The organism is Marinomonas sp. ABL3_031 (genome assembly GCF_056161265.1).
Genome location: NZ_JBSWYU010000003.1, coordinates 115,343 through 346,028 on the forward strand (window position 1 = coordinate 115,343; position 230,686 = coordinate 346,028).

Here is a 230,686-nt window from a genome sequence, read left to right on the forward strand (position 1 = left end):
TTAGCCAGCGCTTGACCACTGCTACTGATATCTACCGTATCATTGGCCTGCGACGCTGTTTGTTCAGCATTGGTTGCAATTTCCTGTGTTGCCGTCGTCATTTGTTCCACTGCCGCCACCACAGATACCATTTCATCCTGCTGACGATTCAATCGCTTGGTACTTTCTGCAACGGATTGAGCACTGCCTTGAGACTGTTCAAAAAGAATGTTACTCAACTTATCAATATTCTTAATAATGTCCCTCAACTTCAACACAAAGGCATTGAAATTATTGGCAAGTTTACCTACTTCATCTTGGCTTTTAGTATCAATCGTAACAGTCAAATCACCATCACCTTGAGCAATATCTTCTAATGCGGTTGACACTTTTAGTAAGTCAGTCAATAAATAACGAATCAACAAACTCAAGATCACTGTCGAAACCACAATCAATACAATCACGGTTATGATTTGATATAACATTAGCTTTTGAATGGGGGCCAATAAAATGGATTTATCGCCCAAAGACACCATGGACCACTCAGTACCTGTAATACGCACAGACGACATCAAATAATCAGAATCATTAACCCTGACGTCATCTAAAGCCTCTGTCGCTACATTTTCTTGGATTTGCGCTAAATTTAGTTCCGACTGTAATTCGGCCAAGGGTTTGTTATTCAAACTACCATCTGGGTAAGAGATAATATTTCCTGAATCAGACACAATAAAAGCCAAACCATTGCCTGGTGTTTTCAAGCTGGATACCACTTCATTGATCCCCGTTAAAGCAACATTGGCCGTCACCACTCCCAAAAACTTACCGTCAGATTGAATTTGATCCACCGCCGACAAAATAAACACCTTAGAAGTGGCAGCAAAAAAAGGTTCCGTAATGGTGGGACCATTAGCATTTGCTCCCGCTTGATACCAGTCTCGAGCCTTTACATCATAACCTGCTTTTGTATTCTTACCATTTACACGGTAAGCGTCTCCCTGATCCGTACCATACAATACACTAATAAAATCACCAGCAATCTTACCTTGAATTAAAGCATCAACAATGCCTTGATCATCCGCAGGATCGCTTTCTATGATTTTTTTCATAGAAAGTACAACTTGGTGTTTGCTCTGCAACCAACTGCTAATTCGACTCGCACTACTCACACCATACTGATGCATACTAATCTCTAGATCATTTAGAATCTGATTACGCATTGAAGTGATGGATATCAGCGCCAGGATACAGGCAGCCACTACCAGTGTAGAACAACTGGCTAAGATTAATTTACGATGCAACGTCATTTTAAACCTCAAATTGACAAAGAATCCCTGTGTTGACAACTGCTTATAGGAAAACACAGTTAGAAAGAAGGATCCTATTGCATCCTACTACAATATCACCCTCTTTCAGTTACACTCGATTAATAGTAGTTAGCCTGCTATTAATCACTTTGCTAGAGATCACATCTTAAGATGTTATTGCTCCTGCGCCCCTAAACTATCCTAATTTCTTATCATATTGATGAACGATATAAATGCCTGTTACTTTTCTGCGCGGCCAGCAAATTTCCGCTCTTCAATATTAACTTTAATACGATCACCTGTTGAAATGTGCTCAGGCACTTGAACCACTGCACCGGTTGAAAGTACTGCGGGCTTAGTTCGCGATGTTGCCGAAGCGCCTTTGATAGACGGATCCGTTTCAATAACGTCTAGTTCAACATTGGTTGGCATGTCCAATGCTACGGGTACATCATTGACCAAAACCACTTGAATACCACTGGTTTCTTCATTTAAGAATAGAATATCTTCTTCGATACTGTGTTGATTTAAGTTGTATGGGGTATAGTCTTCGTTATCCATAAAGACATACTCTTCGCCATCTAGATAGGAAAACATGGCAGGACGACGAATCAAATCCGCCATATTAATCATGTCAGAATCCTTAAAAGTTTCATCTAACTTTCTTCCCGACACCACATCGTACATACGCATACGGTATAAACTGCCTCCCGCACGCCCTTGCGGGACGGAGCGTTCAATGTCTTTTACTATGTAGGTTTTGCCTTCGAATTCAATGGCAGCATTTTTTTTGATTTCACTTGCCTTTGGCATGCTTATCTTCCTAATAAATCAACAACAAATGAGGTTACATCTTCATGTAGGCACTATGAATAACTTGATATATTGGATAAAGTACATCCGCACCTAATATTTTCGCCCTTTCAGGAGACCATCCTACTATGTCATCGGACAAGTTCTGATTATCTTTAAAAGGCATTTCCAAAGTAAAGGACAAACAACGGTAGGTTTCCCCTACCCATTTGGTAGCAACGGTCAAATTCGCTTCGCCAAACTGATCCGCTGTGTAACCTATGTCGGTCTGAAAGTCTGGACTCACCACTTTAAACACATCTTTGAATAAGGTTTCCATGCCTTGCATACGTTCATCAAAAGAAGGAATCCCCTGACAACCGTCGACAAAGTTTACTGGCAAAGCTTCATCACCATGAATGTCTAAAAATAGGTCAACGCCCGTTTCTGCCATTTTGTTCTGTACGGCTAAAACCTCAGGACTAAACTCCTGGGTCGGATTTTTCCACTCACGATTCAAATTCACGCCTTTCGAGTTAACACGTAAATTGCCGTGCACCGCCCCATCCGGATTCATGTGGGGTACCACATAAAAACGGCAGCTCTGTAATAAACTGCGCGCAATCGGATGAGATTCATCAAAAAGACGCTCCAACAAGCCTTCAACAAACCATTCCGCCATGGTTTCCCCCGGGTGCTGTCGCGCTATGATCCAAATATTTTTCGCCAAGCCTTGAGTTTTGCTGATTTCTAGCATGGTAATATCACGACCTTCAGCCGTTTCACCAAGATGATGAGTAATACAATCTTGATGACTCGCCGCCCACGCTATCATGTCTAAATGGCGCTCATAGCTGTATGGAGCAAAATAAGCATAATAAATGCTGTCTTGTTCTGGCTGATGACGGATCACTAATTTTCCATCTTGGTAATCGGTCGGCACGCGAAACCATTCCTCCCTGTCATAAGATGCCACTGCTTGATAATCCACCCATCCATCAGGATAGGCCGCATCACTGGCGTTTTCAAAATGAATCACACATTCTTCGCCCATGCCACCTTGAAGACGGAAATAAAACCACTGTAAAAATTTAGAGTTTGTATCATGAGGGATCTTTACTCTAATATTGTCCGGCTCTGAGGCATTAATAACGGAGATATTTCCACCATCAAATGCACTGCTGATCTTGATTCGGCTGGTCATTTTTCTTCCTTAACAAGCGTGGTTCTTAATTATGGCAAGTTTACCTATATTCATCACAGCTGTCGCCAACTCTTCTGACGATCCCACTTTCCCTTTATTATTTACTTGGTCAACTCATGACGCTCAAGTAAAAGAGGTCCTAGTCATACCAGATGATGACTGGCTGCATCATCATGTACTAGAACCTAATGCGCAGGATTTAGACGAACAACAACTCTATGAATTCGGTTTTGAAGCCAGTGATATATTGGCTGAGTGGACCAATGAATTTGATACCGATGTGATTTACGCACTGGATCCAGAGATGATTTCTACATTAGTAGAAGCCACTTACGATACCAAAGGTTTAGAGCCAAGTTTTGAGATACATAGTATCCATCAATGGTTTAATGAGCATGGAGTCAACCTAACCGAGGCATTCGAAGATCAAGGACAACATTCTGCTCTACATCTACTACCACCGGACGAGTTAATAGTGCAACTGCTACAGATCGCAGCCGAATACGAGTTAATTGATACCAGTGAACTGAACCCGGAATAACTTTCATCACCTTTGTCTATACTCATTATACTAAGACGAAAGTGGTTAAATTCTGATAACGCCTTTAAAGTCAAAGAATAATAAAACCCAAAGGTGAGGAAAGCATATGAAAGATTTACTACCTGATTTATGTGATCTTTATTCAAAAGAAATCGACATAGCGGAGCCAGTTTTTCAATCGTTTGGCAAAAAAACGCATTTTTATGGCCAAGCTGTCACTGTGGCCTGTTTTGAAGACAATAGTCGAGTTCGAGAATTGGTCGGTCAAGATGGTCGTGGCAAGGTAATGGTTGTGGATGGCGGTGGCAGTAAGCGTCGTGCCCTATTAGGGGATATGTTAGCGGAAAAAGCGGTAAACAATGGCTGGGAAGGCTTTGTCATCTACGGTGCCATTCGTGATGTAGCCGCTCAAGCCGAATTAAACATTGGCATCAAAGCATTATGTGCTCACCCCATGCCCACTGAAAAACGTGGCTTAGGAGACATTGGCAAGGCGCTAAGTTTTGCTGGCATTCATATCGAATCGGGCGACTTTATATACTGTGACCTAAACGGGGTTTTGGTCGCAAAACATGAACTTGCTCTACCTCAATAGAGCAAGCGCTTAACATTCTCAATACGCCAATCACAGTGCAGCCATGGTATGGGTAAAAAGACTACGGACACCATTGACCAACATTTGTACGGCCATCATTAATAGCAACATTCCCATTAATCGTTCCAACGCTGCCAACCCCTTTTCCCTCAAAATGCGATTCAATAAAGGCGCCAAAGCTAAAATCACGACAGATATTCCCCAAGCAGCAAAGACTGAAATTAACAAACTCGTTTGTTGTTGCGGATAGCTTTTTACCATTACCAACAAAGTCGCCAAAGTCGATGGACCTGCAAGCATCGGAATTGAGATAGGGACAATAAAAGGCTCAAGGGGTTGATGCTTGTCCGCTTGAATTGAACTGGGAAAAATCATTTTCAACGCAATGACAAATAGCACGACACCACCAGCAATGGAAATTGACTCGGTTTCTAAATGCAATAAAGCCAGAAACTCAGCGCCAAAAAACAAAAAGCACACCAGAATAACCAAGCCAATCAAACCGTCGCGAAGAACAATTTGTGACTGGCGTTTCTGCGCCACGCCTTTCATGGCCGCTAATAAAATTGGAATGTTACCAAAAGGGTCAATAACAAAGAGAAATAACAAGGTAGCGGAAAGAATAGAAAAATCAGTATTCATAGGGTTTCGTTTTACGCCATTTTAATAGGGCGGGATTATAGCCTTCACCCGCTACATCAACAATTGATTACGGCCTTGATCCTTGGCTTTATATAAGAGTTCATCCGCTCGTTTAAGCACTTTACGCTTAGTATTCAACAGGGGTGATAAGATGACCGCTCCCATACTAATGGTTACCTTAATCTTTTCTTGTTTGCTCTTTATCACACATTCTTCAACTTCCAATCGAATGTTCTCCAAACGCTTAACAAGCTTATCTTGATGATCATCAAACAGAATCACACCAAACTCCTCGCCGCCCAAGCGCCCGAGCTTATCTTGCTTTGATAAATTTTTTCGAACACAATTGCTCACTTCAATAAGTACTTTGTCACCCACATCATGACCATAGGCATCATTAATATGTTTAAATTTATCCAAATCAAATATACCGCATGCGATGAACCCCATTTCATTATTGGCACTTTCTAGGGCATTATCCAGCATCACCTCAAAACTGCGACGATTAGAGACACCCGTTAAATGATCTGTTGAGGCCAACTTTTCAAGCATCTTATTAGATTTAACAAGACGACCACGCATGTCCGCTATGCGCCGCATTGCTAGCATTTTTGCTGAAAGAATCTTCTGGCTTACGGGTTTTATCAAGTAGTCATCACCACCGGCGTGAATCGCGTCTTCAACATCACCTTCTTGGTCACTGGCACTCAGAAAGATGATGGGAAACCACTCTTGCCCACCTTCTTGTTGTAGGGAACGAATCTGCTGAACGGCTGCAAAACCATTCATTTTGGGCATTTGCACATCAATCAAAATAAGATCAATGTCATTGATATGGGTTTGGTACTCTTCAATTACCTCTAAACCGTCTTTGGCTTCAATCACGTCACATCCAAGCTTACTCAAAAGCAATTTCAGCAACAAACGATCCGTATTTGTGTCATCGGCAATTAGTACTTTCATAATTCAGTCATCACACGATTTAATTCATTTTTCACTTTTTGATACATAATCTTAAGATTCTTAGTTTGCTGTTCGTAGTCTGTAATCAGCCCTTCACGTCCTTGTATTTCAAGCCTAGCAGCCAATTCGGATAATGCCATTGCTCCTACATTCTGACTGACAGATTTTAAACTGTGCGCTAACTGACTGATTTTTTCTGCTTCTTCTGATGCAAAATGAATCCCATCAAAGCGAGACACCAAACTCTCCGTGTCCTCAAAGAAAGCATTCACTAATAAACAGATATCACCTCCTAGAGCCTCCTTAAGACTGTGCAAAACACTAATATCAATCACATTTTCAGGTGAATTTTTTTCATACTGAGCAGGCTGAACCAGGTCTTTAGAGGCAAATGAATCATGGTCATTATTAGGTAACCATTCTTCAATAATCTGAGACAAATGAATCTGTTTAAAAGGTTTAGGAACGACACCATCACCACCAGCACGAAAAACTTCAGCCGAGGTTTCAGGCATGATATCGGCCGTTAACGCAAAAATCGGAACACGTTTTAATTGCTGATTTTTTTCTGCTTGTCGAATGTGCCTCATGGCCGTTAAACCATCCATCACTGGCATGTGTAAGTCCATCAGAATCAAATTCGGATGATATTCCTGCCAACATTCCACACCGATAGCACCATTTGTTGCTTCAATTACGTCAAATCCCATGCGGCTCAGTACGCCATGAGCAACCGCCATATTGGCTTTCATATCTTCAACTACCAAAATACGTCCGCGGCTTTCTGACTGGGCGGCAGTTTGCGCCATATTGGCTTGCTCCATTGCTTTTGGATCATCGGTAATGACTTGATAGGCCAACACATTTTTAGACAAACAATAAGCCAAACCTTTCTTCAAGCTCATTGCTCCCATTGGTTTGGCAATACATAAATTGATGCCCGCATCGGTCAGTTCTTGATGCGACAACAAACCCGCTGATGAGGTAATCAAAATAGTTGGCTGATATAAAGAACCACATAATTCACGAATTTTTCTTGATAGCATCAGGCCATCTAATTCGGGCATCATGTAGTCCAATATAATAATCTCGTAAGCTTGATTATTATCGTATGCCCAATGAATTCGAGATAAGGCTTTTCGCGGTTTCCACTCGGTATGCGCTACAATACCAAAAGAAGATAATTGATTTTTAAGAATGGTGAGATTGGTTTCATTGTCATCAATAACAATGGTTTTCTTACCGACCAATAAAGCTTCATCGGTAACGGCTTCTTGCCTTGGTTTGGCGTGACTTTCCGGCAAGGTTAACGAGACATTAAAACAAGAACCCGTATTTAACTCACTGTCCAATGATACACTGCCATTCATTAATCCAACCAATTGCTTGGTGATGGCTAGGCCCAAACCAGTACCACCAAATTTACGCGTGGTTGAACTGTCTGCCTGCACAAAAGCATTGAATAAATGTGGCTGAACGTCCTTAGCAATGCCTACTCCCGTATCCGAGACACTCATCTCAATAGAAACGTGACCTTGTTGATCTGTCTCACCTTTCACCGACACCAATACATGTCCGACATGAGTGAATTTGATGGCATTACTCACAAGGTTTATGATGACCTGCTTGATACGAAATACATCGCCAACCAAGTAGCGTGGGCAGGAATCTTGATATTCAACCAACAAATCAATACCTTTCTCCTCCGCTTTCACCATCAGTAAGCGCACCACATCAAAGATGGCTTTTTCCAGATCAAAATCCACACGCTCAATAGACAAGTGGCCAGCCTCAATCTTAGAAAAATCTAAAATGCCGTCGATCAACTCAAGTAAACTTTCACCTGAATCTCGAAGCACACGTAATTGTTCGCTTTGTTCTCTGTCTAATTGAGTGCCTGCCATTAATTCTGCCATGCCAAGCACACCATTTAATGGCGTTCTGATTTCATGACTCATGGTGGCTAAAAAGTTGCTTTTCGCCTTACTGGCCGCCATCGCCTGTTCACTCACGGTACGAAGTAATTCCTCCGTTTCTTTACGCGATGTGATATCCATGTTCACACCGACTAAACGAGTGGCAACACCTTGCTCGTCAAACAAGACAGCAGCATTCGATTTAAGATAACGTAACTGTCCATCACGACGAGTAATACGAAAATCAAAATCCAATTTTTGCGAAATCGCGGATGCTTCTTGTTGATTTTCTACTTGCAAGCCACTTTGCTCTATGCCACTCAGAATTTCTTTCAGCTTCTCTCTGTCTTCTGGATAAACACTGGCTTCCCATACTTCCATGGGATTGGTTTTCTGGTCTTTTGAAATACCATATAAACGGTACATCCAATCGTCCCATTGTAAGTGATGATCGGCTAAATCAAATTCCCACACACCAATACCAGCCGCATCGGCGGCAATCGACAAGCGTAAATTGGTATTGATCATTTTGCGCTCAACCTCAAGACGCTGACTCACATCACGCACATGGGCTATGTGGCCAAGCAATTGCCCATCTTGATCCTCAATACGACTACCTATGGTTTCAGCATGAAAAATGTCTCCCTGCTTCCTACGATAAGCGACTAGATAACGGTCTAATTCAATGTGCTGTTCGCCATAATATTTATGACCTAAGTCCACATAATCACTTTCAGCGGCATACAAATGCTCAGTAGTTTGACCAATCACTTCATCAACTTGATAACCAAACATGTCACAAAAAGCAGGATTCACCATTTTTATAACGCGGTGATGATCGACAAACACTATGGCTTCTGGAGCATTCATGAACAAAGACTCGAACATTTTTTTCTGCTCACGCAAATCTTGTTCGGCATGAATTTGTTTCGTTCTGTCTTGGAAGGAAACCACAGCTCCTGTAATACGATTCTGCTCATCTCGAACCGCTATACAAGAATACTCACAAACGAATTTATCCCCCGATAGAGAAGTATGTTCCACCCTGACATGGCTTTCTTCTCCAGAGGATAAAGTGCGCTGAATAGCCACAACAACAGGCTGACAAGCATGGTGCCGTGGGTCAGATGAATGTAGAAAATTTACTATGTTTTGACCTAGCTTATTTTCCGATAAATCTCCTAGTATCTTACAAGCAGCGGTGTTTATGAAGGTCACTTCACCTTCTGAACTAATACCAAATATGCCTTCATGTACGGCTTCTAAAATCAACTCTTGTTGACGTTTAGCTTGTTTAATTTTGACCTCAGCGAGATGAGCTGTTATCGCATTACCCACCCACTGCCCCAATAGTTTCATCAGCTCAAAATCATCTTCGCCAAATGCTTCAAACTTAGGATTGGGACTGGAGAAGTTTAAGGTTCCATAGCGCTGTTTATCAACGTAAATAACAATGCCAATATAAGCTTCCAAGCCAAAAGCTTCATAGCATGGGTGATTTTGAATTTCACTGATTCCAGTATGGTGATAGGCCGTTGGCAAGTCATTGTTTAAGGTGTGAACGCAATAGGTTCCATCAAGTTCAAAGGTTGCCCCAACAGGCACTTCCTCATTTGGGGTAAAGGCATATTTGATTTCATACAGCGACCCCTCAATCTTACTAATGAGGCCAAAAGGCAAAGAAAATTGTTTGCAGCCAACAGAAAGTATTTTCTGTAACTTTTCATCGAGTGATAACTCACTATCGGCAGTAACGGTATGCAAGGATTTAAGCGTATTTATGGTTCGCCGTTGAGCAGTAATATCCTGCATACACAGATATAAACCTGTCACCTGACCATTTTCAAATCTTGGTACGTAAGATGACTGGATAAAGCGCTGCTCTTTGTTATCACCAATATTCACTTGATAATTATAGGAAACAGGTTTACCTAATAGTGCCTCAGCAAGTTTGCCCCTTATTTCCGAATAATATTCTGCTGGTATGAGTTCAGGAATACGTTTGCCAATAATTTCCTGTCTTGGTAAGGAAAAACGACGTTCATAGGTTTCATTAACAAATTCATAACGCAGATTTTTGTCGACCAAAGCGACAAATGCCGGAATATTATCGTGTAAGTTCAATAAATCTTGACGCGCAATGCCCTCACTTTGACCTGATAAAAGTGTCGCAAGCAAACTCACCAAAGCGTCCAAATCTTGATCAAGATTGGCCTCAGCTCTTGAGTAGGGTTCTTCACCCAGACAGACCAAAACAACACGACACTGTTTAATAGGCTCAACAAAACAAAGCCGCAATGACGAGATGTCTTGAAGAATTGGTGGCAAATCCACCTCGGTTTCAATATCGAGAAAACGACGAGAACCTTGCATGGCCAAATTAGTGGCCAAAGCATCAGAGAAGGTATACTCTGTTAATGTGCCGTTAGAGACTATTTCTCCGTTTTGATATACCAAAGCAGTATAAGACGCCCCCATCAAAGATTGTGCAATTTTTAATGTGGCCTCTACTTTAGACATAATATCTCTCCATGACCCTTTAATAATGTTTATATCAATGCATTAAAAAATATACGAATAAGTCCATTGACGAATACAACCGCTTCTATGCTGCACTAATAATCACCATCTAAGTAATTCTCTTTCGGATCTTTCTAAATAATAGCCTATCAAGACGCAAATACAGAGGCTTATTCTTCGTTTCCTTTAAACAAGCATTTAGTCGATAGTAGACATTTATACTGTTATTAAACCGCTCTGAATTTATGGCAATAATTTATCTAATAAAACACAATCTTCAGTATCATTACGGCTGTTTTTCACTCTATCGAGAATTTTTTGCGCCACGTCTTTTTGGCGCTGAGAAATGTATTTTGAATCCACGGTTTTTTGAACATTTTTAATGTAGGTATTGAGTTTTGGTGTGCAGTAATCATCAAACGCCAATGCGCCTGTAGAGAGGCCCATTACCATCCCCACCAGCGGCAACAAGGCAAATTTTTTAAAAGACATAAGAGCATCCTAATAATTTGATATATCAGGAAAATTAGACCACACAGAGTATAAGAGTTAAAGCAATTTGCATGTAAAAAAGCCCAAGTCCAGCAGGACTTGGGCTTAGCTTGCAAGAAAGACAAATTAGCCTGTCATCAGATTAAGCCGTTAGCTTAATCACTTGGTCACAGGTTTTCGCCACAAGATCAGGATCATGACTTACTAATAGTACAGAGCATCCTGTTTCACGAGCCAGTTCTACCAATAGTTCTGTTACCTGCTGAGCGGTAATCGGGTCTAATCGAGAAGTTGGCTCATCAGCAAACAAAAACACGGGATCCAACAACAGAGCACGCAGAATGGCAAAGCGTTGCAGCTCCCCCCCAGACACACCAAGACAATTACGCGTCAAAATACCTTCTGGTAAATTCAAACGTTTCATCAACACAGGAATACGAGCCCTGTCTATTTGGTGTAATGTCACCAAGTCATCAAGCAACTGCTGCAAGGTAACACTGGCCGTAAAGGCAGATGGCGGATCCTGATACAACTTCAACCATTGGTAAGGCTGGGTATTATCCAGACACTTTTTGACATCACCAGCTTGTAATGGCAATAACCCCAGCAAGGCATCACCAAGTGATGATTTGCCACAGCCACTGTCCCCCACCACGCCAACCACTTCACCTTGATGAACATCAAATGACACTGAATCAAACAGGCGTTTACCACCACGCTCAATCGCTAAATCGCTCACCTCCACCACTTTTTCATTGGAAGGCCTTACGCTTGGCGCATGCGTCCATTGTTTTGGTTCAGCAGCAATTAAAGCTTTGGTGTAGCTATCTTTAGGTTGGTTTAAAATGTCGATGGAGTCACCATGTTCAACCAAATTACCACCCTTTATTACCATCATACGACCCGCTAATTGACGAGCAATGGCCACATCGTGAGTGATGGTCAATAAACCACCATCTGCAGAACGTGACTGCAATAAACGCACAATGCCATCACGACGATTCACATCCAAACCTTTGGTAGGTTCATCTGCCAGTATCAAGTTGGCGCCCGCTGCCGTTGCTGCAGCAATGGCCAAACGCTGCGCCATACCACCAGACAACTGACCTGGACGCTTATGCCCATTTTCAGCCAAACCCACCTGTTGCAAATCTTGCTGCGCCTGCGCTTTCGCATCGGCTCCGTCAACACCTTGCACCAAATGGTAGACTTCGGATACTTGATTCACACCTTTCATCAAAGGGTCTAGAGCATGCCAAGGTTCTTGGGGTAGCATCACCATTTCCCGTCCCCATAAGGCTCGACGCTGATCAAGAGATAAGGCTTCACCGAATACCTCAATCTCACCAGAAACCGATAATTCTTCCGGCAATAACCCCATAATAGCTTGCGCCAACAAACTCTTACCGGAACCCGTTTGCCCAAGAATGGTCAGCGGCTGATCTTTTTCAAGACGAAAACTGATTGGCTCAAGTAGGCAAACCCCGCTCGCATACACAGCCAAATTGGTTACATTTAATAAACTTGTCATGTGCGCTTACCTGCCAATAGATGAAACCCCAAAACCATCAAAGCGATGACAATCAAAGGCTGAGCCAGCACCCAAGGCGCTTCACTGTAAAAAGGAAATAATTCCACCGTCATAAGGCCCAGTTCTGCCAAAGGTGGCTGAATCCCTACATAAACAAAACCCAATGAGGCCATGGTCAAAATGGCATTCGCCCCACCAAAAGCAGCAAGAGTGAATACGGAAGGCGCGATCGCTGGCCAAATATGACGTTTAAACTGATACCAAGTACCAAAGCCCATCATTTTGGAAGACTGACGTGCCGGACTTTGAATCACATTTTGCGTGATCGCACGTGTAACACGAAAATATTCCACCCATTGAACTAGGGAAATGGCCAAATACAGCACCCAAAACGAACCCGGTGCAATCGCCGCAAATAAGAGCACAATCACCAATCCCGGCAATGCCAAAAGAATATTCACCACTGTCCCTAAGGCTTGATCCACTCGCTTGCCAGCCCAGACTGAGGTCACGCCAAGCAAAGTTCCTAAAATCGCCGAGGTCACCACACACAAAAAGCCCAAAGCAAAGGACAAGGCCACTGCGTGCGCCATACGACTCAGCATACTACGACCAAAATGATCCGTACCTAACCAGTGCTGTGCACTAGGTGGTTGCAAGATGGCGTTCAAATCTTGCTGAGAAATGCTGTAAGATGAAAAATTCATGCCCAACAAAGCAAAGGCCAATAAGGCAAGCAAAATGCTTAAACCAAACCATTGAGAAGAACGTAAAATCATGCTCATTGTTCTCCCCCACGTGGATCAATCCACAAACACAATAGATCAACAAAAGTATTAAGCAACACAAACACCACACCCATGGCCAATGCCGCTCCTTGAATCACCGGAATGTCTCGCGCAAAGATAGCATGGGCCAAACCGTGACCAATTCCAGGCCAAGAAAACAAGGATTCGATCATCACAATGCCTTCAATCATGCTGACCAATTGAATGCCCATAAAGGCCACCACAGGCACAGCAATATTACGCACCCCATGACGACGAAATGTCTGCCAGCCAGTCAACCCTTTCACCTTGGAAAATTGATAGAAAATGGACTGGAAGGTTTGTTTCGCAGAGTCTCTAACGACGCGATTGGAAACCGCCGCCAAACTGATGGCCAATGTCACCGCTGGCAAAACTAGGTGAGCGAAGGTTCCGTAACCCGCCACTGGGAACCAGCCCCAATGCAAAGCGAATAACAACACAAATAAGACACCAAGTACAAACACAGGCATTGCTCGAACCGCGCTCGACAATCCCATTAAAACAGAGTCCAAAGGGTTGCCTCGCCAAGCAGACAGTAAGCCCAATGGCACAGCAATTAAGATAGAAACCAACAAACCAGCCAAAGCCAACAACAAAGAGTGACCCAGCATGTGTTGAACAGATTCCATCACAGGTAAACCACTGACTAAGGAATTACCTAAGTTGAATTGCAGTAAATCCGTTAACCAATGCCAATAGGCGTGTAACGCACTTTGATCCAAACCCAGTTCTTCGCGGACCAAGGCCGCTGCCTGAGAATCCACATTATCTTGTCCATAACGACTAGCGGCGATGCGATACGCCATGTCACCCGGTAAGGAGCGCATCAACACAAAAGTTAATGTGCCTACGCCCCATACCACGGTGATGAGTTGCAATAGTCGCTTAAAAAGCATCGACTTCATTAACGCGCAAACTCCATGTCATTGATAAAGAAGCTGCGTTCAAAAGGATCGAAGTGGAAACCTTTCACACGCTTGCTTACCGATGTTTGCTGTACATAAGAAGTAACAGGAATGACTGGACGCTCATCATAAATAAATTGCGCCACTTGCTGTGCATATTGACGGAAGGTAGCTGGGTCAGTGGTTTTTTCTAGTTTGCTCAACAACTCACTGACTTGTGCATTATGCCAATTCATCGCACCCCAATCGCCACCGCCATTGCTGCCATAATCAGCCAGAATTACGGCGAGAGGATTGGCAATGAAACCATAATTACGCGCAATCAAAGCCGCTTGCAATGAGCCGTCTTGGTGACCCATGGGAATCGCACTTGAGTTAGTGACATCCACTTTGGTTTTGACGCCAATAGCTTCCCATTGCGCCTGAATGGCGGTTGCCACTGTGGTCAATTCAGGACGATCCGCATAAGTGATCAAACGAATGGAGAAAACCTTACCGTCTTTTTCTAAGTAACCATCTGCATTTTTCTGCCAGCCCAATTCAGCCAATAAGGCACTGGCTTTTTGCTGACCATTATCTTCCTGATTAGCAATATTTAAATGCCAATCGCCCATGGAAGCCGGCATGATTTGTTCCGTGCCAGCACCCGGAATACGCAACACACCAGCCGCAATACCAGAGCGGTTTAATGCATAGCTAAGTGCTTGACGCGCTTTGACATCTTTCAACTGAGGGTCACCCGAATTCAGTTTAATCACTATGGTGCGCGGAATGGCATCTGAATGCAGAGACAAGTTTGGCAGACGTTTTAGTAGTGGAAGACTGGCAGGATCCAAACCAAATACCACATCTGCTTGGCCGCTACGGGCTTGCAAAACACGGCTTTCTGCACGGTGACCGGTTAGATAACTAGCATAAGGAATACTGGCTTTCTTACCCCAGTAATCATCAAATTTCTCAACGACTAATTTATGCGGCGGAGAAAATTGCAACAATTGATAAGGCCCAGTTGCCGAAAGTGCTAACACTTCTCCCTCTTTACCATAAGCGGCAGGAGAAAGAATGGCATTGGCGTAGTTTGCTAACACCGCGCCTAGCACCACGTAAGGTTTGCTCAATTCAATCGCCACTGTTTTTTGATCAAGCGCCTTGATAGCAACAATAGGCGCTTTACGCAATGCACCGTGCTTTTCTAAAGCGATTTGTAGACTCTTTACAACAGCGTCAGCATAAAGTGGGCTGCCATCATGAAACTTAACTTGATCACGTAATATGAAAGTCCACGTTTTTGCGTCATCACTGACACGCCAATCACTTGCCAATGCAGGCACTAACTCGCCTTTTGCATTAACATTTAACAAGGTTTCAATCACCTGCATACGACTAAAAATGTAACCATTTTTAGAAGGATCCATGCTGCTAAATTCAAACGCAGCACTGATCGAAAGTGTATTACTTGCCGTTGGTTGTGCTTGCGCAGGCACGCTGACCAAGCCACTCAACAACCCCAATAAAACAATAAATAGCCTAGTCACAGACATACTTCCTATTCAACCCAAAAAAGAAAGTTATGATATAACATATTTTATGAGAATCACACTTATTTAAGTTAAAAGAAATCCAATTTGCTATGAAAAACATTAGCGGATACAAGAGGTTAATAACCTCTTGAGGATGAGCATTTCGGGACAAGGAATATTTCAGGACGAGGTGTGTATTTAAAGACTGGACAGAACAAAACAATGAAACCAAAAAAGCCAGCTTCTAAATCGAAGCTGGCTTTATCGAGATATTCAGTTTTTGGAAACTTAATTAACGGAAAGCACGCTTTCTGGCTCTTTCAAGACGCTTCAGAATGGCATCAAGACGCTCAGGTTTGACCATAAACTCCTGGAAGCCTTTCATGCCCTCTTGTGCCATGCTTGGATCCGTATCACGGTCATAGAACTGTGCCGTACCAGATGCCTTGTTCAGCATTTCCACCCCTTTGTTCAGGAAGTAGTTGTCTGGCGCTTGCGCATTCACATTAGGTGGAATCTGAATCAATGCCGCATTCACCAAAGTTTGGTTGTCTGCACGGGACATAAATTCTAAGAACTTACGCGCATCCACTTTATTCTTCGCTTTGGCTGGAATATGAACCGTATCCATAGGCGCATCTTCAGACATACCTACGTTTGGATTGATTTGTGGGAATTGGAAGAAACCAATTTTACCATCCAACTCTTTCGGGAAGTTTGGCGTAATGAAGTTACCAATCAAGTACATTGCCGCTTGACCATTGTACAAGAATGGCTGAGCTTCTTGCCAAGAATAAGACGCGTGATTTTCTAGGAAATAGTCGTTATCCACCAAGACCTTCCAGTTTTCAAAAGTCTTACGAACGCGATCGTCTGTGTATGGAATCTTGCCGTCCATTAGGTCGATGTGGAAATCCAGACCATTGGTACGCATGTTTAAGTAGTCAAACCAACCTGCTGCTGTCCATAGGTATTTGGTACCAATGGTAATAGGCGTGACATCATTGGCTTTTAGTTTGGCGTTGACCGCTAAGAATTCATCCCAGGTTGTTGGCTCAGCCAGACCCAATTTTTCAAAGATGTCTTTACGGTAATAGATGCCCCACTGATAGTAAGTGTACGGCATACCCCATTGCTTACCGTCAATCGTCATCGCTGGCGCGGCGGAAGCCATGGTTTTCTTCAGGCCATTTTGATCCCAAATATCACTCACGTCTTCGAATAAACCACGCTCCACAAACGCCTTCATGCGGTTACCAGCGTACCAGTAAACGATGTCTGGAGGAGTGGTTGATAACCAGTTACGAATGGCCGTTTTATAGCCTTCTTTATCGTAAAGGTTGTATTTCACTGTGATGTCTGGGTTTTCTTTTTCAAACTTCTCAATGATCTCTGCGAAAGCTTTCTTTGGTGCTGGATCCGCCTGATCCGAGTTAATCACCAAAGTGCCTGCATTAACCAATGAAGCTGCGGTCATTGCCATGGCGCCGACCAACAAAGATTGGATCTTTTTCATGTTAAGCAAGTCCTCTTTTTCTTTTTATTTACTGGAACCAAGTTTCAGTATCGAATAAATTTACTAATTTTTCAATAAAAGAAACTTAGTTCCACTTTATTTTTTTGCTTTAGGATTTTTTCTTCCAAATCGCCACACTCGCCGCCCCAACTTGACGACTACCGATCACCAATTCCGCTCCTTCTGGCACGAAATCAATAGTATGAGAAGCGTAATTCATCACAAAAATGAGCTCGCCTCTCTCACGGATTCTTAAGCCTTTCGGCAAGTAATAGGTTGCTAGCCCTGCTTTTTCAGCCAATTTAGCCAAACTGGCTTTCAACGCAGCATTATCCAGGCAAGAACCTAAGTAATAATGTTGACCTTGACCGACCAATACTGGATTACCTGCGTTGTCTTTTAATAAGCAAGGTAAGTCCGTTGAAATTTGCTCATGCCAATGTTTCAGCAAACCCTCACCCCAAGCACCAGAAACCGCCAATTGAGTGTGATTTGGCAAGGCATCAACACGCTCAACCTGCAACGGCATTATGTTAGCCAATGGGCCAGGCGCTAGATTCTCGGGAATCTGATAACTTGCGGTTTTACTGCCCGTTCTTGGGCCTGCTAGCAGCACCCCATCAAATGATTCTAAACGCGCTAATAAGTCATCACTAATATGAACTTGCGCAGGCAGTACTAGCATTTGATAAGTGTCCAACGAAGCGTTGGCGGGAATGATGTCAACAGACAAGCCCAATTCACGCAGCCCTTCATACATGCGATAACACCAGAACAAATAGCGATAGGCTCGTGATTGCGGCTGAATGTCCAATGACCAACAAGCGTCATAATCAAACATCAAGGCGACTTTACCAGCACTCGGTAAAGACAGCAGTTCATCCGCATCCATCCCCAATGAAGCAGACAATTGCGCGACTTCCTGTGCCACTTGTGCCGCCTCTTTAGCAGCTTCGGCTTCTTCTGCATCAGGTCGTAGCAAACCGGCGTGCATTTGCTCTTGCGCAAAGGGTGCCTGACGCCAACGAAAATACGACACCAGCTCAGCACCATGAGAAAAGGCTTCCCAAGTCCACAAACGCACTGCCCCATCCGCAGGGGTCGGGTTATGTGGTGCCCAGTTTACCGGCCCTGGCTGCTGTTCCATGATCCACAAACGACCTTTGCCACAACCACGATATAAGTCATGGTGGAAAGCGCCGAAGTCAGGATGTCCGACACGCAAATAAGTGTGTTTTTCTTGTTCGCTGTAAATGGCTTCTTGATCGAGAAAACCGAGTGGGTAAGTGTCCCAGCTGGCGACGTCGAGATCCTGTCCCACTTTGTGATGATCAAACGCCGTGAAAAAGCCCATGTAGTTATGAACCAAATCACGACCGGCAGAATGCTCTCGCAAGATATCCACCTGTAACTTGTTGTAGGCCACCACTTGATCGGAACAACAACGCTGAAAGTCTAAACGGTGAGAAGGATTGGCTTCGGTTACCGTCAAATTTGGCAATTCTATTTCATCAAAGCTGCGGTATTCCATGCTCCAAAACACGTTACCCCAAGCCTGATTTAGCGCCTCAATGGTGTCATATTTGTCTTTCAACCAAATACGGAATGCCGCTAAATCCGCTTCTGCATAGCTCAAAATCGTATCGTGACAGCCAAACTCATTGTCAGTTTGCCAAGAGGCAACCGCTGGATGCTGACCATAACGCTGCGCCATCAAACTGGTGATACGACGGCATTCTTCTCGATATTCCAAACTGGCAAAGGTGTAGTGACGACGCGAACCAAAACCCCGTACGCGACCCTGTTCATCTTTCGCCAACATGCCAGGATAACGATCCACCAACCATTTAGGTGGTGTTGCAGTCGGTGTACCAAGGATCACTCTCAAACCGTATTCATGCAAAATATCCAGTGATTCGTCCAACCATTGCCAGTGCAATTCGCCCGGTGTTGGTTCAATGGTGCTCCAACTAAACTCACCGACACGAACGTACTCTATGCCGATTTTTTTCATATGCTCAGCATCGGCTCGCCAACGGCTTTTTGGCCAATGCTCTGGGTAATAACACACACCTAATTTCATTTTATGCTCCAGCAAACGGCTGGCTTGGCTCACCTGCCACGTCTATGCCGTACTCTGCTTTAAGATCGATCGCCACCACATGACCTGCTAATGGCTGATTAGCCAGTTCTTCTTCACTGCTTGCCACACTGGCAGAAGTGATAAATAAAGTATTGCCATCCACACCACCAAAAACACAACTGGTTGGCTTTTTAAATGGCAATTCAATCGTCTGTAACACCTCACCTTCAGGGCTATAACGCACAATGCGAGAACCGTCCCAATTGGCATTCCACAAACAAGCTTGCTGATCAATACAAGAACCATCCGCCCCAATGCCTTCCTTCACTTCAAAAAAAGGTTTCTGAGAACGAATATCGTAGAATTCTGGATAAGGAAACGCGTGTACTTTGCGAGTCATGGAATCGCCAAAGTAAAAACGACCACGAGATAAGTCCCACGCCAAGGTGTTGGAAATACCAATGCCTTCTAACATCAGGGTTTTCTTACCTTCAGAAGTGACTTTCCATAAACGACCACTGGCTTTTTGCTCAGCGTCATCCATGGTTCCTACCCACAAAGTACCGTCTGGGTCACACTTAGCATCGTTACTACGATTACCTGGAATGTCTGCATCAAGCTCACACAAGTATTCCAGCTCACCGCTTCGCTTATCCAAATAAGCAACGCCATCTGCCAAGGTCACTAACAGACGCTCACCTTGCGTGGTAAAGACGGCCGAAACTTTTTTCGGCAAGGTCCAATGCTGGGTTTGATTACTGGCCTGATGCCAACACCACACCTGACAAGCTGGAATGTCTACCCAATACAAAGCTTGCTGCTGTGCGCACCAAAACGGGCCTTCTGCCAATTGATGACGTTGTACACTGATTTGCTGCATTTTAGTTAGCTCCCTGCCAAGCTTGCCAAGCATTTGCAAACGCCTGTGCATTGGCTTTTGTTGTGGCAACAGATTGGCCTTTTTTGTACAAGGCCGAACCCAAACCAAAACCTTTGGCACCGGCGGTAAAGTATTCCGCCACATTATCAGGTGTGACACCTCCCACAGGGCAAATCCAAGTATCACTCGGAATCACCGCGCCCAAGGCTTTAATCACTTTAAGTGAAGGTAAGGCTTCTGCCGGAAAGAGTTTTAAGCCATCGGCCCCCGCATGTAAGGCAGCAAAGGCTTCGCTGGCAGTGAAAAAGCCCGGCAAGGCAAATAATCCGGCTTGTTTTGCGGTTTTAATCAGCTCAACATCGGTATGAGGACAAACCATCAAGCCCGCACCAGTGGCAATGAGTTTCGCCAAGTCTTGCTGTGTTAAAACCGTTCCCGCACCAATTAAGGCTTGCTCACCAAAGGTATCTTGCAAAAGACGAATGCTGGTAAAGGGATCCGGAGAATTCAATGGTACTTCAATCATCTTAAAGCCGGCATTTAATAAGACTTGCGTATGTTCAACCACTTCATCTGGTTGCACACCTCGCAAAATGGCAACCATAGGAAATTCTTGCATAAATGCATCAAAGGAATGCGTCATTTTATTTTCCCTCTGCTAAATTTGGCGTAGGAGACGTTAAATTTGCCAAACGTTTTAAACCACGAATACTAGCCTCACCCGCTTCCATGAAATCAACTTTAAGACCCTGTTGAGCTAAGGCGAGTTGATAGCGCTCATTTAGCCCTTTGCTGCCTATAATCAATACACTTTTCACTGGCTGAGGTAGATCTGCCAAAATATCATTTACATCGTGGCCTATTACTATGCCCGACAAATAATCACGCACTTCATCGGCGGCCAATTCACCACACACATAACGGCTGCGTGCACTGAATAATTGGTGCATGATGCCACCTGCTTGTTGGCTGGCTTGAAGACCTTGTAGGAAAGCGTGCTCGTTTAATTCACTTGATTGGGGCAAGCCTTTTACCAAACTGGATTCATCATTCAGACGAGCAAACAGCTCACCGGTAATGGCCGTTGAGAAGCCCGTCACTTGCCCTTGTTCAATTTGAACCCATTTACAGTGAGTTCCAGGCAAACAAAACACCCGATCTTCACTAATTAGATTGTGACTTTCCAACCAATCCAACGCGCCTAACAACTGAGTTTCTTCACCGCGCATAACATCCGCCATACCAGCAACACCCTGACTTTGCAGGCCCGGTACGATGGCGACTTGATTTGGCAATGAGGTCGTTAACCAATGCAGATGATTGGCAAGCTCAGTTAATGGCATAGGGCAGGTTTGATAAGGCACTTCTTGCCAGCCACCACGACTGCCAACCATGCCCGCCATATATATGGGTAAGCCGGTTTCAAGCCAATCGCCAAGCAAATCCGCTAAAACAGTCTCAAACTCGTCACTCGACAGCGTTAACATCCCCTTATCACTGCTTCGCTGAGCTTGGATTTGCCCCTGCTGATTCATCAAAAAGGCGCGCAGGTTGGTGGTTCCCCAATCTACTGCAATGAAGTTTGCTGAGGAATTTGATAATGGCGAAACAGATTTTACGGAGGTCATTACAAACGCCCTCCGTCGACGACAAGACTCTGACCTGAAATCATACGACTGTCATCCGCACCCAAGAAGAGCACCAGATCCGCCACATCTTCAGGCTCAATCTTTTCTTTTAAGGCTTGTTGGGTCATTAATTCCGCTTCCGCTTCAGGCGTTAGCCACAAGCGTTTTTGTTTTTCCGTCATGACCCAGCCTGGCAATACCGTATTCACACGGATTTTGTCTGCACCAAGCTCGCGGGCTAAGCCTTTGGTCAAACCAGAGATACCTGCTTTGGCTGTGACATAACCTGGGTAACCAGCCAAACCTAGCATCCAAGAATTGGAACTCATGTTAATAATGCTGCCGCCACCAGCGGCGGCCATTCCCGGTGCAACCGCTTGAGCTGCAAAGAAATGATGCTTGAGGTTCACCGCCATGCATTGATCAAACTGCTCTGAGGTCAATTCTTGCAAACTGTGCCTATGATCATTGGCCGCATTATTGACCAAGATACGCACCGCACCCCAAACATCAATGCGTGCGGCAATGGTTGTTTTTAATAGCTCAATTTGCGTTAGATCCACCAAGTTAAAATGCGCCTGATGACCCTGTTGTTGCAATTCACTTACTAAGGTGTCTCCAGCCTTCTGATCAATATCAAAAAAGCTGACTTTACAGCCTTGTGCTGCTAAAGCACGCACCAACGCCTCACCTATGCCAGATGCGCCGCCACTGACCAAAGCATGTCGCCCAGCCAAACTTGGGTAAGAGGTTTTATTGTTATTATTTGCCATTAATGAGACTCCCTACTCACTTTTGAGCCACTTTTGCCCACTAAGAAATCAAGATCGGCTCCGCGATCGGCTTGCATCACATGATCGATATAAAGTTTGGCGTAACCGCGCTGATACTCACTCTCTTGTGCTTGCCAGTTCGCTTGACGCTCTGCCATCTCTTCATCCGAAATGTGTAAATGCAAACCACGTCCAGTTACATCTAAGGTAATTTCATCGCCATTTTTCACCAGTGCTAATGGGCCACCCATGGTGGCTTCTGGTGCCACGTGCAACACCACAGTCCCAAAGGCTGTTCCACTCATACGAGCATCGCTGATGCGCACCATGTCGGTGATACCTTGCTCTAACAACTTGCTTGGCAGTGCCATGTTGCCCACTTCTGGCATACCTGGATAACCTTTAGGACCACAGCCTTTCAGCACTAAAATAGAGTCTTTGTCCACCTCCAGTTCAGGTGAATCGATACGTGCCTTGTAATCTTCAATGTTTTCAAACACCACGGCTTTGCCCGTGTGTTGCAGCAAAGCTGGCGTGGCGGCACTGGGTTTAATAATGGCACCTTGTGGACATAGGTTGCCTTTCAGTACTGCAATACCCGCTTTTTCGCGCAGTGGTTTGTCTAGCGGTCGAATAACCTCGTCGTTAAAGCATTCCGCTTCTTTGGTTGAGTCGGCAAGACTGGAACCCGACACCGTCATCGCCTGCATATCAAAGGCGCCTTTCAAGCGTTGGATTAAGGCAGGAAAACCACCAGCATAGTGGAAATCTTCCATTAGGAAACGACCAGACGGCATGAGGTCAACCAGACAGGGAATTTCGGCGCCGATGCGATCCCAATCATCCAATGTCAGCTCCACACCGACACGACCTGCAATCGCCAATAAATGCACCACAGCATTGGTCGAACCTCCAATGGCGGCATTGGCTCGAATGGCATTTTCAAACGCCGATTTGGTCAATATGTCCGATGGTTTGAGGTCTTCTTTGACCATTTCCACAATGCGCATACCGGTCAAATGAGCCAACGCCTGACGACGAGCGTCTACTGCCGGAAGCGTACCGTTTTCCGGTAAAGACATACCCAAAGCTTCGGTCAAACAAGACATGGTGGACGCGGTTCCCATGGTCATACAGGTACCACGAGAGCGTGACATACCAGATTCAGCGCGCATAAATTCGTCTAGACTCATTTTGCCACCACGCACTGCCTCACTGAATTTCCATACATCGGTACCTGAGCCTATGTCTTTACCACGATATTTACCGTTCAACATAGGACCTGAACTCACTACAATGGCCGGCAAATCCACCGAACAGGCCCCCATTAATTGCGCAGGCGTTGTCTTGTCACAACCACCTAATAAAACCACGCCGTCCATACCGTAGGCTCGAATGGATTCTTCTACGTCCATGCTCATCAGGTTTCGAAACAGCATGGCCGTCGGTTTCATTTGCGTTTCACCCAGCGACATTACAGGGAATTCAAGCGGCACACCGCCCGCTTCCCATACACCGCGCTTCACGTATTCAGCCAATTCGCGTAAGTGGGCATTACAAGGTGTTAACTCACTCCAAGAGTTACAGATACCAATGATAGGTCGACCATCAAAACTGTGATCTGGTAAGCCTTGGTTTTTCATCCAACTGCGATGAATAAAGCCGTCCTTATCGAGTTTTCCGTACCATTCTTGGCTACGTAACGGCTTTTTGCTTTTGTTATCATCACTCATGCGTTTTTCTCCGAACTGGGCACAGCCTTGACTTCCAATAAGACAATGGACTCTGGATCTAAGATGGGAAGTTGCACTCCGATCTGCATCAAGCTGGCACCGTTTAAATGTAATTCTGTGTCCCACCAAGCCGGTTTGGCTTTCATTAAATGACCTGGTAAAGGGCTGTGTTCTAATACTGTAACTTGGTAATTCTGCTCAGCAATTAAGCCAGGTAAGCGAATCGGCAAGGTTTGCGCTTGCTTTGGCATGGCAAGCTGGCAGTAAGCCGCGACCCCTTGCTGCGCGTCTTGACTAAGCGCCCACTGGGTTTGTGCACGGCCATCTGCGCTCGGCAAACGCCAATTGTTCCCCTGATGAAGGCAATCACGAGTACGCTTGTATTGTTTAATCCAATTGGCAATAGTGGCTTTTTGCTGGGCATTGGCTTCCAACAAATTCCACTCAATACCAAGATGACCTAACATGGCCGTGCCGGCACGAAATGCCACATCGTGCACACGACTCGTGGTATGACTCTTGTCAGGCCCAATATGGGAGCCCATGACTTCGGGGGGGAAAAAGTAACTGAAGCCACGCTGTATGCTTTGACGTTCCAAGGCATCATTACAATCCGATGCCCAAAAGCGTTTAGTGAAATTCAAAATACCAAAATCCACTCGTGCGCCACCAGAGGAGCAACTTTCGATTTCCATATTAGGAAAGGCTTGATTGATCTCTGCCAACAAACGGTACAAGGCCATTACCTGAGCGTGCGCTTGCGGTGCAATGGCACCACCGGGTTGAGAATAATCTCGGTTCATATCCCATTTCACATAATCAATGGGATAGGCTTTGAAAAGATCGAATAAGCGCTCACGCAGATAATCATAGGCTTCTGGAATGGCGAGATTGAGCACCAATTGATTGCGCCCTAAACAGGCACTGTATTGTGGCAGTTGCAGCGCCCATTCTGGATGAGCGCGATACAAGTCGGAATCTGGGTTCACCATTTCAGGCTCAAACCAAAGTCCAAATTCCATGCCTAATGCTTTTACATGACGGATTAGAGGCATGAGACCATCTGGGTATTTGGCTTCATCAACAAACCAATCCCCTAAGGCAGCATGATCATCATTACGCCCTTTGAACCAGCCATCGTCCAATATATAGCGTTCCACGCCGACCTCAGCCGCCGCTGAGGCTAACTCTTTTAATTTGGTCATGTCATGATCAAAGTAAAAGGCTTCCCAAGTGTTTAAATGAACAGGTCGAGGTTTGTTTAATTGCAATCGAGCTCGGGCTTCGCAGTGGAAAGCCTGACTCATTTGATTTGCTCCACAAGAACTATGACTGACCAACATTGGCGGCGATGTCAGACTTTCATTCGCTTCGAGCACTATTTCTCCAGGCAAGTACAAGGCTTCTGCTTGCAAATAGCGATGCCCTTCAATGCTGTAGTCGGCTTTTAATCTGTGATTACCACTCCACGCCAAATGCATGCCCAACACTTGACCTTGTTGCTCGGTAAAGCCCGATTCCCCCAAGATCACGCCTGGAAAGTTGGCATGACCATTTCGGCCATTGCGATTCTCTTGCTGCCAAGTACTTTGCCACGGCTCTCTAGCTTGTTGGAATTCTTGACACCAACGACCGTAAAAGCTGATGCGTTCCGTTAACTCGACACTCACCGGCATGGTACAAGCCAAACGCTGCACTTGGACATGAGCAGAACCCAAGTTGGTTAATGTCACTTGCTGGCGCAACACCCCTGAAGGCAACAAGCCAATTTGTAATGTCAGCGCCAGCTGGGCAATCGGGTCTTCAAGCGCAATAAATATGTCGTGACCTTGCAGGTCGACGCGAACCTGTTGCCAGCACATGGCCCATACTGGACGGTCTATGGCGTGCGCTTCCACGGCTGGCGATTGCAACCAACCACGACCCGCTTCTGGAATGAGGCTCATCGCAGCTGGCTGATCCAGCATGGCCTGAGGAATACCCGCTTGTTGTGACAAATACACTGACTCTAATGACGTCTCTTTTGGCAAAGCATCACCAAAAAACACCAATTCAGGGGACGCTTTTTGATGACAAGCAATCACCAATGTTTTGTCACCTTGATCGACACGGTACAAACTTGTTTGTTGTGATAGAGACATGGCGATTACCCTTTTGTGGCCCCCAGAGTCAGACCAGCAATAAAGTGACGCTGCATGGCAAAGAACAAGATAACCGGTGGTAACGCCGCCACAATGGAACCCGCTGCAATTAACTGCCAAGACGCCATCCACTGACCTTTCAACGCACTGATGCCAGCAGTAATAGGTCGAACTTCATCACTTTGCACTAGGACTAATGCCCAGAAGTAGTCGTTCCAAATAAAGGTAAATATCAATACAGACAAGGCCGCTAAAGCGGGCCTTACCAAAGGCAAAACAACATACCAGAATATTTTCCACTCGCTGACACCTTCAACACGCGCCGCTTCAATCAACTCATCTGGCAACCCCACAATGAAGTTACGCATAAACAAGGTACAAAAGCCGGTTTGGAAGGCAATATGAAAGATAATCAGACCCGTTGCCGTATCGTATAACCCCATGCCTATTGTTAAATCACGCACCGGAATCATCAAAATCTGAAATGGCACAAAGTTACCCGCAATAAAGGTAGCAAACATGGCCACATTGCCGCGAAATTTAAATTTGGCAAGGGCGTAACCCGCTAATGTAGACAGGGCTACGGCACCAAATACAGCTGGTAAGGTAATAATCAAAGAGTTCAACAAATAGCGAAACATAGGGGTTTCAGTGAACACCAGAGTATAGTTCTCTAGTAACATCCACTCAGATGGTATGCCCCAATAGTTACCCGCGTTAATGTCCGCAGTGGATCGCGCCGAGGTCAACATGACAGCAATTAACGGCAGCAACCAGAGCAACAAAGCGACCCAAATAGCAACACGGTAACTCAGATTAAAAGGTAAAGATCGTTTTTCAACAGGTGTAGGAAACATTAGGCTTTCTCACTCTTCAGCATACGCCACAAGAAGTAGGCAATATAGACATCCATAATTAAGAACAATACCGTCGCGATAGCAGCACCATAGCCCGCGCGATAATTGAAAATGGATTGTTCGTACATGAAGTAGGCCAATACACTGGAAGAACCAAACGGCCCGCCACTGGTCATGGTCGCCACCAAATCGAAGCTACGCAGCGCCCCTATCACGGTTACCACCACAGCAATAAAGGTTGCTGGTCGCAACTGAGGCAAGATCACATGACGTAACATTTTCCAACCATGTGCACCGTCCAAACGTGCGGCTTCGATTTGATCCGGATTGAGGTTATTTAAGCCTGTGAGGTACAAGATCATGCAGTAAGCAATTTGCGGCCATAGCCCCGCCACTATGATGCCAAAGGTAACCCAGTTTTCGTCTGATAAAACCGCAACTGGCTCAAAACCAAACACACCAATGGCTTTATTGAATAAGCCAAAAGACGGATCGTAGAACCAAGAGAACACTAGACCGACAACAACCTGTGAAATAACGAAAGGAAAAAAGAACATGGATTTAACAACACGAATACCCATGACTTTTTGATTGAGGAACAGCGCAATGGCGAGTCCAATTGGCGGCGCCAGCATAAAGAAAACCAACCAATAAATATTGTTTTTCAACGCCACCCAGAATTGATAATCATCGAACAACTCGATGTAGTTATCAAAACCAACGAATACCTTGTCGCCGATACCATCCCATTCGTAAAAGCTTAACCAGATACTCTGTAATATGGGAAAAATAACGTAGACTACAAACAAAATGACTGCGGGTGCTAAAAACAGAACCGGCATCCATTGCTGCTGTTTGCTATGCAACTTCTGCATGGCGCACATACCTCTTTATTTTTATAACTTTATTTTTGTGATTAGCATCAATTGCAAAACTTGACACTTAACTCGCCTAATAAAATAATGGAATAAAGTTCCATTTTTTGCAATACTGTTTTCAGAACATTTTTAACAGGGTGTTTTTGACCCCAAATAACAAGAAAAAACCAAGGTAAAAACAATGGTGGTATCGGACAACAAAACAGGTGGTTCCTCTCTCGATAAGGCACTTACCCTTCTGCAAGAAGTGTGTATGACACCTGTGCCTTTACGCTTTGCTGAATTGGTTGAAAAAACCGACCTACCAAAAGCCACTGCACACCGCACCCTCACCTCACTTGCTGATAAAGGTTTAGTGCGTTTTGACGAAGAAAGCCAACTCTATCACCCAGGCTATGGTTTATTAGAATTAGCTCATCAGGCTTGGGCGAGCATGGATGTTCGTGATATTGCCGCAGATCAAATGAAATCTCTTTGGCAAGAAACAGGCGAAACCATCCACCTAGCTGTGTTAGACCGTGGCGAAGTCATCTATATAGACAAGTTAGAAAGCCAAAAGAGTCTGCGCTTGTTTTCGGCAGTGGGCAAAAAAGGCCCAGCTTATTGCACCGGTGTTGGCAAAGCCATGCTGGCATTTTTAGATGAAGCGAGTTTGGCGCAAGCCATCCAAGAACAAAGCTTTATTGAACACACCCAAGCCACCTTAAAAAACGAGACTGAATTACGCGCGGCGCTTAGCCGAATCCGTACCAGTCGCGTTTCTTTAGATTTAGAAGAACACGAAGAAGGCATCCAATGCGCGGCCTCGGTGATTTTAAATCACAATCATGAACCCATTGCCGCGATGAGCATTACCGCTCCGAAATTCCGCGTCGATGATACTCGCTTTCAACACTTTCAAACACTGGTCAAAGACGCCTGTACGAAAGTATCCATTCGAATGGGGGCCAAGGCCTCAAAATAGCATAGGAAAAGTCCATTATGGCGACGATAAAACTAACAAACGTCATCAAACGATTTAATGACATAGAAACCATTCATGGCGTCAACCTGGATTTAAAAGACGGCGAATTTGTTGTCTTTGTCGGTCCATCAGGTTGTGGTAAGTCTACCCTTTTGCGCTTAATAGCCGGCCTTGAAGACATCACCGAAGGCAGCCTAGAGATCAACAACGTTAACATGAATGACGTCGCACCAGCGGATCGCGGTGTGGCCATGGTTTTCCAATCTTATGCTCTCTACCCTCACATGACAGTGGAAGAGAACATGAGTTTTGGCCTGCGAATGAATGGTATTGCAGCAGAAAAAATCAAAGAACAAGTGGCGAATGCTGCGAATATTTTGCAATTAAACGAATTGCTTGACCGCAAACCCAAACAACTTTCAGGTGGTCAGCGTCAACGTGTCGCCATTGGCCGCGCCATTGTGCGTCAACCTGAGGTTTTCTTATTCGATGAGCCTTTGTCCAACTTGGATGCCGAATTACGTGTTGATATGCGCATCCAGATTGCACAACTGCATAATCGCCTCAAATCCACCATGATTTACGTGACTCACGATCAAGTAGAAGCCATGACCTTGGCAGACAAAATCGTCGTATTGCGTGCCGGTAACGTGGAGCAAGTTGGCTCGCCATTAGAGCTTTACCACAACCCTAATAACGAATTTGTCGCAGGCTTCATTGGTTCACCAAAAATGAATTTCCTTGCCGCCAGCATCACCAGTATCGATGCTGACAACTTAGCCACCATTGCGGTCGCAGGACAAAGCATTCAATTACCCGTTGATACCAACAAGGTATCAGTGAACAGCCAGATCAAATTGGGCGTGCGCCCTGAACACATCACTGAAGACACAGAGTCGGCTGACTTTAGTTTGAATTTAGACATTGACGTGGCGGAACACCTTGGTGGCCTAACCTATCTATACGGTCAATACGGCAATGAAAAACTGACCATTGAGATCAGTGGGGGCAACTTAACGCGTCATGGCGAAAACATCACCGTTGGCATCAAGACACAGGATTGCTACCTTTTCAATAAAGATGGCGAATCCATCATCCAACGCCCTGTTCCAAAAAGATAAGCATCAGCATTGCTTTGTTCTTAATAAACTAAAAAAGCCACTTCATTGAACGATGAAGTGGCTTTTTATTGATAATCAACTGTCGTTAACAGCAATACTCACCAAATGAGTGGGCGATTTAAGACAATTCCGCTAAAAAATGCGTGAGGTAAGCAAAACCACGCTTAGCCACGACAGGGTTATATTGGCTACCATGATCAGGATTGTTGGCACTTGGTAGCATAAAGGAATGCACAGTGTTACCAAAATCAAAAAACTGAAAATCAATCCCCAAGTCAGACCAGTACTCTTTGGCAGCTTGAGCATCTTGATCGCTCACCAAAGGATCTTGATATCCATTCATGATCATGAGTTTTACGTCTTGATTGGCGAGTTCTGCCGATTGCGCTCGATAGAAAGACATCAAACCATGAAAGCTTGCCGCCCCTAGGGTTTCTTTAAAATGCAATCCCGCTTCTAACGCCAAACGTCCACCCAAGCAAAAACCAATGTGCACAATAGGAGAATTTCCCTGCAATGCCTGCTGAGTTAATTCCAGTTGCAAGCCATGCAAAGATTCCGCTTCAGCCAGCAAGGCTCCCATTTTGGCTTGCTTTGCGGGTAAGTCTTGAGGGTTTTGCCCCTGACCGTATAAATCAATCGCCGTTACCGCGTAACCTTGTGCGGCTAAACGATCTGCAAACTGCTTTTCAAAATCACTCAAACCGGAGAAAGTTGGCCAGAGGATTATCTGTAAAGGAGTAGAATTCGCCTCTGCACCTATTTGATAATGCTGTCGCTCGATATTGTGTTTAAACAAAAAATCAAAATCTTGGTTCATAGATCACCTCCATTCATAAAGTTCATCCAGTCTAGCCCTGAGCTTTTTGTCAAGGCAACGCCATAAGTCGCTTTGCCTCTTTATTGTCATAATGCTGGTTAACTGTATTGTATTAACCATAAAAAAAACAGGCACAAAAAAACCGGTATGACCTAATGGCCACACCGGCTTTTCAGAGAAGAAGTTGGCTTATTGGCTTAATTGCACAATCAACTTATTCATGCGAGAAACAAAGGTTGCAGGGTCTTCTAACTGACCACCTTCTGACAAAGTGGCTTGTTCGAACAACAACCAAGCCATGTCAGCGAAACGCTCTTCGTCCGCTTCCGCATCCATTTTCACCACGATTGGGTGATCTGGATTCACTTCCAAGGTAGGCTTAGAATCTGGCAGTTTTTGACCCGCCTGCTCAAGCAAACGACGCATCTGCAGACCCATATCGTATTCACCTACCACCAAACAAGCTGGTGAGTTGGTTAGACGATCCGTTGAGTTCACATCGGCAACTTGCTCTTCTAAGACGTTTTTCATGCGCTCTAGAAGAGGTTTAATTTGCTCTGCTTTTTCTTCTTTCTCTTTTTTAGCTTCTTCGCTCTCATCTTCAGCGATATCAAGTTTGCCTTTGGTCACGTCTTGGAAAGACTTACCTTCAAACTCTTGTAGAGATGACATCATCCATTCATCAATACGATCACTTAACAACAAGACTTCAAAACCTTTCTTACGCAAGATTTCTAGGTGCGGGCTGTTTTTAGCTGTGTTGTGATTTTCTGCGTAGATGTAGTAGATCTTATCTTGACCTTCGCTCATACGAGAAACATAGTCAGCCAAAGATTCTGTTTGATCAGCACTGTCTGTGTGAGTTGAGCTGAAACGCAACAAGGCCGCAATCTTGTCTTTGTTGCCCATGTCATCCGCTGGGCCTTCTTTCAGCACATTACCGAACTCATTCCAGAAAGTTTGGTAGGTTTCTGGGTCGTTCTTCGCCATTTTAGACAGCATATCCAGAACACGCTTAGTCAAAGCAGAGCGCATAGAATCCACTGCGCTGTCGTTTTGCAGGATTTCACGAGACACATTCAAAGAAAGGTCATTAGAATCGACCACCCCTTTCACGAAGCGCATGTATGGAGGAAGGAAAGCTTCCGCTTCGTCCATAATGAAAACACGCTGCACATACAACTTCAGGCCGCGCTGCATATCACGATTCCATAGGTCGTATGGCGCTTTGGAAGGAATGTAAAGCAAGCTAGTGTATTCCAACTTACCCTCAACCTTGTTGTGCGACCATTTCAATGGCTCTTGGAAATCGTGTGAAATGTGCTTGTAGAACTCTTGGTATTCTTCGTCTTTTACTTCGTTACGAGGGCGAGTCCACAAAGCTTTCGCTGAGTTTACCGCTTCAAACTCAGGGGCTTTATTTTCATCGACAGGTTTTGGGTTACCCTCTTCATCCATTTCTGGATAAACCACTTTTTCCATCTCTACTGGAATGGAAATGTGATCGGAATATTTTGTCACCAAGCTACGCAAACGGTAGTTGTCAGCAAACTCTTTCTCGTCTGCTTTTAAGTGCAAAGTAATGCGTGTACCACGGGTGGCTTTTTCGATGTTTTCAATCGTAAATTCACCAGAACCGTCAGATCCCCAACGTACCGCTTCACCTTCAGCCGTACCGGCACGACGCGTCTCAACCGTTACCTTGTCAGCGACGATAAAAGCAGAATAGAAGCCCACACCAAATTGACCAATCAACTGGCTGTCTTTTTTCTGGTCGCCACTGAGCTGTTCCAGAAATGCCGATGTTCCAGATTTGGCAATGGTACCCAAGTTAGCAATGGCCTCTTCACGAGACATACCAATACCATTGTCATCAATAATGACGGTGCCTGTGTCTTTATCAAACTCAACACGCACACGAAGATTTGGGTCATCAGATAATAGGTCAGCGTTCGAGACAGACTCAAAGCGAAGCTTATCTACCGCATCAGACGCATTTGAAATAAGTTCACGAAGAAAGATTTCTTTGTTTGAGTACAAAGAGTGGATCATCAAATGAAGTAGTTGCTTTACTTCCGTCTGAAACCCTAACGTTTCTTTTTGAGTATCAGTTGCCATGTTATTTATTGCTCCTAGTTGATTGAACCTTCCCATAAAGAAGGCGAAGGTATATCAGTTTTCACATGTGCAACATAAATAAAGCCTCTTGATGGGATTTCAAGAGGCTTATACGCAATTTTTTTGTGGTTTTTCAAATTCTTGCTCGGCTGTGCGCTAATTTTTTCGCACTAAGGTCAAGCCATCACCTATGGGCAATTGTGACAAACTGACATCAGGATCTTGATGAATAGTGTCATTAAGTCGGCGCACAATCTTAGTGTCTTTGTCATCGAAGCTTTCATCAGCCACATTCCCCCACCACAAGGTGTTGTCTATCACCATGCAGCCACCAGAACGCAAGAGCTTTTTGCCGAGGGAATAGTAATTCAGTAAGTTGGCCTTATCCGCATCGATAAAGAGGAAATCGAAACTTTCACTTTCTTGCTGCACTTTTTCTTGCATCACTTGCAGCGCACTAGCACACAAGGTGTCCACCTTTGCCGATAGGTCAGCTTGCACTAGGTATTTATTCGCAATATCGAGCCACATTTGTTTTTTATCTATTGCCAACATGCTGGCATTAGCAGACAAGCCCGAAGCAATAGAAATGGTGCTATAACCAGTAAAGACACCAATCTCCATCACCTTTTGAGGGTTTAACAGCTTTACTAATAAGGTTAAAAACTGGCCGACTTCTGGCGAAAGCGCCATGCGTGCCATATGGTATTGTGCCGTTTCCCGACGTAAATCTTCTAATACTTGAGATTCTCGTACCGAGTGATCAATCAAATAATTGTACAATTTGTCATCGACCTTTACAGTACGATTAACTGGGCGATTGTCTTCAGAAACTGGCTTGGGGAAATTAGGCAGCATTTGACGTCATCACCAATCCACGACTTAAGGTTTTAAAGGTTTTGGAGCGAAATTCTCGACGATAAAGCACTCCAACCACTATCACACTGGCCGCCATACAGAAATATGGCCCCAAAAACCAACCACAAAACGCCATAGCAAAATAATAAGCTCTTAAACCATAGTTGAATTGGTTCGCGGCCAAACTGCAGACTAGCGCCATGTGGCTAGCATAAAGTTCTCGTTCACTGTCTTCAATACCCCGTTCGGTTGCTAAAGGAGCACTGCCGACTAACACAGAACAAAAGTTATATTGTCGAACTGACCAAGTAAAAGTAAAAAAGGCATAAGCAAAAATAACCACCAGCACTATGATCTTCAACTCCCATTCCTGTTGACTGATAGGTGCCAATAAATAAAAGTCAGAAATAATGCCTAATGCTTTCTCTGAATAATTAAACGCAGTAAATAGACCCGCAATAATCAATAAACTGCTGGAAGCAAAAAACAAACTGCTGCGTTCCAAGTTCGCCATCACAGAAGCATCGGCAATGCGATTATCTCGACGTAACAATCTCAACATCCAAGCCAAGCGAAACTGATGCAATACGCTCACCAAACATGAACGTCTTTTGGAGTTATACTGAGCATAAAAAGCGTAGCCCCACCAACAAGCAAAAAACACAAATAAAGTCATTAAATCCAACGGATTAAAAAACAAGAACACAGAATGATTCTCCATAATACTCAGCCCCTCCTAGACAACAACATCACATGCTTAATTAGAGCATTTTTCATAGTATCTGTGTCAATTTATAGCCGATATTATTTCATCCCATTATTGAGATTTATTGTTCAATACAGTTTCAAAAGACTTGCATCCGTTAAGAATATCGGTAAGATGCCAGCTTCCTACAAGACTTGCGGATGTGGTGGAATTGGTAGACACGCTGGATTTAGGTTCCAGTGCTTCACGGCGTGAGAGTTCGAGTCTCTCCATCCGCACCATTCTTTAATACTTTCTTTATCTATTAGCCTCAATAAAAAACCGAACCCCTTATTGAATTCGGTTCTTTGTATTTAGCTGAACCTGACGCTTAAGCTTTTAGTTTCCAAGACACATCTTGGCCAGAATAGAAAGGCACAATCGGCTCTCCGTTCGCCAAAGTAATACTGTCTGGCACTTGCCAATCTTCTTTCAGCAGTGTCACAGTATCTGTGTTACGAGGAAGGCCGTAAAAGTCTGGACCATGCAAGCTGGCAAAACCTTCTAATTTATCTAACGCATCAAGCTCTTCAAATACCTGGGTGTAAAGCTCCAAGGCTGACCAAGCACTGTAACAACCAGCACATCCACAGGCATTTTCTTTTTTATTACGAGCATGAGGCGCGGAATCCGTCCCAAGGAAAAAACGATTGGAACCGGATGCCACCACTTGACGCAAAGCTTCTTGGTGAGTGGCGCGTTTAAGAACAGGCAGACAATAATAATGCGGACGTATACCACCCACGAGCATATCATTGCGATTCATCATTAAATGTTGTGGCGTAATAGTCGCGGCAACCCCTTCACGGGCAGACAGCACAAAATCCGCTGCGTCTTTGGTGGTAATATGCTCAAACACCACCTTGAGATTCGGTACATTCTCAACAATTTTTGTCATGTGCTGATCAATAAATTCTTTTTCACGATCAAAGATATCAATATGACTATGGGTTACTTCACCATGAATTAACAGCAACATATCATGTTCAGCCATGGCTTCAAAAACTGGGTAACGAGACTCCACAGAGGTCACGCCCGAATCTGAATTTGTCGTGGCGCCCGCTGGGTACATTTTCACCGCGACCACACCCGCCGCTTTCGCCGCCTTAATATCTTCCACACTGGTTTTATCAGTAAGATACAAGGTCATCAGCGGCATAAAGTCACTGCCTTCAGGACGCGCAGCTAAAATACGCTGCTTATAAGCCATTGCCATGTCCGCATTCACCACTGGCGGAACCAAATTTGGCATTACGATAGCGCGGGAAAAACAACGTGCCGTTGCAGGAACGGTTTCTAACAACATATCGTCATCACGAAAATGTAAATGCCAATCGTCTGGTTTAATGATGGTAATTTCGTTCATCTTCTGCCCTTAAGATAAATAATAATTAACGAATGCTTTATGAGTTAGCTACAAAAAAGCCGCTGGATAAGCGGCTTTTTTAAATCAAGATTAACTGTCTTTGCGTGGTGCGCGTGAACGACGTTCACCACGATCACGTCCACCGCCATTTGAACGGCGACGATCACCATAACCTCGACGCTCTCCGCCATTTGAACGACGACGACCAGATGGCGAGGCTGCACGCTTGTTCAACTCATCGGCGTTTTCCAATTTAGCAATATCAGTACGCTGACCACAAATACGCATCTTGCCTAATTTACCCATTACACCTGAGCTCAAGCTAGATGGCAGGTCCACAGTGGCGAAATCTTCATAGATTTCAATATGACCAATGTAACGACTTTCGATTGACGCTTCGTTGGCAATGGCACCGACAATGTTGCCTGGCTTAACACCGGCATTGTAACCCACTTGCACCACGTAGCGTGTCATTGGCATACCTGGATCATCTTTCAAAGGCATAGCATCGGCTGTTACTGGACGCACCTTACGTTCACGAGGTGCACGATCTTCACGACCTTCACGACGCTCACGACGTTCTTGACGCACTTCCATCTCAGATAATAGCAATGGTGTTTTACCTTGCGCCATGTGCGCTAAAGCAGCCGCCATTTTTAGTGGATCCACTTCATTCTCTTTTTGGTAGCTTTGTACTAATTCAAGGAAGAAATCGAGATCTTCATTATCCAATGTATCCGTAATACGTTGTTTAAAACGACCAACACGCTGCTCATTAATATCAGATGCTGTCGGCAAATTCATTTTTTCAATAGGCTGACGAGTGGCACGCTCAATCGCTTGCAGCATACGACGTTCACGATGCGCTACAAACAAGATAGCGGTACCGGTTCGGCCAGCACGTCCGGTACGACCAATGCGGTGTACGTAGGATTCCGTGTCATATGGTATATCATAGTTAACCACGTGACTGACACGCTCAACGTCCAAACCACGCGCTACCACATCAGTCGCGACAAGAATATCAATTTGACCTTTCTTAATACGCTCAACCGTACGTTCACGCAGATTCTGACTAATGTCACCGTTCAAGGCTTCACAAGCATGGCCGCGAGCGGTCAATTTTTCAGCCAACTCAACCGTTGCCGCTTTAGTACGAACGAAGATGATCATGCCATCGTGCTCGTTCATCTCCAAAATACGCGTCAAGGCGTCTAGCTTGTGTAGACCGCTTACTTGCCAGTATTTTTGAGTAATAGTCGTTGCTGTTGAGGTTTTGGTCGCAATCTTCACTTCTTTAGGATTGTTCAGGTGACGCTTAGCCACTTGACGAATCACAGATGGCATAGTTGCCGAAAACAAAGCGATTTGACGGTCTTGAGGTGTTTGTTCAAGAATCCACTCAACATCATCAATGAACCCCATGCGCAACATTTCGTCGGCTTCGTCTAGCACAAGTGCTTTTAGGGTTTCCAGTTTAAGGGTTTTACGACGGATATGATCCATCACTCGTCCTGGCGTACCAACAACAACTTGCACGCCACGGCGTAATTGACGCAATTGTGTGTCGTAAGACATGCCGCCATAAATGGGCAATACGTGAAAATCTGGAATGTTGCGAGCGTAACTTTGAAATGCTTCAGAGACCTGAATAGCAAGTTCACGAGTTGGAGCCAATACAAGTAATTGTGTCGTTTTATCTGTCACATCAATGCGAGACAAGAGCGGCAAAGCAAACGCTGCCGTCTTACCTGTACCCGTTTGCGCTTGCCCCAAAAGGTCGTGACCTTCTAACAGATATGGAATACTTTGCGCTTGGATAGCAGAGGGTTGTTCATAACCTAGGTCAGCAACCGCTTTAAGAACAGGGGCAATTAAGCCCAACGAATCAAATGTAGGCTGAATATCAGCATCAGACATGTAAATGTGTACCTTTCTTTTGGTGGGAGTAAGGCGTGTAACTATTTACATGCCTCAACGAAACTTCTCTGGGATTTCTCTAGAGGAAAATCTAAGTGCGGCATTATATACAAGTAATCTAAAATAAGCTACCAAGTTTGGCGCTAATACTCGACAAAATTGCTTATTTTTCAGCTTCTGAAGCGCCTTTATCCGAATCCAACATAATCGCCAACCAGCGCATTTTTGGATTGGCTTCAAAGGCCAATTTAACAATGATGGTTAAGGGGATAGACAACAGCATGCCTACTGGACCAAATACCCACCCCCACAAGAGTAAAGATAAAAAGACCACTAAGGTCGATAAGCCCAAGCCTCTCCCCATGTATCTTGGTTCTATCATGTTACCGACAATCAAATTTACTACGACGAAGCCCAGAGCCGTTAGTCCTGCAGACAAACCACCCAGCTGCACAAAAGCCAGCAAAACAGCGGGAATAGCAGCAATAATAGAACCTATGTTTGGCACAAAGTTCAACAAAAAAGCACATACACCCCACAAAATTGGAAAGTCAACGCCCAACACCCATAACCAGGCAGTAATCAATACACCAGTTAAGATACTCACCAAGGTTTTAATCACCAAATAGCGATTAACAGAGTTAATGAAGGTTTCGAATCGCCCCATGGATTGGGACGCATCCGTTAAGGCCAAGGATAATTTATGTGGCAACTCAACAGCTTCAAATAGAATGAAGATCACAATCATCACCACCAGTATCAAATTGGTTAAAGCACTGCCCAAACCACGTAAAGCATTGGCGACCATTTGCATCAAAGAGGAAGGATCGATATAGCCCTTCACTTGATCATAGGAAACATGCACCCCCAGATCATTCAGCAATCGGATAACACCCGACATTTCTTCAGCAAACCTTTGCTTATAATTTGGTAATTGACTGGAGAAACTGTCTAGTGATGCTCCTACTAACAAGGCCACCGAACCCAAGCCGACTAAAATGAGCATGACTACCACAATAATAGCAAGCCAAGTGGGTACTTTACGACGACGCAAGCTAGACATGGCAGGGGCACAAATGATGGCAATGAAAACCGCCAACATAAACGGCACCACGATCTGCGATGCGGCCTTTAAACCAGCAATAATAATGATGAAAGCAGCAAAGCCAACCAACCATTGCGTACCTTTATGATGCTCACTCATTGTTTGTCCTTACATAGCCATAGGGTAAATACTTTGCGCATAATCCGCCAAGTCTTGAAGCATAATTTGCTTACTACTGGGCAATTCTGGATCCTGTGCTAACGCATTCAAACGGGCGAAATATTGTTCCATATTAATGGAACCTCCTCCGTCTATTTCAAGCAAACGAATCTGACGATATTCTTCCCACTCCATGCGCTGTTGATCGTTTAACTGCTCAGAATAGTTACGTCCAATGTAACGCATTAGCATTTCCGGTAAACGACGATCGTCAAAAGATAAGCTTAATTCTGACAAGGCATGTGCCGGTGTACTGCGTATGGTTTCCATCCTCGCTTTATCTTCACGAGAGAAAAAGCCACCGGAATACAGCATCAAATCTGGATCTTTATCTATGGGCCTCTCTTCTTGCAAAAACACATCGCTCAATTTCGCCGCTAAGCCATTATGCTGTTTGATTTTGGCAAGATTATGACGGCACACTTCTCCGTCTAAGCCAAGTCGTTTCACCACCCTTTCATCTTTCAAAAAGGTTGCTGGGGCAACGGCTGGACTGCGATTAAAATGAATTACCTTTAATGGTAGTCTTTCCAGTTCACCCAGCTCATCTTGACGAGTAAAGACACGATGGCGAATTTCCTCTACTGACAATTCAAGCAAGGGTTGTGCATCCATCATCAAATCCCAAACAATGACACCGTTCTTATTCGTAGGATGAGGGGCAATTGGCACCACAAAAGCGGAATAATGCTTGGCCTGACCAAACATTCCCGATATATGCAGAAAGGGCTTCATTCTTACCGGATCAATAAATTGTTGCAACTCGTGCTTCTGACGCATTTTAAAGTAGTAATCAAACAGCTTTGGCTGCTTATCACGAATCAATTTGGCGATTTCAATGGTGCCATAAACATCCGACAAGGCATCATGAGCTTGTTCATGGGCGATATTATTGGCTTTGGTCAACTCTTCCAATTTCATCGACACTTGACCGTCTTCTTTTTTCGGCCACACAATACCGTCAGGTCGCATTGCGTAAGCCATACGCACCAAATCAATCATGTCCCATCGAGAACAGTTATTTTGCCATTCCCGTGCATAAGGATCGATAAAATTACGATAAAAACCATAGCGCACGACTTCATCATCAAACCGTATGGTGTTGTAACCCAGAGCACAGGTTCCAGGTAATGCTAATTCCGCTTCGACGGCTTGCATGAATTCAGCTTCACACAAGCCTTCTCGATTGGCATCTTGTGGACTAATACCTGTCAATAAACAGGCTTCTGGCTGAGGCAATACATCTTCTGCCAGACGACAATACATCATGACAGGCTCACCAATAGGGTTAAAATTGAGATCGGTTCGAATGCCGGCAAACTGCATTGGACGATCTCTCGCTGGGTCCGTTCCCGTTGTTTCAAAATCAAACCAAAAAAATGACGTTGGGCCCGATGCGGTCACAAATAATTCCTGTTAGCCGTTAAAGAAAAACCGTATTATACGCATCTTCGAGTGTTTTTGGCGATCAGAGGAGTCGTTCTATGCCAATCCCTGCGAATTGTCCTTGTGGAACGGGCAATCCTTATGAAATGTGTTGCGGTATGTATCATAACAACCCGGGCACGGCCCCCACCGCCGAGATTTTAATGCGGTCTCGTTACACCGCGTTTGCTATTGGTGATTTTGACTACATTGCCGCCACCCAAAAACTCAAAGAAGACCCTAAACAATCGGCCGATGACATTCGCGATAGTAATCAAAATACACACTGGATTAAGCTAGAAGTCACCGACACTGAAGACGGCCTCGAAAAAGACAAAACCGGTATGGTGGCCTTTTCTGCCCATTTCAAGGAAGGCAAACACATTGGCCGTTTAAGCGAACGCTCTTTGTTCAAAAAGGTCAAAAATCAATGGTTTTATATTTCTGGTGAACACGACGTCGCTAAGAACACCCCATTGGTCAATAACGCGGAAATGAAGATTGGCCGTAACGACCCTTGCTCTTGCGGCTCCGGCAAAAAGTTCAAAAAGTGTTGTGGGGCAGCTTGAGCCAAACAATGATACAAGTAAAAAAGTGGGAATGATTGCTATCATTCCCACTTTATGTCACCACAATACCTTCATTGCTCAGCCTGTTGATGTCCTTTGTCCATCATTTCTCTTAAATCATTTCCCATTCAGTTCCAGCGCCCTATTATCCAACAAGAAACTACTGAAGTTTATGGGAAATAGACTCTTCTAAATTCTTTCAATCCTATCATCGCATCACGAAAATCGTATTCACCGATGTATTTCAGTATTTTTTCCAAAGCCTCCACTTGTTCTTTGCGATACAACTGGCGAATCAATTGTTTTACTTTCGACTCCGATAGCGCATCGCCAGCCGCGAGCAATTGTTCAATCTCGTCCATTGCCAAACAAACCTGCTGTTGATCTAATTCAGCACTCGACGATACTGAATCATATTTTGTGGCCATCGCTAAAATCGCCATGGTCTTTTTGATGAGCAGCTGATGATCCAGTGGTTTATACATAACATCGTCGAAGAGTTTTTGTTTTCCTTGTTCCTCATCCACTTTCAACACATCGGCCGTCAAACACAGTATCTTTGGAGCATTATCAGCAAGTGCTTGCCTTATGGCTTGCGTCGCTTCATAGCCATCCATAATGGGCATTCTAATGTCCATCAAAACTAAGTCATAATGTTCACTTAATACTTTGTCTAAGGCCTGCTTACCATCTTCCACCCAATCTACTTGGATACCAATTTTTTCATATATGGCTTTGACGATATTGGCGTTAATAAGGTTGTCTTCTGCCAACAGAATACGTTTATTGGTTACTGAGAAACGTTGCGACTCATTCAAGGTATCTTGCAGTGTATGTTGCGCTTTGCCAAACAACATGGCTTTATTCTTACTCTGTAACTCGCGCACTTCTTTCGGCGTCACCAAAATGGAACAGGCTGTGACTCCTATGGACAGATCTTTCTTACAATAAATCGCGGCTTTATCCTGTAGAGCTCGATATAAAAACGGAGACTTACTTTGCAACTGACTATAATAGGTGTAGCTGACCAGCATATGATTTTTTTCCGCATCCCAATCATTGCCAGCTAATAAATACTCGCACTCTTCTGTCGATAAGGGGGTTACTCCTTCAAACCTCGCGTCATGCAAAAAGTTTACTAAGGATTTATCTTCTGCCATTATCCACAATTTGTTCCCCGTTGAGGCTTTATTAACGGGTCGATAAGGTAGATTTACCCAAAACCGAGTACCTTTACCAACTTGACTTTGATAGCCTATTTCACCCCCCAATAATTCCACTAACTGACGTGTAATACTAAGCCCTAACCCGGTTCCACCAAACAGTCTAGTGGTACTGCTATCCGCTTGTTTAAAGACTTCAAAGACATCAACACCATTAGCAATTCCAACGCCGGTATCTTGTATTTCAATATTCAGGGTATCGTTATCTTGCAAATCGACCCTTACATCTACACGCCCTTCATGAGTAAATTTAATAGCATTGCCAATAAGGTTAACAAAGATTTGCTGCAGTCTGGTTTGATCTCCCACGAGTTGATCTTGAATAGAGAAATCACGATTCACACTAAAATGTATATTGTGCTCACGGGCAGATTCCACATTCACCTGATAAGCATATTGCAACACCTTATCCAGACTAAATTCTGTCTCTTCCAGTTCAACATGATCAGACTCCAATTTCGAAAATTCCAAAATGCCATTAATAATATGAAGCAGTCCGTCGGCTGAGGTTTTTATGTTTGCCACCTTATCTTTGACTTTTTCCTCTAAATTTTCCTCTAACAACAAGTAACTAAAACCTAAAATGGCATTCATTGGCGTTCGAATTTCATGACTCATGGTCGCCATAAAATCAGACTTCACTTGTAAGGCATCTTCGGCAACCTGAACGGCGGTTTCTAATTCATGAGTCAACGCCACAGATTTCCGATAAGATTCTTTTGCTAAACGCAATTGTCTAAACAATAAATAAATAATGACCATAACAGTGACGGTCAATAAACCAATCAAACCAGCCAATTTTATGAACAAATCGTAAGAAATTGCTCGGCGTTGTACTTTTTCTGCCGAACGAATGGCCAAAGTATTCAACACAACATCTTCCGTGGCTGCCATTATTTGATTACTGTCAATTAGCAAAGTATCAATATCCACTGGCCTACTATCGCTAAACAACACAACATCCATTTGGTCTAAATTTTCGCTAACAATAGCGATTACCTCTTCCGAATTGGGTAGACGTAAAAATACTTCTCGCAGAAGACCATTTTTAATAATATTGAGACGACTGTACAAAATTTCAAAGCGTTGTTGTGCATCCTCTAAGCGTGTTTCGCTGGGTAAATCTTCATACAGCTTCAAGGAATTTCTTAATTTAAGCGCTTCTCTATCCAGTTGGTAAGAAGCCCACAATGCATCTTCTTCCACATCAGACATGATAACTTTTTGTCGCTCTACTAATTCATAAAAAATACCCATTGCAGCGACCATAAAAATCACTGCTGCAGTCACGAAGATCAGAATGGAAGACGGCTTCTTCGTGAACAACTTTACGGGTCTAAGTAAAGACAACAAACTCATACATTATCTACTCAACGACAATAGACTTAATTTGCCATACAGAACGGTTATGAATGACTTCATTGTTCAACTCAGGCATATCACTGAAAGGATAGAGAATGAATAATGGACCTTTATCACGAATGGACATTGGCTGACCGTTTAAATCCATGGCCAATAGAACATCGTATTTACTAGCGTCTTCTACTGGCACTTTGGCACTGTAGTCGTTTAACGCGGTAACCTTTAGCGTTTTCCCCTTTGCTCCTACCGCCTTCAAAAGCCCACTCAGCATTGGTCCTTGATACAAATCAGAACCTTCCGTCCAGGGTGTTGCTGTTTCTAAATCAACAAAGCCAAGCTCCATGAGCATGGCTCGGTCAAATTGTGCAGTGCCATTCACATTGGTATGAGTGATGTTGCCAGACACCGTCAGAATGACTTTGTCTTTGGGTGACATGAGTGACTCAGCTTGAACATTGAACGAAAGGAAAAACGCCAAACAGACAGACAAATAAGAAAAGAAAATGTGTTTCATTAGATACTCCAAAAGAATTAGTTTCTCGAAGTATATGTAAACTAAACCAGCATTCCTCTAGACAATTACGAAACGCTACGCTTTTTTAACCAAGTCATACAAAGCACAATACAGAATATAAAAAAGCCGCCCTAAGCGACTTTTTTATCCATGTCGTTCTATAAAATCATCTCAAGTTAGGGGACAGGGTGCCCCTGAGAAGCAATCCAGACACGAAACCAATCGTCATCACTCAAGCTAATCTGACAAGCGGCAACCGCACTTTTTAGTCGTGCAATCTTACCGGACCCCATAACAGGACAAATCCCTGCCGGATGTCTTAATAACCAAGCAACAACTACCTGATCCAAAGACACCTCGAGACTGTCAGCGATGTCATTGAGAACATTACGTACTCGCAGGGCTTGTTCAGAATGTCCGTTAAACAAATCCCCACCAGCAAACGGCGACCAAGCCATTGGTGTAACAGCATGTCGCTGCATATGATCCAGAGTACCATCTTCAAAATGCTGTAAGGCCAGAGGCGATAACTCAACCTGATTAACAATTAAAGGCGCATCCATTCGCGATTGCAGCAAATCAAACTGCTGCGGGGTGAAATTCGACACACCAAAGTGCTTCACTTTTCCCAAGGTAAACAAATGATAGAAAGCTTGCGCTACTTCATCAGCATCCATCAATGGACTTGGACGATGCAGTAACAAGGTATCAATGTACTCACATTGTAGATTGTCTAATGATCTGTCTACGCTGGCCAAGATGTGTTCGCTTCGATAATCGTAACGATGCACTTTTAGCTCAGGACGTTGTTCGGAGGGCAACAAAATACTGCATTTAGTCACGATTTCCATCTTGTCACGAAGCTCAGGTTTAAGCTTTAACGCCTCACCAAACAAGCTTTCACATTGATAGTCACCATAAATATCTGCGTGATCAAATGTGGTCACACCCAGCGACAAACATTGCTCGATAAAAGCCAATGTCTGTTGTGCCGACCAGCCCCATTCTTGTAAACGCCAAAAACCTTGCGCGATGCGAGATCCCTCAAAACCTAATGGATGATATTGATATCTCATGTATTTTATCCTTACTTGAAGCCACTCATTCTAAATAAGGCACAAGGAAACTCAACTCAAATAAGTGTGATAGGAAATATGGAATTGACTTTCAATTGCAATTAATTATCATTTACAAAAATGATAATAATTTGGGGAACTCCATGAAGCCTTTATCCGCTTACTTATTGCGTTTATTACTCACTCTAGTAATCACCTCTCCCCTCCAAGCCGCTGAACGTATTGCCGTTGCCGGAGGTTCAATTACTGAAATTCTATATCGATTAGGAGAACAAGATAAAATCATCGCTGTTGATTCCACCAGTACATACCAAGCGGCGGACAAAAAGCATCCATTACTTGGCTATGTTAGGAACATTTCCGTTGAGGGTTTGTTATCCTTAAACCCAGACTTATTAATTGGCGAAAATGATACTGGTCCGAGCAAAGCATTAGAGCAAGTAAGAGCAGTAGGCCTTAAAACCGTTATCATAGAAGAAGACGGTTCCATTCCTGCCATTAAAAAGAAAATTCGTGAAGTGGGTAAACTGGTAAATGCAGAAGCCAAAGCGGAGCAATTAATTCAGGAAATTCAGCTCGACATTGATGCCCTCGAATACGCTAATAACAGACAACGAGAAATCTCTGCCATCAAACCTAAAGTGTTATTTTTGCTGACATTACAAAATGGTTCACCTATTGCAGCGGGCAATCATACTTCCGCTCACACAACGATAACGGCCGCTGGCGGTGACAACGCCCTGAAAAATGAAAAAGGCTGGATAAAGCTCTCTCCCGAAGCTGCCCTTGATCTCAATCCGGATGTGATTGTGGTAATGAATCGTCCAGACGCGCCCCTAGAGTCAGTGGCCAAACTGGCCCACTTCAAATACACCAAAGCGGTGAAAAATAATGCCGTCTACAGTATTGATGGTGGCTATTTATTGGGCTTTGGACCGAGAACACCACAAGCCATTGTTGAGCTAGGCACAATGATACATGATTCATTTCCCCTGCCATCGGGTTATCAATTTCGTTATGACAACCAGCAGGCTAACACTGGGCACGGCTCATGATGGACACGTTAACGCTGAGCTCTGAACGCAGCAAAAAGCAATTTATGGCCAAGCCATTTACCCTAAGCTTACTTTTAATGAGCGCCATTTTGTCCATCACAATCGGCGCTGTGCCATTGTCTTTTAGCCAAATTTTTCAAGAGCTAGTCCACACACCTTCACAAGATTACACATTGAGCACCCATGTTTTATTGGAAATTCGCTTACCTCGTACCTTGCTGGCGATGGCAGTTGGAGCGGCATTAGGTATTTGTGGTGCCGCCATGCAAGCTTTGTTTCGTAACCCTTTAGCCGATCCAGGCTTAATAGGAGTAGCAGGAGGCGGAGCCTTCGGCGCCGTGGTCATTATTGTATTGGGAAATAGCCTGTTCCCAAATGCCATGTCCTATTTTGGCTCTTACGCTCTGCCAATAGGCGCTATGTTAGGTTGCCTTGGTGTGTGTGGCATTATTTATAAACTCAGCAATAGGCAAGGACAGTTTACCATTATTACCCTCTTATTGGCTGGTATTGCAGTGAATGCGATTGTCGGTTCTTTTATTGGCATCCTGACCCTCATCAGTACGGACGAAGAATTACGGGAATTGACCTTTTGGACCATGGGCAACCTAGGAGGGAATAACTGGTCCCTTACGTTACCCGTCATACTTTTGGTTGCTGTCAGCTTAATAGGTTTAAGCCGTCTTGCGAAACCTCTAAACCTATACCTTTTAGGTGAAGCTCAGGCACAACACCTTGGCGTTCAAGTTGCTCAGCTCAAAAAAAAAGTGTTTTTGTTTACTGCCATCGCAATTGGTGCAGCCGTTTCTATTAGCGGGATGATTGGCTTTGTGGGCTTTGTCATTCCTCATCTTGTGCGTATTTTGATTGGCCCTGATCATAAATATTTGCTGCCGACCAGCATGTTATTAGGCGCCAGTTTTTTAACCCTCACAGACATCATTGCCAGGGTTGCCATCAGCCCAGCGGAAGTCCCTATTGGCTTAGTAACCAGCGCTTTGGGCGGCCCATTTTTTCTTTATGTGCTGTACAAACAAAAGCAAAGTTTGCATTAATTCATTATAAGGTATCCATCATGTCGATTAGTACACATGACTTATCAATTTCATTTAACGGCAAAGCTTGCCTAAATAATGTTCGATTGACTGCTGAATCCAATCAATTAACGATTTTAATTGGCCCTAATGGCGCAGGAAAATCCACTCTACTAAAAGCTTGTTGCGGTGATTTTGAACAAGTCAAAGATCAAGTTTATTTAAATGGCAAAAGCATCGATCATTATTCAGCAGTTGAACTTGCTCAAACAAGAGCTGTCATGACGCAGTCATACGATATGGGCTTTAGCTTTTCGGTATACGAAATAGTTGCCATGGGTTGTTATGCTTTCGAGCATCTTATCTCTCGGCAAGATAAGAAAAAAATAATAAAAGATGTCATGAGTTATCTGTCGCTAACGCATTTGAGTGAACAAAACTTTTTGACCCTGTCTGGAGGAGAAAAACAACGTACACAATTGGCTCGTGTACTGGCGCAACTTTGGTTTCCTTATCAGCAAGATGCCCCGCGCTATCTTTTCTTAGATGAACCCACCTCTAGCCTAGATATTTTTCATCAGCACCAAGTCCTGTCTATGGCAAAAACCCTTACCCAGAGAAACATAGGCGTTTTGGCAGTCATTCACGATCTATCACTAGCCGCCAATTTTGCAGACCAATTAATCTTACTCAATCACGGTAAGCTAATAGCACAAGGAAATGCGCAAAACGTTCTACAAAGACAAAACCTTGAGAAGGTGTATGGTGTCAAAGGTGATTATTTCCATTCATCAGCACATACCCAGCCCACGGTAATATTAGACGCAGTTCAATAACCTTCTTTTTTCAGACTAAATAAAAAGAGAGCACCTAAGGCACTCTCTTTTTATTTTTTCCTTTTTTATCGCCTTAATCAAGCCACTAAGGTGGCTTCAGCAACGGCACGCCAATCTAGATTCTCTGGACTTTTTTCCACTCTCTTACCAAAGAATTGCACCAACTGACTTCCTGTTTCATCATACAACTCTAACGAGGTAATGATACCATCAGAGGTGGGTTTTCGGATTAACCAACCACGGCTTATGCCACTCATCAGTAAATGCAAATTAAATTCTGGGTCGAGAATATTCAACCAATCCCCTCTTTCAACAACCGAGTGAATCACGCCAGAGTGAATTTGAATACCGCCCTTATTGCCCACAAAGCACATAATTGGCACACTTTGCTCCGCTAAGGTAGTTAACACATCCTTTAACCTAGCAATATCAAAGGGCTGAGCATACTCTTCACCGACCAAATCAAATGCTTGCTCCCGAGTGACGGCATGTTTCTTTAACAGGCCAACAAACTGATGCACATCTGTCATACTAGTCCAGTCACGATACAAAGCTTTTTGATCCACTTCGACCGCCTTACTGGAAGTTGCCACCGGAGGTTTTTTTACGATATCTAAGTGAACTTGCTGATCAGGATGGCGATATTTTGTCACCAGTTTTCCATAGGCATCCATATCACTATTATCTTGCAAAAAGAGCTTTTGAATTGCCACGCCATTTTCATCGTAAAACTGAAGACTAAAACGACTTCCTTGACTCAGTGTTTCTCGAACAGCAAAACCATGCTTCCATTGCTTCAAAAACAAACGCAAATCAATACGTTTATCCGAAGAGATGATTAACCCCATTCCCATCGGCCCGCCAACTTTGACATTATCATAAACGCCTTTTCGCTCATGAACCGCATACTCATTGCGCAGCAAAATCATGACATACCCTAAACTTGGGAGATCTCTGAGCAAATTGGCAAAATCACCGTTTAAATAAAGACTTTGCACACCCAATTGCTGATGAAGCATTTCCGCTTCAGAGATAGCTAACTGTTCAGCAACATCACGCTGACGCATACTTGGCTTTTCTTGCTTCAATGCAGCATACCTCTCCTGTATTGAAGCATTATCAACCGATCTGTCAAATAGTGTCTCAATGGACATAATGACTCCAGATTTATCTAATTAAAAAGTGGAAGTAAGTGACAGCTTGTAAGAGCGTCCGCTTTCTAGATAACGTTCTGATTCTCGTGTCGGTTGGGCTGTCACAACCTTATCGGTCAAATTATTGATACCAAATCGCACTCTAGTATTATCAAGTATCTGCTTACTGATTCCTAAATCCGCCACAAAATACCCATTAAGCATTTCGGTATTCTCCTCGTTAGTAAACTGATCACCGACATAACGAGCTTGCGTATCCAGATCAAAACCTGAATAAACATCTTTATGAAGGTAATTGACTTTTATCAGACGATCCGCACGATCCTCCAATTCCTTGCCAGTGGATTCATCTTCTGTATCCAGATAAGTAAAACTCAAGCTGAGTTTCTGGGAGGCTGTATCATTAAATATTGACCAGCTGAACTCCAGACCTTGTAAAATAGCAGATTCCACATTCTGATATTGTGTAACACTTGATGACAACTCTTCTGTTTCAATTAAGTCCTCTACATCAGAACGAAACAAAGTCATGGCACCTTGAGAGTTACTCTGCTGAAATGTTAAGCCTAGCTCAAGGGTGTTCGCCGTTTCTGGTTTGAGATCATCGTTTCCAAAATAAGTAGTTCTTCCAGCATTTACCACGTAATTAGAAGACCCCTGACTAAGAGAGGGCGCAAGGTAACTTTTACCATAACCTGCTTTAACACCCACAACCGGTGTTAGTTGGCTAACAAAACTCACTTTCGGACTCACCTCACTGCCATATTTACTGTGATCATCAAAGGCAGCACTCACGGTTATACTCGTCTCGTCCGTCATCTTAAAAACATTTTGAGCGACAAAAGTTGTTGAATCGACCTTATCTTGGAAACTCGTGGTATCGTCGCGAATGGCTTCTTCTTCTCGATAATTTAAGCCAAGACTCAAATAATTTTTTTGATTTAAAAAGCCTTGCGTATCCATAGCAAAGTTATCTTCTTTAACCGTCCAATCTCGAGTGGCTTCGAGCACATTCGACTCACCTGTCGAATAAGAAAATGTGCTTTCAAAATCGGCTATTTCGGTAAAATATTCAACAGTAAACACTTCGGTTTCCACGTCAGTATTATCGTCCTCTTCTCCCGAAGAGTCGTATTCTTTACTCTTATCATCAGAATGTAGAGCACTCAGTTCAAAACGATCACCATTATTTAAATCAACCCCCATTACGGCTTGATAATTTTCAAGATCCTTAGACGATTGTAAACTGGCTAAATTATCATTATCACGAATTTCATCTCTGTCAGTGGTTTGTCCAGAAACCAATAAATCTATATTATCCGTTACTGCACCAGAAGCAGACACACTCACTCCTTGACTATCACCACCGTTGGCATTGTCCATCACTTCCCCATAAAGAGAAATCGAACCAGACCATTCAAGAGATGATTTTTTGGTAATGATGTTAATAACGCCTGCCAAGGCATCCGCCCCATACAAACTAGAAGCTGGGCCACGGATAATTTCAATTTTTTCAATATTCGATAAAGGCACTAATCCATAACGATAAGACGGTTCTCTCGGTACGGAACGGTCTATATTTGGAATGCGTTTGCCATTTATCAAAATCAATACTTGATCCGTACCAAAGCCTCTTATTTGAGCCGCTGGTGATGGATTAACATAGGTGGAAACAAGTTGAACACTGGGGGATAAATTTATAACGTCCGCCAAATCATTGGCACCACTGGCTTGTATATCCTCAGCCGTAATCACACTCACCGAACCAGAATAATTATTTTGATCGACAGGCGCTTTGGCAGAAACAATCAAGGACTCCAGATCTACACCTGTTGTTTCATCCGCTAATAGAGTATTTGCTGTAATGGCACAACCAGATATCAGAATGGCTAACTTTGTTTTATTTATCTTCATTTTTTAAAACCTAATAAAGTTGAAAGATGATGTACAACTAGCTTTCCCTGCAACCTTTAATCTAAATGATAATGATTAACATCATTATTATCAATAACATCTTTACAAATATCTCTCACTATGGTTTTTTTATGCAAATGACATCATTCAACATCCTAGGTATACTAGCTCGCATTCAAGACTGATCTCTTTACACAGAGAAAAGCGACCACTTACAGACGGGATAACCATTTGAGCTAACTTTTCCTTTCAATCTACAAAGCCTTTAAGGCGCTCAAAAACAAGTAACTTAAACCACTGTGATGGACTAATTCATGAATTCTTTAACTCTTGGCCCTTTAAATCAGGCCAATGGCGAAATCCAAATTCCAGGCTCAAAAAGCCTTTCAAATCGCATTTTATTGCTGGCAACCCTTGCCAAAGGCACGACCAAAATCACCAACTTGCTGGACAGTGACGACATACGTCACATGCTAAACAGTCTGACCAAGTTAGGGGTTCAATATCATTTACAAGATCAAGGAACCACCTGCATTCTTGAAGGGTTAGGCGGCCCTATCCAAGCGAACAAAGCGGATCTTTTCTTAGGTAATGCAGGCACGGCAATGCGCCCATTAACCGCTGCTTTGTGTTTGGGCAAAGGGGAATTTTTATTGCATGGCGAACCACGCATGCATGAACGCCCTATTGGCGACCTAGTGGATGCTTTGCAATCTCTTGGGGTTGATATTCAGTACCAAGGCGAAGTGAATTATCCGCCTTTACTCATCAAGGCCAACGGTTTACAAGGTGGCGAAGTGTCCATCAAAGGCAATATTTCTAGTCAATTCCTAACCGCCATTTTGATGAGTGCCCCCTTGGCCAAACAGGATTTGATCATCAAGGTGGATGGCGAATTGGTGTCAAAGCCATATATCGATATTACGTTACATGCCATGAAGCAATTTGGCGTCGAAGTCAAAAACCAAAACTACCAGGCCTTTGTGGTCAAAGGCCAGCAAACTTACCAAAGTCCAGGTGAAATCATGGTCGAAGGTGATGCGTCTTCCGCTTCTTACTTCCTAGCGGCAGCCGCCATTGCGGGTGGCAAAATCAAGGTTCACGGTGTTGGCACAGAAAGTGTTCAAGGTGATGTGAAATTTGCCGAAGTGCTGGAAAAAATGGGCGCCAAAATTACCTATGGTCCTACTTGGATTGAAGCAGAGCGCAATACACTTAAGGGCGTGGATCTGGACATGAACCACATACCCGATGCGGCTATGACGATTGCCACCACCGCCCTTTTTGCTGAAGGCACCACCAGCATTCGCAATATTTATAACTGGCGCGTAAAAGAAACGGACCGGTTGTCTGCCATGGCGACCGAGTTAAAGAAACTCGGCGCAGAAGTCGTTGAAGGAGAAGATTTCATCAGCGTAACACCGGTTAAACACTTAAAACATGCGGCAATTGATACCTACAATGATCACCGTATTGCCATGTGTTTTTCATTGGTTGCCTTTTCTGACACCCAAGTCACCATCAATGACCCTGGCTGTACCTCTAAAACCTTTCCAACCTACTTCAACTTGTTTGCTAAGGTAACCAGCTAATCTATTAAATGACCTGTTGAAATCAGCAGGTCATTTAGCTTTCAACTTTTACAAGACTTCATCTTGCACTTAACGCTGGATCCCAATCCTTCCAAATGACTTGCCGGCCTTGCTGCTGAATCATAGCGGCAATCTCATGAACCGATCTGTCATCACTGACTTCAAATTGTTCAAGTGCTGGCGTTGATTCCTCAGCGTACCCTCCCGGTTGAGTTTTCGATTCCGCACTCATGGTGGTAAAGCCCATGCGTACAGCATGATGACGAAACTCAGGCGATTCACGAGTAGACAAGCTCATTTCCAGATCCGCATCAAACAAACGCCACGCCGCGATCAACTGAACCAACTGTCGATCACTGATCACAGACTTGGGTTCAATACCACCTTCGCAAGGGCGAATGCGTGGAAAAGCGACGCTAAAACGACTTCGCCAATAGTGTTTTTGCAAATGACGCAAATGATAGGCCATCATCAGGGAATCGGTTCGCCAATCCTCCAAGCCTAACAACACACCTAAACCAATCTTGTGAATATGCGCTTTTCCAAGCCTATCTGGAGCGTCCAATCGATAGTTGAAGTTGGCTTTATTGCCACGCAAATGATGTTGCAAATAGGTGGCGCGACGGTAGGTTTCTTGATACACCAAAACGCCATCTAAGCCGAGGGTTTGTAGTCTCTGATATTGCTGCTGTTCAAGCGGCTGAACTTCCATAGAAAGCTGGCTAAAATGCGCTTTAATACGAGGTAACATGCGTTCAAAATATGGCATCGATACCTTATTCGTTTCCCCTGTGACCAGTAAAATATGATCAAAGCCTTTACCTTTAATAGCGGCCACTTCGGCATCCAATTGTGATTCATTAAGGGTTAATCGGCGAATCGCATTGGACATGGAAAAACCACAATAAGTGCATTCATTGGCACAGGTATTCGATAAATACAAGGGCGCGAACAGACTTAAGGTGTTACCAAATCTTTGCTGAGTTATTCGCTCACTCTTAGCAAGCATAGCCATCAAATAAGGTTCAGCAGCGGCTGAAATCAACGCAGCAAAATCGTCCACATTGCGATTTTGCTTATTTAAAGCCAATTCCACATCAACGGCTGTTTTCTGTTGGTGAAGCTGATTTACTTGCTGCCAATCCATGCTTTCCAGCAGCGCACTAAACTGCCCTTCAATAGCCGGACTCTGCTCAATCAAACGCACTTTACTCATGACAAAGCACCAACAAATTCCGTCAGTGGACTGGTCGCAACAGCCGTCATGCCCTTTTCTCCTAAACCTGCTTCAAACGCCATGCGACCTGACATCACCGCCATTTGAAAGGCTTTTGCCATTTGTTCAGGTTGCGTGGCAACCGCCATGGCGGTGTTGATTAACACCGCATCTGCACCAATCTCCATGGCCAAAGTCGCATCTGAAGGTGCACCTATACCCGCATCGACAATCACAGGCACATTGGCTTGCTCTATGATGATTTCTAAAAAGGGACGACTGGCTAAGCCCATGTTTGAACCTATGGGTGACCCCAACGGCATCACACACTGGCAACCCACTTCTTCGAGTCGTTTACATAGCACAGGATCGGCATGCACATACGGCATCACCACAAACCCTTTTTGTACCAAACGTTCTGCAGCCAACAAGGTTTCATGACCATCTGGCATGAGATAGCGAGGGTCCGGATGAATTTCCAGCTTGACCCAATTGGTGTGTAACGCCTCTCTTGCCAACTCAGCAGCGAAAACCGCTTCGTCAGCATTTCGTGACCCTGAGGTATTGGGTAACAACTTAATTCCCATATTTTGCAAGGGTTGTAGTATGTCATCCGTATGTCGTTTCAAATCCATTCTACGCAGTGACAAGGTGACCAATTCGGTTCCACTTGCTATTAAAGAGCGTGCCATGTTTTCTGAATTGGCGTATTTTCCTGTCCCGGTAAATAAACGGGAGGAAAAAGTATAATCAGCAATCGTTAACCCTTGCATCTTAGCCTCCAGCAATGGATTCGAAGATAAAAATTCGACTCTCAGGTTTGAGTAAAGTCGATTGCCAAGCACTGCGAGCAATCACAGTTTGTTCAATCGCCACCGCAACGCCTTGCCCTTCTTTGCGCAAGTCCTCTATTAAATCCTGCACATTCACACCTTGGAACTCATAGGCTTCATCATTGATAAAAATCTGCATCATTGTATTTGCTTAGCCTCTTCAAACATTTGCATTAATTTTTGAGTCGCTTGGATTGGGTCTTCTGCTTGGGTGATGGCAGTGACAACCGCCACACAATCCACCCCTGTTTCAGCGACGGACGTAAAACGTTGTTGACTAATGCCACCAATAGCCACGCAAGGAAAAACTTCTTTGAGTAGCCTTACATAAGCTTGTAAGCGCATCACACCTTGAGGCTGTGACGGCATGTTTTTGGTTTGTGTCGGGAAAATATGACCAAGAGCGATATAACTCGGTTGGACTTTTTTCGCTCGCGCAATTTCAAAATAACCATGGGTACTTATGCCAAGGCGTAATCCTGCCGCTTGTATGGCGTCTAGATCCGCTGTCATTAAGTCTTCTTGACCAAGATGGACACCATAAGCGCCAAACTCAATGGCCTTTTGCCAATAATCATTGATGTAGATTTGCGCTTGATACTCTTTACCTAACCAAACGGCCTCTTTTATCTGATTATCTAAATCGGATGAATTTGAGTCTTTTATTCTAAGCTGAGCGACTTTAATGCCTTGTTTCAGCACTAAGGCTAACCATGCCACTGAATCCACCACAGGATATAATCCATAGAACCCTTGCTTTGCAGATGCAAAGGCTTCTATGGATAAGCTATTGTTTGAGGTGGAAAGGACCTCTGGAAAATCATTGAGTTTAGATGGCCAACCCGGACGCCCCAAAGGGCCTGCTCCTGCACCGATTTGTACACCGGATTTGAGCGCGCCGGTTAAATAGGCTTTCGCTAAGGTGATCGCGTCTTCTAGTGCATAACCATGGGCAAGAAAACTGGCCAACGCCGTGGACAGGGTACAACCTGTACCACGAGTATTATGCACCCTTAGTCGAGGTGAACTAAAACCGTGAATCTCTTCTCCCTTAAACCACCAGTCGGTAGCAGAGGCATCATCAGAATGCCCGCCTTTTAACAACCAAGTTACCTGATTTACACCAAAGAGTTCTATCATCTGTTGTGCCAAAGTATGAGGATTTGATTGTCCCGATAAACCCGTCAAGGCATCAAACTCCATCAAATTGGGCGTTACCATATCGACATAAGGAAGCATATGATCAAGCAAATCCTTTGCCGCATCATCTTGCTGCAAACGATTGCCCGCTTCACTGCTGGCCGCCATGACAGGATCAAACACCACTTTGATGCTCGATTGCTGTTTTTTAATACGCGCCAACCATTCACTGCAGGCTTTCACCAACTCAGATGTTGGCAACAAACTCACTTTAATGGCATCGGGTAACACATCGTCCATTAGGGTTTGCCATTGACCGTCAAACATGGACAAACTCACCGGCTCCACTAACTCTACCCGTTTGGAATTTTGTGCTGTGGTACAAGTCACTATGGTTTGTACATGACAAGACAAATCTTGCCCGGTACGTAAATCCGCTTGCAAACCAGCATGCGCAGAGGAATCAGAGCCGCCAACACACCAGACAATCGGCGGCCTTGTTTGGCTTGATTGACTCATTTTACTTCCGCCTTAGCCTGCGCTTGATCCAATTTATCCGTTGTTAGGTAAACATCACTGCCTAATTCACGAAACTGCTCAGACATTTTTTCCATACCGAGCTGTGCTTCATCATCTTGCAGGGCTGTAATATTGATAACTTGATCTTGACCCTGTTCTTGCCGTTCTAAACCAGCGGCATAATCACGCACTTCTTGGGTAATTTTCATGGAGCAAAACTTGGGTCCACACATAGAGCAGAAATGCGCCACTTTGCCCGAGGCCTGTGGCAGGGTTTCATCGTGATAAGCACGCGCCGTTTCTGGATCCAGCGCGAGATTGAATTGATCTTCCCAACGGAACTCAAAACGTGCTTTGGACAAAGCATTGTCTCTCACTTGCGCTCCCGGATGACCTTTGGCCAGATCCGCAGCATGAGCGGAAATCTTATAAGTAATCAAACCCTGTTTTACGTCTTCCTTATTCGGCAAACCTAGGTGCTCTTTGGGTGTGACGTAGCACAACATGGCACAACCATACCAACCTATCTGCGCCGCTCCGATTCCAGACGTAATGTGGTCATAACCCGGCGCAATGTCTTGGGTTAACGGACCAAGAGTATAAAAGGGTGCTTCATGACAATGCTCAAGTTGCTCTGTCATGTTCTCTTTAATAAGTTGCATGGGAACATGTCCAGGACCTTCGATCATGACCTGCACATGGTATTCCCAAGCAATTTTGGTCAGCTCACCCAAGGTTCTTAGCTCAGACATTTGCGCTTCATCATTGGCATCCATGATGGAGCCAGGACGCAAGCCATCGCCAAGGGATAAAGCCACATCATAAGCAGCGCAAATTTCGCAAATGTCGCGAAAACGCTCATATAAAAAGCTCTCTTGGTGGTGCGCAAGACACCATTTCGCCATGATAGAACCACCACGGGAAACAATGCCGGTAAGGCGTTTTGCCGTCATTGGCACGTATCTCAATAACACACCAGCGTGAATGGTAAAGTAGTCTACGCCCTGCTCAGCTTGCTCAATCAAGGTATCGCGAAAAACGTCCCAATTCAGATCTTCGGCAATGCCATTCACTTTTTCCAGCGCTTGATAAATCGGTACGGTACCAATAGGCACGGGAGAATTACGCAGAATCCATTCGCGGGTTTCGTGTATGTTTTTCCCTGTCGATAAATCCATCACAGTGTCGGCTCCCCAACGAGTCGACCAAACAAGCTTCTCCACCTCTTCTTCAATGGAAGACGTCACCGCAGAATTACCAATGTTGGCGTTAACTTTCACCAAAAAGTTACGACCTATGATCATAGGCTCAGATTCTGGGTGATTAATGTTATTCGGAATTATGGCGCGGCCTTTCGCCACTTCTTCACGCACAAAATCTGGGGTGATCTTGTCTTGCAAGTTCGCCCCAAAACTCTGTCCCGGATGCTGCTTCAACAAGAGTTCGCTTTTGATGACTTCAAGGTTTTGATTTTCACGAATGGCAATGTACTCCATTTCTGGAGTAATGATGCCTTGCTTGGCATAATGCATTTGAGTGACACACTTACCTTGCCGAGCACGTCTTACTTTCGGCAAATGCTGAAATCTAAGCTCATCAAGACGCTCATCGTCCAATCGTGATTGAGTAAAAGTGGAACTCACCTGTGATAAGAATTGCGTATCCTGACGAGCCTCGATCCATTCATTGCGGATAGGTTTGATCCCACGGTAAACATCAATTTTTTCTTGTGGATCACCATAAGGGCCTGAACAATCATAAACATACACAGCTTCATTAGGTTCAAAGGTCAAGTTATCAGGATCCGAGCCAAGCGGTGTATCAGTAAGATTAATCTTACGCATCGGCACACGAATGGAGTCATCTGAGCCATTGAGATAAATGCGCTCAGAGGCTGGAAAAGGCTTGGCTTGTAAGGACTCAATAAAGGCCTTTGCAGCAAGGCGAGCCGCTTCGCGAGAAGACTTATTAGGTTTTTTGTTATTCTGATTCGACATGAGCATTTCCCTTTAAAAAATGGAGAATTGCTTGTCTGGGGTGCTGGTTTAACCAAAGTTCACCAACGAACTTATGGCAAAAAAGAATTCCTGAATCGAAAATTAAATGTCATGCGACTGACCGCATCAAATTTACCTTTACAATACAGGAGTTCATTTGATGCAGAAAAGAAATAGTGTGACTTTCTTGTTTCCTACGCGGGTGTTAGCCCGATCAGGTTCTGCGGATCCCGCACTCAATTGTGCGATCTCAGCCAAATGGCACTCCGACAAGTAGCACTGAGTATACGGATTCAAATATCTCTGTAAACTCTTCTGAATGGAAATGTTAGAAATTATTAAGTGGGCTATTCACCCTCTTGCATGCTTAATGCAAGCTTATACAGGGAATTTTTCTTTCCTCCTGTCAGCTTAGCAGCAATGGAAGCCGTTTGTTTTACTGAGACTTTTTCTTCTAATAAAACAGTAAGAATACGTTTAGCCTCCTCTTCCTCATCTGCTAGATCCGGCTTGGCTATGTTGAGCATGACCACAAATTCCCCTTTCAACTGATTCGCATCCTCGGCAAACTTTTCAAGGATCTGATTCGGTGTACCGGATAAAAAGGTTTCAAAGGTTTTAGTCAGCTCTCTCGCCAACACCACATTGGCTTGATCACCGTAGACAGTTTGCAAATCCTCCATAGAGTCTGCAATACGGTGAGTCGATTCATAAAACACCAAGGTACCCACTTGATCTCGCCAGGCTTCAAACACATCCTTACGGGCTTTCGATTTAGCCGGAACAAACCCTGCAAAGAAAAACTGATCAGTGGGCAAGCCAGAAGCTGACAAGGCAGCAATTAAAGCACTGGCGCCAGGCACAGGAACCACTTTGTGATCTAAATCACGCAGAATAGAGACCAAGTGATAACCAGGATCGGAAATTAATGGTGTGCCAGCATCGGATACAAGCGCGACATTCTTACCTTCATTTAATAAGCTTGCAACGTATTCTGCCTTGTCTTTCTCATTGTGATCGTGCAGTGAAAATAACTTGCCTTCAATGCCAAAATGATTCAATAAACGGCGACTGTGACGGGTATCTTCTGCGGCGATGTAGTCAACATCTCGTAAAGTTTGCTCGGCTCGCTTTGTAAAATCATCTAGATTGCCAATTGGTGTCGCAACTATGTACAGCGACCCTCTCACATCATCATTAGTATGTGATACCATGTTTCCTCTTTAATTTGCCATTTGTAAGATTATGAGCCTAACCAATTATCGCATCATATCATTAACCCTTTGTGCATTTCTGCTCAGCGCATGTAATTCAGCAAACTTAAATATGCCTCAGCAGACTTCCAGCTTGGTTCAAGGTGATAAAGAAGCCTCTGACAACACTCCACCGCCAAGCATTTATCATCCTTATAAACCCAATAACAGCAAAATAATCAGTGCGGCTTATGAGCAGGCTTTACAAAATTATCAGGACGGCGCGTATGTTCAAGCCATTTCAATTCTCGAAAAGTCCGTTCTTGGCAAAACCTCTTCGGTGCAATTTAATGCTTATTTGCTGGCAGCCAAAATCAATGCTCAACTTGATAATGCGTTAGACGCTTTTCTGTTGCTCAACAAGGCAGATCAGTTAACAGCAGCGAGACACCCTGACAAACAAAACCAGATCAAAGAGACACGCGCCAGTATTCTTGAGCATTTTAGTAATTGGCCAGAAGCCGTCAAACTTAGAATGGCGTTGAGTTACAGCTTGCCATTAGATGAAATTCAGGCTAATCAAGACAAACTTTGGTTGGCTATTCAGAACCTAACAGAAAATGAAATAGAGAGCCTTTATGAAGCTCAGCAGCCTATTTTGAATGGTTGGCTTACCATCAGTAATATTCTACGTGATCAATCCTTATCAATTGAACAGCAACTTGCCACCTTTCAAAATTGGCAACAAAGAAACACCAGTCACCCCGCGGCGATCAATCCACCGCAAGATTTTAAATTGATGGCATCAATCGAAGACATGGCGCCACAAAAAGTGGTGCTAATGCTACCCATGTCAGGCAAACTGAAACGTGCTTCCCAAGCCGTTGTCGATGGTTTCTTTGCCACTTATTACAATCAAAAAGAAAAACGTCCTCAGGTGAACATAGTTGATACTGACCAATACACTGACATAATAGACGCCTTGACAGCGGCAAATAACATGACACCTGATATCATCATTGGTCCATTAGAAAAAAATAATGTGGCTAAAATAAGTCGTATCGATTTACCCTACCCTGTTATCACTTTAAATCAGTTAGATTTTAATCAAGCTGCCAAAAATTTATTTCATTTTTCATTGAGTGCAGAAGATGAAATCCATGAATTGATCAATTTTGCCAAACAAGAAGGCGCCACTAAGGCTGCTGTACTCAGTACACAAGATACCTGGGCTCTGAAGCAAAATGATGAATTTCTTACCGCAGCAGAGCAAGAACACGTTACTGTTACATCAGCACAATCATACGCCAACACGCCTCAGGGTCGTCAAAATGCGGTACAAAAACTGCTTCTCATTAATGAAAGTTACGCGCGAAAAAACCTCATTGAAAAATGGACTGGCCATCAAGTCGATGCCATAGCTCGCCCACGTCAAGATTTAGATTACGTGTTTTATGTTGGCAAACTAAACGATGCCAAACAGATTCGCCCGCTATTGGACTTCTATTTTGCTGATTCTGTCCCCATGTTATCTACCAGTAACTTGAATGACAGCCCCCCTGATAGAAACACTAAAGCCGAAGACATTGAACGCATTCTGTTTACTGAACTACCAGCGCTTTCCGGCAGCAACAAAAACGCTAGCGCTTTACCCCCAAGCCCAGGCTCAAATATTTTGCGACGCTTGCAAGCACTCGGAGCAGATTCCTATTTATTGGCTAACAAATATCAATTGTTTGCCTTACTGAAGAGTACACGCATTTCTGCCAATACTGGCATCATTACCATGGATGATAATGGCGTGTTTCATAAACGTCCTGAAATTATGACGTACCGAAGAGGGAATTTGGTCTATGCGCGCAGTAAGCAATTTTTTGAGAAAGAGGAAGAAACGAACCAAGACTAGTGGACAACAAGCAGAGCAATTTGCTGAAGCTTTCCTTTGTCGACAGGGACTCATTTTCGTAGAGCGAAATTTTTTTTGTCGAACAGGTGAAATAGATTTAATCTTCCGCGATCAACAAACCTATGTTTTTGTCGAAGTTCGATTTCGCGCAGATCTGATGCACGGATCAGCCGCTGAAAGCTTGGCTCAAAATAAGCTTAATAAAGTAAGAAATAGTGCAGCATTGTGGCTACAAAAAAACAACAAACTAGACCAGTCTAGCCGTTTCGATGCTGTACTATTTGATATAAAAATAGACGAACAACATTTAACCTGGCTTAAAGCAGCATTTTAATTATTATGGATTTTCAAGAAGCAATATACACCCAATTTGCACAGAGCTTTGAAGCTCAACAACAAGCATTAGAAAGCTTACCACCTTATATAGAACATGCCGCTAAAGTCATTTTTACTAGCATTGGTTCCGGCGGCAAAGTTATTTGTATTGGCAACAGTACTGGCTCACATCTTGCGCAATATTTCAGCACACTTATGTTGGATAAAATGGACAGGGAAAGGCCTGGACTGCCTTCAATCAATTTAAGTGGTGAAGGCTCCTCGTTATTAGCCATTACCCATAACGACAGCTATCACGATGTTTTCTCCAAACAAATTACCGCCATTGGCAACCCGGGGGATATTTTGTTTGTCATTGCCAATCGCGGCAACACTTCCCCCATCATTCAAGCTATCCAAGCCGCTCACGAACGCAAAATGAGCGTCGTTGCTTTGACCAGTCCAGAAGCGAAAAACATCTCCTCCTTAACCTCTCAGGACGATACCGAAATTAAGGTAAATCTGTTAGGCACAGCGCGCGTTCATGAGTGCCAAATCACTGTCATTCATACACTAATGGATTTATTGGAAAGACAATTGTTCGGCTACGAAGATTAAGCGAACATAGAAAACTGAGTGATTGAATCAGCCTGCGTTTGTTATCCTCACAACACAGGCTGATTTAAACAAGGATTACTTAACGACTTTCAGCTGGAAGCCTTTTTTCGTTGGCTCAGGAGGCGTTGGTGTAGGCTCTTCTTCAAATATTTCTTCTGGAAACACAAAACCATCGCCATTTTCTTTAGCATACAATGCAATTGCAGCGCGTATTGGTACATAAACCTGCATAGGCTTACCACTAAAACGCGCTTCGAATGACACAGCTTGCTTATCCATCAATAAATTGCGAACCGCCGTCATACTGACATTCAGAACAATCTGACCATCTTTGATAAACTCTGTCGGTACTACAACTCCTTGCTGCTTAGCATCCACTAGTAGATAGGGTGTCATATCATTATCAGCAATCCAAGAGTAAGCCGCATTTAGTAAGTAAGAACGTTTCGGTATCATGATGATATTTCCCTTTGTCTTAAACAAAAAAAGGAGCATTGGCTCCTTCTTTTACTACTTCTAAGCACTGCTGGATCTTAGTCCAAGCGCATTTCTTGCTCCGCTTCTGAAAGACTTTCTTTAAAAGACTCACGAGCGAAAACCAGATCCATATATTTGTATAATGCTTTCGCTTGCTCTTTTGGGATATCCACTCCCAAAACAGGCAAACGCCACAAGATTGGCGCTAAACAACAATCTACAATAGTGAACTCATCGCTCATGAAGTATGGTTTTTCTTCAAATATGGGCGATACACTAATCAAACCTTCGCGCAATTCTTTTTGCGCTTGCGCAACCGCTTCTTTATCCTTGCTAGACAAAATTAAATCAGCCAATTTTGCCCAGTCACGTTGAATACGGTACATATACAAACGACTTTCCGCACGCGCTACCGGATATACTGGTAATAATGGTGGATGAGGGAAACGCTCATCTAAGTATTCCATCATGACATTTGGCTCGTATAAGACTAAGTCACGATCAACCAATGCGGGTAATTCATTGTATGGATTCACATCAGCCAATTCCTCTGGCTTATTAAACGGGTCTACATCAATGATGTCCACAGTTACCGCTTTTTCAGCCAAAACAATGCGTACGCGATGACTATAATGATCCTCTCCATCTGAAAAAAACGTCATTGAGGAGCGCTTTGCAATAACACCCATGTCTAACCCCTTATTGAAGACTTTAAAACCCTCTAAAAAAGAGGACAAATAATCAAATCAGTGTGATGGCAGACACTTAGCTGTCATCACCACTAAAAATATGCCCCATTCTATCATCTTTTAAATGTTTTTTCTTTGAAAAATCATTTTGTTACAAGATTGCCGCAAGAGCATATTAAAAACAAAAAAAACGCTTGGCATAATTACCAAGCGTTTTAATACAGATTCTAAAACGATTATTAACGCTTAGAGAACTGAGGACGACGACGCGCTTTACGAAGACCAACTTTCTTACGTTCAACTTCACGAGAGTCACGAGTAACGTAACCAGCAGAACGTAGAGAACGACGTAGGGCTTCATCGTATTGCATTAGCGCACGAGTGATACCATGACGAATCGCACCAGCTTGACCAGAAATACCACCACCTTTAACAGTGATGTAAACATCAAATTTTTCAGTCGCTTCAACAAGCTCAAGAGGCTGACGAACAACCATGCGGGCAGTTTCACGACCAAAGTATTGGTCAAGAGAGCGGTTGTTGATAACTAGGTTACCAGAACCGGCTTTTAGGAACACACGAGCGGTAGACGTTTTGCGACGACCTGTACCGTAGTATTGAGTAGCTGACATAATGATCTTCCGTATTAAATGTTAAGTTCTTGAGGCTGTTGAGCAGCATGTGGATGCTCTGTACCAGCGTATACTTTCATTTTCTTGTGCATTGCACGGCCCAAAGGACCTTTCGGCAACATACCTTTAACGGCGATTTCAAGAACACGCTCTGGAGCGTGATCAATCAACTTCTCGAAATTCATAGAACGCAAGCCGCCTGGGTAACCAGTGTGGCGATAGTATTGTTTTGCTGCGGCCTTGTTACCTGTAACATGAACTTTCTCAGCATTGATAACAACGATGTAATCACCAGTGTCAACATGAGGAGTGTATTCAGCTTTATGCTTACCGCGTAGACGGCGAGCGATTTCGGTAGCCAAACGACCTAGAGTTTTGCCTTCAGCATCAACCACGAACCAGTCGCGACGCACTTCAGCAGGTTTAGCAGTAAAAGTTTTCATCAAAAAAACCCTATCAATACGCGTGATTAACACGCTATACCTATTATTATTGGTTTATTATCTACTCTTATTTAAATAAGAAACTGAACAATAAACGTACATTTACCTTTAAAAAGGCGAGCGAAGTATACAGCATTAAATATTTTTTTAAAAGCACTTTGCATCTCATCCTTAAGGACGATGCTCCAGCGACAAATACTCTTCCGATTGCATTTCCAAGAGACGACTGATAGTTCGATCATATTCAAACTTCAAACGTGTTCCTTGATAAATGTCTGGAATCGCCACTTCAGCAGAGAAAATAACTTTAACATGACGATCATAAAATTCGTCTACCAAGTTTATGAAACGACGCGCTAAATCATCGCGAGATGCGTCCATTTGAGGCAGGTTTGAAATAATCACTGTGGTGTACAGACGAGCAATCTCGATATAGTCCACTTGACTTCGCGGGCCATCACACAAGGCTTTAATATCGAACCACGCCATGTCTTCACAACTTCGTAATAAAGGAATTTCTCGTCCTTCGATTTCGACCACACCGCCCTCTTTGATATGTGAGGCATCAGTGATCAAACTCATGAAACGATTATTTAATTCCTGATCGGCTTGTTCATCTAATGGAAAGTGGTACAACTTGGCCTGCTTCAGCGTGCGCAGACGATAATCAATGCCACCGTCGACATTCATTACCTTGGTATTTTCCTTAACTAACGCGATCGCAGGTAAAAAACGCGCCCGTTGCAAACCATTCTTGTACAAGCCATCCGGCTCAATGTTAGAAGTCGCCACCAAGCTAGTACCATTTTTAAACAACTCATCCAAAAGACCGGCCAATATCATGGCGTCTGTAATATCCGTTACAAAAAATTCGTCAAAACATAAGACTTGCGCCTTATCAGAGATTTGCTTTCCAACAATCTCTAATGGGTTTTTAACCTCTTTAAGCTTTCTTAACTCCTGATGCACCATTTGCATAAAACGGTGAAAATGAAGACGCATCTTCCTTTCCATTGGCAGACAATCAAAAAAGGTGTCCATTAGATAAGTTTTTCCGCGGCCAACGCCACCCCAAAAATATAAGCCCTGCTCTACTTTCATTGGCTTCTTCTTTTTAAACAAACCAAACAGACCAGCAGATTCTGGCAACCTTTGATTGTTCACTAAACGATCAAATAATTCTTGCAATGCTTTTACGGCTTCTTCTTGCGCAGGGTCATAATGAAAATCCTCACGCTTAAGATCTTCTTGATAACGAGATATAGGGGTCATTGTCAGTCTTTCGTATGGATAAATAAATTATGAACATTCTAACAAATTGTAACTTAAACAACACCTCTGATCCTGTTACCCTGAAAGCGATATTAGTTATAATGGGAAGATGTTAAAAGGAGAGAGTTATGAATTTAGAAGAATTCAATATCATTGTTTTTATTACTGGAATTATCCTTGGTAGTATTGCGACCTATTCCATCAAAAGCCTTCTAAGCAAAAGTAACAACAAACCAATTGAAGCAAATGATAGTTTGGTAACCATGAAGTCCCTACAACAGGAATTAACCAACAAACAAATCATTATTGATAATTTTTTTGCCGACAGCAATGAACAACTCAGCATAGTGGAAAAGCGTCTTGGTGAACTAAGAACTAACCTCGCCAACAGTGCCTCTCAAATAAGCAATGTCAAGGTAGATTCTCCTATGACTCATCGAGATACTTTAGAAGCTAATCCGAATGAACCACCAAGAGATTATGCTCTAAAGAATGATAAAGATCATGGTATGTTGAGCGAGGCATTTGGGCTTAAAAATAAAAACGCGGAGCTAGAACCAAAGCGGACCATTTAAGTTACATCTATGTCTTGAAGCGACCCCCATTAGCTGGATTAATCCAATTACTGAGGGTCTTTTTACATCTTAATAAGATATCAAGCTGGATTCTCCACATCAATGAATCTAGCCTGCAAACCATCCTGCTCATCCAAGAAAGCAGCCATAGCTTGAGCGCCAAATCTTTCCGTTGCATGGTGACCTGCAGCAATAAAATGAATCCCCATCTCGCGCGCAATATGAATCGTTTGCTCCGACACTTCACCGGTAATAAACACATCAGCGTTCACTTTTAACGCCTGATCTATGTAACCTTGCGCCCCACCTGTACACAAAGCCACGCGCTTAATAGGCAGATCAGACACTCGCTCGAACAAGACTTTGCGCTTTACACCTTTTTCAATCAATTGTTGAAAAGCATCTAATGACATAGCTGCACTAAGCTCTCCTACAATACCAATAGACTCTTCAATGGGTAACCAAGGCTGCAAGGGCTCACGAGAACCAAGCCCCAATACATTCGCTAAACCAGCATTGTTACCGTATTCTGGATGAGCATCCAAAGGCAAATGATAGCCATACAAATTAATATCATTCTTAATTAAAGTAGCAATACGACGATACTTCATACCAACTATTTCAGGGGGTTCATTTTTCCAGAAATAACCATGATGCACAAAGATTGCATCTGCTTGCCATTCTACCGCAGCATTAATCAAAGTTTGATTAGCGGTTACCCCTGTTACCACTCGATGAATCTCGTCTTTTCCTTCTACCTGAAGGCCGTTTGGCGCATAATCTTTAAAACGGCTTGGACTCAGTGTTCGATTCAGTAATAATTCAAACTCACTGCGTAACAAAATAACTCCTTATTTATGAAGATAAAATTTTATTTAATGCCAACCATTATCGCCATTCTACTCGGTGCTTGTATAGGATTAACGGCATTGCTCATGCAGGCCTATGGAAATATACATCAGGCAGAAAGCTACGCAAACACGGTAAATGCCACCGCTCCCTCCGTTGTCAGCATTTATAGCCAAAAATTAGAAAAACGCCACTGGACCGAGAATGGGACTGTCACTCAAACGACGAATTTAGGTTCTGGCGTCATCATTTCTTCTGATGGCTTTATCTTAACCAATCATCATGTGATTCAAAATGCTCAAAGCATTACAGTGGCATTAAACGATGAAAGACGGCTAAAAGCCAAACTTATTGGTTCAGACCCTTCAACCGATTTAGCGGTTTTAAAAATCCAATTAGACGATTTACCTAGCATAAAAGTCGGCAAAAGCAGCAGAATGCAAATTGGCGATCGAATTTTAGCCATTGGCAATCCATTTGATATTGGTCAAACCGTTACCTCGGGCATCATCAGTGCTAAAGGACGAAACAGCATTGGTTTAAATACTTATGAAAATTTTCTGCAAACTGATGCAGCAATTAATCCAGGTAACTCAGGAGGCGCCTTGGTAAATATGCGCGGAGAACTGATTGGCATCAGCTCTGCCATTTATTCCAGTTCAGGAGGGTCGCAAGGTATTGGTTTTGCCACTCCTATCGACGATGCCATGACGGTGATGCAAGATATAATCGCCCACGGTGAAGTAATACGCGGGTATTTGGGAATGGAAGCTCAAAAAATCACCCAAAACTTAGCAGACAATTTGGCCTTACCAAGCGAATATGGATTATTGGTCAGCGACATAACTCAATCAAGCCCTGCTCAAAAAGCTGGTATTGAAGTGGGCGACATCATTTTAGAGATAAACCAAACCCCCAGTATCGACCCACACCAAGTTCAAAGAATGATAGCCTCATTGAAACCTGGTACCAGTATTTCTTTATTAGGCTTGCGAGGTCAACAATCTTACCAAACAAAAATAACCTTAGAAAAACAACCTGCCATGCAAAGAATTGTTTATTGAACCTGACTTTCTACCAGACTTTTAAGCTTTTGCAGACCAATTAGAAAGTTCTCACCAGCCAAATCATTCGCGAAAATAGCTAAATAAGGCCCAATAAAACCAGCGTCCAAATCCCCTTCAATTCGCCAAACAACTTGTGTACCGCCGGAAGAGGATAATAAGCGGATCTGGTTCTGAACCAGATTCACATTTGTCTTAGGGCGCACTTCAAATATGAATTGCGAAGAAGTTGCCGATAACAAAGTCAGACTCCCTTGCTCATCCTTATCTTGGTAATCAATTGCAATAGTTTGACCTACCGACAATTCACCTTGAAAGGATTGTAGACGACCATTTTCTATATGCATCCACAGAGGTAAATGCTCTCCATTCAAAGCAAAAGTTAGAATGCGTTGTGGAGTGGCATTGATCACAACGCTGCGTTCAACCCGATAATCTGTTGGTAGGAAAAAACCGGCTCCTACCAACAACAAGATCAGCAAAGCAAGAACACGGGTAACACGACGGATAGAATAGATCGCGTTAGAGTGACCGTAACTTTTGCCTAGCATGCTTAATCCTTAAGAATACGATATTCAGCCGACATTGCATGCGCCTCTAAAGACTCACCTCGAGCCAAAGGCGATGCTATCTTAGCCAAAGCACTGGCTCCCTGAGGAGAACAGTTAATCAAAGAGCTACGTTTTTGAAAATCGTATACCCCTAATGGAGAAGAAAAACGCGCTGTGCCTGAGGTTGGCAAAACGTGATTTGGTCCGGCACAATAATCGCCCAATGCTTCTGGTGTGTGACGCCCCATAAAAATAGCACCAGCATGGCGAATTTTTTCCACCCATTTTTCTGGCTCATCAACCGATAATTCTAAGTGCTCAGCCGCCACTAAATTAGCTATTTCAATCGCCTCTTCCATATCAGTAACATGAATCAAAGCACCGCGCCCTTCTAAAGACACCTTGATAATGTCTTTGCGACTTTGGCTTTCGATCAAGGTTTCCATCGACTGTTTCACTCGATGAATGTAGTCCGCATTTGGTGAAATCAAAATCGATTGTGCATCTTCATCGTGCTCAGCTTGCGAAAACAAATCCATCGCAATCCAATCTGGATCCGTTTTACCATCGCAGACCACCAAGATCTCAGACGGGCCAGCAATCATATCAATGCCAACCGCACCAAATACCATACGTTTCGCTGTCGCTACATAGATGTTTCCAGGACCGACTATTTTGTCGACTTTAGGCACACTTTCCGTTCCATATGCCAAAGCCGCAACAGCTTGAGCGCCACCTACAGTAAATACTCGGTCAACACCCGCAATGTAGGCTGCCGTCAAAACAATATCATTAACAAAACCATCCGGCGTAGGAACCACCATGATAATTTCGCCGACACCAGCCACTTTAGCAGGCATGACATTCATCAGAACAGAAGAAGGATAAGCGGCCTTACCGCCTGGCACATACACTCCTACCCTGTCCAATGGCGTTACTTTTTGCCCTAATACTGTGCCGTCAGCTTCTTGATATTGCCAAGAGTTTTGAACCTGATGCTCATGATAATCACGCACTCGTTTCGCTGCCGCTTCAAGGCTGGAAACTAATTCAGCACTAACCCTTTCTTTTGCTTGCGCCATTTGCTCACGAGAAATTTCTAACTCAGCGGCATGCTTCACATCACGGCGATCAAAACGATTAGTAAATTTAACCAAAGCCTCATCACCAAAAGCACGAACCTGTGTAACAATATCGGTGACAGCTTGCTGAACATTCGCATCGGAAACAGAATCCCACGCAAGAAGACGTTCTAATTCAACACGAAAATCTGCAGATTTTGAGGAAAACTCTCGAATATTAAGTTTCAACTATTTACCCTCGTTTTCTTCAACAGCCTTTCTTAACATTTCTAGAATAGGCTCTATCTCGGCAAACTTAGTTTTATAAGCCGCCTTGTTAACCACTAAACGCGTACTAATCGGAGCAATTAAATCACGCGCTTCCAAACCATTTGCTTTTAAAGTATTACCCGTATCCACGATATCAACAATCAAGTCTGCCAAGCCCATTATAGGCGCTAATTCCATCGCGCCGTATAACTTGATAACATCCGCTTGAATACCTTGCTCAGCAAAATATTGTTTCGCTGTTTTGGAAAATTTAGAGGCAACTTTTAAGCGCCGTTGCGGCAATGCCTGATCAACGACACCAGCCGTCATCAAACGACATTTGGAAATTTTTAGATCCAACAGCTCGTACAAATTTTTAGTCGAAGCTTCCATCAGTACGTCTTTGCCCGCCACACCAAAATCCGCTACACCATGTTCAACATAGGTAGGCACATCAGTAGCTCGCAAAACAACCAATTTAATATGTTCGTGATTAGTATCAAAAATCAGCTTACGACTCTTAGTAATATCCTCTGCTGGAATGATATTGGCTTTTTCCAAAAGCGGTAGGGTTTCCCCCAAAATACGCCCTTTTGAAAGGGCGATGGTTAATGCTTTACTCATATTAATTCAATACTCGTGAAATTTTCGCACCCAAAGCGCCGAACTTCTCTTCGATACACTCATAACCACGATCTATATGGTAAATGCGGTCAATCTTAGTATCACCCTCGGCGACTAAAGCCGAAAGTACTAAACTCGCTGATGCACGCAGGTCTGTCGCCATTACTGGCGCACCTTTCAATTTGTCACAGCCACGAATAATAGCGGTATTGCCATTCACTTCAATGTCAGCCCCCATACGCAACATTTCATCTACGTGCATAAAGCGATTTTCAAAAATATTTTCAATGACACGACCCACGCCAGTTGCCACTGAATTCAAAGCGACAAATTGCGCTTGCATATCAGTTGGGAAAGCAGGATAAGGCGCAGTACTTATATTGACGGCTTTTGGTTGACGGCCCTCCATATCCACTTCAATCCAATCATCACCACACGTGACTTTAGCGCCAGCTTCTTCTAATTTTGACAACACTGCTTCCAAAGATTTCACATCCGTATCAATGACCTTCACCTTGCCACCAGTAATGGCTGCAGCAACCAAGAAAGTACCTGTTTCGATTCGATCTGGCATTACAGGATATGTAGTACCCTGTAACGCTTCCACACCATCAATAACAATAGTATCAGTTCCATGACCGGATATTTTTGCCCCCATGGCAATCAAGCACTCAGCCAAATCAACTACTTCAGGTTCACGAGCAGCATTTTCAAGGATGGTTTGGCCTTCTGCTAAAGTCGCTGCCATTAGCAGGTTCTCAGTACCTGTTACAGTTACCTTATCGAAGAAAATACGAGCGCCCTTAAGACGGCCGTCAACAGTCGCTACTATGTTTCCGCCTGTTACATCTATCTTTGCCCCCATGGCTTCTAAACCACGCAAGTGCAAATCCACTGGACGACTACCAATGGCACAACCACCTGGCAAGGAGACAACGGCACGACCAAAATGGCTTACTAATGGCCCTAATACCAAAATGGAAGCTCGCATGGTTTTAACCAGTTCATAAGGCGCTTCACAATTATTCAGTGTGGAGATGTCCAATTGAACACTCATTTTTTCATCAACAACAACACCACAACCCATTGACCCCAATAGCTCTAACATGGTGGTAATGTCATGCAAGTGCGGCAAATTCTTAATAGTAATTAAATCTTTAGTCAGCAAAGTAGCTGCCAAAATTGGAAGCGCTGCATTTTTCGCCCCTGAAGCTCGCACCACACCCTTTAAAGGTGACCCACCAGTAATTAAAAGCTTATCCATACAATCAATCTCTTATAATAATTTCTTTACAGCTTACTTGCTTGCTCTGGCGTGTAAGTTTTCATGGTTACAGCGTGAATAGCACCACTGGCAATGGCCTCTTGTAAATGTGAGTACACAAGCTGTTGACGCTTCACCGTCGACAACCCCTCAAATTCACTCGATACAATGACAACTTGAAAATTACAACCTTCTCCCTCTGCCATGACTTCACTATCACGAATAGAAGATTCCAAAAGTGCTTTTACTTCACCTGCGTTCACAGTCACTCCAATCTAAAATGTACTTTAATGCTGATATTCTACCCTAGTAGAGCCAACTACTTAACACTTTCGATAGCCACTAGGAGTAAAAAAACAGTTGTTTTCTAAGATTTTATTCGATGATGACAGATTGGCTATCGTTTTTTTAGCTTTTAAACACAGCACACACAAAAAACGGCAATAAAAAAATCCGCTTACAACTTTTATAAGCGGATTTTTAAGAATGAGCCACCATCACTATTATGATTTTTTCGCTAATGAATCCTTCCAAGCAAGAATCGCAGCTTCAATATCATTTCGATTCTGCTCCATCATGACACCAAATTGCTTGCGAAATGTCAGGCCAAAATTAATGTTATTGATTGCTACATTACTCAATAACCATTGCTGACTTTTGTTCTGCTCCATGTAGAAGATGATGTTCAACATGCCACCATTTTCCGTTTGGAAGTCCACATTAACTTTGGTTTCACGACCACGACCTTGTGGCCCTAATGGCAGCACATTAATTCGATCAGGATCTAACTCTAACAATGAAGAGCCATAAGTCTGTAACAAGGTGTCTTTAGTAACACCAGCAAAGCGCTCTCTTTGTTCAGGTGTGGCTCGTCGATAATACTTCCCCATCACCTTACGAGAAAAATCATCAAAATCCACTACGTTAGCTAAAATTCGATCCACCCTGACAGCGAGTTCGTCAGGGTTGTTTGCTAAGAAATCCTTATCCTTTACTATATCATCACGGAATGCATCCACGACTTTCACTACGGCATCCCTTGCCCCTTCGTTATCATTCGCCCAAACAAGTGAGCTCATCAACAAAGACAAAACAAGGCAAGTCCCAGTCAACAGTTTTATCATAAAGAATTACTCCGAATCACCTGAATTAAACAGGAATTGACTGATTAAGTTCTCCAATACTAAAGCAGATTGAGTGTCAAAGATTTCCCCACCGTCTTTCAGCATTTCTTCATCCGCGCCTATGGTAATACCAAGGTATTTCTCACCCAGTAAACCACTGGTCAAAATGGCAATCGAACTGTCCTCAGGAATATTATCGACATCGGCATCGATATTCATCGTCACCAACCCCATGTAAAGCTCTTTATCAAAAGAGATGGACTCAACAGAACCAACCGTTACACCGGCAATAGTAACCTTTGAACGACTCGTCAAACCACCAATATCATCAAACCTGGCAACAATTTTGTAAGAATCTTTTTGAGCAGAAAATCCCAATCCACTTACTTGCACCGCCAAGTAAACAAAGGCTGCCAATCCCAATACAATAAAACATCCAACTAATAATTCAGTACGCTTACTTCTCATCCTAAAAATCCCCAAACATGGCAGCTGTTAATACAAAATCCAATGCTAAAATGGCTAAAGAACCCAACACCACAGTGCGAGTCGTTGCTTTCCCAATACCTTCAGAGGTTGGCACACATTCGTAGCCCTGATATACCGCAATCCAAGTCACAACAACTGAAAAGAAAAAGGCTTTGATCACCCCATTCATAATATCGGTATCAAAATACACTGACTGCTGCATCAAAGACCAAAATGCACCGTCATGCACTCCGAGCCAGCCAACCGATACCAATAGACCGCCAATAATCCCCGTTGCGGCAAAAATAATACTCAACAAGGGCAAACAAATCACTCCAGCAATAAAACGTGGAGCAATAATGCGACGCAAAGGATCAACCCCCATCATCTCATAACTAGACAATTGCTCAGTGGCTTTCATCAAACCGATTTCCGCAGTCAATGAAGAACCGGCACGACCAGCAAAGAGCAAAGCAGTCACCACTGGTGCTAACTCACGCAGTAAAGACAAAGCCAATAATTGACCAACCGCTTCTTCCGAACCAAATTTTGATAAAATACTGTAGCCCTGTAGTGCCAGCACCATACCAATAAAGGCACCTGACACCACCACAATCACCAGTGATAACACACCGACAGAGTAAAGTTGCTTTACTAATAATCGAATTGACTCACCAAAGCGAACAGGAACACGAAGCACACTTTGCGCTAAAAATAAGCCCGCACGCCCAACCGCTTCTAACCAATTGAGAAACCAAGCCCCTAAATGCATCACAAGATTCATATTGATACTCCTTGTGACTGAGATTGCTCAGGATAATGAAATGGCACTGGCCCATCAGGCTCGCCCTTCATAAATTGTTTAACCTGTGGATCATTAGAAGCTTGAATCTCTTCAGGCGTGCCTTCGGCAATCACTTTACCACCCGCCAGAATACAGACGTGGTCAGCAATAGACAGTGACTCTTCAACATCGTGAGACACCAACACAGAAGTAATCTTGGCGTCATCATTTAATTGTCGAATCAGTTTAACCAGCACGCCTTTTGAAATAGGATCTTGACCTGTAAAAGGTTCATCATACATCACCAAGTCCGGATCCAAGGCGATGGCTCTGGCTAACGCCACACGTCTTGCCATGCCGCCAGACAATTCAGATGGCATAAGTTGATGCGCACCACGCAGACCTACACTATGAAGTTTGTCCATGACAATTTGTTGAATGCGTCTTTTATCAAGCTGGGTATGCTCCTCAAGTGGAAAGGCGATATTTTCTGCCACTGACATATCGCTAAACAAGGCACCACTCTGAAAAAGCATGCCCATTTTTTTGCGGACGTTATAAAGCTTTTTACGAGACAAAGTATGAACATCTTGTCCACCTACCAATATCCGCCCCTGATTTGGAACCAATTGTGCGGCAATTAATTTCAACAAAGTGGTTTTACCTGTACCACTTGGCCCCATCACAGCGGTTACCTTACCCTTTGGAATGCTCAAAGAGACGTTTTTATAGATTGCTCTTTCTCCACGATAAAAACTCAACCCCTGTACTTTAATATATGCGTCTTCCACAAATACACCCTTATTCCCTAGCGAATACCGATTGATACTAACACCGCCTTTTAGGAAATAAAATCTCACACCGTGTAAATACAATTTGTTTGCTAGGTCAAGCCTTGAATTTCAAAGCCAAACCTCATTAAATGGTAGCCCCTGAAATTATGAGTAATTACTCCATCATGTTGTTGTTTTCTGCTGCCTTGATTGCTGGCTTGATTCTTCTGGTCATTAGTTCTGATAAGTTTATTGAAAACTCTGCTCTGGTCGCAGAGAAACTAAACATAAGCCCCATCATCATTGGCATTACATTAGTCGCCTTAGGTACATCAGCACCTGAAATGGTTGTTTCAACCATTGCGGCATTGGATCAAGCGCCTGAAATTGCCGTAGGTAACGTGCTAGGGTCAAACATAGCTAACATTGCTTTAGTTTTGGGTGCCACGTTATTGTTCTCTGCCATACCTATCACTGCAGGCATTGCCACCAAAGAAGTCCCACTTGTATTAGGCATAACACTTCTAACAGGACTGTTAATTCATGATCAACACCTCAGCGTTCTAGATGGTGTTATCTTAGTGGCGGCATTCATGGTAATTTTGTTTTTGCTTTTAAAAGGTAGTAAAGATTTGTCCAAGGAACTAACAGAAGAACTTCCGGAAGATGACGGAAGCTCTATCGGACGTTCATTACTTATTGCGATCTTGGGTCTTGCCGTTTTAATTGGCAGCTCCAAGTTATTGGTGTGGGGTGCCATAGGAATCGCCACTCAACTTGGAGTCAGTGAATTGGTGATTGGTTTGACCATTGTCGCTATTGGTACCAGTCTACCTGAGTTAGCAGCCTCCATCAGTAGCGTGCGCAAAGGACATCACGATATCGCCATCGGTAATATCTTAGGTTCTAACATATTTAATTTAGCGACAGTCTTACCTTTACCTGCTCTGATAGCACCAGGCGTACTAGATCACAGCATTTTGACCCGTGATTACCCTTGGACACTAAGTTTAACACTGGCCTTGGTCATTGCCATTTTTGTCTTCAAGCGTACTAAGCGTAATAGCATTCCAAAATGGCTAGGACTACCACTACTGATCGCTTACGCTTTATACTTGTACATTCTAGGTACAGGTGGCCCGACTTAATGACAACTAACAAAACATTTAAAAGTCTGCGCAATATACTGATAATCGCCCTATTTAGCGCTATCATTGCAATGCTGACTTGGTATAAAAATCTACCCCAGACCAATTTAGTTGAGTCTGCGTCGTTAAGTAGTACTCCAGATTATTTTATCACTCAGGTTGTAGCGCAGAGGTATGATGCACAAGGAAATTTAATTGAGCGAATCAATGCCGAGCAAACCCTACACTACATCCAGACCTCACGCACCTTACTGGAGAATCCAAATATAGATAGATATTCTGTATCTGGTAGTTGGCACGCTCACGCTTCGCAAGGCATTATTGAGGATGGTAGTAACGACATTTTGCTGTCGAATAATGCAGAAGCCGTAAAAAAATATAAGCAATCAGAAGATGTGATCTTACACGCTGACACTATTCATTATTTAGACCAAGATAAATCCTTAACCAGTCAAGGAGATGCAATTCTTACCTCTGCTCAAGGTAAGACTTCTGCGGGCAAAATTATTACTTATATCAATTCAGAAGAAGTCGTGATGACAGGATCAGTACGAGGAAATTATGAAACAATTCACTAAATTATCTGGTTTAATTACTCTGATAACATTAAGCCAATATAGCCTTGCCCTACCTAACGACATTGAGAAACCACTTGAAATTCAAGCAGATGAAGCTTCCTTTGACCAAAATACAGGGCAAGCCATTTATAAAGGTAACGTACTTGTTAAACAAGGTTCAATTGAAATCCAAGCTCAATATTTAAAAGTAACGAGCAACCCTGAAACTCAGCAGTTCAGTAGTTTAGAGGCTTCCGGCACTCCGGCTAAATTCAGCCAGCAAGTAGACTGGAGTGGCAATATCGTTATCAGCAAAGGTAATGAAATTCACTACTCAACAGATGAAGGTAAACTTGAAATCATTGGTGAGGGCTATCTAAGTCGCATGCAAAATTCCATCTCTGCTGACTATATTCTCTATAGGATCGATGACGGCACATTCAGTGCCGAGAAAAAAGATTCCGGTCGCGTATCAATGACCCTACAACCACAAACAGGCAAGGCAAACTAACCCATGGCTCGACTGGAAGCAAAACATCTGGCTAAAAGCTACAAAAAGCGCCCTGTTGTGAAAGACGTCTCCGTTGCTGTTGAATCGGGGCAAGCCGTAGGTTTGCTGGGCCCAAATGGTGCGGGCAAAACCACGTGTTTTTATATGATAGTCGGTATGGTTGCCAATGATGCCGGGGGGATTTTTATTGACGACCAAGACATTACTCAAGATGCTATGCATGTACGCGCCCAAAAAGGCGTGGGATATTTACCGCAAGAGGCCTCCATTTTCAGAAAAATGTCCGTTGAAGATAATATTTCAGCCATTTTAGAAACCCGTAAAGAACTGTCTAAAACTGAGCAGAAGGAACGTCTAGAATCATTACTGGAAGAATTCAACATCACTCACATTCGTAAAAATTTAGGCATGGCCCTGTCTGGTGGCGAGCGTCGCAGAGTCGAAATTGCACGTGCTTTGGCAATGAATCCTAAATTCATTTTATTAGACGAGCCTTTTGCAGGGGTTGATCCGATTTCTGTAGGCGATATAAAGCTGATTATTAAGCATTTACAAGACAACGGCATTGGCGTTTTAATTACCGACCATAATGTAAGAGAAACGCTGGATATTTGTGACAAAGCTTACATTGTGGGCAATGGTTATATCATAGCTTCTGGTGATGCCAGTGAAGTCATTAACAATGAACAAGTAAAAAAAGTCTATTTAGGCGACGACTTCCGCCTGTAACCCCTTATCATTATTGTAGAAAGGGAGTAATATGCATAACTCGTTCCAATTTATTAAATCAGACAGAGTTGCTCCATGAAGCAGTCTTTACAGCTAAAGCTCGGTCAACAATTAACCATGACCCCGCAGTTGCAACAAGCCATTCGTTTGCTGCAACTTTCGACATTGGATTTAAAACAAGAGATTCATGAATTCCTTGAATCCAATCCTTTGCTGGAATTAGATGACGACGAATTAACTGCCATCGACTTACCTGCTAGCATTGAATCTAAAGTCGAAAACGATACAAGCAAAGAAAAGGCAAACAGTGAGTCAGCCGAAGAAGCCCGATTAGAATCAGAATGGACGGAAAGTATCCCTGAAGAGCTTTCAATTGATAGCAACTGGGATGATACCTACCAAAGCTCAGCCGCCGTAAGCGATGCGACTAGCTTCGATAATGAAATGGACTTTGAAAGTCGTAATGCTCCAGCAGAGAGCATTCAAGACCATTTAATTTGGCAACTCAACCTAACCCACATGTCAGACCGTGATTTGGAGATTGCTTACGCGATTGTTGATTGCGTTCAGCCTGACGGTTATCTGAGCATGTCATTAGAAGACATTCTAGAATCTCTTACAAGTGATCTAGAAGAACTTGAATTGGATGAAATTCAAGCCGTACAACACAGACTGCAACGCTTTGACCCTGTGGGTGTATGCTCAATTGATTTACGCGATTGTCTGCTGGTGCAATTAGAAGCATTTCAAGACCACCCTCTATTCAAAAGCACACAAAACCTGATCAGTCATTATTTAAATCTGCTAGGCAGTCGAGACTTCGTGCAGTTAAGCCGCAAAACCAAGCTTAAAGACGAAGCGCTTAAAGAAGTTATTCATCTTATTCAGCAACTTAACCCGCGTCCAGGTTCGGCCATTGATGAAGACGATACGGATTATGTCATACCAGATGTGTCAGTCAAAAAGCGTAACGGCATTTGGCAAGTCGAATTGAATAATGATGCTTTACCACCGATCAAGATTAACGAAACCTATTCCGCCATGGCTAACACAGCCTCTACTGCAGAAGATGTAAGCTACATCAAAAATTCATTACAAGAAGCCAAATGGTTCATGAAGAGTTTACAAAGTCGTAATGAAACTCTGTTAAAAGTAGCCAGTTGTATTGTGAGTCGCCAGATTGCTTTTTTCGAACTCGGCGAAGAAGCCATGAAACCTATGGTATTACACGATGTTGCAGAAGAAGTAGGCATGCATGAATCCACTATTTCTCGTGTCACTACGCAAAAATACATGCATACACCAAAAGGCATTTTTGAATTGAAATACTTCTTTTCAAGCCATGTTAATACTGCATCAGGCGGTGAATGTTCTTCGACCGCCATACGCGCTATGATTAAAAAATTGGTGGCTGATGAACCTGCTAAGAAACCACTTAGTGATAATAAACTGGCAACCATCTTGGCAGATCAAGGCATTCAAGTAGCAAGACGTACCGTTGCCAAATATCGTGAGGCGATGAATATTCCGCCTTCCAATGAACGAAAAAGATTGATTTAACAGGTATTAAGTATCATGCCATTAAATTCACTACTAAAAGCCGATCTTGTGCTTGCTAAACAAGACATTGTTAGCAAAAAACGTGTTCTTGAAAGTTTGGCGGAGATCACTTCTAACCGTCTACATTGTGATAATGAAGCTGTCTATGACGCCTTGTTGGCACGTGAGAAATTAGGTAGTACCGGTATAGGAAATGGCATTGCCATTCCACATTGTCGTCTTGAATCTGCCAATCATACAGCCGTTGTTATTATGTCCCTACAAAGTCCTATTGATTTTGACTCTGTCGACAAACAGCCTGTTGACTTGATCTTCGCCTTAATTGTACCGCCTCACGAATGCGATCAACACTTATCGACTTTAGCGCAAATTGCAGAATTAGCGCAGTCACCAGACGCACTAGCAAAACTTCGCAACGCACAAACTAATAAAGAGTTGTACACTAGCTTTGAATCTTTAATATAAGGATGAAACAGCATGCAGGAAGAATCCATCACTATTATCAACAAGCTTGGACTGCATGCCCGTGCTGCAGGCAAGCTGGTTGAAACCACATCACGTTTCTCATGTGATATTACCATTGAGAAGGATGGCCGTAATGTTGACGGCAAAAGCATCATGGCAATGATGATGCTCGCTGCTGGCAAAGGTACTGAAATCACCGTTAAAACCAATGGAGAAGATGAGGAAGAAGCGATTAAAGCCGTCTTGGCTTTGATTAATGATCGTTTTGGTGAAGACGAGTAGTTTTGATGCCAGAAAAAACGTTAAGCCATCTGCAGACAGTTAGTGAGTCCCTTGAGTCTGGGGCCACTATGCAGGCACGTTATCTGCTTAACGGCGCTCTACCTGCGCAAGATGTAGCCCGTCTACTCGAATCTTCCCCCCCAAAAGAGCGTAAATTACTTTGGGAGTTAATTGACTCTAAAAACGAAGGGGAAGTCCTTCAATATCTAAGTGAAGACATAGGTGCCCAGTTCCTAAAAGAAATGGATACTGAGCGCTTGGTCGCAGTATCAGAACATTTTGAAAGTGATGACCTTGCCGACTTATTACAACACTTACCTGAAACAGTCGTAAAAGAAGTTCTTGCGTCTATGACGGCGCAAGACAGAACCCGAGTCGAAACACTATTAAGCTACTCTGAAGATTCAGCGGGTGGCTTGATGAATACGGATACCATCACCATTCGTCCGAACATCACTGTGGATATCGTATTCCGTTATTTACGTCGTCACAATACTCTACCAGATATGACGGATAACCTACTGGTCGTTAGCCGCTCAGACCGCTTATTGGGCACACTGACGTTAACCAAACTCTTGGTGAGTGATCCAGATGATACAGTACGTGACATCATGGAGACAGATTACACTTTCATCACCGCTGATACGCCTGCCAGCGATGTCGCTCAATTGTTCGAAAATATGGATCTAGTGTCTGCTCCGGTTATCGATGGAGAAACTCAAAAACTACTCGGCCGCATCACCATTGATGACGTGGTAGACGTCATTCGTGATGAGGCTGAGCATTCCATGCTCAGTATGGCAGGCTTGGATGATGATGAAGATACCTTCTCCCCTATTTTAAAAACCACTAAACGTCGCGCCGTTTGGTTAGGTATTAATCTCATTACCGCCTTTATTGCCTCTTATGTCATTGGCCTATTTCAGCACACCTTAGACCAAGTGGTGGCATTAGCCATTTTAATGCCAATTGTCGCCAGTATGGGAGGCATCGCAGGTTCACAAGTACTGACCTTGGTTATTCGAGGTATAGCACTTAACCAAATAGGATCAACCAACACTCGCTGGCTGCTCAATCGCGAATTGATTGTCGGTATACTGAACGGTATCCTTTGGGCCAGTATTATCGCGGCCCTTACCGCCGTTTGGTTTGACAATATTATGATTGCCTATATCATTGCTGGCGCAACCATCATTAACTTACTTTTTGCCGCTGCCACAGGAACCTTACTGCCCATTTTATTAAAAAAAATCGGCATAGACCCAGCCTTGGCAGGCAGCGTTATTTTAACAACCGTGACCGATGTGGTGGGCTTTTTATCCTTCCTCGGCTTGGCCACTATTTTTCTTGTATAGGTTCCCATGACAGATTTTGATCAATTCGAAGACGACATCCCTAAAAGTAAAACCCAGATCAAGCGTGAAATGGAAGCTTTGCAAGAGATAGGCAAGAAGCTGTTGCAACTAAGCAAAAGTCAGCAAAAGAAAGTCCCTATGTCTGACACGCTGCGTGATGCTTTAAATGAAGCTGATCGCATCAAGCAACATGAAGCCACTCGTCGTCATTTGCAATACATAGGCAAGGTAATGCGCACCGAAGATCACGAAGCCATCGAACAAAGATTGGCTCTGTTTGATACAACATCGGCCGCTTACAACAAACTCTTTCACCAACTTGAACTTAAACGTGACGCCTTAATAAGTGAAAACAGTAAAGAAGAATTGGCTAACTACTTAGATGAACACCCTGAAGTTGAAGACATCCAAACTTTGCGCAATCTGATTCGACAAGCACAAAAAGAGGTTTCTCAGCAAGGCAAAACAACCAATCGTAAAAAGCTGTTTCGCTTCTTACGTGAAATGGAAGAAAAACGTTTAGGTTTATCTGAATAATCTGTTTCGTTTTAAACTATTTATTCTCATTATAAATACTTGAAAACATAAATAAGCCCGTTTGTAACTCCTTAAAAAACGGGCTTTTTGCTATCTATTAATCTGCACTAGTCAAATCGACGATGCTCAAAGCAGGGCATCTTTTCACGGCATTTGGCAATGTCTAATTTGTTAATTTGATGCACAAAATAGCCAGGCTCCTCTGACAAGCCAAGCAAATTTTCACCAAATGGCGAATACAAAGTGCTGTGACCATAGGTCTGACGTTTATCATTGTGCCAACCACACTGGTTCACCCCGAGAACATAACATTGATTCTCGATGGCCCGCGCTGCTAACAATGTATTCCAATGCGCTTTTCCCGTAACATAGGTAAACGCTGCTGGCACCAACAAAAGCTCAGCGCCCATTTTAGTTAACAGACGATACAGTTCAGGAAAACGTAGGTCGTAACAAATACTCAACCCCACTTTGAAACCATCAATATCGACGACTTTTACTTGTAAATCTCCCGGCTCAATTACTTCAGATTCAAGGTAAGAGCCCGCTTTATCGTCTACAGTAACGTCAAATAAATGTATTTTGTCGTATCGAGAAATCAACTCTCCTTGTGGATCAATGACCCATAAAGCTTGACGTACACGAGCATTCTCTACAGGCTCGCCAGCACCCGTTTCTATCGCAGGATGAGAACCAACCACCAGATAAATATCCAAACTCTTTGCCAATTGCTGAACCTCTTCAAGCAATTGATCCTGCGCCTCTGATTCAGCCAGACCACGCATGCCTTTACCATCGAATAAAAATACATTCTCAGGCAACACCACTAAACGGGCCCCATCTTTGGCAGCTCTAGAAACCAAACGCTTTACTTCCAGCAGGTTTTCATGCCACTCGTAACCACTGGTCAACTGAATAGCGGCCACAGCTAATGTCTGCATCTAATCCTTCCCATCTTTAGGCTGGTAACGAACAGGCGTCATCACAGGATTACTGAATGACCCTTCTACTTTGTATTGCACACTAGTCACTTTGGATATCTGATCACCAATTAATTTATCTGTGATGAAGAGCAAACCCGCTAGTTGAGGCGTTCCCCAAATTAGCCCTGCCAAAGGTAAAGTGCCGGATATGGGAAAAGTGGCCGTCAGGATCTCATCCAAAGTTTCATCAACTATATTGGCCTTTCCTGACAAATAAAGCTCTGCCGTAGGTGAAATGATAGAAATAGGTGACTGAGTTTGCAAAATACCCTTTTCAAGTTTCATTTCACCTTTAAACTCATCATAGGTCAAACCCGGCTCATATATATCAGAAAAATCTAAGGTTAAACGTCGACTTAGGGCCCCCATATTAAAAATCCCCAACACTTTTAAGAAAGGCGGCAACTCGTCCACTTTACTAAAATTACCATCTTTAGCATTAAAATTGATTCGCCCAGATACCGTTTCGCGGTCAAAATGGAATGGATGGCCTTGCCAACTCAAAGCAACATTAATATCAAAACTACTTGATGACACAATGGCATCGTCAGAGAACTTCTTCGTCAACTCGGCCAAATTTTTGCCCTGCGCATTAATATTAAAAGCAACGTTAGAAGTCTCGCCCGTATCTTGCCAAAACAAGCTAGACGAAAACTGGCCTGTTTTCAAACTTGTGCTAATTGGCTCTACCGTCACCGTATTGCCTTGCTGAAGAATATCAAGCTGCCAATCCCCATAAGGGTTTTCATTTATATAGAGTTCATCTACAGATAAAGTCATACTAGGTATATCTTGAGCAGCAAATGGCGATTTTTCTGCTGCTTGATTATCTTGCTTTGCGTCATCACTTTTTGCTAACTGCCAAGTTAAAAAGCCAATATGCAAATCCGGCTTATTGTTTATACTTTTCAATATAAAATTGACTTCATCTGCGTTCACCATGAAGGCTTTTTGCTGAGACGCATCGTAACTGACTTTTAAATTATGCCATTGGTTGTCAGCATTCACCTCCAGCTGATCCACAATTAACTCAATTTTAGACAACCAACTAGGTGGTTCGTTTTTCGATACGGTAGAGTCCGCTAATTTTTGCTGATGCAATGCAACTAAATCGTCTTGCCATACAGGAATGGACAAAGCCTCCAACTCACCTTTAATCACCAATCCCTTAGGAATGATGTCAGAAAATATCAAGTCTTTATTAGGACTCAATAATATTTCACCACCAATAAATTGACCTTGCTGTAATAAATATCGACCTTGGGATAAATTCGCATACTGAGTATCAATCAACAAATCCTGATCATGCTGCCTCACCTTGACTACCAATTTCTTAGAGCTCTCGACCGTTTTACCAATAGGTTCAGGGAAATCCAAACCACTTCCCTTTAAATCACTAGAAAGCGTCAAATCAACCTGACCCTGTTGAGATTGATTTACTGTTAGTTGTGCTTGGTATTGAGACAATCCTGAGAATTTATCTACCAGATAATCTGGTAATTCTTGCCATAGAGCCACTTGCTTCGGTGCAAAACTACCAACTAACTCTCCAGTAACGGAAAAGTTACCATTGACGACGGAAGAAGCTAATTCAAGACGGGATTTCCCTCCTAAGGTGTTGATATTAAAATTTGAACCAACCAAACCATTTTCAGGACGATAAACTAATTGCCCCTCTTGTATCATTAAAGGCAAGTTAATCTCGCCTATATATAGAGGGTTATTGGCTAAATTAACATCTAAATCTATGATAGGTTCACTTGATGCATCAAGCGAAACAGCCGTTTTAATACGAATGTTTACAGGACCTTCTAGTTGCCAGTTAGAAAAAGGTTGTAAAGCCGATTCAGCCAGAGGGGTTTGTGCTAACATTTCCAATATGTCTTGACCATCCGCTGTTAGCTCGTTTTCAATGTTAATCCATTTTGCTTTGCCCTGTTCAAATGGTACCTGGATTGCAGTGCCAGCAATTTGAATTTGGCCCAACTTAGCAGATTTTATGTTCACTTTAGCTGAATTTTTGCCCAGTTCAAAGCGACCATTCAACTGTTTAACCGCTGGCCATTTAGGATTAAACATTATCGCAAGATCATTTGCCGCCAATTGTAAACGTATGTGAGAGTCATAGTTATCCGCTAGATTGGTATGCAACAGCAAATCCATTTCATCAACTTGCCCTTGATCATCAAAAGACTGAACCAACCACTTTTGCAGTTCTTTGTCTAATACATCTTTAGGCAAATAGATTAATCGGTCGCTAATAGGAATATTATTGCCATGCAAATCCAAAGCAAGCCAATCAGGCTGACCTTGACGAACTTCTAACCGGAAGCCACCTTGAACCTCAGCGCCATTTTGTCTTAAATATAAATCTCGCCCTGCTACCAGATATATATCTTGCTGTTTTTGCCAATGCACATAGCCAGAAACGCCTTGAGTTTGCCAGACATCATCGTACAAGGTATCAAATGCCAATTGGGTTTTATTACCGATGAAGTCAATGTAACCACTGGTATCTGAAAGACTGAACACAGCATTGATGTGATTGGCTTGTGGAATGCCATTATGACCTTGTACCGAGGAATCCACCAAGTTAGTCAGCAACTGAAAACTGGGTTCTTGATCTTCAAAGTAAATTTCAACACTACCATTGATGGCAGTACCCACTGGAGATAAACCTGACAACATTTCCGCTGTCCGTGAATCTTCGGGAATAAATTGGGCAGCAAAAACATTACTAATAGACAAATCTAAACGATCAAAAGCAATTCGCGTTCTTTGCGTTAAACCAGACCAATTTACTTTTAAATCCGTAGTCATTTGTCTATTTTGACCGTCGTCCAGCAACAAATCATTCACTTCCAATTTGATACTGGGATTGTCCTGTTTGACTTCCATCTTAGCGTCAGCAGACAAATGATAATTCGCACCATCCGCAAATCCCAGTTGCAGCTGCGTGTCAGCCATTCGCACTTCAAATTGCTTGCCAACCAAAGCGTTTAACCATACTTTGCCGGATAGCCGAGCCGTAGATAGCTTTTCTAAGCCATTAGGCCTCATGGATGACAAGGGCAAAGCAAACTCAGGTACATCTATCGCCGCCTTAATACGATAATGCCCTAAAAATCCCAAAGGCTCTTCAATTCTTGCATCAAGTGTAAAAGCCTGATCCCCATCATCCACCAAAAAAGATGAGGTCAGTAAGGATTCAAACTCTTTTTGAAACAAATAGGTTTCAGGAAAAGTCAGTTTATGATCACCATAATGTTGACTGGAGATTTGCAACCTTGCATCCAATATAGAGAAGTTCTTTTGCGCCGATAAATAGCCTAGCACCCGCTCAAGTCCTATATCATCATTGGCTTGCTGCTTTACCTGTGCACCCAATAATCGCCATTGGTGATCGGTTTCTTGCAAAGCAATCGTAGGACGCACAAAACGAATATAAGTAAACTGAGGCTGAAAGCTTAATAGTGAACGGATAGTATCAAGACGAACTCGTATTTCTTCCACATCAATTGCCGACTCTCCATTTGACTGCAATTGAAAACCTGTTATGGACAATACAGGATCGACACCTTCTAAGGCGCCGTCAACTGTCTGCAAGCTTACCGGGTAGCCTGTAATTTGTGTAAGATTACGCTCTATCTGCGGACGATATGTATCAAGGTAAGGCACAAAATAACCAATCCCCAAAACAATCGCCGCTAATAGTATCGAAAAGAGTACAAGCCCCCAAAAACATAACAAGGTAAGCTTGCGTAAAATCCAACCCATGTTAAACAACCATTCGGTTAACGAAGCACAACATCATATTGATCTTGCGTATAGACTGAGTCAACCTGAAAGCGAATGGTTTTACCAATAAAAGCTTCTAATTCAGCCACTGCGGCACTTTCTTCATCTAAAAAACGTTCAACAACAGGCGTGGAAGCCAACACGGTATAGGTCTGTGAATTGTAGGCACGATCAGCCCTAAGAATTTCGCGAAACACTTCATAACATACTGTCTCAGGGGTTTTCACTAAGCCACTCCCACGACAAGCACGACACGGCTCGCACAAGGTTTGCCCCAAACTCTCACGGGTTCGTTTACGAGTCATTTCGACCAGGCCTAGCTCTGAGACACCGGTAATCTTAGTTTTAGCATGATCGCCATCTAGGACTTTTTCTAACATACGTAACACTTGGCGTTTGTGCTCTTCATCTTCCATGTCGATAAAGTCAATGATAATGATACCACCTAAATTTCGTAACCTTAGCTGACGACCTATTGCCGTGGCAGCTTCCAAGTTAGTTTTATAGATGGTTTCTTCTAGATTACGACTACCAACAAACGCACCAGTATTGACATCAATAGTGGTCATTGACTCTGTTTGTTCGACCAAAAGATAACCACCAGACTTTAACTGCACTTTACGGTCTAGCGCTTTATGAATTTCATCTTCAACACTATACAAGTCAAAGATGGGTCGTTCCCCTGGATAGTATTCAATACGTCCTGTTAGTTCCGGAATAAAATCTTCAGCAAACGAACATAATTTGGCGTAATTCTCTTTTGAGTCAATACGAATCTTCTCTGTCGTCAAACTCACCAAGTCACGCATGGTTCTTAAATGCAAAGGCAAATCTTCGTATATAACGGACGGGGCTTTAGCATTTTGCATGCGACGTTTAACGGATTGCCATAAGCGTGTTAAGAATTTGATATCAGAAAGAATCTCTTCTTCTCCTGCTCGTTCTGCAGCAGTGCGCAAGATATAACCACTGTTCTCATCCGCATCGGTCAAAGCCTCAGAAACCAGCTTTTTTAGACGGTCTCGCTCTTCTTCGTTTTCAATTCGCTGACTCACCCCTACATGGGACTGATCCGGCATATATACCAGATAACGAGAAGGAATAGACAAGTGCGTGGTAAGCCTCGCGCCCTTACTACTAATAGGATCTTTCGTCACTTGTACCACTAACGATTGGCCTTCCCGTAAATAATCACCAATTTGATCACTGGGATTTACTGCATCGCGATCCGCTACTTCAGACACATGAATAAAAGCGGCTCGCTCTAGTCCAATATCAACAAAGGCCGCTTGCATACCAGGTAAAACTCGTACAACCTTGCCCTGATAAATATTACCAACGATGCCTTTGCGACTGGAGCGTTCAATATAAACTTCCTGTAACACCCCATTTTCAACTAGGGCAACTCGGATTTCCATAGGAGTGACATTAATGAGTACGTCTTCACTCATGAGACATCTCCTCTAATGAATGAATACCAAATTGTGACAGTATTTGCGCGCATTCGTATAGTGGCAACCCCACTACCGCAGAATAAGAACCTTGTATGGACTCAACAAATACCGCTCCGTGCCCTTGAATGGCATAGGAACCGGCTTTATCTTGTGGCTCACCAGTACGCCAATAATACTCCATTTCCAAATCGGAAATGCTGCGAAAATTTACCTGAGTATTAACCGAGGATGATACTTGATGCTGATTCTTAGGATTAAAGACGCACAGGGATGTCATTACTTGATGAGCGCGACCAGACAATAAACGCAACATACGTTTAGCATCGATTAAAGAGTCCGGTTTACCGAGAATTTGATTGTCGACAACCACACTGGTGTCTGACGCGATAATGACATTAGCAATATTACTGGTTTTGCTGGCAAGCAAATATGCACATGCTAAAGCCTTTTGCTGAGCCATTCGGATAACATAATCTTGTGGATTCTCTTGTAACAATGGCGTTTCATCAATGTCCGCTGGCAGTACCTCAAACTCTTTAACTAAGAGACTTAACAGCTCTTTTCTTCTCGGCGAGGCTGAGGCCAATACAAGCATAGAGATTACCTTAAATGAATTACCTAATTGCGTAAATTCGCCGTACACTGCGCAAAATAATAAAAGACCAAGGCCATAGTAGACCTGTTACAACAGCAGGCATAAATATCAATAATGTTGGTTCGGCGTAGCCCAGATAGTGATCAATCCAAAAGTCTACCAATTGATTCACACTAACCAAAACAGCAACAAAGACACCTTGTTGCCAACGATGATACATTCTTAAACGTTGATAAAACAAAGCACACGTAAAAGAAATGATGACATAGGTTAAAGAATGCTGACCTATAATACCGCCTTGTAATAGATCAACCATTAGACCTAAAAACCAAGCTAAGCCAACTCCCACTCGAAATGGCAAGGCGATAACCCAATATAAAATGACCAACAAAGCCCATTCAGGCCGAAACCAAATAAACTCTTCCGGAAAAGGAATCGCCTCGAGCATCAAAGCCGTGAGTAATGTGATACAAAATACAGCAAACGGCTTCATTGACGACTGACCCCAGACTTTTCAATCAACATAACATGACGACTACGACCTAATTGCGCTAACGGAACCACATCCACATCTGCATAAGACTGTCCCGCGGGTAAACGCACACTCTTGACCACACCAACAGGATAACCTCGAGGAAAACGCTTATCTAAACCCGATGTGGTCAAAACGTCACCTTTTTTGATATCGATGGATCTTGGAACACTCAAAAGTTCCATACGTTTTAAATCGCCAGTGCCTTTTAAAATGCCGCGAAATCCCGTTCTCGCCAATTGCACCGGAACAAAATGACTGGCATCCGCTATCAATAACACACGACTACTGTAAGCTGCGGTTTCAATGACCTGCCCAAGTACGCCAGTCGCATCCAATACTGGCTGACCTACATAGGCACCTGAAGAAAAACCTTTGTCAATCATGATTCGATGACTGTAAGCGTTCTGATCAAAACCAATCACTTCTGCCATGACGATTTTTTCGTCTACCCGTTGTGAGGCATCCAGGAGTTCGCGCAAACGAACATTCTCTGCTTGCAAAGATTCTAGTCTTTGCTGCTTACTTCGCAACACAAGAATTTCAGCTAACAGTTCCTGATTTTCCTTTACCAGGCCTTCGCGGCTCTCTAAGTGCTCACCCGCCCAATAAAAGATTTTTTTAGGCATGTTCACAACTTCTTGAATCGGCGTAACAATCAGACTCAAATAAGGCCTAACCTGCGAAAACAAAGCATATCGAACATCCGCTATGATCATAGCGAGCGATAAAATCACCAACATCACAAATTTTGCAGTTGAAATTTTACCGCCAAAGAGAAGCGAGTTATTAATGTGAAGCTCCTAGCTTTTACTCGTTATCAGCAGTAAAAAGTTCAGAAGCATGCTTATCCATCAATTCCATTGCCATACCGCCTCCGCGAGCAACACAAGTTAATGGATCGTCAGCGATGATCACAGGCAAACCAGTTTCTTCACTGATGAGTCGATCCAATTCACGTAACAAAGCACCACCACCCGTTAACACCAAACCGGTTTCGCCAATGTCGGCTGCTAATTCTGGCGGAGATTGCTCAAGAACACCTTTAACCGCTTGTACAATTTGTGCCAATGGCTCTTGAAGCGCCTCTAAAACTTCTTTGCTACTCAATACGAAAGAACGCGGAATACCTTCTGCCAAATTACGACCACGAACATCTATGGTCAATTCTTCACCTGTAGGGTATGCCATTCCGACTTCTTTCTTAATGCGCTCAGCCGTTGCATCACCGATTAAACTCCCATACTGACGACGTACATAAGTTGTGATCGCCTCATCAAAACGGTCACCACCGACACGAATAGACTCAGAAGTTACAATACCGTTTAGGGAGATAATAGCGATTTCTGTCGTACCGCCACCTATGTCAATTACCATAGAACCTGACGCTTCAGCGACCGGCAGACCAGCACCAATCGCTGCCGCCATAGGCTCTTCGATAATATAAACCTCGCGAGCACCTGCGCCTAGAGCGGATTCTTTAATGGCTCGACGCTCAACTTGGGTTGATTTGCATGGCACACAGACAAGAACACGAGGACTTGGCTTTAATAAGCTGTTCTCATGAACTTTGGAAATAAAATACTGAAGCATTTTTTCAGTAACATGGAAATCAGCAATAACACCATCTTTCATTGGACGAATAGCGGTAATATTACCTGGTGTACGACCAAGCATACGTTTCGCATCAACACCTACCGATGCTACCGTTTTCTGATTTCCATTATGACGAATAGCAACCACGGAAGGCTCATCCAACACAATTCCGCGGTCACGGACGTAAATAAGGGTATTTGCCGTTCCTAGGTCAATCGACAAATCGCTTGAAAACATTCCCCTGATTTTCTTAAACATGAATTATTACACCCTGATAAATACGATACGAACAGCAACAAAATGTAACAATCGCTCGCCCATTGGGCAAGCAATTCCAAATAAATATTCAAAAACTTCTGACGAAACAACAAAAAACGCCTCTTTACCATAAGATTTTAAAATAATACCCGGTTTTTCACTAAGTTAGCTTTATAGACCCTCAACGACAGGATACAATCCTGTCTATTTTACGACAATCGACAGAATCAGGTGGAACATGTCCATAGACAAACAAGACGTGCAAAAGATTGCACACTTGGCTCGCCTTGCCTTGACTGAGGCAGATGCCGAACAATATCAACACTCACTTTCCAGTGTCCTCTCTTTAGTTGAACAAATGCAATCCGTTGACACGGATGGCATCGCTCCCTTGTCTAATCCTCTTGAAATGACACAACGCCTACGCGAAGACCTAGTAACGGAAGACAATCGTCGTGATGACTTCTTAGCCAATGCGCCGCAAACAGAAGCTGGCCTTTTCCTAGTACCAAAAGTAATCGATTAAGAGAGACAAGTATGTTTGATCAAAGCATCACGGCCTTAGCTACTCAACTGCGTAACAAAGACATCTCCAGTGTCGAATTGACTCGTTACTTTTTAGAGCGAATTGCTAAGCTTGACCCACAACTAAACAGTTACATCACGGTAAGTGAAGAGCTGGCACTAAAACAAGCAGCAAACGCTGACCAATTGATCCAACAAGGTAATACCGATGCACTTACGGGTATTCCGGTTGCTCACAAAGACTTATTTTGCACGCAAGGCACCTTGACCACCTGTGGATCGAAAATGCTGCACAACTTTATACCACCTTACGAATCAACTGTTACTAGCCGTTTACAACAAGCCGGCAGCGTCATGCTAGGAAAAACCAACATGGACGAATTTGCCATGGGTTCTTCTAATGAAAACAGCCATTATGGCCCAGTGAAAAACCCCTGGAACCTAGATAAAGTGCCTGGTGGCTCTTCTGGTGGCTCCGCTGCAGCCGTGGCCGCAGGCCTTGCCGTTGCCGCCACCGGAACAGATACTGGTGGCTCTATTCGCCAACCCGCATCTTTCTGTGGCATTACAGGTTTGAAACCGACATACGGTCGCGTTTCTCGTTTCGGACTCATTGCTTATGCATCCAGCCTAGATCAAGCAGGTCCAATGGCTAAAAGTGCCGAGGATTGCGCTCTGCTAATGCAAGCCATGGCTGGATTTGATGATAAAGATTCCACTTCCTCTGAAACGGCAAATGACAACTATCTAAGCAATCTCAATGCCCCTTTGACTGGCTTAAAAATCGGTTTACCAAAAGAATACTTTGGTGATGGCCTAGATTCTGAAGTGGCCGATGTCATTATGAAAGCGGTGAAAGAATTCGAAAAGCTTGGCGCTGAAGTCAAAGACATTTCTTTGCCAAATTTGAATCTAAGCATTCCATCCTACTATGTCATCGCACCGTCAGAAGCCTCTTCTAACTTATCTCGTTACGATGGCGTACGTTTTGGCCACCGCTGTGAAGAGCCTAAAGACTTGCTTGATATGTACATGCGTTCTCGTGCAGAAGGCTTTGGTCAGGAAGTTCAAAAACGCATTATGATTGGTACTTACGCTCTATCAGAAGGTTATTACGATGCCTACTATCTGAAAGCCCAAAAGATTCGTCGTCTGATCAAACAAGACTTTACTAATGCCCTTCAAGAAGTAGATGTGATCATGGGACCTGTTGCACCAACCACAGCCTTTGGTATTGGTAGCAAAACCAATGACCCTGTCGCCATGTATTTAGAAGACATTTATACCTTGTCAGTAAATCTGGCAGGCATTCCTGCTATGTCCATCCCTGCAGGCTTTGCTCAAAAAATGCCTGTAGGGTTGCAAATCATGGGCAATTATTTTGCCGAAGCCAAGCTACTCAATATTGCTCATCAATTCCAGCAAAACACAGATTGGCATCTTCAAACACCAGCTATGGCGAAAGGAGCATAAGTATGAATTGGGAAGTGGTAATTGGTCTTGAGATCCACACTCAATTGTCGACCAACTCAAAACTTTTCTCTGGCGCTGCGGTTGGCTTTGGTGCAGATCCAAACACGCAAACCACTTTGGTTGATCTAGGTATGCCAGGAGCATTACCTGTTTTTAACAAAGAGGCTTTGCGTATGGCGGTGATGTTTGGTCACGCTATCAATGCAGAAATTGGCATGACATCGGTTTTCGCACGTAAAAACTATTTTTACCCTGATCTACCAAAAGGCTACCAAACCAGCCAAATGGATCACCCTATCGTTGGCAAAGGTTACCTTGATGTAACTCTGGATGACGGCACAACATCACGCATTGGCATTACTCGCGCGCACTTGGAAGAAGACGCGGGTAAATCTTTACACGAAGACTTCCATGGCATGTCTGGTATCGACTTGAACCGTTCCAGCACACCTTTGCTAGAAATCGTTTCTGAGCCTGACATTCGTTCTGCCAAAGAAGCCGTCGCCTACGTTAAAATGATTCACTCTATTGTCACCTATTTAGGCATTTGTGATGGCAACATGGCGGAAGGCTCAATGCGTTGCGATATCAACTTATCACTGCGTCCAAAGGGTCAACAAGAGTTTGGTACCCGTACCGAAATCAAAAATGTCAACTCATTCCGTTTCATCGAAAAAGCCATTTACACCGAGATTGAACGTCAAGCCGACATTCTTGAAGACGGTGGCAAGATCGTTCAAGAAACTCGCCTCTACGATCCTGAGAAAAACGAAACTCGCAGCATGCGCTCTAAAGAAGACGCCAACGACTATCGCTACTTCCCTTGCCCTGACCTACTCCCCGTTGTGTTGACGCAAGAATACGTAGACGAAATCAAGCAGAACCTGCCAGAGCTACCAAACCAGAAAGCAGAGCGCTTCCAGTCTGAGTACAAACTAAGCGAATACGATGCCAGCGTTTTATCCTCTTCTCGTGCCATGGCTGACTTCTTTGAACAAGCCAATACACAAGTGAAAGACGCCAAATTGACAGCGAACTGGGTAATGGGTGAACTAAGTAAAATGCTCAACCAAGAGCAACTAGAAATCACTCAATCGCCAGTGCCAGCTCAAGTTTTTGGCGAGCTCTTAATGCGCATTAAAGACAACACCATCAATGGCAAAACAGCAAAAGATGTTTTCCAAGCCATGTGGCAAGGAGAAGGTTCTGCCGATGACATCATTGAAGCGAAAGGCCTAAAACAGGTTACAGATACGGCCGCGATCGAGAGCATGATACAAACCATTTTGGATGCCAACCAAGCCCAAGTAGAACAATATCGCGCTGCGGATACTGACAAACAAAAGAAAATGATTGGTTTCTTTGTTGGTCAGGTCATGAAAGCATCACAAGGCAAAGCGAACCCAGGAATCGTCAACCCAATTTTAGTAAGAATGCTGAAGGGATAACGCATTACCCATAGCATAAAAAATGCCGCCCTATTTATATGGAGCGGCATTTTATTTTTTAGGCCAATATATGAGTGAAATCCATTTAATCCGTGACAATTCGATCCCGCCCTAGTCGCTTCGCTTGATATAAATTGCCATCCGCTATTCGTATCGCATCATCCAAAGAAGTAAATTCTCCGCCACACACACCAATGCTACAGGTTACCTGAATTTTTGCTTCAGTGAACTCCTTAGCACGAATGCTGTCCATAAAAGCCTCTAGCTTAGGCATCAAACTTTCAACAGACTCATCTGCCACAACACAAAACTCTTCGCCACCAAAACGACATGCCAATAAATTTGGAAAATGCATAAGTACTTCTTGACCGATCGCCTGCAATAAAGCATCCCCAACCACATGACCATAAGTGTCATTAATTTTCTTAAAATAATCCAAATCCAACATGGCGAAAGAAGCATTCGGTATGGCTTTACGAAGCATTCTCTCACCATCTTCAAATAAATAACGTCGATTTTTAAGCTTAGTCAACGAGTCTACATTCGCCAACTCACGAATGGTTTCCAACATCTCTTGAGACTCTAAATTGTGCACCACTCGACAGTTAAACTCTTCATGATAGAAAGGTTTTTTCAAGAAATCATTAGCGCCCGCCTTAATAAATTTAGCAGATAATGAAGTATCTCCTTCTGACGATAGACCTATGATGACCAAATCTTGAAAACGTGTATTATGACGTAACATACGCACGAGATCATAACCATTTATATGCGGCATATTGTAATCCGTAATCAACATACGAATACTGTGATCTTCTTCTAATTTCGCCAGAGCATCCCGTCCATCTTCTGCCTCAACCACCTTAAAACGGTATTGTTCGAGTAAAATTTTAATGAACAAACGGCTAGTAGAAGAGTCTTCAGCGACCAGTACTTTTACATCTTGATTTTTACGTAACCGCTCAACCACCTTAATAACGTGATTAAAGGAATAACGACTGTCTTTAGTTATGTAGTCCAAAACACCCTTATTCAATAAACTAAGGCGTTGATCATCATCAAAGTTACCTGTCAGAACCACACAAGGAATATGATGAGACAATATCAAGTCAACAATTTCACCATTTTCAGCGTCCGGTAAGTGGAGATCTACAATCGCAGCAAAAAAGGTCATATTGGAGTTTTCTATGTTGACTTTTGCCTCTTCATAACAAGCACATAAAACAGGGACGAAATTCGAGCTCTGAGACAACAAATGATTCAGTACTTTGAGTACAACAGGACTGTCCTCAACCACCAAAACCTTTAATTCGTCGTTTATCATTTGTTTCACATCTCCAGCGATTCTCAAAATTCAACTGATATTTTAATTATCTACTATGACCTAACAATGCGATACTCTAAAATTATTAATACAGAGTATTATTTTGTAAAGAAATCACTATATTTTTCATATCCTGTTACAATACTAGGTATTAAACATGCAATGTCGGTCTGGATGTGGCGCTTGCTGCATCGCTCCTTCTATCAGTTCAGCCATCCCAGGTATGCCCAATGGCAAAGCCGCTGGAGAAGCGTGCGTCCACTTGATGGAGGATTATCGCTGCGCCATTTTTAATGATCCTGCGAGGCCAAAAGTTTGCGCAGAGTTTATGCCAGATAAAGACATTTGCGGTGCTTCAAGAGATGAAGCACTAGACATTATTTCGATCATTGAAAATGAAACCGCATTTTCTCAGAGTTCACCGTCAAGGAAATCAATATGACCTCCTCTAAACAGTTTATTACTGTTTTCTGCCTAGGTTTATTACTGACCGCTTGTTCATTACCAAATAACAAAAATCAGTTCACCATAGAGCCACCTAGTGAGACACAAATCGCAAGCAGTGTAAAAGAACAAGTCTCTCTTACACTGAATGCCTTCACACCAGTTGCCGGCCAAGCACTCCCGAATAATACAGTGCTTGCTGCCTATAAAGCGCGAGGCTACGAGCCCATCTGGATCAAGAACAAAGCGATAGACATGTCCATCTATAAATTAGTAGACATTCTACAAGAATCCTACACCCACGGTTTAAATCCGATTCACTATCACACCGACATCATCAAAAGCTATCTTGCATTGAAAAAACCAAATTCTCAGCAACTGGCTGAAATGGATGTCATCGCAACCATCGCTCTTACCAGTTACGCTCATGATCTAAGCAATGGTCGCTATGAACCACAATTAATTGACCCCAACTGGCAGCTAGACGCACCCAACAACAACTGGCAAGACCTTTTGTACCTAGACTCAGCTTCCAACATGGTCAATTCTTTACCTCTTATGGCGCCACGTAGCCCACAATACCAAATACTGCAGAAATGGCTTGTGTATTACCAAGACTTAGCCGCAAAAGAAAAAGACATTTTTATAGACTCTGGCGATCCACTTTCTCTGGGTGACGAAGGCCCTCGTGTTGCCCAACTCAGAGCGAGATTAGTACAACTTGGTGACATACGCTTTTCAACACGCAAAGTTCAAGAAGACAGGTTTGATTCTCGCCTGCGTAAAGCACTGCGAAGCTTTCAGCGCCGCCATCATTTAGTTGCCGACGGTTCCGCCGGTGCTAAAACCATCGAAATGCTTAATGTTCCCCTCACAACCCGAGCCAAGCAACTGGCCTATAATTTAGAGCGATGGCGTTGGTTACCAAGTGAACTGGAAGTAGATCGCATTTGGGTGGATCTCACAAATTATACGGTGGACATGCACCTAAACGGTGAAGTTAATTCCATGAAGATAGTAATAGGTAAGGCTGAACGCAAAACACCTGTGTTCAAAGGCTTGATGACCTATATGGTAACGAACCCAACGTGGCGTGTACCGCATCGTATTGCTCGCGAGAATCTATTGCCCAAATTACAGGCCGATCCAAATTATTTGGTAAGGCACGGTTACAAGCTCTTTGCTAATTGGGGCATTGGCGCGAAAGAATTGGATTCGACCAGTATTGATTGGGATAAAATCACCCCAGACAAACTGGTTTATCGCTTTGAACAAGAGCCAGACCAAGGCAACGCTTTGGGTCAATTTAAATTTATGTTTCCTAATAAAAATGAAATTTATCTACATGACACCCCTGCCAAGCAATTGTTTCGCGAGCGTGATAGAGCCTTTAGTTCAGGTTGTGTGAGATTAGAAAAGCCACATGAATTTGCTGAACAGATCACCAAAGGCTCTAAAGCCTTCAGCGATATGCAAAACACCCTTAAAAATGGCTCTAACAGTGTCATTTCACTACCCAACTACATTCCCGTATATTTGGTCTACTTCACCGTTGTACCTAACGCCAATGGCATGCCCGAATTCCGCAAAGATGTTTATGAAAGGGACCCACTAATGGAACAGGCAATGGGCTATATCGCCTTCAAACCAAACGAATCCATTTAATAACAAGGTAAGCCATAAAAAAAGCGAACGTCATTTGACGCTCGCTTTTTTGTATTTTAAGTAATATGAAACCGCTATCTCAGTATAATACAGACCGTTACTTCTTCCCTGTCATGGTAAAGATGCTTAACTTGTAGCTCAAAAGGCATGCGGGCCTTTTTCATCAACTGCTGAATATTATCCAAACACAAAGTCACTTCTTGATAGCGTTTTTTCATTGGTAGCTTTAAGTTAAAGATGGCACGTCGCGTAAAACCACGCACCAACCAGTTGGCCATTAGTTCTGCCACTTTAACCGGCCTTTCAACCATATCACAAACCAACCAATCTACAGTTTGTGGCGGCTCAAATTTAAAGCCATCAGCCTTTTCATGCTGCACCAGTCCAGTCGCCATCAATTCTTTTTGCATTGGACCGTTATCCACTGCGATAACATGGATACCCCGTTTCACAAACTGGTAAGTCCAGCCACCCGGCGCGGCGCCTAAATCGACCGCCGTCATGCCCTCAATCAAATCTTGCTCAAGGCGTTGAGGTGATACAAATTGCAAAAATGCTTCTTCCAACTTTAATGTCGAACGGCTTGGCCCAGCGGCAGGAAAACGCAGGCGGCGAATCCCCATAACAAACTCACTACGACAAGCTTGATAAGACACACCTAAATAAGCCGTTTTACCATCTAGCATGAAAACATGATGACGCACACCTACGGCTTTTTTTCGCAATACTCCAGATTTCTTCCAACCTTCACGTAAAGGCTTATCTAACTTTTTAATTAAACCGGATAGTGACTTTGCTTCATTAGTATCGGCTGTTTCAAGACAAACCTCTTCCGCCAACGGCAATTCTCTCGCAGCCTCTAGTAAAGCCCCAACACGCTCACCTTGCTCAAGGCTTACCACTTGATTACAAGCAATCAACTGACGAGCAAAAATAACCTGATTAAAAGATAATTGCTGAATCAATTTTTCAGCAGCATCTGCTGCTTCAAAACACACCAAAACATAACCTGAATTTGCTTCCAACTTAGTGTAACCATAGAAACCTTTGCTAGCGGCAAGATCGGTCAATTCAGCAGCACAATCTTTTTCAAAGCCCGCACGACAATAGGCAATTATATTTTTCATTCACTTTCCCTCTCGGTAAAAGTCAATTCACCGAGTTTTAATTGAAATTTAGACTTGGGCCAATGCAAACCCAACTCATCAAAACATTGGTCAACATGCGCTAATAAAGAGGCACTAAAATGTTCACCTTGATTAGGCCAAGAACGATAACACACTAACTCACCAGACCACTCAAAGGCTAAAATTGCCGCATGCAAATAACCACGATCCGCCCTCTCACCAGCGTACCTTTTATCTCCTAAAATAGGGGCACCTAAGCTTTTCAAAGCGACACGAATTTGGTGTGTTTTTCCCGTCAAAGGGCGCAACCAAAAGACTCTGTGCGGCTCTATGTAGCTGGAAAAAAACTGTGTTTGTGCAAAATTATCTGTAGAGTTAGTGAGTTTCCATTGACCACGGCGACTGGTTTGCATCCCACCGCTTACCGTTCCTTGTTTTTTACTCGGTTTACGATTGGACAAGGCCAGATAACGCTTTTCTATCTTATGCTGCTCAAAAAGTTCACCAAACAATCTTGCTGCGACTCTATGACACGCCACTAACACCAAACCTGACGTCATTTTATCCAATCGATGAACCGGATAAAAAGTATACTCTGGATAGGCATTCTGCAAATAAGCCATTACACCTATCTCTTCTGACTCGGAATGGAAACTCATACTGGCTGGTTTCTCGAGCACCCAGTAGTCTTTGCAGCGATATAATATTGTGACCAAGAAAGACCTCATTCAGTCTATAGAAGCAATTTGGTATTTAGCCAACAAGCTTATCCACAGAGAAAGTGGACAACTCATATGTCAATAGCAAACTTTTATGAATTTTAATTTCCATCTTGGAAGTCAGGAGAAACAGCCACACGATTCCGGCCATTACGTTTGGCGGCATACAAACCTTTATCAGCGGAAGCTAAAATCTCTTCATAGCGAGTCACCTCAGGAGAAATAGGGGCCAAGCCAATACTGATTGTTACAGGAATAATGATGCCTTGATCCGTTTCTATTACCAAACTGGCAATAGTCTGACGCAAATGCTCCATTACCAATTCTGCCTGAGGCAATCTTGTTTTTGGCATAAGTATTATAAACTCTTCACCACCGTAACGCCCCACTTTATCAATTGGACGAATGACAGATTGCATTTTTCCCGCCACTTTAGTCAGCACATAATCTCCTGCTTCATGGCCATATGTATCGTTGATCTTCTTAAAGTGATCCAAATCTACAATAGCAAATACACAAGAATCTCGGTTGATTACAGCATCTGCAAAAATATTCACAGCATCTGCTAACACCTTGCGACGATTGGACAATCCTGTTAATTCATCTTTTTCCGCCAAAATACGTAAGTACTGATTTGCAGATTTAAGACGATTCATCACCAAATTAATGACAACTGAAAAATAGATGGCAATAAAGAAAAAAACCGACACCAATAGCAAGCTCTGTTTCGACTCCGATAAGTACACGCCCTTCAAACTTAAAAATTCACACATCAAGAAAAGCAAACTACTGACACCAACTATGACCCCCTTGGTGAATCGTTGGTCCGCTCTAAACACGATAAAAGAATACGCAATGACATGAAGGAATAAAAAATGAAAACCGCTTTCAGCGCCAAAATAGAAGAGAGTAAGAACCGTTATCTGAGCCATTTTCAGAATTGGCATCAGCAATTGAGCGCGAGTATATCGCCCTAAATAATTGTACCTAAGGCCAATAAACGCCAAACAGATACAAATAAAAGAAACAAAAAACACAAAAGGAATAAAGGGAATCAGTGATATCGCCATCAATAAAAGACAGCCAAAGCAAAACACTAGGAATGAAAAATTAACCACATGCTTTTGGTTAACATCATTAGCATGATCGTCTTGAAAGCCCAGGTTTATTAGCTTTTTTGTGGTTTTTTTAATCGAAGAAAACACGAGATTCCCAATCTAAAACAAACATAAATGATGACATTTACAAAGCTTACGGCTTTAACAAACCATCAATTAAGTGCATTCTACCGAATGCAAATAGGATTTCCTACTGCTCACATTTAACGCGTTTTTTCCTTTCTGGCAACTTTACCCTTCTAATATTGACACTTTTTTCACCCGTATCATTTGGCATGAATATTGATATACATAGGCCTACGAAGCAACAAAAAACTAACTAATCGGTCAAAAAACTAAGATTTAAACGCATTTTACGCACACTTTAAGCACGCCCTCATCCCTATTTTGGTGCAATTATTTTTTATGGCATCATTAGTGCGCAATTGAAGGCAATCTGCTTAACCGATTAATAACGCTCAAAAACGGTACCAATACATTGAACACTCAACATTCTGTTTCGCGCTTAGAACTACTCGACATTACTAAGCAATATCCCGGCTGTTTAGCCAATGACAGTATCAAAATGAATTTGATGCCTGGTGAGATTCATGCCTTGCTAGGCGAAAACGGAGCAGGCAAAAGTACATTAGTAAAAACCATTTATGGCGTCGTCGCACCTGACAAGGGCAGTATCCTTTGGGATGGCAAAGAAGTCAGTATTAAATCCCCAGCTATTGCCAGAGATCTAGGCATAGGTATGGTATTTCAACATTTTTCGTTGTTTGAAACCCTTACTGTTAGTCAAAACATCGAACTTTGCTTGAGCAAAAAGCAACTGGAAAGCATTGCAGACTTACCCTCTAAGATTCAACAACTTTCCATGGAGTACGGATTAGATGTCGATCCGCATAAATACGTCCACGCCCTCTCCATCGGTGAGCGTCAGCGTGTTGAAATCATGCGCTGTCTGGTTCAATCAGTAAAGTTATTGATTCTCGATGAGCCTACCTCTGTATTAACACCACAAGAAGTATCAGGCTTATTCGAGGTGCTTAGAACCCTATCCAAAGAAGGTTGCAGCATTCTATTTATCAGTCACAAATTGCATGAAGTCACTGAAATTTGCCATCAAGCCACTATTTTACGTGGTGGTAAAGTAGTGGACACTTGCGTACCAAGTGATGAAACACCAGCATCTATTGCCAAGATGATGGTTGGCGATTTAGCTGAGCAAGATACTCAATACACCAAACGCGAAGGCCAACAAACCATTTTTAGCGCAGCAAGCTTAAGCCTAACAGCGAAGCATCCTTTCGGTACCAGCCTAAAAAATATTTCATTTGAATTAAAAGCCGGGGAAATTTTAGGTATCGCAGGTGTCGCAGGGAATGGACAAGATGAATTAATGGCCATCATTAGTGGCGAAGACAATCGCTCTGTAAAAGACCAATTGACTCTAGACAAAGCCAGTATTGGTAACTTACATGCAGGTGAGCGTCGTAAGCTTGGTATGGCTTATGTGCCTGAAGAACGTTTAGGACGCGGAGCTGTGCCAGATATGAGCTTAGCGGAAAACACGCTACTAACCCATAGTTCAGGTTTTATCAAACAAGGCCTAGTGCAATGGCCAGCCATCAAGCAATATGCCAGTGAGTTGATCAATAAGTTTAACGTCAAATGTCATGGTGAATTTTCAGAAGCTAAGAGTTTAAGTGGCGGTAATTTACAAAAATTTATCATGGGTCGAGAAATAGGCCAGAATCCCAAAGTACTCATCTGCGCCCATCCAACTTGGGGGGTCGATGTCGGTGCTGCATTAGCCATTCACCAAGCCTTATTAGATCTTCGTGATCAAGGCGCAGCCATCTTGCTCATTTCAGAAGACATTGATGAGCTCTTCTTGCTCGCTGATCGTATGGCCGCTATTTGTGATGGGCATTTATCGCCACAAATCAAAACGCAAGACACCAACATTGATCAGATTGGACAATGGATGGCCGGTACTTTTATTGATCCGAAATACTCAGCACAACAAGAGGCATCATTATGATACGTATTCAAGCTCGAACTGAGCCAAGCTCGGTGATGAAGTTCGCCTCACCTTTAATCGCCATCTTATTAACCCTTATTTTTGGTAGTTTGTTATTCTCTGCGATTGGTAAAGACCCTTTACAAGCATTGCATGTTTTACTGATAGCACCGCTATCGGACAGTTACAATATCGGTGAGATGTTCGTCAAAATGGGCCCTTTATTACTCTGCGCTGTTGGCTTGGCAATCTGTTATCGTGCCAACATGTGGAATATTGGTGCAGAAGGGCAATTACTTGCAGGCGCCTTAGGTGGCTCTGCCATGGCACTCTATTTTATCGATTCTGACACCATTTTCGCTCTGCCTTTAACCTTATTTGCAGGTATAGTGTCTGGTATGTTGTGGTCAGCAATTCCAACCTTTTTAAAGCTACGTTTTAATTCTAACCTAATTCTTACCACCATCATGTTTAACTACATTGCTCTGTATTTATTGATCTGGTCGGTGCATGGTCCATTACGTGACCCGCAAGGTTTTGGCTTTCCTGAATCCGCTATGTTTGCCGATGCCACCTTACTACCTACTTTATTTGAATTTAGCCGTATTCATTTGGGCATCGTATTTGCGATCATTGCAGGAATCGTTGGTTGGTTTATTTTGAGCAAAACCCATCTTGGTTTTCAAATTCGCGTACTAGGGGCAGACGAACCCGCCGCCCGATATGCAGGATTTAACAGCAAAAAACTCAGTTGGTTTGTTATGCTATTTGCTGGTGCACTAGCTGGACTTGCTGGCGTCGGGGAAACCACTGGCCCAATTGGACAACTGGTACCAAACGTGTCTCCGGGCTACGGCTACTCTGCCATCATTGTCGCTTACTTGGGGCGTTTGCATCCAATTGGTGCTATTTTAGCCGCTATTTTCATGGCCATTTTATACATGGGCGGTGATTTGGCTCAAATAGAAATGGGGATTCCCGTTGCGGTCGTTAGCATGTTTCAAGGGGTTCTACTTTTCTTCTTGTTAGCCTGTGATTTTTTCATCAACAACCGTTTAATTTTTAATCAACAAGCGACGAACTAGGAGCGCACTGTGGACGCAGATCTATTAACACAAATTTTGTTCGCCGCCATTAAAACAGGCACCCCATTACTTTTCATTGCATTAGGGGAAGTGATCTGTGAAAAATCTGGCATTTTAAATTTGGGACAAGAAGGCATGATGCTAATGGGGGCCGTAGTCGGTTTCATGGCTGCCTACTCCACTGGCAGTATGGGATTAGGGGTTTTAGGTGCCATCATTATGGGCGCCTTTATGAGTCTTATCTTTGCCGTCTTAGTGTTGCAATTAGGAGCAAATCAAGTCGCAACAGGTTTAGCCTTAACCATCTTCGGTACTGGTCTGAGCGCTTTTATTGGTTCAAGTGTGGTTGGTCAAACCCTGCCCGGTTTCGCACCAATAGCTTTGCCTTTGCTGTCTGACATTCCTTTTATTGGCGACATCTTCTTTAAACACGACATTCTGGTTTATTTGTCTTTCGTAATGGCTTTTGTACTCTACATTGTCGTCAATAAAACCCGCCTGGGTTTAACCTTAAAAGCCGTTGGTGAAAACCCCAATGCGGCAAATGCCATTGGCATCAAAGTATTACAGGTGCGCTATTTGGCCATTATGTTTGGTGGCGCCATGGCAGGTATTTCTGGTGCCTACATGTCATTGGTTTACACCCCTATGTGGGTAGAAAACATGACAGCAGGACGTGGCTGGATCGCATTAGCCTTAGTGGTATTCGCGTCTTGGCGTATTGGGCGAATCATGCTGGGAGCTTACCTGTTTGGTTTGGCCAGTATTATGCATCTGGTTTTACAAGGTTTTGGCTGGTCTATTTCCCCAAATTTACTGGCTATGCTGCCCTATGTGGCCACCGTCATCGTGATGGTCATCATCAGTGCAGATCAATTTAAGGAAAAACTACTAGCGCCAAGGTCATTAGGTAAACCTTTTGATCCAAGGAACATGGCTTAGGGAAAGTATCGGACAAACAGTCCATGAGTTTGAAAAATGGACTTGTCATAAGACTTTCCTTAATGACTCATATAAATGTTTTGAAGTGCAATAAGCCCAATGGGCACACAATAGGAGCAAAAAATGAAAATGAAATCTTTACTGCTAAGCTTGGGACTACTGGCTGGTGCCAGTGCTGTGCAAGCAGATGACCCACTGAAAGTCGGCTTTGTTTACGTGGGTCCTGTCGGTGATTTGGGCTGGAGTTATGAGCACGATCTTGGCCGTATTGGTCTTGAAGAACACTTTGGTGATAAAGTGGAAACCACTTATGTTGAAAACGTGCCTGAAGGTGCCGATGCTGAACGCGTTATTACGCAATTAGCGAAAGCCGGTAACGATTTGATCTTTACTACGTCATTCGGTTTCATGAACCCAACCGTAAAGGTTGCTAAGCGTTTCCCTAAAGTCACCTTTGAACACGCTACAGGTTACAAGCGTTCACGCAATGTGGGTACTTATGTATTACGTACCTATGAGGGTCGCTATGTCTCTGGTGTTGCTGCCGGTATGATGACCAAAACCAATACCATTGGTTACATTGCTTCCTTCCCTATTCCTGAAGTCATCCGTGACATTGACACAGTTTACATGGCTGCGAAAAAGGTTAATCCAGACGTAAAAATCAAAATTGTATGGGTAAACTCTTGGTACGACCCAGGTAAAGAAACCGATGCTGCCAATGCTTTGATGGACCAAGGTGCTGACATTATTGTGCAACACACCGACAGCCCTGCACCACTTATCGCTGCTGAAAAACGCGGTATGAAAGCAATCGGTCAAGCGTCTAATATGAGTAAATTTGCCAAAGAAGCGCACATGTTCTCAGTACGTGATAACTGGACGCCATACTATGTTAGCGTAGCCGAAGCGGTTATGAACAAAACGTGGGAACCGAAAGACTTCTGGGGTGGCTTCAAAGAAGACATGCTAACTATTGAGTCTATCAACCCTAACTTGCCTGCTGATGTTCAAGCTAAGATCAAAGAGACTTACGCTGCAATTAAGTCAGGTGAACTGAAGCCTTTCACAGGCCCAATTAAAGACAACAAAGGCAACATCGTTGTTCCTGCCGGTCATTCACTGACTGACGAAGAACTTGCTCAAGTCAATTGGTATGTTGAAGGCATCACTGACGAAATTCCTCGCTAAAATGGCTATACAGCCAGCTTTGCTGGCTGTATATTCCCCCTCTTTTTTACTCTGTCGTTTTCAATTTATATTCCCTATAGTGTCTAAATACATTTCAACCTATCTGTTTTAAAGGTGATCTCATGACCAACTCAGCTTCTCTGGTAGCGCTCGCCAAAGCCATGCCAAAAACCGAACTTCATTTACACATTGAAGGTACCTTTGAGCCAGAACAGATGTTTGCCATTGCGCAACGCAATAAAGTCACTCTCAAATACGCCACAGTTGAAGAACTAAAAGCGGCGTATCAATTCACTAATCTACAAGACTTCCTCGATCTTTATTATCAAGGCATGTCGGTACTGCTTAAAGAAGCGGACTTTTACGACCTAACCATGGCTTATCTTCAAAAAGTCCATGATGAAAATGTCGTACATGTGGAGATTTTCTTTGATCCGCAAGGTCATACTGAACGAGGTGTGCCGTTTGAGGTTCAAATCAAAGGCATTCGTCAAGCATTAGAAGATGCAAAACAAAAATGGGGCATGAGCTATCAACTCATTATGTCTTTCCTGCGCCACCTAAGCGAAGAAAGTGCGTTTGACACCTTAGAACAAGCCAAGCCATTTTTAGATTGGATTGACGGAGTCGGTTTGGACAGCTCAGAGGTGGGACACCCACCAGAAAAATTCGCCAAGGTTTTTGCGGCCTGTCGTGATTTGGGTTTAAAGATTACCGCCCACGCCGGTGAAGAAGGACCGCCAGAATATGTCTGGCAAGCACTGGATTTGATTAAGGTACAACGGATAGACCATGGCAATCGTGCTCTTGAAGACGATGATTTAGTTGCGGAGATCGCCAGACAACAGCTTACCCTAACGGTTTGTCCATTATCTAACCTCAAGTTGTGTGTGGTCCATGACATGACCAATCACCCCATTCTTACCATGTTGAAATTAGGCTTAAAAGCCACCGTCAATTCAGACGATCCAGCATATTTTGGTGGTTACATGAATGATAACTACCAAGCACTCATTGAGCACACACAAATCAGTAAACAAGAACTTTATCAGTTGGCTCGCAATGGTATTGAAGGCAGCTGGATGGAAAGCGCAATTAAAAAACAACATTTACAGCAACTCGACATTCTGTTTGATCATTAAACTTTCTGCCATGGAAGGCGAAAATTTTATTAACTCAAAAGCTCTGTGATATGATCCACTGCAAATTTCTATTTCAGGTTGTATTTCATGTCTGACAAACCATTCGACGATGCTTTTTTCCGCTTAACCAGTAATGAGCGATACAGCAAAATGGTAAAAAGAGTCCAGCAAGGGCAGTCAATTTGGACCTTAGCGGATGAGCAAGGTTGCTTGATTATTCCACTTAATGCCGAGCAAGTACTTCCTGTATGGCCCAACGAAGACATGGCGCTTCACTGGGGTGCGAAAGATTCCCCTGAGTTTAAAGGCTTGGAAATTTCCGCTGTAGATTGGACGGAAAAATGGTTACCAGGTATGACTCAGGATAAATATTCAATTGGAGTAGCGCCTAATATGGCTGGAGAATGTATTGTCTCTTCGGCCGAAGAGCACGCTCGCGATATTCAGGCTACTTAACAGATCACCTGTGCAGTCATCAAAAAGCATGCGAACTGTGACGATCAAAGCCAGTTTTTCTATCAATAAAGCCAAAACGCAGTTAGGTGTGTTACTGGCTTTATTTTGTCTGTTTCTAATCTATGTCGGCCCTTTGTATTCTCAGGTAATTAAGCTCATTCAAGACAAACATGTCAATATTGTGATTGCAGAGCAAAGGAAAACCAAACCAAGTTCTTCACATCAGCATCAGCATCAGCATCACATTGCATTCACATCTGATTTGGCAAATACACCAAAGGCAACTAAGTTTTCAGGCCATCATAATCATGAAAGTCATTCCAAGTCGTACATCATTACAACGCCATCTTCAACTCAGTCTACTCATACGAATCATTTAGGACACCATAATCATCATGGACATGCCAATGGAAGCATCAATGTACTCGAGGCTTGTGGCTATTGTTCCTTGTTGTTTCATCTAAGTTGGTTGGATGTCAAAACCTTTGACATTATTCCTTTGGATTTTGAGCCTTATCCGAGCATCTTCTACGCCGTTTTAGTGCGTAAATACCTCGCCATTTTCACCCCGATCAAACCCAGAGCACCGCCTTTTTTCTCTCACTGATCTCATAAATTACTTAAATATAGACTAGGGAAAGTGTGCAACTTTATGAGCTCCTTCCCTATGTATTACGACTTATTGAATATGAATTCAGAGGTATGCTTTTGCCCAAAAAAAGTGTGCCTAAACAAGAGAGATTTTATGTCCAGTCAATCGAATATTAACAAGGCATCGAGCAATAATGCTTTGTTACAACTGATAACGCGTCTGCATTTTTATATCGGCGTATTTGTCGGCCCTTTTATCTTCATCGCGGCATTCACCGGTACTCTTTACATTTTGACACCGCAAATTGAGCAAGCGGTATACAAAGAAGTTTTAACCACTGACAGTCGTGGAGATTATCAACCACTCAGTCGTCAAATTGCCGCTGCTCGCTCTTCTTTAGCAAAAGATCTAACCCTATTTGCCGTTCGCCCAGCGCCAGAAGTGGGAGACACCACTCGGGTTATGTTTTTAGATTCAAGCGCCGATCTAACCGGAGCCAGAGCCCTATTCGTAGACCCAGTGACGTTAAATATCACGGGCAATTTACCCGTTTACGGTACCAGTGGTGTACTGCCTATTCGCACTACCATTGACTTTTTCCATCGTCAATTGTTACTGGGTGAAGTGGGTCGCTATTACAGTGAACTAGCTGCATCTTGGCTCTGGATTGCCGCCCTTGGCGGTCTGTTTTTATGGTACAAAGGCGGCAAAAAGAACCGTGCCGACGTCGCGAGTAAAACCGAGCATTTACGTAAACGTCGCCGTCATTATCAACTTGGCTTATGGATTTTTATAGGCATGGTGTTCGTCTCAATTACTGGGCTAACTTGGTCTAAATGGGCTGGCAGTAACATAGGTACACTAAGAGCAAACATTGGTTGGGTTACGCCTTCGGTTGATCTGAGTCTAGCAGATCAAACCACGGCGGTGCAGGATGAGCATGCAGATCATGTTAACCATGGTGATCATACAGGGCAAACGACAGGCAACTCATCACAGTCAATAAATACCGATACCTTATTTGATGGCGTGTTGCAGGCAGCTCGCGAAGCCGGTCTAGAAGCGAACAAAATTGAAATCAAGCCAGATCGAACTGGCAATAAAGCTTGGTTCGTTCGTGAAATTGATCGCTCTTGGCCTACGCAAGTCGACAGCGTTGCGGTTGACCCAAACAGCTTAGAAGTCACCAGTAAAGCTGAGTTTGATAATTTCCCGCTGGTTGCCAAGTTAATTCGCTGGGGTATTGATGCGCACATGGGTGTTTTGTTTGGTATTGCCAATCAAATACTACTAACCCTATTTGGCTTATCTCTTTGTGTGATGATCATCTGGGGTTACAAAATGTGGTGGTTGCGTCGCCCTAACCCAGGTTCAACCACCAAACCCTTGCTAGAAGCCTGGTCTAAACTCAACGGACTGCAAAAAATCGTGACCTTGCTGGTTGCCATTGCACTAGGCTTAAGCATGCCAGTAATGGGCGTTAGCTTAGTCTTCTTTCTATTGATTGACGCATGGCGTTGGCATAGAAGTTAATATACTAGTGCAAACCGAGATATGATCTCGGTTTGCACCTTTTCTGTTTGTACTTCATGATTTCTGCCCAAATGCCATTTGCTAAACAATAAGTTCTGACAAATGTGCCAACAATCAGTAAGATATGGCTTTTTCACAGTAACCTAGATATGACTCTCCCGCATTTTATTTTTCTTACAGATCATGTACTTGATCAGCTTTCTCAAAAGCCACTTGATAATCCCAAACAATTGCACAGACTGTTTCATGGTCGTGGCAGATGCTTCCAAGATTTAGAGCAAGTAACGGTTGATTACATTGCGGGGCATATTTTGGTTAGCCTCTTTAAAGCGCTACCTGAAGATCATCTAGATGAGCTTCATCAGACTCTAATGTCTTGGACGCATCAGGCAAAATGGCAAAACTGTTCGATGAAAAGCATTTTGCTTCAATACAGATACCAAGACAGAAATCCAACTGAATTAATTTGGGGAAAATTGGAACCCAATCCTGTGGCTTATGAGGATGATCTTGCGTTTCAAATGTCGTTGGGGCGGAATCAGAATACTGGCTTGTTTCTCGACATGCGCTATGGTCGTCGCTGGGTAAAAGAAAACAGTCAAAATAAAAGAGTGCTTAACCTCTTTTCTTACACTTGCGGTTTCTCTGTGGCCGCCCTATCTGGTGGCGCAGAATCCGTTATTAATTTTGACATGGCCAAGGCCGCTTTAAGTCGAGGACGGGAAAACCATAAACTCAACCAACAAGACATGAGTAAGGTAAAATTTTTCGCCCATGACATTCTTAAATCTTGGGGAAAAATCAACAAATATGGCCCTTATGATTTGGTCATTATCGATCCACCGAGCTTCCAAAAGGGCAGCTTTGCTTTAACTCAGGATTACCAGAAAATTCTACGTCGTATGCCGGACTTATTGACGTCATCAGGCCAGGTATTAGCCTGTGCAAACGACCCGAATATCGACTCAAAATTTGTTATTGATGCCATGCAAGAAAACGCCGCCGAGATTGAGTTTCAACAGCGTTTATTAAATCCCCCCGAGTTTCCGGATATTGACGATGAGTCCAGCTTAAAGGCGCTCATTTTCCAGAAAAAAGTCTGATTACACTTTTGACCAATGTTCTAACAAGATATTGATAAACAAGTCAGCCGCAGGGGATAAGGACGTTGAACTGCGCTTCACCAAGCCAATGGAGCGATCAATTTGTTGCCCTTTTAGAGGACGAGAAGTCAGCACTGATGCAGCACTCAGCGGCATTGCTAATTTTGGTACGATGGAAATACCCAGCCCCATTTCTACCAAACCAAGTGATGTAGACAAGTGCTGCACCTCATAAAAGCTGTTCAGCTGCACCTGATCTCTAGCCAACGACTTATCCAGCAAAATACGGTTACCGCTGGCACGCCCCACACTGATTAATTTATAGGGTTCAATGTCCGTCCACGAGACTTCTTCAAGCTCACAAAGCGGATGATCGGTGCGTAGACACACCACAAATGGATCGTCCAGCAAAGGAGTAAAAGTCACTTCTGGGTGCTGTGCAATGGCCATATTGATACCAAAATCTGCATCTCCACGAATCACAGATTCCAAACCATGGTTGGCACTCTCATCAAGAATTTGAATACGAATGCCAGGGTATCTTTCATTGAAAACATGGATAACACTGGGTAAGAAGTAGAATGCCGCCGTCGGAATACAGGCTATGGTTACCTTACCTTTTTGCTGCGAAGCCATGTCCTTTATACCTAATACAGACAGTTCAAACTCTTCCAACATACGTCTTGCTTTGGGTAAAAATTCCCGTCCTACCGATGTTAACCACGTTTTTCGTGTCGTACGTTCAAACAAGGGAGCGCCTAAAATCGCCTCTAATTTTTGCATTCGACGACTCAGTGCTGGTTGCGACAAATGCGTTAATTCAGCGGCATCGTGAAAGTTTCCCGTCTCAGCAATACGGATAAAAATCATCAGATCTTTAAATTCAATTTGATGCATAACCCATCCAATTAATAACTGTTATGCATCAATTATGACCTATGTTTGCATTTGATGCAGCAATATTAGTTATGAGACCTTAGGCGCCTAGATCAAACAACAATAAAGGTTAATCTCAATGTCTCAAACCATCTCATGCATGATTATGCGTGGCGGCACATCTCGAGGCCCTTATTTAAATATTTCTGATTTGCCTGAAGACAGAGAGGCATGTGCAGAGGTTTTGATGAAGATCATGGGGTCAGGCCATGAACTTCAACTTGATGGTATTGGCGGTAGTAACAGCCTAACCAGTAAAGTGGCGATGGTTGGTCCTTCGACCCATCCTGATGCAGACGTAGATTATTTATTTGCACAAGTTGGCATTGTTGAGCAAAAAGTCGATTTCTCTCCAAACTGCGGCAACATGCTTGCAGGAGTAGCACCCTTCGCAATCGAAACGGGTTTGTTTCCAGCACAAGAAGGTAAAACCACGGTGCGTATTCACAATTTGAATACAGGAAAAATCATTTTATCAACAGTTCAAACCCCTAATCGTCAAGTAGAATATAAAGGTGACATTACTATTAGTGGTACCAACTCACCTGGTGCGCCAATTGAACTGACCTTCCTAGATGTAGAAGGAGCAAAAACAGGCAAGTTATTACCAACAGGTGAGAAAATCAACCTAATAGATTCGGTTGAAGTGACTTGTATTGACGCCGCCACACCTGTGGTAATTATCAATGCTGCAGACCTAGGTAAGTCGGGTCATGAGACACCTGCAGAATTAGACGAAGATCACGAATTTATGTCTCGTTTGGAAAACATTCGTCTGCAAGCTGGGCAATTAATGGGCATGGGGGATGTGTCTGATTCCGTGATTCCTAAGCCTATTCTGTTGTCACCCGCAGGCCAAGGCGGAACCGTATGTGCACGTTATTTTGTACCGCACAAGTGCCATAAAGCATTAGCCGTAACAGGCAGTATCGCCATTGTTACCGCTTGCTGCTTACCCGGCACTGTGGCGTCAAAACTGATTGGTGAAAAAGCCAATGCGTCCTTTTTCACTTTAGAGCATCCATCAGGAACGATAGAGCTGACTGCTCAACGCAAGGAAGATGAACCATCAGCATTAAACAGCGTATCTCTGGTACGTACAGCGAAGAAAATACTGTCCGGTACGGTATATCTCAATTAATCGTTTCAATACAGCTAAATCGTGGTATTGATTAGTCATAAAAACAAGAAAGGAAAAATTCGATGAAAAAACTTTCTACGCTATTAGGTGCTTCTCTACTGTCTTTCAGTTGTTTAGTATCCGCTCCATTGCAAGCGAAAGAAGCTGAGCTTCCTTCTACTATTAACTGGACCATCCCATTTGGCGTGGGTGGTGGTACGGATGTTTGGGCTCGTTTTATTGCCCCTCATCTAACCAAAAACCTTGAAGGCAATCCAACCGTTGTAATCAAAAACCAACCAGGTGGTGGTTCCATCACAGGTACTAACTTGTTTTACAAGCGTGCTAAAGATAACGGCCAAGACATTTTAGGTACTTCTGCCTCTACTCTATTCCCATACATGTTGGGCGATAAACGTGTACGTTATAACTTTGACAAATGGGTGCCTCTAATGGCTAGCCCAACTGGCGGTGTTGTTTATGTACAACCTAACCTAGGTGTTGAATCTGCAGCTGACATAGATAAGCTTGATGGTGTAACACTACCTTTCGGTTCTCAAGGTCCAACTCGTCTTGAGTTACCTGTATTGATCGCTTTTGAAATGCTAGGTTTGGATGTTAAACCTGTTTTTGGTATGAAGAGCCGTGGCGCTGGTCGTCTGGCCTTTGAACGTGGTGAAGCTAAAATTGACTTCCAAACGTCTTCTGCTTACTTGAACTCAGTGGTTGATCTTGTAAATAACGACAAAGCAGTACCATTATTCTCTCTAGGTGTACTAAACAAAGAAGGTAAAGTGGTTCGTGATCCCGCGTTCCCGAACCTTCCAACTTTCCAAGAAGTCTACTTCCAGAAATACGGTAAGCAACCTTCTGGTCAAGCTTATGATGCCTACTCTAAGTTCCTAGCGGCTGGTTTTGCTTTCCAAAAAGTTATCTTTATCCCTGCTGACACACCAAGCGATATAATTGCGGCTTACCGTAAAGGCATTAAAGCGATGTTAAAAGATACTACTTTCATCGAAGAATCTGCTGTTCAGGTAGGCCCTTATACTAACGTTGAAGGTATCGATGCTGCACAGCACCTAAGCGAAGCGCTTAATATTTCACCAGAGCTATACCAATGGGTTGCGCAATGGTTGAAAACAAAATTTGATTACTCTCTGTAATCTGGTTTTAGGAGTTATTATTAATGATTGAGTTCCTCAGCGCCCTGGACCAAATCCTGTCTATCGGCCATCTCACCTACTTAATTACAGGTGTCTTGGTCGGTTTAGTCGTAGGGATTATTCCTGGACTTGGCGGTATTGCCGGAATGTCTTTACTCTTGCCTTTTTTATATGGGATGGAACCTTCCGTAGGTCTCGGCATGCTGATGGGACTTGTCGCCGTAATTCCGACAGGAGATACCTTTACCTCTGTCTTAATGGGTATTCCAGGCTCCAGTTCATCACAGGCAACTGTGATGGACGGCTTCCCATTAGCGAAGAAAGGTCAAGCAGCACGTGCTCTGGCTGCCGCCTTCCTATCTTCTATGATAGGTGGCGTAGTGGGCGCTATCGTGCTTAGCGTATTTATCCTAGTTGCTCGCCCTGTTGTATTGGCCTTCTCGTCAGCAGAATTGTTCATGTTGACCTTGTTAGGCTTGAGTGTAGTGGCTGCCTTGTCTGGTCGCAACCTATATAAAGGATTAGCCGCATGTGGATTTGGTTTGTTGGTTGGCACCATTGGCGGTGCGCCAGCAACCGGTGAATTCCGCTTTACCTTAGATATTGATTATCTGTACGACGGTATTCCACTTGTTATCGTTGGTTTGGGTATTTTTGCTTTACCTGAAATTGTAAGTCTGCTGGTTAAAGACAGTGCTATTGCCTCAGCAAAAAACAAATTAGGTCATGGCTTAGGCCAAGGCTTTAAAGACGTATTTGCTAATTTACCCTTAGTTGGTAAGTCATCTGTTTTCGGTAGCTTGATCGGTGCTATCCCAGGTTTGGGTGGTTCCGTGGTGGACTGGATGACCTACAGCTTTGCTTTGAACTCAAGCAAAGACTCGTCACAGTTTGGTAAGGGCGAAATCCGTGGTGTTATCGCACCGGAGTCAGCAAACAATGCTTGTGCTTCCGGCAGCATGATTCCTACCATCTTGTTCGGTGTACCTGGTTCTGGTTCCGCGGCAGTTTTCTTGGGTGGTATGCTACTACTTGGTATTCAACCAGGTGTCTCTATGATCTCCACGCATCTAGACCTGACTTATACCATTATCTGGTCATTAGCCATGGCTAACATTTTGGGCGCTATTTTCTGTATTTGTTTTACGCGTCCAATTTCATTATTAACTTACATCAAGTTCTCTGTATTAACGCCGATTATTTTGACCCTTATTCTGTTTGCCGCTTATCAAGCAACACGCAGTTTGGGGGACTTCATTTTACTTGGCGTGGTAGCCAGCCTTGGCATTTTAATGAAAGGCGCAAACTGGCCTCGCCCTGCTTTCTTAATTGGCTTTGTATTGTCTTCAGGCGCAGAAAACTACTTCTTCCAGAGCATCCAGTTCTATGGAACTTCTTGGTTTTCACGTCCTGGAGTCTTAATCATTGCAGCGCTTATCATCATAGGATTTGTTCTACCACCTGTTTTGAAGAAACGTAAAGCAGCGAAATTGGCGCACGCCAGTGATGCAGAAAAAGCCGTTGCTCCTGCAGAAGATGAGCAACAAACCATGTCATTAGCAGATTACGCTATCATGGCTATCTTCGCTGTGTGTGGTGGTTATGCTCTATACGATGTATGGAACATGGCAGAGTTAACGCGTTCTTTCCCTATTATTGCCATTGCTATTGTTCTCTTCTCAGTAATGATGGTGGGGGTTAAAGCCGTGCGAGAAAAACATCCTTTGGTTCCCGCTCAGTTGACGGCCAATTTAGTATACATTGCCGGTTTCTTTGGTATTGCCTACTGCTACTACTTGTTTGGCTTTATTTGCACTACCTTCGTATTTTCTTTGGTGTTCTTGCGAGTGATCGCCAAAGCCTCTTACCTGAAGTCCAGCACCATTGCCGTGTGTCTGGTTATCTTCTTGGTAACCTTGGGTCGTATTATGCATGTTGACTATCCAGAAGGCATGTTCGACCTGTATCTATTAGATGCCATTAATTTGGTTATTTAATCGATACAAAGTGTCTCACTTCATATTCTTTAAGGCGCTCCCGCCTTATATCCCGTCCCTCATTTTAGGGGCGGGATTTTTTTTATTAAGGGTATTTTTTGCTTTGTTAAATAGCCTAATTTTGGCAATTATGGTAAATTCGCCCCACTAAGGTGCATACTTTTTCTTAATGCTAAGAAACTTAATTATGAAATTTAGTACGCATCATTAGTACGAAGAAAAAAAACCACAAGTTTTGCTTCTTCATCAGGAATATAACAACTAAAAAAGCTCACCGAGCTTATACTCGAGGATTCACTATGCAAGCATTCATTGATTTCCTGAACGGTATCATTTGGAGCCCAGCCTTAATTTATCTCTGCCTTGGCGCAGGTCTTTTCTACTCAATTTTAACGCGTTTTGCGCAAGTTCGTCATTTCAAAGAAATGTGGACTTTGCTGTTTAACGGAAATACCTCTGAAAAAGGTATTTCCTCTTTCCAAGCATTGGCGGTATCTCTATCAGGGCGTGTTGGTACTGGTAACATTGCCGGTGTTGCAGCCGCTATTGGATTTGGTGGCCCAGGTGCTGTTTTCTGGATGTGGGTTGTGGCCTTCTTAGGCGCCAGCACAGCCTATGCAGAATCGACCTTAGGTCAGCTTTACAAAGTTAGCGAAAATGGCCAATACCGTGGTGGCCCAGCATATTACTTTGAACGCTGCTTAGGTTGGAAATGGTTGGGAGTCTTGTTTGCCCTGTCTTCTATCATTGCCTGCGGTATTTTCTTACCAGGTATCCAAGCTAACTCAGTGGGTAATGCCGTAACGCAAGTTTTTGGTGAAGGCACTATGGTCACCAGCTCTTTTGGTGAAGTAAGTTCTACTAAACTATTGGCCTTGGCCGTTATCCTTGTGGTTTTAGCTTTCATCATCTTTGGTGGCATCAAACGCATCGCTAACTTCACGCAAGTCATTGTGCCTTTCATGGCGATGGGTTACATCATCATGGCATTAATCATCGTTTTCCTAAACCTTGATAAGGTACCAGGCATTTTCAGCTTGATTATTTCTGATGCTTTCACTGCTCAAGCTGGATTTGGTGCAGCGATTGGTTGGGGGGTAAAACGTGGCGTGTATTCCAATGAAGCTGGTCAAGGCACTGGCCCACATGCCGCTGCCGCGGCTGAAGTACAGCACCCTGCACAACAAGGTCTAGTACAAGCTTTCTCTGTATACGTGGACACGTTATTCATCTGTACGGCTACCGCTTTAATGATCTTGATCACGCAACAATACAATGTCCAAGGCACACTAGCGGAAGGTCAGTTCATCGTACAAAATGTGGATGCATCCACTATTATTGCTTCACCTGCCTTTACTCAAATGGCCTTAGCAAGCGTATTTGGTCACACAGGTTCTGCCTTTGTTGGTATTGCTTTGTTCTTCTTCGCTTTCACCACTATTTTGGCCTACTACTATATTGCAGAAACCAACGTAGCTTATCTGCGCCAAGCTTTAAACGTGAACGTTTCACTAACCCTAGTCAAACTATTAATTATGTTTATGGTGGCATACGGAACCGTAAACACGGCGGGCTACATTTGGAATTTAGGTGACGTTGGTGTCGGCTTAATGGCTTGGCTAAACATTGTTGGTATTTTGCTGATTTTCTTTATGTCGAAACCCACTATGAAAGCGCTTAAAGACTACGAAAATCAAAAAGCGCGTGGCGTTACTGACTACACTTTTGATCCAAAAGCCTTAGGTATTAAAGGCGCTGATTTCTGGGAAAAACGTCTAGAAAAGCAGCAAGCAGAGAAAAAGACTGACGCATAAGCTCTGTCTTTAATCTTAAACAAACAAGGCCAGCTATTCGCTGGCCTTGTTTTTACTTAGTTATTAGATCCTTGAACGATACAAACGCGCATGTTCTTGCCCATATTCACCAGGCAACTCTGCTTTGATCTCTTTAATATCAAGCAAGATACTAGGCTTACCATACATATAGACTTCTGAAACATTGCCTGTTTGCAGACATTTCACCTTCACCGTCACCCTTTTATATCCATTCGCCTGATCACACCGCTCAAGCTTATCCATTGCTGCTAAAACCTCTTTTGAAACCGCAAACACTTGCCCTCTTATGGGATGTCCAAGACCTGCAGACAGCATTAACCAAGGTGAATGACGTTCACCGATCAAATACAAGGGGAAACTCTGTTGCGTCACAAAGTCGCCATCCAAGCGTTTTCCTTGATTAAGATGAAAGTTGGGGAAACCTTCTTTTAATGTGCCATAAACAAATACCTTAACCATATCCTCACCTCAAAAGACACCATGTCAATCCCCCTGCAATTAGGCCATAAGCAAGCATAGGCAAAAGGGTTCGCTTAATAATGACCCCTTCCTTATTCACAATGCCTAAAATCGTCGACACGGCAATAATGTTGTTAATGCACACCATATTGCCCATGGCCGCTCCCACGGATTGCAAGGCTAAAATCACACTCACTGGCAGCCCTACCTTCTCAGCAATACCATATTGAATACCACCAAAGGTTAAATTTGAGAGCGTCGCCGAGCCAGAAAAAAAAGACCCTAGCGCTCCTAACCAAACTGCGGCATACCCCCAACTACCGCCAAGCAGTTGAGCAAAGCCATTCGCCAATACATTCATTGGAGACTTACTGTCTCCCTGCATCATAAGATTGACCATCACCAAAGCACCAATTAAAGACACGCAAGGCAGTAACAATCTGTTAAACGTATCCGACATCGCCATGAATACTTGCTGACGAGACATGTGATACAAGGGAATACAGATCAAGACCACCAAGACAAAAGGAATCAGCGCCGGAACATACAAACTTTTATACTGCCAACTTACCTGAGTAGTCAGGATATCATTGACACTTAATACCAAGGCCCGACTGATCTCAAACTGCCCTATGCCAATAAAGCTGCTCCACATGGGCGTAACATCAGTCAGCCAGATTTTTAGTGACAAATCTGGTAAGCGAGTAATCACCAAAACAACAATGAGCAATGCGAAAGGGGTAATCACTTTGATCAATTGCAGGTTTGACAAATGCCTCTTATTAAAAGTTTCATCGGGCTGTTTGGCTAAACCAATGCCCACTTTTGCTAACCCTACACTCAATATTAGTCCCACTGCGCCACCAATCAAGGCTGGAAACTCATAATTCCATTGGGCGACAAAATAATGGGGTAAAGTACAGGACAATATACTCAAAATAACAAACACAGAATTGCGCCATATTTGCCGCCAAGTCACGACAAAACTCAGTGCGATAATAGGTATGACGAAAGCGACTAAAGTGTTTAATAAAGCCGTTAGAGAAGCAATTTCAATCATTATATCCGTGGCTAAATTCAAACGGCCTAAACCAAACCAAAGTGGGGTTCCGACCGCACCAAAAGACACTGGAATAGAGTTCATGGTTAAGGTTAATATCGCCACACGCAATACAGGAAAGCCTAGCCCTACCAGTATAGGGGCCGCGATGGCGGCAGGTGTACCGAAGCCGGAAGCCCCTTCAATCATAAAAGCAAACGCCCAACCAATAATCATTAATTGCGCAATCTCATTATCACTGATGGTTTTCAACCATGCACTCAAAAACGCTTCAGCGCCTGAGTGATACAAGATACGATTAAGTAAGATGGCACCCGCCACGATAGAAATTGGTGTTAACACCGCCAAAAAACCTGCGATGGCATTCGCTAACATTAAAATAATATCTGCTTGAAAGGAAAAAACTTGTACTAACGCCACCAGTAAGGCGGCAAAAGGCAAGGCAATGTGCGCTGACCAGGGAGTCTGTTTGGTCATTAGCCATATCAGAACCAGAATAGGAAGAGCGGATAGCAAGCTTTGCATAAATATGATGTTTCCCTGAAAACAACACCAATACTATTCCTTTTGGGATAGTATCTTATTGTGGCAAGTCAAATAACTGCCATTTATATTTCACTCCTGTTGTGCGTTCTTTTTAATAAGCTCAGGGAAGGTACAAACATCAAAAAAGTGATATTTCACCCCCTTTAAAATAACACTAATAAATTGCCTACTTAGCCCTTTCAGCAAACGTCACAGTGGGTATAATGGCGTCTCATTTTCTGCACAAAGATCCATTATGAAATTCTTCCTAAAAATCCTCCGAAATCTATTGGGCATTATCATCGCCATTGCTGATCTCGCAACACGTGGCCGCAGCAAAAAGCGTACAAACGAAGAGCAAATTCAAATTCATAAAGCCATTGAAAGCTTAGCCCTTTATCAATTTTTCGCTTGTCCTTTTTGCATAAAAACTCGTCGCACTCTTTATAAGCTAAATTTACCCATCGAAAAGCGCAACGCCACAGAAGGCTCGGAACACAGACAAGCCCTGTTAGAAGGTGGTGGACGGGTAAAAGTGCCTTGTTTACGCATTGAAGAAGAAGGTCAAGTCACCTGGATGTACGAATCATCCGATATTATTCGCTATTTAGAAAAGCGCTTCGGTTAAAGAAGGTACGAATAAATAAGTATCAGATTGCCTTACTAAGAGACATGAGCTCTCTTTGTAAGTGCTTTCTGAAGAAATACACCTTCAAGCACTCTTCTAACAAAATAGAACCAAAAATCGCCCAAAGTGGCCCCTGCCAATACACCATCAAGGCCAAATATGGCAAACCAATAATCCATTGGGTGACAAAGTGAATTTGCAACACCGTCACGCTGTGACCCAATGCTCGAAGAGAATGGCCGCACAAACCATTATAGGTACGTACCAATGGGATCAAGATATAAATGGGGGCAATCACTTCTAATGCATCTAATGTAGCAGGTGCTAAATTCGGATAAACCCATTCCAAACACTCACCAAACAGAATAAATATAACGCACAAGAAGATGCCCAATAACAAAATAATACACACTGCATCCTTAACAAAAGCGGGAATCAATTGTGGCTGATTTTGCCCTCTAAGCTGACTAATATTAATGGATGTGGCAAGCGCCCAAGAGGTTACAAACTGCGCTCCCATTTGCATCCAAGGCATCACCAATGTGATCGCAGCAAACGAATATATATCCAACTGAGCAAATAAAATTTGATGGAGCATAACCCCTGAAGCAAGGGTAATAAAATTGGCAGCGATAGGTGAAATTTCGACAAAATGTTGCCAAATCTGCTGCGCCTGTAAATCTTGTTTAGCGAACTTTATCGATACATTTACTTGCCTACCAAGTTGCCAAGACAGATACAGCACACGAATCAAAAGCGCTACTAAACTCCCTACCGCAGCACCCTGCAACCCCATTTCAGGTAAGCCATAATGTCCGTATATTAAGCCCCAGCTGAGCAGAATATTAATGGGAATCTCAATTCCGTAGCCGTATAGGGGCAAACGTGTTTTACCACTTCCATTAAAAAAAGCAATCATGACTTGTGCACAGGACGAGGCCATCAACATAAAAGCGCTGACATACAGATAGGATGAGGCTTGTTCCACTACCAAGGTGTCATTCACCAATAAAGGTAACAATACGTCAATGGACAATAAGAGAGAAAAACTGGTGAGCAAGGTCAAACCCAAGTTAATGATCCAACCAATGAATAAACTCTTGACGATTTTACGACTGTCTTCGGCACCAAAGGCTCTCGCCAGTATTAATTGAGTACCATTGGCTAAGGCATACTGAGTGCCAATCAAAAAGGCCAAAATAGCAGAAGCCAAACCTAACCCCGCCACAGACACTTCTCCCAACCCCGCCACCAGCATCACATCCACCAGCACCATGGATTGTACCAGCAGCGAATTTAAGGCAAGAGGCCAGGCTAATGAAACATTTTTAGTGACATTCTCTTTGACAACAAAACTCAATTTTTAACGGCCCTTGAAAAATGGGATAGGATGGCTTACCACCATGTTACAATAATTAAAACAGCATTTCATAAATATTTTTTTCATCATCCCCTATCTCTATACCAACACTGCGCAAATCTATAAAGGCTGCAACAAATTTCGTAATTGCCGCTACTTCACTAAGCCGACAAGATGAAGCGTAAAACAACAACAAAAGTTAGGAGAGTCACATGACGGAATACTTCCCCAACATCACACAGATTCGCTACGAAGGTACTCAATCTAAAAATCCTTTCGCCTTTAAACATTATGACGCCAATAAAATCGTTTTGGGGAAAAGCATGTCAGAACACCTAAGAATGGCAGCTTGTTATTGGCATAATTTCTGTTGGCAAGGCAGTGACGTGTTCGGCGCAAACACCTTTCAGCGCCCTTGGTACAAGACAGATAATGAAATGCAAGCGGCTAAACAAAAAGCCGATGCCGCTTTTGAATTCTTCAGCAAATTAGGCATTCCCTATTACAGTTTTCATGACGTGGACGTCTCACCTGAAGGCCGTAATATACGTGAGTACATTAATAACTTTGCACAAATGCAAGATGTGTTAGAAGAAAAACAAGCTACCACAGGCATGAAACTCTTATGGGGAACCGCTAATGCGTTTTCCCATCCAAGATATATGTCAGGCGCCGCCTCTAACCCAAACCCTGAAATATTTGCCTATGCCGCAACGCAAGTGTGTCATGCCATGCAGGCAACACACAGATTAAAAGGAGAAAACTACGTACTTTGGGGAGGACGCGAAGGCTATGAAACGTTACTCAACACAGACCTAAAGCAAGAACGTCAGCAATTAGGACGTTTTATGAAGATGGTGGTAGAACACAAGCATAAGATAGGCTTTCAAGGCAGCATTTTGATCGAACCGAAACCGGCTGAACCAACTAAGCATCAATACGATTATGATACCGCCACCGTCTTTGGTTTTTTAAAAGAATTTGATCTAGAAAAAGAAATCAAAGTCAATATTGAAGCCAACCACGCCACGCTTGCAGGCCATAGCTTCCATCATGAAATCGCCACCGCATGCGCATTGGGCATTTTTGGTTCCATTGATGCCAACCAAGGCGACGCCCAACTAGGCTGGGACACGGATCAATATCCAACCAGTGTTGAAGAGTACACCTTAGCAACTTATGAAATCCTCAAAGCGGGCGGTTTCAAAACCGGTGGTTATATGTTTGATACCAAATTACGTCGACAATCGATCGATCTAGAAGACCTTTTCCACGGTCATATTGGTGCTATGGACACTTTAGCTCTGGCCTTACAAAATGCCGCCTCTATGCTACAGGAGGCAGGATTAGAAACCATAATCAAAGATCGCTACCAAGCTTGGTCACAAGCTTTTGGTGAGCAACTTCTGCAAGGTAAGATGACCTTATCACAAGTTGCTGAATATGCTGAAACTCACAATATCAACCCACAACCCGTATCAGGCCGCCAAGAAATGCTTGAAAACCTGCTGCAGTCTTACATACGTTCCCCGAAAAACTAGATCGTCATTATGATAAATTATACAGGGTAGTGTTACGAGTCTTCTTTCTGCAAACGACTGGAGACTCGATACTCTTTTGGTGTCATGCCCAAGTTTTTGCGCGATACCGTATACAAATATTGCACCGAAGGATAGCCACAGGTGCGAGCAATTTCATCAAACGGCAAATTGGTTGAGCTGATCAATTCGCAAGCACGGGAAAATTTAGTCATGTGTAATTGTTCATGCATGGAGCAACCCATTTCATCGACAAAACGCGATTCCAAATTAGTACGTGATATACCAATATAATCAACCACTTGAGCCACTTTAACACCGCGACAGGCATTATGTCGTATGTAATGCATGGCTTGAATCACATAAGGGTCGCGCAAGGCTCGAAAATCAGAAGATTGACGCTCTTGCACACCATTTGGATTAACCAACACCAGACTTTTACTTTGGGTATAGCCCAACAACATCCGATGTAATATTTTTGCCGCTTCATAGCCCATTTGCTTACAACCCTGCTCTACTGATGACAAGGCTGTACGATTGAGATAACGCGCCATATTTTCATTATCTATTCCTACGATAGCCACTTGCTCTGGCACCATAATGTTCAAATGATCACATACCTGTAGAAGATGCCTGGCACGGGAGTCAGTCACCGCAATAATGCCAATCGGTTTGGGTAAATCATTAAGCCAATTCTCTAAGCCCTGTTGAGCCGTTTCCCAGAGTTGAGTTGAAGTCAAATACCCTTCATAAACATAAGGTTGGAAACCATCACACGCTACTTGCTCAACAAAAGTATGTTGTCTTTCACTTGACCAGCGATGGTATTTGTTGGCGGGTACACCATAAAAACCAAAATGGCTGAGCCCTTTTCGTTTTAAGTGTTGGTAAGCACTGCTGACCAAAGCAGCATTATCGGTCGCCACATAGGGTAATCTGGGGTAATCCTCCTTACGTTGATAGGAACCTCCCACTGCGACCGTTGGTATATCAGTTTCTTTGAGTGACTCCTCTACCTCAGGATTATCAAAATCGGCGATAATGCCGTCACCTTGCCAATACTTTAGGCCATCTAAACGGCTGCGAAAGTCATCCTCGAAATACACATCCCAATCACATTGTGCTGCTTGTAAATATTCCCCTATGCCTTCAATCACCTGACGGTCATAAACTTTGTTAGCATTGAAAACCAAATTAAGTCGATAACGTTTTTCAAACATAGCGAAGCATCCATTACTTTATTTTTATTATTAGTTATAAAGCATACTTCCTAAGACAACATTTTGCCCAATTTTCCCTATTTTCTAGTCTAGGTATGTCTCTCTAGAGATCTCGTAATGCATGATATAAGGTCTGAAAACGGCTTCTTTTCTCTTGCCACATGCCTTGCTGGCTTAAGTCTGGTAGAAAGGTTTCAATGATTTTAGGTTTACCACACAGTTCTGACCATTTCTCTTCACCTTCAACCCCTAACGCTGCCAAGCGAGCAGCCCCCAAAGCAGGGCCAACGTCACCACCTTCACGGTAAACCATCTTAATAGCGAACATATCGGCCAACAGCTGCAACCAATAACGACTGCGCGCCCCTCCTCCAATAACATCGATACTGCCTTCAATGCTTTGCACTGAGCGAACCGCATCCAAACCATCCAATAGAGCAAAACCAACACCTTCTAATACCGCTTGCACTAAATCCGCTGCTGTCGTTTGATGCGTCATTCCCCAAAATACACCTTTGGCATCTGGGTCATTATGAGGGGTTCTTTCACCACTTAAATAGGGTAAGAAAATCACCGAACAAAAACCGTCTTTTGATCGACTCTCCGCTGCCTGTAATGCCTCTTGTACACTGTTAAACTTGGTCAAGTCAGCTACCCATTGTAGGCAACTGGCTGCACTTAGCATGACAGACATACTGTGCCAAGTTGACGAGATGGCGTGACCAAAACTGTGCAATGCCATAGCAGGATTCGCAACGAAACCGTCACTCACCGAAAAAATCACTCCGGAAGTACCGAGTGACATCATGGTTTGTTTGGGTTTAAGGATTCCCATACCGATTGCCCCTGCAGCATTATCTCCTGCGCCTGCGACCACTGGCACAACCGGCATTGACCATGATGTCGCCAGAGTTTCGTTGAGATCACCAGTGATACTCGTCCCCTCCACAACCTTTGGCATGTGCGTCAGGTTCAATCCGCACGCTTCTATTGCTGGCGAGCTCCATTGGCGAGTTTCCATGTCCAACCACAAGGTGCCAGAGGCGTCGGATACATCGGTGTAAAACTCACCTGTCATGCGGTAACGAAGATAATCTTTGGGCAAAAGCACTTTATCGATTTGAGCAAAAATATTCGCTTCATGCTGTTGTAACCACAGCAATTTGGGTGCAGTAAAACCAGGCATCACCAGATTGCCAGTAATGGCTTGTATATCAGGACAACGATTTTGTAGCTGCACACAAGCCTGATAGGAACGACCATCGTTCCATAAGATGGCAGGACGCAATACCTTCCCTTGTTTATCTAACAGTGTCGCACCATGCATCTGCCCAGAAAATCCTAATGATTGTACGTCTTTCAGACTGTGCTGTTTGGCCAAGTCTTGCATCGCTCGATCTGTGGCTTGCCACCAATCTTCAGGATCCTGCTCCGACCAGAGCGCTTGTGGACGCGACACCGTCAAAGCTACAGAACTGGAAGCTAAAATGTAGCCTGCTGTATTCATCAATACTACTTTGACAGCCGAGGTGCCAAGATCAATCCCAATAAACATAAATAGCCTAATTTTGAAATATTGTTTTTATTGTGTATTTTTGGTTTTTACATCTAACCAAACAGCCAGTAATAGAATGGCACCCTTTACAATTAACTGCCAAAAAGTGGGCACATCCAACATACTCATACCATTGTCCAGACTCGCCATGATCAAGGCGCCCATAATGGCACCAAATACAGTGCCGATTCCTCCCGCTAAACTGGTGCCACCAATCACACAAGCGGCAATGGCATCCAGCTCTGCCATATTACCAGCAGCAGGTGAGCCAGCGCCCAATCGTGATGTCAAAATCAAAGCGGCAACGGCCACCATAATACCGTTAACCCCAAACACCCACATTTTGGTTTTCTCAACATTGACGCCTGACATTCGACTGGCTTCAATATTGCCACCAATGGCGTAAACTCTGCGACCAAAAGCGGTACGTTTTGCAACATAGCTAGCAAGGAGAATTAATGCGCCCATGATAAGGATGGGAGTGGGAATACCGCGATAATTTTCTAAAATCCAAAGTAAACTCAGTAACACCAATACCACTACAGTGGCTTTACCATATTCAAATGGCGCACTTTGCACGGCCACCTGATGTCGTATTCTGGCGCGTCGCTTGCTGGAAACTTTTGCCAGTAGCCCCAGACAAATCAACGCAACCACACTGATTCCCCAAGCGGAGGGAATATAACTTTGGCCTATAACAGACAATGCAGAGGAAGTCGGTGCTACGGTTACACCCTCTGTTAACCCAACCAAGATACCGCGAAATGCCAACATACCAGCTAAGGTAACAATAAAAGAAGGTACCTTTTGATAGGCAACCCACCAGCCATTAAATAAACCCAATAATAATCCAGCACCTAAGGTTACAAAAATAGTCAGCATTATGGGCAAGTCGAACCATACATCTAAGATGGCAGCAATCCCTCCTAACAGTCCCATCATGGAACCCACTGACAAATCAATTTCAGCACTGATAATGACAAACACCATACCAATGGCCAACACTCCCACAATAGCGGTTTGACGAATCAGATTGGAAATATTACGTGAAGAGATAAACGCCCCTTCAGTCGCAATAGAAAAAAACACTAAGATCAAAAGCAAAGCCGCGATCATGGCTAACAATTGTAATTGACTGGTATTTATTATTTTAAGCATGCGACATACCTTCTTTTATTGCGCAATTCATTATCATTTCTTGAGTCAATCCTAAGTGATCAAACTGACCTTTTAACTTGCCTTCATGCATCACTAAAACACGATCACTTATGCCTATTACCTCAGGCAATTCTGAAGACACCATGATGATAGATACACCACTGTTAACCAGCTCAAACATAAGTTTATAAATTTCGTATTTAGCCCCCACATCAATTCCCCGAGTCGGCTCATCCAAAATCAATATCTTCGGTTCTGTTAAGAGGTATTTGGCGATGATGGCTTTTTGTTGATTACCACCACTCAAATGTTTAATAGCTAGGTCTGATGAGGCGGTTTTGACTGTTAACTTATCAATAAAATGTTCAATGTCATGCCTCTCTTGCTCTTCATCTATCCCTGAAATCGCATTGGTGTATCTAGCTAAGACAGGCAAAGTAATATTGCGTCCAACGGACATAATAGGAACAATACCATGCGCTTTTCGATCCTCTGGAACCATGGCAATCCCAGCGGCCAGAGCGTCACCTTGGCTGTTTATTTGAACAGGCTGGTTATGAAGGCGAATGGCCACAGAATACTGTCCGCTATAGCAACCAAACAAACATTGCATCAGCTCGGTTCGCCCCGAGCCAATTAACCCAGCTATACCAAGAATTTCGCCTTTTCTAAGCTCAAAACTGACATCATCCACTTGCGCACGACTGGCTCCATATAGGCGTGCATTGGCGTTTTTTACTTGCAGAATGACCTCACCTATAGGATGTTCTTGACGGGGAAATAAGGCTTCCAATTCACGTCCGACCATCATGCTAATAATGTCCGTTTGCGTTAATTCAGCAGCCGGCTGCGTGGCGATATGTTCACCATCGCGAATCACAGTAATCCAGTCAGAGAGACTTAACACTTCATCCAATTTGTGAGAAATATAAATACAGGCAATGCCTTGTTTTTTTAAGCTACGCACTATATCCAATAAAATCTCGGTTTCTTGTGAGGTCAATGAAGAAGTCGGTTCATCTAGTATCAACAGCTTCACTTCTTTGTTTAAGGCTTTCGCAATTTCCACTAACTGCTGCTGACCTACCCCTAATTCACTCAACAAAGTATCCGGTGAGACCGATAACTTAACGCGCTTGAGTAGCGCTCGAGCCTGGCGATACATACTTTCTTCATTCAGTCGCCAACTCTTACCCAGTTCATTACCCAGAAACAAGTTTTCCATCACGGTTAGCTCTTTAACTAACGCCAGTTCCTGATGAATGATCACGATACCTAACATTTCTGTATCACGAATTTTACTGGCCTTAACTTGTTGACCATCAAACCAAATGTCACCGTGGTAAGAACCATATGGCCAAACACCACTCAATATCTTCATCAAGGTCGATTTACCAGAACCATTTTCACCACATAAGGAAAGAATTTCTCCCGCTTCGAGAGAGATATCCACGCCATTTAACGCGCGAACACCAGAAAAGCTTTTAACAATACCGCGCATATCCAAGAGTTTTTGCTTCATTTTAGACACCTTATGAAAAGCAAATGGCGCTTTACAGCGCCATTATCTGGATTGATTACGGGTTATAAACTGCGGTTTTACTATGAAAACCATCCGCAATGACCGTCTCATCTAAATTTTCCTTAGTCACAGCAATGGGCTTCAGTAACACAGCATCAACATTTTTCTGACCGTTATTCACATACCCATCGCTCTGAATCGACTCACCACGGGCCAATTTCACCGCCATGGCTGCACTGGTTTCTGCCAATTTCGAAATAGGTTTGTATACTGTCATGGTTTGTGATCCCTGAACGATTCTACGTACGGCCGCGAGATCGGCATCTTGACCAGAAATAATGACTTTGCCGCTGAGTCCTTGTGCCGCCAACGCTTGAATCGCCCCTCCCGCAGTGGAATCGTTAGACGCTACCACCGCATCCACCTTATTAGCGTTGGCCGTTAAAGCATTTTCCATAATGTTGAGAGCGGCCTCAGCCGACCAGCCCATAGCCCACTGATCGCCAATAATTTGAATCTTTTTAGCCTCTATAGCGGGCCGCAGCACATTCATTTGTCCTTCACGAAACATCTTTGCATTGTTATCCGTTGGCGAACCACCCATTAAAAAATAGCGTCCCGTGGGCTTTCTTTTCAATAAGGCTTCCGCTTGCATTTCACCAACGCGGATGTTGTCGAAAGACACATACAAATCAATGTCAGCAAACTTGATCAGACGATCGTAAGCCAACACCTTAATGCCTTCTGCTTTGGCTTCTGCCAACACATTGCTTAGTACTTCACCATTTTCCGGTACGATCACTAACACATCAACACCACGAGAAATCATGTTTTCCACTTGTGATATTTGCGTACTCACATCACCGTTAGCAGATTGCGTGTAAACTCTTGCCCCTAATTTTTCTGCTTCAGCAGTGAACAAATCTCGGTCTTTTTGCCAGCGTTCGAGACGTAAATCAGACATTAGGAGTCCAATTTTTTCACCTGCTGCTAGGGTAGGAAAGGAAACGGCAAGACAAGTCGCCGCTAATAAACTAATTGATAGAACTCGTTTCATCTTCGTATTCCTTGTTATTTTATTTATACAGGAACTCCAAAGGAGTAAAACGAAATGTAAAGAGAAGTCGCTAAGAGGAAAATTATCTTTTTTTATTTAGCTCTAGCGTTTTTTATAAGGTCACACTGCTGTAGCCCACTACACAGTTACGTCCTTGATGTTTAGCACGGTATAAACACATATCTGCAAAATAGATTATCTCAGTCAAAGAACCACCCTGAGCCATATCACAAACACCGACACTAAAAGTAATTTGAATGCAGAAATCATTTGTTTCATAAGGCATAGCTTGCATTCGTTTTCGCAAGTCTTCAAGTCGACTTATCGCCTCTAGTTCATTCGTTTCCGGCATCAATAATAAGAACTCTTCGCCTCCCCACCGACTTAACGTATCTTGTGGCCCAATCCCATCATTGAGTACTTGACTCACATGTTTCAATACTTCATCACCGACATCATGGCCAAAAGAATCGTTCACTCCCTTGAAGCAATCAATATCGAATACCGCTATGCTGGAAATAGATTGGCTTTTTAAAATACGGCGATATTCCTCTCGCAGGGTATTTCCCATACCCCGCCGATTAGGCAATAAAGTTAATTCATCCAGCCTTGACTCATGTTCAAATTTTTCCATCAAGCCCTTCATTTTCATATAAGAGCTGTGTCGAGCCATTTCGTAAAAACCAGACAATGCCGCCGTCGTCAAATACGCAAAAATCAATCTACTTTTAAAAGCTTGTGGGTAAAAAGTTTGTAATAGGTGTCCCCAAACAAACAGCATCAACACCATCAAAACGACAAAGAGTAGATTAAGTATCATGCCCATTTTAAAACCGCAGAAAGCAAAGAAGACCGCGGGAAAAACAAATACCCATAAGGGACCGCTGTTGTTCACTCCACCAGAAGCAATCAAATAGGCTCCCAACAAAAACAAAGAAATGAGTGAAACATACTTGATTACACCATGAAATTTAGCGTAATTAGACTGGGTCAAAAACCAACTGCATAGGAACAATAAGCTACCAGAGACACACAAACTTATTGACAAGACAGTTAAACCTAAAAACCAAGCATTGATGCCAGTTGTCACCGCAATAATAGAACCCGCTAAACTAAATAAAGCCGATAGATACCTTTGATACCCAAAATCGCTTTCGCCAATTCTATTTTCTAATAATGTAAGATAGTGTCGAACTTTTTGCTTAAAGGACCCCTTCATATTCCTTGCCTACTAAATAAAGAATGATATCTCAGTGCAAAATGTCACTATTTTAAAGGATTATTCCTTTAAAATAGATGATTGATTCATTAATCTCTACCTTCTAATTCATAATTTTCATACTCTTTTCTATTGAAAATAAATCACTTAGCGACTTTTTCCTCAAGAAAAACTCTCAACAAGGACAATCATGTCATTCGTTCAAAAGCACAGTGGAATTTTGGTACTGGGTACCCTAGTTTTGTATTTACTGAGTCTGATCTTTAACAGTCTATTTGCTGCCTCTGCCATGATAGCCTGGTTAGCTAATTTATCCCTATGGAATAGCTTGAGTCGCGGCGCCAAGAGACAATCTTCTTTGTTATTCTTGATCGGTTTAAGTTGCTTACTGTTTGCCGCAAGTCGCGGAATATGGATGACCTGGCAGCAGGTTTTTGCGGCGAATTTACCCATGCTGGCCATGTTTGTTGCTGTGTCTTTTCTCGATCTCACCAATAATAAAGACAATGATGCCCCCTTACCCAAAGGTTCAAAAGCCATCTTCAACACAGCGCTTGGAGTTCAGGTTTTGGGGGCCGTGATCAATTTGTCCGTCATCATGGTGTTTGCTGATCGGATGAAAGGAAAATTTCAACTCAGCCCTACTCAGCAATACATACTGACTCGTAACTTTTCAGCAGCGGCTTGGTGGTCACCATTTTTTGTAGCAACCGGTGTTGCCATTACCTATTCCCCAGGTATGAATTGGCAAGAAACTCTACTGCCAGGACTGGTAATGGGCTTGGTCGCTATTATTTATTCGAGCATCGAAGCCAGCCACAGCAGTAAAAAACTATTTCGTGGTTATCCAATCCGCAAAGAAAGTTTAATTATTCCACTTTTCTTAGCCTGTGCAGTAATTTTGGCACATTACATTTCACCTGATATCAGCATACTCGTGTTAATTTCTATGATTGCCCCTAGCTCGGCTATCTTACTCATGCGTTCCAGACCAAGACAGAGCACCTTAATCCACTTTGTACGAGATAAATTGCCCCAAGTCGGTAGCCAGTTTGCCTTATTTCTTGGTGCAGGTGTTTTTTCAAGTGGTATCGCTGCGGTTATCCAAAGCTTTCCAAACGCCATAAACTTTGAAAACTTAGACTTTAATGCTTGGCTATTTGCTGGCATTCTCGCGGCCATGATCATAGCGGGTATAATTGGCATTCACCCTGTGGTTAGCGTTGCCATCATTAGTCCACTTTTGCTCCCCCTAGCCCCCAATCCTAGCCAACTTGGCTTTTTATTTCTCAGTGCTTGGGCCATTTCAGCTGGCAGCAGTGGTTTAACTGGCTTAGGCTTACTCATGACCAGTCGATACGGCATAACCACTAAGACCATTGTCAAAAACAGTTACCATTATGCGATCTTTATGTGGCTACTCTGTTGTTTGATCAATGTGTATTATTTTTAGCAGTCAATACTTATACCTATAGGTTTCTACTTCAAATGGTTTCTGAACCATTTTCTTGAATAAAAAGAGAACCAACGACCATTAGGGATAGATAAAGATTAAATCAGAAGTGGTTGCGGGAGCCATTTCTTGAATAGAAAGAGAACCAACCTATGAAGTGGTTGCGGGAGCCATTTTTTTGAATAAAAAGAGAACCAACGACCTTATGAAGTGGCTGTGGGAGCCATTTTCTTGATTAAAAAGAGAACCAACGACCTTACTTAAGGTTATAAATGGTTGCGGGAGCCATTTTCTTGAATAGAAAGAGAACCAACGACCTTACTTAACTTATAAATCTTACTTAAATGGTTGCGGGAGCCGGATTCGAACCAACGACCTTCGGGTTATGAGCCCGACGAGCTACCAGACTGCTCCATCCCGCGACAAATATAGTGATATAGCAAATCACTGTGCAATATATTGTATTGCTGGAACCATCTCCTTGAAGGAAAGTGAACCAACGACCTTACTTAAGGTTATAAATGGTTGCGGGAGCCGGATTCGAACCAACGACCTTCGGGTTATGAGCCCGACGAGCTACCAGACTGCTCCATCCCGCGACAAATATACTGCTATATGGTGATAAATGTTTTACTGTGCCAAAAATAAGTGGTTACTTGAGCCACTTCCTTTAATAGAAAGAGAACCAACGACCTTATAAGTGGTTGCGGGAGCCGGATTCGAACCAACGACCTTCGGGTTATGAGCCCGACGAGCTACCAGACTGCTCCATCCCGCGCCAGATTAGATCTAAAATAGATCTTTAACACTTATCTTTACTTCATTGCTTTATTGGAAGCACTTTTAATAAAAAAGTGTTAAACAACAAACTACTTATAAAGATTTATAAGTCGTTACGGGAGGCGCTTTCTCAAATTAAGAAGCGAACTAAGAGCTTCGAGTTATGCACCCGATAAGCCAATAAATAGTTTCATCCCGCATCAACGAGGTGCGTATTATAGGTAGATTAAATACAGAGTCAACACTATATTCATATTAAATTAATATAATAGATGTTTTGCACCTTTTTACACACTTATCTCAAGCTAATTTCAAGAAAAAACTTGAAGGGTCATCCAGTGTCTGCAAAAGTGTCGCTCATATTATGTTGCTTGTTGAGGAATTCTTTATGTCGAATCCAATTGAACAAATGCTGAAAAAATCTTCTATCCCTAGTGAGACTGAGGCACTACCCGGTCGTCACACAGCCATCCAAGTTTCGGGTATCCATGCCGTTAACGGTGAAAACTTTCTGAGAGAGAAAGCAAGTCATGAAGCAGAAATCATTCTTGGCATGGGGTGTTTTTGGGGCGCTGAGAGAAAGTTATGGAATATACCTGGCGTCGTGATGACATCCGTTGGTTATGCTGGCGGCTTCACACCTAATCCAAGCTATGAAGAAGTTTGTACTGGTCAAACAGGTCACAGTGAAGTGGTACAAGTGATCTACGATACTAAGCAAACCGACTTAGAAACCATTTTGAAAGTATTCTGGGAAAATCATGATCCTACTCAGGGTATGAGACAAGGCAATGATATCGGCAGTCAGTACCGCTCTGTTATTTACACCACTCAAGACCCAGATATAACCCTTTCTGAGCAAAGTAAAGCCACCTTTCAGAAAGCACTTTTGCAAAGCGGACATGGTATGATCACCACAGAAATAGAGCCACTGAAGACGTATTATCTAGCGGAAGAATACCATCAACAATATCTTCATAAGAATCCAAATGGATACTGTGGTTTAGCTGGGACAGGCGTCACTTGTCCAATTGGTTTAGCAAGATAATTTTATTGATACCCTTTGGTTCAAAAGAATTACAGGCATAAAAAAGCTGGCGTCGATTTTTCGATCACCAGCTTTATATTCAATGGGATGACCTAGCCATCAACATTAATAATGTACTCCTGATCATTGAAAATAATGGTTACAGAGTCATTCGTGTTAACCGAACCATCTTGGTTAGAATCAAAGTCAGAATTATCTCCAAATGTCGCTACATCATTACCATCTATCTTCACAGCACCCTCTTCAATACTGACATGCTGATTCAAAAACTCTGCGATAGCGTCTTTATCCGCATCACTATCTGGCGCATCACTCATTCCATCGAGAATATCAGTCAGATCCAATGAATCGTCAGCAGCATTAAAATCAGTAATGACATCATCGGCCCAAGAGTTCCAGCCATTCGCTTGGCCATGATCCGTCAAGATAAAGATATCATCCCCTTCTCCACCGGTTAAAGTATCAGTCGCCCAGTCTTCTCCTGAGGTCAATCCACCCAACAAGTAGTCATCACCCTCTCCACCGATTAATGTGTCTTGATTATTGCCACCAATCAACACATCATCACCCGCACCACCGTCAATAGTGTCTCTGGAACTCCACTCATCTCCACCGTGACCGCGCAGATCTTCATCTTTATCCGTTCCTTGTAACGAACCGCTCCAAGATTGAACACGATCTATATCATCAATCTCGTCAATACGATCTTGTAGAGAATCCACCTCAGTTCCATCCACACCTGTAGACGTAACCGTATCCGTTTCAGAAGATGGCGAAGAAATATGTGACGTTGGGTACGCATCACTTCCTAGGTAAGAGTAGACGCCCGAATCATCCGCTAACGACACAGTAAACTGATGTCCACCATATTGATCCCAATAAACGATTTCAATGTCATGGCTTCCACTCTCATCTATCTCAAATGTTGCATAGCGAGTTGTCGTGCCCTGATTATAAGCGTATTCCGCAACAACCTCTCCATCAATCTTAATCTGATAACCATCATCAGCAGTAATTTTGAACCTATATGTACCAGCATCCAATGTAACAGAGCCAGATAACTTCATTACAGAATCGTCAGTACTTCGTTGGTTAATGTAGGTCAAAGAGCTAGCATCATCGCCAATAAAGTCCTCAAGGTGATCATGCATGCCTAAGTCACTATTACCGCTTCCTGCAGTATAATTCACCTCAGTTGCAGTAAAGGTAGCATTCGGAGAATCAGCATTGTCGATAACACGCAAAGCTTCTGTAATATTATCAATATTCCCCCAAACACCATCACCTGAAGTGCTACTGTAATTGTAGAACTCAGCAGACAAACCCGACACTGTAGAGGTTTCAGAGCCTGAACCTGTTACAGTTATCTCCAAGGTATTAGTGGACGTATCACCATCTGAATCAACCACACTATAACTATAGGTAACCGTTGTACTCTCACCAGACTCTAAAGAGGACGCTAACGTTTCGCTTGGAGTATAAGTGTAACTACCATCCGAAGTTACCACCAAGCTTCCATTGGCATCCTCTGTGGTTGCTGCCGTCACAACTCCGCCTTCAGCCCCCCCATCGACAGTAAGCGTTCCAGTAAGAGTGTCATTACTAGTATCAGACGAAACTGCCGTAATAGAGGCGACTATAGAGACTGTTTGAGAACTCTCTTCCTCTGTAGACAATGACGTAACAACATTATTTGAAGAATCCATAAAGCCAGCTAAAGAAACTTTATAGGTAACTCCGTTCACTTCTATCTCTGTCGAAGGAAGTGTGCCCATGGTGACAGTATCATCGCTCTTATGGTCGTTGCCGTTACCATTATTCGTTGTTTCATCGTGATCCAAATCTACCGACAAGGTCACTGTCTTAGTTTCGCCATCTATTTCAACGTCGAAAGTATAGGTCAACCTAGTGCTATCTAAGGTCTCATAAATGGTGTTAACTTTCTCATTTTCGTGAGTAAATAATCCAATTACGAAATGACTGTCTACCGAAACATTAGAAATGCTTGATTCATCAGACAGTTGATAACCACTAGGACCACCTTTATTACTTTGGTCATTCCATTCAATCTCATCTATGAGGCTGTCATTATCACTGTCTAGTTCGGATGTATTAGACTTATTTCCACTAGTAAACTGTGTAGACTCAAACCCACCTTCGATTGACGATACTGAGAAAGTAGACACTCCCGTTACTGAAGAACTTCCCAACTCCAGAGACGCTGTCATTGTTACGCTATCAGGGGAATCATCCTCAATATTCACCGTGATGTTTTCAGTTGTTGACTCTGTACCATCAGATACCGTGATACCAAATTGAATGCTCTCAACATCTTCAGAAGACGTATCTGAATGATCTAGTGGTCCAGACAAAGTAACCGTATAGCTTCCTGAGCCGTTTGTTACCTCACCAAGAGAAACCGTTACTATCGTCTCGCCATTTGCGGTACCAACAAGATTTCCATCGTCGTTTGTACTCCACACAATGGTTTCGCCATTTGATGTATAAGAAGCTGTTGGCGCGACGAGAGAGATAGTCAAGGAATCCCCATCTTCGTCAGATACAGAAAATGTTCCAGAAGCAGTAATGGCATTGGTCGAATCTGAGCTACCCGACGTATCTACATTGCCTGCTGACAAGCCTTCTTCAGATACTGACACTTCACCATTATTGCCAAGGCTAAGTTCAGCGGCATCATTAACGAGATTCGTATTAGGTGTGGCAGTCGCTATCTTAACGGTATCAGAACCACTTGTGGTTAGGCTGATCTCTGGCAGTTCGTTACCCGCATCTAGGTACGCTTCACCCGCTACCGTCAAGACAACGCTTGTTCCGTCTATGGCGTAATAACCATCACCATTTGTACCTGCTGTGAAGTCAACTGTAACCGTGTCGTCTTCATCAGAGACTGTGAAGATCGCGACCGTATCACCTGCTACTGTTGAATCTTCTGTTACTGATGCAGCATTCAAGACTAAGATCGTTTCATTATCTATATCAACGGTAACTGTCTCTGTAACTGTCTCACTGGTAGTCGCTTCGGAACTGGTTATTGTTACAGCAATATCAAAGTCATCATCCACTGCATCTGTTGTAACTAGCTGCAACCCATCAACTTGGCTTTCTGTCAAAGAATAACTTCCATCTTCGTTCGCAGATACTGAGTTACCTTCACTGTCTCTGAGTGAAGCACCGTCAGGCAAAGATGAAACCGTGTATGTCAAGGTTTCACTACCGTCAGAATCCGTCTGGTTAGCGGCAATGTTTAAATCGCGAACGATTACGGCCGCCTCAAGTGTCGCGACTATGTTGGAAACGTCAAGCTCTTCATCAGTACCCGTCGTATCAGCTTCGAAAGTAACGGTTGCTATACCATTACCATCAAGCGTCACAGTATAACTATTTGACTGGGACTGGCTTCCACCTTCTAGGTCATAATCAAAGCTTTCAAGCAACTCACCATTCGCAGATACATTGTAACTATCCGCATCTCTGGCGTAACTTGGGTCCCAAGTTCCTGTGACAACAGAGTCAAACGATAAAGTAATCGTTTTACCGGCGTTCTCAGCGCCAAAATCGAATTCACGAGTAGCACTCACGCTAGACGTTTCATCACGGCCCAAGTCAGATATGTCATTACCTTCAATGACAGTATCTTGCGTCGATTCATCTCCTAACGTTACGGACAGCGTTGGCATATCCGCAACGGCTGCAACACTTAGATCAAGGGTTGACTCTTGGCCCGTATTCGTAGTGTAAGTGACTTGAGGAACCGTACCTGACCAATCATCAGCTGGAACAAATTCGTATGCCCCCGTCGCCTCAATCGTCAGCACGCCCACACCGCTAATAGTGATTGAAGACCCTGCATTTGCTGTTTGAGCATCCACAGAGAAGCTAGCAACAGCAAGTTCTGAGTCTATATCACTGTCATTAGCTAACACTCCATTTTCAGCACTGACGGTTAGCGGAGTGTCCTCACTAGTGGACCCAGAGTCTCCTTCAAGGATAGAAGCATCATCAACAGCAGCCACATCAACCGTTACTTCTGCCGTAGCTTCTTGGCCATTGCCATCCGTTGTAACGTAACTAATAGTGACTTCACCGTTATAATTATCAGCCGGTGTAAATACCACTTTACCGTCAACAACCTCCACTGTTCCTTGACCAGAAGTGACCTCAATGGACTGAATAGAAAGATCATCTCCGTCTACATCACTGTCATTAGCAAGAACATCAATGGTAACTGAATTGTCCTCTTCAACCCTGGCTGTGTCATCGAGAGCTGTCACAGTTCCGATTTCGATATCAAGTTCAGTAGAGGTTGAGGTATTGCCTAGCACATCTGTTACCACAACAGTCATGGCATGGTCGCCATCAACCAATTCAGAACTAACCGTAAACGTCCACTCGCCATTAACAAGCTGAGCATCTCCTAGCTTGTTGGCTCCATCGAAGACTTCTACAGAAGACACGTTGCTATCAACATTTCCTATTGTGAAAGTTGGAGTGGAGTCATTCGTAACGCCATCACTAGAGGAACGCCCGGTATCACTCTGCGCATCCAAACTGATGGTTGGCTGACCAACCATTGTATCGATAACAGCAGTATCTTGGCTGGTAGAAGAAGTGTTGCCATTGGTATCAGATATAGAGGCTTCTACCGTTAAGGTTTCACCCTCAGCGGGAGCGGCAACTGTTGTTAGTACGATACCTGCCGCAATATGTGCCGCTGTAAGCACAGTAACTGTGCCATTTATGGTTAACGAATCACCTTCGTTAGCACCAATTGGAAGCGTTACTGAAACATTGATGTCACCAGAAAGCTCAGCAGAGCTGATGTAGCCGTCATTGTTAGCGTCTTCGGTGATTTCAACAGTAGGAGTAAACAACTCATCAAGGCTGTATCTTGTGCCTTCAATCGTTACATTCTCGAAGTCAACTAGTAGTACAACGTCAGATGTTGACGAATCCACAATTAATACATTTCCATTGGCATCTCGTGTAATAGTTGCGTTATCGACAGAAAGGTTAGCAAACTTGGCGGTATCCGTTCCTGCACCGCCATCAAGGGTCAAGGCATCATTGGTATCATCGGCACTAATTTGGACATAATCATTGCCTTCGCCAAGTAGAACATAATCATCGCCCGCTTCGGTACCAATAGCAGACCAGCTACCATGCCAGTAATGGGCAACGTTTGAATCGCCACTTTCGTTACCTGCGCTATCTGTCTGTGTAACTTTAAACAACTCGTTATCGTTCACAGGTACGTCTTCAAGGTTCGATACATCTAAAGACCAATTACCATCCTCATCAACTGTTACTGTGACACCGTCAACTGCCTTGTATTCGCCAGTCTGAGTATCAATTCCCCCAGTAGTAGAGCCAGCAATAACATACAAAGTTATTGTATTTCCAGGTTCACCAGTACCGTGAAGGGTGACAGTAGAGTAATCAGAGTCAACCGAGTCATCTGTAATACTGGTGATCACTGGAGAGTCAGAAGCTTCTGTATCAACCGTATGAGTTGAGTAACCCGTGGACTCGACGGTATTGCCTGCCGCATCACTTGAGCTAACCACTGCAGCGAACGCCGTGTCCACCGCAAGATCAGAACCCGCTACGTCAACACTCCAAGTACCGTCTTGCTTCACAGTGGTGGTGTATTCAGAGTTGTTGATGACCAAAGTCACCGTATCGCCAACGGAAATGTCGCCGCCTTCCGCCGTGCCTGTTACCGCAATCCTTTGTTCAGACTCAGCGGCATTGATTACGTCATCCTGAGTGATCCCACCAACCGTCACCGTACCGGCTTGCGCCACCAAGTCGACCGCATGAGTAGAGGAACCGATGGATTCAACGCTATTGCCCGCTGCGTCAGACGAGGTGACAAGCGCATCAAATTCCGTGTCAGCAACAAGATCAGAACCTGCTACGTCAACCGTCCAAGTGCCGTTTCCAACAACTTGAGTGGTATAGGTTTGACCATTAATCTCAAGTGTGACAGTGTCGCCAACGGAGATGTCGCCACCTGAAGCCGTACCTGTCACCGCAATCGTTTGTTCAGACTCAGCCGCATTGATCACGTCATCTTGAGTAATCGCACCGACCGTCACCGTTCCGGCTTCCACAACCAAATCGACCGTATGAGCAGAGGAACCGATGGATTCAACGACATTGCCCGCTGCGTCAGACGAGGTTACAACCGCATCAAATTCCGTGTCAGCAACAAGATCCGCACCCGCTACATCAACAGACCAAGTGCCGTCTTGATTCACAGTGGTGATGTATTCAGAGTTGTTGATGATCAAAGTCACCATATCGCCAACAGAAATGTCACCGCCTGAAGCCGTACCCGTCACAGAAATCGTTTGCTCAGACTCAGCCGCATTGATCACGTCATCTTCGGTGATGTTGTTAACGATCACCGTACCCGCCGTGGCTTCAATATCCACCATGTGAGTAGAGGAACCCGTGGATTCAACGGTATTACCCGCTGCATCAGAAGATGTGACAACCGCATCGAAGTTAGTATCGGCAGCAAGATCAGCACCCGCCACATCAACAGACCAAGTGCCATTTTCAGTCACTTGTGTTGTGTAAGTAGAGTTGTTGATGACCAGTGTCACGGTATCGCCAATTGAAATGTCACCGCCTTCCGCTGTACCCGTCACTGCAATCGTTTGGTCAGACTCAGCCGCATTGATCACATCGTCTTGAGTAATGGCACCAACCGTCACCGTACCGGCTTGCGCCGCCAAGTCGACTGTATGAGAAGAGGAACCAATGGATTCAACCCTATTACTGACTGCATCAGACGACAAAACAACCGCATCAAATTCCGTGTCAGCAACAAGATCCGCACCTGCTACGTCAACCGTCCAAGTGCCGTTTTCAGCAACTTGCGATGTGTAAGTCGTGTTGTTGATCACCAGAGTAACCGTATCGCCCGCAGCGATGTCGCCACCTGAAGCCGTTCCTGTCACAGGGATGGTTTGACCTGCTTCAGTCGCATTAATCACATCGTCTTGAGTAATCGCGTTAACGGCCACCGTACCGGCTTGTGCCACCAAGTCGACTGTATGAGTAGAAGAACCTGTGGATTCCACCCTATTACCAGCGGCATCAGACGATGTCACAACCGCATCAAATTCCGTGTCAGCAGCCAAATCAGCACCCGCTACATCAACAGACCAAGTGCCGTTTTCAGCCACTTTTGTGGTATAGGTTTGACCATTAATCTCAAGTCTGACGGTGTCACCAGCGCTGATGTCACCACCTTCTGCCGTACCTGTCACAGGGATAGTTTGAGCTGCTTCAGCCGCATTGATCAAGTCATCTTGAGTAATCGCATCGATCGTCACAGTACCAGCTTGCGCAACCAAATCCACTGTATGAGTAGAGAACCCTATGGATTCAACGGCATTGCCCGCATCATCATTGGAGGCCACAACCACATCAAAGGCAGTATCTGCAACAAGATCAGAACCTGCTACGTCAACCGTCCAAGTGCCGTTTGCAACTACTTGAGTGGTATAAGTTTGACCATTAATCTCAAGTGTGACGGTATCGCCAACTGAGATGTCGCCGCCTTCCGCTGTACCTGTCACAGCAATGGTTCGACCTGCTTCAGTCGCATTGATCACATCATCTCGAGTAATCGCATCGACCGTCACCGTACCGGCTTGTGCCACCAAGTCGACCGTATGAGTAGAGGAACCAGTGGATTCCACCCTATTGCCTGCATCGTCAAAAGACGTCACAAGCGCATCGAATTGCGTGTCAGCAGCCAAATCAGCACCCGCCACATCAACCGCCCAAGTACCGTTTTCAGTAACTTGAGTGGTATAGGTTTGGCCATTAATCTCAAGTGTAACTGTGTCGCCTTCTATTATGTCACCACCTTCCGCCGTCCCTGTCACAGAGATGGTTTGACCTGCTTCAGTAGCATTAATCACATCGTCTTGAGTAATCGTAGCGACCATTACAATACCGGCTGTTGCTTCAGTATCGACAGTGTGAGTAGAGGAAGCTATGGATTCAACCCTATTACCTGCTGCATCAAAAGACGTGACAACCGCATCAAAGTTAGTATCGGCAGCAAGATCAGCACCCGCTACGTCAACCGTCCATGTGCCATTTTCAGCCACTTGAGTGGTATAGGTTTGACTATTAATCTCAAGTGTTACGGTATCGCCAACGGCGATGTCGCCGCTATCCGCGGTGCCCGTCACGGTAATCGTTTGTGCGGACTCAGCCGCATTAATCACGTCATCTTGAGTAATCGCGTTAACAGTCACCGTACCGGCTGTCGCTTCAGTATCCACCATGTGAGTAGAGGAAGCAGTGGATTCAACAGTGTTACCTGCTGGGTCAGAAGACGTCACAACCGCATCAAACTCAGTATCCGCTACCAAGTCCGCACCGGCCACATTAACAGTCCAAGTGCCGTTTTCAGCAACAGTCGTTGTGTAAATAGTATCGTTGATTTCAAGCGTAACTGTGTCTCCAGCGCTGATGTCACCACCTCCCGCCGTACCTGTCACTGCAATCGTTTGCTCAGACTCAGCCGCGTTGATCACATCGTCTTGAGTAATCGCACCGATCGTCACCGTACCGGCTTCCACAATCAAGTCAACCGTATGAGTAGAAGAGCCTATGGATTCAATGCTATTGCCCGCTGCATCAGACGAGGTTACAACCGCATCGAACCTGGTATCCACCGCCAAATCAGAACCCGATACGTCAACAGACCAAGTGCCGTTTTCAGCAACTTGCGTTGTGTAAGTAATGTCGTTGATGACCAGAGTCACGGTGTCGCCAATTGAGATATCGCCACCAGAAGCCGTACCTGTTACAGGGATGGTTTGTTCAGACTCAGCCGCATTAATCACGTCATCTTGAGTAATCGCGTTAACAGTCACCGTACCCGCTGTTGCTTCAGTATCCACCGTGTGAGTAGAGGAACCGATGGATTCAACCCTATTGCCTGCTGTGTCAGAAGACGTCACAACCGCATCGAATTGCGTGTCTGCAGCCAAGTCAGAACCTGCCACATCAACCGTCCAAGAACCATCTTCGCCCACCATCGTGGTGTAAGTGTTGTCGTTAATGACCAGGGTCACGGTGTCACCAACGGAAATATTGCCACCTGAAGCAGTACCTGTCACAGAGATGGTTTGTTCAGACTCAGCCGCATTGATCACATCATCTTCGGTGATGTTGTTAACAGTCACCGTACCCGCTGTTGCTTCAGTATCCACCGCGTGAGTTGAAGAACCTATGGATTCAACCCTATTGCCTGCTGTGTCAAACGAGGTAACAACCACATTGAATTCCGTGTCTGCAGCCAAATCAGCCCCCGCCACGTCAACCGTCCAAGCGCCATTTTCAGCCACTTGAGTGGTATAGGTTTGACCATTAATCTCAAGTGTGATGGCGTCGCCAACGGCAATGTCACCACCTAAAGCTGTACCTGTCACAGCGATGGTTTGTTCAGCCTCAGCCGCATTGATCACGTCATCTTGAGTAATTGCGTTAACGGTCACGGTACCCGCTGTTGCTTCAGTATCCACCGAGTGAATAGAGGAACCTATAGATTCAACGGTATTGCCTGCTGTGTCAGAAGACGTCACAACCGCATCAAATGTGGTATCCACCGCCAAGTCAGAACCCGCCACGTCAACCGTCCAAGTGCCATTTTCAGAAACTTGTGTTGTGTAAATCGTGTTGTTGATGACCAGAGTCACGGTATCGCCAACGGAAATGTCGCCACCAGAAGCCGTACCTGTCACAGGGATGGTTTGTTCAGACTCAGCCGCATTGATCACGTTATCTTGAGTAATACTGTTGACAGTAACTGTACCCGCCATGGCTTCAGTATCCACCGTGTGAGTAGAGGAACCTCTAGATTCAACGGTATTGCCTGCATCGTCAGAAGACGTCACAACCGCAGCGAACGCCGTGTCAGCAGCCAAGTCAGCCCCCGCCACGTCAACAGCCCAAGTACCGTCTTGGTTCACCGTGGTAGTGTATTCAGAGTTGTTGATGACCAGAGTCACGATGTCGCCAACGGAAATGTCGCCACCTGAGGCTGTACCTGTCACAGCAATGGTTTGTTCAGACTCAGCCGCATTAATCACGTCATCTTCTGTGATGTTGTTGACGGTCACCGTACCGGCTGTCGCTTCAGTATCCACCGTGTGAGTAGAGGAAGCAGTGGATTCTACTCTATTACCCGCCGCATCAGACGATGTCACAACCGCATCAAAGGCGGTATCCGCTACCAAGTCCGCACCCGCGACATCGACTGACCAAGTACCGTCTTCGTTCACTCTTGTAGTGTATTCAGAGTTGTTGATAACCAAAGTCACGGTGTCGCCAACGGCAATGTCGCCACCTGAAGCGGTACCCGTCACAGCAATGCTTTGTTCAGCCTCAGCCGCATTAATCACGTCATCTTGAGTAATCGCGTTAACAGTAACTGTACCCGCTGTTGCTTCAGTATCGACTGTGTGAGTAGAGGCACCTATGGATTCAACGGCATTGCCCGCATTGTCAGAAGACGTCACAACCGCATCAAACTCAGTATCCGCTACCAAATCCGCACCCGCCACATTAACAGTCCAAGTGCCGTTTTCAGCCACTTGAGTAGTATAAGTTTGACCATTAATCTCAAGTGTGACGGTATCCCCAGCGGCAATGTCGCCACCTGTTGCGGTACCAGACACGGCGATGGTTTGTTCAGCCTCAGCCGCGTTGATCACATCATCTTGAGTAATCGCGTTAATGGTCACCGTACCGGCTTGCGCAACCAAGTCGACCTCATGAGTAGAAGAACCTGTGGATTCTACCCGATTGCCCGCTGCATCAAACGATGTCACAAGCGCATCAAAGGCAGTATCTGCAGCCAAATCCGCACCCGCCACGTCAACCGACCAAGTACCGTCTTGGTTCACAGTGGTAGTATATTCAGAGTTGTTGATGACCAGAGTAACCGTATCGCCAACGGAAATGTCGCCACCGGATGCCGTCCCTGTCACAAGGATGGTTTGACCGGCCTCAGCCGCATTGATCACATCGTCTTGAGTAATCGTGCCGACCATCACTGTACCGGCTGTTGCTTCAGTATCCACCGTGTGAGTAGAGGAACCCGTGGATTCAACGGTATTGCCCACTACATCAGACGACGAAACAACTACATCAAACTCAGTATCTGCGGCCAAATCAGCACCCGCCACATCGACAGTCCAAGTGCCATTTTCAGTCACTTGTGTTGAGTAAGTAATATTATTGATGACCAAAGTCACGGTATCGCCAACGGAAATATCGCCTCCAGAAGCCGTACCTGTTACAGAAATGGTTTGTTCAGACTCAGCCGCATTGATCACATCATCTTCTGTGATGTTGTTAACGGTCACCGTACCCGCTGTTGCTTCAGTATCCACCGTGTGAGTAGAAGAACCCGTGGTTGCAACGGTATTGCCAGCGACATCAGAAGACATCACAACCGCATCAAATTCCGTGTCAGCAGCCAAATCAGCACCCGCTACATCAACCGTCCAAGTGCCGTTTTCAGCCACTTGAGTGGTATAGATTTGACCATTAATCTCAAGTGTGACGGTATCGCCAGCGGCAATGTCGCCACCTGTTGCGGTACCAGACACGGCGATGGTTTGTTCAGACTCAGCCGCATTAATCACGTCATCTTGAGTAATGGCACCGACCGTCACCGTACCGGCTTGCGCAGCCAAGTCGACTGTATGAGTAGAGGAACCGATGGATTCAACTCTATTGCTTACGGCATCAAACGATGTGACAACCGCATCAAATTCCGTGTCTACAGCCAAATCAGCACCCGCCACGTCAACCGTCCAAGTGCCGTTTTCAGCAACTTGAGTGGTGTAGGTTTGACCATTAATCTCAAGTGTGACGGTATCGCCAATGGAAATGTCGCCACCGGATGCCGTACCTGTTACCACTATAGTTTCACCGCTTTCTTGGGCGTTAATGACATCGTCTTCAGTAATATTGTTGACAGTCACCGTACCCGCCATGGCTTCAGTATCCACCGTGTGAGTAGAAGAAGCTATGGATTCAACCCTGTTACCCGCTGCATCAAACGATCTGACAACCGCATCAAATTCTGCGTCAGCAGCCAAATCCGCACCCGATACGTCAACCGTCCAAGTACCATTTTCAGTCACTTGTGTTCTGTAAGCAGTGTTGTTGATGACCAGAGTAACCATATCGCCAGCAGAGATATCACCGCCCATTGCTGTACCTGTCACAGGGATGGTTTGACTTGCTTCAGCCGCGTTGATCAAATCGTCTTGGGTAATTGCATCGACCGTCACCGTTCCGGCTTGCGCCACCAAGTCGACCGTATGAGTAGAGGAACCAGTGGATTCAACAGTGTTACCTGCTGCGTCAGACGAGGTAACAAGCGCCTCAAATTCCGTGTCAGCAACAAGATCAGAACCCGCTACGTTAACCGTCCAAGTGCCGTTTGCAGCAACTTGAGTGGTATAGGTTTGACCATTAATCTCAAGTGTGACGGTATCGCCAGCGGCAATGTCGCCACCGGATGCCGTACCCGCCACAGGGATGGTTTGCCCTGCTTCAGAAGCGTTGATCACATCGTCTTGAGTAATCGCATCAACCGTCACGGTACCGGCTTGTGCAGCCAAGTCGACCGTATGAGTAGAGGCAGCTATGGATTCAACAGTGTTACCTGCTGCATCAGACGATGTCACAACCGCATCAAACGCGCTTTCTGCAGCAAGATCAGCTCCCGCTACATCGACAGACCAAGTGCCGTTTTCAGCAACTTGAGTGGTATAGGTTTGACCATTAATCTCAAGTGTGACCGTATCGCCAGTGGCAATGTCGCCACTTGTTGCGGTACCAGACACGGCGATAGTCTGTTCAGACTCAGCCGCATTGATCACGTCATCTTCGGTGATGTTGTTAACGGTCACCGTACCCGCTGTTGCTTCAGTATCCACCGTGTGAGTAGAGGCACCTATGGAATCAACGGTATTGCCCGCTGTATCAGAAGAGGTCACAACCGCATCAAATTCCGTGTCTGCCGCCAAGTCAGAACCCGCCACGTCAACAGCCCAAGAACCATCTTCGCCCACCATCGTGGTGTAAGTATTGTTGTTAATGACCAAAGTCACGGTATCGCCAGCGGCAATGTCGCCACCTGTTGCGGTACCAGACACGGCGATGCTTTGTTCTGACTCAGCCGCATTGATCACGTCATCTTCGGTGATGTTGTTAACGATCACCGTACCGGCTGTTGCTTCAGTATCCACCATGTGAGTAGAGGCACCTATGGATTCAACGCTATTACCCACTGCATCAGAAGACATCACAACCGCATCGAAGTTAGTATCAGCAGCAAGATCAGCACCCGCTACATCAACCGTCCAAGTGCCATTTTCAGCCACTTGAGTGGTATAAGTTTGACCATTAATCTCAAGTGTGACGGTGTCGCCAACGGAAATATCACCGCCTGAGGCTGTTCCCGTTACTGGAATCGTTTGCTCAGACTCAGCCGCATTGATCACATCGTCTTGAGTAATGACACCGACCGTTACCGTACCGGCTTGCGCCGTCAAGTCGACCGTATGAGTAGAGGAACCTATGGATTCCACGCTATTGCCTGCGGCATCAGAAGACGTTACAAGCGCATCAAATTCTGTGTCTTCAGCAAGATCAGCACCCGCCACGTCAACTGTCCAAGTACCGTTTTCTGCAACCTGAGTGGTATAGGTTTGACCATTAATCTCAAGTGTGACGGTGTCACCAACGGAAATGTCGCCACCTGAAGCTGTCCCCGTAACAGCAATCGTTTGTTCAGACTCAGCCGCATTGATCACGTCATCTTGACTAATCGCGTTAACGGTCACCGTACCGGCTTGCGCAGCAAGATCGACTGTATGAGTAGAAGAAACGATAGTATTGACTGTGTTACCTGCTTCATCAGACGATGTGACAACCGCATCAAATTCCGTGTCAGCAGCCAAGTCCGCACCGGCCACGTCAACCGTCCAAGTGCCATTTTCAGTCACTTGTGTTGTGTAAGTCGTGTTGTTGATGACCAGAGTCACAGTATCGCCAGCGGCGATGTCGCCGCCTGAAGCCATACCTGTTACCGCAATCATTTCGCCGCTTTCTTGTGCGTTAATGACATCGTCTTCTGTGATGTTGTTGACGGTCACCGTACCGGCTGTTGCTTCAATATCCACTGTGTGAGTAGAAGAGCCCATGGATTCAACAGTATTACCCGCGGCATCAGACGATGTCACAACCGCATCGAACACGGTGTCCACCGCCAAGTCCGCACCAGCCACATCGACAGACCAAGTGCCATCTTCGCCCACAGTAGTGGTGTAAGTGTTGTCGTTAATAACCAAAGTCACGGCATCGCCAACGGAAATGTCGCCACCTGAAGCCGTACCAGTTAACTCAATAGTCTCGCCGCTTTCTTGGGCATTAATGACATCGTCTTCCGTGATGTTGTTGACGGTCACCGTACCGGCTTGCGCTAGCAAGTCGACCGTATGAGTAGAGGAACCAGTGGATTCAACACTATTGCCCGCGGCATCAGAAGACGAAACAACCGCATCAAACGCGGTATCTGCTACCAAGTCCGCACCCGCTACGTCAACCGTCCAAGTACCGTTTTCAGCAACTTGTGTTGAGTAAGTCGTATTGTTGATGACCAGAGTCACGGTATCGCCAACGGAAATGTCGCCACCTGAAGCCGTACCCGTCACTGCAATCGTTTGCTCAGACTCAGCCGCATTAATCACATCGTCTTCTGTGATGCTGTTAACAGTAACTGTGCCTTCTTCCGCTGCAAGATCGACTGTATGAGTAGAAGAAACTCTAGATTCAACGGTATTACCCACTGCATCAGAAGAGGTAACCACCGCATCAAAGGCAGTATCTGCAGCCAGATCAGCACCCGCCACATCCACAGACCAAGTGCCATCTTCAGCAACTTGTGTTGTATAAGTCGTGTTGTTGATGACCAGAGTCACGGTGTCGCCAACGGAAATGTCGCCACCCGAAGCCATACCTGTTACCGCAATCGTTTCGCCGCTTTCTTGGGCGTTAATGACATCGTCTTCCGTGATGCTGTTAACGGTAACTGTGCCTTCTTCCGCAGCAAGATCGACTGTATGACTAGAAGAAACTCTAGATTCAACAATATTGCCCGCTGTGTCAGACGATGTCACAACCGCATCGAACGCCGCGTCTGCAGCCAAATCTGCACCCGCTACATCGACAGACCAAGTGCCATCTTCGCCCACAGTCGTGGTGTAAGTAATGTCGTTGATTTCAAGCGTGACGGTATCGCCAGCGGCGATGTCGCCGCCTTCTGCCGTACCCGTCACGGCAATGGTTTGTTCAGACTCAGCCGCATTAATCACGTCATCTTCTGTGATGTTGTTGACGGTCACCGTACCGGCTTGCGCCACCAGGTCGACCGTATGAGTAGAAGAACCAGTGGATTCAATGGTATTGCCCGCGGCATCAGACGATGTCACAACCGCATCAAATTCCGTGTCTGCAGCCAAACCCGCACCGGCCACATCGACAGACCAAGTGCCATCTTCGCCCACAGTCGTGGTGTAAGTGATGTCGTTGATGACCAGAGTAACAGTATCACCAGCGGCAATGTCGCCACCTTCTGCAGTACCCGTCACGGCAATGGTTTGTTCAGACTCAGTCGCGTTGATCACATCATCTTGAGTAATCGCGTTGACGGTCACCGTACCGACTTGCGCCACCAAGTCGACCGTATGAGTTGAGGAACCCGTGGATTCAACGCTATTGCCCGCGGCATCAGAAGACATCACAACCACATCAAACGCAGTATCAGCTACAAGATCAGCACCCGCCACATCGACAGACCAAGTGCCATTTTCAGTAACTTGTGTTGTGTAAGTAGTATTGTTGATGACCAAAGTAACGGTATCGCCAACGGCAATGTCACCGCCATCCGCCGTGCCAGTCACAGGAATGGTTTGACCTGATTCGGTGGCATTGATCACATCATCTTGAGTAATCGCGTTGACAGTAACTGTACCGGCTGTTGCTTCAGTATCCACTGCGTGAGTAGAGGAACCCGTGGATTCAACCATATTACCTGCTGTGTCAGAAGACGTCACAACTGCATCGAACGCGGTGTCCACCATCAAGTCAGCCCCCGCCACGTCAACCGTCCAAGTGCCATTTTCAGCAACTTGTGTTGTGTAAGTCGTGTTGTTGATGACCAAAGTCACCGTATCGCCAGCGGCAATGTCACCACCTGAAGCTGTACCCGTCACAGCAATCGTTTCGCCGCTTTCTTGGGCGTTAATGACATCGTCTTCCGTAATGCTGTTAACAGTAACTGTGCCTTCTTCCGCAGCAAGATCGACTGTATGACTAGAAGAAACTGTGGATTCAACCATGTTGCCCGCGGCATCAGAAGAGGTGACAACCGCATCGAACGCCGCGTCTGCAGCAAGATCTGCACCTGCCACATCCACAGACCAAGTGCCATCTTCGCCCACAGTCGTGGTGTAAGTGATGTCGTTGATTTCAAGCGTGACGGTATCGCCAACGGAAATATCGCCGCCTTCTGCTGTACCCGTCACTGCAATCGTTTGTTCAGACTCAGCCGCATTGATCACATCATCTTGAGTAATCGCGTTGACGGTAACTGTGCCTTCTTCCGCAGCAAGATCGACCGTATGAGTAGAGGAAACTCTGGATTCAACGATATTGCCCGCGGCATCTGAAGACGTAACCACTGCATCGAATTCCGTGTCTGCAGCCAAATCAGAGCCCGCTACGTCAACCGTCCAAGTACCTTCTTCGTTCACCGTCGTGCTGTAAGTATTGTCGTTGATGACCAGAGTCACTGTATCGCCAACGGAAATGTCGCCACCTGAAGCCCTACCTGTTACCGCAATAGTCTCGCCGCTTTCTTGGGCGTTAATGACATCGTCTTCCGTGATGCTGTTAACAGTAACTGTGCCTTCTTCCGCAGCAAGGTCAACGCTATGGTCAGAAGAAGCTCTTGTATTGACTGTGTTGCCCGCCTCGTCAGAAGACGCAACAACTACATCAAATTCCGTGTCAGCAGCAAGATCAGCACCCGCCACACCCACAGACCAAGTACCATTTTCAGCAACTTGTGTTGTGTAAGTAGTATTGTTGATGACCAAAGTCACGGTATCACCAACTGAAATGTCGCCACCTGAAGCTGTACCTGTTACAGGGATGGTTTGTCCTGCTTCAGTGGCATTGATCACATCATCTTGAGTAATCGCGTTGACAGTAACTGTACCGGCTGTTGCTTCAGTATCCACTGTGTGAGTAGAAGAAACTGTGGACTCAACGGTATTGCCCGCGGCATCAGAAGACATCACAACCACATCAAACGCAGTATCAGCAACAAGATCAGCACCCGCCACGTCAACCGTCCAAGTACCATCTTCGTTCACAGTCGTGGTGTAAGTCTTGTCGTTGATGACCAGAGTCACGGTGTCGCCAACTGAAATATCGCCGCCATTCGCCGTACCCGTCACGGCAATCGTTTGTTCAGACTCAGCCGCGTTGATCACATCATCTTGAGTAATCGCGTTGACGGTAACTGTGCCTTCTTCCGCAGCAAGATCGACTGTATGAGTAGAAGAAACTCTAGATTCAACAATATTGCCCGCTGCATCAGACGAGGTTACAACCGCATCAAATTCTGTGTCAGCAACAAGATCAGCACCTGCCACATCGACAGACCAAGTGCCATTTTCAGCAACTTGTGTTGTGTAAGTCGTGTTGTTGATGACCAAAGTAACGGTGTCGCCAACTGAAATATCGCCGTCATTCGCCGTACCCGTCACGGCAATCGTTTGTTCAGACTCAGCCGCGTTGATCACGTCATCTTGAGTAATCGTATTGACGGTCACCGTACCGGCTTGCGCAACCAAGTCGACCGTATGAGTAGAAGAACCAATGGATTCAACGGTATTACCCGCGGCATCAGACGATGTCACAACCGCATCAAACGCGGTATCTGCTACCAAGTCCGCACCCGCTACGTCAACCGTCCAAGTACCGTTTTCAGCAACTTGTGTTGTGTAAGTCGTGTTGTTAATGACCAGAGTCACGGTGTCGCCAACAGAAATGTCGCCACCTGAAGCCGTACCTGTTAACTCAATAGTCTCGCCACTTTCTTGCGCATTAATTACGTCATCTTCTGTAATGCTGTTTACGGTCACCGTACCAGCTTGCGCAACCAAGTCGACCGTATGAGTTGAGGAAACTGTGGATTCAACCATATTGCCCGCGGCATCAGAAGAGGTAACCACTGCATCAAAGGCAGTATCTGCAGCCAAGTCCGCACCGGCCACATCGACAGACCAAGTGCCATCTTCAGCAACTTGTGTGGTATAAGTGTTGTCGTTAATAACCAAAGTCACCGTATCGCCATTAGCGATGTCACCGCCTTCTGCTGTACCCGTCACTGCAATCGTTTGTGCAGACTCAGCCGCATTGATCACGTCATCTTGAGTAATCGCGTTGACGGTAACTGTGCCCTCTTCCGCAGCAAGATCGACTGTATGAGTAGAAGAAACTCTAGATTCAACAATATTGCCCGCTGCATCAAAAGAGGTGACAACCGCATCAAACGCCGCGTCAGCAGCCAAATCAGAACCCGCCACGTCAACCGTCCAAGTGCCATCTTCGTTCACAGTCGTGGTGTAAGTGTTGTCGTTGATGACCAGAGTCACAGTGTCGCCAACAGAGATATCAACACCATCTGCCGTCCCCGTCACGGCAATGCCTTGTTCAGACTCAGTCGCGCTGATCACATCATCTTGAGTAATCGCGTTGACGGTAACTGTGCCTTCTTCCGCAGCAAGATCGACTGTATGAGTAGAGGAAACTGTGGATTCAATGGTATTGCCCGCGGCATCAGACGATGTCACAACCGCATCGAACGCCGTGTCTGCAGCCAAATCTGCACCCGCCACGTCAACCGTCCAAGTACCATTTTCAGCAACTTGTGTTGTATAAGTCGTATTATTGATGACCAGAGTCACGGTATCGCCAGCGGCGATGTCGCCGCCTTCTGCTGTACCAGACACGGCAATGGCTTGTTCAGACTCAGCCGCGTTGATCACATCATCTTGAGTAATCGCGTTGACGGTCACCGTACCGGCTTGCGCCACCAAGTCGACCGTATGAGTAGAGGAACCCGTGGATTCAACGCTATTGCCCGCTATGTCAGAAGAAGTTACAACCACATCAAACGCGGTATCAGCAACAAGATCAGCACCCGCCACGTCAACCGTCCAAGTGCCATTTTCAGTAACTTGAGTAGTATATGTTTGACCATTAATCTCAAGTGTGACGGCATCGCCAACGGAAATGTCGCCACCTGAAGCCGTACCTGTTACTGCAATCGTTTCGCCGCTTTCTTGGGCGTTAATGACATCGTCTTGAGTAATCGCATCGACAGTAACCGTACCCGCTTCTGCAACCAAGTCGACTGTATAGGTAAACGAACCTATGGATTCAACACTATTGCCAGCACCGTCATTGGAAGCCACCACCACAGCAAACGTGTTATCTGCCACAAAATCAGAACCTGCCACGTCAATAGCCCAAGTGCCGTTTTCAGCAACTTGAGTGCGATAGGTTTGACCATTAATCTGAAGTGTAACGGTATCACCCTGAGAAATATCCCCACCTGTTGCTGTCCCCGTTACCGCCACATTACCAGCCGCTTCTTGCGCACTGATCCGATTGTCTTGAGTAATGTTATCTATGGTGACAGTACCCGCTTGAGCTTGAGTGTCGACATTAGAGTTTGAGTCAAAACGACTCGCGAATGCTGGTACGATAAAACTGTTAGCACCGTTGTTTGTATCATAACCATAGGTCGGTAAAGTGCTTAGGGTGTCATTTCCAAAGCTAGGTAACGCGCTGTTATCATTTCGATCAATGGAAACATCCACTCGGTCTTGCTGATCAATGATCGTTTCACCTGCGGCAGGTGCTTCTTGAATTAAAGTTGGGTCTTCCCCGGCCAAAATGGCTTCCTGAAGAGCATCCGCATCAGTTGCTGAATCGGCAACCAAGTCTTCAGCATCACCAGAGTTGTAGACTTCATCATTTATCTCAACAATTGCATTATTACCAATCAAGACATTTGTGCCATCCACAAAAGAAATAGTGACACTAGCATTAGTACCGGTTTTAATCAGTTCGCCAAAAAAAACAGGATCGCCAAGATTAACAATGCGCTCTTGGCCATCGATGGATTCAATAACCACTGAACCAGTTAACTGTGTAATAACACCAATAGGCTGACCAAGCGTTGCGAAAGATGTTTGATTGTCGCTCATGTAATATCTCCGGTGACTAACGGATTAAATTTATGATTAACTACAGAATAGAAGAGTTAAAGTCAGCTCGCTATTGTACCTTGGTACAGTCAAGACACTGTCTTCGTAGTAAATTGTTACGCTATGTAACTTTAGCATCCTATAATTAGCTTATAATTGCCTTAAATGGGCTAAATCTTTATAATTTCTCCTAATTTTGAACGCTGATATTCATCAAGTTTATTTGTTGAAGCGGCTTCTACTCATGACACTAAAAGTAGCTTTAACAACGGGTTAACTTGACCTCATCTGCTCCTCGGCGTCTCTCTTAGCGGCAAGACTTTCATTGCTAAATACATACGACAGAAGGTAATACATGATCGATTCGATAAAGCGAGACTGGTTCTCAAATATAAAAGGCGATTCACTCGCTGGGACAGTAGTTGCCTTGGCACTTATTCCTGAAGCCATTGCATTCTCTATCATTGCAGGGGTCGACCCTAAGGTTGGCTTATACGCTTCCTTCTGTATTGCCGTGGTTATTTCATTCTTTGGTGGACGACCAGGAATGATTTCCGCTGCGACCGCTGCCATGGCGGTACTTATGGGAGATTTAGTAAAAGATCATGGTTTGCAATACTTGCTCGCTGCGACCTTGTTAACTGGGGTGTTTCAGATCATTGCCGGATACTTGAAACTCGGCAGTCTTATGCGCTTTGTATCCAGGTCTGTAGTAACAGGCTTTGTGAATGCCTTAGCCATTCTCATTTTCATGGCGCAGTTACCTGAACTAACCAATGTTACTTGGCATGTCTATGCCATGACAGCGGTAGGATTGGGTATAATTTACCTATTCCCTTTGATTCCTATTATCGGCAAGACTATTCCATCTCCACTTGTTTGCATTTTGCTATTAACTGGCTTCGCCATGACAGTTGGTTTGGATATACGCACAGTAAGTGATATGGGCGAGCTACCAGACACCCTACCAGTGTTCTTATTGCCAGATGTTCCTTTTAATTTAACCACCCTATGGATCATATTGCCTTACTCACTTGCTCTTTCTGTCGTGGGCTTATTAGAATCTATGATGACGGCGACTATTGTCGATGAATTTACCGATACAAGCAGTGACAAAAACCGTGAATGCAAAGGTCAAGGTGTTGCCAACATGGCTTCTGGTTTTCTTGGCGGCATGGCGGGTTGCGCCATGATTGGTCAGTCTGTTATCAACGTTAAGTCTGGTGGCCGTGGTCGACTCTCTACGTTTATCGCAGGCTTTTTACTTTTGATCATGGTGGTTTTCTTAGACGATCTAATTGGTCAAATTCCAATGGCGGCTTTGGTTGCCGTTATGATCATGGTATCCATCGGCACTTTTTCATGGGAGTCTGTGATCAATCTGAAAAACCATCCAATGTCGACTAATATTGTCATGCTAGCTACCGTTTCTATCGTAGTTTATACACACAATTTGGCTCTGGGTGTATTCGTTGGTGTGCTACTTGCCGCTATGTTCTTTGCCAATAAAATCGGTCGCTTTATGGCGGTTAAAAAAGAACAAGGTGATCATAAAGCCCATCGTAAATACAAGGTTATTGGACAAGTGTTTTTTGCTTCTTCAGATCAATTTAATGCCTCATTTGATTTTAAAGAAGCGGTTGAAAAGGTTACGATTGATTTATCAGACGCGCATTTTTGGGACATCACAGCCGTATCCGCTCTTGATAAGGTAGTGATTAAGTTCCGTCGTGAAGGCGCAGAAGTGGAATTAATCGGCATGAACGAAGCCAGTGCCACCGTGGTCGATAAATTTGGTGTTCACAACAATCCAGAAGAAGTTGAAAAACTTATGGGTGGCCACTAACAATAAAAACCCAAAAAGGGAGTGCAATCATGAGCAATGTCATCGCATGTATTGATGGTTCATCTTTATCAGAACACATAACAGCGGCCTCTGTATGGGCGGCAAAACAATTACACTGCCCACTGATACTCTTGCACTCCCTAGAAAAAGAAGAAAGCCGGACAGATGAGGATTTGTCTGGCTCCATTGGTTTTGGAAGTCGTGAACACCTATTAGAAGAACTGGTCGAATTGGATGCGAAACGTGCCAAACTGGCTTTAGAACATGGCAAACTCATCCTAGATAAAGCCCAATCTTTTGCTCTGTCCTCTGGCGCCAATCAGGTATCCCAGCTACAGCGACATGGCGAACTGACAGAAAGCTTATCCGAGCTAGAAGAAGATAGCCGTTTAATCGTACTGGGTCGATATGGCAGCAATCACACCATGAATGCACACACCATTGGCTCTCATATAGAAAAAGTGGCCCGCAGCCAACATCGTCCGATTCTTATCACTATTGGTGAGTTTCAAGCACCACAAAATTTCATGATCGCATACGATGGTCGCGAAGCGGCTGATAATGCCATTGCTCGCATAGCCAAAAGTCCATTATTACAAGGCCTACCTTGCCATCTGGTGATGGCAGGCGAAGACACTCCAGAACGCAGCAGCAAACTCGAGCAAGCTCAAATTAATCTAGAACAAGAAGGCTTTCAGGTCACAAGCAGCCTATTACCCGGTAAGATCTACCCTGTGCTTACCCAATATCGTGAGGATCACAATATCGAATTAATGGCGATGGGCGCTTACGCTCATTCTAAAGTTCGTCAATTCTTTGTTGGCAGCAACACCAGCAAAATGATCATTGAAAGCAATATTCCGTTACTTATTCTGCGCTAAAGCGAAAGATAGAATTCTTCTCTTAATATGAAATGAACATAAAAAAAACCAGACTAAATTTTCACTTAGTCTGGTTTTTTTATAATCCAAGCCACCTTAATCTACAGCTTGAATGTGAAAGACACCCACTTCTGCTTCAATCACTTCAACTCGTGTACCCGCGTCAAGAGGCTGTTGACTGACCAACTGCCATTTCACCCCTGAGTAGGAGTAACTTGGCGACTCATTTGCTGATACCCTATCTTGCAGTACAAATTGGTGCCCCACTAAATCTCCTTGCGCCTTTTTACTGCTCACATTGGCTTGCATGGCTTTTAATGGACGCCATAACCCCAAGGCAGCCACTAGCGTCAATACACCAGTACTCATTAACGAACTCAGCCAGTTGTTTGGAATAACATCAAGATACAAGAGCACGCTTGTTCCAATGGCAGCGACACCAGCGAAGAATAAAAAGAAGGTAGCAAAGCCCAACACGGCGACTTCAATCACCAATAGAATCAAACCTATAACCAACAGGCTTTGAGCCAAATTATCGGTGAAAAAACTCATCTTCAGTTACCTTTAGACATTTGCTGAATAATAGTCGTTGCTTGCGCAACCAATGAGGATGCATCGGTTGCGCCATCAGGCAAGAGTACTACAGAAGATTCTTTAGCAATAGCGCGCTTGGCATCAATTGCCTTGGTCGCTAGGTCCAATTGAATGGCTTTTTGGCCTTGTTCTGTCGCCGCGGCTTCACCCACTTTACGCAATGCTTCCGCTTGGGCTTCTGCTACTGCAACAATCGCTTTGGCTTCACCCTCCGCACGCAACACTTGCTCTTCTTTATCCGCTTCCGCCGCTAGTACAACAGACGCTTTTTCTCCTTCGGCACGGTTAATGGCGGCTTGACGATCACCTTCGGATTCCAAAATCTGCGCACGCTTAACACGCTCGGCCTTCATTTGCGCTTCCATGGCTTCCATAACAGAATGTGGTGGAATGATGTCTTTGATTTCATAACGCAATACCTGAATACCCCAAGGGCCAGCGGCTTCATTAATTGCCGACACGATATTGGTATTAAGCTGATCACGCTCTTCGAAGGTTTTATCCAATTCCATTTTACCCAACTCTGAACGCATGGTCGTTTGCGCCAATTGAGTCACTGCAAACACATAGTTATCGACACCGTAAGTGGCCTTGTAAGGATCCAAAACACGGAAATACAGTACACCATCAACGTGTAGTGAAATATTGTCTTTAGTAATCGCACTTTGCTCTGGCACATCAACCGCTTGTTCTTTCAAAGAACGATCTGCCGCGACACGATCAACAAATGGCACAATAAAGTTTAAACCCGCTTCTTTTGTCGATTGATATTTACCGAAACGTTCGATCAAAAAAGCGCGGTTTTGCGGTACAAATTTTATTGAGCTCTTTAGCAGCACAACCGCCAAAATTAATACAACAAATTGCACGCTTAATACATAATGAAGAAGAATTTCCATCCTGTAGGGTCCTTTTTTAAAGCCAATAACGGCCAATTAAAATCCCAGTATTGATTCTACAAAAATAGTGAACCATTGAATCAATACCACTAAATCAGCATGAGAAAGCAAATGTATTTCTTATATAGACAAACATCCTAGATGCCGCGCTACCACACTATAGGCCAGCTATGTAAACCACAAAGAGACTTTAATGGAAAATAAAACAATAACTTGTAAGTATTTTGACTTAATTCAACCTATCTCAAACTGGTTTCGGATCAGGGGGAAAGATGATAATTTTTTGGATTGTCATTGCTGTATCCTAATCTGCAAATTTATCTGCCTGTTCCTATTCGGCCAAAAAATACGTCACTCTGCCAAACACATTACCAATCATATACAGTGTCATGACCTTGATGATCTGACACCTCAAGAGCTGGATACAATTCCAAACTGACACTTTGTTGCTTGCCCGACCCGACAGTGAAAGTCTGCCTATGTTCTAAGCCGGCCACAAAACGATCACTCCAAATGGTGATTTCATCACCAACTTCTACGGGCAAATTGACCCAACCATTTTTATTACTTTTTACGGCAAATTGATTATCCGCAACTAAAATGTAACCAATCATATCGTCATGAATATTGCAGCCTAAAATCACTAAACCTGGCTGATCAAATTCTACAGGCTCAATATCTGAGCCTTTATATAACTTGATTTCAAAGCTTTTGGGTTCTGAGAAGCTGTAAACGTGATGACGAATATCATCACTATTAGGAAAACCAATCGACTGACCCTTTTGAATCACCGCCACACGGGGTACAAAAGCCGAATCAATTTGATCAATAATGGCGTTTTGCGCTGGTGTTGCCACCGACTTATTCGCCACCAGCACAACGGCATCGGCTACGGGCTGTTGATCTTGATCCAAAATTTGCAGTGCCACCTCAGCATGAGCGGCCTGACAACAAAGCACCACCCCAATCCACAGATTGCGCATAGAATCCCCTTTTGCTTTAAATAAGTTCAAGATACAGCATCAGTCTACATAAGTTTGCATTAGTTCCCTAAGCTAATCGAATTCCGACGAAAAATCTTCAGGTAAAGTGACATGTGCGATGCCATTAAAATTCTATCTTATCAAGATACTAAGAGAGTGCATTTACATCGGTATACAAAAAATGTGTTACCGATTTATGGCCAACTCAATCTGAAAGGAGAAAAACAAAACACACAGAAGCCTTTTAAAGAAAGCCGAAGCCTCATCAAGAAAACAACCAAACCATATCGACTCATTGCTGCTGATTAATTTCGAACGCAATTTCCCAATTACGGATAAAACGCTGTTGTTTCGCGTGGTCTCGCCCCACCAATAATTGCTGATCCAACTCGATGATACCGGTTGGTCCAGGTGCGCTTACCACAAATGGATCGTCTTTGCTTTGTTTATCAGGCCTTATGGGAAACAGCAGACCTTGTTGTTGCATCATACGTTGCGCTTGATCTGACAATAAGAAGTCAATGAACAAGCCTGCATCCTTCGGATTAGGCGCGCCTTTAGGAATCAAGGCGGCACGCATCAACATCAAGGTAAAATCTTTGGGCAAAATCATCTCTAGTCGATCGTCGTCTTTTGCTCTTTGCGATGCATAGGAACCAAGCAAGTTATAACCCAGTACCAACTTACCATCGGCCACATCATCAATAATATTATGAGTGCAGCAATAGGTTTGCACATCGTGACTGCCGAAGGCTTCTAATAGTCGCCCCCAGGTTAAATCCGCTTGTCTGGCGTCCTGACTGGCCAGCAAATAACCAACACCACTTTGGCGAATGTCGTAGGTACCTATTCGTTTGGTCATCTCTGGACCATATTGGCGAATGGTCTGTAATAGAGATTGTCTGTCTTGTGGTAATGGTCCCGGAAAGGCTTTTTTGTTCACCAGCATGACAATCGGCTCAAGCGAAAAAGCAAACAACTGATTACGCCATTTAAAATCGCTGGGCAAATTTTCCGTATAGGTGGATTCATAGGTTTGAGCGTAACCATCATTAACCAATTTAAAGTGCAAATCCATCGCGCTGCTGATCGCCAAACTGGCTTCTGGGTTGGGCTGCTGGTCTATAGTGAGATAATACAATTCGAGCGTATTCACATCCCGATACGCCACGCGAATGTCAGGGTACTGCTCAACAAAACGCTGTAAAATCGGTTCAAATGAGCTTAAATCCAACGCTGAGTTGATCACCAAAACGCGCGATGCATTGGTTTTTCCGAACCACTCCGTCGGCGCTTCTGCCAAAACCGTTGAACAAGACAATAACAGCCAAACTAACATTAGGATTCTCATTGACTATGCTCCCGAAAGCCTTTCAGTTTTTCAATCTCGACTTGGAATGTGGTGCCTTTAGGCTCAGTGTCTACAATATGGATGGTCGCATGATGGTAATCCAGAATATCTTTTACCATGGACAAGCCCACTCCACTGCCCGCAATGTCGTAACGCGCACGATAGAAGCGCTCAAAAACTCTTTCTTTCTCATCATCGGCAATACCATCACCATAATCTATTACTTGAATTTGAAAGGCCTTTTCTAATTCTATTACTGTGACAATGACTTCTTTTTCTTCATCCCCTGGCTTGCCACTGTAGCGCACGGCGTTCTCGAGTAGATTTTGCATCATTTGCTGCATGGCAAACGCGTCACCCAACACCCAGGCTTGTTGCACCGAAGTTTCAAAGGACAAACGCACACCATTATGCAAAGCCGCAACCGCGTGTTCACGACACGATGCTTTGATGGGCAACAACAAATCAATCGGCTCTAACCTATGGGTTTGTAAACGATGAGAAACCATCGCTTGATTCAATAATAGGGTGACCGTTTGGCTTAAATCGTCACATTGCCTGACTATGTTTTCCAACGCCAAATGCTGCTTTTCTGGCGAAGTATGATCGCGCGCATTCTCTGCTAGCGCTTTGAGACTGGCCAAAGGGGTGCGCAACTGATGTGCCGCATCCGCAGTATAATTTTCAAGCTGCTCAAGATTACTTTGCAGACGTTCCATAAAGTGGTTAATCGCCACTTTAAGATGGTGAGTTTCTTTCGGTGTATTCAAATTAATGGGTGTTAAATCCCCCATTACCCGTTCTTCTAGGGCCCATTCAATACGATGTAACGGACGTAATACCAAGTGACTGCCGAAGATAATCAGTGCGATGGCGACCAAAGCAATGACGATCACTACCTCTAACGCCCGTTGCGTAATGGAGGTTGCCATACGCTCACGAGAGAGGCGCGTTTGGCCCAGCAAAATTCGAACGGTTTGCGCACTTTCTGGGTCAGTAAGGTGACGTTCTAACCAAGCGAAACGCACCGACTCACCGGAATAGTCTTGGTTATAAAACTGTATTTGATCTAACTCAGGGGGCTTTGGCGGTGTTGAAAGCAAGCTTTCATAGCCAGTGATAAAGCCTTGCTCTTGGCTTTCCACCTTGTAAAAAACCCTGTCTTCATCCGCTTGAGCAAGGGTTGCAAATGCCGACCAAGGAATGTCTACGCTGACTTGGTTATCAATCAGCGCAATGTTTTCATCCATTTGCAGTAACGCACTGCGCAGCAAACGATCATAAGATAAATCGGCAAGCTGACGACTGTAATCGAAAATCAAATTCACCGCGATAGCAGCGATCACGCCTATCACTAGAACGCCCGCAATGATGAAGCGAAAGCGTAAAGAAGGCGCATTTTTCAATGCCTGCTTTTCGTCTTCACTCAGATTTTGCGGACTGAGTGATTTCTGCCACATAACCAATTCCTCGCAGAGTGCTGATACGCAAATCGCCATTTGCTAATTTTTTTCGCAAGCGCCCTACATATAATTCAATGGCGTTGGGGCCAGGCGTTTCATCAAAATTAAACAGATGATCGGTTATCTCGTCTTTGCTCAAAACACGACCAAGATGGCCCAAAAAGATTTCCAACAAGCGAAACTCTCGGTTGGTAATGGCGGTGAGTTCACCATTGACAAACACTTGTCGACTGTCACGATTCACCTGAATATTGCCATGTTCAGTAACATTCGCCGCATAGCCTTGCTTACGTCGTAACAAGGCTCGACAACGGGCTTCCAGCTCACCAAAGTCAAACGGTTTGGTTAAATAGTCATCGGCACCGGCATCCAACAAGCGGATACGATCTTCTATTTGATCTCGCGCCGTTAGAATCAGCACAGGCGTATCATCCTCGCGCTGACGTAGTTTTTGTAAGAGCTGTAAGCCCGACAAACCGGGCAAGTTTAAGTCCAAAAGTATCAAATCAACCGCTTGGTACTTAAGCATATCATCGGCTTGTTTGCCATCACAGATAAGGTCTACGCCGTGTCCAAGACTGGTGAGACGCTCACAAATTGCTTGGCCTAACACTTGTGTATCTTCAACCACTAAAATTCGCATAATAGATTTGCTTTCTCATTTTTATTGTTTATTAACGCAAAAAATTCGAACCGCTAAAGCGGTTCGAATTTTTAATCTATATTGCTGAGTGCTAAAAATTAATCACCCACACTTTTAGATTTTGCCATTTTTGCTCGTACAATAGGTCCGATCAATATCGGCAGCACCAAGCCCAAAATAGCCACTACCCACAAACCAATACTCAGGCCACTGTTGAATAGAACACTCCAATCGCCATCGGACAATACTAACGCATGGCGAAGGCTTTTTTCCATTTCAGGCCCAAGCAACATGCCCAAAATAATGGGCACCAGTGGAATCCCCACTTTTCGGAAAATGTACCCCGCGACACCAAAGCCGACCATAAAGTACAAGTCCAAGGCACTGTGACTAACAGAATAAATCCCCACTGACGCAATCAGGGTAACGATTGGCATCAAGTATTTAGGTGGAATGCTCAGCAGCTTAACGAAGATACCAACCATAGGAATGTTCAACAAAAGCAATACCAAGTTACCCACGAACATGGCCGCAATCACCCCCCATACCAAGTCCGCATTTTGCTGGAACAACATTGGACCAGGAGAGATGTTCAATGAGATCAACATGGCCAGTAAAACCGCGGTGGTACCACTACCTGGCACCCCTAACGTCAGCATTGGCACCAAGGCGCCTGATGCAGCACCGTTATTACCCGCTTCTGGTGCCGCCACACCACGAGGATCACCTTTACCAAATTCACCTTTATCAGACGTGCGTTTTTCCAGTGTGTAACTGATAAAGCTACCCAAAGACGCACCAGCGCCCGGTAAAACCCCAGACACGAAGCCCAATAAAGCACCACGAATCGACGCGGGTAACACCTTGATAATGTCCTGCGCACTTAGCTTCAACTTATTGATCGCCACTTGTTTCAAGCCATCTCCAGCGTGTCGCTCTAGGAAGAACAACAACTCACTGATGGCAAACAAACCAACGATAGCGATAATGAAGTCGACGCCTTCAAACAGTTCAAGGGTATTGAAGGTATAGCGCTGTACCCCTGTTGAAATATCAATGCCCACAGTGGCAATCATCAAACCAATGGCCGCCGCCATAAGGGTTTTAAATTGATTTTTACCGGTAATGCCACCCAAAGTAGCAAACGCCAGTGCAAACAAGGCAAAGTATTCGGATGGACCAAACTTTAGAGCAAATTTTGCTAAGATGGGCGCTAAAATCACCAAACCGATAGTGGCAATGAAACTACCGATAAAAGAAGCAATGGCCGAAATCGCTAATGCTTCTGCTGCTTTGCCCTTTAGCGCCATAGGATAACCGTCTAAACAGGTCATCATGGCCGGTTCATCACCCGGAATATTTAGCAGTATTGACGAAATACGCCCACCGTACATGGCGCCGGCATAAACAGACGTCAATAAGATTAAAGAAGAAGTTGGTGACAACCCCAAACTGAATGCCAGTGGAATCAGAATGGCCACACCATTGGCCGGACCAAGACCCGGCAAAGCACCAATAAGCGTCCCTAAGATGGCACCTGCCACGGCAAACATAATACTTTCGGGCGATAATGCAACGGCAAAGCCCTGCATCAATAAGCTGATCGTATCCATATTAAAACTCCAACAAACCGAGAGGCAGTGCTAGCTCAAGCACATTATTAAATAACAAGAAGATACTGACTGAGCTGACGACACCGGTAATCACACTCTTGGAGATACTGGCACCCATACGCCAACATAAAAAGCTCACTACCAATGCCGCTGCAGGCATAAAACCAATCGGCTCAATTGCCCAAGCAAATGCCAGCATAGCAAGCACAACAATAGTCAGTTCCACTAACATGGCTGTTGGTGCCCATTTTTCGTCTTCATCAGGACGCACTATCATGTAAATTGAACTGATCCCTAAGATAATAGACAGCATGATGGGGAAAGTTTCTGGACCAACGCTTTCATGGCCTCCAAAAGGCACAGGAAATTGGGTCGCTTCCCAGCCGTATGCTACGGCAAGAATTAGCATCAGCATGCCAAACACACGATCATTTACGCGCATGTTTCTGCTCCATGTTAGATTAAAAGAAGTATGAAAACTGGAGGGGTTCCCCCCTCCCAATAGCGGTCTGCTATTAGCGAATCAAACCGATGTCTTTTGAAAGGATTTGAATATCCAAGGTTTGATTTTTAACGAATTGAGTGAAGTCAGCACCAGACTTGTGGAATGGCATCAAACCGTTTTTCGTCATGATGTCTTTCCACTCTTGAGTTTTATACAACTCGTTCATGGTATTTACCCACCAATCATAAGAATCTTGACTGGCTTTACCTGGCACATAGAAACCACGCCAGTTTGGCGCAACAGAATCAATACCTTGCTCCATGGCGGTTGGGATACTGTTAAAGGGTGCTGGCAAGCGCTCTTCCGATAACACAGCCAAAACGCGAAGGTCACCCGAATCCATGAAACCTTTGACTTCTGAAACGTCACCAGTAAAGGCATCAACGTGTCCACCAACCACTTGCACTAAGGCTTCAGAACCACCACTGAAAGCTAGGTAACGAATTTTAGGAAGGTCTTTTACTTGCGCTTTTTGCGCCGTCATTAAGACTTTTAGATGATCCCAACCACCAGATGCACTGCCTCCTGCGAATTTTACAGAAGTAGGGTCTTTCTTCAGCGCGTCTAAAAGTTGAGTTAGAGAAGTGTATTTTGAATCTTTACCTACCGCGATGATGCCATAGTCTGCACCCAGAGTACCGACCCATTTTACTTGGTCAGAGTTCATGCCAGGGAATTGGCCCTGCGCTAGGCGTGTTGTTGTTGCAGTACTGGCAGCAACAATTAAGTTATCGTCTTTGGCGCGTTTACTGACCGTATGCGCAAACGCCACACCACCACCAGCACCAGACATATTCACAGTCTGTACATTTCCTTTGATGTATTCTTGATCAACCAGAACTTTACCGACACTACGGCAAGTGAAATCCCAACCACCACCAGGATTGGCAGGAGCAATACATTCAGCACTGCGAGCGGGTTCATAGGCGTGAGCCTGTCCAATCATTGAAAGTGCAACCGCACCAGACACAAGAACAGACTTCAAAGATAGGTTGTTAAGCATGATTTTCTCCTGCTTGTTTATTGTTTTTGTTAGCGAGTCAAGTTTGCCATATGGAATGCTCAGTAAACTTGAAGCTCAACACCTTACCTTTTAAACCTGTCACCACCCTGTCAAATGGCTTTTTTCTTATTCTGCACATTCACTAAAAGGATTTTTAACAAGTCATTCAACGTTTTTTGGCAATGCCTTCTTGCTGCAATGGGGTTATCCTAGATTGCATTAAAACCGTTTTAAATAAGGACACTAAATGCGCTCAACGGCCTCGGCTTCACCACAAGCGACCTTAATCGGTAGTATTGCCATCTTGTTATGGAGTACCCTTGCCTTGTTTACCACTCAAGCGGGACTAGTTCCACCGCTGCTTTTACTAGCACTGACTTTTGGCGTTGCGACACTATTATTTTTTATCGTCTATTTACTGAAAGGCGAACTGGTTTCTTCTTGGCAAAAAACACCCAAGCAGGCCATCGCAATGGGTGGACTTGGATTTTTCTTTTACCATTTTTGTTATTTCTATGCTTTCCAGCATGCTCCCCCTGTTGAAGTAGGATTAATCGCCTATTTATGGCCATTGCTCATTGTGATCTTGGCAGGCTTCACCAGCGGTAAAGGACTTTCCTGGACACACTTGATTGGAGCGGTTATCGCTTTTGTTGGCACAGGAATCATGTTGCAATCGAAAACCCAATCAAGCGATATGGTCGGCATTGAAGTGCACTGGACCGGATACGCGGCCGCTTTTGCTTGTGCCTTCATTTGGTCAAGCTATTCGGTGGCCAATCGTCGCTTTCAGCGGGTGCCATCCAGTTCTGTCCTTTGGTATTGTTTGATCACCAGTCTACTGGCAGGAATCAGTCACCTTGCTTTTGAAGCAACGCCCTCTGCTCTATCTGCTGGCACTTGGTTGGCGATTTTAGGATTGGGATTAGGCCCTGTCGGCGTGGCGTTTTTCTGCTGGGATTTTGGTGTTAAGCGCGGCAACCTTTCTTTGCTCGGTGTACTGTCTTACACGGCTCCCGCGCTATCAACCGCATGGTTAGGACTATTTACAGAGGCACAATTAAGCCAAGGTCAGATCATTGCCTGTTTGTTCATTACCTTTGGCGCCCTCTTTGCCAGTCTCATGCCTAACAAACCAGCCAATAAAAAAATGCCCCAAGTTTAAAGGGGCATTTTACTGTTAAAACCGGTAGCTGTTACGCTTACTTAAGCGACTGACTTGGCGGCCGGTAAGAGTCTAGGAACACTTTGCAAGTAAGCCTCCATTTCCGCCATACCGTTTGGTTGATCTACTTTCACACCCAGATCACGCATGGTGCTGCCAAGCGCGTGCAATGTTCTGAACAAATTATGCTCACGGCATTGTTCGCCCATTTGACCAATTCGAACAATTGGCTGCCCAAATGAACCAGCAATTTCCACACGGTAAACATCGGAAATGTGATGACAGATTTGATTGGCTGTTAAACCTTGCGGAATATTGATTCCCACCACGGAATTCAAACGTGCTTCTGGGGCAATAAACAGATCCAAGCCTATGCCCTGAATACCCGCTTGCAGTGCTTTGGAGCAACGCAAATGACGAGCAAATCTTTGCTCAAGGGTTTCTTCACATACTAACTTTAAGGCTTCATGCAATGCCATAATGCCAGACACGGGTGCTGTATAGTGATAGCCATCTTTATGCCAGAAGTTCTCAGCCAATTGCGCATCAAAACACCATTGTACGGTGGGTTGTGTACGATTTTTAATGACCTTCCAAGCTTCATCGGAAAAAGCCAATAAAGAAGCTCCCGGAATGGAAGACAACCCTTTTTGACCGCCCGTAATCACCACATCTACTTGCCATTCATCCATTTGCAAAGGCATGGTACTCAATGTACACACGGCATCAACCACGACTAGGCAACCGTAGGATTTGGCAATGTCAGCAATGGCTTCTAGGCTGTGATTGAAAACCGTATTGGATGTCTCACCCTGTACCAGAGTCAGTACTTTAGGACGCGTCTCTTCGATGGCTTTACGAACTCTTTCAGGATCAGCCGCTTCATGAGTGCCCACATGTAATTCGTGAACCTCAGCCCCTACTCGACTCGCCATTTCCGCCATACGATGACTGAAGAAGCCATTGTTAATGCATAAAATGCGCTCGTCTTTTTGCATTAAATTGGCCACCGCCATTTCCATCGCTGCTGAAGCTGGCCCGGCCACGCCCAATACCCACTTGGACTCGGTTTGGAAGACATATCGCGCCATGGATTTGACCTGATCAATGACCTGCGCCATCACACTGCCCAAATGGTTAATGACCACAGAGTTGGCTTTCGCCACACGCTCAGGAATAGGAACCGGTCCAGCGCCCATCATTAACAAGGGCTCATGAGGTAAAATTTCATCCAATGATTTTACTTGTGGTGGCGTCACGCCCAATGGCGATAAAACAGTCATTTATTAAAACCTAATGCGTCAGAGTGAGAGAATACTTTCTACCGAATAAAAGTCAGTTTTTTAAACATTTACAGTAGAAAATATCGTATTTTATCTTTTGGCAAAATAATATCTCGAAATACTAACGTATTCTGTTTGATAAAGAGAGTGAAGAAATTGAAAACAGTGTAATAAACCAGAAGCCTTCATTTTCGCCCTAGATCTGACTCCTTTTGCTTGAAACAAGCAGTTTTTTTTACTCTGCGCTAACAGCACTAAGTATGCGATAATGCCCAAAATTTAACGACTGAAGGTTCATTTATGGTTACTTGTGGTGTGGAAATCAAAGGCAGCGAAGCCATTTTATGTTTACTGTCTAAGCAAGACGGTTTATTTCAAATACCCGATTGCCGACAAATTCGCCTAGCATTGAGCCAACCAAACGACTGTGAGAGCGTACGAAAATTCCAATTTACGCTAAAAAAACTGTTTGAAGATTATAAGGTGAGCAATGTGGTCATCAAGGAGCGTCCAACCAAAGGCAAATTTGCCGGTGGAGCGGTTGGCTTCAAAATCGAAGCCGCTATACAACTGATTGATACCGTTCAAATAGACCTTTATAACAACGCTGCTATCAAAGAAACACTACAAAAACACCCATTGCCAGTTGACTTCAAAACAACAGGGTTAAAAGCCTTCCAAGAAAATGCTTTTGTTGTCGCTTATGTGGCCTTAGCGAACTAAAGAAATGTTAATAATGGCTCGTTCATTGAGCCATTTCTCACTCCCCATTTTGTGTCACACACTAAGACCAAATAAGAGCAATACAAAAATAACGCACCAAAAATGCGCATTATTTATTTCTGCCTATGATGACGAATAGCACTCCAGCAATCACCACAAAGGTGGCTGACACAAGATGAAAACTAATGTTTTCATCCGCAAAAATAACGCCACCAAAAGTCGCAATAATAGGCACCAGAAGCTGTAATACCGCTGCCATTGAAGCACTGATTCGAGGCAAGACAGCATACCATAAGGCGTATCCTAAACCTGACATGACAGCACCTGACAATATGGCCAAGGCAATGCCTTTACTGGTTGTCTGATGATCGCCAAACGCAATTAATAAGAGAAGAGCAACCAATAAGATAGGCAAAGTACGGGTAAAATTTGCTGTGGTTGCCCACAGGGCCTGCTTAGATAATTTGCCTCGCCAGGTGTATACACCCCATGCCACACCTGCAAATGACATCAATACGAAGCCCATTAATGAAGGCGATGAAAGCCCAGGTAAAACAAGATAGACAAAGCCAGCAAAGGCCAAGGCCAATCCTAGCCACTCCAACCTATTTAATATCTGACCGGAATAAATCGCCAAGGTAATCAATGTCAGTTGTACCATGGCAAACAAGACTAAGGCCCCCATTCCGGTAGACAAGCTAATATAAGCGTAGGAAAAGCCCACAGCATAGACAAACAGAGCGACAGACGACCACCAGTTACCTTCTTTCATGCCCCTTTTAAGCTGATTAAAAGTGACTTCTTGCGGATTCGCTAGGCTTTTTAACCAACACAGCAACAACAAAGTAACGGCTCCACTGGCTAAACGCCACAGGGTAAAACTGCCAGGATCAATCAACTCATCCGCTAGGGCCAAACGATTCAGGACTGAATTGGCGGCAAAAGCAATCAGCGCCAGTGAAATAACGACATACAAACGTAGCAAACTTGTCATCTAATTGTTCAAAATCCTAGATAAGCTGATGAAGTAGATACTTACTTTCACGCACTGGCACCAGATTTGCAAGATTAACAATAATGTCCAACAATTTTCCCTTGATGGACCTCTATTTGGAAACAAGATGACGAGCCTATTAATTTTTACCGATCTAGACGGCACTTTACTTGACCACCACACTTACAGCTTTGCTCCTGCAAAGTCAGCAATGCTTTCTCTAAAAACATTTGCTATTCCCTGTGTTATCAATACCAGTAAAACCTTTTATGAACTTTTACCATTACGCAAGGAGTTGAATCACCTTGACCCTTTTATTGTCGAAAATGGCTCTGCTGTTTACATCCCTAAGCAATTAGGATTAGACATCCAAGAGCCACTAGAAGACATGGGCGAATACTGGCTTAAAACCTTTGGTCCAAAACGTGAAGAGTTGATTCATATGACAGACGATCAGTTGGATCAATATACCTTCCAACGTTTTAGTGATATGACAGTAAATGACCTCATTAGGGCCACTGGATTAAGTGAAGAAAACGCCAAATTAGCAATGCAACGTCAGTTTTCTGAACCTATGTTATGGACAGATTCTAACCAAGCTCTGCAGAGTTTGCGTGAGCATCTCAAACCATTTGGCGTGCAGATTCAAAAAGGTGGTCGCTTTTCTCATCTTATGGGCGAAAACTGCGATAAAGCCAATGCTATGCTTTGGTTAACCAAACTTTATCATGACCAGCTTCTAGAAGATCAAGAATTAATCACCATGGCCCTCGGCGACGGTGAAAATGACATTGGCATGCTGAGTAAAGCTGACATACCTGTGGTGATTCGCTCCCCAGTGCATGTCCCACCAGAAATACCAAATCGAAGTGATGCTTGGTTAACGGACGACTATGGCCCAAAAGGCTGGGCACAGGCCATTAATCAATTATTAATAAAACAGGGAATACTATAAGTAATCGCACAATTAATAAGACGATATATTTCATATTTTAGGAGACTTTTATGGGTGACTTTCATCAAAATGGCATCATCACCACACTTCACAACTTAGCCCACCGCCCGCTAGAAGAAATGGAGAAAGAGCTTTGCGAGTTTGCTAAAACCCGCCCTATGTCGCTGATTTTACCTTGCTTATATTCGGAACTTGAAACTCCGGCCATGCCAAACATCATCAAACATTTGCAACAGGTTCCTTATTTATCTGAAATCATCATAGGCTTAGATCGTGCTACTGAAGAACAATATCGTCACGCCTTAGAGTTTTTTAGTGTGTTACCACAAAACTGCAAAGTACTATGGAACGATGGTCCACGTTTGAGAGAAATAGACAGTGTTTTGAAAGGGGAAAACCTGTCACCAACCGATCCGGGCAAAGGTCGTAATGTTTGGTTCTGCATGGGGTACAACCTAGCGGCAGGGAAGGCTGAATCCATCGCCATGCACGATTGTGACATTGTCACTTATGATCGTGAGCTACTGGCACGTCTTATCTATCCCGTTGCTAACCCAAACTTTAACTACGAATTCTGTAAAGGCTTTTATGCTCGTGCTGCTAATGGCAAAATGAATGGACGCGTTAGCCGTTTGCTGGTGACACCTTTATTGTATTCCTTGAAAAAAGTCTTAGGTCACTTAGATTACCTAGACTATCTGGACAGCTACCGTTATCCACTGGCGGGAGAATTCTCTTTCCGTCGCGATGTCATGACCGATCTTCGCATTCCAAGTGATTGGGGGTTAGAGATTGGTGTGTTGAGTGAGATGTACCGTAATTACTCACCAAACAGACTGTGTCAGGTTGATATTGCCGATATATATGACCACAAACATCAAGACTTATCGGCAGATAATGATGACGGTGGTTTATCCAAAATGTCCATCGATATTACCAAAGCCATTTTCCGTAAATTGGCCACCACAGGCACCATTTTCAATCAGGCAACCTTCCGTACCATCAAAGCGACTTACTTCCGCGTCGCGTTGGACTTTATTGAAACCTATCGTAATGATGCAGAGATAAATGGCCTAAAATTGGATGTACATACAGAAGAACAAGCTGTTGAGCTGTTCGCCAGCAATATTATGAAAGCGGGCAACCATTATTTAGAAAATCCAATGGAAACACCTTTTATACCCAGTTGGAATCGCGTCATTAGTGCCTTCCCTGGAGTACTATCGCAATTGGCAGAAGCGGTTGAAAAAGACATGGCGGAATTCGGACCGAAGTAAACTTCGCCAACCAAGAGGATGCATCCTCTTCCATTAGAGCACAAGTCAGTATCACTTTCGTGTGCTCTAATAAAACAATAAGATAGATCAAAAGTGAGCGCTACGGCGTTGTTTGCAATCACTTGAAAAGGCAGGAAATACTATGGAACAAGCCCCCTTGTCACAACTGGAACAAAGGTTAATGGCACACTTGCAACTTCTTTATCCCAACCTTGATCACAAGGAGTTGGCACGGAAATGCTTAGCAACCTTCTTTCTTGACCCAGCAACGGAATCCCCTCGCCCACATAGAAACTTGTGGGATCAGTCCGATGTGATGTTGATCACCTACGCGGACACGCTTCGCAGGAAAGGCGAAGCGCCATTAGAAACCTTACATCAATTTGTGAAAAGCAAGCTCGCTTGTTGTATTTCTGCAGTGCATTTACTGCCCTTTTTCCCTTACAGCTCGGACGATGGTTTCAGTGTCATGGATTACACCACGGTCAATCCATCTTCAGGTAATTGGGACAATGTCTCTGGCTTAGCTCAAGATTTTAAAGTCATGGGTGACTTGGTGATTAACCACTGCTCTAGTCGCAGTTTGTGGTTTGAAAATTACAAGGCTGGGGTGGAACCGGGTGCCACCTTCTTTTATGAAGCCGATCCGCATGCGGATTTAAGTGCTGTCGTCCGCCCGCGAACCTCACCTTTGCTTCGAGAGGTCAAAACCAAACATGGAGACAAGTATGTTTGGTGTACCTTCAGTCATGACCAAGTGGATTTGAACTTTGAAAACCCCGAAGTATTACTGGAATTTTTACGCATTATTCGTCTCTATTTAGAAAAAGGTATTCGATGGTTCCGTTTGGATGCTGTCGCCTTTCTTTGGAAAATTCCTGGTACGACTTGCATTAATTTACCCCAAACCCATGAAATGATTCGTTTATTGCGCTTGATGATAGAGCATTATGCGCCTGACGCTGTGATCATTACCGAAACCAATATTCCAAATCAGGAAAATCTGACCTATTTTGGTAACGCCAACGAAGCTCATTTGATTTACAACTTCTCCCTACCACCGCTGTTAATCAACAGTCTGGTAACAGGGAATTGTAACCATTTAAAACAATGGCTCATGAGCATGCCACCAGCTCAACAAGGTACCACCTATCTTAATTTTCTTGCCTCTCACGACGGCATAGGCTTACGTCCGACCGAAGGTTTGTTGACCGAATGGGAATTGGAGACTCTAATCAATACCATGAAACGTTTTGGTGGCAAGCTCAGTTCCCGAACAACGCCTCAAGGAGATGCCAAGCCCTATGAGATCAACATCAGTTTGTGGGATGCCTTATCTGGCTCCGCCCACCAAGGGCCTGATCAATGGCAATTTGCTCGTTTCCTATGTGCTGCAGGGGTTATGATGGCACTAGAAGGTGCCCCAGCTTTCTACATTCACAGTCTCTTTGGTACTGAAAACGATTATGAACGTGTCGACAATACTGGGCATTTCCGCTCTATTAACCGCCACATTTGGGATATGGATGAATTAGATCATGCCTTGAATACCCCAACGCACCATCAAAAAGTCTTTAATAGTGTCACCAATTTATTGAAGATACGACGCGCTCAACCAGCGTTTCATCCAAATGCCACGCAATACATTTTGCACATGGGAGAACATTTATTTGCCTTCTGGCGCCAAAGTCTGGATCGTCGTCAAAGTCTGTTTGCAGTCTATAATATGTCAGATCAACCACAGCATTTTAATCTTTCTGAACTGAACCTCATTGCCACTGATATCTGGACAGATTTAGTATCAGAGCAGATCTATGAAGATCATTTAGGGAAAGTCACCCTCATGCCTTATCAGTTTGTTTGGTTAGCCAATAAAAAAGGTAAAATCAAAGAAGACTGAATCTTTGCCTTTGGTTAGCTAGTGATGCGAAACAAGCAAATAAAAAGGCGACCTAATGCTAATGGGTCGCCTTTTAAATTTGATCATTAATACATTGAATTAGGCCAAGGTATCTTCGTCAAGTTCAATATCTTCCGCTAAGAAGCCACCCGTTTGATGCGCCCATAAGGATGAATAAATGCCATTGGCTTTGACCAATTCTTCATGGCTGCCTTGCTCTACAATACGTCCTTTATCCAACACAATCAGTCTATCCATCGCCGCTATAGTTGATAGCCTGTGTGCAATGGCGATCACGGTTTTGCCTTGCATTAACTTGTAAAGGCTATCCTGTATTGCCGCTTCTACCTCAGAATCCAATGCCGAAGTCGCTTCATCCAGTATCAATAGAGGCGCGTCTTTTAATAGCACTCGAGCGATGGCAATGCGCTGCCGCTGACCGCCTGACAATTTAATGCCTCGCTCCCCGACCATGGCATCGTAACCCTGATTACCATATGGATCGGATAGACCTTGAATAAAGTCATGAGCCTCGGCTTTTTTCGCTGCCGCAATCATCTCTTCTTCGCTGGCATCTGGACGACCGTAAAGCAAATTTTCTCGCACGGTTCTGTGCAACAATGAGGTATCCTGCGTCACCATACCAATTTGCGCGCGTAATGACTCTTGTGTCACTTCACCTATATCTTGTCCATCAATACACACCTGACCGGCTTCCACATCATGAAAACGCATCAACAGATTGACGATAGTGGACTTGCCAGCGCCAGAACGACCAACCAAACCCACTTTTTCACCTGGTTTGATCGATAAGGCTAACGCTTCAATGACTTTGCGATCAGTTTTACCGTAATGGAAAGACACATTTTTATAATCGATCTGGCCTTGGTTAACCTGCAAAGGGGGCGCATTAGGCTTGTCTTGAATTTCCACAGGACGAGACAGGGTTTGCATGCCATCATTCACCATACCAATGTTTTCAAATAAGGCACTGACTTCCCACATAATCCATTGTGACATACCGTTTAATCGAAGAGCCAAACTCACCGAAATGGCAATGGCACCAACACTGATAACACTTGCTGACCACAACCAAATGGACATAGCCGCAATGACAAAAGCTAGGAAATAGTTACAGCTTTGCACTCCTACGTTCAAGAAAGTCACTAAACGCATTTGCTGATAAACGGTTTGCAAAAAACCATCCATGCCCTCTTTAGCATAAGCAGCCTCTCTATCGTGATGAGAAAAAAGCTTAACAGTAGAAATGTTACTGTAGCTGTCTACTACACGGCCTGTCATGATGGATCGTGCATCCGCTTGCGCCTTAGACACACGCTTCAACTTAGGCACAAAATACAATTGCAGCATGACATAACAGAACAACCAGCCCAGCATAGGTAGCATTAAGCGATAGTCCGCATTGGCAATTAACACCACCATAGAAATAAAATAAACGCCTATGAAAACCAAGACATCCAATAGTTTCATCACGGTTTCACGAACCGCTAAAGAGGTCTGCATAACTTTAGTAGAAATACGTCCAGCAAATTCATCCTGAAAGAAAGACATACTTTGTTTCAAAATAAACTGATGGGATAACCATCGTATACGCATCGGATAGTTGCCCAACAAAACCTGATGAATAATGGCCGAATGCAAAAAAGTCAATAATGGCATAGCCACCAAAATCATTAGGGACATCAACAATAAATGCCCACCCTCTTGAGCAAAGAAAGTGCTAGGATCTTTGTCGATTAACCAATCCACCAATTGTCCAAGAAAGCTAAACAAAGTCACTTCCAGTATGGCAATCACGGCCGTCAAACAAGACATGATAATCAAAGGCAGTTCGGCGCCACGAGAATAGTAGCGACAAAAGGCATAGAGGGTATTAGGAGCTTGCCCTGAATCCTGATCGGGATAGGGAGCAATCCACTTTTCAAACAAACTTAGCATACTAATCCTTATTTTCGCACGACACGTATTCACTCTTTTCTAATACTTAAATGGGCGGGCCGGCTAAGTGAGAAGGGAATCAAAATTTGACGAAATTGAAACATGATAGTGTTTTTAAAACCATACTATATGGGGCATGCCTCTGATTGCTAAAGCCTTTACTTAGTGTTTGCACAATTAACATCACGAGCTTCCAGCAAAGGGATTATAATAACGCTTCGTTATCAATCTATTACAGGTCAACCAACGCACCAACTATGTCGCTTACTTTACCCATCATTCTCATTCTAGGCCTGCTTTCCGGTCTCACTCCGCTTGCCGTTGATGCTTATCTTCCCAGTTTTCCGACCATTGCTAAAGACTTAAATATCCATATCAGCTTAGTACAGATGACGCTAAGCACGTACTTGATTGTGTTTGCTTTTTTACAGATCTTATTTGGCCCTATATCCGATGCTATTGGACGCCGTAAAGTGGTTATTGGTGGCTTAAGCATTTTTGCTTTAGGCAGTTTTATATGCGCTTGGTCAACCAGTTATGACTGCTTGATGATAGGACGCGTAATCCAAGCCCTTGGCGGCGCTGCTGTCGCAGTTTGTATCCCTGCGTTAGTAAAAGACGGTTTATCCATTAACGAATTTGCAAAAGCCATGTCAATGATCATGCTGGTGATGGCTCTTGCTCCTTTGGCGGCACCTATTTTAGGTGGTGCTATTTTAACTCTTTTCAGTTGGCATTTTATTTTCATTTTTCTTGGCATGTTATCTTTGCTAGGCATTGTTTTATTTATCATCAAGATTCCTGAAACCTTGCCTCATGAAAAACGTATTCCTTTTTCTTTATGGGGAGCACTTAGTAACTATTATCGACTTATTCGAAATCCAGCCGTATTAGGCTACATAGCGGCAGGCGCTTTTTTCTTTTCAGGCATGATGAGTTTTATCACCGGCTCATCATTTGTTTATATTGAAATCTATCAAGTGAAACCTGAACACTTTGGTTTTCTGGTGGGCGCCAACGTGGTGACCATGATGATAGCGTCTAGTATCAATAGTCGTTTTGTAGAAAAACTGGGGACGGAGGTACTGTCCAAATACGCCAGTTTTGTGCCTTTCGCTGCATCACTCTTTATGCTGTTTCTTTGTTTGTTTGAGCAACCACCACTCATACTTATTATGCTCTCCAGCATGATGTTTGTTGGGCCTATGGGGATACTCAGCAGCGGGTTCATAGCGGGTGCTCTAAAAAGCGCTGGCAATAATAATGGCAGTGTCACAGCACTGGCTGGCACCTCTCGTTTTGCGCTTGGCGCATTGAGTGGCGCCATGGTCAGCCTATTTCATAATGGTACCTTTGTTCCTATGCTTGCTACCATGGCGACTTGCGGACTAGTATCTTTCACCCTTTTTAAATTAACCGTGCATTATTCAGCAAAACGAACTTAACTTTGGAGTTATCATGTTAAATACGCAAAGCTTGATTGAAAAAATCAAGAACACACCACAAGACGTAAGTTTTAAAGAAGCCATTGGCGTGATTGAAAACGAATACGAATTTTCGCCAACGGCGTTTACCAATGGTGAACAGGTTAACGCAGTTAATGAAAACAATGGTTCGTGTAAAATTTTTTCTTTTGCCTTAATCAATCAGCTGAATAAAGACGAAACCCTGCATCTTTTTGGTGACTTCTATCGTGTAGACGTACTGCAAAACCCTCAAGGGGAGGATCATCAAAACATTCGCCAGTTCATGTTAAATGGCTGGGAAGGCGTCGTATTTTCTTCTCAAGCGTTAAAAGCCATTGAGACCAAGTAATGTGTTAGGGGGCTCAACTCTTATCGTTGCCCCCTTATCTTCAATCCCACCGTTCGTTTTGCCTTTTTGTCAGCCATATTGGCGTAAAATTACGAAGACTAAAAAGACAATGAAAGATACAAATTGGTAACCTTTATGCAGTTGAATTCGTAATACACATAATGCGATAGTCACACGATAACAACGAGGTAATTATGGAATTAGTGGCATTTGATCTCGACGGCACCTTACTGAACCGTCATCAGCGTTTATCTGACTTCACCATTGAAACACTTGAAAAACTTAATGCGGCGGGCATTTACTATACCATCGCTACAGGCCGAACCCATCTTGCCGCCATGCCTTGTATCGCCGGTCATGATTTCCCCAACTGGCAAATATTTAAAAATGGTGTGGAATGGTGGCAACCAAATGCTCAAGAATATCGCCATCACCACTTATTAGATCAGACTCACATTAGCGACTTGCTCGCCGCTTTTGATGCTAATGCCATTACCCCCTTTGTTTTTTGTTTAGCAGAAGATGGCAGCCACAAAGTCTACCATGCACCGCTTATTGGTAAACTTAGTGATCACATCGCCAATGAATTGGGCAATCATAAAAACATGAGCCTTCATCCCATTTCTGAGCTTTCAGCACACTCAAAAATCACCAATATTAGTGCTATGGGCCATCCCGAGTATATTGAAAAAATTGTTGAGGAAAGCCAAAAACACGACCATTTAACAGCCTATTCTGGTGGCGGTATTTATAATCCAGATGCCCACTGGATTGACATTCATCATAGTAATGTTTGCAAAGGGTCCGCTCTGATGGAACTAAAACAAGAAATTGGTGCCGAAACCTTAGTGGTGTTTGGCGACGGTGACAATGATTTGTCTATGTTTGACTGTGCCGATGAAGCCTTGGCAATGGACAACGCTATGACGCATGTCAAACAAGCAGCCGACAATGTGATTGGTCATCATGACGAAGATGCGGTCGCTCACTACCTAAGAAAACGCTATAATCTTTGAAGACTTGAAAACCATTTTTTCGTCACTATTAATGAATTATCGAATCCTTTAATGTTGAGGAAGCCACCTTCCTTAACGAAAAGACAACATAATGTGCTTTACCTAATGGTCATATTGAACCATAGTGTTATAAGAATAATTAGTTTGGAGAAACGCCATGTTTGAATTCGTATTATTCGTAGCTGCTTGTGCAGTTATTGCTTTCTTGGTTGCTAGCATCCACAAGTCCGTCAGCCAACCAAAAGTCAAAATGCAGCCTATTAAAATCGAGCGAGAGAAAACTTCTCGTCCAGTTCGACGTCAACGTTCTTACTAATTTATCCTTTCCAAGCAAGAGCCCTGTTGTTCAACATTGATAGGGCTTTTTTAGCACTGTATACCATATTCTTTTAGTTTATTGGCAATGGTGCTGTGACTCATGCCTACTGCTTTTGCTAAGCGTCGAGTACTGGGGTATTGAGGATAAAGCTGTCGCAACAATTGCGCTTCCCACGTCTTTACTGTTTGCTCTAGCGAATTATTTTCTAGTCGCAATGAAAGAGAGGATGCCTCCTCGAGGTGAATGTCTTCTGCTTGCCAATGACTGGTTGGACAAGCCAACAAGGTTTGCAAACACACATTTTGCAGTTCTGCCAAATTCCCTGTCCAAGCATGCATGCTTAATTTTACCTGTGCCGACTTAGTTAAGATGGGCACAGGTTGTCGATAGCGTGTCGCCAAATCCGTTAATGTGTGCCTGATTAAACCGGGTAAATCGTCTATCCTGTCTCGTAAGGCTGGCATGGAAAGACGGAGTTTGGCGAGCTGGAAATACAGCTCATTGCTAAACCCCTTCATCACCAGCTCTGCTTGTTTATGCTGAGTCACACTGACCAAGCGCACTGGTCGATCAAAGCTGGTGGCTTCATCAGCCTGCTTTTGTAACCAGAGTACTAACTGTTGCTGCACCTCAATAGTCAAATGCTCTATTTGGTCGATCACAAACCACCCAATATGTTGATCCAAACTCTCAATGTCGGCCAACTTAATGTCCGAAGCATGACGCACTACCAGCTCAACAGCTTGATCCATTTCTTGACGTTGCCAATACTGAAATAAAGCCTCTATTAAGTGTCGCTTCCCGGTTCCTGGTTCGCCCTGCACTAATAAAGGGTGACCAGTTAAAGCAAAGGCTTTAGCTTGTTGTAACGTGCGAGCCATGACAACGCTTTTAATAAGATCAGTCTGAAAGAAACCTTCCAGAGGATTATCGGCCTCAGGCGCTAATTTTAAGTTCGCGGTTTGCCGATCCAAGCGCTGTTCTGATTTAAGGTAAACAACACTCCCTGCTGGAATCTCATCACCTTCATCATTGACCACAAAAAATGGCCGCATCTCCAATAAAAAAGTGTTATTTTGCAGACGAATACGTTTGCTGCTGCCTGCTTGAGGCTTAGCCCATGCACTTTTAGAGAAATGAACACCTTTAATAAAATCTTGCAAAGGTTGATGAAGCAGTTGCGCAACGGGTACATTAAGATCTTTGGCTGCCAATTCCGTGACCATGGTAATCTTGCCTTTCAAATCCACCGCTATCACGCCGTCAGGTAAAGCTTCCAACAAGGTATATAAGACATTATGCTCTCGCTCAAAAGGTGTAAAACGTACTGTTTTTACATCCTCAACACTGTCTAGCTTACGAATTTCTGCCAGTAGACTTTGCAGTAGACGAAAAGGAACATCAGAGAAACCACAGTAAACACAACGTTGTTTAGAATCGACTTCCACCATACGCACATCAATTTGATGTGGAATAAAGATATCCAGTATCTCACGTATCATGCCGACCCTGTCTTCACATTGTATTTCCAGTCGCATAAGTTTTACCTTTTGGAACTCAGTAAAAGTAGGTTTTGTTGTGGCGCAAAGGTTTCATACAAAGGCAATACAGCTGCCCCTAACACACCGGCAATATGACCGGTTTGAGCCATACAAATAGGAGGGGGAGTCAGTAAAGTCTCTCGTTTTAATACCGATGCCAATGAATCTATCAGAGCCAAGTTAACTGGTGCCGGCAACAGTCCACCAAGCAGTATACTTTGCGGGTCATAAAGCGCCACCACTGACACCAGTGCGCTTTTGATTTCTTCCGCTACTTCTTCTGCCCATTGTTGCACCGCATTCTGCCATTCCGTTCGTTGCCAAACCTGAGAGGATTCCGGCCAAGCTAGGTCACACTGCTGTAAATATCGATGCAAGGAGGCCAAAGAAAGCGCTTCCAATACCCATTTGCCATGGCGACCAGTGGCAGTTGGAATCAAACCAAAACTGCCCGCCTTACCATTTGCACCTGAGTAACACTCACCATTTGCCACCAAACTTCCGCCGCAAGCCGTACTGACAAACAAGTAGAAAAAGTCATTTTTTGGTGCTTGGGCGGCTAATAAAAGCTCACTGGTGGCCGCCGCTGCAGCATCATTCTGGCGATAACAAGGTAAGCCAGTTTGCTCACTTAACCAATGCTCAAATGCATCCGATTGCCAATACGCCAAGGCGGTTTGCAAACGGCCTAAATCTTCTCGCTGATCTGGATTGGTCACCAGACTATCCAACCAAGAATCCATGTAGTCCGGTTTGGCTAAGCCCACACCTTGAACCTTGCTCCAATGATCGCCGAGGGTAAGTTTGACCTCTTGTAGCAAGTCTTGTGCAATACTTTTAGCAGAGTGTTCGGTTGGAAAAGACACTTGTCTTTCCAGCAAGAAAACTTGCGCTCCAGTAAAATCCAATAAAGCAGCACTGATGTGATTGCGGTCCACATTAATACCCAGTCCATAAGCACCTTGTGGATTGATACTGAGTTTAATTGAGGGTTGTCCTCGACGCCCAGTCACTTTGCCGACCACTGATAGTAACTCTCGCTCTAGCAGAGATGAAGTAATAACAGAAATGGTTTGTGCACTTAAGCCTGTGTGTTTTGAGATTTGTACACGAGATATCTCAGGATGCTGACGAATCAGGTGCAATATGATTCGCTCATTATAAATTCGACTTTGTTCCGAGGTACTACCCGACGACTGCATTGCAATATTACCTTTATGAGAAGCCAGTAAACTAACCACTTCAATTTAATAAATCTAGTTGATTTAATAAGTTTAGCCATTAGTATTTGAAGCAATGCAATTTTGCTTACAAAAATAACAAACCAAAACACTAGGAATGAATCATGTCAGCCTTACCCGATTTTCGCTCTCCTGAGTTTCTTTCATCCCATATACAAAACACCATGGCCTTTTATCATCCAAACTGCATTGATCCACAGGGTGGCTTTTTCCACTTTTTTAAAGACAATGGCGAAATTTATGACCACGAAACTCGCCATTTGGTCAGTAGCACACGATTTGTTTTTAACTACGCAAAAGCCTACCTAGCCGAACATAACGCGGATTACTTAGCGGCAGTAAAACACGGTGTTACCTATTTACGTCAGCGCCATCTCAAATCCAATGGCGGTTATGTTTGGCTACTAAAAGGAGCTGACAATCTTGACGAGACCAATCATTGTTATGGCTTCGCATTTGTCATGTTAGCCTACTCTATGGCATATAAAGCTGGCCTCAGAGAAGCCAAAGGCTGGTTAGAAGAAACCTTTCAGACCATGGAAAAGCATTATTGGGATGCGGAATTTGGTCTATATCGAGATGAAATCTCTGCCGATTGGCAAGAAGTATCCCCATATCGCGGACAAAATGCCAATATGCATTCCTGTGAAGCCATGTTGGCGGCCTACGATGCCACTCAGGAAGCTCACTATCTGGATCGTGCTATTGGTTTGGCAGAAAAGATTTGCGTTCGACAAGCCGATTTAGCGGATGGCGAAATTTGGGAACATTATACGGCTGACTGGAAGTTGGATTGGGATTACAATCGAGATGATCCAAAGCATTTGTTCAGACCCTGGGGCTTTCAGCCAGGACACCAAACTGAATGGGCCAAGCTACTTTTGTTGATCCACCAGCGTCGTGCTATTGATTGGCTGATCCCTAAAGCGGAACTGCTTTTTAACCAAGCATGGTTAAAGGCGTGGGATGAAAAAAACGCTGGACTCTGCTACGGCTATGACCTTCAAGGTAAGGTATGCGATGGCGACAAATATTTCTGGGTACAAGCGGAATCCTTCGCTGCCGCGGCCATGCTGGCCCTGAAAACAGGAAAATCTGACTACTGGCAAAAATACGATCAACTTTGGCAATACAGCTGGCAACATATGGTAGATCATCAATATGGAGCATGGTTTCGTATTCTCACCCGAGACAATCTGGCGATTGACGATTGTAAAAGTCCTGCAGGAAAGACAGATTATCACACCATGGGCGCTTGTTATGAGGTGATTGAGCAATTGCAAAAGCACAATTAACCTGACCAAACAGATTACTATTCCAATAAAGGATTATAGAGCAATCATTCTATTCACCTTAGAAATAGAGTATGATTCAGCCCCATTAATTGTGGACACGGCCCCCAGATGCAGTTAGACAAAATAGATCTCAATTTACTTCGTTATTTAGACTCCCTGCTGAGGGAGCAAAACGTTACTCATGCCGCCAACCAACTTGGTATCACACAACCAGCGATGAGTAATGGTTTAAGACGTTTGCGAGATCTGTTTCACGACCCTTTGTTAGTACGCACCAGTGATGGCATGATGCCAACCGCTTTGGCAATTCAACTACAACCTCGCGTACAAAATATTTTGCAGTCGGTCGATGAAGTCCTGCACTTAGGTCAAAACTTTGAGGCTGAATCCAGCTCTCGAGTATTCCGCATCATGGTGAGTGATTATGCAGAAGCCACGCTGATTCCGCCTTTAATGAAAAAGTTACAAGAAGAAGCCCCCAATGTCATCTTAGACGTGATGAACCCAAGCGATGTGAGCTTTCACGATGTAGAAAAAGGCAAAGTTGATTTGGTGATTAACCGCTTTGATACCCTGCCCCAATCTTTCCATCAAAAATCCGTATGGGTTGATCACTTCTCTTGCCTCATTCCGGCCAATTCTGAGATCGCAAAACACTTCAGTTTAGAGATGTATTTGTCCTCACCTCACGTGTGGGTCAGTAAAACTGGTTTTGGTGTCGGTGTGGGCATTCAACCAGAAGAAGTACAAAAACTGGGGTGGGTGGACGGCACCTTGGCTGACCTCGGCTTTAAGCGAAACATTCGCCTCTTTACCCGAAACTATAATGTGGCTATGCGCGCCACCGAGCAACTGGGATTAATCGCCACACTACCATCCCTTGCAACACGCCTAATGAAAGACAACCCTCACGTAACGGTAGTACCACCGCCGTTCGATATTCCGCCGATTGAATTAAAGATGTTGTGGAGCCCTCTGTTACAACATGACCCTGGCCATATCTGGTTACGTTCCAGCATAGCTGGTTGTGCCAAGACCATTGCGGAAAGTAACAATTTATAAAAGCCAAGCCTTAGCAATAAAAATGCCGTCTTAATCGACGGCATTTTTATTTCAATCATTAAAGTTTGTCTAAATTTTCAATGGCTTGTTGCGCATTCGAAACCGTTACCTTTAAATCCGTAATGTGACCATTATCGATGCTGTAACACCAGCCATGAACATGTAACTCTTGAGCTTTCTGCCACGCATTCTGCACTATTGTGGTCTGGCAGACATTAGATACTTGCTCCATCACGTTAAGCTCACACATACGATCAAAACGCTGTTGGTCATCTGTAATTTTGTCCAACTCTTTACGGTGAAAGCGATACACGTCTCTAATATGGCATAACCAGTTATCAATCATGCCATTATCACCCTCACCCATTGCTGCCTTAATACCGCCACAGCCATAATGTCCAACGACCATAATGTGTTTCACCTTAAGCACATCCACAGCGTATTGAATCACCGACAAACAGTTCAAATCAGTATGCACTACAACGTTAGCAATATTACGGTGAACAAAGACTTCTCCTGGAAGAAGATCAATAATCTGATTCGCAGGCACACGACTATCGGCACAACCTATCCATAAATATTCAGGTTGTTGCTGTTCAGACAAGGTTGAGAAAAAATCTGGATCTTCAGCCGATACTTTCTCCGCCCAATCACGGTTTTTTTGAAAAAGATCTTCTATCTTCTGTTTTGGCATTATGTACTTCTCTCATCAGTCTTACGATACCAGCGTAACTTGATGTCAGCTGTTACACTAATCTTATCTAATTGTTTAATTTCCTGTTTTCCTCGATAGGACGCCTTATGAATATGGGGGGTCATACTCAGCAAATCTTGAATTTGCTGTTGCGATAAAAGTGAAAAATGAAACCTTTTATTGTGTTCGGAATATAACTCAAAACCAGGGACACCATCAGCATGAGTGGCTTTGTAAGTATGTATGCTGTCGTACAATATTTCTCTCAGCTCAATTAAATGCTCAGGCCCGGACTCAACCAACAACAAATAACCAGATTTTGTTAAAACACGCTGAAACTCATGAAAAACGGGAAAACCAAATAAACATAAAATAATATCAAAGCGTTGATCCGGCACAGGTAAACTGGCATTACTCGCAACGATCCAAGAAACCGCTTTATCGCGCTTACTGGCCGCCGTTACCGCCCACTTTGAAATATCTAAGCCCACTCTCTCAGCTGGCATTGCCACTTTCTCAAACGCTCGTCCAAGCTGATCTAGATAATAACCCTCACCACATCCAGCGTCCAAAATGCGCATATTGGGTTGCCATGCTGCTTTTGGCCAGCCATCCATGATGGCATCAATAATTGGAAAATAGTGATGTAGATTAAGAAAATGTTGCCGCGAAGACACCATTTCTTTGCTGTCACCTGGGTCTTTGGAGCGTTTATGTTGAACGGGTAATAAATTAACATAGCCCGTTTTGGCGAGATCGAAAGTATGTCCTTGTGAACATGTCAGGCTTCCTGCTTGCCTTTGCAAGTATTCGCCATCAATAGGACAAGTTAAATTTTCTAAGATTGGCACAACAAATCCGTTATTTACAGTCTGAAGCTAAGAGTAAGAGGTTAACCCAATGGCTGCAAGTTGATGCATGGAAAATGACGAATCATTACAATTTATCAACTACAAAGAGCCGGTTTCCACCAAACTAAAATGCTCTACTTTCACTTGCTCTTGTAAATAATGCATGAAATCATCACTCGGTAAGGGCTTAGAATACAAGAAGCCTTGGACTTCCTGACATTGATAACCATCAAGTGCGCTGACTTGAGAGCGATTTTCAACCCCTTCTGCGATGACCTTCAAATTAAGACTTTTCGCCATGGCTATAGTGGCTTTGACAATGGCATCATTATCGCTGTCTAAGCCAAGATCATGAATAAAAGAACGATCGATTTTCAACGTTTGGATTGGGAATTTTTTTAAATAGGACAATGAAGAATAGCCTGTACCAAAGTCATCAATAGAAAGCGTCAGCCCCAACTTTCTAAAATTATGCAGTTTCTCTATCGATTGCTTAGCATCTGTCATCAACATACTTTCCGTCAGCTCAAGCTCTAAATACTCTGGGTCGACCCCAGTTTCTTCCAAAATGCCTTTCACCATGTCAACCAAATCCGCTTGCATAAACTGACGACTGGATAGATTCACGGATAAACGAATGGGAGGATGGCCTTGTTGACGCCACTCTTGCAATTGGCGACAAGCACGACGAATCACCCACTCCCCCAAAGGAAGAATCAAGCCACTCTCTTCTGCTAATGGAATGAATTTATTCGGGCTAATCATACCTAATTCAGGGTGATTCCAACGAATTAGCGCCTCAGCGCCCACAACATTTTCTTTTGGTAATGCCACCTTCGGCTGATAATGTAACTCAAACTCTTCATTATCAATGGCCTTACGTAAACCACTGCCTAATGTGAGATGCGCATTAATATTATCGGCCATACGATTTTCGTACACACAATACAAATTATGTCCGGTGGATTTAGCACGATACATTGCGGCATCCGCGTTTTTCAGCAAATTATCAACGTCTTCAGCATGCTGCGGATAACTGGCAATGCCTATACTGGCACTGATCATCATCTCCATTTCAGCCACCAAATAAGTGTTACTGGCGTTGAACATAATACTTCGAGCAATGTCCTCTAATTCACTCATTGAATTAGTATTTTCCAATACAACAACAAACTCATCACCACCCAGTCGATACAAACACGCCGCAGCCGGGATACTCGACTTGATACGTTCTGCAACCCGCTGAATCAACTCATCTCCTACTCGATGACCAAAGTTATCATTGATTACCTTGAAACCATCCAAATCGAGATACAAAAGACCAAATTCCCGTTGACGTTTTTTGGCATTTTGCAGGGCACTTTCCAATTGCTGATAGAGTAAATTACGATTAGGTAAATTGGTCAAATTGTCATAATTATTCAAGCGGTAAAGCGCAACCTCATGATCTCTCTCCTCTTGAATATCATGGGCTAAAAGGTAAATTTGCTGTGAGCAAACATCAAGCCTAGCTTCAATTCTATGCCAACGAACACCTTGTAAAGTAGATAACATAATTTCTTGCGACAAACTTTGCTGCTCGTTTAAACGCAGCATAAAACTTTTGGCTGCAGAAGAGACGGCAAACAAGCTAGATAACTGCTCAAAAGAACCAAATTGTTCCGTAAAAATATCACTGGAATTAAGGTAGCGACCTTGTAAGGAAAAGATAGCAAAAGAAAGGGTTTTGAATTGTTTGAGTAGATTAACGTCTTTATCGATCAAGGGATCAGAAGCTTTGGTAATGGTTTCAAGTTGCACTTCGAGCAATAATGCCTTGCGCCCATCCTCTAAATCCACTACCGAACCCTGACACCAATGCTTAAATGTTTCATTATTATCAACTGGCCAAGGACACGAAAAACTCTGTTGCCTATCCATCGTTGCAAGTTTACGAACCCATTTATCTTGTAAATCGTTCGGAATGCGTCTACTTCCGGATTGAATTTGCCGCAATGAATCGGCTAACAAACTCTCAGCTGCATCATTATAGGCGATGACCGAAGATTTCTCCACGTCTAGAATCCATGCAGCCAATGGCAATTTACTTTTAAGAACTTCTTTTAAGTCAGTCATTTAAATTCAATACAGCTCGAATACAACAAATACTACAGCGACTTTCTTTCTGAATAAACAGAAAATTTCACCAATGATCAGGAACCACAAAAATACATTTACCGCCAGCATGACTAGCCTCTAACGAAGGGGCCATAAAAAGATGTATTGGCCTTTCATCTTGTAGGAAAAGACTTACAAGATTGTAAGCGCTTTCCTCAGAAAAGAAAGTGAAATTCTCATCGACTACAGGGCATGACATCCAATGTGGTTTTCGCAAAACATAAAAAAACGAAAAATACGCTTGGAGCCGTATAAATTGACTGGCGCGAATCCAACCACCTAAGACCGTTTCAGCAAGCCAAAGTTCAATCGCTCGCGAATTATTCAACGCCATATAAAAACGACCAAATATCAGTAGATTGGACTCAACTTCGGTCTTGATATTTTGTTGCTCAAGCCACTGTCGACCTATATTTGTAGACAGTATGGTTAATTGATGTTGGCGAGCACGAGTGACCTTTTTATGCAAACTGTCGTTTTTATTGGGGCCAATCCAATCATTTGGTGCTAGATCTGGTCGCTGCAAATAGAATTTAATCGCGATTTCAAACTGATGCAATTCCCCCGTAGGCAAGCGCACTAACATGTCCACTTCTCCTAACGTTTTGCCCATTTCATCAATTTGGAAATGTTCTTTGATAATGTCCAACCTTGTTAAATGATCAATGGCAAAACTAAATAAGGCCTCGAAGTAACTGCCTAAAAAATGTGATTTGGAACGAGCAATTCGATCTAATAGTGGCCGATTATCTTGTCTAAGCTTTGCCAATTTTTGCTCTAAATCAGCGCACCAATATGGCGACAAATCAAAATCGGACTCAATAACATGCCCTTCCACAAGCCATTGTAAATCCTCAATTATCTGCAAAGGACTCAAATTGCGCCTCACTCTAACAGTTTAAATGCCTATCAATTCGATCCAAACATTGAATTAAACGAGGCAAATTCACCTGCTTCGAATCCTTATAAACTTCTTCTGCCATTGGCGATACATGACACCGCTTTGGTAACTCTGCACCTTCTTCTATCATCCATTTAAAACGCTCGATCATCACATATCTCAACCACTGTTCAAACCTCATAGTATCAATACAAAAAGGTTCTTGGCTTTGCCGTGCTTGTTGAGTAGGCACTTCAGACTCCCACAAAGCATTTTCTTGCATACAAAGCTGCAATTCCATTAGCAAGTCCGCCAAAATATGATGGCGTAAAAAGCCTTGATTCACCTGATTTCTCCCAACAAAAACAGTAGAATAGAGTTATCTATTTATCACCGATATAAATAACATTGAGTACTTTATCGGCCAGCTGAGTAAAAATTTAGTTATGAATAAAATCGAATCTCTTTGTGACCTGTTTAATATGGTCGGCTGCCAAGTAACCTATTATGATCTCGGCCGCTGCATTAACAAAATCACGCCGCAGCAAGCCATTCAATTTGATCGTAAGCAACAAGCTTATCCTTACCCTTTTCGCCAACATGCTTGGTTAGCATGCCTATTAAGAAACGCACAGGATGGTCGACAAGAAAAAAATACAGAAGCTGTCATTTGGTTTCTCAAACTACCATTAGATGAAGCTGGCGCCCTAAACCTAGGCACACGTGACCACTTCATAAAAAGCATCGTCGATAAAATTTTGCATAAAGGAGAAGAAGGCTTATCGGAAGCGCTAGAGGACAGCCCTTATGCATTCAAACCTGATCAAGAACGCATGGCGAGTTTTCATGCCATCTTAGCAAAAGACCTCCACCAGGATACCTCGCGCTACTTTGCCGATGTGACTCATTATTTACAAGACGATATTGATCACCACTCTGATACCTGGCAATCATTGGGATTGCAGGGGATCGCTGAGTTAGCGGTGCGTGTAGATCAAGCAAAAGAGCATGACCTAGCGCTAAAAGCCTTGGCAGAAGCTCCCTCTCCTTTCGTTTCTGCTTTGTGTCATGCTCTGGAGCATCAAACCTTACCCAATGCAATACGCGATTGTCTTTTAGCCAAACTGAGTGAAGAACAAGATCCTATGTTGCGTGCCAGTTACGTCAGAGCACTATCTAAAGGAGAATTTATTGATCCGTTATTGTTACCATTGTTTGGACTATTAGGCGATTTATCTCAATGCAGTGATGATGACATTCATTTGATTGCCGCTTTAGCGGCAAAATGCCCACATTGGATCGCGCTTAATCCACAGTTATTGCGCATTATTATGGAAAAACTCGCTCATCGTCAGGATGGCTTCATTGCCTTTAAACAAATTACAGCGGAATTCAGCCAGCACCCGGAAACCAAACAACCATTATGGCAGTTGTTACGAAGTGAGCGTATCAGTTCACAATTAGCTCAGGCTGTTGGACACTTATTCACACAACCCCCCAAGTCAGTTCAATAAGCAGATGACAGACAAAAAAAGACCCAAGATTTCAATATTGAAATACTTGGGTCAATAAGCAGAACTACTCACTAATGCTTAACAGGAACACTTTGGTCAGACTCTCGCATTCGTTTGCGATGGGCTACAAACTCATCACTTAGAATATAATCACCTTCGTCAGTAAAGGATAACGCACCGCGATTCACTAACGCGTCTAGGGTTTTAGGGAGCACTTTTTGACGACGCTCTCCCTTAACAAAATAATATTGCTCCCCCATTTGCACTAACTTAAATCCTGACTCTAAAAAACCAACGCATAAATTCTGAGTTGGCGTTAATTTGAGTTTCATAATTTCCCTCTTGTAGCCGTCTCTTTCTATACTCATCCGTTAACTATAGACGCTTTTCAAGAAAACAAAGATGTCACTCACTTAAGATTACAAAAAGTTAAAAAACATAAAAAAAATGGAAAGCCAAAGCCTTCCATTTTTTACGACATAAGTTTCTTAATTCGTTTAATCTGCAAACACTACCGTTTTGTTGCCATGAACCAGTACCCTGTCTTCCAAGTGATAACGTAGACCACGAGACAATACTAGCTTTTCAATGTCTTTACCCAAACGCACCATGTCTTCTGCAGCATGGCTGTGACGAACTCGAATCACATCTTGCTCAATGATTGGGCCCGCATCTAGGTCAGCCGTGACATAATGACATGTGGCTCCGATCAGCTTCACGCCACGAACCGCCGCCTGATGGTAAGGCTTAGCACCAATGAAAGACGGTAAGAAACTATGGTGAATATTGATTACTCGATGCTTATATTTCTCACACAAGTATTCAGGGAAGATTTGCATGTAGCGAGCCAATACAATGGTGTCAGCACCAGTTTCCTCAATACGCGCTTCAATTTCTTTAAAAGCAGGCATTTTATCTTCTTTCGGCACAGGTATGCAGAAATAAGGCACGTTATACCACTCAACCATAGAACGAAGATCTTCATGATTTGCAATCACACCCACAATTTCACAAGCCAACTCGCCAGTATGCCAGCGGTGCATGATGTCATTCAGGCAATGAGACTCTTTGGTTGCCATTAAAATGACTTTAGGGCGATCTTCGCTGTCTTTCACATACCAACGCATGTTGAATTCTTCAGCAATCGGCGCAAATTCTTCACGAAACGTCTCTAGGTCAATCGACAAACTTTTTGCATCAATATCATGGCGCATGAAAAACCATTGCTGCTCTGAGTCAGTATGATGACTGGCCTCAATAATGGAACCAGAACGCTCATTTAAAAATTGACTTACCGCAGCAACAATCCCCACTCTATCGGGGCAACTGATCACAAGACGAAATGTTTTTTTCATATCAGGAAACTTATAAATTTATTTAAAACAACAGGTTATAGAATAAAAAACAATTAGTTTAAAATTTTAGGAAATTATACTGAATTCCCTGTCTAACACCCAGATTTATGTTTGATGATGTAACACTGGTGTATCTTGTTGTTGCGCTCAAAATCTGGGTCTAGCGTAGATTTGGTAATGTCTTCAACGTCAAAATCGTTCAACAAATCCTCGTCCAAACGAAAACGTCGATAATTATTCGAGAAAATCAATTCACCCTCTTGCGCCAATCTCGCCATCGCCAAACGCACTAGCTCACCGTGGTCACGCTGAATGTCTAACACATCCGCCATTTTTTTAGAGTTTGAGAAAGTCGGTGGATCCATGAAGATCAAATCAAATTCGTCTTTGTTTTGTTTTAACCACTCAAAACAGTCCGCTCTTTCAACTCTGTGATCGCGTTCAGAAAATTCATTTAATGCTATATTACGGCGCGCCCAATCAGTGTAGGTATTTGACATGTCCACACTCAATGTCGAACGAGCGCCACCTTGACCGGCATACACAGAAGCCGATGCGGTATAACAAAACAAATTTAAGAAACGCACACCATTGGCTTTATCTTGGATCAGCTTGCGTACTGGACGGTGATCTAGAAACAAGCCTGTATCCAAATAATCTTTCAAGTTAACAATGAAATCACAGCCGTGCTCTTCCACCACCATCTCATGCTGCGACTGATCCAATTTCTCATATTGACCTTTGCCCGCCTGACGCTGACGATGCTTCACAACCACATTGGATTCAGAAATCTGCAACGCATTTGGAATAGCAGACACGACTTCAAACAGTCTTTGTTTGGCTTTCTCTGGATCAACACTTTTTGGTGCTTGATATTCTTGAACGTGTGCCCAATCCTGATACAAATCAATGGCTACAGCGTATTCAGGCATATCCGCATCGTACACTCTGAAGCATTGAATTTTGTTACGCTCCAGCCATTTCTTCATCTTCTTAAAGTTCTTTTGCAGACGATTTGCCACCATCTGTGCGCCAGGCGTCATCACAGAATGCGACACCGCATCGGCTTTGATATTTCCCTCTGTAACAGGGAATTGATAAGCACGACACTCAATCCCACCATTAATGACACGAGTACTTTTCTCAGGTCGAACTGGAATTTGACGGGCTAAATGGTCGTTGCTGGTCAACATCATAAGCTGCCAACCTTGCGCATGGTTTACTACCCATTCTCCTAGCTGGCGATACAAAGCGATTAACGCCATTTCATCCCCCAAACGCTCACCATAAGGTGGGTTGGTAATCACCAATCCAGGCTGATTTTCATCTAGGTCAAATTCATGTTGCTGAAAAGGTGATAAGGTCACTTCTATCACACCAGTCAGACCTGCGCGTTTAATGTTTTCACGTGCGGCAGCAATAGACCTTTGCTCACGGTCCGTGCCTTGAAAACGCACACCCAAAGTAGCAGGGTCTTTTTTACGATTTTTGGCCAGATCGTTAAGCTGTTGCCACAATCTGTGATCGTGCTGCTTCCAACCTTTAAAGCCCCAATACTGACGACGCAACCCTGGTGCGATATCCAATGACATCAAAGCCGCTTCGACCAAAAAGGTGCCCGAGCCACACATGGGATCAATTAACTGACGCCATTCTGTCTCTTTGCTCCACCCAGCTCGCAACAACAGCCCCGCAGCAAGGTTTTCTTTAAGCGGCGCCATCGAACCCTGCTGGCGATAACTGCGGCGGTGCATACTTTCACCTGACAGGTCGATACTCACCGTCACTTGGTCACGCTTAATACGCACCGCAATACGCACATCTGGTTGGTTCTTTTCAACACTCGGTCGCTGCCCTGTCATGGCCACAAAATAATCTGCAATAGCATCTTTGGTACGAACTGCACCAAACTGTGTATTACGAATGTGATGGTTAGTGCCATGACAATCAATGGCAATGGTGTTACTTACCAACAGATGTTCTGACCAATTAATGGCTTTGACACCAGCATACAAATCATCCGCGGTTTCCATCTTAAATTGGCCGATGGGCAACATGACTCGGGTACCAACACGCGACCATAAGCAAGCGGTATACATACCAGTTAAATCAGTGGTGAGCTTTACTTGTGCCTCACCTAAACGCGTCTGCATCAAACCTTCGGCATGCAATTCTTTTTCAAGTACGTTTTCCATGCCCAGTGGGCAAGTTATCTCTAAGGCGTACTGTGTTGGTTCAGGCGTGTCTGTCATTGAGTTCATTTATAGCTACTTTTGATTAAATTCAGTGTTTGGCGGTTTCGCCAAAAATAACAAAGGCGGGATATGCATCCCGCCTCGTGCAGTGCCGTCAAACGACACATGTAAATCATTCCGCTTGATTACTTATTTCAAATCAAGCTCTCGATAATAAGCATCGGTACTGGCAACGGCTTCTTTCACTAACTCTGGCCCACGATAAATAAAACCAGAATAAATTTGTACCAAACTCGCACCCGCTTGCAATTTCTCAACGGCATCTGCCCCCGTGCTAATACCGCCAACACCAATAATTGGTAAGGCGCCTTTTAAATGCTCTGCAAGCACATGTACCACATGTGTCGAGGCTTCATTTAAAGGTGCGCCACTTAATCCACCGGCTTCTTTCGACAAAGGATGATTTGCAACGGCATCCCGAGATAACGTGGTATTGGTAGCAATGATGCCGTCTACTTTCTGTTCAACTAGGGTATCGGCCACCAGCTTGATTTCATCGTCACTCATGTCTGGGGCTATTTTCACCGCCAAAGGCACACGCTTTCCGCGCTCTTCTTGATAGTGATCACGCGCGGTAACCAAAGGTGAAATCAATTCCGCTAAACTCTCGCCAAACTGCAAACTTCGAAGGCCTGGGGTATTTGGCGAACTGATGTTAGCGGTGACGTAATCCGCATAAGGCATCACCACCTCCAAACAAGATAAATAATCCGCCGCGGCATCTTCTACTGAAGTGGTCAAGTTTTTACCAATATTAACCCCCAAAATACCCGGATACTTATGTTTTTTAATACGCGCCACAAGGTGATCAACGCCTTTGTTATTAAACCCCATTCGATTAATGATGGCTTGATGTTCAGGCAAACGAAACAGGCGAGGCTTAGGGTTACCTGCCTGACCTCTGGGCGTCACAGTACCCACTTCCACAAAGCCAAACCCCATGGCGCCCAATGCTTCAAACGCATCGGCATTTTTGTCCAAGCCAGCGGCCAACCCCACTGCATTGGGAAATCTTAGCCCCATCAGATCAACCGGTTTGCTATTTGGCATATCCGCAAACAGCTTATTCAAGCCCAATCGACTGCTCGCCGCGAGCATATCCAAAGCAAGCTCATGAGACACTTCGGGGTCAAGTTTAAACAATAGCGAGCGGGCAAACTGATACATAAAAAAGCTCCTGAATACGTGATCTATGTTGGCAGCCGTTATTTTAGTCTAGTCACGCCAACCAATTTATTCCTATCATCAAATTCCACTTCAAACAGACCATGGATCCCTTGGTGCGTTACAAAAGATTGAAAAGCAGATAATGGCAATTGTACTTTACGTCCGTCTAAACTGCTGGCGACCAAATTTTTCGCCGCGCCAGCATACATGGCTTCATATTTAAAAGCAGGCAAAGCCACCGTCAGTACAATTTTTGCCATTTTTCCGTTCCGCGCTTACGTTACCCTTACAAAGTTAGCTCTGTGCGTAAAGATTTGAATCCGATAAGATGGGCGCTATTATAAAGTTTTCATTCGATTATTGACAGAAGTATAAGGAACCTCAATTCGATGCTATCTCTTGTTGAGCAGTTAAAAGATCATCTCAATCAAGCCATTATTGGTCAGGAGGATTTAACTCACGAATTGTTAGTAGCATTAATCGCCAATGGGCATGTGCTTTTAGAAGGCCCTCCAGGCATTGCCAAGACCACTGCCGCAAAAGTCCTCGCCAACGCTATTGACGGTCGTTTCCAGCGCATTCAATTTACCCCTGATTTGTTACCAGGCGACATCACTGGATCAGACATTTATCAACAAGAAACTGGGCTGTTTAGTTTCGTGCCTGGCCCCATCATTAATGACATAGTGTTAGCCGATGAAATCAACCGAGCACCAGCCAAAGTACAATCGGCGCTACTGGAAGCCATGGGCGAACAGCAAGTCACAGTGGGCAACCAAAGTTATGCCTTGCCACCTTTATTCTTCGTTATCGCCACCCAAAACCCCATTGAGCAAGAAGGGACTTACCCTTTACCAGAAGCCCAGCTTGATCGCTTTATGATGAAGATTAATTTGGGTTACCCAAGCGCTAAGAGCGAACTCGAAGTATTACGTTTGGTTCGCCAACAAGATTTACACAAAACACAAGACAAGGCGGCGCAAGCATTGTGTCACCCTGAGCAAATACTGACACTGCAACAGCAAGCGCTAAGCTTATATATGTCGGAAAATGTTGAACACTACATAGTGCAATTGGTCATGGCCACACGTCAGCCAGAACTTTTTTTGGGTCAAGATGCACACAATCTGCAGCTAATAGAATTTGGCGCAAGTCCACGAGGCACACTCGCCTTAGATCGCTGCGCGCGTGCCAATGCTATGCTAGAAGGGCGTGACTTTGTGACCCCAGACGATGTGCGCCGAGTGGCCTTGCCAGTACTACGTCATCGAGTGATTACGTCCTTTGAAGCCCAAGCCAGTGGCCTTTCTACTGACGATTTACTGCGCCGCCTAATCAGTCATGTGCCGACACTTTAATCAACAGGTGATTGCACTATGAGCTTATTGCTGTCACCCGTTTCACCAGAATTACAAGAAACGGATTTTGCCGTCTTTGCTCACTATGCCAAGCACTTAGGACGCGCACCAAAAGCCAAGTATTACGCTTTCAACACGGGGGACAAATATTCCCACATAAAAGGCCAAGGCTTGGAAATGCTCGAGTTACGCGCTTACCAACCAAGCGATGATTTACGTCACATTGACTGGCGCGTTACTGCTCGCACGGGAAAAGCCCATACTCGCCTTTATGCCCAAGAACATGAGCATCAACGCTTGCTGATGCTGGATCTATCGGCTGACGCTTATTTCGGCACTCGACATACCTTCATTGCCACTCGTTTTATTCAGCTGGCCGCTATTATTGCTTGGCGTAGTCAACAACAAGGTGATGCGTTTACTTATCGTCTTTGTTTTGCTGACGAAGATCACCATCAACAAAAGCCCAACAATCTATCCATTCTATTTAAGCAATTGTCTCGCGCCAGTCAGATTCTCAATCGCAGCCAAGCCAAAGCCACTTTGCAAATGGTCGCACCTCATCCCATTACCAAAAAGATGAGAAACAAAGACATCATACTGCTGACAGACAAACAATCAGTTTCCCCTCAAGAACTGACACATTTGCATTATTTGGCGGAGCATAACAAGGTTTTTTGGGTGCAAATTATTGACGACAACGCCTTTAATTTAGCTGCTGGGCAATATCATATTAAACACGCCAAAGGCAGCGATCTCGTCAATGTCAGTCACACGAGTGCAGAATTAGCCCGTGCCAGTTTCCTCAAACACAACCAGCAACTCAAACACAAACTAAACCATCTAGGCATCCAACACCTGCTGTTTGATTTAGCCGAACCGCCAGAAAGCATTGCAAGAAGTTTACTTTCTATGGGAGCTCTAGGTTAATGATGCCATCCACGTCGGCCATTGAGTTGCCTAATAAAGCTTATCTGCTGCCTGACGCAGTTGCTATGTGGCCGCCAGCTTGGTGGACCTGGCCTATCATTGTTATCTTATTAAGCAGTATCATGATGGTAATTTGGTGGTGGATAAGACGCTATAATAAACGCGCCTATCGACGAGAAGCACTCGCACTACTTAAAAACAACCTGCCACAAAGTTCAGCCAAAGACGCTATTATTCTTTGTCACGAATTAATACGTCGCTGTCTAGTTAGCCTAGGTCAGGAGCAAAAAGCCGCACTCAGCAGCCGAGAGTTAATCGCGTATCTTGATATAGGCATGCCAGAGAAACGCCAGTTTTCCCAGTTAGGCGACATTTTTATTACGGCACCCTACCAACCACACATAGAGTTGGATGCTGCACAACAAGACACCATGATAGCAACGACCCGATACTGGATCAGGAGGCATCGTGCTTGAGTTTATTTGGCCTTGGGTATTCGTGCTGTTGCCACTACCTTGGTTGGTCAGCAAACTGCCGCGCGCGCAGACGAAGTACGCCGCCATTTGGTGGGCCCACAGTCATGAGTTAATTGAGAATCAAAGCAAAAGCCGTATTACACATCATGCTAAGCTTGCCAAACTGATGCTGTGGCTAGCGTGGCTTATCTTAGTCTTAGGAATGAGTCGTCCGACTTGGTTGGGGGAACCGACTCAAATCACCCCCTCTGGAAGAGATTTATTGATTGCCTTAGACCTTTCTGGCAGCATGAAAATTACCGACATGGTTTTAGAAAATCAAGTTGCTGATCGTTTACAAGCCGCCAAATCGGTACTGTCTGACTTTATCACCCAACGCCGTGGTGATCGTATAGGTATCATCGTTTTTGGTAGCAAAGCCTTCTTACAAGCACCTTTAAGTTTTGACACCAAAACCATCAATCAATTAGTTCAAGAAACACAAATTGGTTTTGCTGGCCAACGAACCGCCATTGGCGATGCCATTGGGTTAGGTATCAAGCAACTTCAAGATAAACCAGCCGATCAGAAAGTACTTATCCTAATGACCGATGGTGCCAATACTGCAGGGCGAGTTCAACCCAGTCAGGCAGCCGCTTTTGCCGCTTCCCAGCAAGTTCGCGTGCACACCATTGGCATGGGCGCTGAGCAAATGGTAATGAGAGGTTTTTTTGGCCCCAAGATCATCAACCCTTCCAGTGATTTAGATGAAAGCCTGTTACAAGACATTGCTCAACAAACCGGTGGACATTACTTTCGCGCTCGCAGTACAGAAGATCTACAAGCCATTTATCAAGAGCTTGATCAACTTGAACCTACGCCATCGGAAGATATCTGGCAGCGTCCCGTCACCAGTTTATTTCACTGGCTAGGCTTTATTTCTATTATTTGTTTGATTATCACACTGGCGCTTACTAAAGGCATTCAAATACGCAGAGGTACACCATGACCTTATTTGATAGTCTGCATTTTGAATACCCTGAATGGCTAGTGTTGATTCCTATCACCTTACTAGCAATGTATTGCTTTCATTCCCAGCAAGATCAACAAAAAAAGCTTAATGACATTGTTGATTTACATCTTCTACCCTATTTACAAGATGGGCAAAACGCGCCTTCTCTAAATAAATGGTTAGGATTGTTTAGCATTTTATTATGCTGGCTTGGAATAGCGGGCATAAGTTGGCAAAAAACCACCCAACCTATGTATTTAAACAGTCAAAAAACCGTGATTGTGGTGGATCAATCACTTTCCATGTACGCCACAGACATTCAGCCTAATCGCCAAACTCAGCTAAAACAGACAGTACGCGACATATTAAGCAGTAGCAAAGGCGGTGACATCGCTTTAATCGCTTACGCAGGGGACAGTTACGTCATCAGCCCTTTCAGTCAAGATAGAGACACCATTACACACTTTTTGTTGGCACTCGAACCCATCATCATGCCAATCTACGGCAATAATTTAACCGATGCTATAAACACTGCTATCCAACTCAATAAGAGCGATAGTCTGTTGCATTTGATCGTACTAACCGACGATATTTCTTCGCGGGATGAAGCACGCATCCCTGAGCTGCTTAAGGATCAAGACATTCATCTGGATTTAATCGCCATAGGCACTCCTCAAGGTGGCACCATAAAACTGCCGAACGGTAGATTATTAAAGCGCGCTAATCAAACAATTATTCCAGAAACCCCCATTACACAATTACGAGCCTTTACTCAATCTCTAGATGGTCACTTTTATCATGGCCGCCTTACAGGCAATGAATTACAGCAGATCAATCAAACATCAAACGTTCAAAACAACCGAGAAAAAGCGGACAATCAAGGTATCACTTGGAAAGATCAGGGACATTGGTTCGCTATTCCATTTCTAATTTGGCTGGCTTATCAATTTCGCCGCGGAGTGGTTTTCTTGGTGTTACTGGGTATTTTTTATTTGCCAAGCTCGCAATTAATCGCCTCGCCGTTGGACTGGTTTCGCACACCAGACCAAAAGGCTCAGCAGTATGTTGATCAAGGTAATTGGCAGGCTGCCAAAGAATTATTTCAAAGACCAGATTGGCGAGCTGCCTCAGCTTACGCTTTAGAACAATACTCGGAAACCATAAAAGACCTGGAGAATACCGAACGCAATGCGGCAGATAACTACAATCTTGGTAATGCCTATGCGCTTTCCGGACAAACAGACAAGGCAATACAAGCCTACCAAGCTGCATTAAAACAAACCCCTAAACTGACCGTTGCCCAACAGAACCTTGATTATTTAACCGCACAACAACAAAAACAGCAGCAAGACTCACCATCACAGCAAGGCTCGTCACAACAGAAAAATCAGCAACAAGCCCCACCAAAGCCCCAACCACAAGGCCAGCAGGACGCTGAAACGCCAGATACTGCAAACAAAAATGACGAAACACAAGACAAAAGTGAATCAGCTGAGGATAATAATAGGGCTGAGGACGAGCAACAAAGATCAGCCCAAGGGCGACAAGAAAACCAACAAGCCTTGGAACAATGGCTACGTCAAATACAGGACGACCCTGGTAGCTTATTGCAACGCAAATTAGAATATTTGCATCAAGAAAAACGCGCTCAGAATATATTACGACAAGAGGATGGGATGAACCCATGGTAAGACAATCAAACATCACTTGCTATCAGGCTCACATAAGATGGCTAATGAACTATTGTCTGGCCTTCTGCTGCACCCTGCTATTATCCTCTTTCAGTTATGCGGACACGGTAACCGCGACCCTAGATAAAAAAGTAGTCACCGAAAATACGCTAGTGAAACTTACCTTAAAAGCCGATTTCAGCAATACAGGTAATGGCCCAGATTTGAGCCCATTACAAAAAGATTTTGAGGTATTGGGAAAAAGTCAAAACAGTCAATTCAGCTTTAACCTTGGCACCAGCAAAGCGCTCAATTTTTGGGTTGTTTCACTTATGCCTAAATCCGTTGGCACAATAGAAATTCCTGCCATCACGATAGGCAACCATCAGTCCCAGCCCATTAAATTAGAAGTGAAAAGTTCACCTCAATTGCTTGATGACAATGGCAATCCTCCCGTTATCGTTCGTATAGAGGCATCAGACAACGAACCTTACCTACAGCAACAGGTAATTTTACGCATCAAACTCTATACTTCAGTTGCATTACAGAATGCCAATCGTACTGTGCCAAGCCATCCAGACTTAGTCGTCGAACGTTTGAGCGATGATCAAATGAGCTATGAAACCATCAATGGCACACAATACGAGGTGATTACTCGCGATTACTTAAGCTTTCCACAGCGCAGTGGTTTACTCACCATCTCACCCCAAGGCATTCAAGCCATGGTGAACACGTCTTTTGGCCGTCGCTTAATCAAAGTTCAAAGTGAACCATTAAATCTACAAGTACTTCCTATTCCTGCCAGTTATGTAGCCGACGCCTGGTTACCCAGTCAATCAGTTGAAGTCACTAGTAAGCTATCGTCTACTGATAATACACCACGTGTTGGTGACACCTTATTGTGGAATATTCACATTCGTGCAACAGGATCATTACCAGAGCAAATCCCAACATTAGATTTTAATAGCACCAGAAATTATAAACTTTACCCACAACCACCTAAATTCAGTACCAGTAAAAATGCCAATGGCGTCATTGGTGAACAAAGTATACAAGTGGAAGTGGTACCAACCGCACAAGGCAATCTGCAACTACCAGACATCGACATTAGCTACTGGGATACGCGCAAAGCCAAGCTGGTTCACGCGCTGGCTAATACCAACGGCATAGACATTGCGCCCCTACCAAACTTAGAGAATAACAAGAAAACGCCTAGCATTGACACCACACCTTTGCCTGCACAACCAAGTTCAACTGCACCGATTTCACTGCAAAAGAAACCAGAGCCTAAGGCTGAACCAACCATAGTGGCTTCTCCAACCATCATTAAGTCTGACAATGACACCTGGTCACTCAAAACCCTAATGATATACACCTTATTTGCCATGGCTTTACTCACGCTGGCTTTGTGGGTCTTTTTACGCCGTCAAAAACCAAAATCTGAAACGATGGAAGAGTCGGTTCCGACCCTACAGGAGTTCGCGCCACTTTCTACACCTGACGAACCTACTGCATTTCAACACTTGTTAACGACCTGTCGTAATGATCAACTTTCTGAGTTGCGAACAAACTTACTAGAGTGGGCTCGTCATCGTTGGGGCGACCATGAAATTCGTACTTTAGATGACATCAAGCGGCTAACTTCTGTGCAAGTTACCCAATTACTCATGGAAGCTGAACTGATAATGTACTCCAATAATCCCTCTCATGAATGGTATGGCAAACCTTTGGCTGACGCCCTTGAAGAATATGTCAGCGGCATTGCCAAACCATCTCAAGCCAGTCAATTAAAAGCCCTGTATCCAAATTTTTAAGTCAAACTTCAAAGGAACAAAAAATGACAAGTTACCAGTCAGGCATTATCGCGGAACCTTCCAGTGACGCGTTTTTTGTTACCCTAAATATACTAGCTGAGCATATATCAAGCTTAAAATCCGCTCTTGCGGCTTTTCCAAGCACCATCAATCAAGTTCAGCAAGAATTCAGCCAGGCGCAATTGCACGCAGCGATTGGCTTTAGTAAAGGTATCTGGTCTAAGCTCGATACACAGCAGCCAAAAGAACTCGCCTTTTTTCCTCATCTAAAAGGCCCAGAAATGGAAATCACACCAACAGACGTCGACATGGTGCTGCACATTCGAGCCATGCGTCATGATGCGGCTTTCGATCTGACTCGTCGTCTATTTGCATTACTCAATGACTGTGTCGAACTAGTGGAAGAAGTGCCCTGTTTCATCTATAAAGACAGTCGCGATCTCACCGGCTTTGTAGACGGTACAGAAAACCCACAAGGCGAACAGCGTAAAGCCGTTGCCTTGGTAAGTGAGGCTGATCCAAACTTTGCCAATGGCTCCTATTTAAACCTTATGCGCTTTAGCCATAATTTGGAAAAGTGGCAACAACAGGACCTTAAAACTCAAGAAGACACATACGGACGTACTAAGCAAGACAATGAAGAATACCCTTCTGCGGAAAAATCAATTCACGCCCACACTAAGCGCACGTCATTAAAAGACGCACAAGGTAAATCCATTGAGATTTTACGCCAAAGTATGCCTTACGGAAATTTAACCGACCAAGGCCTAATGTTTGCCAGTTACAGTAAGAGTCCTACTAATTTTAATTTAATGTTGGAAAGCATGATTATCGGTGATGAACAGGGCAACACAGATCACCTGATGAAATACACAGAAGCAAAAACAGCCCAAGCGTTTTTTGTGCCAGCCAATGAATGGTTCTTAAAATTTCAATAAGGTTATAAAGTCGTATTAGCGATCTAAAATAACTCGCCATAAAACCAAAAAACCACTTCACAATGTGAAGTGGTTTTTTATTTTTCAGCGAATATAACTTAGCGTTCAATATCCGCTTGAGTGGTTAAGTAAGCTTGTTGAGCCTGTGTGCTCAAATTCGCTTGATTTTGACTCAAGTAACGCTGATAAGCTTGCTTCTGTTCATCCGTAACAGGCTCATCACCAATGGTAACTTTATTGAGACGAATCAGTGCCACATCGCCATTGGCCATATCCTTAACCTCAGTCACAGGCGCTTGCTCAGGATGAGGCAGAGAGAAAGCCAATGAGGTTATTTCGTCTTGACCTCGCTGAGCATTCTCAACACTGGTCCAATCTGTATTAGCAGAGGCCATTGCCGCTTGCGCTTTGACCTTCAAGTTAGCAAGCGCTTTATCTTGTATAACGATAGACGCCACTTGATCTTTCACATCGTCAAAACTTTGTACGGCTTCCGCTTTATGATCGTTTAAATGAACCACCACAACTTCATCGTCATTCAATTCAATCAAATCACTGTTTTGATCATCTTCCAACACAGCTGCACCAAAGGCGGCCGCAATCACTGCTGGGTTAGAGGTAACCTCATCACTACCACCTTGACGACCAAAGTAAGCACTGTGCAGCACATCAACATCGTATTCCTTAGCAATGCCTTGCAAGTTCTCACTTGCGTACGCTAAATCAGTAATGTCTTCATGAGCGGTTAATAAAGCGTCACGAGTTTTGTCAGCAAGCAATTCTTGAGTTAATTGCGCTTTCTCAGCTTCAAAACTTGGCAGATCCACTGCGGCAATATCATCTAATTGAATCAGGTGAATACCGTATTCTGTTTTCACCTCTTTGACTTCACCCTTCTTCATTGAAAACAAAGCCTTTTCAAATTCATCGCCCATTGAACCCTTCTGAATGTAACCTAGATAACCACCGTCATTTTTAGAGGCGATATCATCAGAGTACTGAGCCGCTAAATCAGCAAAGCTTTCACCAGCCGCTAGCTTTTCTTGAATCTCAGTAGCAATGGCCTCAGCGTCTTTCTCAGAGCGATCTGCGGTCTCAATCTGAATATGCGAAGCGGAACGTTCTTCTGGCGTCATATCAGCAATCAGAGCTTGATAAGCGTCCTGTAATTCAGCATCCTTCACTTCCACTTTATCATTGAAATCGCTGCTAGCAATAACCACATAGTCAAGCTTCACTTGCTCTGGTGTTTTGAAGCTGTCTTTGTGCTCATCATAGTAAGCTTGCAACTCTGCATCAGACACATTGGTTTGTTCAGATTCATCAGCAAGTGAAAAAGACACATAGTCATAAGAACGTATTTGCGATTGTAAGTCCGTTACTGTTTGCACCTGATAAGGCAACACAAATTCTGAACCCGCGATGGCATTACGAGGCTGTTGAATCAACACATCTTGCTTAATTCGCTCCTTGAATGCCAATGGCGTAAAGCCAAGCGAGCGTAAAAAATTCAGATATTTGTTCTGATCAAATTCACCGTTTGTTTGGAATTGCTCTGCTTGCAATAAATACGCATTCACTTGCGCATCTGAAACCCCCAATCCAAGATCGTCGGCTTGGTTGGCAAGCACGGCGCGCTGAATCAATTCATCAAGAGCGCGACGTTGTAATAGATTGTCTTCTAATAAAGCCGGATTAATTTGGCTTCCCATCATAGAAATCAACTGGCGACGTTGAGTTTCCGCGCCTTGCAACATTTGTGTACGAGTGATTTCGACGCCATCCACTTCGGCGACTTTATCTGATGAATTGAAACTGGTAACTAAGGCATCAACGCCAAAAAGAGCAAAAGTCACGACGATAAAACCAACAATGATTTTGACAACAATGCCTTGTGACTTGTCTCTGATATCCTGGAGCATTACTGCCTCCATATGAAATTTATTTAATGAGCCAACAAAAAAGGTGTATTCCGCTTGGACTACACCTTTTTGTATCTAATGGCGGAACAGACGGGACTCGAACCCGCGACCCCCTGCGTGACAGGCAGGTATTCTAACCAACTGAACTACTGCTCCACGTGCATTAGTTTACAGCGTCTTTTAAACCTTTGCCGGCTTTAAAGCCAGGAACCTTAGCTGCTTTAATTTGGATTTCCTCACCAGTTTGAGGATTACGGCCAGTACGTGCAGCACGTTCTTTAACAGCAAAAGTACCAAAACCAACAAGTGTTACCTGGTCACCTTTTGCCAAAGCCGTTTGAATTGTATTTATAGTAGCGTCAAGAGCATTATTAGCAGCAGCTTTAGAAATATCAGCAGACGCTGCAATTGCATCAATCAATTCAGATTTGTTCACGTTGTACCCCTTCAGTATTTTCGTGGTTCCTTAGTTTTATTATCGGCGCAAAAAATATGTCAACCGACAAGGCCGAGCGAGCAGTTATACAAGCCAAACCTACTCCCTGTCAACACAGGATGGATCTAATGATGACTTACAGACTCTTGTTCATCAACAGTTTTTTCACTAGAAGGTAATGTTTCTACCTTTTTTGGTGAAGGAATGTACTCTAATGCAATATCCAGCACTTCATCAATCCATTTTACTGGGATAACGTCAATGTCTGCTTTAATGTTATCCGGTATTTCCTTCAAATCACGGCTATTTTCTTGTGGAATAATCACCGTTTTAATACCACCTCTATGAGCCGCCAGAAGCTTCTCTTTGAGCCCACCTATAGGCAAGACCTCTCCGCGCAATGTAATCTCACCAGTCATCGCCACAGAGGCTTTAACGGGCACTTTTGCAAGCACTGATACAATAGCCGTGCACATAGCCACACCAGCACTTGGACCATCCTTCGGTGTAGCGCCTTCTGGAACGTGTAAATGGAGGTCAATTTTTTCATGAAAATCGTCATCAATCCCCAGTCCAGCAGCACGACTTCGCACTACGGTAAGGGCCGCTTGAATGGATTCTTGCATCACATCACCAAGCGAACCTGTTTTCACATGACGACCTTTACCAGGCACACCCGCCGCTTCAATGGTTAATAATTCACCGCCCACAGAGGTCCAAGCCAAACCTGTAACCTGACCGATTTGATTTTTTTCTTCCGCTTTACCATAGCTAAATTTATGGACGCCAGAGAAATCTTCTAGATTCTCGCTAGTAACAGAAATAACAGCGATTTTTTTCGCTTTCGCCAACGCTTGCTTTTTCACCACACGACGACAGATTTTACTGATCTCTCTTTCTAAGCCACGCACACCAGCCTCTTTGGTGTAGTAACGAATCACATCCATTAAAGCATCGTCAGTAATGTCAATTTCACTGTCCTTCAAACCTGCTAACTTAACTTGCTTAGGCAATAGATAACGTTTAGCAATGTTTAATTTTTCGTCTTCGGTGTATCCTGGGATACGAATTACTTCCATGCGATCTAACAAGGGACCAGGAATGTTCATACTATTGGAAGTACAGATAAACATTACATCTGATAAATCGTAGTCCACTTCTAAATAGTGATCATTGAAAGTATGGTTTTGCTCTGGATCCAACACCTCTAGCAATGCAGATGCTGGATCCCCACGTTGATCCATGCCCATTTTGTCGATTTCATCCAACAGGAATAATGGATTTTTTACTTTTACTTTCGTCAGTTTTTGCAACAATTTACCCGGCATTGAGCCAATATAAGTACGACGGTGACCGCGAATTTCCGCTTCATCACGTACACCACCTAATGCCATGCGCACATATTTACGATTCACGGCTTTCGCAATGGATTGACCAAGGGACGTTTTACCCACACCTGGAGGCCCAACCAAACACAATACTGGACCTTTGACTTTTTTCACGCGCTGCTGAACGGCCAAAAACTCTAAGATACGCTCTTTAACATCTTGCAAACCATAATGATCCTGATTCAACACTTTCTCGGCATAGGCAAGATCGTTGCGCACTTTACTGCGTTTTTTCCACGGCAAGGAGACCAACCAATCAATATAACCACGCACTACCGTGGCCTCAGCCGACATGGGAGACATCATGCGTAGTTTTTTCAACTCCGCTTCGGCTTTGTCTTTGGCCTCTTCTGTCATCCCCACTTCGGTAATTTTTTCTTGCAGCAAATCCAACTCATTGCTGCCATCCTCCATGTCGCCCAACTCTTTTTGAATGGCTTTCATTTGTTCATTCAGATAATACTCACGCTGGCTTTTTTCCATCTGTTTTTTGACGCGACTGCGAATATTCTTTTCAAGATGAGCAATATCTAACTCGCCATCCATCAAGCCAATCAAGTATTCACCACGGGCCACCAAAGAATCCATCTCAAGGATCTTTTGCTTATCTTCGAGTTTTAAACTCATGTGACCTGTGATGTTATCAATCAGTTTGGCCAAATCATCAATGGATTTAAGCGAAGCCACCACTTCAGAAGGAATACGCTTGCTGCCAGCCACATATTCATCTAACTGTTTTAGCAAAGCACTACGAATAACATCAAATTCAGCCTGATCCTCTTCTGTTTGATCAAGTTCTATAACCTCACCCGATACAAACTCACCTTCGTCTTTCATACCTTGCAGACGAGCACGCTTCACCCCTTCTACCAAGACTTTAACCGTACCATCTGGAAGACGGAGCAATTGCATTACCTTAGCTGTCGTACCAATGTCGTACAAATCCTCCATCACAGGATCGTCTTTTGAGGCATCTTGTTGAGCCACGAGAAAAACATGCTTATCGCCTTCCATTGCGGATTCAAGGGCGGCAATGGATTTAGAACGACCAACAAATAAAGGCAACACCATGTGGGGGTATACTACTACATCACGTAATGGCAACATTGGAAGAAGCAAAGAATCTGACATATTAATTTCCAACTTTGGCGCATCAGTATAAAGCGCACTTACTATCTATTAATTTATAGCTATTAAATTGAGGATTAGAAAAGAGATAAGGGCAAAGCTTAAAATTACAAGCATTCAATTTGTTCAATGTAGCGCAGTTTGTTGTGAAATGCGAAAACAAAAAAGCCGAATCCACATATGCAGGTTCGGCTTTGCAATTCATTCTTAATAACAATTAAGCATTTTTAGCGACATCTTCTTTTTCAAGAACCATTAATGGCGCTGATTCACCTCGAACAGATAGCGCATCCATAACCACTTTCACAACATCTTGTCGCGTAGGTAAGTCATACATACAATCCAACAAAGCAGACTCTAAAATACTACGTAAGCCGCGAGCACCCGTTTTACGCTCCAAGGCTAACTTTGCCGCTTCATGTAATGATTCAGGGGTAAACTCCAACTCCACACCCTCAAGCTCAAACAAATGTTGGTATTGCTTAACCAAAGCATTTTTCGGCTCACTCAATATGGTCACCAAAGCCTCTTCATCCAATTCAGACAAGGTTGCCACAACTGGTAGACGACCCACAAACTCGGGGATCAAACCAAATTTAACCAAGTCCTCGGTTTCCACGCTATGAACCGTTTCAGAGAAAGATTTGCCTTCATCCTTGCTTTTTACTTTAGCAGAGAAACCAATGCTGCTTTTCTCGGTACGCTCACTGATAACACGCTCAAGCCCGGCAAACGCACCACCACAAATAAATAAAATATTTGAGGTGTCAACTTGCAAGAACTCTTGCTGAGGATGCTTACGACCACCTTGTGGCGGTACGGATGCCACCGTACCTTCAATCAATTTCAATAGCGCTTGCTGAACACCTTCACCAGACACATCACGAGTGATAGATGGATTGTCTGATTTTCTTGAAATCTTATCGATTTCATCGATATAAACAATACCACGTTGCGCTTTCTCAACGTCATAGTCACAGTTCTGTAAAAGCTTTTGAATGATGTTTTCAACATCTTCACCAACATAACCGGCTTCGGTTAAGGTCGTCGCATCTGCAATGGTAAAAGGCACATCCAATACACGTGCTAATGTCTGCGCCAATAGAGTTTTACCGCTACCCGTTGGACCAATCAGCAAAATATTACTTTTGCCTAGCTCCACACCTGATTCCGCTTTACCTTGATGACGCAAGCGCTTGTAATGGTTATACACTGCAACAGCCAAAACTCGCTTAGCACGCTCTTGCCCGATAACATAATCATCCAAAGCCTTACTTAATTTAACCGGTGTTGGCAATTCATCATCAGCACTGGTTTCACCTTCAGTCTGGGACAGTTCTTGCGTAATAATATTGTTACACAGATCAACACACTCATTGCAGATATAAACAGAAGGACCTGCGATAAGCTTTTTTACTTCATCTTGGCTTTTGCCACAGAATGAACAATACAACAACCGATCTGAGTGGTCGCCACGACTAAAATTATCATCCGACATCTATTCCACCCTTATAAAAAATTAAACTGTACGTTTTTGCAAAATATCATCAATCAAACCGTACTCTTTAGCAGCTTCCGGGTCCATGAAATTGTCACGATCCGTATCCACCGCAACCTGATCTACCGGCTTACCTGTGTGGAATGAAATAATTTCATTCAACTTATGCTTAATACTTAAGATCTCACGGGTATGGATCTCAATATCTGACGCTTGGCCTTGATAACCACCAAGCGGCTGGTGAATCATGACTCGAGAATTGGGCAGACAAAAACGCTTACCAGCCGCACCCGCCGTCAATAATAAAGCCCCCATGCTGGCCGCTTGACCAATACACATGGTACTAACATCTGGCTTGATAAATTGCATAGTATCATAAATAGACATGCCTGCCGTTACCGAGCCACCAGGCGAGTTAATATACAAATGAATATCTTTATCTGGGTTCTCTGACTCTAGAAACAACAATTGCGCAACAACCAAATTCGCCATGTGATCTTCTACTTGACCAACCAAAAAGATAACACGCTCTTTCAATAGGCGAGAATAAATATCGAATGACCTTTCGCCACGTGCGGTTTGTTCAATGACCATAGGTACAAGGCCATTACTCGTAATTGCTACTGGGCCTGTCGTTGGATTCGTCAAATTCATATCGCATTCCTTAAAACAAAAAAGTCGACATAACCAGAGCTATGTCGACCTTATTTAAAAAAGATAAGAAGAGATTCTTATGCTTCTTCTCCAGCTTGGGCCACTGGCTTAATAGCGTCTTCATAGCCCAAAGTTACTTCAGTTACTTGAGCGGATTCTAACAGTTTATCAACAACCTGCTCTTCAAGTACAGCAGATTGAACCTGAGCCAGTTGCTCTTTGTTCTTCAAATAGAAGTCGATAACTTGTTGTGGCTCTTGGTATGCTTGAGCCATTTCTTCCAAGAAAGCACGCACACGATCATCATCTACTTTAATGTCGTCTTTCTTGATAACTTCCGAAATCAATAGACCAAGTTTAGCGCGTTTTTTCGCTTCGTCTTGAAATAGCTCAGCAGGCAATTGAGAAGCATCAAAATCTTGACCACCAAATTGCTGAGCAGCTTGCTTACGCAATGCATCCACTTCTTGATCAACCAATGCAGAAGGCACTTCTACCTCATTGATGGAAGAAAGACCATCAAACAAAGCTGTTTTCAATTTAGCTTTAACCGCTTGATTTAGTTCACGCTCCATGTTTTTGCGTACTTCAGCACGCAAAGCTTCTAACGTCGCTTCTTCTAAACCAAATTTCTCAACGAATGCATCGTCAAGTTCTGGTAGCACTTGCTCAGCCACTTCAGATACTGTGATTTTAAACGTCGCTTCTTGACCTTTAAGGTTTTCCGCTTGGTAATCTTCAGGAAAAGTCACTTCGATAGAACGCTCTTCACCTGCTTTTGCACCAATAATGCCAGTTTCAAAACCCGGGATCATAGTATTTGAACCCAACACCAACTTATGACCTTCAGCAGAACCACCTTCAAACGCTTCCTCACCTAGGTAGCCAACAAAATCGATTGTCACTTGGTCACCATCAGCCGCTTCACGCTCAACAGCATTCCACTCAGCATTTTGCTTACGAAGTGTTTCCAACATAGTGTCTACGTCAGCGTCCGTTACCTCAGAAATAACACGCTCAACCTTGATAACAGCGTTATCTGCCAAGGCAACTTCTGGGTAAACTTCTACTTTAACAACAAACTCTAGATCAGCGCCCTCAGCAAAGTTTTTTGGCTCAATTGAAGGCATACCAGCAGGTTGAAGCTCTTCTTTCTGGATCGCTTCAACATAGGCATCACGCATAATTTGTTCAACTGCTTCAACACGAATGCCCTGACCGTAGCGTTTTTTTACAACACTAACAGGCACTTTTCCCTTACGGAAACCATCCATGCGGATAGTTTTGGCTGTTTTTGCCACTTCAGTGTTCACTTTTTCATCAACGCGAGCAGCTGGAACAGTGATACTCAGTACGCGTTCAATTGGAGACGTTGTCTCTACAGAAACTTGCATAAAATTTCCTCTCGGGAACTTGCTTTAATTTATTGGCTAATAAATGACCAAAAGATCATCATACCTAATCACAGCCAACAAAACCTAAATTAAATCGTATTAAAGTAATGGGCTGAAATGGCGCGCCTGAAGGGATTCGAACCCCTGACCGTCCGCTTAGAAGGCGGATGCTCTATCCAACTGAGCTACAGGCGCAAAACTCATTACATTTCTTGTGGTGGGCTATTATAGGGATGGAATAGCAATCGTCAACTAATAGGCATAAAAAAGCCCAGTTAAACTGGGCTAAAATGACTATTTGTTACTAAGGAACCGAGAATAGCTAAACTCTACTACTCCACAGCACAAATATCACAAAAGGAACAAAACCAATATTACTCGCTAAAGAAGAAAAAAACAAGTTTAATGCGCCATAAACAAGCACATTGCACTATTTTTGTGCATTGTGCATTGTGCATAAAGTAAGTGAGTATTACCCCACTTCTCACCTTGTGATAAAGTAGTAATCGCCCTAAATTTGGCCAATTAATGGATGCTTATGAATCCTCGCTTTGAGCAATACACAACAGAATTAAAACCCTACGCCATCATGACGCTTGGCCATTTTAAAAACAGTGCATTGTCTCAAAAAGCGGCGCAGCTTACCCTATCCAGTTTACTAGCAGCCGTCCCCATCATCACCATTATTCTTGGTATTTTGAGCTTCACCCCCACACTACAAACCATGCAGGCCCAACTACTCAACTTTATCGAACTGCATCTCGCACCCGGCTCAAGCGAGCAAGTATTGCCCTATTTAGTCAAATTCTCTGAGCAATCAAAAAAGCTGCCCATTGCTGGCATCATTATGCTGTTTTTAACCGCTCTACTTTTATTAAACAATTTCGAAGCCAGCGTTCAATCTATCTGGCATATTCAGAAACGTCGAAAAATTCGTGAAAGAATGCTCACCTATTGGGCCATTTTAACCCTAGGTCCTATTTTATTCGCAGCCACGTTAAGCCTATATGGCACCCTTATCTCATTAGAGTTTCAACAAGAAAGCAATAGCCTATGGTTCAATAATCTTTTGGAGTTCGGCAGCTTATTTCTATATTTCCTCATGCTATTAACCTTGAATTATTTAACCCCCAATGCCGAAGTTTCTTTTAAACTGGCCTGCTTAGCCTCAATTTTTGGCAGTCTTGGACTCTTTATTCTAAATGTCATCTTTAGTTCCTTTGCGCAATTTTTCACTAACTACCAAATCATTTATGGTGCATTTGCCGCTTTGCCAGTTTTTTTAATTTGGTTACAAACCTCGTGGCTAATCATTCTTGCCTCAATCTGCCTATGCGCCACATTACATAAGATTAAGACTTAGCATCTATAGACATTTCATGTAAAATCGCGCCTACTTAAAACGATCAGAGCAAATCATGACAACCATCACCCAACTCAACCAAATCCTTGAAGATGCAGACTGCCTTATGGACGAGCAGCAAATTAATGCCGCTCTAGATAAAATGGCACAGCAAATCACCGCCGATTTGGGCGATAAATTACCCCTCGTACTTTGCGTCATGAACGGCGGACTTATCCCAACAGCAGCACTCATAGAACGCTTAGGCTTTCCGATTGAATTAGACTATATTCATGCCACGCGTTATGGCATGGATACAGAAGGCACTTCACTTAATTGGATCAGCTACCCACAAACAGAACTAAAAGATCGACATATCTTGGTGATAGATGACATTTTTGACCAAGGCCACACGCTACAAGCCATCATCAAGTGGCTTGAACAGCAAGGCACCAGCAGCGTATACACAGCAACGGTGATTAATAAATTGCATGACCGCAAGACGGACATGGTACCCGACTACATTGGCGCGGATGTCGAAGACAAATTTCTATTCGGTTACGGCATGGACTACAAAGGTTACTTTCGAAACCTTAAAGGCATTTACGCGGTCAAAGGAAGTTAACAAGATAAGCATTATGAGCAGACAACTCTTAATGCCCTTTTAAAAACCATTAAAAAAGGCGCTTTGTAAATCACAAAGCGCCTTTTTTGTAGACTAAAACCTAAACGAAACTAAAACACTCGGTTGAAGCCATTCAAGGCAGCGACACGATACGCTTCTGCCATCGTTGGATAGTTAAACGTCGTATTCAAGAAGTATTTCAAAGTATTCTGCTCACCAGGTTGCTTCATAATGGCTTGACCGATGTGAACGATCTCAGACGCTTGGTCACCAAAGCAGTGGATACCTAATATTTCCAATGATTCACGATGGAACAATATCTTCAGCATACCAACTGCTTCATCCGTAATTTGTGCTCGCGCGGTATTTTTAAAGAAAGCACGACCGACTTCGTATGGCACCTTTTCAGCCGTCAATTCCGCTTCCGTTTTACCAACTGAACTGATTTCAGGAATGGTATAGATACCTGTCGGTACCTCGCTGATAAATTCACCACCTGGCATGCCAAGCATGTTAGCTGCCGCCGCACGCCCTTGATCATAAGCGGCACTTGCCAAACTAGGCCAACCAATGACATCACCTACCGCATAAACATTTTCAACTTGAGTCTGATAGGTATCGTTTACTGCCAACTGACCACGGCTGTTCACTTCCAAATCGATGGAATCCAGGCCAAGATTATCAGTATTACCAGATCGGCCATTACAAAACAGCAAAGCATCAGCGCGTAATTTTTTACCAGATACCATATGCATCACAACGCCACGTTCCGTGGTTTCAACGGATTCGTAGGTTTCGTTATGGCGAATCAACACACCACCGTCACGCAAGTGATAACTCAATGCATCTGTTATCTCATCATCCAAAAAGCTTAATAGCTTTTTACCTGGATTAATCAATTCAACACGTACACCCAAGCCACAAAAAATAGACGCGTATTCACAACCTATAACACCAGCCCCATAGATAATAAGAGAACGCGGGGTATGGTTAAGACTTAGAATGGTGTCAGAACAATAAATGCGAGGATGTGAGAAATCAATGTTAGCAGGACGGTAAGGACGCGACCCTGTAGCGATCACTACCTGCTTAGCCACCAAGAGTTCAGGACCCCGTTCGTATGTGTTTACTTCAATTGTATTGGCATCTTTAAACTTACCGCGACCAAAGTATATATCGATACGATTACGAGCATAATACTCAGTTCGCCCCATTACTTGCTTATCAATTACTTTATTAGCACGGTCTAATACTTTTGGAAAAGAGAACCAACGAGGTTCTCCAATATCACGAAACATTGGGTTAGTGTTAAACGCAATAATTTCTTTTACAGCATGACGCAAGGCTTTTGATGGGATAGTTCCCAAATGCGTACAGCTACCACCCACTTGTGAACTGGCTTCTATGACAGCGACTTTTTTACCTGCTTTAGCCGCATTCATCGCTGCACCTTCACCAGCAGGTCCTGTACCTAGAACCACAACATCATAATGTCTTGTTGTCATATCACCCTCTATCTCGTTAATTATTTAGATGCGTCGTAAAATGCATCATCTACTACTTTTGCGGCGGCTTTTTTAGTCTCTTTTTCACATTTACCTTTATCGCCACCACAAATGTCACAAGCCACTTCCATGCCAAGCGCACTCATGCCACCACAAGAACCAGAGATCGGCTTACGCCCCATCAATACCCCTACTGACATCGCGGTTACCACCAACAACATCGCAGCAAATACAATAACAGCCGTTAACATAACGCCCCCTAAAATAAATTTACTCTATAGCCTAGTTCAAATAAGGCCTAAACGCATCCGCAGGATGCTCCTCAAATCCAAAATCCGTTTTTACTAACAGATAGGCCGCAATACCATGCTCATTAGCAAATTCGAGACCTTTTTCTGGCCCCAATACGGTAATGGCTGTTGCCAGACCATCTGCCATAGTAGTCGTTTTATCGACTACAGTAACCGACACCAAACGATGCGTAATGGGCTTTCCTGTTACTGGATTAATAGTATGAGAATAACGTACACCATTCTTCTCAAAATAATTGCGATAATCACCTGATGTCGCAATCGCCATATCAGAAAGCTCTATTATACGTTCAGCCATTTCATGACCACTAACAGGGCTTTCAATGGCAATACGCCAAGGCGCACCATCAGGCTTGGTCCCTTTGGAAGAGATTTCACCACCTACTTCCACCAAGAAACTTTCAATACCGTTACGCTCTAACACTCGAGCGACTTCATCCACACCATAACCCTTGGCAATGGACGACAGATCCACATATAGGTCTTTTTCTTTGGTTAAGCGCTTACCTTCTAATAATAAGCTTTGATAGCCAACCCTTTCTTTCGCCATACGAATCTCAGACTCGCTCGGCACACGATCTTCGCGATTTCCTGGACCAAAGCCCCATAGATTAACCAAAGGACCAATCGTGACATCGTATTCACCTTTTGTCATTTGGCTAATCAACAAAGCCTTATCAATTACGTATGCCATTTCATCGCTAATTATTAAGGATGAACCCGTAGGTAACTTATTAAACTCAGATAATTCTGAGCTCGAGTCGTAGGTCGACATCAATTTATTGACCTTAACCAAGGCAGCATCCACATCGTCTTTTAGCGCCCAAGGATCGGAGACATCACTGGTAGTATAAAATTTTACTGTATATGTGGTGCCCATAGTAGGGCCAGAAAAACTCACCAATTCAGGAGTAAAGGAAGAACAACGATACAAGATCGCCAATGACACTAGCAACAAAGCTGAGATTAGTAATTTATTTCGCATAGCACATCTTTTAAGTTAGCAACAAAATAAAGACCCACCGATTGGTGGGTCTTTATTTAGGCATTAGCCACCGAAATCATCCAACATGATGTTTTCTTTTTCGACACCTAAATCTTCTAGCATCTTGATTACCGATGCATTCATCATTGGAGGTCCACACATGTAGAACTCACAATCTTCAGGTGCAGGATGATCTTTCAGGTAATTTTCATATAACACGTTATGAATGAAACCTGTTTTACCTTCCCAATTATCCTCTGGCTGCGGATCAGAAAGCGCCAAATGCCACTCGAAGTTTTCGTTTTCTTCTTGCAGTTGGTCGTATTCGTCCATGTAGAAGGCTTCGCGCATACTACGCGCACCGTACCAGAAAGAAATCTTACGCGTAGACTTAAGACGCTTAAGCTGGTCAAAGATGTGCGAACGCATTGGTGCCATACCCGCACCACCACCAACGAAGACCATCTCAGCATCCGTGTCTTTAGCGAAGAACTCACCAAATGGACCGTAAACTTTGATCTTATCGCCTGGCTTCAAGCTAAACACATAAGAAGACATTTGACCTGGTGGCACATCGTCTTTACCTGGCGGTGGAGAAGCGATACGGATGTTGAATTTAACCAGACCTTTCTCTTCTGGGTAGTTCGCCATAGAGTAAGCACGAATAACCGTTTCATCCACTTTAGAAGTGAATTTCCACAAGTTAAATTTATCCCAATCACCGCGGTATTCTTCTTCGATGTCGAAGTCTTTGTAATGCACAGTGTGAGCTGGTGCTTCAAGTTGTACATAACCACCGGCACGGAAGTCTACGTTCTCACCTTCAGGCAATTTCAACGTAAGCTCTTTAATGAAGGTAGCGACATTTGGATTGGAATCAACAGTACATTCCCATGCTTTAACACCAAATACTTCTTCAGGCACCTCAACGTCCATATCCTGCTTCACAGAAACCTGACAAGACAAACGATAGCCTTCTTTTTCTTCACGGCGAGTGAAGTGTGATTGTTCAGTCGACAGCATGGAACCGCCGCCGCTTGTCACTTTACATTTACATTGGGCACAGGTACCGCCACCGCCACAGGCAGAAGACAAGAAAATACCACTGTTTGCTAATGTTTGAAGTAACTTACCACCCGCTGGGGCTGTCACTTCTTTTTCACCATTGATGCGGATTGTAACGTCACCCGTACTCACCAAGCGGGCACGAGCAGCAAGAATGATTGCTACCAGTGCCAACACGATGGCGGTGAACATTACCACACCTAGAATAATTTCTAAGTTGACCATGTTAGTTAAACCCTATTCTTCGTTGTCTAAATGCACTGCCATTTAAAGCTGCACACCAGAGAATGACATAAAACCTAAGCTCATCAGACCGACTGTGATAAAGGTAATACCTAAACCACGCAGACCAGCAGGAACATCTGAATACTTAAGTTTCTCGCGAATACCAGCAAGGGCTGCAATAGCAAGCGCCCAACCAACACCAGCACCCACACCATAAACCAAACTTTCACTGAAGTTGTAGTCACGCTCTACCATGAACAGGGACGCCCCCATGATGGCACAGTTTACAGTGATCAGTGGCAAAAACACCCCTAGGGCGTTATACAATGCTGGCATGTATTTATCGAGTGTCATCTCAAGAATCTGAACCACCGCAGCAATAACACCGATGTAGCTCAATAGACCCAAGAAGCTCAAATCCACATTACCAAGACCTGCCCACTCAAGTGCGCCGTCTTCCAATAGGTTTTTATACAACACATTGTTCAATGGTACCGTAATGGCCAAGACCACGATAACTGCGATACCGAGACCGATAGCGGTTTCCACTTTTTTGGACAAAGCCAAAAAAGTACACATACCAAGAAAGAAGGCCAGCGCCATATTCTCAACGAATATAGCCTTAACAAAAAGACTGATTAAATGTTCCATTTATAGAGCCTCCTGCGCACGTGAATTAGCTGCAATTTTAAATTCAGGTTCTTCCACCTGCTCTTTCTTATAAGCACGTAGGGCCCAAATAACCAAACCGATTACGAAGAACGCACTAGGAGGCAACAACATCAAGCCATTTGGTTGATACCAACCACCATTTTGAACGGTAGCGAAGATTTCCACACCGAACAGTTTACCTGCGCCCAATAATTCACGGAAAAAGGCAACAATAATCAACATTGCGCTGTAGCCAAGACCATTACCAATACCATCAAGGAAACTCATACCAGGACCATTCTTCATAGCGAAGGCTTCAGCACGACCCATTACGATACAGTTAGTAATAATCAAACCAACAAAAACAGACAATTGCTTACTGATTTCAAAAGCAAAGGCTTTCAAAACCTGATCAACCACAATTACCAAAGAAGCAATAATGATCATTTGTACAATGATACGAATACTACTTGGAATATGGTTTCGAATAATTGCGATAAAAAAGTTAGAGAATGCCGTTACTAAGGTTAAGGCAATTGCCATAACCAAAGACACACTCAAACTGCTGGTAACAGCCAGCGCCGAACAAATGCCCAAAATCTGCAAAGCGATTGGGTTGTTTGACAGAATTGGCCCAAAAAGAACGTTTTTGACTTCAGACATTATTGAACTCCTTCACTACGAAGATGAGACAAGAAAGGACCAAAACCTTCTTTACCCAACCAGTATTGAACTAGGTGAGTAACACCACGACTGGTCAATGTCGCACCAGATAGACCATCAACCATGTGAGAGGCATTTGGATCAGAACTGTCTACACCGCCTTTGGCAAGGGCAATAACCGCTTGACCTTGCGCGTCGTAAACTTCTTTACCTTTCCAAAGTGCTTTCCAGTTAGGGTTATCCACTTCACCACCCAATCCAGGTGTTTCACCTTGATCATAAAAACCAAAGCCGACTATCGTATTGAAGTCTTTCTCTAATGCCATAAAACCATACATGGTTGACCATAAGCCATAGCCATGAACAGGCAAGACAATACGCTCAATTTCATCACCTGACATCACGAGATAGACAGACGCAAAATTTGAACGACGCTTGATACTCGCAGGATCGTTTTCACCTGATAAAGAGATCGACAAGCTTGGGTCTTTCGCAGCAGCTTGTTGATCAAAAGTTGCAGGGTTGATACCCACTTCTTTTAACTCAGCTTGTGAAGCGAATTCACCTGTCTGCAAATCCACAATACGTGTTTCAACAGACTCAAAAATTTCGTCGACAGACTTACCTTCCTCCAGCATGCCAGCGGCAGAGAGAATATTACGTTTACGGTCTTCATCTTTGTTCGCATTCTGGATTGGCTTTAAGCCCACTGCCGCTGCAGCGACAAAAATAGAACACACAAGACACAAAGAAAATGCCACGAGAATGGTTTTTTTAATGCTATCGTTACTGCTAGCCATTGCGTGCAATCCTCCGTTTAATATTCGCTTGAACCACAAAGTGGTCAATGAATGGAGCAAATAAGTTTGCGAACAAGATTGCCAACATCATACCCTCTGGGTAAGCTGGGTTAACAACACGAATCAAGACAACCATTAGACCAATCAATGCACCATAGAACCACTTACCACGGTTCGTCATAGACGCAGACACTGGGTCGGTTGCCATATACATCATACCGAACGCAAAACCACCTAATACCAAATGCCAGTACCAAGGCGTTGCAAACATTGGGTTAGAATCTGAACCAATTAAGTTGAACAGTAACGACGTCGCCACCATACCCAACATAACGCCAGCAACGATACGCCACGCTGCGATGCGCATAATCAACAATGCACCGCCACCAATCAGGATAGCTAAAGTAGACGTCTCACCCATTGAACCTTGAATGAAGCCAAAGAAAGCATCAGACCAAGCAACTGTTACACCAGGTACACCACTTGCAGCCAGCTGACTCAGCGCAGTGGCACCAGAGAAACCGTCAACAGCTGTCCATACGGCATCACCTGACATAGATGCAGGGTAAGCAAAGAACAAGAAAGCACGACCAGCAAGTGCTGGGTTCAAGAAGTTCTTACCTGTTCCGCCGAATACTTCTTTCGCCAGTACCACACCAAAAGTAATACCCAAAGCCACTTGCCACAATGGAATCGTAGCAGGTAGGGAAAGAGAGAATAGAATAGAGGTAACAAAGAAACCTTCGTTTACTTCGTGCTTACGCACCGCCGCAAACAAAACTTCCCAGAAACCACCCACAACAAAAGTAACAAGATATACGGGCAAAAAATGCATCGCGCCGTAAATCATATTGTCCCAAATGCTACTAGGGTCGTAACTTGTTAGACCGCCAATCACAGCATGACGCCATGTATCTGCCGCCGTCACACCCATCGCTTCCATGGCAGTATTGGCTTGCAAGCCGATGTTATACATACCAAAGAACATCGCTGGGAAAGTACACATCCAAACAAGAATCATGATACGTTTCATATCAACCGCATCACGAACATGGGAACCATTTTTCGTTACAGAGCTTGGACGGTAGAAAATGGTATCGACCGCTTCATAAAGCGCGTACCATTTTTCGAATTTACCACCTGAATGGAATTCAGGCTCCATTTTATCAAGTACTTTTCTAAGTCCCATGAATCAACCCTCTTTCTCTATTAGAGTTAGGCAATCACGAAGAATTGGGCCGTACTCGAACTTACCAGAACAACTGTAAGTACATAACGCCAAGTCTTCATCATCTAACTCAAGCGCACCTAGCTTTTGAGCCTGCTCTGTGTCATTCACCACCAAAGCACGCAGCAATTGGGTTGGCAAGATGTCCATAGGGATTAAGCGCTCAAAGTTACCAAGTGGCAACATAGTACGATCACTACCATTTGTCGTCGTCGACATATCAAACGACTTTTTACCTGTCAGTTTAGAGATAAACACGTTCATTAATGAGTGCTTCTCTACACCGGCACGAAGATAATGCATCATTTGACGCTCACGGCCTTCACGCAACACAGAGACTTGATTATGGTAACGACCTAAGAAAGCAAAAGGACCGAAAGCCTTGCGACCAGACAAAACAGAACCAGATACTATACGGTTCTCATCGTCGACCAGTTCACCTGCAACCAATTCCTCAAGGCTGGCACCCAACTGAGCACGAACCAAACGGGGATTGTTTACTTGAGGCCCGGCCAATGACACAACACGCTCTACACTTAGCTCACCAGTAACAAACAATTTACCGATGGCAATCACGTCTTGGTAATCGATAGACCAAACTGTTTTTTTATCATTCACAGGGTCAAGGAAATGAATGTGCGTGCCAGCAAGCCCAGCAGGGTGCACACCAGCAAACTCTTCTACAATGACATCTGAAGTGGTTGGCACTTTCGCACCAGGGGCTTTACATACAAACACCTTGCCTTCAGTAAGACGCGTTAAAACCGTCAAACCATCCGCAAAGGCTTCTGCTTGATCCGCCAACACAACTTCAGGATTCGCCGCCAATGGATTGGTATCCATTGCCGTCACAAAAATGGAGTTTGGCACAGTATCAATGCCAGGAACTTTTGAGAAAGGACGAGTTCGCAACGCTGTCCACAATCCTGATTCAACAAGATTCTCAACAACTTTACTACGCTCTAGGGATTTCAACTCTGATCCTGAGTAAGCCGTAAAGGTTTCAGATTCATCACCTTCTACGTCGATCACGATAGATTGGAATACACGACGTTCACCACGGTTAACCGCAGCAATCGTACCAGAAGCTGGGGCAGTATACTTTACACCTTCCGTTTTTTTATCCGTAAAGATAACTTGCCCTTTCTTTACCTTATCTCCTTCCTTAACCAACATGGTCGGTTTCATACCATGGTAGTCAGGACCGATCAAAGCAACTTGTTTCGCTGCCAGCGTACTCTCAATCACTTGCTTGGGAGCACCTGAGATCGGAAGATCAAGGCCTTTTGTAATTTTATACATATGTTCTGCCCAACAATAAATTGAACACAAAAGCGTCATGCGTCATGCCCCTACCCCCCTCCGGGAAAACATGTAAAAGCGCTTAGCTATCGTAAAGATAGACTAAAAAACACACACTCACTTCACCTAAAAACCGACGTATTATAATGATCATTGTCGGCATTGACCAGCGTATCAAACCGCCTTTGAGCAGCAAGTTTGATCGAAAACTACGAGTTTTTCCTTATTCGTTTAAATTCCGTACAGAAAAAATGGGCATTTGTCGATTAATCGCGACAAAATACAATTTTTCTTTATTTTAGAAATAACCCAAAGCAATCCAAACATACCCTTTATCCAGTATATGCATTGCCATTGCTCTTTACCGATCAAACCAGCGAACCATGAATGCGGCCTCCTTGTGTTGATATAGCAGAGCGAAAACGCCACAATATCCCCTCTTTTATAGTGGGCCAACCTAACACGGAAGCAAAGATTATGATCAAACCTGATGCTCAGATTCATATTGAGAACTTACGCCTACGCACCTTCATTGGATTCAATGACTCAGAAAAAGCCAACAAACAAGATGTGGTAATTAATGCGTGGATCCATTACCCGGCCGACCAAGCTTACAATACAGATAACGTTGAAAATGCCGTCAACTACCGTACCATTTGCAAGCAAATGATCACCCACACAGAGAGCAACCGCTTTTTACTGCTTGAAAAGCTGACTGCAGAACTGCTGGAAATTTGCATGGCTCCTGGTGTCACCTTTGCCAAAGTCAATGTTGCCAAACCTCACGCGTTACGCTTTGCCGACTCCGTCTCATTAACCCTATCCGCGACACGAGATCAATAAAATCAAGATGACACAACACACGTCCATAACATTCAAGCCAGGCTTTAAAAATCACATCGAAGGCTTGGACGGCAGTCGTAAAGCACTGCAATTACTGGCGCTTTCCTCTGAACACAGTAAGCCCATTCTGTATATCGTTAATACCCTTTCTGAGCTGAATGAGCTGGAAGACGAAATTCACTTCCTCAAATCAGAACAACAACAGGTGTTACGTTTCAGTGACTGGGAAACCCTCCCATACGACGGCTTTTCGCCTCATCAAGATATTATTTCCCAGCGCCTCGAAACCCTCGCTAAGATTACCGAAAGTCAGCAGCCGATTATTTTGACGACAGTGGCTTCCTGCCTGACGCGCCTGTGCCCACAACAACATTTGGACAGTGAACGTTTTCATCTCAAAGAAGGTCAGCAACTCGCCTTACAAGATTTGGCCGACAAATTAAGCAAAGCAGGATATTTAAATGTAGACAATGTTCATGAACATGGGGAATTTGCCATTCGCGGCGCCCTAATGGACATTTATCCAACGGGGGCGCGTCAGCCCATTCGTATTGATTGGTTTGATGATGAAATTGATTCCATTCGCTGGTTTGACCCAGAAACGCAACGCAGTATTAGCAAAGTCGCTGAAGTAAACATGTTGCCAGCTAAAGAGTTTCCTACTACCAGCCAAAGCATCCAGCGTTTTCGCCAAGCTTTTCGAGAGCGGTTTGAAACGGATCCCTTATCCAGTCCGATATATCAGGACATTTCCAGCGGCATCATACCAGCCGGTATTGAATATTATTTGCCATTGTTCTTCGAACAGACTTCACACCTGTTCAACTATTTAAGTGACGACACCCTTATCGTGCGCAATCACGTATTTAATGAACAATTGGCCAGTGTGCAATTAGATTTCCGCAGCCGTTATGAATCTTTGAGCTACAACATTGAGCGCCCCATCCTCAAACCCGAGGAAATCTGCTTAAGAGAAGAAGAGCTGTTTGCCGAACTCAATCAGTTTACCAATGTGATTTTTTCGGCCGAAGGCGAGCACCCTCTTTATCAAGGACCGGTAGACGTCAAAATTGATTCCAAAGCGGAATCACCATTAGCCAAGTTGTCCGCTTTTCTTCAGCAGACCAATCATCGCGTTTTAATTTTGGCTGAATCCGCAGGACGCCGCGAAGCTTTATTAGACCTACTTAAGAAACACAAAATCCACCCAAAACAAGTTAAGGATTGGGATGATTTTATTCACTCATCCCACACATTAGCCATTACGCAAGGGCTAATTGGCCGCGGTTTCAGCATCCAAAATGACATCACCCTAATACCAGAGAGTGACATTCTAGGCGAGCGTGTATCGCAACACAGACGCCGCAATAAGCAGCAAAACATCAGTGAAGACGCGATTATCCGCAATCTCACTGAATTACGCCTTAACGCACCTGTGGTGCACATTGATCATGGGGTAGGACGTTATTTAGGGCTAACCAATCTGGAAATTGATGGTCAAGAAACCGAATTGCTGACCTTAGGTTACGCCAATGACGCTAAACTTTACGTGCCTGTTTCTTCCCTACAACTCATCTCGCGCTACACGGGGGCCGATGAAGACACCGCTCCACTGCATAAACTCGGTACCGATAAGTGGAGTGTCGCCAAGCAAAAAGCCGCTGAAAAAGCCCGCGATACGGCGGCAGAACTGCTGGAAATTTACGCCAAACGCGAATCCAAAGTCGGCCATAATTTCGCCACACCAGACGACCAATATGAACTCTTTGCGGCAGGCTTTCCATTTGAAGAAACCCCAGATCAGCAAATGGCCATCGACGCCGTCATTCAAGATATGGCCACCAAAAAGCCAATGGATCGTTTAGTGTGCGGTGACGTTGGCTTTGGTAAAACCGAAGTGGCCATGCGCGCTGCGTTTCTCGCCGTGCAAGATGGCAAACAAGTGGCGGTGTTAGTGCCAACGACCCTTCTTGCCCAACAGCATTACGAAAACTTCTGTGATCGATTTGCTGACTGGCCTGTCGAAGTCGAATTGCTGTCCCGTTTCCGCTCAGGCAAGCAAACCAACACCGCCATTGATCGTCTTGAATCCGGCAAAGCCGACATCGTCGTCGGAACTCACAAACTCATTCAAGGCGACATTAAGTTTGCCAATCTAGGGCTGGTGATTATCGATGAAGAACACAGATTTGGCGTAAAACAAAAAGAGCAGTTTAAAGCCTTGCGCTCTGAAGTCGACATTCTGACGCTTACCGCCACGCCGATTCCAAGAACGCTTAATATGTCTTTGTCTGGCATTCGAGATTTATCCATCATTGCCACGCCACCAGCAAAACGTTTATCAGTGAAAACCTTTGTTAAGCAGAAGGACGAACATCAAATCAAAGAAGCCATTTTGCGCGAGCTACACCGTGGTGGCCAAGTCTATTATCTGCACAATGAAGTACAAACCATTCAAAAAGCAGCAGAAGAGCTAGAAGCGTTAATTCCAGAAGCCCGCGTCATTGTCGGCCATGGCCAAATGCGCGAGCGCGAACTGGAACAAGTCATGTCCGACTTTTACCATAAACGTGCCAATGTTCTCGTCTGCTCGACGATTATTGAAACCGGTATTGATATTCCTAACGCCAATACCATCATCATTGAGCGAGCGGATAAGTTTGGCCTGGCGCAACTGCATCAATTACGCGGTCGCGTAGGTCGCTCTCATCACCAGGCTTACGCTTATTTGTTAACACCAAATGATCGCAACATCACGCCCGACGCCGAAAAACGCCTTGAAGCCATCAGCCTAGCCGATACCCTTGGTGCTGGCTTTACGCTTGCTACTCATGATTTAGAAATCCGTGGCACCGGAGAATTGCTCGGTGAAGGTCAAAGCGGCCATATTGAACACGTTGGCTTCTCACTCTTTATGGAAATGTTGGATCGCGCAGTGAAATCTCTGAAAAACGGCGAATCACCCGATGTCGATATTTCCACACCGGCACAAACCGACATTAATTTGCGTGTGCCAGCCTTGATCCCCGAAGACTACCTTGGTGATGTGCATTCGCGTCTGATTTTGTACAAACGTATTGCCAGTGCCAACAGCAGTGAAGAACTTAAAGACCTGCAAATCGAAATGATTGATCGCTTTGGTTTATTGCCTGATGCCACGAAAAATCTATTCAGACAAACCGAAATTAAACTCAAAGCAGAACAACTGGGCATTAATAAAATTGAAGCAAACGCAAAAGAAGGTAAAATCTTCTTCAATAGTAAAACGCCTGTTGATCCTATGAAGCTGATCAGCCTGATTCAGAAAAAGCCAGATCACTACAAACTGGCTGGCTCAGACACTTTGAAATTCTTAGTGCCAATGAACAGCGCTGAAGATCGCTTCCAACAGACCACCAAAACGTTGGAATTATTACATTGAAAAAATTAACCATAACCCTATTAGCCATGCTTTGCTTTAACAGTCAAGGTTATGCCCTTGATGAACCGATCGATCCGGATACTGCCAGAGCGTATGAAGCTTACTTAGTGACCTTCCTCTGGCCTGAGGATAAAACCAGCGAACAGATTGATTATAAAAATATCCTAACCACGGAAGGCTTGCTGCGTTTCACCGATGCCACATCTGACGAGCAAATTGATGGTGAACAAGCCAATCAAGGTGAACCAGAAATAACCGAGATTGCTCCGCAAGGCTTAACAGAACCTTTTGCCAATATTGCCGAGAAACTGGGCAGGCAAGTTCGCATCTTATCTAACCAGCAATGGACCTTGATCTTTAAACGTCCAGGCGATTTGATTGAAAAGACTTTTTACAGTGAGGAAATCAAAGATGGTTACCCCGAATTAACCGCTGACATTCGAATCAAACTTGGCCGTTACTTGGAATCCGACATCCATTACGAGCACTTCTTGTTCGACAGTTTTACGCAACCCGACAGCAGCTTTTTCGCCACAGACACAACAAGCACATCATTTTTTTCTACTACAACAGACAATACGACGGAAAACCAAGACCTAAAAGCCTTTGAACCGGCCTTGGTATTGAAGCTCAACATGCAAAACAAAACCGCCAGCAAAAAACTAAACTATCTAGATCATCCCACCATAGGGACGCTGTTGTATTTTCAACCATTGGATCTTGAAGAAGCGGTGGAAAAAATTGCTCTACAAACCATCACCCCAGAAACGGGACAAAGTCTTAATTTTGATGAGCTAAACAGCACGAATGAATTAGATACGCCACAAGCCATTATTGCGCCTTTAAAAATCACGCCATCCATCACTCAGTAATAAGTCAACACAAAAAAGGGTAACTCAAATTGAGTTACCCTTTTTAACTAATAATAAATTGTCAAACTAATAACCGCGCGTTTGGGTCAACTTACCGAGCCAAGCTACGGCTTTTTGCTCAATGGCAGACAGCACAGAAAAACCTAGACGCTCTGCCATATTTTTGGGTTGCTTGTATTCAATTTGCACCACTTCTGCGTCTTTGTAATGCGATACTAAATACGCATCACTGGTCATCACTGCGTCTACCAAATGATTCTCCAAAGCTTCACTACCGTACCAAGTATCACCGGTAGCAATCTCTTCAATCGCTAACTGCGGTCTTTGCTCAGACACAAAGCGCTTGAACAAACCGTGTGTATCTTCTAAGTCTTGCTTGAATTTTTCACGACCTTCGTCGGTATTTTTACCCAACATAGTCAGGGTACGCTTGTATTTACCCGCCGTGTGCAATTCCACGTCAATCAAGCTTTTATCCAATAAACGGTGAACATTGGGAACCTGTGCAACCACACCGATTGAACCCAAAATGGCAAACGGAGCAGCAATGATTTTATCCGCCACACAAGCCATCATGTAACCACCACTGGCAGCAACTTTGTCGACACAAATGGTTAAGGGTATGCCCGCTTCTCTAATACGTTGCAGCTGTGAAGCCGCCAAGCCATAGCTGTGCACCATACCGCCGCCACTTTCCAAACGCAAAACCACTTCATCTTTCGATGTTGCCACACTTAAAACGGCGGTAATTTCTTCACGCATGGCAGACACAGCAGAGGCTTTAATATCACCATCAAAATTCAGCACGTAAAGACGTTTTTTCTCAGCTGCTTGTTCTTCTTTGTTGTCTTTTTTATGACTTTTCTTTTCCAGCTTAGCCTGCTTCTTTTTTTCCTTTAACTGGTTTTTTAAGGTCTTTTTATCTAACAGCTTACGATCCAGTTCC

188 protein-coding genes, 6 tRNA genes and 1 riboswitch (2 of these 195 cut by a window edge) are annotated in these 230,686 nt (G+C 43.9%); of the genes, 72 read left to right on the forward strand and 122 right to left on the reverse strand.

Features of this window, described 5'->3' with window-relative positions:
• The 3 genes from ACXAH2_RS05000 to ACXAH2_RS05010 form a co-directional block, all read right to left on the reverse strand.
• On the reverse strand, window positions 1–1,286 hold the 5' portion of the coding sequence (locus tag ACXAH2_RS05000; RefSeq protein WP_475077077.1) for a methyl-accepting chemotaxis protein. It extends 604 nt beyond the left edge of the window; the window shows 1,286 of its 1,890 coding nt (coding positions 1–1,286); its start codon is at window positions 1,284–1,286; its stop codon lies off the left edge, out of view.
• Between the two features lie 240 nt (window positions 1,287–1,526).
• Window positions 1,527–2,099, reverse strand: coding sequence for an elongation factor P-like protein EfpL (gene efpL / locus ACXAH2_RS05005; protein ID WP_475077078.1), 573 nt, complete (start codon window positions 2,097–2,099; stop codon window positions 1,527–1,529).
• Window positions 2,100–2,133: 34 nt separating this feature from the next.
• Complete coding sequence (locus ACXAH2_RS05010) at window positions 2,134–3,282, reverse strand: M14 family metallopeptidase (protein WP_475077079.1); 1,149 nt, start codon at window positions 3,280–3,282, stop codon at window positions 2,134–2,136.
• 31 nt (window positions 3,283–3,313) lie between these two features.
• Between ACXAH2_RS05010 and ACXAH2_RS05015 the strand changes: the two genes are divergently transcribed.
• Together ACXAH2_RS05015 and ACXAH2_RS05020 are read left to right on the forward strand one after the other, a co-directional pair.
• A complete protein-coding gene (locus ACXAH2_RS05015) occupies window positions 3,314–3,823 on the forward strand; it encodes a hypothetical protein (RefSeq protein WP_475077080.1) in 510 nt (169 codons plus the stop codon).
• Between the two features lie 106 nt (window positions 3,824–3,929).
• Window positions 3,930–4,418: a putative 4-hydroxy-4-methyl-2-oxoglutarate aldolase gene (locus ACXAH2_RS05020; protein WP_475077081.1), complete on the forward strand. Its 489-nt coding sequence runs from the start codon at window positions 3,930–3,932 to the stop codon at window positions 4,416–4,418.
• 30 nt (window positions 4,419–4,448) lie between these two features.
• Here the strand turns inward: ACXAH2_RS05020 and ACXAH2_RS05025 are convergent, their stop codons facing one another.
• From ACXAH2_RS05025 to ACXAH2_RS05110, 18 genes are all read right to left on the reverse strand, one after another.
• A complete protein-coding gene (locus ACXAH2_RS05025) occupies window positions 4,449–5,060 on the reverse strand; it encodes a MarC family protein (RefSeq protein ID WP_475077082.1) in 612 nt (203 codons plus the stop codon).
• A 51-nt stretch (window positions 5,061–5,111) separates the two neighbouring features.
• Window positions 5,112–6,023 carry a GGDEF domain-containing response regulator gene (locus ACXAH2_RS05030; RefSeq protein ID WP_475077083.1) on the reverse strand — a complete coding sequence of 304 codons (912 nt, stop codon included), beginning with the start codon at window positions 6,021–6,023 and terminating at the stop codon, window positions 5,112–5,114.
• The gene (locus tag ACXAH2_RS05035) at window positions 6,020–10,459 is read right to left on the reverse strand and encodes a PAS domain S-box protein (RefSeq protein ID WP_475077084.1); all 4,440 of its coding nucleotides are present in this window, start codon (window positions 10,457–10,459) and stop codon (window positions 6,020–6,022) included. Before ACXAH2_RS05035 ends, ACXAH2_RS05030 begins: the two co-directional genes overlap by 4 nt.
• Before the next feature lie 243 nt (window positions 10,460–10,702).
• Window positions 10,703–10,951 (reverse strand): hypothetical protein, encoded by a 249-nt coding sequence (locus ACXAH2_RS05040; protein ID WP_475077085.1) that lies wholly within the window; start codon window positions 10,949–10,951, stop codon window positions 10,703–10,705.
• A gap of 142 nt (window positions 10,952–11,093) precedes the next feature.
• Window positions 11,094–12,482: an ABC transporter ATP-binding protein gene (locus ACXAH2_RS05045; protein ID WP_475077086.1), complete on the reverse strand. Its 1,389-nt coding sequence runs from the start codon at window positions 12,480–12,482 to the stop codon at window positions 11,094–11,096.
• On the reverse strand, window positions 12,479–13,267 hold the full coding sequence (locus tag ACXAH2_RS05050; RefSeq protein WP_475077087.1) for an ABC transporter permease: 789 nt from the start codon (window positions 13,265–13,267) through the stop codon (window positions 12,479–12,481). Before ACXAH2_RS05050 ends, ACXAH2_RS05045 begins: the two co-directional genes overlap by 4 nt.
• Window positions 13,264–14,196 (reverse strand): ABC transporter permease, encoded by a 933-nt coding sequence (locus tag ACXAH2_RS05055; RefSeq protein ID WP_475077088.1) that lies wholly within the window; start codon window positions 14,194–14,196, stop codon window positions 13,264–13,266. The genes ACXAH2_RS05050 and ACXAH2_RS05055 overlap by 4 nt, the downstream gene beginning before the upstream one ends.
• The gene (locus tag ACXAH2_RS05060; RefSeq protein ID WP_475077089.1) at window positions 14,196–15,737 is read right to left on the reverse strand and encodes an ABC transporter substrate-binding protein; all 1,542 of its coding nucleotides are present in this window, start codon (window positions 15,735–15,737) and stop codon (window positions 14,196–14,198) included. Before ACXAH2_RS05060 ends, ACXAH2_RS05055 begins: the two co-directional genes overlap by 1 nt.
• 271 nt (window positions 15,738–16,008) lie before the next feature.
• A complete protein-coding gene (locus ACXAH2_RS05065; protein WP_475077090.1) occupies window positions 16,009–17,232 on the reverse strand; it encodes an ABC transporter substrate-binding protein in 1,224 nt (407 codons plus the stop codon).
• Between the two features lie 109 nt (window positions 17,233–17,341).
• Window positions 17,342–19,315: a beta-galactosidase gene (locus ACXAH2_RS05070; RefSeq protein ID WP_475077091.1), complete on the reverse strand. Its 1,974-nt coding sequence runs from the start codon at window positions 19,313–19,315 to the stop codon at window positions 17,342–17,344.
• Window position 19,316: 1 nt separating this feature from the next.
• A complete protein-coding gene (locus tag ACXAH2_RS05075; protein ID WP_475077092.1) occupies window positions 19,317–20,195 on the reverse strand; it encodes an SMP-30/gluconolactonase/LRE family protein in 879 nt (292 codons plus the stop codon).
• A 1-nt stretch (window position 20,196) separates the two neighbouring features.
• A complete protein-coding gene (locus ACXAH2_RS05080; protein ID WP_475077093.1) occupies window positions 20,197–20,838 on the reverse strand; it encodes a 2-dehydro-3-deoxy-6-phosphogalactonate aldolase in 642 nt (213 codons plus the stop codon).
• Window position 20,839: 1 nt separating this feature from the next.
• Window positions 20,840–21,823 (reverse strand): 2-dehydro-3-deoxygalactonokinase, encoded by a 984-nt coding sequence (locus ACXAH2_RS05085; protein ID WP_475077094.1) that lies wholly within the window; start codon window positions 21,821–21,823, stop codon window positions 20,840–20,842.
• Window positions 21,823–22,596 carry an SDR family NAD(P)-dependent oxidoreductase gene (locus tag ACXAH2_RS05090; RefSeq protein WP_475077095.1) on the reverse strand — a complete coding sequence of 258 codons (774 nt, stop codon included), beginning with the start codon at window positions 22,594–22,596 and terminating at the stop codon, window positions 21,823–21,825. Before ACXAH2_RS05090 ends, ACXAH2_RS05085 begins: the two co-directional genes overlap by 1 nt.
• Complete coding sequence (locus tag ACXAH2_RS05095) at window positions 22,596–24,329, reverse strand: IlvD/Edd family dehydratase (RefSeq protein WP_475077096.1); 1,734 nt, start codon at window positions 24,327–24,329, stop codon at window positions 22,596–22,598. Before ACXAH2_RS05095 ends, ACXAH2_RS05090 begins: the two co-directional genes overlap by 1 nt.
• Complete coding sequence (locus ACXAH2_RS05100; RefSeq protein WP_475077097.1) at window positions 24,326–26,470, reverse strand: alpha-galactosidase; 2,145 nt, start codon at window positions 26,468–26,470, stop codon at window positions 24,326–24,328. Before ACXAH2_RS05100 ends, ACXAH2_RS05095 begins: the two co-directional genes overlap by 4 nt.
• 5 nt (window positions 26,471–26,475) lie before the next feature.
• Window positions 26,476–27,327 (reverse strand): carbohydrate ABC transporter permease, encoded by an 852-nt coding sequence (locus ACXAH2_RS05105; RefSeq protein ID WP_475077098.1) that lies wholly within the window; start codon window positions 27,325–27,327, stop codon window positions 26,476–26,478.
• Complete coding sequence (locus tag ACXAH2_RS05110; protein WP_475077099.1) at window positions 27,327–28,202, reverse strand: carbohydrate ABC transporter permease; 876 nt, start codon at window positions 28,200–28,202, stop codon at window positions 27,327–27,329. The genes ACXAH2_RS05105 and ACXAH2_RS05110 overlap by 1 nt, the downstream gene beginning before the upstream one ends.
• A 184-nt stretch (window positions 28,203–28,386) precedes the next feature.
• Between ACXAH2_RS05110 and ACXAH2_RS05115 the strand changes: the two genes are divergently transcribed.
• A complete protein-coding gene (locus tag ACXAH2_RS05115; protein ID WP_475077100.1) occupies window positions 28,387–29,169 on the forward strand; it encodes an IclR family transcriptional regulator in 783 nt (260 codons plus the stop codon).
• 17 nt (window positions 29,170–29,186) lie between these two features.
• Entirely contained in the window at window positions 29,187–30,290 is a 1,104-nt protein-coding gene (locus tag ACXAH2_RS05120) for an ABC transporter ATP-binding protein (RefSeq protein WP_475077101.1), read from the forward strand.
• 118 nt (window positions 30,291–30,408) lie between these two features.
• Here ACXAH2_RS05120 and ACXAH2_RS05125 read toward each other — a convergent pair whose 3' ends face one another.
• From ACXAH2_RS05125 to ACXAH2_RS05140, 4 genes are all read right to left on the reverse strand, one after another.
• A complete protein-coding gene (locus tag ACXAH2_RS05125; protein WP_475077102.1) occupies window positions 30,409–31,110 on the reverse strand; it encodes a dienelactone hydrolase family protein in 702 nt (233 codons plus the stop codon).
• A gap of 189 nt (window positions 31,111–31,299) precedes the next feature.
• Window positions 31,300–33,228: a molecular chaperone HtpG gene (gene htpG, locus ACXAH2_RS05130; protein WP_475077103.1), complete on the reverse strand. Its 1,929-nt coding sequence runs from the start codon at window positions 33,226–33,228 to the stop codon at window positions 31,300–31,302.
• Window positions 33,229–33,384: 156 nt separating this feature from the next.
• Window positions 33,385–34,086 carry an O-methyltransferase gene (locus ACXAH2_RS05135; RefSeq protein WP_475077104.1) on the reverse strand — a complete coding sequence of 234 codons (702 nt, stop codon included), beginning with the start codon at window positions 34,084–34,086 and terminating at the stop codon, window positions 33,385–33,387.
• Window positions 34,076–34,807, reverse strand: coding sequence for a DUF599 domain-containing protein (locus ACXAH2_RS05140; protein ID WP_475077105.1), 732 nt, complete (start codon window positions 34,805–34,807; stop codon window positions 34,076–34,078). Before ACXAH2_RS05140 ends, ACXAH2_RS05135 begins: the two co-directional genes overlap by 11 nt.
• 181 nt (window positions 34,808–34,988) lie before the next feature.
• Here ACXAH2_RS05140 and ACXAH2_RS05145 point away from each other — a divergent pair.
• Window positions 34,989–35,073, forward strand: a tRNA-Leu gene (locus ACXAH2_RS05145).
• An 89-nt stretch (window positions 35,074–35,162) separates the two neighbouring features.
• On the opposite strand, the gene pyrC is transcribed toward ACXAH2_RS05145, so the two are convergent.
• The 4 genes from pyrC to sbcB all read right to left on the reverse strand — a co-directional run bounded on the left by pyrC (window position 35,163) and on the right by sbcB (window position 40,785).
• Entirely contained in the window at window positions 35,163–36,197 is a 1,035-nt protein-coding gene (pyrC, locus tag ACXAH2_RS05150; RefSeq protein ID WP_475077106.1) for a dihydroorotase, read from the reverse strand.
• Window positions 36,198–36,287: 90 nt separating this feature from the next.
• Window positions 36,288–38,117 (reverse strand): DEAD/DEAH box helicase, encoded by a 1,830-nt coding sequence (locus ACXAH2_RS05155; protein WP_475077107.1) that lies wholly within the window; start codon window positions 38,115–38,117, stop codon window positions 36,288–36,290.
• Window positions 38,118–38,280: 163 nt separating this feature from the next.
• The gene (locus tag ACXAH2_RS05160; protein WP_475077108.1) at window positions 38,281–39,321 is read right to left on the reverse strand and encodes an AI-2E family transporter; all 1,041 of its coding nucleotides are present in this window, start codon (window positions 39,319–39,321) and stop codon (window positions 38,281–38,283) included.
• Between the two features lie 9 nt (window positions 39,322–39,330).
• Window positions 39,331–40,785, reverse strand: coding sequence for an exodeoxyribonuclease I (sbcB, locus tag ACXAH2_RS05165; RefSeq protein ID WP_475077109.1), 1,455 nt, complete (start codon window positions 40,783–40,785; stop codon window positions 39,331–39,333).
• An 80-nt stretch (window positions 40,786–40,865) separates the two neighbouring features.
• Between sbcB and ACXAH2_RS05170 the strand changes: the two genes are divergently transcribed.
• Window positions 40,866–41,375, forward strand: a complete 510-nt coding sequence (locus tag ACXAH2_RS05170) for a YchJ family protein (protein WP_475077110.1) — start codon at window positions 40,866–40,868, stop codon at window positions 41,373–41,375.
• 170 nt (window positions 41,376–41,545) lie between these two features.
• Here ACXAH2_RS05170 and ACXAH2_RS05175 read toward each other — a convergent pair whose 3' ends face one another.
• The 3 genes from ACXAH2_RS05175 to ACXAH2_RS05185 all read right to left on the reverse strand — a co-directional run bounded on the left by ACXAH2_RS05175 (window position 41,546) and on the right by ACXAH2_RS05185 (window position 45,550).
• Complete coding sequence (locus ACXAH2_RS05175) at window positions 41,546–43,957, reverse strand: ATP-binding protein (protein ID WP_475077111.1); 2,412 nt, start codon at window positions 43,955–43,957, stop codon at window positions 41,546–41,548.
• Window positions 43,958–43,964: 7 nt separating this feature from the next.
• Window positions 43,965–44,474, reverse strand: coding sequence for a putative pterin-binding protein (locus ACXAH2_RS05180; RefSeq protein ID WP_475077112.1), 510 nt, complete (start codon window positions 44,472–44,474; stop codon window positions 43,965–43,967).
• A 176-nt stretch (window positions 44,475–44,650) separates the two neighbouring features.
• The gene (locus ACXAH2_RS05185) at window positions 44,651–45,550 is read right to left on the reverse strand and encodes an aldo/keto reductase (RefSeq protein ID WP_475077113.1); all 900 of its coding nucleotides are present in this window, start codon (window positions 45,548–45,550) and stop codon (window positions 44,651–44,653) included.
• A gap of 143 nt (window positions 45,551–45,693) precedes the next feature.
• Here ACXAH2_RS05185 and ACXAH2_RS05190 point away from each other — a divergent pair, with 143 nt between their 5' ends.
• Genes ACXAH2_RS05190 through ACXAH2_RS05200 form a run of 3 tightly spaced genes read left to right on the forward strand, consistent with a single transcriptional unit; the run spans window position 45,694 to window position 48,475 of the window.
• Window positions 45,694–46,605, forward strand: coding sequence for a heme/hemin ABC transporter substrate-binding protein (locus ACXAH2_RS05190; protein WP_475077114.1), 912 nt, complete (start codon window positions 45,694–45,696; stop codon window positions 46,603–46,605).
• Window positions 46,602–47,660, forward strand: a complete 1,059-nt coding sequence (locus tag ACXAH2_RS05195) for a FecCD family ABC transporter permease (protein ID WP_475077115.1) — start codon at window positions 46,602–46,604, stop codon at window positions 47,658–47,660. The genes ACXAH2_RS05190 and ACXAH2_RS05195 overlap by 4 nt, the downstream gene beginning before the upstream one ends.
• Window positions 47,661–47,680: 20 nt before the next feature.
• Window positions 47,681–48,475, forward strand: a complete 795-nt coding sequence (locus tag ACXAH2_RS05200) for a heme ABC transporter ATP-binding protein (protein WP_475077116.1) — start codon at window positions 47,681–47,683, stop codon at window positions 48,473–48,475.
• Between the two features lie 77 nt (window positions 48,476–48,552).
• On the opposite strand, the gene ACXAH2_RS05205 is transcribed toward ACXAH2_RS05200, so the two are convergent.
• Complete coding sequence (locus tag ACXAH2_RS05205; RefSeq protein WP_475077117.1) at window positions 48,553–49,629, reverse strand: hemin-degrading factor; 1,077 nt, start codon at window positions 49,627–49,629, stop codon at window positions 48,553–48,555.
• 21 nt (window positions 49,630–49,650) lie between these two features.
• Entirely contained in the window at window positions 49,651–51,543 is a 1,893-nt protein-coding gene (locus ACXAH2_RS05210; protein ID WP_475077118.1) for a TonB-dependent receptor plug domain-containing protein, read from the reverse strand.
• A 314-nt stretch (window positions 51,544–51,857) separates the two neighbouring features.
• Between ACXAH2_RS05210 and aroA the strand changes: the two genes are divergently transcribed.
• Window positions 51,858–53,135 (forward strand): 3-phosphoshikimate 1-carboxyvinyltransferase, encoded by a 1,278-nt coding sequence (gene aroA, locus ACXAH2_RS05215; protein WP_475077119.1) that lies wholly within the window; start codon window positions 51,858–51,860, stop codon window positions 53,133–53,135.
• 58 nt (window positions 53,136–53,193) lie between these two features.
• On the opposite strand, the gene thiH is transcribed toward aroA, so the two are convergent.
• From thiH to rsmI, 6 genes are all read right to left on the reverse strand, one after another.
• Window positions 53,194–54,351, reverse strand: coding sequence for a 2-iminoacetate synthase ThiH (thiH, locus tag ACXAH2_RS05220; RefSeq protein ID WP_475077120.1), 1,158 nt, complete (start codon window positions 54,349–54,351; stop codon window positions 53,194–53,196).
• Window positions 54,348–55,124, reverse strand: coding sequence for a thiazole synthase (locus ACXAH2_RS05225; RefSeq protein ID WP_475077121.1), 777 nt, complete (start codon window positions 55,122–55,124; stop codon window positions 54,348–54,350). The genes thiH and ACXAH2_RS05225 overlap by 4 nt, the downstream gene beginning before the upstream one ends.
• A 1-nt stretch (window position 55,125) precedes the next feature.
• Window positions 55,126–55,326 (reverse strand): sulfur carrier protein ThiS, encoded by a 201-nt coding sequence (gene thiS / locus ACXAH2_RS05230; protein WP_475077122.1) that lies wholly within the window; start codon window positions 55,324–55,326, stop codon window positions 55,126–55,128.
• A complete protein-coding gene (thiE, locus tag ACXAH2_RS05235; RefSeq protein ID WP_475077123.1) occupies window positions 55,323–56,843 on the reverse strand; it encodes a thiamine phosphate synthase in 1,521 nt (506 codons plus the stop codon). The genes thiS and thiE overlap by 4 nt, the downstream gene beginning before the upstream one ends.
• Window positions 56,840–58,840, reverse strand: a complete 2,001-nt coding sequence (gene thiC / locus ACXAH2_RS05240; RefSeq protein ID WP_475077124.1) for a phosphomethylpyrimidine synthase ThiC — start codon at window positions 58,838–58,840, stop codon at window positions 56,840–56,842. Before thiC ends, thiE begins: the two co-directional genes overlap by 4 nt.
• A 174-nt stretch (window positions 58,841–59,014) precedes the next feature.
• Window positions 59,015–59,119, reverse strand: a riboswitch (TPP riboswitch).
• A gap of 68 nt (window positions 59,120–59,187) precedes the next feature.
• Window positions 59,188–60,054 carry a 16S rRNA (cytidine(1402)-2'-O)-methyltransferase gene (gene rsmI / locus ACXAH2_RS05245; protein ID WP_475077125.1) on the reverse strand — a complete coding sequence of 289 codons (867 nt, stop codon included), beginning with the start codon at window positions 60,052–60,054 and terminating at the stop codon, window positions 59,188–59,190.
• A gap of 112 nt (window positions 60,055–60,166) precedes the next feature.
• Here rsmI and ACXAH2_RS05250 point away from each other — a divergent pair, with 112 nt between their 5' ends.
• From ACXAH2_RS05250 to ACXAH2_RS05260, 3 genes are read left to right on the forward strand one after another with little or no spacing between them, the layout of a single operon-like run.
• Entirely contained in the window at window positions 60,167–61,939 is a 1,773-nt protein-coding gene (locus ACXAH2_RS05250) for a penicillin-binding protein activator (protein WP_475077126.1), read from the forward strand.
• Window positions 61,887–62,273, forward strand: coding sequence for a YraN family protein (locus tag ACXAH2_RS05255; RefSeq protein WP_475077127.1), 387 nt, complete (start codon window positions 61,887–61,889; stop codon window positions 62,271–62,273). The genes ACXAH2_RS05250 and ACXAH2_RS05255 overlap by 53 nt, the downstream gene beginning before the upstream one ends.
• 5 nt (window positions 62,274–62,278) lie before the next feature.
• Window positions 62,279–62,872 (forward strand): SIS domain-containing protein, encoded by a 594-nt coding sequence (locus ACXAH2_RS05260; RefSeq protein WP_475077128.1) that lies wholly within the window; start codon window positions 62,279–62,281, stop codon window positions 62,870–62,872.
• A 75-nt stretch (window positions 62,873–62,947) separates the two neighbouring features.
• Here ACXAH2_RS05260 and ACXAH2_RS05265 read toward each other — a convergent pair whose 3' ends face one another.
• From ACXAH2_RS05265 to zapE, 5 genes are all read right to left on the reverse strand, one after another.
• Window positions 62,948–63,328, reverse strand: coding sequence for a ClpXP protease specificity-enhancing factor (locus ACXAH2_RS05265; protein WP_475077129.1), 381 nt, complete (start codon window positions 63,326–63,328; stop codon window positions 62,948–62,950).
• A 77-nt stretch (window positions 63,329–63,405) separates the two neighbouring features.
• Window positions 63,406–64,038: a glutathione S-transferase N-terminal domain-containing protein gene (locus ACXAH2_RS05270; RefSeq protein ID WP_475077130.1), complete on the reverse strand. Its 633-nt coding sequence runs from the start codon at window positions 64,036–64,038 to the stop codon at window positions 63,406–63,408.
• A gap of 239 nt (window positions 64,039–64,277) precedes the next feature.
• Window positions 64,278–64,670 (reverse strand): 30S ribosomal protein S9, encoded by a 393-nt coding sequence (gene rpsI, locus ACXAH2_RS05275; RefSeq protein WP_475077131.1) that lies wholly within the window; start codon window positions 64,668–64,670, stop codon window positions 64,278–64,280.
• Window positions 64,671–64,684: 14 nt separating this feature from the next.
• On the reverse strand, window positions 64,685–65,113 hold the full coding sequence (gene rplM, locus ACXAH2_RS05280; RefSeq protein ID WP_013796474.1) for a 50S ribosomal protein L13: 429 nt from the start codon (window positions 65,111–65,113) through the stop codon (window positions 64,685–64,687).
• 171 nt (window positions 65,114–65,284) lie between these two features.
• Entirely contained in the window at window positions 65,285–66,385 is a 1,101-nt protein-coding gene (gene zapE, locus ACXAH2_RS05285) for a cell division protein ZapE (RefSeq protein WP_475077132.1), read from the reverse strand.
• A gap of 128 nt (window positions 66,386–66,513) precedes the next feature.
• Between zapE and ACXAH2_RS05290 the strand changes: the two genes are divergently transcribed.
• Complete coding sequence (locus ACXAH2_RS05290) at window positions 66,514–66,960, forward strand: Z-ring associated ZapG family protein (protein WP_475077133.1); 447 nt, start codon at window positions 66,514–66,516, stop codon at window positions 66,958–66,960.
• A gap of 80 nt (window positions 66,961–67,040) precedes the next feature.
• On the opposite strand, the gene ACXAH2_RS05295 is transcribed toward ACXAH2_RS05290, so the two are convergent.
• Window positions 67,041–67,802 carry a Nif3-like dinuclear metal center hexameric protein gene (locus tag ACXAH2_RS05295; protein WP_475077134.1) on the reverse strand — a complete coding sequence of 254 codons (762 nt, stop codon included), beginning with the start codon at window positions 67,800–67,802 and terminating at the stop codon, window positions 67,041–67,043.
• Window positions 67,803–67,838: 36 nt separating this feature from the next.
• On the opposite strand from ACXAH2_RS05295, the gene ACXAH2_RS05300 reads away from it, so the two are divergent.
• Window positions 67,839–68,873, forward strand: coding sequence for a S1C family serine protease (locus ACXAH2_RS05300; RefSeq protein WP_475077135.1), 1,035 nt, complete (start codon window positions 67,839–67,841; stop codon window positions 68,871–68,873).
• Here the strand turns inward: ACXAH2_RS05300 and ACXAH2_RS05305 are convergent.
• The 9 genes from ACXAH2_RS05305 to ACXAH2_RS05345 form a co-directional block, all read right to left on the reverse strand.
• On the reverse strand, window positions 68,867–69,424 hold the full coding sequence (locus ACXAH2_RS05305) for an SRPBCC family protein (protein WP_475077136.1): 558 nt from the start codon (window positions 69,422–69,424) through the stop codon (window positions 68,867–68,869). The two genes, ACXAH2_RS05300 and ACXAH2_RS05305, sit on opposite strands and share 7 nt — an antisense overlap.
• Window positions 69,425–69,426: 2 nt before the next feature.
• Window positions 69,427–70,734, reverse strand: a complete 1,308-nt coding sequence (hisD, locus tag ACXAH2_RS05310) for a histidinol dehydrogenase (protein WP_475077137.1) — start codon at window positions 70,732–70,734, stop codon at window positions 69,427–69,429.
• Window positions 70,735–71,379 (reverse strand): ATP phosphoribosyltransferase, encoded by a 645-nt coding sequence (hisG, locus tag ACXAH2_RS05315; RefSeq protein ID WP_475077138.1) that lies wholly within the window; start codon window positions 71,377–71,379, stop codon window positions 70,735–70,737. It lies immediately after the preceding gene.
• Window position 71,380: 1 nt separating this feature from the next.
• Window positions 71,381–72,643, reverse strand: coding sequence for a UDP-N-acetylglucosamine 1-carboxyvinyltransferase (gene murA, locus ACXAH2_RS05320; protein ID WP_475077139.1), 1,263 nt, complete (start codon window positions 72,641–72,643; stop codon window positions 71,381–71,383).
• A 26-nt stretch (window positions 72,644–72,669) separates the two neighbouring features.
• Entirely contained in the window at window positions 72,670–72,906 is a 237-nt protein-coding gene (locus tag ACXAH2_RS05325) for a BolA family protein (protein ID WP_475077140.1), read from the reverse strand.
• Between the two features lie 240 nt (window positions 72,907–73,146).
• Window positions 73,147–73,767, reverse strand: a complete 621-nt coding sequence (locus tag ACXAH2_RS05330) for an MlaC/ttg2D family ABC transporter substrate-binding protein (RefSeq protein ID WP_475077141.1) — start codon at window positions 73,765–73,767, stop codon at window positions 73,147–73,149.
• A 6-nt stretch (window positions 73,768–73,773) separates the two neighbouring features.
• Window positions 73,774–74,235 (reverse strand): outer membrane lipid asymmetry maintenance protein MlaD, encoded by a 462-nt coding sequence (mlaD, locus tag ACXAH2_RS05335; RefSeq protein ID WP_475077142.1) that lies wholly within the window; start codon window positions 74,233–74,235, stop codon window positions 73,774–73,776.
• Window position 74,236: 1 nt separating this feature from the next.
• A complete protein-coding gene (mlaE, locus tag ACXAH2_RS05340; RefSeq protein WP_475077143.1) occupies window positions 74,237–75,019 on the reverse strand; it encodes a lipid asymmetry maintenance ABC transporter permease subunit MlaE in 783 nt (260 codons plus the stop codon).
• A complete protein-coding gene (locus ACXAH2_RS05345; RefSeq protein WP_475077144.1) occupies window positions 75,016–75,810 on the reverse strand; it encodes an ABC transporter ATP-binding protein in 795 nt (264 codons plus the stop codon). The genes mlaE and ACXAH2_RS05345 overlap by 4 nt, the downstream gene beginning before the upstream one ends.
• A gap of 149 nt (window positions 75,811–75,959) precedes the next feature.
• Between ACXAH2_RS05345 and ACXAH2_RS05350 the strand changes: the two genes are divergently transcribed.
• From ACXAH2_RS05350 to yjgA, 9 genes are all read left to right on the forward strand, one after another.
• A complete protein-coding gene (locus tag ACXAH2_RS05350; protein ID WP_475077145.1) occupies window positions 75,960–76,940 on the forward strand; it encodes a calcium/sodium antiporter in 981 nt (326 codons plus the stop codon).
• Entirely contained in the window at window positions 76,940–77,518 is a 579-nt protein-coding gene (lptC, locus tag ACXAH2_RS05355; protein WP_475077146.1) for an LPS export ABC transporter periplasmic protein LptC, read from the forward strand. The genes ACXAH2_RS05350 and lptC overlap by 1 nt, the downstream gene beginning before the upstream one ends.
• Window positions 77,502–78,008 (forward strand): lipopolysaccharide transport periplasmic protein LptA, encoded by a 507-nt coding sequence (gene lptA / locus ACXAH2_RS05360; RefSeq protein ID WP_475077147.1) that lies wholly within the window; start codon window positions 77,502–77,504, stop codon window positions 78,006–78,008. The genes lptC and lptA overlap by 17 nt, the downstream gene beginning before the upstream one ends.
• 3 nt (window positions 78,009–78,011) lie before the next feature.
• Window positions 78,012–78,737: an LPS export ABC transporter ATP-binding protein gene (gene lptB / locus ACXAH2_RS05365; RefSeq protein WP_353668163.1), complete on the forward strand. Its 726-nt coding sequence runs from the start codon at window positions 78,012–78,014 to the stop codon at window positions 78,735–78,737.
• A 75-nt stretch (window positions 78,738–78,812) separates the two neighbouring features.
• Entirely contained in the window at window positions 78,813–80,297 is a 1,485-nt protein-coding gene (locus ACXAH2_RS05370) for an RNA polymerase factor sigma-54 (protein ID WP_475077148.1), read from the forward strand.
• Between the two features lie 15 nt (window positions 80,298–80,312).
• The gene (gene ptsN, locus ACXAH2_RS05375) at window positions 80,313–80,762 is read left to right on the forward strand and encodes a PTS IIA-like nitrogen regulatory protein PtsN (RefSeq protein WP_475077149.1); all 450 of its coding nucleotides are present in this window, start codon (window positions 80,313–80,315) and stop codon (window positions 80,760–80,762) included.
• A gap of 12 nt (window positions 80,763–80,774) precedes the next feature.
• Window positions 80,775–81,044 (forward strand): HPr family phosphocarrier protein, encoded by a 270-nt coding sequence (locus tag ACXAH2_RS05380; protein ID WP_353668160.1) that lies wholly within the window; start codon window positions 80,775–80,777, stop codon window positions 81,042–81,044.
• A gap of 5 nt (window positions 81,045–81,049) precedes the next feature.
• A complete protein-coding gene (mgtE, locus tag ACXAH2_RS05385; RefSeq protein WP_475077150.1) occupies window positions 81,050–82,399 on the forward strand; it encodes a magnesium transporter in 1,350 nt (449 codons plus the stop codon).
• A gap of 6 nt (window positions 82,400–82,405) precedes the next feature.
• Window positions 82,406–82,936, forward strand: coding sequence for a ribosome biogenesis factor YjgA (yjgA, locus tag ACXAH2_RS05390; protein WP_475077151.1), 531 nt, complete (start codon window positions 82,406–82,408; stop codon window positions 82,934–82,936).
• Window positions 82,937–83,043: 107 nt separating this feature from the next.
• On the opposite strand, the gene ACXAH2_RS05395 is transcribed toward yjgA, so the two are convergent.
• From ACXAH2_RS05395 to ACXAH2_RS05425, 7 genes are all read right to left on the reverse strand, one after another.
• On the reverse strand, window positions 83,044–83,877 hold the full coding sequence (locus tag ACXAH2_RS05395; RefSeq protein ID WP_475077152.1) for a carbon-nitrogen hydrolase family protein: 834 nt from the start codon (window positions 83,875–83,877) through the stop codon (window positions 83,044–83,046).
• The gene (locus ACXAH2_RS05400) at window positions 83,878–87,696 is read right to left on the reverse strand and encodes a YhdP family protein (RefSeq protein WP_475077153.1); all 3,819 of its coding nucleotides are present in this window, start codon (window positions 87,694–87,696) and stop codon (window positions 83,878–83,880) included.
• A 17-nt stretch (window positions 87,697–87,713) separates the two neighbouring features.
• Window positions 87,714–89,168 (reverse strand): ribonuclease G, encoded by a 1,455-nt coding sequence (gene rng, locus ACXAH2_RS05405; protein WP_475077154.1) that lies wholly within the window; start codon window positions 89,166–89,168, stop codon window positions 87,714–87,716.
• Window positions 89,161–89,766, reverse strand: coding sequence for a Maf family protein (locus tag ACXAH2_RS05410; protein ID WP_475077155.1), 606 nt, complete (start codon window positions 89,764–89,766; stop codon window positions 89,161–89,163). Before ACXAH2_RS05410 ends, rng begins: the two co-directional genes overlap by 8 nt.
• Before the next feature lie 19 nt (window positions 89,767–89,785).
• The gene (mreD, locus tag ACXAH2_RS05415; protein WP_475077156.1) at window positions 89,786–90,259 is read right to left on the reverse strand and encodes a rod shape-determining protein MreD; all 474 of its coding nucleotides are present in this window, start codon (window positions 90,257–90,259) and stop codon (window positions 89,786–89,788) included.
• Window positions 90,256–91,041 (reverse strand): rod shape-determining protein MreC, encoded by a 786-nt coding sequence (mreC, locus tag ACXAH2_RS05420; RefSeq protein WP_475077280.1) that lies wholly within the window; start codon window positions 91,039–91,041, stop codon window positions 90,256–90,258. Before mreC ends, mreD begins: the two co-directional genes overlap by 4 nt.
• A gap of 67 nt (window positions 91,042–91,108) precedes the next feature.
• Window positions 91,109–92,152, reverse strand: coding sequence for a rod shape-determining protein (locus tag ACXAH2_RS05425; protein ID WP_475077157.1), 1,044 nt, complete (start codon window positions 92,150–92,152; stop codon window positions 91,109–91,111).
• Between the two features lie 238 nt (window positions 92,153–92,390).
• On the opposite strand from ACXAH2_RS05425, the gene gatC reads away from it, so the two are divergent.
• Genes gatC through gatB form a run of 3 tightly spaced genes read left to right on the forward strand, consistent with a single transcriptional unit; the run spans window position 92,391 to window position 95,598 of the window.
• Window positions 92,391–92,678 (forward strand): Asp-tRNA(Asn)/Glu-tRNA(Gln) amidotransferase subunit GatC, encoded by a 288-nt coding sequence (gene gatC / locus ACXAH2_RS05430; RefSeq protein WP_475077158.1) that lies wholly within the window; start codon window positions 92,391–92,393, stop codon window positions 92,676–92,678.
• A gap of 11 nt (window positions 92,679–92,689) precedes the next feature.
• Entirely contained in the window at window positions 92,690–94,150 is a 1,461-nt protein-coding gene (gene gatA / locus ACXAH2_RS05435; protein ID WP_475077160.1) for an Asp-tRNA(Asn)/Glu-tRNA(Gln) amidotransferase subunit GatA, read from the forward strand.
• Window positions 94,151–94,152: 2 nt separating this feature from the next.
• Window positions 94,153–95,598 carry an Asp-tRNA(Asn)/Glu-tRNA(Gln) amidotransferase subunit GatB gene (gatB, locus tag ACXAH2_RS05440; RefSeq protein ID WP_475077161.1) on the forward strand — a complete coding sequence of 482 codons (1,446 nt, stop codon included), beginning with the start codon at window positions 94,153–94,155 and terminating at the stop codon, window positions 95,596–95,598.
• A gap of 85 nt (window positions 95,599–95,683) precedes the next feature.
• On the opposite strand, the gene ACXAH2_RS05445 is transcribed toward gatB, so the two are convergent.
• Window positions 95,684–96,922 carry a response regulator gene (locus ACXAH2_RS05445; RefSeq protein WP_475077162.1) on the reverse strand — a complete coding sequence of 413 codons (1,239 nt, stop codon included), beginning with the start codon at window positions 96,920–96,922 and terminating at the stop codon, window positions 95,684–95,686.
• Between the two features lie 157 nt (window positions 96,923–97,079).
• On the opposite strand from ACXAH2_RS05445, the gene ACXAH2_RS05450 reads away from it, so the two are divergent.
• Together ACXAH2_RS05450 and ACXAH2_RS05455 are read left to right on the forward strand one after the other, a co-directional pair.
• Window positions 97,080–97,364: a YkgJ family cysteine cluster protein gene (locus ACXAH2_RS05450; RefSeq protein WP_475077163.1), complete on the forward strand. Its 285-nt coding sequence runs from the start codon at window positions 97,080–97,082 to the stop codon at window positions 97,362–97,364.
• A complete protein-coding gene (locus ACXAH2_RS05455) occupies window positions 97,361–99,031 on the forward strand; it encodes a L,D-transpeptidase family protein (protein ID WP_475077164.1) in 1,671 nt (556 codons plus the stop codon). Before ACXAH2_RS05450 ends, ACXAH2_RS05455 begins: the two co-directional genes overlap by 4 nt.
• A 74-nt stretch (window positions 99,032–99,105) precedes the next feature.
• Here the strand turns inward: ACXAH2_RS05455 and rlmM are convergent, their stop codons facing one another.
• The 3 genes from rlmM to ACXAH2_RS05470 all read right to left on the reverse strand — a co-directional run bounded on the left by rlmM (window position 99,106) and on the right by ACXAH2_RS05470 (window position 101,947).
• Window positions 99,106–100,158 carry a 23S rRNA (cytidine(2498)-2'-O)-methyltransferase RlmM gene (rlmM, locus tag ACXAH2_RS05460; RefSeq protein ID WP_475077165.1) on the reverse strand — a complete coding sequence of 351 codons (1,053 nt, stop codon included), beginning with the start codon at window positions 100,156–100,158 and terminating at the stop codon, window positions 99,106–99,108.
• A complete protein-coding gene (locus ACXAH2_RS05465) occupies window positions 100,155–100,874 on the reverse strand; it encodes a pseudouridine synthase (RefSeq protein ID WP_475077166.1) in 720 nt (239 codons plus the stop codon). Before ACXAH2_RS05465 ends, rlmM begins: the two co-directional genes overlap by 4 nt.
• Before the next feature lie 104 nt (window positions 100,875–100,978).
• Window positions 100,979–101,947, reverse strand: a complete 969-nt coding sequence (locus ACXAH2_RS05470) for a GGDEF domain-containing protein (protein WP_475077167.1) — start codon at window positions 101,945–101,947, stop codon at window positions 100,979–100,981.
• A gap of 526 nt (window positions 101,948–102,473) precedes the next feature.
• Between ACXAH2_RS05470 and ACXAH2_RS05475 the strand changes: the two genes are divergently transcribed.
• The 9 genes from ACXAH2_RS05475 (at window position 102,474) to ACXAH2_RS05515 (ending at window position 112,050) form a co-directional block, all read left to right on the forward strand.
• Entirely contained in the window at window positions 102,474–104,027 is a 1,554-nt protein-coding gene (locus ACXAH2_RS05475; protein WP_475077168.1) for an ABC transporter ATP-binding protein, read from the forward strand.
• Window positions 104,024–105,091 (forward strand): ABC transporter permease, encoded by a 1,068-nt coding sequence (locus tag ACXAH2_RS05480; RefSeq protein WP_475077170.1) that lies wholly within the window; start codon window positions 104,024–104,026, stop codon window positions 105,089–105,091. The genes ACXAH2_RS05475 and ACXAH2_RS05480 overlap by 4 nt, the downstream gene beginning before the upstream one ends.
• Before the next feature lie 9 nt (window positions 105,092–105,100).
• On the forward strand, window positions 105,101–106,033 hold the full coding sequence (locus ACXAH2_RS05485) for an ABC transporter permease (RefSeq protein WP_475077171.1): 933 nt from the start codon (window positions 105,101–105,103) through the stop codon (window positions 106,031–106,033).
• Between the two features lie 123 nt (window positions 106,034–106,156).
• On the forward strand, window positions 106,157–107,224 hold the full coding sequence (locus ACXAH2_RS05490) for a BMP family ABC transporter substrate-binding protein (protein WP_475077172.1): 1,068 nt from the start codon (window positions 106,157–106,159) through the stop codon (window positions 107,222–107,224).
• A 122-nt stretch (window positions 107,225–107,346) separates the two neighbouring features.
• Window positions 107,347–108,366 carry an adenosine deaminase gene (locus ACXAH2_RS05495; protein ID WP_475077173.1) on the forward strand — a complete coding sequence of 340 codons (1,020 nt, stop codon included), beginning with the start codon at window positions 107,347–107,349 and terminating at the stop codon, window positions 108,364–108,366.
• 87 nt (window positions 108,367–108,453) lie between these two features.
• On the forward strand, window positions 108,454–108,822 hold the full coding sequence (locus ACXAH2_RS05500; RefSeq protein ID WP_475077174.1) for a DUF2750 domain-containing protein: 369 nt from the start codon (window positions 108,454–108,456) through the stop codon (window positions 108,820–108,822).
• A 10-nt stretch (window positions 108,823–108,832) separates the two neighbouring features.
• Entirely contained in the window at window positions 108,833–109,429 is a 597-nt protein-coding gene (locus ACXAH2_RS05505; RefSeq protein WP_475077175.1) for a DUF2946 domain-containing protein, read from the forward strand.
• Window positions 109,430–109,567: 138 nt separating this feature from the next.
• Entirely contained in the window at window positions 109,568–110,947 is a 1,380-nt protein-coding gene (locus ACXAH2_RS05510) for a PepSY-associated TM helix domain-containing protein (RefSeq protein ID WP_475077176.1), read from the forward strand.
• A gap of 149 nt (window positions 110,948–111,096) precedes the next feature.
• Window positions 111,097–112,050, forward strand: a complete 954-nt coding sequence (locus ACXAH2_RS05515) for a class I SAM-dependent methyltransferase (protein WP_475077177.1) — start codon at window positions 111,097–111,099, stop codon at window positions 112,048–112,050.
• On the opposite strand, the gene ACXAH2_RS05520 is transcribed toward ACXAH2_RS05515, so the two are convergent.
• On the reverse strand, window positions 112,051–112,947 hold the full coding sequence (locus ACXAH2_RS05520) for a LysR family transcriptional regulator (protein ID WP_475077178.1): 897 nt from the start codon (window positions 112,945–112,947) through the stop codon (window positions 112,051–112,053).
• Window positions 112,948–113,065: 118 nt separating this feature from the next.
• On the opposite strand from ACXAH2_RS05520, the gene ACXAH2_RS05525 reads away from it, so the two are divergent.
• The 4 genes from ACXAH2_RS05525 (at window position 113,066) to ACXAH2_RS05540 (ending at window position 119,083) form a co-directional block, all read left to right on the forward strand.
• Window positions 113,066–114,127 carry a 4-oxalomesaconate tautomerase gene (locus ACXAH2_RS05525; RefSeq protein ID WP_475077179.1) on the forward strand — a complete coding sequence of 354 codons (1,062 nt, stop codon included), beginning with the start codon at window positions 113,066–113,068 and terminating at the stop codon, window positions 114,125–114,127.
• Between the two features lie 62 nt (window positions 114,128–114,189).
• Entirely contained in the window at window positions 114,190–115,272 is a 1,083-nt protein-coding gene (locus ACXAH2_RS05530; RefSeq protein WP_475077180.1) for a Bug family tripartite tricarboxylate transporter substrate binding protein, read from the forward strand.
• Window positions 115,273–115,295: 23 nt separating this feature from the next.
• Complete coding sequence (locus ACXAH2_RS05535; RefSeq protein WP_475077181.1) at window positions 115,296–117,269, forward strand: tripartite tricarboxylate transporter permease; 1,974 nt, start codon at window positions 115,296–115,298, stop codon at window positions 117,267–117,269.
• A gap of 299 nt (window positions 117,270–117,568) precedes the next feature.
• Window positions 117,569–119,083 carry an alanine/glycine:cation symporter family protein gene (locus tag ACXAH2_RS05540; protein ID WP_475077182.1) on the forward strand — a complete coding sequence of 505 codons (1,515 nt, stop codon included), beginning with the start codon at window positions 117,569–117,571 and terminating at the stop codon, window positions 119,081–119,083.
• A 63-nt stretch (window positions 119,084–119,146) separates the two neighbouring features.
• Here the strand turns inward: ACXAH2_RS05540 and ACXAH2_RS05545 are convergent, their stop codons facing one another.
• Together ACXAH2_RS05545 and ACXAH2_RS05550 are read right to left on the reverse strand one after the other, a co-directional pair.
• Entirely contained in the window at window positions 119,147–119,563 is a 417-nt protein-coding gene (locus tag ACXAH2_RS05545; protein WP_475077183.1) for a gamma-glutamylcyclotransferase family protein, read from the reverse strand.
• A 4-nt stretch (window positions 119,564–119,567) separates the two neighbouring features.
• Window positions 119,568–121,148, reverse strand: coding sequence for an L-lactate permease (locus ACXAH2_RS05550; RefSeq protein WP_475077184.1), 1,581 nt, complete (start codon window positions 121,146–121,148; stop codon window positions 119,568–119,570).
• 256 nt (window positions 121,149–121,404) lie between these two features.
• Between ACXAH2_RS05550 and ACXAH2_RS05555 the strand changes: the two genes are divergently transcribed.
• Entirely contained in the window at window positions 121,405–121,776 is a 372-nt protein-coding gene (locus tag ACXAH2_RS05555) for a glutathione S-transferase N-terminal domain-containing protein (protein WP_475077185.1), read from the forward strand.
• Between the two features lie 22 nt (window positions 121,777–121,798).
• On the opposite strand, the gene ACXAH2_RS05560 is transcribed toward ACXAH2_RS05555, so the two are convergent.
• On the reverse strand, window positions 121,799–123,136 hold the full coding sequence (locus tag ACXAH2_RS05560; RefSeq protein WP_475077186.1) for an MATE family efflux transporter: 1,338 nt from the start codon (window positions 123,134–123,136) through the stop codon (window positions 121,799–121,801).
• Window positions 123,137–123,348: 212 nt separating this feature from the next.
• Here ACXAH2_RS05560 and xylA point away from each other — a divergent pair, with 212 nt between their 5' ends.
• On the forward strand, window positions 123,349–124,677 hold the full coding sequence (gene xylA, locus ACXAH2_RS05565) for a xylose isomerase (protein WP_475077187.1): 1,329 nt from the start codon (window positions 123,349–123,351) through the stop codon (window positions 124,675–124,677).
• A 32-nt stretch (window positions 124,678–124,709) separates the two neighbouring features.
• On the opposite strand, the gene ACXAH2_RS05570 is transcribed toward xylA, so the two are convergent.
• From ACXAH2_RS05570 to ACXAH2_RS05595, 6 genes are all read right to left on the reverse strand, one after another.
• Window positions 124,710–125,894, reverse strand: a complete 1,185-nt coding sequence (locus ACXAH2_RS05570) for a XylR family transcriptional regulator (RefSeq protein ID WP_475077188.1) — start codon at window positions 125,892–125,894, stop codon at window positions 124,710–124,712.
• Window positions 125,895–125,997: 103 nt separating this feature from the next.
• Window positions 125,998–127,449, reverse strand: coding sequence for a xylulokinase (gene xylB / locus ACXAH2_RS05575; protein WP_475077189.1), 1,452 nt, complete (start codon window positions 127,447–127,449; stop codon window positions 125,998–126,000).
• A 27-nt stretch (window positions 127,450–127,476) separates the two neighbouring features.
• Window positions 127,477–128,607 carry a sugar ABC transporter permease gene (locus tag ACXAH2_RS05580; RefSeq protein WP_475077190.1) on the reverse strand — a complete coding sequence of 377 codons (1,131 nt, stop codon included), beginning with the start codon at window positions 128,605–128,607 and terminating at the stop codon, window positions 127,477–127,479.
• Entirely contained in the window at window positions 128,600–130,129 is a 1,530-nt protein-coding gene (locus tag ACXAH2_RS05585) for a xylose ABC transporter ATP-binding protein (RefSeq protein ID WP_475077191.1), read from the reverse strand. The genes ACXAH2_RS05580 and ACXAH2_RS05585 overlap by 8 nt, the downstream gene beginning before the upstream one ends.
• A gap of 55 nt (window positions 130,130–130,184) precedes the next feature.
• Complete coding sequence (gene xylF, locus ACXAH2_RS05590) at window positions 130,185–131,186, reverse strand: D-xylose ABC transporter substrate-binding protein (RefSeq protein ID WP_475077192.1); 1,002 nt, start codon at window positions 131,184–131,186, stop codon at window positions 130,185–130,187.
• 112 nt (window positions 131,187–131,298) lie between these two features.
• A complete protein-coding gene (locus tag ACXAH2_RS05595) occupies window positions 131,299–132,405 on the reverse strand; it encodes a GGDEF domain-containing protein (protein WP_475077193.1) in 1,107 nt (368 codons plus the stop codon).
• A 190-nt stretch (window positions 132,406–132,595) separates the two neighbouring features.
• Here ACXAH2_RS05595 and ACXAH2_RS05600 point away from each other — a divergent pair, with 190 nt between their 5' ends.
• Entirely contained in the window at window positions 132,596–133,858 is a 1,263-nt protein-coding gene (locus ACXAH2_RS05600) for a hypothetical protein (protein ID WP_475077194.1), read from the forward strand.
• Window positions 133,859–134,203: 345 nt separating this feature from the next.
• On the opposite strand, the gene ACXAH2_RS05605 is transcribed toward ACXAH2_RS05600, so the two are convergent.
• The 3 genes from ACXAH2_RS05605 to ACXAH2_RS05615 all read right to left on the reverse strand — a co-directional run bounded on the left by ACXAH2_RS05605 (window position 134,204) and on the right by ACXAH2_RS05615 (window position 134,636).
• A tRNA-Met gene (locus tag ACXAH2_RS05605) sits at window positions 134,204–134,280 on the reverse strand.
• A gap of 100 nt (window positions 134,281–134,380) precedes the next feature.
• Window positions 134,381–134,457, reverse strand: a tRNA-Met gene (locus ACXAH2_RS05610).
• 102 nt (window positions 134,458–134,559) lie between these two features.
• Window positions 134,560–134,636: transfer RNA gene (locus ACXAH2_RS05615), tRNA-Met, on the reverse strand.
• A 390-nt stretch (window positions 134,637–135,026) separates the two neighbouring features.
• Here ACXAH2_RS05615 and msrA point away from each other — a divergent pair.
• Window positions 135,027–135,686, forward strand: a complete 660-nt coding sequence (gene msrA / locus ACXAH2_RS05620; RefSeq protein ID WP_475077195.1) for a peptide-methionine (S)-S-oxide reductase MsrA — start codon at window positions 135,027–135,029, stop codon at window positions 135,684–135,686.
• A gap of 92 nt (window positions 135,687–135,778) precedes the next feature.
• Here msrA and ACXAH2_RS05625 read toward each other — a convergent pair whose 3' ends face one another.
• A complete protein-coding gene (locus ACXAH2_RS05625; RefSeq protein WP_475077196.1) occupies window positions 135,779–156,106 on the reverse strand; it encodes an Ig-like domain-containing protein in 20,328 nt (6,775 codons plus the stop codon).
• A 355-nt stretch (window positions 156,107–156,461) separates the two neighbouring features.
• Here ACXAH2_RS05625 and ACXAH2_RS05630 point away from each other — a divergent pair, with 355 nt between their 5' ends.
• Window positions 156,462–157,952, forward strand: coding sequence for a SulP family inorganic anion transporter (locus ACXAH2_RS05630; protein WP_475077197.1), 1,491 nt, complete (start codon window positions 156,462–156,464; stop codon window positions 157,950–157,952).
• 29 nt (window positions 157,953–157,981) lie between these two features.
• Window positions 157,982–158,833, forward strand: coding sequence for a universal stress protein (locus tag ACXAH2_RS05635; RefSeq protein WP_475077198.1), 852 nt, complete (start codon window positions 157,982–157,984; stop codon window positions 158,831–158,833).
• A 96-nt stretch (window positions 158,834–158,929) separates the two neighbouring features.
• Here the strand turns inward: ACXAH2_RS05635 and ACXAH2_RS05640 are convergent, their stop codons facing one another.
• The 9 genes from ACXAH2_RS05640 to ACXAH2_RS05680 form a co-directional block, all read right to left on the reverse strand.
• Entirely contained in the window at window positions 158,930–159,385 is a 456-nt protein-coding gene (locus ACXAH2_RS05640; RefSeq protein WP_475077199.1) for an NfeD family protein, read from the reverse strand.
• A gap of 2 nt (window positions 159,386–159,387) precedes the next feature.
• Window positions 159,388–160,326 (reverse strand): SPFH domain-containing protein, encoded by a 939-nt coding sequence (locus ACXAH2_RS05645; RefSeq protein ID WP_475077200.1) that lies wholly within the window; start codon window positions 160,324–160,326, stop codon window positions 159,388–159,390.
• A gap of 368 nt (window positions 160,327–160,694) precedes the next feature.
• Window positions 160,695–161,309 (reverse strand): methylamine utilization protein, encoded by a 615-nt coding sequence (locus ACXAH2_RS05650; protein WP_475077201.1) that lies wholly within the window; start codon window positions 161,307–161,309, stop codon window positions 160,695–160,697.
• 292 nt (window positions 161,310–161,601) lie between these two features.
• Window positions 161,602–162,648, reverse strand: coding sequence for an ABC transporter substrate-binding protein (locus ACXAH2_RS05655; RefSeq protein ID WP_475077202.1), 1,047 nt, complete (start codon window positions 162,646–162,648; stop codon window positions 161,602–161,604).
• A gap of 8 nt (window positions 162,649–162,656) precedes the next feature.
• A complete protein-coding gene (locus ACXAH2_RS05660; protein ID WP_475077203.1) occupies window positions 162,657–164,120 on the reverse strand; it encodes a sensor histidine kinase in 1,464 nt (487 codons plus the stop codon).
• Entirely contained in the window at window positions 164,083–164,766 is a 684-nt protein-coding gene (locus ACXAH2_RS05665; protein ID WP_475077204.1) for a response regulator transcription factor, read from the reverse strand. Before ACXAH2_RS05665 ends, ACXAH2_RS05660 begins: the two co-directional genes overlap by 38 nt.
• Window positions 164,767–164,864: 98 nt before the next feature.
• Complete coding sequence (locus tag ACXAH2_RS05670; protein ID WP_475077205.1) at window positions 164,865–166,379, reverse strand: tripartite tricarboxylate transporter permease; 1,515 nt, start codon at window positions 166,377–166,379, stop codon at window positions 164,865–164,867.
• A gap of 1 nt (window position 166,380) precedes the next feature.
• Window positions 166,381–166,821: a tripartite tricarboxylate transporter TctB family protein gene (locus ACXAH2_RS05675; RefSeq protein ID WP_475077206.1), complete on the reverse strand. Its 441-nt coding sequence runs from the start codon at window positions 166,819–166,821 to the stop codon at window positions 166,381–166,383.
• 73 nt (window positions 166,822–166,894) lie between these two features.
• Window positions 166,895–167,887: a Bug family tripartite tricarboxylate transporter substrate binding protein gene (locus tag ACXAH2_RS05680; RefSeq protein ID WP_475077207.1), complete on the reverse strand. Its 993-nt coding sequence runs from the start codon at window positions 167,885–167,887 to the stop codon at window positions 166,895–166,897.
• Window positions 167,888–168,134: 247 nt separating this feature from the next.
• On the opposite strand from ACXAH2_RS05680, the gene yddG reads away from it, so the two are divergent.
• Window positions 168,135–169,052 carry an aromatic amino acid exporter YddG gene (gene yddG, locus ACXAH2_RS05685; protein ID WP_475077208.1) on the forward strand — a complete coding sequence of 306 codons (918 nt, stop codon included), beginning with the start codon at window positions 168,135–168,137 and terminating at the stop codon, window positions 169,050–169,052.
• 41 nt (window positions 169,053–169,093) lie between these two features.
• Here the strand turns inward: yddG and ACXAH2_RS05690 are convergent, their stop codons facing one another.
• Complete coding sequence (locus ACXAH2_RS05690; protein WP_475077209.1) at window positions 169,094–170,335, reverse strand: pyridoxal-phosphate-dependent aminotransferase family protein; 1,242 nt, start codon at window positions 170,333–170,335, stop codon at window positions 169,094–169,096.
• Window positions 170,336–170,635: 300 nt separating this feature from the next.
• On the opposite strand from ACXAH2_RS05690, the gene ACXAH2_RS05695 reads away from it, so the two are divergent.
• Entirely contained in the window at window positions 170,636–171,058 is a 423-nt protein-coding gene (locus ACXAH2_RS05695) for a DUF3010 family protein (protein WP_475077210.1), read from the forward strand.
• Between the two features lie 109 nt (window positions 171,059–171,167).
• Here ACXAH2_RS05695 and ACXAH2_RS05700 read toward each other — a convergent pair whose 3' ends face one another.
• Window positions 171,168–172,052, reverse strand: coding sequence for a DMT family transporter (locus ACXAH2_RS05700; RefSeq protein ID WP_475077211.1), 885 nt, complete (start codon window positions 172,050–172,052; stop codon window positions 171,168–171,170).
• A 127-nt stretch (window positions 172,053–172,179) separates the two neighbouring features.
• Here ACXAH2_RS05700 and ACXAH2_RS05705 point away from each other — a divergent pair, with 127 nt between their 5' ends.
• The 3 genes from ACXAH2_RS05705 to ACXAH2_RS05715 all read left to right on the forward strand — a co-directional run bounded on the left by ACXAH2_RS05705 (window position 172,180) and on the right by ACXAH2_RS05715 (window position 176,184).
• A complete protein-coding gene (locus ACXAH2_RS05705; protein WP_475077212.1) occupies window positions 172,180–173,007 on the forward strand; it encodes an HAD-IIB family hydrolase in 828 nt (275 codons plus the stop codon).
• 50 nt (window positions 173,008–173,057) lie between these two features.
• Window positions 173,058–174,284 (forward strand): glycosyltransferase family protein, encoded by a 1,227-nt coding sequence (locus ACXAH2_RS05710; protein WP_475077213.1) that lies wholly within the window; start codon window positions 173,058–173,060, stop codon window positions 174,282–174,284.
• A gap of 142 nt (window positions 174,285–174,426) precedes the next feature.
• Window positions 174,427–176,184: an alpha-amylase family glycosyl hydrolase gene (locus tag ACXAH2_RS05715; protein WP_475077214.1), complete on the forward strand. Its 1,758-nt coding sequence runs from the start codon at window positions 174,427–174,429 to the stop codon at window positions 176,182–176,184.
• A 99-nt stretch (window positions 176,185–176,283) separates the two neighbouring features.
• Here the strand turns inward: ACXAH2_RS05715 and ACXAH2_RS05720 are convergent, their stop codons facing one another.
• Window positions 176,284–178,143: an ABC transporter ATP-binding protein gene (locus ACXAH2_RS05720; RefSeq protein ID WP_475077215.1), complete on the reverse strand. Its 1,860-nt coding sequence runs from the start codon at window positions 178,141–178,143 to the stop codon at window positions 176,284–176,286.
• Window positions 178,144–178,400: 257 nt separating this feature from the next.
• Between ACXAH2_RS05720 and ACXAH2_RS05725 the strand changes: the two genes are divergently transcribed.
• The 4 genes from ACXAH2_RS05725 to ACXAH2_RS05740 all read left to right on the forward strand — a co-directional run bounded on the left by ACXAH2_RS05725 (window position 178,401) and on the right by ACXAH2_RS05740 (window position 181,290).
• Window positions 178,401–179,588: a Bcr/CflA family multidrug efflux MFS transporter gene (locus tag ACXAH2_RS05725; protein WP_475077216.1), complete on the forward strand. Its 1,188-nt coding sequence runs from the start codon at window positions 178,401–178,403 to the stop codon at window positions 179,586–179,588.
• Window positions 179,589–179,601: 13 nt separating this feature from the next.
• Entirely contained in the window at window positions 179,602–179,958 is a 357-nt protein-coding gene (locus ACXAH2_RS05730; RefSeq protein ID WP_475077217.1) for a HopJ type III effector protein, read from the forward strand.
• Between the two features lie 194 nt (window positions 179,959–180,152).
• Complete coding sequence (locus ACXAH2_RS05735; RefSeq protein WP_475077218.1) at window positions 180,153–180,974, forward strand: HAD family hydrolase; 822 nt, start codon at window positions 180,153–180,155, stop codon at window positions 180,972–180,974.
• A 157-nt stretch (window positions 180,975–181,131) separates the two neighbouring features.
• Window positions 181,132–181,290 (forward strand): hypothetical protein, encoded by a 159-nt coding sequence (locus ACXAH2_RS05740; protein WP_475077219.1) that lies wholly within the window; start codon window positions 181,132–181,134, stop codon window positions 181,288–181,290.
• Window positions 181,291–181,340: 50 nt separating this feature from the next.
• On the opposite strand, the gene ACXAH2_RS05745 is transcribed toward ACXAH2_RS05740, so the two are convergent.
• Together ACXAH2_RS05745 and ACXAH2_RS05750 are read right to left on the reverse strand one after the other, a co-directional pair.
• Window positions 181,341–182,831 carry a TyrR/PhhR family helix-turn-helix DNA-binding protein gene (locus ACXAH2_RS05745; protein WP_475077220.1) on the reverse strand — a complete coding sequence of 497 codons (1,491 nt, stop codon included), beginning with the start codon at window positions 182,829–182,831 and terminating at the stop codon, window positions 181,341–181,343.
• Window positions 182,832–182,836: 5 nt separating this feature from the next.
• Window positions 182,837–184,036 (reverse strand): ROK family transcriptional regulator, encoded by a 1,200-nt coding sequence (locus ACXAH2_RS05750; RefSeq protein ID WP_475077221.1) that lies wholly within the window; start codon window positions 184,034–184,036, stop codon window positions 182,837–182,839.
• A 143-nt stretch (window positions 184,037–184,179) separates the two neighbouring features.
• Here ACXAH2_RS05750 and ACXAH2_RS05755 point away from each other — a divergent pair, with 143 nt between their 5' ends.
• Window positions 184,180–185,370 carry an AGE family epimerase/isomerase gene (locus ACXAH2_RS05755; protein ID WP_475077222.1) on the forward strand — a complete coding sequence of 397 codons (1,191 nt, stop codon included), beginning with the start codon at window positions 184,180–184,182 and terminating at the stop codon, window positions 185,368–185,370.
• Between the two features lie 108 nt (window positions 185,371–185,478).
• A complete protein-coding gene (locus ACXAH2_RS05760) occupies window positions 185,479–186,432 on the forward strand; it encodes a LysR family transcriptional regulator (protein ID WP_475077223.1) in 954 nt (317 codons plus the stop codon).
• A 58-nt stretch (window positions 186,433–186,490) separates the two neighbouring features.
• Here the strand turns inward: ACXAH2_RS05760 and can are convergent, their stop codons facing one another.
• The 5 genes from can to ACXAH2_RS05785 form a co-directional block, all read right to left on the reverse strand.
• The gene (gene can / locus ACXAH2_RS05765) at window positions 186,491–187,126 is read right to left on the reverse strand and encodes a carbonate dehydratase (protein ID WP_475077224.1); all 636 of its coding nucleotides are present in this window, start codon (window positions 187,124–187,126) and stop codon (window positions 186,491–186,493) included.
• Window positions 187,126–187,977 carry a putative RNA methyltransferase gene (locus ACXAH2_RS05770; RefSeq protein WP_475077225.1) on the reverse strand — a complete coding sequence of 284 codons (852 nt, stop codon included), beginning with the start codon at window positions 187,975–187,977 and terminating at the stop codon, window positions 187,126–187,128. The genes can and ACXAH2_RS05770 overlap by 1 nt, the downstream gene beginning before the upstream one ends.
• A gap of 99 nt (window positions 187,978–188,076) precedes the next feature.
• Window positions 188,077–190,092: a putative bifunctional diguanylate cyclase/phosphodiesterase gene (locus ACXAH2_RS05775; protein WP_475077226.1), complete on the reverse strand. Its 2,016-nt coding sequence runs from the start codon at window positions 190,090–190,092 to the stop codon at window positions 188,077–188,079.
• Window positions 190,093–190,159: 67 nt separating this feature from the next.
• Entirely contained in the window at window positions 190,160–191,011 is an 852-nt protein-coding gene (locus tag ACXAH2_RS05780) for a DUF1853 family protein (protein WP_475077227.1), read from the reverse strand.
• 13 nt (window positions 191,012–191,024) lie between these two features.
• Window positions 191,025–191,360, reverse strand: coding sequence for a YqcC family protein (locus ACXAH2_RS05785; RefSeq protein WP_475077228.1), 336 nt, complete (start codon window positions 191,358–191,360; stop codon window positions 191,025–191,027).
• A gap of 100 nt (window positions 191,361–191,460) precedes the next feature.
• Here ACXAH2_RS05785 and ACXAH2_RS05790 point away from each other — a divergent pair, with 100 nt between their 5' ends.
• Window positions 191,461–192,528, forward strand: a complete 1,068-nt coding sequence (locus ACXAH2_RS05790; protein WP_475077229.1) for a DUF3549 family protein — start codon at window positions 191,461–191,463, stop codon at window positions 192,526–192,528.
• 71 nt (window positions 192,529–192,599) lie between these two features.
• Here ACXAH2_RS05790 and ACXAH2_RS05795 read toward each other — a convergent pair whose 3' ends face one another.
• The 5 genes from ACXAH2_RS05795 to ACXAH2_RS05815 all read right to left on the reverse strand — a co-directional run bounded on the left by ACXAH2_RS05795 (window position 192,600) and on the right by ACXAH2_RS05815 (window position 197,565).
• The gene (locus tag ACXAH2_RS05795) at window positions 192,600–192,860 is read right to left on the reverse strand and encodes a formyltetrahydrofolate deformylase (protein ID WP_475077230.1); all 261 of its coding nucleotides are present in this window, start codon (window positions 192,858–192,860) and stop codon (window positions 192,600–192,602) included.
• A gap of 165 nt (window positions 192,861–193,025) precedes the next feature.
• The gene (gene purU, locus ACXAH2_RS05800; protein WP_475077231.1) at window positions 193,026–193,883 is read right to left on the reverse strand and encodes a formyltetrahydrofolate deformylase; all 858 of its coding nucleotides are present in this window, start codon (window positions 193,881–193,883) and stop codon (window positions 193,026–193,028) included.
• A 92-nt stretch (window positions 193,884–193,975) separates the two neighbouring features.
• Complete coding sequence (rlmKL, locus tag ACXAH2_RS05805; protein WP_475077232.1) at window positions 193,976–196,144, reverse strand: bifunctional 23S rRNA (guanine(2069)-N(7))-methyltransferase RlmK/23S rRNA (guanine(2445)-N(2))-methyltransferase RlmL; 2,169 nt, start codon at window positions 196,142–196,144, stop codon at window positions 193,976–193,978.
• 123 nt (window positions 196,145–196,267) lie between these two features.
• Window positions 196,268–197,305, reverse strand: coding sequence for a quinone-dependent dihydroorotate dehydrogenase (locus ACXAH2_RS05810; protein ID WP_475077233.1), 1,038 nt, complete (start codon window positions 197,303–197,305; stop codon window positions 196,268–196,270).
• 38 nt (window positions 197,306–197,343) lie between these two features.
• Complete coding sequence (locus tag ACXAH2_RS05815) at window positions 197,344–197,565, reverse strand: DUF2835 domain-containing protein (RefSeq protein ID WP_353668069.1); 222 nt, start codon at window positions 197,563–197,565, stop codon at window positions 197,344–197,346.
• A 111-nt stretch (window positions 197,566–197,676) separates the two neighbouring features.
• On the opposite strand from ACXAH2_RS05815, the gene ACXAH2_RS05820 reads away from it, so the two are divergent.
• The 7 genes from ACXAH2_RS05820 to ACXAH2_RS05850 are packed head-to-tail and all read left to right on the forward strand — an operon-like array spanning window position 197,677 to window position 205,482.
• A complete protein-coding gene (locus ACXAH2_RS05820) occupies window positions 197,677–198,663 on the forward strand; it encodes an AAA family ATPase (protein ID WP_475077281.1) in 987 nt (328 codons plus the stop codon).
• Between the two features lie 18 nt (window positions 198,664–198,681).
• Window positions 198,682–199,593, forward strand: coding sequence for a DUF58 domain-containing protein (locus tag ACXAH2_RS05825; protein ID WP_475077234.1), 912 nt, complete (start codon window positions 198,682–198,684; stop codon window positions 199,591–199,593).
• Window positions 199,593–200,069 carry a DUF4381 domain-containing protein gene (locus ACXAH2_RS05830; RefSeq protein WP_475077235.1) on the forward strand — a complete coding sequence of 159 codons (477 nt, stop codon included), beginning with the start codon at window positions 199,593–199,595 and terminating at the stop codon, window positions 200,067–200,069. Before ACXAH2_RS05825 ends, ACXAH2_RS05830 begins: the two co-directional genes overlap by 1 nt.
• Window positions 200,062–201,057 (forward strand): VWA domain-containing protein, encoded by a 996-nt coding sequence (locus ACXAH2_RS05835; RefSeq protein WP_475077236.1) that lies wholly within the window; start codon window positions 200,062–200,064, stop codon window positions 201,055–201,057. Before ACXAH2_RS05830 ends, ACXAH2_RS05835 begins: the two co-directional genes overlap by 8 nt.
• Window positions 201,054–202,751 (forward strand): vWA domain-containing protein, encoded by a 1,698-nt coding sequence (locus tag ACXAH2_RS05840; protein ID WP_475077237.1) that lies wholly within the window; start codon window positions 201,054–201,056, stop codon window positions 202,749–202,751. Before ACXAH2_RS05835 ends, ACXAH2_RS05840 begins: the two co-directional genes overlap by 4 nt.
• Before the next feature lie 44 nt (window positions 202,752–202,795).
• Window positions 202,796–204,544, forward strand: coding sequence for a BatD family protein (locus ACXAH2_RS05845; RefSeq protein ID WP_475077238.1), 1,749 nt, complete (start codon window positions 202,796–202,798; stop codon window positions 204,542–204,544).
• Between the two features lie 23 nt (window positions 204,545–204,567).
• Entirely contained in the window at window positions 204,568–205,482 is a 915-nt protein-coding gene (locus tag ACXAH2_RS05850) for a Dyp-type peroxidase (RefSeq protein ID WP_475077239.1), read from the forward strand.
• 98 nt (window positions 205,483–205,580) lie between these two features.
• Here ACXAH2_RS05850 and ACXAH2_RS05855 read toward each other — a convergent pair whose 3' ends face one another.
• The 8 genes from ACXAH2_RS05855 to ACXAH2_RS05890 all read right to left on the reverse strand — a co-directional run bounded on the left by ACXAH2_RS05855 (window position 205,581) and on the right by ACXAH2_RS05890 (window position 214,097).
• Window positions 205,581–207,404 carry a SurA N-terminal domain-containing protein gene (locus ACXAH2_RS05855; RefSeq protein WP_475077240.1) on the reverse strand — a complete coding sequence of 608 codons (1,824 nt, stop codon included), beginning with the start codon at window positions 207,402–207,404 and terminating at the stop codon, window positions 205,581–205,583.
• A gap of 79 nt (window positions 207,405–207,483) precedes the next feature.
• Window positions 207,484–207,560 (reverse strand) — tRNA-Asp (locus ACXAH2_RS05860).
• Between the two features lie 7 nt (window positions 207,561–207,567).
• Window positions 207,568–207,840 carry an HU family DNA-binding protein gene (locus ACXAH2_RS05865; RefSeq protein ID WP_475077241.1) on the reverse strand — a complete coding sequence of 91 codons (273 nt, stop codon included), beginning with the start codon at window positions 207,838–207,840 and terminating at the stop codon, window positions 207,568–207,570.
• A gap of 125 nt (window positions 207,841–207,965) precedes the next feature.
• Window positions 207,966–210,359, reverse strand: coding sequence for an endopeptidase La (gene lon, locus ACXAH2_RS05870; RefSeq protein WP_475077242.1), 2,394 nt, complete (start codon window positions 210,357–210,359; stop codon window positions 207,966–207,968).
• 214 nt (window positions 210,360–210,573) lie between these two features.
• A complete protein-coding gene (gene clpX, locus ACXAH2_RS05875) occupies window positions 210,574–211,854 on the reverse strand; it encodes an ATP-dependent Clp protease ATP-binding subunit ClpX (RefSeq protein ID WP_475077243.1) in 1,281 nt (426 codons plus the stop codon).
• Between the two features lie 21 nt (window positions 211,855–211,875).
• Complete coding sequence (clpP, locus tag ACXAH2_RS05880) at window positions 211,876–212,508, reverse strand: ATP-dependent Clp endopeptidase proteolytic subunit ClpP (RefSeq protein WP_475077244.1); 633 nt, start codon at window positions 212,506–212,508, stop codon at window positions 211,876–211,878.
• A 77-nt stretch (window positions 212,509–212,585) separates the two neighbouring features.
• A complete protein-coding gene (gene tig, locus ACXAH2_RS05885; RefSeq protein WP_475077245.1) occupies window positions 212,586–213,902 on the reverse strand; it encodes a trigger factor in 1,317 nt (438 codons plus the stop codon).
• A gap of 118 nt (window positions 213,903–214,020) precedes the next feature.
• Window positions 214,021–214,097: transfer RNA gene (locus tag ACXAH2_RS05890), tRNA-Arg, on the reverse strand.
• Between the two features lie 343 nt (window positions 214,098–214,440).
• On the opposite strand from ACXAH2_RS05890, the gene ACXAH2_RS05895 reads away from it, so the two are divergent.
• Both ACXAH2_RS05895 and ACXAH2_RS05900 read left to right on the forward strand, forming a co-directional pair.
• Window positions 214,441–215,265, forward strand: a complete 825-nt coding sequence (locus ACXAH2_RS05895) for a YihY family inner membrane protein (RefSeq protein ID WP_475077246.1) — start codon at window positions 214,441–214,443, stop codon at window positions 215,263–215,265.
• Between the two features lie 55 nt (window positions 215,266–215,320).
• The gene (locus tag ACXAH2_RS05900) at window positions 215,321–215,869 is read left to right on the forward strand and encodes a hypoxanthine-guanine phosphoribosyltransferase (protein WP_475077247.1); all 549 of its coding nucleotides are present in this window, start codon (window positions 215,321–215,323) and stop codon (window positions 215,867–215,869) included.
• Between the two features lie 110 nt (window positions 215,870–215,979).
• Here ACXAH2_RS05900 and sthA read toward each other — a convergent pair whose 3' ends face one another.
• The 9 genes from sthA to ACXAH2_RS05945 all read right to left on the reverse strand — a co-directional run bounded on the left by sthA (window position 215,980) and on the right by ACXAH2_RS05945 (window position 224,604).
• Window positions 215,980–217,374, reverse strand: coding sequence for a Si-specific NAD(P)(+) transhydrogenase (gene sthA / locus ACXAH2_RS05905; protein WP_475077248.1), 1,395 nt, complete (start codon window positions 217,372–217,374; stop codon window positions 215,980–215,982).
• Between the two features lie 20 nt (window positions 217,375–217,394).
• A complete protein-coding gene (gene nqrM / locus ACXAH2_RS05910; protein ID WP_475077249.1) occupies window positions 217,395–217,625 on the reverse strand; it encodes a (Na+)-NQR maturation NqrM in 231 nt (76 codons plus the stop codon).
• 31 nt (window positions 217,626–217,656) lie between these two features.
• Complete coding sequence (locus ACXAH2_RS05915) at window positions 217,657–218,670, reverse strand: FAD:protein FMN transferase (RefSeq protein WP_475077250.1); 1,014 nt, start codon at window positions 218,668–218,670, stop codon at window positions 217,657–217,659.
• A gap of 63 nt (window positions 218,671–218,733) precedes the next feature.
• On the reverse strand, window positions 218,734–219,960 hold the full coding sequence (nqrF, locus tag ACXAH2_RS05920) for an NADH:ubiquinone reductase (Na(+)-transporting) subunit F (protein ID WP_475077251.1): 1,227 nt from the start codon (window positions 219,958–219,960) through the stop codon (window positions 218,734–218,736).
• Window positions 219,961–220,002: 42 nt separating this feature from the next.
• Window positions 220,003–220,611, reverse strand: coding sequence for an NADH:ubiquinone reductase (Na(+)-transporting) subunit E (gene nqrE / locus ACXAH2_RS05925; RefSeq protein WP_353668049.1), 609 nt, complete (start codon window positions 220,609–220,611; stop codon window positions 220,003–220,005).
• Window positions 220,612–221,274 carry an NADH:ubiquinone reductase (Na(+)-transporting) subunit D gene (locus ACXAH2_RS05930; protein WP_475077252.1) on the reverse strand — a complete coding sequence of 221 codons (663 nt, stop codon included), beginning with the start codon at window positions 221,272–221,274 and terminating at the stop codon, window positions 220,612–220,614.
• Window positions 221,274–222,074: a Na(+)-translocating NADH-quinone reductase subunit C gene (locus ACXAH2_RS05935; RefSeq protein WP_475077253.1), complete on the reverse strand. Its 801-nt coding sequence runs from the start codon at window positions 222,072–222,074 to the stop codon at window positions 221,274–221,276. The genes ACXAH2_RS05930 and ACXAH2_RS05935 overlap by 1 nt, the downstream gene beginning before the upstream one ends.
• Window positions 222,067–223,263: an NADH:ubiquinone reductase (Na(+)-transporting) subunit B gene (locus tag ACXAH2_RS05940; RefSeq protein ID WP_475077254.1), complete on the reverse strand. Its 1,197-nt coding sequence runs from the start codon at window positions 223,261–223,263 to the stop codon at window positions 222,067–222,069. Before ACXAH2_RS05940 ends, ACXAH2_RS05935 begins: the two co-directional genes overlap by 8 nt.
• Before the next feature lie 3 nt (window positions 223,264–223,266).
• Window positions 223,267–224,604, reverse strand: coding sequence for a Na(+)-translocating NADH-quinone reductase subunit A (locus ACXAH2_RS05945; protein ID WP_475077255.1), 1,338 nt, complete (start codon window positions 224,602–224,604; stop codon window positions 223,267–223,269).
• Between the two features lie 477 nt (window positions 224,605–225,081).
• Here ACXAH2_RS05945 and folX point away from each other — a divergent pair, with 477 nt between their 5' ends.
• From folX to ACXAH2_RS05960, 3 genes are read left to right on the forward strand one after another with little or no spacing between them, the layout of a single operon-like run.
• Window positions 225,082–225,447, forward strand: coding sequence for a dihydroneopterin triphosphate 2'-epimerase (gene folX / locus ACXAH2_RS05950; RefSeq protein ID WP_475077256.1), 366 nt, complete (start codon window positions 225,082–225,084; stop codon window positions 225,445–225,447).
• A gap of 7 nt (window positions 225,448–225,454) precedes the next feature.
• A complete protein-coding gene (gene mfd / locus ACXAH2_RS05955; RefSeq protein WP_475077257.1) occupies window positions 225,455–228,868 on the forward strand; it encodes a transcription-repair coupling factor in 3,414 nt (1,137 codons plus the stop codon).
• A complete protein-coding gene (locus ACXAH2_RS05960) occupies window positions 228,865–229,740 on the forward strand; it encodes a hypothetical protein (protein ID WP_475077258.1) in 876 nt (291 codons plus the stop codon). Before mfd ends, ACXAH2_RS05960 begins: the two co-directional genes overlap by 4 nt.
• 66 nt (window positions 229,741–229,806) lie before the next feature.
• Here ACXAH2_RS05960 and sohB read toward each other — a convergent pair whose 3' ends face one another.
• Window positions 229,807–230,686, reverse strand: the 3' portion of a protein-coding gene (gene sohB, locus ACXAH2_RS05965; protein ID WP_475077282.1) for a protease SohB. 161 nt of this gene lie beyond the right edge of the window; the window shows 880 of its 1,041 coding nt (coding positions 162–1,041); its start codon lies off the right edge, out of view — the gene reads right to left on this strand; the stop codon is at window positions 229,807–229,809.

What these genes read in the sequence shown, in the direction of transcription:
- ACXAH2_RS05085 (WP_475077094.1), bottom strand. Translation starts at nt 21,823, where the DNA reads ATGACCTCCGTAAAATCTGTTTCGCCATTATCAAATTCCTCAGCAAAC.
- ACXAH2_RS05480 (WP_475077170.1), top strand. Translation starts at nt 104,024, where the DNA reads ATGATACGTATTCAAGCTCGAACTGAGCCAAGCTCGGTGATGAAGTTC.
- lptB (WP_353668163.1), top strand. Translation starts at nt 78,012, where the DNA reads ATGGCTCGACTGGAAGCAAAACATCTGGCTAAAAGCTACAAAAAGCGC.
- mfd (WP_475077257.1), top strand. Translation starts at nt 225,455, where the DNA reads ATGACACAACACACGTCCATAACATTCAAGCCAGGCTTTAAAAATCAC.
- xylF (WP_475077192.1), bottom strand. Translation starts at nt 131,186, where the DNA reads ATGAAACGAGTTCTATCAATTAGTTTATTAGCGGCGACTTGTCTTGCC.
- ACXAH2_RS05050 (WP_475077087.1), bottom strand. Translation starts at nt 13,267, where the DNA reads ATGAGCATGATTTTACGTTCTTCTCAATGGTTTGGTTTAAGCATTTTG.
- ACXAH2_RS05825 (WP_475077234.1), top strand. Translation starts at nt 198,682, where the DNA reads ATGAGCTTATTGCTGTCACCCGTTTCACCAGAATTACAAGAAACGGAT.
- ACXAH2_RS05155 (WP_475077107.1), bottom strand. Translation starts at nt 38,117, where the DNA reads ATGTCTGATGCTGATATTCAGCCTACATTTGATTCGTTGGGCTTAATT.
- ACXAH2_RS05625 (WP_475077196.1), bottom strand. Translation starts at nt 156,106, where the DNA reads ATGAGCGACAATCAAACATCTTTCGCAACGCTTGGTCAGCCTATTGGT.
- ACXAH2_RS05040 (WP_475077085.1), bottom strand. Translation starts at nt 10,951, where the DNA reads ATGTCTTTTAAAAAATTTGCCTTGTTGCCGCTGGTGGGGATGGTAATG.
- ACXAH2_RS05180 (WP_475077112.1), bottom strand. Translation starts at nt 44,474, where the DNA reads ATGAAACACATTTTCTTTTCTTATTTGTCTGTCTGTTTGGCGTTTTTC.
- ACXAH2_RS05515 (WP_475077177.1), top strand. Translation starts at nt 111,097, where the DNA reads ATGACTCTCCCGCATTTTATTTTTCTTACAGATCATGTACTTGATCAG.
- ACXAH2_RS05700 (WP_475077211.1), bottom strand. Translation starts at nt 172,052, where the DNA reads ATGACAAGTTTGCTACGTTTGTATGTCGTTATTTCACTGGCGCTGATT.
- clpP (WP_475077244.1), bottom strand. Translation starts at nt 212,508, where the DNA reads ATGAATTTGACGAATCCAACGACAGGCCCAGTAGCAATTACGAGTAAT.
- ACXAH2_RS05535 (WP_475077181.1), top strand. Translation starts at nt 115,296, where the DNA reads ATGATTGAGTTCCTCAGCGCCCTGGACCAAATCCTGTCTATCGGCCAT.
- ACXAH2_RS05400 (WP_475077153.1), bottom strand. Translation starts at nt 87,696, where the DNA reads ATGGGTTGGATTTTACGCAAGCTTACCTTGTTATGTTTTTGGGGGCTT.
- mreD (WP_475077156.1), bottom strand. Translation starts at nt 90,259, where the DNA reads ATGAAGCCGTTTGCTGTATTTTGTATCACATTACTCACGGCTTTGATG.
- lptC (WP_475077146.1), top strand. Translation starts at nt 76,940, where the DNA reads ATGACAACTAACAAAACATTTAAAAGTCTGCGCAATATACTGATAATC.
- murA (WP_475077139.1), bottom strand. Translation starts at nt 72,643, where the DNA reads ATGGATAAGCTTTTAATTACTGGTGGGTCACCTTTAAAGGGTGTGGTG.
- ACXAH2_RS05580 (WP_475077190.1), bottom strand. Translation starts at nt 128,607, where the DNA reads ATGCTTAAAATAATAAATACCAGTCAATTACAATTGTTAGCCATGATC.
- lon (WP_475077242.1), bottom strand. Translation starts at nt 210,359, where the DNA reads ATGTCAGATTCTTTGCTTCTTCCAATGTTGCCATTACGTGATGTAGTA.
- ACXAH2_RS05175 (WP_475077111.1), bottom strand. Translation starts at nt 43,957, where the DNA reads ATGAGTTTGTTGTCTTTACTTAGACCCGTAAAGTTGTTCACGAAGAAG.
- ACXAH2_RS05300 (WP_475077135.1), top strand. Translation starts at nt 67,839, where the DNA reads ATGCCAACCATTATCGCCATTCTACTCGGTGCTTGTATAGGATTAACG.
- ACXAH2_RS05940 (WP_475077254.1), bottom strand. Translation starts at nt 223,263, where the DNA reads ATGGGACTTAGAAAAGTACTTGATAAAATGGAGCCTGAATTCCATTCA.
- ACXAH2_RS05090 (WP_475077095.1), bottom strand. Translation starts at nt 22,596, where the DNA reads ATGGCAAATAATAACAATAAAACCTCTTACCCAAGTTTGGCTGGGCGA.
- pyrC (WP_475077106.1), bottom strand. Translation starts at nt 36,197, where the DNA reads ATGAACGAAATTACCATCATTAAACCAGACGATTGGCATTTACATTTT.
- ACXAH2_RS05055 (WP_475077088.1), bottom strand. Translation starts at nt 14,196, where the DNA reads ATGAAGTCGATGCTTTTTAAGCGACTATTGCAACTCATCACCGTGGTA.
- thiS (WP_475077122.1), bottom strand. Translation starts at nt 55,326, where the DNA reads ATGATGCAGATTTTTATCAATGATGAAGCCTATGAGTTCCAAGGTGTG.
- ptsN (WP_475077149.1), top strand. Translation starts at nt 80,313, where the DNA reads ATGCCATTAAATTCACTACTAAAAGCCGATCTTGTGCTTGCTAAACAA.
- ACXAH2_RS05455 (WP_475077164.1), top strand. Translation starts at nt 97,361, where the DNA reads ATGACCTCCTCTAAACAGTTTATTACTGTTTTCTGCCTAGGTTTATTA.
- clpX (WP_475077243.1), bottom strand. Translation starts at nt 211,854, where the DNA reads ATGTCGGATGATAATTTTAGTCGTGGCGACCACTCAGATCGGTTGTTG.
- ACXAH2_RS05065 (WP_475077090.1), bottom strand. Translation starts at nt 17,232, where the DNA reads ATGAAAAAGATCCAATCTTTGTTGGTCGGCGCCATGGCAATGACCGCA.
- ACXAH2_RS05530 (WP_475077180.1), top strand. Translation starts at nt 114,190, where the DNA reads ATGAAAAAACTTTCTACGCTATTAGGTGCTTCTCTACTGTCTTTCAGT.
- ACXAH2_RS05350 (WP_475077145.1), top strand. Translation starts at nt 75,960, where the DNA reads ATGAGTAATTACTCCATCATGTTGTTGTTTTCTGCTGCCTTGATTGCT.
- ACXAH2_RS05470 (WP_475077167.1), bottom strand. Translation starts at nt 101,947, where the DNA reads ATGGCGATATCACTGATTCCCTTTATTCCTTTTGTGTTTTTTGTTTCT.
- ACXAH2_RS05810 (WP_475077233.1), bottom strand. Translation starts at nt 197,305, where the DNA reads ATGTATCAGTTTGCCCGCTCGCTATTGTTTAAACTTGACCCCGAAGTG.
- folX (WP_475077256.1), top strand. Translation starts at nt 225,082, where the DNA reads ATGATCAAACCTGATGCTCAGATTCATATTGAGAACTTACGCCTACGC.
- ACXAH2_RS05720 (WP_475077215.1), bottom strand. Translation starts at nt 178,143, where the DNA reads ATGCTAAGTTTGTTTGAAAAGTGGATTGCTCCCTATCCCGATCAGGAT.
- ACXAH2_RS05795 (WP_475077230.1), bottom strand. Translation starts at nt 192,860, where the DNA reads ATGAAACTCAAATTAACGCCAACTCAGAATTTATGCGTTGGTTTTTTA.
- ACXAH2_RS05255 (WP_475077127.1), top strand. Translation starts at nt 61,887, where the DNA reads ATGCGCGCAGTAAGCAATTTTTTGAGAAAGAGGAAGAAACGAACCAAG.
- ACXAH2_RS05755 (WP_475077222.1), top strand. Translation starts at nt 184,180, where the DNA reads ATGTCAGCCTTACCCGATTTTCGCTCTCCTGAGTTTCTTTCATCCCAT.
- ACXAH2_RS05095 (WP_475077096.1), bottom strand. Translation starts at nt 24,329, where the DNA reads ATGAGTGATGATAACAAAAGCAAAAAGCCGTTACGTAGCCAAGAATGG.
- rlmKL (WP_475077232.1), bottom strand. Translation starts at nt 196,144, where the DNA reads ATGAACTCAATGACAGACACGCCTGAACCAACACAGTACGCCTTAGAG.
- mgtE (WP_475077150.1), top strand. Translation starts at nt 81,050, where the DNA reads ATGCCAGAAAAAACGTTAAGCCATCTGCAGACAGTTAGTGAGTCCCTT.
- rng (WP_475077154.1), bottom strand. Translation starts at nt 89,168, where the DNA reads ATGAGTGAAGACGTACTCATTAATGTCACTCCTATGGAAATCCGAGTT.
- ACXAH2_RS05265 (WP_475077129.1), bottom strand. Translation starts at nt 63,328, where the DNA reads ATGATACCGAAACGTTCTTACTTACTAAATGCGGCTTACTCTTGGATT.
- ACXAH2_RS05640 (WP_475077199.1), bottom strand. Translation starts at nt 159,385, where the DNA reads ATGAGTTTTTTCACCGATAATTTGGCTCAAAGCCTGTTGGTTATAGGT.
- ACXAH2_RS05185 (WP_475077113.1), bottom strand. Translation starts at nt 45,550, where the DNA reads ATGAGATATCAATATCATCCATTAGGTTTTGAGGGATCTCGCATCGCG.
- ACXAH2_RS05495 (WP_475077173.1), top strand. Translation starts at nt 107,347, where the DNA reads ATGACCAACTCAGCTTCTCTGGTAGCGCTCGCCAAAGCCATGCCAAAA.
- ACXAH2_RS05655 (WP_475077202.1), bottom strand. Translation starts at nt 162,648, where the DNA reads ATGTTAGTTTGGCTGTTATTGTCTTGTTCAACGGTTTTGGCAGAAGCG.
- ACXAH2_RS05410 (WP_475077155.1), bottom strand. Translation starts at nt 89,766, where the DNA reads ATGCTTGTATTGGCCTCAGCCTCGCCGAGAAGAAAAGAGCTGTTAAGT.
- xylB (WP_475077189.1), bottom strand. Translation starts at nt 127,449, where the DNA reads ATGTTTATTGGGATTGATCTTGGCACCTCGGCTGTCAAAGTAGTATTG.
- ACXAH2_RS05010 (WP_475077079.1), bottom strand. Translation starts at nt 3,282, where the DNA reads ATGACCAGCCGAATCAAGATCAGCAGTGCATTTGATGGTGGAAATATC.
- ACXAH2_RS05900 (WP_475077247.1), top strand. Translation starts at nt 215,321, where the DNA reads ATGACAACCATCACCCAACTCAACCAAATCCTTGAAGATGCAGACTGC.
- ACXAH2_RS05210 (WP_475077118.1), bottom strand. Translation starts at nt 51,543, where the DNA reads ATGAAGATAAATAAAACAAAGTTAGCCATTCTGATATCTGGTTGTGCC.
- can (WP_475077224.1), bottom strand. Translation starts at nt 187,126, where the DNA reads ATGCCAAAACAGAAGATAGAAGATCTTTTTCAAAAAAACCGTGATTGG.
- ACXAH2_RS05105 (WP_475077098.1), bottom strand. Translation starts at nt 27,327, where the DNA reads ATGTTTCCTACACCTGTTGAAAAACGATCTTTACCTTTTAATCTGAGT.
- yddG (WP_475077208.1), top strand. Translation starts at nt 168,135, where the DNA reads ATGCGCTCAACGGCCTCGGCTTCACCACAAGCGACCTTAATCGGTAGT.
- ACXAH2_RS05715 (WP_475077214.1), top strand. Translation starts at nt 174,427, where the DNA reads ATGGAACAAGCCCCCTTGTCACAACTGGAACAAAGGTTAATGGCACAC.
- ACXAH2_RS05705 (WP_475077212.1), top strand. Translation starts at nt 172,180, where the DNA reads ATGACGAGCCTATTAATTTTTACCGATCTAGACGGCACTTTACTTGAC.
- ACXAH2_RS05630 (WP_475077197.1), top strand. Translation starts at nt 156,462, where the DNA reads ATGATCGATTCGATAAAGCGAGACTGGTTCTCAAATATAAAAGGCGAT.
- ACXAH2_RS05030 (WP_475077083.1), bottom strand. Translation starts at nt 6,023, where the DNA reads ATGAAAGTACTAATTGCCGATGACACAAATACGGATCGTTTGTTGCTG.
- rplM (WP_013796474.1), bottom strand. Translation starts at nt 65,113, where the DNA reads ATGAAAACTTTTACTGCTAAACCTGCTGAAGTGCGTCGCGACTGGTTC.
- ACXAH2_RS05540 (WP_475077182.1), top strand. Translation starts at nt 117,569, where the DNA reads ATGCAAGCATTCATTGATTTCCTGAACGGTATCATTTGGAGCCCAGCC.
- ACXAH2_RS05725 (WP_475077216.1), top strand. Translation starts at nt 178,401, where the DNA reads ATGTCGCTTACTTTACCCATCATTCTCATTCTAGGCCTGCTTTCCGGT.
- ACXAH2_RS05250 (WP_475077126.1), top strand. Translation starts at nt 60,167, where the DNA reads ATGCCTCAGCAGACTTCCAGCTTGGTTCAAGGTGATAAAGAAGCCTCT.
- ACXAH2_RS05450 (WP_475077163.1), top strand. Translation starts at nt 97,080, where the DNA reads ATGCAATGTCGGTCTGGATGTGGCGCTTGCTGCATCGCTCCTTCTATC.
- ACXAH2_RS05425 (WP_475077157.1), bottom strand. Translation starts at nt 92,152, where the DNA reads ATGTTTAAGAAAATCAGGGGAATGTTTTCAAGCGATTTGTCGATTGAC.
- ACXAH2_RS05695 (WP_475077210.1), top strand. Translation starts at nt 170,636, where the DNA reads ATGGTTACTTGTGGTGTGGAAATCAAAGGCAGCGAAGCCATTTTATGT.
- thiC (WP_475077124.1), bottom strand. Translation starts at nt 58,840, where the DNA reads ATGTCGAATCAGAATAACAAAAAACCTAATAAGTCTTCTCGCGAAGCG.
- ACXAH2_RS05100 (WP_475077097.1), bottom strand. Translation starts at nt 26,470, where the DNA reads ATGTCTCTATCACAACAAACAAGTTTGTACCGTGTCGATCAAGGTGAC.
- rpsI (WP_475077131.1), bottom strand. Translation starts at nt 64,670, where the DNA reads ATGTCAGCTACTCAATACTACGGTACAGGTCGTCGCAAAACGTCTACC.
- msrA (WP_475077195.1), top strand. Translation starts at nt 135,027, where the DNA reads ATGTCGAATCCAATTGAACAAATGCTGAAAAAATCTTCTATCCCTAGT.
- ACXAH2_RS05635 (WP_475077198.1), top strand. Translation starts at nt 157,982, where the DNA reads ATGAGCAATGTCATCGCATGTATTGATGGTTCATCTTTATCAGAACAC.
- ACXAH2_RS05070 (WP_475077091.1), bottom strand. Translation starts at nt 19,315, where the DNA reads ATGAAATTAGGTGTGTGTTATTACCCAGAGCATTGGCCAAAAAGCCGT.
- ACXAH2_RS05290 (WP_475077133.1), top strand. Translation starts at nt 66,514, where the DNA reads ATGAATTTAGAAGAATTCAATATCATTGTTTTTATTACTGGAATTATC.
- ACXAH2_RS05675 (WP_475077206.1), bottom strand. Translation starts at nt 166,821, where the DNA reads ATGCGCGTAAATGATCGTGTGTTTGGCATGCTGATGCTAATTCTTGCC.
- nqrF (WP_475077251.1), bottom strand. Translation starts at nt 219,960, where the DNA reads ATGGTCAACTTAGAAATTATTCTAGGTGTGGTAATGTTCACCGCCATC.
- hisG (WP_475077138.1), bottom strand. Translation starts at nt 71,379, where the DNA reads ATGAGTAAAGCATTAACCATCGCCCTTTCAAAAGGGCGTATTTTGGGG.
- ACXAH2_RS05845 (WP_475077238.1), top strand. Translation starts at nt 202,796, where the DNA reads ATGAACTATTGTCTGGCCTTCTGCTGCACCCTGCTATTATCCTCTTTC.
- ACXAH2_RS05775 (WP_475077226.1), bottom strand. Translation starts at nt 190,092, where the DNA reads ATGACTGACTTAAAAGAAGTTCTTAAAAGTAAATTGCCATTGGCTGCA.
- ACXAH2_RS05595 (WP_475077193.1), bottom strand. Translation starts at nt 132,405, where the DNA reads ATGAAGGGGTCCTTTAAGCAAAAAGTTCGACACTATCTTACATTATTA.
- gatB (WP_475077161.1), top strand. Translation starts at nt 94,153, where the DNA reads ATGAATTGGGAAGTGGTAATTGGTCTTGAGATCCACACTCAATTGTCG.
- ACXAH2_RS05790 (WP_475077229.1), top strand. Translation starts at nt 191,461, where the DNA reads ATGAATAAAATCGAATCTCTTTGTGACCTGTTTAATATGGTCGGCTGC.
- ACXAH2_RS05160 (WP_475077108.1), bottom strand. Translation starts at nt 39,321, where the DNA reads ATGAGTGAGCATCATAAAGGTACGCAATGGTTGGTTGGCTTTGCTGCT.
- ACXAH2_RS05665 (WP_475077204.1), bottom strand. Translation starts at nt 164,766, where the DNA reads ATGCGAATTTTAGTGGTTGAAGATACACAAGTGTTAGGCCAAGCAATT.
- ACXAH2_RS05520 (WP_475077178.1), bottom strand. Translation starts at nt 112,947, where the DNA reads ATGCATCAAATTGAATTTAAAGATCTGATGATTTTTATCCGTATTGCT.
- ACXAH2_RS05745 (WP_475077220.1), bottom strand. Translation starts at nt 182,831, where the DNA reads ATGCGACTGGAAATACAATGTGAAGACAGGGTCGGCATGATACGTGAG.
- ACXAH2_RS05650 (WP_475077201.1), bottom strand. Translation starts at nt 161,309, where the DNA reads ATGCGCAATCTGTGGATTGGGGTGGTGCTTTGTTGTCAGGCCGCTCAT.
- ACXAH2_RS05930 (WP_475077252.1), bottom strand. Translation starts at nt 221,274, where the DNA reads ATGTCTGAAGTCAAAAACGTTCTTTTTGGGCCAATTCTGTCAAACAAC.
- ACXAH2_RS05075 (WP_475077092.1), bottom strand. Translation starts at nt 20,195, where the DNA reads ATGCAGCAAATCAGTGTACAACGTCATCAATTGGCAGAAGGCCCGTTT.
- gatC (WP_475077158.1), top strand. Translation starts at nt 92,391, where the DNA reads ATGTCCATAGACAAACAAGACGTGCAAAAGATTGCACACTTGGCTCGC.
- ACXAH2_RS05735 (WP_475077218.1), top strand. Translation starts at nt 180,153, where the DNA reads ATGGAATTAGTGGCATTTGATCTCGACGGCACCTTACTGAACCGTCAT.
- ACXAH2_RS05170 (WP_475077110.1), top strand. Translation starts at nt 40,866, where the DNA reads ATGCCAATCCCTGCGAATTGTCCTTGTGGAACGGGCAATCCTTATGAA.
- ACXAH2_RS05815 (WP_353668069.1), bottom strand. Translation starts at nt 197,565, where the DNA reads ATGGCAAAAATTGTACTGACGGTGGCTTTGCCTGCTTTTAAATATGAA.
- ACXAH2_RS05680 (WP_475077207.1), bottom strand. Translation starts at nt 167,887, where the DNA reads ATGCTTAACAACCTATCTTTGAAGTCTGTTCTTGTGTCTGGTGCGGTT.
- ACXAH2_RS05895 (WP_475077246.1), top strand. Translation starts at nt 214,441, where the DNA reads ATGAATCCTCGCTTTGAGCAATACACAACAGAATTAAAACCCTACGCC.
- yjgA (WP_475077151.1), top strand. Translation starts at nt 82,406, where the DNA reads ATGACAGATTTTGATCAATTCGAAGACGACATCCCTAAAAGTAAAACC.
- ACXAH2_RS05585 (WP_475077191.1), bottom strand. Translation starts at nt 130,129, where the DNA reads ATGAAGCAAAAACTCTTGGATATGCGCGGTATTGTTAAAAGCTTTTCT.
- tig (WP_475077245.1), bottom strand. Translation starts at nt 213,902, where the DNA reads ATGCAAGTTTCTGTAGAGACAACGTCTCCAATTGAACGCGTACTGAGT.
- ACXAH2_RS05645 (WP_475077200.1), bottom strand. Translation starts at nt 160,326, where the DNA reads ATGGAAATTCTTCTTCATTATGTATTAAGCGTGCAATTTGTTGTATTA.
- ACXAH2_RS05380 (WP_353668160.1), top strand. Translation starts at nt 80,775, where the DNA reads ATGCAGGAAGAATCCATCACTATTATCAACAAGCTTGGACTGCATGCC.
- thiH (WP_475077120.1), bottom strand. Translation starts at nt 54,351, where the DNA reads ATGAGTAAAGTGCGTTTGATTGAGCAGAGTCCGGCTATTGAAGGGCAG.
- sthA (WP_475077248.1), bottom strand. Translation starts at nt 217,374, where the DNA reads ATGACAACAAGACATTATGATGTTGTGGTTCTAGGTACAGGACCTGCT.
- ACXAH2_RS05370 (WP_475077148.1), top strand. Translation starts at nt 78,813, where the DNA reads ATGAAGCAGTCTTTACAGCTAAAGCTCGGTCAACAATTAACCATGACC.
- ACXAH2_RS05730 (WP_475077217.1), top strand. Translation starts at nt 179,602, where the DNA reads ATGTTAAATACGCAAAGCTTGATTGAAAAAATCAAGAACACACCACAA.
- ACXAH2_RS05140 (WP_475077105.1), bottom strand. Translation starts at nt 34,807, where the DNA reads ATGGAGAATCATTCTGTGTTCTTGTTTTTTAATCCGTTGGATTTAATG.
- lptA (WP_475077147.1), top strand. Translation starts at nt 77,502, where the DNA reads ATGAAACAATTCACTAAATTATCTGGTTTAATTACTCTGATAACATTA.
- ACXAH2_RS05740 (WP_475077219.1), top strand. Translation starts at nt 181,132, where the DNA reads ATGTTTGAATTCGTATTATTCGTAGCTGCTTGTGCAGTTATTGCTTTC.
- ACXAH2_RS05445 (WP_475077162.1), bottom strand. Translation starts at nt 96,922, where the DNA reads ATGATAAACGACGAATTAAAGGTTTTGGTGGTTGAGGACAGTCCTGTT.
- zapE (WP_475077132.1), bottom strand. Translation starts at nt 66,385, where the DNA reads ATGACCCCTATATCTCGTTATCAAGAAGATCTTAAGCGTGAGGATTTT.
- ACXAH2_RS05260 (WP_475077128.1), top strand. Translation starts at nt 62,279, where the DNA reads ATGGATTTTCAAGAAGCAATATACACCCAATTTGCACAGAGCTTTGAA.
- ACXAH2_RS05525 (WP_475077179.1), top strand. Translation starts at nt 113,066, where the DNA reads ATGTCTCAAACCATCTCATGCATGATTATGCGTGGCGGCACATCTCGA.
- thiE (WP_475077123.1), bottom strand. Translation starts at nt 56,843, where the DNA reads ATGAGTCAATCAAGCCAAACAAGGCCGCCGATTGTCTGGTGTGTTGGC.
- ACXAH2_RS05670 (WP_475077205.1), bottom strand. Translation starts at nt 166,379, where the DNA reads ATGGATACGATCAGCTTATTGATGCAGGGCTTTGCCGTTGCATTATCG.
- ACXAH2_RS05855 (WP_475077240.1), bottom strand. Translation starts at nt 207,404, where the DNA reads ATGCTCCAGGATATCAGAGACAAGTCACAAGGCATTGTTGTCAAAATC.
- ACXAH2_RS05830 (WP_475077235.1), top strand. Translation starts at nt 199,593, where the DNA reads ATGATGCCATCCACGTCGGCCATTGAGTTGCCTAATAAAGCTTATCTG.
- ACXAH2_RS05110 (WP_475077099.1), bottom strand. Translation starts at nt 28,202, where the DNA reads ATGCAGAAGTTGCATAGCAAACAGCAGCAATGGATGCCGGTTCTGTTT.
- ACXAH2_RS05020 (WP_475077081.1), top strand. Translation starts at nt 3,930, where the DNA reads ATGAAAGATTTACTACCTGATTTATGTGATCTTTATTCAAAAGAAATC.
- htpG (WP_475077103.1), bottom strand. Translation starts at nt 33,228, where the DNA reads ATGGCAACTGATACTCAAAAAGAAACGTTAGGGTTTCAGACGGAAGTA.
- ACXAH2_RS05015 (WP_475077080.1), top strand. Translation starts at nt 3,314, where the DNA reads ATGGCAAGTTTACCTATATTCATCACAGCTGTCGCCAACTCTTCTGAC.
- ACXAH2_RS05225 (WP_475077121.1), bottom strand. Translation starts at nt 55,124, where the DNA reads ATGCAAGGGTTAACGATTGCTGATTATACTTTTTCCTCCCGTTTATTT.
- ACXAH2_RS05200 (WP_475077116.1), top strand. Translation starts at nt 47,681, where the DNA reads ATGTCGATTAGTACACATGACTTATCAATTTCATTTAACGGCAAAGCT.
- ACXAH2_RS05750 (WP_475077221.1), bottom strand. Translation starts at nt 184,036, where the DNA reads ATGCAGTCGTCGGGTAGTACCTCGGAACAAAGTCGAATTTATAATGAG.
- ACXAH2_RS05915 (WP_475077250.1), bottom strand. Translation starts at nt 218,670, where the DNA reads ATGCGAAATAAATTACTAATCTCAGCTTTGTTGCTAGTGTCATTGGCG.
- ACXAH2_RS05205 (WP_475077117.1), bottom strand. Translation starts at nt 49,629, where the DNA reads ATGTCCATTGAGACACTATTTGACAGATCGGTTGATAATGCTTCAATA.
- ACXAH2_RS05305 (WP_475077136.1), bottom strand. Translation starts at nt 69,424, where the DNA reads ATGCTAGGCAAAAGTTACGGTCACTCTAACGCGATCTATTCTATCCGT.
- mlaD (WP_475077142.1), bottom strand. Translation starts at nt 74,235, where the DNA reads ATGAGAAGTAAGCGTACTGAATTATTAGTTGGATGTTTTATTGTATTG.
- ACXAH2_RS05115 (WP_475077100.1), top strand. Translation starts at nt 28,387, where the DNA reads ATGGTGGTATCGGACAACAAAACAGGTGGTTCCTCTCTCGATAAGGCA.
- ACXAH2_RS05490 (WP_475077172.1), top strand. Translation starts at nt 106,157, where the DNA reads ATGAAAATGAAATCTTTACTGCTAAGCTTGGGACTACTGGCTGGTGCC.
- ACXAH2_RS05660 (WP_475077203.1), bottom strand. Translation starts at nt 164,120, where the DNA reads ATGTGGCAGAAATCACTCAGTCCGCAAAATCTGAGTGAAGACGAAAAG.
- ACXAH2_RS05125 (WP_475077102.1), bottom strand. Translation starts at nt 31,110, where the DNA reads ATGAACCAAGATTTTGATTTTTTGTTTAAACACAATATCGAGCGACAG.
- ACXAH2_RS05060 (WP_475077089.1), bottom strand. Translation starts at nt 15,737, where the DNA reads ATGTCTGTGACTAGGCTATTTATTGTTTTATTGGGGTTGTTGAGTGGC.
- ACXAH2_RS05850 (WP_475077239.1), top strand. Translation starts at nt 204,568, where the DNA reads ATGACAAGTTACCAGTCAGGCATTATCGCGGAACCTTCCAGTGACGCG.
- ACXAH2_RS05190 (WP_475077114.1), top strand. Translation starts at nt 45,694, where the DNA reads ATGAAGCCTTTATCCGCTTACTTATTGCGTTTATTACTCACTCTAGTA.
- ACXAH2_RS05080 (WP_475077093.1), bottom strand. Translation starts at nt 20,838, where the DNA reads ATGACGCATTCCTTTGATGCATTTATGCAAGAATTTCCTATGGTTGCC.
- ACXAH2_RS05330 (WP_475077141.1), bottom strand. Translation starts at nt 73,767, where the DNA reads ATGATAAAACTGTTGACTGGGACTTGCCTTGTTTTGTCTTTGTTGATG.
- mreC (WP_475077280.1), bottom strand. Translation starts at nt 91,041, where the DNA reads ATGTTGGTGATTTTATCGCTCGCTATGATCATAGCGGATGTTCGATAT.
- ACXAH2_RS05035 (WP_475077084.1), bottom strand. Translation starts at nt 10,459, where the DNA reads ATGTCTAAAGTAGAGGCCACATTAAAAATTGCACAATCTTTGATGGGG.
- nqrM (WP_475077249.1), bottom strand. Translation starts at nt 217,625, where the DNA reads ATGTTAACGGCTGTTATTGTATTTGCTGCGATGTTGTTGGTGGTAACC.
- ACXAH2_RS05760 (WP_475077223.1), top strand. Translation starts at nt 185,479, where the DNA reads ATGCAGTTAGACAAAATAGATCTCAATTTACTTCGTTATTTAGACTCC.
- ACXAH2_RS05195 (WP_475077115.1), top strand. Translation starts at nt 46,602, where the DNA reads ATGATGGACACGTTAACGCTGAGCTCTGAACGCAGCAAAAAGCAATTT.
- rsmI (WP_475077125.1), bottom strand. Translation starts at nt 60,054, where the DNA reads ATGGTATCACATACTAATGATGATGTGAGAGGGTCGCTGTACATAGTT.
- aroA (WP_475077119.1), top strand. Translation starts at nt 51,858, where the DNA reads ATGAATTCTTTAACTCTTGGCCCTTTAAATCAGGCCAATGGCGAAATC.
- efpL (WP_475077078.1), bottom strand. Translation starts at nt 2,099, where the DNA reads ATGCCAAAGGCAAGTGAAATCAAAAAAAATGCTGCCATTGAATTCGAA.
- ACXAH2_RS05395 (WP_475077152.1), bottom strand. Translation starts at nt 83,877, where the DNA reads ATGCAGACATTAGCTGTGGCCGCTATTCAGTTGACCAGTGGTTACGAG.
- ACXAH2_RS05025 (WP_475077082.1), bottom strand. Translation starts at nt 5,060, where the DNA reads ATGAATACTGATTTTTCTATTCTTTCCGCTACCTTGTTATTTCTCTTT.
- ACXAH2_RS05545 (WP_475077183.1), bottom strand. Translation starts at nt 119,563, where the DNA reads ATGGTTAAGGTATTTGTTTATGGCACATTAAAAGAAGGTTTCCCCAAC.
- ACXAH2_RS05120 (WP_475077101.1), top strand. Translation starts at nt 29,187, where the DNA reads ATGGCGACGATAAAACTAACAAACGTCATCAAACGATTTAATGACATA.
- xylA (WP_475077187.1), top strand. Translation starts at nt 123,349, where the DNA reads ATGACGGAATACTTCCCCAACATCACACAGATTCGCTACGAAGGTACT.
- ACXAH2_RS05840 (WP_475077237.1), top strand. Translation starts at nt 201,054, where the DNA reads ATGACCTTATTTGATAGTCTGCATTTTGAATACCCTGAATGGCTAGTG.
- ACXAH2_RS05555 (WP_475077185.1), top strand. Translation starts at nt 121,405, where the DNA reads ATGAAATTCTTCCTAAAAATCCTCCGAAATCTATTGGGCATTATCATC.
- nqrE (WP_353668049.1), bottom strand. Translation starts at nt 220,611, where the DNA reads ATGGAACATTTAATCAGTCTTTTTGTTAAGGCTATATTCGTTGAGAAT.
- ACXAH2_RS05600 (WP_475077194.1), top strand. Translation starts at nt 132,596, where the DNA reads ATGTCATTCGTTCAAAAGCACAGTGGAATTTTGGTACTGGGTACCCTA.
- rlmM (WP_475077165.1), bottom strand. Translation starts at nt 100,158, where the DNA reads ATGAAAAATATAATTGCCTATTGTCGTGCGGGCTTTGAAAAAGATTGT.
- gatA (WP_475077160.1), top strand. Translation starts at nt 92,690, where the DNA reads ATGTTTGATCAAAGCATCACGGCCTTAGCTACTCAACTGCGTAACAAA.
- ACXAH2_RS05570 (WP_475077188.1), bottom strand. Translation starts at nt 125,894, where the DNA reads ATGTTTGAAAAACGTTATCGACTTAATTTGGTTTTCAATGCTAACAAA.
- ACXAH2_RS05270 (WP_475077130.1), bottom strand. Translation starts at nt 64,038, where the DNA reads ATGGGTGTTATTGCAAAGCGCTCCTCAATGACGTTTTTTTCAGATGGA.
- ACXAH2_RS05045 (WP_475077086.1), bottom strand. Translation starts at nt 12,482, where the DNA reads ATGACAAGTTTATTAAATGTAACCAATTTGGCTGTGTATGCGAGCGGG.
- mlaE (WP_475077143.1), bottom strand. Translation starts at nt 75,019, where the DNA reads ATGAATCTTGTGATGCATTTAGGGGCTTGGTTTCTCAATTGGTTAGAA.
- ACXAH2_RS05550 (WP_475077184.1), bottom strand. Translation starts at nt 121,148, where the DNA reads ATGCAAAGCTTGCTATCCGCTCTTCCTATTCTGGTTCTGATATGGCTA.
- ACXAH2_RS05135 (WP_475077104.1), bottom strand. Translation starts at nt 34,086, where the DNA reads ATGCTGCCTAATTTCCCCAAGCCAGTTTCTGAAGACAATCGCCCAGTT.
- ACXAH2_RS05945 (WP_475077255.1), bottom strand. Translation starts at nt 224,604, where the DNA reads ATGTATAAAATTACAAAAGGCCTTGATCTTCCGATCTCAGGTGCTCCC.
- ACXAH2_RS05690 (WP_475077209.1), bottom strand. Translation starts at nt 170,335, where the DNA reads ATGACTGTTTTATCGCCATTGGGCGTGACGCCACCACAAGTAAAATCA.
- purU (WP_475077231.1), bottom strand. Translation starts at nt 193,883, where the DNA reads ATGAAAAAAACATTTCGTCTTGTGATCAGTTGCCCCGATAGAGTGGGG.
- ACXAH2_RS05710 (WP_475077213.1), top strand. Translation starts at nt 173,058, where the DNA reads ATGGGTGACTTTCATCAAAATGGCATCATCACCACACTTCACAACTTA.
- ACXAH2_RS05935 (WP_475077253.1), bottom strand. Translation starts at nt 222,074, where the DNA reads ATGGCTAGCAGTAACGATAGCATTAAAAAAACCATTCTCGTGGCATTT.
- ACXAH2_RS05510 (WP_475077176.1), top strand. Translation starts at nt 109,568, where the DNA reads ATGTCCAGTCAATCGAATATTAACAAGGCATCGAGCAATAATGCTTTG.
- ACXAH2_RS05500 (WP_475077174.1), top strand. Translation starts at nt 108,454, where the DNA reads ATGTCTGACAAACCATTCGACGATGCTTTTTTCCGCTTAACCAGTAAT.